Genomic DNA, 194657 nt, shown 5'->3' on the forward strand with positions numbered 1-194657 from the left:
GCTTGCCAGTCGGCTCTCTCGAGTAAAACTAAAGGCACCTTAATAAGCTCAGCATCACGTATTACTTTAAGTTGGTAAAGCGCAGGGGTTTTAGTTAACCAATTACCATAAAGCAGTGCAAATTCATCTTGAAAGTAAAACTCTTTACACTTTTGCACGCCTTGTGATGATGCATGTAATGCGCCAAGCACCCCAGACACAATTAAGTAACCAGCATCTTGTTCGTCGCCTTGTTGTAATAAAACATCACCTTTAGCGCAACGTTTTATAGAGCATTGCCCAGCTAGCTTGTTACGAAATTCACTGGCAAGCTGATGATAACTATCACCTAGCGGAAGTAACTGGGGATCAGTCAAGATTGCCAACCTTGCATTAATAACGCAGTAATTTGCTCTGCGTTAATACCTTCTCGAACAATAAAGCGCTCACCACACCAAAGCGGTGAAAAACCACTATCGCCTTTGGCTTCGGCTTTTGAGCGTAATGCGGTCATCGCAATCGACGAATAAGGAAAAGGCGGTGCCTGCTCTGGCATTGCACCTAACTCTTGCATGACTCGGTTGCGAACTCCTCGTGCTGGGCGACCTGAAAATAAGGTCGTCAATTCTGTAGAATCTGGCTCGGCCGTTTTTAATACTTCACGATGTAAAGCACTTGTCGTAGCTTCTTCACAAAGTAAGTAAGCACTGCCTACCTGCACTGCAATCACGCCCAAGGCTTGGTACTGTGCTACATCTTCAGAAATACAGATCCCCCCTGCTGCAATAACGGGTATATCAAGCTCTACACACTCTCGTACTAATTGCACAGTAGTGGGTTGCAACGATAAATCCATCGATAAAAAATGCCCACGGTGGCCGCCTGCTTCAATCCCTTGTGCAATAATCGCATCGGCCCCATTTGCTTGTAACCAGCGCGCTTCATCTAACGTTGTGGCTGATGAAAGAACAGTCCCGCCCCACGCTTTGATCTGAGAAACAATATCCTTACTTGGCAGACCAAAATGAAAGCTGACAACAGCGGGCTTATAGGGCGCGATAATATCTATCACTTGTTGATTAATTGGCTGACGAGAAGCATTACGGGTTAATTGTGAGGCATCTACATTTAACTCTTCAAAATAAGGTGCTAGCACCCCATGCCAAGCAGTTTGCTGAGCCAATGTATAGTCAGGTGTCTGATGACAAAAGAAATTAAGGTTATATGGCTTATCAGTATTCAGGCTTATGTAATCAAGTTCTGACTTAAGCTGCTCTATCGAAAGCATAGCACAAGGCAACGATCCAAGCCCCCCGGCTTCACAAACAGCCACAGTCAGCTTAGCATTTTGCACACCCGCCATCGGTGCTTGAATAATTGCAAGTTCAGTATTTAACACAGAATTTGTCATTACGTATTCCTTGTAAGTTTTGCAGCCTGTTGCAGTATTTACATAAAAAGAGAGCGAAGCAAACACAAGATGAAAATAAAGTTATTAAAAAACAAAAGCATAGAGAAATAAAAAACAGGTATTAGCTTTGCAGACTCTCTCCTACAATTTTGTAAGGAGATAATGATGACTGATACTGTTACTACAATCAATCCAGCCAATGAGCAAACTTTAAATACTTATAATCTACTGTCACTTCAACAAGCACAAAGTGAGGTTGAACAATGCCATCAAGCTTTTTTAAAGTGGCGCACAACATCACATGAACACCGTGCAAAATTACTTAATCAACTAGCAGAAGTGATTGAGTCTAATCAGCAAGAAATAGCACAACTGATGACAGATGAAATGGGCAAGTTATATCAACAAGGTCTTCAAGAAGTTGAGCTGTGTGCTGCAATTTGTCGCTACACCGCAGAACAAGGGCCTCAAGTGCTTGCTGATGAAAAGCGAGATATGCAGGACGGTCATGCAATTATTAGTTACCAACCAATTGGTGTGATTTTAGGTATCCAACCTTGGAACTTTCCGCTTTATCAGGTTATTCGATATGCTTGCGCTAATATCATGGCGGGTAATACCACGGTGCTAAAACACGCTGGTAATGTATTTGGCATGGCCGAAAAGATTGAGCAAATGTTTTCACAAGCAGGCTTTGATGATTATTGCTTTAAAAACTTACTGATTGACGGCAAAACTGCAAGCGAGCTAATTGCGCACTCAGCTATTCGTGGGGTGACATTTACTGGCAGCGATGAAACTGGCAAAAAAGTTGCTGAGCAAGCTGGCAAACAAGTGAAAAAAACCGTCCTAGAACTTGGCAGTAATGATGCTTATATCGTACTTGATGATGCCGATTTAAATACTGCCATTAGCGCATGTACACAAGGTCGTTTGATCAACAATGGGCAAACCTGTGTAGCAGCAAAACGGTTTATTGTTGTTGATGCGTTATATGATGATTTTAAAGCCTTAATTAAAGAACAATTTGAGCAAGTTGTGCTTGGCGATCCAAATGATGAAAAGACAACGCTCGGTCCAATGGCTCGCAAAGATCTGCGTGATAAACTGCATCAACAAGTTACAGACTCAGTCAATGCTGGAGCTAATATTATCACCGGTGGCAAGATTGCTGAGCACACCGGCTTTTACTACACCGCTACCCTTCTTGAGAATGTTAAACCAGGAATGCCTGCTTACGATGATGAATTATTTGGCCCTGTCGCATCACTTATCAGAGCAAAAGATAACGCTGAGGCAATGCAAATCGCTAATGACTCTCGCTATGGCCTTGGCGGCGGTATTTTCTCAAAAGACGAACAGGCAGCCATTGAGCTTGCAAAGCAGCACTTTGATACTGGTATGGTCAATATTAACGGCTATGGTCTTGCGCAACCAAACTTGCCATTTGGGGGGGTAAAAGACAGTGGTTATGGCCGTGAACACGGCGGATTTGGGTTACGAGAATTCGTTAATATTAAAACCATTATGGTCAACGATTAAAATAAAAAGGGCTCATATGAGCCCTTTTTTACACCACTTCACTTAATTAAGAGATCAATTTTAAGGTAATAGAAGCTCGTTGATAGCAGGCAAAAATTTAGTTATTTAGTTTTTCTAAGTCAGAAATTTTTCATGTAGGTAACGAGAGGGTTAATCACTCAAAGTTATTAAGTATTATTGCGGGTTGGTATTACACCTAATATTTATTACTCTTTAAACATTGGCACTTGCTGCTTGGACGCAGCAGGCATTTTCAACTCATCAATCGCTTCCTCTTTGTCTATTTGTTCTAGCTGTTTTTGATTAGCTGAGTCTGGGTTATAAACAAGCTCTGTAAGTAGGGCAAAATGGTCAGAGCCATATTTTTCCAAACGCTCTATTCGCTTGACACTGAACTCATTACTATGAAAAAGATGATCAAGTGGCCAACGCATAAAAAAGTAACTTGCATGAAAGGTGTTAAAAAACCCGCGCCCTTTACGTGGGTCCAATAGACCGCTGATACGCATAAACAAACGTGTGCTGCGTGACCAAGCAACATCATTTAAATCACCAGCAACGATACAAGGTCGCAGTCTGTTTTTAAGTGCTTTCGCTAAAATAATGAGTTCAGTATCTCGGGGGCGCGAGCTGTCCTCCTCTGTGGGGCTAGGGGGAGCTGGATGAATAAAGTGCCCTTGTACTTCTACGCCATCGGCATCTTCAAACAAAATATGAATTGAGGGGATATCGCTTTCTATAAGCTCACAAACTTGCTGTTGTTTGATTTTAAACTTGCTGTACAAGTGCATGCCATAACGATTATCTTTTGGGCAGTAAACACGATATGGGTACTCTTGCTCTAAACTGCTCAGTTTATTTTGCCAAGTTTGATCAGACTCTAACGTAATGAGGAAATCAGGTTGGTGCGTTTTAACTAAGCCAATGAGTTTGTCATATTCAGTGTTCGACATCAGGACATTTGCCGACATAATACGAATACTGTGCTTATCGCTTTTATTGCTTGAGGCAACTTCTTTGTTAGCCAGTTTTGTGTAGGGGTAAATCCATCCGACTTGCAAAATCAGCACAATGATACTTGCAACTGCGCAACCAATAAAAAGCCATGAATCAGTGGTGCTAATTAAATAACCTGCCGCAATTAAACTCGCACAAGCAAGGTAAACCACTTGCAAGCGTACAAAATCACAACTGCGAATTAGATAATGTTGGGAGTATGAAAATGGCAAGATTGAGACCACTAGCAGCATGGCCAATAGTGAACTCAATCCATAAGTCATGATCGATGCAAACAAAATTAGCGGCTCAAAATAGAAATAATTTCTCGGGTGTCTTCCACTAAACGCACGACAGTACCGTCGACTTGAATTGAAATTAGACCATCTCTATCTCGTGATTTAATCACTTTACCGCGGCGGTAAATATCACGATCTAGGATATCGCCTTTACGTAATTTTTTTTGCCAACCAGGAGGTAAATCACCACCATTATCAAGTTTTTTTTCAAGGCCCGGCGGGAGACTTTTACCTTTATCTTTATCCTTATCCTTGTCTTTTGCAAGTGCGCCAGCCGTCACTAGGCTTAAACCTATCACTGCAACAGTTAACAATGCTTTCATGCGAGTGTTCCTTCTATTAGTTTCAGTTAAGCGTAGCAAGTTTTTCTGAACTGGATATGAAACAAGCAAAAAAAAAGCCGCTAAGCGGCTTTCGACAGGATTAACGATGGCGAGTGACAATTGATAAAATCTCTCGCGTATCGTGTACTAGATGAATCAGGCGATCGTCGATTTCGATGGCAATAATGCCATTTCGGTCACGACGTTTAATCACTCGACCATGGCGATATATATCACGGTCAAGAATATCACCATGATGATAACGCTTATACCAACCTGGTGGTAAGCCACCACCATGCCCTACTTTTTTGTATAAACCGGGTGGCAAATCACGATAGCTGTAGCGGTCATATCGATCATAGTAGCGATCATGTTTGTCATGATGACAATGCTTGTGGTGTTTCTTATGTTTATGGTGCTTTTTATGCTTTTTACGTTCGTGTTTTTGTTCGTATCTATCATGGTCACGATCATGTTTCGCGTTTGCTTCCATAGGTATCAAACTTAAACCTAAAACGGCAACTGAGATAGTAATTAATTTATTCATAATAGAGACCCTTAACGTTTGCTCTTGGTAAAAAGCCTAACGTTTTAGCCTGAATCATAGATGAAGGGTTACAATTTAAAAACGTAACTATTTACATATCAACACATTAGAAAGCCAATCTTTACATTTCTTTAAACTTCTTTGGCACTATTTATGAAAAACCGGGTCTGAGTTACAGCTCCGTTTGCATCGTTTGTCGTTATATTTACCAACACAAACAAACGCTTCTTCACTACATAATAAGGATAATTTATGATTGTACTAAAATGGTGTTTGATCATTAGCATTACTGCACTAACGGGCTGTAGTGCCATGATGAGTCAATATGGAAATCAAAAAACGCAATCAAGTTCTTTGGTTGAGTACCTTTATCCAGATCAGCAAGACAGAGCTGCCCATCAAGCGACCATCCCAACCTTGAACTTACCTGCCACTGTAGGGATTGCCTTTATCCCTAACAAGTACAATGGTGGCTTGCATCATAGTGACGAAGTGACACTGCTAAACAAAGTTAAAAAGCAGTTTATGCAATATGACTACATAGACCGCATTGAAGTGATCCCAAGCACTTATTTAAAAGGCGGCGAAGGGTTTACCGCATTAGAGCAAGTATCTCGTTTATATGATGTGGATATTATGGCGCTTGTTTCGTACGACCAGGTGTCGCAAAGCTTAGAAAATAACGCTGCATTTTTATATCTAACTATTGTTGGTTTATATGTGATTCCGGGCAATGAAAACTCAGTACAAACCTTTGTAGATACCGCCGTATTTGATGTAAAAAGCCGAAAAATGCTGTTTCGCGCTCCAGGTATTCATAAAGCAGAGCAACGCAGCACAGCTATTGGCATAGATGAAATGGCAAAAGAGCAGTCGCTGGCAAGCTTTAATGGTGCCGTTGATGACATGATCACAAATCTCGATGCTGAATTGGCGCAATTTAAAACCCGCGTAAAAGAAGAAAAAGTAGCCAATGTCACGCACAGAAATGATACTGGCGGCAGTAGCTTGTTTTGGTTAGTTGCAGTACTGGCAGGTTTTGCAGTGCATCGCCGAAGCTCATAACAGACAAAGCTATTAATCGCGAAAGCTTTTACCCATCCTAAAAAGCAGTTACCCTTTGGTTTTTGTTGTACCTAACCAAAGGGTTTTCATGAAGTTGTCGATACTCTCAGTGCTTGTGAGCACCTCATTATTTAATCAACAAGCCTTTGCTAATAATGAACTAGAACATATTACAACTACGGCCTCGCGTAGCGAAGTGTTGTCAGATCCTTTGCCTGTTGTGGTCAGCAGTATTTCACAAAAGCAACTGGCGCTTATCGCTCCAACTCACATTGAACAAGCCCTTAAACAGGTTGCTGGTGCTAATCTTCAACACGGTAACGGCCAAGAGTATTTACCCGCTTTACGTTCGCCTGTACTTTCTGGTGCAGGAGCCTGCGGCGGCTTACTTACCGCTGAAGATGGTATTCCACTTCGCGCAGCTGGTTTTTGCAACATCAATGAATTATTCGAAGCCCACACTGAAATGGCAGAGCGCATCGAAGTACTGAAAGGCCCTGGCTCTGCTCTTTACGGTTCAAACGCAGTACATGGTGTAGTCAACGTGATCACCCCAGATACAACCTATGACCACAACCAACTTGGTTTTGATTACGGATCGTTTGGCTACACCCGCTACAAACTGGGCACTGGCCGTGATTTTGGCCAGCAAGGTTTAGGCATTAATGCCACGATCACCCGAGATACGGGTTACCGTGATGACGAAAGTGTTGACCAAGAAAAGCTATCACTGCGTCACCGTTTTGATGGCGAAAAACTAAGTGTAAGTACAGGCCTAACCTACACTCACTTAGATCAACAAACTGCAGGCTACATAGAAGGCTTTGAAAGTTATAAAGACGAGCAAATAGCACAGTCTAATTTTGATCCAGATGCGTTTCGTAAAGCGCGTTCTTTACGTATTTGGTCAAAACTAAATTGGACACAAGATGAGGCTAACAACTTTACCCTAACACCTTATATCCGCGACCAAAACATGACCTTCTTTAAGCATTTTTTACCGGGTACTCCCCTTGAAGAAAATGCTCAGCAAGGTGTTGGCCTTCAATCAAGCTGGCAGCATAAGTTAACTGGTGCAAGCCTCTTAACAGTTGGCTTTGATGGTGAGCTGACAGATGCTGATTTTTTACAATATCAGGATAGCCCGACTCAAGGCTCAGCGTTTTTAGTCGCCACCGTACCTCAAGGTAAACATTACGATTATCAAGTAACTAGCACCCTATTAGCACCATTTGTTAACCTTGATTGGCAGCTTGATGACTTACTCATCAGCCTTGGTGGTCGATACGAGCGTATGCGCTATGACTACACTAACCATATGTTGGCTGGTCGTACAAAAGAAGATGGCACAGCATGCGCAATGGGCGGGTGCCGTTATTCTCGACCAGAAAGTAGCGTAAATAGCTTTACGAACTTCTCGCCAAAGCTTGGTTTAAGCTATCAATATGCTGATAACCAGTTTATCTACGCCAATGCTTCAGAAGGGTATCGAGCACCGCAAGCGGCAGAGCTTTATCAATTACAACGCGAACAAAATGTTGCAGATCTTAACTCTGAAATAGCTAAAAACCTCGAGCTTGGTTTAAAAGGTCAACAAGCACAGCTGCATTATGTATTTAGCATTTATGCAATGAATAAAAAGAACACCATTTTCCGCGACAGTGATTTTTATTATGTCAACGATGGCCAAACCCAGCATCGTGGTGTTGAGCTTGAATTAGCCTATGCCATTACACCAAGCTTATCGATGCAAATAGCCGCAAGTCATGCCAAACACACATATAGTTATAATCAGTTACTCGGTGGGGTTAATATCAATGGCAATCTCATTGATACTGCACCACGTAACATTGCAAACTTACAGCTACTTTGGCAAGCAAACGATATAACACGTGTTGGACTTGAGCTGCATACCACCAGCAGCTACTTTACTGATCCTGAAAACCAGCATAGTTACGAAGGCCACTCATTAGTTAACTTAAGAGCAGCATTGCAGCTAACACCTAACTTTACCCTTACTGCACGAATAAACAATTTAACCGACGAGCACTATGCTGAGCGCGCAGACTACACCACATTTAGTGGCGACCGCTACTTTCCAGGTAGACCGCGCAACGCCATGATATCAGCAAGCTATCAGTTTTAAGTAACCGTTTTATTTGGTGAGCTATCTCATAGTTCACCCACGCTGTTTAGTGTTTTGGTATGATAAAAGTACCTATAGCTATCTTTCCAAACAGCGTGTCATCTTCTCAAAACGTAATTCGTAACCTTCTATTAGTACTGGGCATTTTTCTAATTGCAGCCAGTTTACGTGCTCCTATCACTGGGATCGCACCTGTACTTGAACAAATCATTGAACAATTTCAGTTAAGCGCATCACAAGCCGGTATGTTGACTACTTTACCTTTAATCGCGTTTGCTATTGCCTCCCCCATGGCGGCGAGCCTTGCTAAAAAGTGCGGTCTTGAAGTATCGCTGTTCATTGCCCTTGTGCTTATAGGCGTAGGAGTCGTATCTCGCGTTATTGACTCAGCCACAGTGTTATTTATTGGCACTGCAGTGATTGGCGTCGGTATCGCGATTGGTAATGTGTTATTGCCAAGCCTGATAAAACGGGACTTTCCCCATAAAGTGGCTGTTATGACGTCTAGTTATGTTTTGGCAATGGGGATATTTGGCGGAAGTTATTCAGCAATAATCATTCCGCTGGCAGAATATAAAGAACTTGGCTGGCAATTAGCCCTCGCCAGTTATGCCCTATTAGTTGTACTGGCTACTGTTGTGTGGTTACCACAACTTAAGCAACATACCATGCCAAAAAAATCATCTGTGCCAAGTAGTACACAAAGCAAAATTTGGCACTCAGCACTTGCTTGGCAAATCACTTCACTGCTCGGCTTTAACTCATTTTTCACTTATATCATGCTAGGTTGGCTGCCCAGCATTTTAATAGAGGGTGGTCATAGTGCGCAGCATGCTGGTGCTTTACAAGGCGCCTTTCAAGTTGCCTCCGCCCTGCCAGGGATTGTGCTTATTCCGCTACTTGCCAAATTAAAAGATCAACGTATTTTAACTTTAAGCCTTGCGTTACTTGGGGCGCTTTGTTCACTTGGGTTATTAGTTGCACCTAGTTTCGCGATGTTTTGGTCAATCACTCTAGGTTTTTGTTCAGGCGCATGTTTTATTCTAGGTTTATCATTCGTAAGCCTGCGAACTCAAGACTCAATGCAAGCCGCAGCTTTGTCGGGCATGGCACAATGTATCGGATATTTATTGGCTGCAACCGGCCCTATTATTGCGGGTGCCTTACATAGTTATTTTAATAATTGGCAAGGAGCACTTTGGCTGTGTATTGCATCAAGTCTACTGTGTGCTTTGTTTGGTTATTTAAGTGGCCGAAATCTAACTATCGGCCAACAACAAAAAGGGGCAGCTAATTAGGTGCGGTTTCAAAGATACTCATATCACTTAGGTTATCGAGCCAAGGCTTATGTGAACGATACCAAATATGCGCTTTAGGGATAAGCTCATCAGCTTGCTCTACAGCGCCAATACGTAAGCCATAAATACGCTCACCTGCACCTACAGAAGTCGCGTACAAGGCTGTACCACAGTTACCACAAAAGCCTTGCGCACGCTGATTACCACTTTCGGCTATTTTTATATATTCTTTTGGCTCGGCACCTGTAAAGGTAACCCCATCTGGCACAGACACCACAACAGTGCGAAAAGGCGCACCCGAGATAATTTGGCAATCTGTACAGTGACAGTTAATCACTTTATTTTCATCAACTTCTGCATTGTAAGTTACCTCACCACAATGACAACGACCTGTTACCTTCATATTAAATTCCTTGTTGAGATGACTGCTCTTTTACAGGGTAGTGATTTGCATGTTTTAAGCTTTGTAAGTCATTAAAACGTACCCCATGCTGGGCCATAATAGGATGTATTTTTTTGCTGATCAATTGCCTAATGTAAAAGGGCTGATTCGGTACAAAATGGTGGATTGTGTGTGTGCGACCAAAATCAAAACAAAATAATTGAAACGGTAAAAACCAGCGACTGGTGATCACATGCGTTTGCTCTAGCAAATTATTTACACCACCATAATAATGCATTGAAGATGTCACCAAGTTAAGAGACGTTGAGCGAATGATATTAGGCACGATAAGTACCACCATTAAGAATTCAGCCCCAGTAAGTAACTCTACTCCCCAAGCGGGTAATGTAAATGGCTGCACAAATTGCAGAGCATAGTAAGCAATTAACCCATAAAGAGTCGCAAAATACGCTGTTGCAACAGGAAAGCCAGCATTAAAAACTCGTAAAAACTTAAAGCCACTAATTTCTTTATTAAATCGCTTGGTATTAATTAATAAACCTAGCAAGCCATCAGTGATAACCAACACCCTCAAAAATGGGGATTTTATGCCATTGCCCACTAAGCGCTCCTCTAAATCTTGAGAGGTGCCGGATACTTTATGGTGATGTAAGTGAATTTTTCTGCGATACCAAGGGTTAACCGTATTTGGCCGCATTAACCACACGGTTAGCATCATCAGGTTATGTGTAAAAGGACGATTACTAAAATACTGCTTATGGATCAGATCATGTTCAAGTTCATGCGATATCGAGGTAATAAAAGCAGCCAAAATGATACACAGCCATGCAGGAATAATAGCTAAATAATAGAGTGTCGCAACGCCGAATAGTGAACATAACGACACGAGTAGAATAGCCATAGCAATTGTATTTTGCTGATTAAGTATAGGATAAAGCGATCTTAGCGACTGCTCTTCAGCCTTAATAGCTGAAACTATCGTCTTTATATTTTGTTTCGCAGTTGATTTTGACATAGTAAGCTTTTACTAGCAGGTTGATATCAAAATCATACCGTAATTACCTACTGCGCTCGAGGAAATTGCGTTAAAAATGGCAGTATATCGCTTGCTGGCAATGGCTTTGAAAAGTAATAGCCTTGGATATAGTCACAGCCAGCTTCTGTTAGTACAGCCAATTGTTCGCGTTCTTCAACCCCTTCAGCAACAACTTTAATACCCAGAACACGACTCATTTGAATAATTGATTTGACCAGCGCTTCGTCACCTGAATCAACATGTACTTCGTCTATAAAAGACTTATCTAGCTTAAGTACATCGACAGGAAAACGGCGTAAGTAGCTAAGAGACGAATAACCCGTACCAAAATCATCTAATGAAATTAAACACCCTGCTTGCTTCAACTGCCTTAACACATCTAGATGATTGGTGTTTTCTGGAGCTAAAACACTTTCGGTTAATTCAAATGAAATTTGGGATGGTTTAACCCCTTGGCTTTTAATAACCTCAAGCCATGTATTACGCTCAGGGTTATACTCAGTAAACTCAAATAAAGAACGGTTTACGTTAAAAACAACGTTTTCATAACCTTTTGCTTCTAACTCTTTTACTTGCTGACAAGTTTTAGTCAACACGAGTTCACCGAGTGGAATAATCACCCGAGACTCTTCAGCCAAAGGAATAAACTCAGCAGGTGATAGCCATTGGCCTTGATTATTCCAGCGTACTAAACTTTCGAATTTAGCAACTGTGTTATTTTCAATATCGATAATAGGTTGAAAATACACTTCAATATCATTGTTTTTCACAGCTTGGGTAAGCTGTTCTACTAACAAATTGTGTTTTTTGACCTTGTTATCCATCTCTTTACAGAAAAACAGGTACTCATCACCTGTTTGCTTGGCATTTAAGGTGGCAAGTTCAGCTTGGCGTATTAAACGACGGGCAACCTTTTCAATTTTATAATTTGAAGTAGCCGTTTCAGTTTGCTCAAATTGACTCATTCCCAGCGTAACTGAAACCTGCTGACTAATTCCACCAATCGAAAAAGGTTCAACAAGTAACGCGGTAATTTGTTTGCAAACATGCTCAAGTTCACTAACGTGCTGATAAGTTTGTAAGATGGCAAAGCTATCACCATCAATACGCGAAAAAGCACACTCTTTAAAACTGCCATTAAGCCGTTTTGACAGCTCGCATAGTACCTTATCGCCAAACGTTAAGCCGTAGACTGTGTTGATGTCTTGAAACTTATCAACATCGAAGTAGATCACTGCTAAGTTAGTATTCGCATCATCTTGGTAAGACAAAGACGATATTAGCTTGCATAAATACTCTTTAAAGTAAAAACGATTGGTTAAACCGGTGAGTTGGTCATGGTTTGCGTGAAAATAGATTTTCTGTTCAGCTTCTTTTTTCTCGGTGATATCCAAAATAAACGCAACATAGCAATCTTCACCATTATTTTGCATTTTGGTAATAGATAAAAATTGCGTATACAGCTTACCTTGTTTGGTTTTATTCGTTATTTCACCAGACCACTTACCCTCTGTATTAATTTGATGCCACATCGCTTTGTAAAAATGTGGATCATACTTGTTTGAGCTTAAAATTTTTGGGTTTTGCCCTAATACTTCACTCAGCGAGTAACCGGTCATTTCAGTAAATGCCGTATTTGCATAAGTAATATGTACATTATGGTCGCAAATAAAAATCGCTTCGTGGCTTTGCTCGATAAGTTGATTTGCAAAATCAAGTTTAGCAATAAAGCGGTCTTTTTCGATTTCTCGCTGAATAAGACCTGTAAATAACGAGAAGAAAGACTCTATTTGCATCGCATCGTTTATTTCATGCTGAAATAGTGCGACAAGAATAGTATCTGTTTTGCCAGATATACTTTGTAAAGGCACACCCACATAGGCTTCTATGCCCATATCAACAAGTAACTGATCGTTAGGGAATAGCTGCTGAACTCCAGAGCTGTAACTTGAGATACTACCACACCTTACATCGTTGCATGGCGTACAGCGGATATCGTAGCTGATGTTTTCTACAATTTCGTCATGCTCAGCCAAAGCGATGGTTGTCGCATGCAAAGTCGACTCATCAACTTGAGCTAAAAAAACATGAGAAGCACCAAGCACTTCCGATAAAGACAGGCATATTGCATTATAAAAGTTTTCACTTTTTAAATTTGAAATACTTTCAACTATACGCTTTAAGTCGTATGTACCCACGCTAAGTTACCTTACCCGATATTGTGCACTAAGTGATTGACCTCACTTATAGTTTAGAAAACAAATTGTATTATAAGACGCATGCAAACACCATCGTACTCTAGTCTTAAACGGTTACTTTCCAAGCAAATAAGCACACATTTTTCATGGTTATTTGTAGATCAAACATAGTTTGAACTTGGTCGGTTATAAATAGAACAAAAGTTGCTTTAATAGTGGTGGAGTTGGTACTTAAATTTGAGTTATAAGCTCTGGGTACTAGGCGATAGGCGATAGGCGATCACTCGGCTGATAGCTGATAGCTGATAGCTGATAGCTGATAGCTGATAGCTGATAGCTGATAGCTGATAGCTGATAGCTTTCAGGCATAAAAAAACCCTAACCAATTGGCTAGGGTTAAAAAGTGGTACCAGTAGGCGGACTTGAACCGCCACGCCCGAAGGCAACGGATTTTGAATCCGTCATGTCTACCAATTCCATCATACTGGCTTCATTTTTCTTTAACCTTCTAAACACGAGAAGATAAAGAAAAACCACTTTAGAGCAAAAGCTTTTTAAACTGCTTTTGTCTCTATGCCAAGCATTATACAAAGAATAGGTAAGGCAGCAAGCGTTTTATGCGGTGCCACTACTCAACCGCACAATAATTAAACAAGTTGTTAACTTTAGAGTTTTGGCATCATTCGTGAAACAATAGCCTGACAATCGATGTCATGACTAAGACAGCCGTACTGGCTAAAACTCACTTCATTTAGACGACTCTTCACAAACGCGTCTGCAATAAGTGGCTCGCCAAATTGTAATAGCGTTGATGCTTGCCAAAGTAGCGCAAGCCTTTCAATTATGCGTCGAGCATGCATTTCGAGATTCGCGGCATCAGTGAGCATTCGTTGTAGTTCATCTAACTTTGTCGCGTAGTCGAGGCTCAAACTGCGTGCCTTTTCAAGCTCATTCATAAGCACCTTCAGAGATTCAGGCTCACGATTAAATACACGCAAAAGATCAAGGCACTGAACATTACCAGAACCTTCCCAAATTGAGTTAACAGGTGCTTCTTTATAAAGTCGACTGATAATGTTGTCTTGCACATAACCCACGCCCCCAATACATTCCATAGCCTCATAGGTCTGCTGCACCGCACGCTTACAGATCCAGTATTTACCTATTGCAGTGGCACTGCGTACTAATGCAACTTCATTGCTATTACCTTGATTATCAAGAGCATGTGCAATACGCATGGAAATAGCAAGTGCAGCTTCAGCCTCGATAGCTAAATCTGCCAGTACATTAAGCATTAGTGGCTGCTGGTGCAGGTTTTTACCAAATACACTTCGCCCTGAAGTGTGCCATATCGCTTCTTTCACAGCTTGCAACATCAACGAACTTGAACCAAGCATACAATCATAACGAGTCAAAGCGACCATTTGAATAATAGTTGCAATGCCTCGCCCTGGCTCTCCTAGCAACCAGCCATGCGCGCCTCTGAACTCTATTTCAGAGCTCGCATTCGATTGATTACCTAACTTATTTTTTAAACGCTGAATATACATGGCATTTTTCTCACCAGTTTCGAGCCAACGCGGCACTAAGAAGCAGGATAATTGGTTTTCATCAGTGTTAGCGAGTACTAAAAATGCGTCACTCATGGGCGCTGAGCAAAACCATTTGTGCCCAGTTAAAGCATATAATTGCCCTGCGCCACTTTCATTAATAGCTGCGGCTTTAGTGGTATTGGCTCGAACATCAGAGCCGCCTTGTTTTTCGGTCATCGCCATACCTATAGTGACACCCTTTTTTTCAGACCAAGGCTTATTATCTGGGTCGTAATGATTTGCCATTATTTTAGGTAGCCACATAGCTGCGATATTTTCTTGGCTGGCAATAGCTGGCACACTGGCAAAAGTCATGGTTAATGGACAGCCGGAGCCCGGATCTGCATGATTGTGCAGCACTGCCATCACAGCTCTTACAACATGACTCCCGGCTTTTTGTTGTTGCCAAGGCAATGCGCAGTGACCTTGCTCTATGGCATGCTGCATCAGCTCATGATAGCTTGGATGATAGTCAACTTGGTCTATGCGTTCGCCAAACCGACTGTGAGTCGTTAATTCTGGTAAGTGTTTGTTTGCTAAAAAACCAGCTTGCAGTAATACGCCACCCACTTGCTCCCCAAACGCAGCTAAATGCACAGTTCCCCACTGCCCTGCAAAACGGTTTTGCCAATACTGTAATACGGTATCAGCCTCGTAGGCATTGTAGTTTTCAAGTGGTTTGGGTTGATTAAATACCTGATGGGTTTCGCTTTGAGAAACGGCCATAATTGTGTGCTCATTTTTTATTATTTTCTCAACTATAGCAGGTCAGACCTGTTTGTCGACTTGCTAAACGGCCGTTAAGTATTTCTTGTTTGCGAAGGACTTTGCTAAACTACTGCGCAATTTAATTGGATGAGATTGTTTATGTCAGCTGAGTTTCCACGTGCCGGTTTCTGGCGCCGCTTTGCCTCTTTAATCTACGATACCTTGGTTATCATTGCCTTTGCGATGCTGACTACCGTACTGTATTTATTAGCTGTTCAAGGGCTAATTTCTTTAGACTTACTAAGCATTGGTGACGCTGAGGATGTATCTGCTTTCATTCAAAACTCGCCATTACTGTATGGCATTCGAAGTGCATTATTGGTAATAGTGAGTATTAGTTTCTTTAGCTACTTTTGGGCTAAGAGTGGCCAAACAATTGGTATGCGGGCATGGCGTTTAAAGGTGCAAACCCTCGATGGTCAATTAATTAGCTGGCAACAAGGTGCACTTAGAGCCATTACTGCGCTATTAGGTTTAGGTAATTTAGTGGTGTTGGTCGATTTTAAAAATAAGCGCGCATTGCAAGATTACATCGCAAAAACTGAAGTGATCACCCTCACCAAAGAAGAAAATAAACGTATTTATCGCTCACTTGATTAAGTGATTAAGCAACACATCAAGTACAAAAAAAGCGTGGCAACAAACCACGCTTTTTTTGTGCATTTTAAACGAGCATTACACTCGTTTATTCAATAGATAAGTAGCAAACCCTATAAACAGTAAGCTTGGTAACACAGCACCAACCACAGCTGGAATTTGATAAACCATCACCACAGGACCAAAAATTTCATTGGTTAAGTGGAAAGTAATACCTGTTATTACACCCATGATGATACGTGCACCCATGGTTACTGTGCGAAGCGGGCCGAATATAAACGATAAGGCAACTAACAACATAACGGCTATAGATACCGGTTGCATAACCTTACGCCATAAAGCTAACTCATAAGTGCTGGTGTCTTGCTCATTTTGCTGCAAATAACCTAAATATGACCAAAGCCCAGTAAACGAAAGCGCCTCGGGCTTCACTGATACAACTCCTAACTTTTCAGCGGTCAGCTGCGAGTCGTAAAACTCTTCCTTGTGCTGTTCAGTACTGATCTGCTCAGGTGTGATCACCACCTTATTCACATCACGAAGTAACCAGCCATCTTTACGATTTAATGCCTCTTCAGCCTTTGTGATCTGAGTAAGTTGCAACGACTTATCAAAGTGATACATATGCACGCCACGTAACGTACCTTGCTGGTCGACATCTTCGATATTAATAAAATTGCTGCCATCTTTTGCCCACACACCTTGCTTGGCATTAAAAACATCACCACCATAAATTGCTTGATTGCGTATTTCTTTTGCCTTGAGCTGTGCTTCAGGGGCGCCCCATTCACCAAGCGCCATCATACAAATCGCCATAAACATAGCGGTTTTCATAACTGAAGTAATAATTTGCAGACGTGACATACCCGCGGCTTGCATTACCACCAACTCACTGTTGGATGCTAAAGCGCCAAGACCGGTCAATCCGCCAATCAGTGCAGCCATAGGAAAGAAAATAACCAAATCACCCGGCATGCTGTATATGGTGTAGATCAGCGCGGTTGCAATATCATAGCTACCACGACCAACCGATTTTAACTGCTCAATAAACTTAATCAGGGTACTAATACCCACCAGTACCATTAAAGCAAAACCGGTTGTTTGAATAATGCTGCGGCCTAAATACCAGTCGAGAGTTTTCATCATATGCTTAGCTCCCGCTTAGTCACAATTGACCTTAACCATGCGCCGAGCGGACGACCTTTAATAATCAAGAAACCACCAATAAACAAAGCTGATAAATGGATCCACCACAAGCCAATTGAAGGTGGGATTTTGCCATCTTCAACTGCAAATTTAGCGGCATTCAGTAAAATGAAATACCCTAAATACAAGCTGATTGCGGGCACCAATTTAGCGAATTTACCTTGGCGCGGATTCACCACACTTAGCGGTACTGCTAATAAGGTTAATAATGGAATTGAAAGCGGGATAGCTAAACGCCACTGCCACTGTGCAATGGCTTCAGAGGTTTTCATTTTGAATAAATCAAGCGTTGAAATAGCTTCTAACTTACGGCGCTGATGTTCAATTTCTTGATCTTGAATTTGCACACTGTAACCATCGAACTCTGTTAAGTTTAACGCAGCAGACTCGCCATCTGTTTCGTAGCGCTTACCATCGTTAAGAACAAGTTGCTGTTCACCGTTTTCTTGCTCAATCACCACACCACGTTCTGCATACACCAAACGTGCTAAGTCACCTTTTTCACGATCGGGTAGCTGAGCAACAAATACTTTGTGTAGCTCTTTTCCGCTATTTTCGATGTTGTGAATAAAAACCACCGCTTTTTCGTTTCCAGTTTGCTGAAAACGCCCTGCACGAAGTGCCGATAAGCCAGCATCCGCTTTTGCTTGCTCTTTTAATTGATATTCTTGTTCACTGGCCCATGGCGCAACATAAAGTGTCAGCGCCCCAGCTAAAACAGCCATCGCAGTACTTGAGATAAGTGTGACACGAACCACATACCACTCACTAACACCGCAGGCTTTGAAAACAGTCATTTCGCTGTCAGCATAAATGCGACTGTACGCCAAAATAATACCCAAGAAGATACTCAAAGGCAGTATAAGAGAAGCTAGTTGAGGAAGTTTTAGTGCAATCATCGAAAGCACAAGTTTAGCTGGAAGACCCCCTTCAGAGGCGTCTCCTAAGATAACGACAAACTTTTGAGACACAAAAATAGTCATCAAAGTTAAAAATACGGCGACCTGCGACTTGAAGACTTCAGTGGTCAAATAACGAAAAATTAGCAATGCTCGCCCCTGTTAAACATCGAGTTTCACTGGAATAGTAAGGAATTTTGAGTAAACTAGTTATTTTACTCACTTTATTATATGCCATCAAAGTTAAATATCATACCTAGCAAGAACATATAATCTTGCATAAATGGTGCAGATGGCGTCTATTATGTGATATTGATATTCACATTAAGATAAAGTTCAAAAACACATAAATAGAGTCATAGTTTATGTACTAAGATTAGTGCTATTAAACTAAAAAATGTAAGAAAGGACTCGAAAAAGAATTTCTTACCCTTATAAACTAAGGTTATACGACTCAATATCAGGAGTAACAATGGAATTTAGCGTAAAAAGTGGTAGTCCAGAAAAGCAACGTAGCGCATGTATTGTAGTAGGCGTTTATGAGCCACGTCGTTTATCCCCCATTGGTGAACAATTAGATAAAATCAGTGACGGTTATATCTCAAATTTGCTACGCCGCGGTGACCTTGAAGGTAAACCAGGCCAAGTATTGCTATTACATCATGTACCAAATGTACTGAGTGAGCGTGTGTTGTTAGTCGGTTGTGGTAAAGAGCGTGAGCTTGATGACAAACAATATAAACAAATCATCTCAAAAACGATTAACACGCTAAACGAAACCGGTTCAATGGAAGCAGTATGCTTTTTAACAGAGCAACACGTTAAAAGCCGCGACACCTACTGGAAAGTGCGCCAAGCAGTTGAAACAACTCAAGACTGCTTATACACCTTCAACCAACTGAAAAGCAAAAAGAGCGATCCGCGTCGCCCACTTCGTAAAATTGTTTTCAACGTGCCAACACGCCGCGAGTTAACAATTGGCGAAAGCGCCATTGAGCATGGCTTAGCAATCGCTGCAGGTAGCAAATTATGTAAAGACGTTGCCAACATGCCACCAAATATCTGTAACCCTGCGTATTTAGGAGAACAAGCACAAGAGCTTGCTAATAACTTCGATAATGTAAGCGTTGATATTATTGGTGAAGAAAAAATGGCTGAGCTTGGCATGAATTCATACTTAGCGGTAGGTCGTGGTAGTGCTAATGAATCAGTTATGTCAGTAATCAACTATCAAGGTGGCGACAAAGACCAATCACCTATCGTATTAGTAGGTAAAGGCTTAACCTTTGACTCTGGCGGTATTTCAATCAAGCCTGGCGAAGCCATGGACGAAATGAAATACGATATGGGTGGTGCAGCGGGTGTTATTGGTACTATGCGCGCATTGGTACAAATGCAGTTACCTATCAACGTTGTCGGTGTTTTAGCCGGTTGTGAAAACATGCCAGGGTCAAATGCTTATCGTCCTGGTGATATTTTAACAACGATGTCAGGTCAAACAGTTGAAGTGTTAAACACTGATGCTGAAGGTCGTTTAGTGCTGTGTGATGCCCTAACTTATGTTGAGCGTTTCGAACCAGATACTGTTGTCGACGTAGCAACACTTACGGGTGCGTGTATTATTGCTCTGGGTTCACATGCAACGGGCTTACTATCTAACCATAACCCACTTGCCCATGACCTACTTAAAGCGTCTGAGCAAAGTGGCGACCGCGCATGGCAGCTTCCGCTATGGGATGACTATCAAGAGCAACTTGAAAGCCCATTCGCTGATTTTACCAACTTAGGTGGTCGTGCTGCAGGTACGATTACAGCAGCATGCTTCTTATCTAAATTCACCAAAAAATACAACTGGGCGCATTTAGATATCGCAGGTACAGCATGGCGCAGCGGCGGTAAAAACAAAGGTGCAACTGGTCGTCCGGTTCCTATGTTAACCCAGTATTTGTTAAACCGTGCGGGCATAAGTGAAGCAAGTCACGATTAAGCCTTGTCGAAAGCTTAAAACTAACCCTAAATAAGGCGCCAAATGGCGCCTTATTAATTGAAGCAATTCGCGTTCTATGTCAAAATCCCTGCTTTGATCTGTGTATCTGTGGGGACGAAAGTCACTATGAATATGAACGCACAATTTTACGTTCTAAAACAAGATGATAGTGTCCACCAAACGGCAGACGCTGTTTTCGATCTTGCAGCCAAAATTGCTGCAGATCAGTATCGTCTAGGTCATCGCGTATTTATTTACGCCGATAACACCGACACGGCCCACACAATCGACGACATTATTTGGTCATTTGAACCAGATAGTTTCGTACCTCACAACTTACAAGGTGAAGGCCCTAAAGGTGGCGCTCCGGTTGAGATTGGTATGACTCCACCTGTCGGCAACAGAAAAATATTAATCAACTTAGCTGAACACCTACCGGATTTTATCCGTCGTTTTCAGCAGGTTTATGATTTCGTACCCGTTGAGCCAAATGCTAAACAAGCCGCCCGTGAGCGGTTTAAAAAGCTTCGCCAACTGGGCGCCCATATTGCAACGCAAGAAATTGACATTTAAGCATTTATTTAAGGTTCTGTGTAATGGATAAAACCTATAATCCGCAAGATATTGAACAGTCTTTATACCAAGGCTGGGAAGAAAATGGCTACTTTAAACCGTCTGGCCAAGGTGACGCATACTCAATTATGATCCCGCCACCAAACGTCACGGGTAGCTTACACATGGGCCACGCGTTCCAAGATACCATCATGGATACGCTAACGCGCTTAAAGCGTATGCAAGGCAACAACACATTATGGCAAGTAGGTACTGACCACGCGGGTATCGCAACACAAATGCTTGTTGAGCGTAAGCTTGCTGCTGAAGAAGGTAAAACACGTCACGACTTAGGCCGTGATGCATTTATCGATAAAATCTGGGAATGGAAAAACCACTCAGGCGGCACGATCACTAAACAATTACGTCGTTTAGGCGCTTCTGTAGATTGGGACCGTGAGCGTTTCACTATGGACGAAGGCCTTTCTGAAGCAGTTAAAGAAGTATTTGTACGTCTTCACAAAGAAGATTTAATTTACCGTGGTAAGCGCCTAGTTAACTGGGATCCTAAACTACACACAGCGATTTCTGATCTTGAAGTTGAAAACAAAGACAAACAAGGTCACATGTGGAACCTACGTTACCCACTTGCTGATGGCGTAAAAACCAAAGATGGTAAAGACTACATCATTGTTGCGACAACACGTCCTGAAACAATGCTAGGTGATTCAGGTGTTGCTGTTAACCCTGATGATGAGCGTTACCAAGACCTAATCGGAAAAGAAATTTTACTACCTATCGTAAACCGTCGTATTCCAATTGTTGCCGATGAGCATGCAGACATGGAAAAAGGCACAGGTTGTGTGAAAATCACGCCTGCCCACGACTTTAACGATAACGAAGTGGGTAAACGTCACCAGCTACCAATGATCAACATCTTCAATAAAGATGCTGCTGTATTAAGCGAAGGCGAAAGCTACACATTCGACGGTAAAGAGCTTGAGTTAGATGCGCCAATTCCAGAGCGTTTACACGGCCTTGACCGCTTTGATGCTCGCAAAGCAATCGTTGCTGAATTTGAAGAACTTGGCCTACTAGAAAAAATCGAAGATCACAGCCTAACGGTACCTTACGGTGACCGTTCTGGCGTAGTAATTGAGCCACTTCTTACAGACCAATGGTATGTTCGCGTAGCACCTCTAGCAGAGCCTGCGAAAGAAGCAGTTAAAAATGGCGATATTAAATTTGTACCTCAACAATACGAGAACATGTACTTTTCGTGGATGAACGACGTACAAGATTGGTGTATTTCACGTCAGCTTTGGTGGGGTCACCGCATTCCTGCTTGGTACGACAACGAAGGTAACGTATACGTTGGTCGTGACGAAGCTGAAGTACGCCGCGATAACAACCTTGCTGATGATGTTGCCCTTAAACAAGACGAAGACGTTTTAGATACTTGGTTCTCATCTGCGCTTTGGACTTTCTCAACGCAAGGCTGGCCGGCAAACACTGATGATTTAAAAACTTTCCACCCGTCTGACGTATTGGTAACAGGTTTCGACATCATCTTCTTCTGGGTTGCTCGTATGATCATGATGACCATGCACTTCATCAAAGATGAAGACGGCAAGCCACAAGTACCATTTAAAACCGTTTACGTAACTGGCCTTATCCGTGATGAAAACGGCGATAAGATGTCTAAGTCGAAAGGTAACGTACTTGATCCTATCGATATGATTGACGGTATCGACCTTGAAAGCCTGGTTGAAAAGCGCACTGGTAACATGATGCAGCCACAACTAGCCAAGAAGATTGAGAAAAATACCCGTAAAACATTCGAAAATGGTATTGAAGCACACGGTACAGACGCACTGCGTTTCACCCTTGCGGCAATGGCTTCAACGGGTCGTGATATCAACTGGGATATGAATCGTCTTGAAGGTTACCGTAACTTCTGTAACAAACTATGGAACGCGAGCCGTTACGTATTAATGAATACAGAAGAGCAAGACTGTGGCTTCGCTACGGATGCTGAAAAACAGTACTCACTAGCTGATCGTTGGATTTTAGGCCAATTTGAAGCAACTGTTAAAACCTATACTGAGCATCTAGAAAACTACCGTTTTGATCTAGCAGCAAACACCATTTATGAGTTCACGTGGAACCAATTCTGTGACTGGTACCTAGAGCTTACTAAACCAGTATTGTTTAAAGGTAACGAAGCACAACAACGTGGTACTCGTCATACCTTAATCACAGTATTAGAAAGCCTACTACGCTTGATGCACCCGTTAATGCCTTACATCACTGAAACGATTTGGCAACGTGTTGCGCCACTTGCAGGTATCGAAACTGCCAACACTAGCATCATGGTTCAAGGTTTCCCTCTTTACAATGAAGCAAATGTTGATAGCCAAGCGATGGCTGACCTAGAGTGGGTTAAGCAATTCATTCTTGCTATTCGTAACATCCGTGGTGAAATGGATATCAGCCCAAGTAAGCCTCTATCTGTATTGCTTGCTAACGCGTCTGATGAAGACAAGCGCCGCTTAACGGAAAACGAAGCATTCTTAGCTTCTCTTGCTAAGCTTGAGGAGTTCACGCTACTTGATAACAAAGACGATGCACCAGCGTGTGCAACTTCGTATGTTGGCAACCTTGAGATCATGATCCCAATGGCTGGCTTAATCGATGTTGAAGCTGAACTTGCTCGTATCGCGAAGCAGCTTGAAAAAGCAGAAAAAGGCTTAGCACAAGTTCAAAACAAGTTAGCTAACGAGAAGTTCGTAAATAACGCACCAGAAGCAGTGCTTGCTAAAGAGCATGCTAAACTGGCTGAATTTACAGATGCGAAAGACAAACTATTAGCGCAAAAAGCGAAAATCGAAAGTCTATAACTTACAAGTAATTAAGCGTGATATAAAATCACGCTTACAAAAAAGCCGCGCTATGACATTGTTATAGCGCGGCTTTTTAATGCTCTGTAGCAGCGACTTTACGTCGCGTCACAATTAAAATTTGTAGTTGTACTGAGCACCAACTAGTACTGCGTGACCTTTTGATTCATATTCCCATGAAACATCTTGGCCTAAAGAAGCCGCTAAGCTGTCTTTTTCTGAGAAGTTCTGTGTTTTACCACGAAGGATACTTACACCTAAATCAACATTTGAGTTTTCACTAAATGCGTAGTTACCACCAAATGAGAACCAAAAACGATCTGTATCAGGGATAGAGATTGAAAGGTGTGATTGGTCTGCTGGCGACTCATCGTAGGCAATACCTGCACGAAGTAAAAGTGCATCGCTGTATTGGTAGTCAGTACCAATAGAGTAACGCATTGAATCAGAGAAGTTCTCTGCTTTAGAGAATACTGGCGTTTCTTGGCTTGGTGTATAAGCTTCTAACTTTTGGAAGCTGTCCCAACCAGTCCATAAGATGCTGTAATGTACACCAAGCTTCTTATCAATTTGGTGTGAACCTGAGAACTCAGCAATTGCTGGTAAAGTTAATTTTAACTCACCAGGTACTACAGTACCCGCTAAGCCGCCAACAGCTGCTGGAAGTTGGTTTGAGTACTCACCTTCAAAGTCGATATCAGTTTCGCTACGGTAGTTAAAACCAAAACGACTGTTTTCGTCTAACTGATACATTGCACCAATATTCCAACCAAAGCCGTAGTCGTCACCTTCAAGGTGAGCGATTTGCGTGCTAGCTGGTAAACCAAACGGGTTAGTACCTGCATTACGAACAACTTTAGCATCTGCATAAACATAGTTTAAGCCAAGGCCTAGACTGAACTGTTCATTAATTTTGTATGAAGCGCTTGCATTCATGTTAATTGTAACGATTTCAGTTTCACCTGCGATAGAACCCGCTGCGTAATCGTCTTTAAATTCAGTTGAAAGACCGAAGTTTGAAAAAGCACCAAAGCCTAAAGACACTTTGTCGTTTAAAGGCATAGTGAAGTATCCTGCAGGTATAAATGCAGATGGAGCGATACTATCATCATCGATAGAGCTTTTATCTAAGCCGTACGCAGCACTTTCACCTTTTAAGCTTACATCTGGAATTACCGCAATACCTGCAACTGAAATTTGCTTGTCTTTGAATAAAGACATAAGTGCAGGGTTACGAGCAACAACAGACGCGTCATCAGCAACAGCTGCTTCACCAGCGTATGCACGACCTAAACCTGATACGTTTTGCTCAGCTAATTGGAAAGCTGCAGCAAAGCTGTCAGCAGAAACAACAGCAAGTGATGCTGCAATAAGTGTTTTAGTGAACTTCATAAATCTGTGTCCTCTTGCAAACTTGTGCGAAAGCTAATCCAACAACGAGGGCAACCTATTAGTTAAGCATAAAAGATTAGCGCTGTATGTTGGTATTAGATGTTTTATTCTAATAATTACAAACTTTCGAACATTACCTTAATTAAGATCAAAAAACTGTAATTTTTCGTTAGAATTAGGTAAAAAACCGACATTTTAACAACAAGATAACAACTTATTAAAACTCATCAGAGGTCTGATTACAAAAACACCAAGTGATAGTAGTTATCATTTGCATTGACATCTATTTCACGTCCTATTAGACTAAAAATAAAGGTTTTTCTGTAGAGCTTGAGTATGGAAATCGCATTGATTATTGCAGCACTGATGTTATGCGGTGTCAGCGTTCATTATTTTTGTAAAGCAAACTATTGCGCTTGTACTAAAGCAGGTGATTGCGATAACCCAGTTAATCACTATTGGCTAGGTGCTATGCTGAGTGCTGTTTTATCGCTTCTATTCTGTTGCGTGGCCTTACATGTGGAAAAAGGCTCTTTGCTTTGGTTGGTATTAATGACAAGTTGTTTTAGTGGTGCATTTATATCAGCAAAACGCAGCGCCAAAAAACGCTGTATTAAGTCTAAACAAGCAGATGCTCTTTTAACAAACGAGCCAAATTAAGCTGATAATCTAATGGTTTGATGCTAGCCATAATTTTTAGTTCTTTTTCTACGCTTAGATCGACATCTTTAGCTGTAATATGGTGCTTGTGCTTAGCATTATAGAAAACCTTTATCTTTGGCTTAATAGGATTTTCGTGGTTACCTTCCATAACTAGCGCTAAGCGCTCATTGTTTAACTTAACGATTGTGCCAACTGGATGCACACCCAAGCATTTAATAAAACGTTGTACTAATTCAGAATCAAACAATTGTTTATTAGCAAGTAAATAACGCAGAGCTGAGATTGGCTCTTCACCCATTTGATGAGGTCTATCTGCAGTCATCGCATCATAAACATCAACAATGGCCATCATTCGTGCTGCGCGACTAAGCTTTTCAGCAGCAATACCACGTGGGTAACCTGTACCATCTAAACGCTCATGGTGATTTACTATCATATCGAGCATTAATGGTGTAATGCCCTTTTCACCTTTTACTAAGCCAAGGCTCTGTGCCACATGCTTTTTAACAACTTGCATTTCATTGTCATTCAAAGCGCTTGGTTTAGATAGTACACCTTGTGGCATTTTCGCTTGACCGATATCGTGCATCAATGCACCCATTGCCAGCTCTTTAATTGTCTTTTCTTTGTAGCCTAAATACTTGGCAAACACACTCACCAAAATCGCGGTGTTGATCATGTGCCGCCAGTTATAAATATGCTTATCTTTGAGGCGAGTTAAAATAGTTAATGCATTGTGATTACGAAATACCGAGCTGACTATATCAACGGCGATATCATCAAGCACCGATACATTCATTTTCAAACCCGATGTAATATCAGAGTAGAAACTTTGCAGTTTTCGGCTATGTTGTTCGTAATGCACGCTGGCTTTTAGAAACTCTTGTTGAACCGTGATCCCTTGCGGTGAGCCATTAGCTGCAGACTTTTGTTCAACTTTCGGTTTAGCCGGTTCAGGTTTTGGTTGGTATTTTTTAGGCAGTGCAACATCGCTTTGTGTAAAGTCGATGAGTAGCTCTTCAACCCCTTCAGAGATCAGGCGTTGAATAATTGTTTTATCACGCACTAAACCACGTGTTTTGATCTTAATACTATTTACATGCTCTTGTTGCTTACTGACACTGTCAACAAACATCCCTGGTACAAGTTCGGCAATGGGTAAGGTAATAAGCATATGTGAGCTTAGCGCATAAAAACATCGAGTTTTTTATTATCGCTAATTGCTTACAAATGTCTATAGATTGGGTAGCGAATACGAAATAGGTATGAGTTAGAAAGGAGAAAGTTAGAAAGTTTCTAGGGGAAAGTTAGAAAGTAGCAACTCGCTAACTTTATCCCTGAAAGCTGACGGCTGATAGCTGACAGCTCTCTAGCTGTTTATTCCTGAAAGTAAGTGCCCCAGCCGTCGTATTCAACACCTGTTTGCTGAGCAAGTGCTTCTAGCTTATCGACATCTTCCATAATAGCTTCTACGTCAAGCTCACACTCAACAACCACGTCAAAGCTCCATACTTTCTCGCCGTCTTCTAGCTCAAGTTCAGCTGGCTCTTCAACATCGTATCCTAGTTTAAAAGCGGCTAAAGCAGCTTGCTCTAACTTTTCAAAATTTTCGCTAACAAAGTGGTGTTCCACTTCATAAAGTACTTCAGGATCTGAGCCATCTTCAAGTAATGAAGTAACGATGTCTTCAGTAATTCCGCGCCAATTTTCCATTATTTGTTTCTCACTTGAGCATCTAATTCAGTTATTTTAGCAGCCATAATCTGATGAACATGTGAAGCATGGTCACGAGCAGATACGTCTTTATCAAGATAAATCGGCGCTAACATTTCGAGGTAAATTGTACCATTATCCCAGCGATTTAGCTTAATAGTTTTGTGCGTTGTACTCATACAAACTGGCACAACGGGCACATCAGCACTCATTGCTGTGTGAAATGCCCCTGTTTTAAAAGGTAATAAACCACGACCATAGCTTCGTGTGCCCTCAGGAAACATCCAAACAGATAGACCTTTTTGTTTTATTTTCTCAGCTGATTTAGAAATTGTGCCTGCGGCTTTTGAACGATTTGCACGGTCAATCAATATGTTACCCGATAACCAATACAGCTGACCAAAAAACGGGATCCATTTAAGGCTTTTTTTACCTAGGCTTACGCAGTTCTCTGGCACCATGGCAGGTAAAGTGAATAGGTCATAGTTATTTTGATGATTTGCCACATACACAGCAGGGCCTATATTTTTTGGATCATCGTGGTATTTAAGCTCAAGTTTTACACCTAAAATTTTAGCTACCTTGCAAAACCAACCTGAAATAATATGTACATTATTGGTATGAAATGGCTTAACAATACATAAGAGCAAACCAAACACACAGCTTAAAATTATAAATAAAGCCATGAAAATGATGCGAAAAAAAGCTAACAAACGAATTCTCCTCGTACTAAACAGCGCGCATTATAACGTGAAAAGTGCCATAGCCATAGCTTTAAGCGCACATGTGTAAGCCTAAGCAATATATCATCATTTCACTACAAATAATGAGCATAAAAACGACAAACAAACGTGAGAGGCCTCTTTGTATTTACAGATTTTTCTCAAAAAAAATTATGAAGCCTCTTAAAGAGTAATGGCTTTTAAAATGCTAACTTTTTCATACCCCTACCCTATTTATAAACTACAAAAAACGGTAAGTGCTAATGAAAAAAACTCCTATAGTCATAGCGTTACTTGGCTCATTTGCATTGTGTCACTCCTTTAATGCATCGGCCTTACAGACCAATACATTTAATCAAAACGAGTTTCATAGTGACACAACAGGAAACTTCCCAGCCACGGTCCTTTTTGCACAAAACTCAATTACGCCATCACAAAATGGGGTTGAAGACGACATTCAACCTCACTTGGTAGCCGAACGAAGAACGATGATCATGTTTAAGCCACATGATAAATTGAATAATGATGCAAAAATTATATTAAGCGTACTTGATCACAATAATAGCCTGCTTTACCAAACATATATGCGCTCGCCAGAAAACTTCACTAAACCTTTTGGGTTTGAAGATAGTGCCAACCCAATTAGTTATAGTGAAGACACATTTTCAACTATAGTCCCCGCATCTGTTGTTAAACCAAATATGCGCCTCTCTTTCCAGTTTGAAGAGAAACAAGGAGAGCTGAAGAACGTTACTGTAGGTGGAAGCTCAAACTTAATCATTAACACAATAGATATTGGTTTACTTACGCCTTATCGTGACAAATTCACATTTCAAAATGATCCAGACTTACATCGACAGTATTTCCAACAAGTCCCGCTCAGTAAATTAACAGTTAATAAGTTCGAGCCGATTCACCTTACTGAAGTAATGTTGCCAAATGGTAACTTACTTACCGACTCAGATCCGAGTAAAGGGGGGGTTTATAGCGGTGATATGCGTCATCAAATCGCAAAGAACTTATTTTCCCACGGTATTAATAACGCTAACTATGGAATTAACGCTTCAGGAATGTCTGGTCCCACTTCACATCCATTCAGTAGTGCACAATTAACCGCTCATAATGCTATCGGTAAATATAGTAATGGTATTTTTGTTCATGGTTTATCCGGAGGGGCTGGAATGGTCACCTTGCGCCGCTCTGAAGGAAATGAGTTTAGCCATGAACTTGGCCATAATTATGGTATGGGACACTACCCTGGTGGTGTAGATGGTGTGTTGCATCGTCCTGCGGATGAACGTAACTCAACCTGGGGTTGGGATGCGGATTTAGATAAATTTATACCTAACTTTTCATCTATAGTAACTTACAAAGACCGTTGCTATAAGGAAACGTGTATTGCGTCTTTTAATGGCCACCAATATGGTAAAGGATCAATGTCTGGTGGTGGGCCAATGTATTACGAATTCAATAAATATACGTTACACACTCCATATGAGCTAAATCGTATTCAGCGTTTTTTTGAAAGCAAAGCTAATTTTTCTCCAAGTTCAATGACAGGTTTCACAAAATGGAATCCTGTTAGTAAAAAAATGGAACCGTGGAGTAATATTGTAGTAGATACAAATACGAAGAGTAATTTGCAAAGAACACCTTACAAGCAAGATGTTGCCATTACGACTCTGATTGGCTTTTATGATCCCAACAAGCAACTTTCAAGCTTTATCTATCCTGCGCTTCATGGCTCATCTGGTGCGGTGTATAAAGATAACTTTGCAAAGTCTAGCTGCCAATTAATTGTGGTCACTGAAAAAGCAGGTACAAAAACTTTTAATTTGCCTGAGAATCGATTAAATACAGATAAAATGAATAAGTTTCATATCAATATCGAACAGTCTGCCAATCCTGTTTTTGCTTCGATTCACTGTGGTTCAAATATCTTAGCAGCTAAAAATTTAAAACCCGCAAAACAAAATTTAGCAACCTCGATAGTCAGTACATTCGACAAGCCAAAAGCCTGTATTGTTAATATCGAAACAAATGAGGAGTTTTGTCTTGAGGATGGGCAAAAAGTAAGTTCTTTACCTGCATTTGTGCACAAGAAGCCAATTTATGTGAGAGCACCACAAGGTTTGCAAGTCATGTTATCTGATTACACTAATTTGTCTTATAACCGTATAGCTACGTTCAATGGAACTGTTGAACATGAAAAACTTAAAAAAGTACTTGCTAAAAATGGCCATTACCTTGACTTTTCTAAGCCAAGATCAATGCGCGTTTTTAGTTCAAAAGAAGCCTTAGGTTGTATTGTGAGCTTAATAGATCAAAGTGAGTACTGCCTCAGTGCAAATGAACGCTCTGGTTACAAACTACCTTCTTTTATTTATAAACACCCAGTTTATATAAAAGCAGCCCCCGGTGTAGCCGTTGTATTATCAGATTGGCCGAACCTCTCTTATCGACGAACAGCTCAATTTACCGGGCATACAAGTCATCAGGAATTAATGGAAGTAAAAGCTGATAATGGTCATTATCTTAACTTTTCTAAGCCGGCATCAATGAAAGTTATAGCGAATTGATGAAAAAATAAGGCCCTTTCGGGCCTTATTTTTATTCTGTTACTTCTGAAGTTGGCTCTTCATTATCATCAACTTGTGTAAATTCAATAACAGCTTCATCTACCCGTTGTAGACCACGCGGTAACTTGTTACCTCGCCTACCCCGTTCGCCATGGTAATGCTCAAGATCACTTGGTTTAAGTGTCAGTTTTCGCTTTCCTGCATGTAAGGTTACACTACTGCCTTCTGGTACAACCGCGAGCACTTTTACGAACTCTTCACGAGCTTGTACTTTCGCACTAGGAATAGAAATAATCTTATTTCCTTTACCCTTACTAAGCTTAGGTAGATCGCGCAGTGGGAATAACAACATTCGGCCTTCGTTAGAAATAGCCATACAGTAATCTGTCGCTACATCAGTAACTCTAATTGGCGCGAGTAATTCACCGCCTTTAGGTACGCTAACCAGCGCTTTACCGTTTTTGTTCTTACTCACAAGATCTTTAAAGTCGCTAATAAAGCCGTAACCCGCATCTGAAGCCATTAACAACACTTGGTTATCTTCTGCCATCACCACATGCTCAAAGTTAGCGCCAGAGCTTAAATTAAAACGCCCAGTCATAGGCTCACCTTGGCTTCGTGCTGAAGGTAAGCTATGCGCATCAGTCGCAAAAGCACGACCACTTGAGTCAAGGAACACTGCTGGCTGATTACTCTTACCTCGCGCAGAGGCTTTATAGCTGTCGCCTGATTTATAACTTAGTCCTTCAACATCTAAATCATGACCTTTACCGACACGAGCCCAGCCTTTTTCAGATAATACAACGGTGACTGACTCTGAAGGGATAAGATCTTTTTCACTAAGAGCTTTAGCTTCGACACGCTCAACGACTGGAGAGCGACGTTCATCACCGTACATTTCAGCCGCTTCTTGGATTTCTTTTTTCATCAAGGTCGACATACGACGCTCTGAACCAAGAGTTTGCTCTAACTTGTCACGCTCAAGCGCAAGCTCATCTTGCTCACCTTTTATCTTGAACTCTTCAAGTTTTGCTAAATGACGTAGTTTTAACTCTAAAATCGCTTCCGCTTGAATATCAGTTAAACCAAAACGCTCCATTAAAACAGGCTTTGGTTTATCTTCAGTACGGATAATTTCGATGACTTCATCAATGTTTAAAAAGGCCGTTAATAAACCTTCTAAAATATGTAAGCGTGCGAGTACTTTATCTAAACGGTGTTGTAAGCGACGGCGAACTGTTTCGCGGCGGAACGTTAACCACTCTGTTAAGATACTACGTAAATCTTTAACTTGCGGACGACCATCAAGGCCAAGCATGTTTAGGTTTACACGGTAGTTTTTTTCTAAATCTGTGGTTGCAAATAAGTGAGCCATTAATGGCTCAGCTTTAATGCGGTTTGAGCGTGGAACAATTACAATACGGGTTGGATTTTCGTGATCAGATTCGTCACGTAAATCCGCAACCATCGGCAGCTTTTTAGCATTCATTTGAGCTGCTATTTGCTCGAGCACTTTTGCACCTGAACACTGGTGAGGCAGCGCAGTGATCACAATGTCGCCTTGCTCTTCAGTGTAAATTGCACGCATCTTGATAGAGCCACGTCCAGTTTGATAAATCTTACGAATATCGTCTTTCGGTGTGATGATCTCAGCTTCTGTTGGGTAGTCAGGCGCATGCACTAACTCAAGCAACTCTTCGATTTCAGTCTTTGGCTTATCAAGTAATAAACAACAAGCACTGGCAACTTCACGAACATTATGTGGGGGTATATCAGTTGCCATACCCACCGCAATACCGGTTACACCATTAAGTAAGATATGTGGTAAACGCGCAGGCAATACCATTGGCTCATCGAGTGTGCCGTCAAAGTTTGCGGTCCAATCTACGGTGCCTTGACCAAGCTCTTTTAGTAGAACTTCTGAGAACTTAGATAAACGCGCTTCGGTGTAACGCATTGCAGCAAATGACTTAGGATCATCCGCAGCCCCCCAGTTACCTTGACCATCCACCAGCGGGTAGCGATAAGAAAACGGCTGTGCCATTAACACCATCGCTTCGTAACAAGCACTATCACCATGCGGGTGGTATTTACCTAGTACATCACCCACGGTACGCGCTGATTTTTTATATTTTGCTTGCGCCGATAACCCCAGTTCGCTCATTGCATAAATGATACGACGCTGTACAGGTTTTAGACCGTCACCTACGTGAGGTAAAGCACGGTCCATAATGACGTACATTGAGTAGTTTAAGTAGGCGTCTTCAGTAAAGCGCCCCATTGTTTGCTGTTCTACGCCTTGCATCAGCAAGGTATCTGTATCACTCATTAACGCTTACCTATTTTTTCTTAGCACTAACACGATAAATCGCGTTAGCAAAGTCGTCTGAGATCAATAAGCTGCCATCTGCAAGCTCTGCAAATGCAACTGGGCGACCAAATGTTTCTTCGTTTTGCATAAAGCCTGTGATGAACGGGGTGTACTTAGTAATACGACCTTGCTCAACATTCGCTAGCATCACTCTATAGCCTGATTTTTTACTGCGGTTCCAAGAGCCATGCTCAGCAACAAACAGCTGTTCTTTGTATTTCGCAGGGAACTGCTTGCCGTTATAAAAATGAATACCCAGTGGTGCAACATGAGCACCTAATGCAAGAGCTGGTGATTTGTAGTCGGCAATACTTTTACCTTTACCAAACTCAGGATCTAAAATTGCACCTGCGTGAACATAAGGGAAACCATAATGGGCGCCCTCTTCACCTTCACCAACACGGTTAATTTCACAAGGTGGCATATCATCACCCATCATGTCACGGCCATTGTCACTGAACCAAAATGCATTAGTTGTAGGGTGATAATCAAAACCAACTGAGTTACGAACTCCTTTGGCGATTGTTTTAATTTCTTTTGTATCCACATCTAACGAAAAGATACGACCGTACTTGTCGTCTTCAGCACAAATGTTACATGGCACACCCACAGGCACAATTAGCTCACCCGTTGGCGCAAAACTAATGAACTTCCAACCATGGTGACGATCAGTCGGAAACTTGTCGTAAACCACATCGAATTTTGGATCTTTTAGGTTTTTATCGATGTCTTTAAAGCGAATGATGCGTGACACTTCAGCCACATATAAGTCACCGTCTTTGATTGCTAAACCTGATGGCATTTCAAGACCTGTGGCAATAACCATTTTTCTATCAGCCACACCATCACTGTTGTGATCAATCAGAGCATAAACATTTCCTGCTTTACGGGAACCTGCGTAAACAATGCCTCTTTTTGAAACCGCTATTTGACGCGCATTTTCAACATCATCAGCAAACAGACTAATAGAAAAACCATCAGTAACTGTTAACTTATCAAGAATATCTTTTGCCATTACAGGCGCTGATAACAAGCTCAGCGATAATATTGAGGTCAGTATTTTTTTCATTTTTGTCTTGCCCTTTAATTCTTTGCTAGAAACTAGATTGCCACACACTTTATTAAACTTCAGCGCGGTTACCGTGATCTTCTAACCACTGACGGCGGTCTGACGAACGTTTCTTCGCAAGTAACATATCCATCATTTCCATAGTTTGCTCTTCTTCGTCCAAGGTTAATTGCACTAAACGACGTGTATTAGGATCCATGGTCGTTTCGCGTAATTGTAACGGATTCATTTCACCTAACCCTTTGAAGCGTTGAACATTGACTTTACCGCGTTTTTTCTCGGCTTCAATGCGCGCTAAAATACCGTTCTTTTCATCTTCATCAAGGGCGTAATAAACCTCTTTACCAATGTCGATACGAAATAGCGGAGGCATAGCTACGTAAACGTGGCCTTGTTTTATTAGCGATGGAAAGTGACGAACAAACAGCGCACAAAGCAAGGTGGCAATGTGTAATCCATCCGAGTCAGCATCGGCCAAAATACAAATTTTGTTATAACGCAGACCAGATAAATCACTTGAGTCAGGGTCGATACCAAGGGCCACAGAAATATCATGCACCTCTTGTGATGCTAAAATTTGCCCTGACTCAACTTCCCACGTATTTAATATTTTACCACGCAGCGGCATAATTGCTTGGAATTCACGGTCGCGCGCTTGTTTTGCTGAACCACCTGCAGAGTCACCCTCTACTAAAAACAGTTCAGTGCGGTCATTATCTTGAGCGCTACAATCAGTTAATTTACCGGGTAATGCAGGGCCTGAGGTAATGCGCTTACGCACGACTTTTTTAGCAGCACGTAAACGGCGCTGTGCATTTGAGATACATAGCTCAGCTAATAATTCAGCGGTTTCAGTATGTTCGTTTAACCATAAACTGAATGAGTCTTTCACCACACCCGAGACAAACGCAGCACATGAGCGAGATGATAACTTCTCTTTCGTTTGGCCTGCAAACTGCGGGTCTTGCATTTTAACCGACAATACGTAGCTACAACGCTCCCAGATATCATCTGGGGTAAGCTTTACGCCTCGTGGTAATAAGTTTCTGAATTCACAGAATTCACGCATCGCTTCAAGCAAGCCTTGACGCAAGCCATTGACATGCGTACCGCCTTGAGCGGTAGGAATTAAGTTAACATAACTCTCAGCGATCGATTCACCACCTTCTGGTAGCCACACAACAGCCCAGTCAGCGCCTTCTGTTGAGCTTGAAAACTCACCAATAAAAGGTTCTTTTGGTAATACTTCAAAGCCTTTAACTGCTTCAACTAGATAGTCTTTTAAGCCCGTTTCGTAATACCACTCTTGGCTTTCTTTAGTTTGCTTGTTGGTAAACTTAATGCGCAGGCCTGGGCATAATACCGCTTTGGCTTTTAATAAATGATTAAGCTTAGTAAGAGAGAAGTTAGCTGAGTCAAAATAGCTGGCATCAGGCCAAAAACGCACGGTTGTACCTGTGTTACGTTTGCCCACAGTGCCAATCACGTTTAAGTCTTCAACTTTATCGCCGTTTTCAAAGGCCATGCGAAATTGCTGTGCATCACGACGGACGGTAACTTCAACACGAGTCGATAGCGCATTCACAACCGAAATACCTACACCGTGTAAACCACCTGAAAACTGATAGTTTTTATTAGAGAACTTACCACCAGCGTGCAGCTTGGTAAAAATAAGTTCCACACCCGGAATACCCTCTTCAGGGTGTATATCAATTGGCATACCACGGCCATCATCGATAACCTCAAGCGAGTTATCTTCATGAAGGATGACATCTATTTTTGTTGCATGACCAGCCATTGCTTCATCGACACTGTTATCGATAACCTCTTGACCTAAGTGGTTAGGACGAACCGTATCGGTATACATACCTGGGCGGCGTTTTACGGGCTCTAACCCGTTTAAGACTTCAATTGCTTCGGCGTTATAATTTTGCTGACTCATAGTTTTTATATCTTTTATGCGCTTAGCTATGTTTTACGTGATTTTAAGAAAATCTACAATACTTGCAAAGGTTTGTTCGAAGCCGATAAAACTATGATCGCCTCCAAATTCAACGTGTTGCTTACACTGAGAATAATATTTAACCGCCTGCTGAAAAGGCAGTACTTCATCGCCCGTTTGCTGTAACAAATAAATCAATGAAGGGGTGTCTAATTGCGGCAAATATAAACTGCGCAATGCATCCATGTGACGAGTACCAAGTTCATAGTGACTATCTTGATACGGGTTATAATTTTCCCCTAAATAGTTATCGAGTAACTCAAATGGGCGAACCGCAGGATTAATTACCACCGCGGGTATCGAATAACGTTGCGACAAATAGGTCGCATAAAAACCGCCTAATGAACTACCTAGTAATACAGTATCATCATTTAACAGTTGTTCTAATTGTAAAATTGCATGTAACGGCTCATGAGTTAGTCGCGGCACCTGATAATCTACATCGAATTGCGCCATATGCTTACCAAAACGAACTGCTTTATAAGATTGCTCAGAGCTATTAAAACCGTGTATATAAATTACTCGTTTAGCCATACTACATCCGTGCTTAACAGTAAATTTTGTTGCCCATCAATGTTTAAGTTGATGAGTCGAAATGCAGGGCCTAAGTCCTCTTGCTGCCATGCCATGGTGTGCTTAGTAAATTGTATCGAACTGGCTGGTGTCGCAAACACGCTGAGATCACGGTAGTTTTGAGTGTACTCATGATGAACATGGCCATGGAACACGCCAATACACTGCTGACTGTTGACACAGGTATTTAAAAACTGCGGACCATTTTCTAACATATGCTTATCTAAGTAAGCCTGAATAGGTAGCGGATTATGATGACAAAACACTACGCTCGGGACTTGTCCTATCGCCTCGCTTAATTCATTTAAATGTGTTTGTGTTACCCAGCCTGCAGGGGTCGAACCTTTTGAGTTTACCAAAAGTAGTTGCCCACCTAAAAAGGTAATACGTTTACTACTTAGAATTTGTGAACTTGTAAGCGCTTCATATTCAAAAAGTTCATCATGATTACCCGGCAGCCAAAATACCGGACAATTGAGCGCTGCGTCTTCTATTAACTTAGCAAAAAGCTGATAAGACTCACTGCTGTGATCTTGTGTTAAATCACCACCAAACACCACACAATCCGCATTTTGCTCAGCAATAGCCTGTAAACAACGCGCAAAATATGCTGCCGTATTCACGCTAAAGTATTCACCACTAGTATCTTTTGATAGATGGCAGTCAGTGATATGAGCGACTTTTAGCGCTGTTTTATCAAAATGGTAGGCATTACTAAACCAAGCCATTGTTTACATCCCAATTTAAAACTGCTCGGCCATTTTCAACACAAGCAATCAGCCAGTCATACAAAAAGGCATTAAGCTGATATTTTTCATCTTTTTGATGCATGTTCGGGTTTGGATAAGCGTAAGAAGGCTTAATACGCTGATGAAAATCATGATGCACAATTTCGGCTACTTTCGCATCATGGTACATACGCACAGTTAAATACAAAGGCTTAACTGAGGCTAAATTACCCGCCTCTTGGCTAATAGAAATATCTGTGGTGTATTTTGCTGTATCGTCAACTTTAACAGCAAAGGTACTATGGCCTAATTGCACCTTTCGCTCCTGACCTACACGACGCTCATGTGGTAATAGTTTAAGCGCACGCACATAGTTATGCTCACACAAAGTTAAATACTTAGGTAAGCTTTGAATATAACGCTGCTGGGCACTGACATACGACAAAATAATCCCCTATGAGTTTTTCCAATCAGACAGTATACGTTGCTTATTCAGTGCTAACCACTGTAATGAGATAACTGTGGCAGCATTGTCTATTTCACCTTGCTCTAAACGTAACATAGCCTCATCGTATGACATTACATGAGTTTTGATATCTTCATCTTCATTATCTAGACCAAAAATTCCACCTTGATACCCAGCTAAGTCAGTGCGTGCTAAATATAAATACAAACGCTCAGTTGTACCACCTGGGCTTGAAAGGTAAGACATCATAAATTCTAGCTCATTAAGCTCAATGCCCGCTTCTTCAAATGCTTCTCGCTTAGCAACATCTTCGTAATCAGTACTGCCATCAGCCATGCCTGCAATACACTCAAGCAACCAAGGTGACTGCTTGGATGCTAACGCACCTATTCGGATTTGCTCGATTAATAAAACTTGGTCGGTCGTAGGGTCATAAGGAAGTACTGCAACAGCATGACCACGTTCTAATATTTCGCGTTTAACTTCTACCGATTTACCACCAGCAAACAATGCATGATGAAAGCGATAAGTATTAATTTTAAAGAAACCATCATAAACACGCTCAATCGGCTTTAACTCTATGTCATCATGGTTAAATTGTGAGATTGCTGATATTTTCATTCACTATTTCCTTTACGTTTTAAGTAAATGTTACGGCCAATTATATTCTGTTACACTTGGACATGCAGATTTACGTAATTTTTTTTTGGTTATTCATTAAAAAAGAGTACCATGGTGACAGTACAAAATTGTCTAAGGACTGAACGAACAATGAAAAAAACACTACTCGCTGCGCTGATCGGGTTTTCAAGCGCACTGACTGCAACAGCTAGTTATGCTGAAGACTTACTGCAAGTATACGAGATTGCTACGGCAAACGATCCTACCGTACTTAAAGCAAAAGCCCAAGCAGATGCGCAAGCCTATGAGAGCGATCGCGCGTTAAGTGCACTATTACCACAAATTGGTTTAAGCCTTGGTTACCAATCAACCAAATCAGATCTTTATGACGGTAATGATGCAACGGGTTATACCGGTTATGACTATGATCCTGATGAGTTTAGCCGTAGTATCAGCTTAAACCAAACACTGTTTGATTTAGGCGCATGGAATTCACTTGGTATTGCAGATAAACAAGCACTACAAGCAAATGCTCAGTACGACTTTGCTCGCCAAGATTTAATCGTTCGTGTTGCTGAGGGTTACTTCAACGTACTAAGTGCAATCGATAACCTTGAGTTCGTACAAGCAGAAAAGCGCGCTATCGAGCGCCAATTGCAACAAACAAAAGAACGTTATGCGGTTGGTTTAACAGCGATTACTGATGTTCACGAAGCACAAGCTCAGTACGATAACTCTGTTGCGCAAGAAATTGTTGCTAAGAATAGTGTTGAAACAGCTCGTGAGCAGCTTCGCGAAATCACAGGTAAATACCACGCTAAATTAGATATGTTGAATACCGAAACGTTTTCAACGGTTGCACCTAAAAAACAGTCAACTGACTACATCGAAATTGCAAAAGACAACAACTTAAATCTGCAAGTTTCAAAAGTCACGGTTGATATTGCTAAAGATCAAATCGATTTAGCAAAAGCGGGGCATTATCCGAAGCTAACATTAAATGCTTCATATGGTGACAGCCTAACTGACTTAAACAGTAACTCACATAAGCCACGTGAAGATAGTGCTAAAATTGGCGTAAACTTTAGCCTGCCTATCTACTCAGGTGGTGCAACTACCGCTGCAACTGAGCAAGCTCGTGCTTACTATGTCGCGGCAAGTGAAGACTTAGAAGCAAGCTTACGTGCAGTAACCCGCTCAGTTATCACATCATACAACCAAGTGGTATCTGACATCGCAACTTATAAAGCTCTACAACAAGCTGTTGTTTCTGCTGAAAGTGCGCTTAAAGCAACTGAAGCAGGCTTTGAAGTTGGTACACGTACTATCGTAGACGTACTGATCAGCACGCAAAACCTTTATAATGCAAAAAGTAATTTAGCAAACGTTCGTTACCGCTATGTTGTTTCAACACTTCGTTTGAAGCAAGCTGCTGGTACACTAACAAGCGAAGACCTTGCGGCAATTAACCAAGGTTTAAAAGAAATCTAGTAATTTCTTCTAATGAGTCCTTATTTAAAAGCCAGCCTCGTGCTGGCTTTTTTGTATTTTTAAAGACATACAGTTAAACTAGCTTTTTTATTTTCAGAGATTTTTTTGTGGTTAGTTCATCTCCTTTTAAGGCGTCTTTTTTAGGCCCTCGTTACTGGTTAACTTGGGTTGGCGTGTTCTTTTTATATCTTATCTCTTGGTTACCACATAAATTACAACTAGCGCTTGGAAAACTACTTGGTCGTTTAGTACACCGTTTTATGAAGCGCCGCCGTCATATTGCTGAAGTGAATATTCGTTTATGTTTTCCTGATATGCCAGAACATGAACAACGTGAATTAGTACTTAAAAATATGGAAAATACCGGTATTGCAATGATGGAAACCGGCATGGCTTGGTGGTGGCCCCAGTGGCGTATCAATAAAGTGTTTGGTTCAGTTAAAGGTCTTGAGCACTTTGAAAAGGCTCAGCAAGCAGGTAAAGGTGTTCTGTTACTTGTGCCACACTTTTTACACTTAGAAATGGCGAGCCGTATTATGGGTGTAAAACACCAAGGTATTGGCTTTTATCGCCCACACAATAACCCTTTGATGGAATATTTCACGACTAACGGTCGTCTTCGTTCAAACGAATACTTAATTGGCAAAAAAGATGTCAAAGGCTTATTAAAAGCACTTAAAAATAAAAAAGTTTGCTACTACTTGCCAGATCAAGATTACGGCCGTAAACGCTGTGAATTTGCCCCCTTTTATGCGGTAAAAGAAGCTGCAACAACAACGGGGACGCTGCTATTTTCAAGTAGCCGCAACTGCGAAACGGTGAGTTTAACTAGTCGTCGTGATGAAAATGGTCGCTACCACCTAGAAGTGTTACCTGCTCTTGAAAACTTCCCAAGTGGTGATGATCTTGTTGATGTTACTCATGTAAATCAACGTATGGAGCAAGCCATCGATTTAGCGCCAGAACAGTACATGTGGCTACATCGCCGCTTTAAAACCCGTCCAGACAAGAATGCCCCTTCTTATTACAAGTAGAGTGACATTTTGCTGTTTGTATGGTTTTATAAAGCTAATCAACAACAAGAGTATTAGAAATGTGGTTCTGGGTTAAGCATTTATCACTAGCATTTATTTTAATTGCTGCTGCTATTTACTTTTTATTCGGTAGTGGTCCAGTAATGGACATGAAAGATACTAAGAATGCTGCGGCACAAGGCTTATCGCGCTTTTATGCAGCACTACGTAACCAAGTAAATGACAAAAATAACGAACGAGATAAGTACGTTCTTAAATTGCCTACGCCAGAAACCAGCCTTGATGTAGCACTTTTTGAACGTGAAAAAGTAGTCGATCCTTCATCGCCAAACTGGACTGGAGAGATTCAACCACGTCGTTTTGAAAGTGGTAATACTCTAAAAGATGTACTCGCGGATTATGCCCGCCACGAAGATATCGTGCTGTACTGGTATTTAAGTAAAGACTATGTGGTAAAAGACCATTTTCGCGTTGATAGTAATTTTGTCTCAACACTTTACCAAGTTGGCCGCGCCATCAACGATGATTTCGAAAATGAGGTTTACACTTACTTCTGCTTTAAGCAAAGAGCAGCGGTAATAACCGAGCTGCCCTCAGCTTATGTGCGCGAAAACTGCCGTCGCTTAAAAAGCTAAAACACCTGCTGCCACGCCTGACTTACTAAGTCGATGTGCTGAGTTAACTCAGCACGTGGCGCACAACGCCCTTGCTGATTCAAACTCATCACATGATAGCGTGAACGATACGCAATATACGCAGCGATTAACTCTTGCTGCATTTGTTCACTGATACAATCCAAACGAGCTGCATCAGCTAAAATACGCACATTATCAGACCAAGTAGTTAGCTCAGGGTGCTGCATAGCATTATTCAACACCAAGTACTGAGTGATAAACTCAATATCTGTAATACCGCCCCTATCTTGTTTTAAGTCAAATAGCTCATCATTCCCTTTAGCAAGGTGAGCGCGCATTTTTTCACGCATCTCAACGACATCTGTTTTCAGCTTTTCATTATCGCGGGCTTGGCATAAAACGTCTTTGCGAATTTGTGCAAAACGCTCGCTCAATGAGGTTTGCCCATAAATCATTCGTGAGCGGACTAGTGCTTGATGCTCCCAAGTCCATGCTTGAGTTTGTTGATAGTGATAAAAGCTTTCTAGATTAATAGCCAGTAGCCCAGACGCTCCTTCAGGCCTTAAGCGAGTATCAAGCTCATACAAAATGCCAGAAGCGGTGCGAGTATTGAATAAGTGCATTAAGCGCTGCGCCAGCTTTAAGTAGAACTGCCTAGAATCAATCGACTTATCACCATCAGTGTAACTGCTACCATCGTGGTTATGCACAAACACAAGATCAAGATCTGAATCGTAACCGACTTCAAAACCGCCCGTTTTGCCATACGCTATCACTGCAAAGCCTTTTTCTTGCTCTGAAGTATTCGCTGGCTGACCAAAGCGCTCAACACAGGCATGCCATGCTATATTTACAGCTTGCTCTACAATAGCCTCAGCAAGCGCAGTAAGGTGATCACTTACTTTCATTACACTAAGAACACCTGTTGCATCTGCTGCGGCAATACGTAATTGATGTGTTTGTTTAAACTGACGAAGTGCTTCCATTTGCAATTCTAAGTCACCATGCTCAATGCGTAAGAAATACTGTCTAATTTCATTTTTGTAAGCAGACAGAGGCGTCGGTTTATAGAGCACCTGAGGATCGATCAGCTCATCAAGTAAAATTGGGTAGCGAGAAATATGCTCACCTATCCATTTACTATGACAACAAAGTGAAACCAGCTGATTTAACGCACCGGGATTTTCGTATAACAGCTCCAAGTAGGCGGTTCGTGAAATGATCTTATTCAGTACTTGGCAAATCATGGTAAAGGCATCACAGCTCGCTTTAGTTACAGTGAGTTGTTTAAGTAAAAGCGGCATTAATTTATCGAGGATATCACGACCTCGACTGCCAATTTTCGCCTTAGTTAATCGCGCTTTAAAATCTTCAAGCGCCGGTTGCCAATCAAGGTTCGGCTCACACATCAGGCTAACATCAGTCATTTCCCAAGCGCTAATATACTCACTTTCACAAGGATCCGCCGTTTCACTTTCAAAGCCAATCACTTGTTCGAATTCACTATGTACTTGGGACATGGTCTGCTCAATGCTAATTAAACACTGATTAAAATCTTCTTTGTTGAGCAAATAACATAAACGTTGTTGGTTTAGCTCGTCATCAGGCAAGGTTTGCGTTTGTTTATCATCGAAAATCTGTAGGTACTGCTCAATTTGACGTAAATCTAAATAGTTCTGTGTTAATAACTCAGCTTCTTTATTCGACATAACTTGGTTGTTTACGAGCTCTTTTAAAGCAACCAATAATGACTGAGTTTGTAAATTAGCTTCACGCCCTCCTCGCACCATTTGCAGAGCTTGCACTATAAACTCTACTTCTCGAATGCCGCCTGCACCCAATTTAATATTGTTTGTAAGGCGCTTTCGGCGTACCTCTTGAGCAATCATTTGCTTCATTTTACGTAACGATTCAATCACCGAGAAATCAATATAGCGACGATAAACGAACGGGCGAAGCAATTCATAAAACTCGTCCCAATAACGATTTTCTGAACCAATTAAACGCCCTTTTAGCATGGCATAACGTTCCCACTCACGCCCTTGCTCTTGGTAATAGTCTTCCATTGCATTAAAACTCATCACCAAAGGCCCACTTTCACCAAATGGGCGCAGACGCATATCGACCCGAAATACTTGGCCATTTACCGTAGTTTGGTTAAGCGCCATAATTAGTTTTTGCGCCACTTTAGTATAAAACACCTGGGCTTCAATGGAGCGGCGACCACCTTGTGTTGCAACATCGCGTGGATAAGAGAAAATTAAATCAATGTCAGATGAGTAGTTAAGTTCTCCTCCGCCAAGTTTCCCCATGCCTAAAACTAACATTGGCATTGCATTACCGTCATCATCAAGCGGCATGCCGCTGACTTTAGCTACTTGTGCAAATGCCCATTGATTAGCACTATCGATAAGCTGGTTTGCAAGCGCTGAGATATAAGCAATACTGTCAGCAATTGGGTTAGCACAACACAAATCAAGAAAAGCCACTTTCAACCAGTACTTTTCGCGATATAAGCGCAGCTTTGCCATCGCTGCATTGTCGTCAAGTTCGCTAATTTCAGCACTGTTTAACGGAGCTTCAATCGTACGGTTAGTGAGTTCATTATCATCTAGTAACCAATCTTTTAGGTCTGGTTGAGACTGTAAGCAATTCCACGCAAAGTCACTTAAAGACAATAAGTTAATAATTTTCTCTTGCTCCGCTTGCCCTTTATACAGGCTCTCGAAGCGGGTTTGGCCTAACTGATGTAGTGACTCGGTAAGCGCGTGTAAATTACTCATTAAATACTCTCTTTTAACTTGCCAATAACCGTACTAGAATGATTATCAAAGAATTATTTAGCAGGGACCTGCATGTCATATTTATCACTATCTAACACTAGTTTAGTCGCGATTGCTATTAGTTTCGCTGTAATTTGCGTCACTATAGTACTGCTACGTATTCTAACGCAAATCAAAGCAAAACAAGCGCTTAAAGAAGAGCTTGCACAGCATGATAACTTTGCTATGGGGATCAGCTTTGCCAGTGAGATCATGGTTGTTATTGCTACCATTGCCTATATATTTGATGAAATTAGCTTAAGTGCAGCGCAGTCTAACCCGCTCAAGGTCCTATTACTTATTGTGCTGTTATTTAGCTTTATCAAAATAGGTCACTTAATTCACCGTAAATGGATTTTGCATCGCTTTAACGAAGAAGCGGCCATATTAAAACAAAATGTCTGTGCTGCTTTAGTCGACTCAGGCATGTTAATCGCAAACTGTATTATTGCTCTTGGTCTATATAACTGGTGCCATACCCAAGGCTATAGCAGCTTGCTGATCGCCACTGTAAGCTTTTTTGTGCTGCAAGGTATGTTTGCCCTTGATAGTAAAATCCGAGAGTATCGCTTTGCCAAAGCCAACCAAGGAGCATCGCTACAAAGTAATTTTAATCTTGAAAATACTTCTATTGGTATTCGCTATGCGGGTAAGTCTATTGGCCTAGCACTTGCGGGTTATGCTGGTCTTGCCAGTGCATCCTTTATTAGTGGTAAGATGGTAGAAAATTTATTCACTCTAGTATCTCATTGCGGTGCAATGTGGGTATTGTTGTATATTTTGAGCTATATTATTAAATATATATCTTTACCCAATATCGACACATCGTTAGAAGTAGACCACCAAGATAACATTGGCATAGCCTGTATTGAGTTTGCCGTTTTCGGTGCAATAGGCTATTTACTAATAAGTATGTTTTCAATTTGATACGGAAGTTCTTGAATCGTGAGGCGTTATGCCATTTAAAGTTAATAATTATTTGTTAGTTGATATCGATAATGAGTTTAGTCGTGCATTTGCTCAGCACTATTTTGCAAATGCCGAAAACTCAACCCTTGTGGTGGCTGGAGCTAATAGCCGTAGCATGGTAAAGCTCATGTTCGATCAACTCGTTAAAGATTATTGCTACTGTGATTTTAGTAATGAGATTAGTGTTTCAGAATTAGCTAGCTATTTACATGAACATCACAACATACAAGGTGTATTGATAAACCAAACTGACTACCAACTGGCAGACGACGCACAAAAGTTTATCTATAACTCATTGCACAAAATACGTTACTTAGTGCAGCAAGAAGGACAAGGATTTGGCTTTACTCCCTGCCCTGATGCAGCTCACATTAATCACTTATCTTGCCAATCTGAAATAGCCGAAACAACTGCCCACGCCTTAACTGCCAAAGATGAGTTTAAATAACAAATAAATAATTGCACCTAAACCGCTGTATACTTACCATATTGCTAAAATTATTGATAAGTGACAGCCATGCGAGTTCCACATATTTACCAACCCTCAGCGATTTCTTTAAACACACCATTAACACTTGATGATGATGCAGCAGGTCACATTGGCCGTGTATTACGTATGCAAGTCGGTGATAAGGTCTCGATTTTTAATGGTGAAGGAGGTGAATACCTCAGTGAGATTATTGAAGTCAGCAAAAAAAATGTGGTGGTCGAGCCACAAGAATTTATTGATCATAATGTTGAATCGCCTTTAAAAATTCACTTGGGCCAAGGTATTTCTCGTGGCGATAAAATGGATTTCACTATTCAAAAATCTGTAGAGTTAGGTATCACAGAAATCACTCCTATTTTTAGTCAACGTTGTGGTGTAAAACTCAGTGGCGATAGACTGCAGAAAAAACACCAACAATGGCAAAAAATTGCAATTGCTGCAGCAGAACAATCTGGCCGCAATTATGTACCAGTTGTACATCCTCCTATCGATATAAAAGAATGGTTAGAGCAAGCAAGTGAAGCAATAAAACTCACCTTACATCCACGTGCTGAGCACAGCATTAAAACTATTCATGTGCCTAGCGAGGGCGTGCGTTTTTTAGTGGGTCCTGAAGGTGGTTTTACCGATGAAGAAATCGATATAGCTAAACAACAAAAATTTGTTGATATTCGTTTAGGCCCTCGTGTTTTGCGGACAGAAACAGCGGCCCTGACTGTGTTAAGCGCACTGCAATTACAGTTTGGCGATTTAGCGAATTGAAAACCGTAAAAACACCCATATATCAAAGTAACAAAACACAGTATGGCATACGATTCTAAGGCAAAATAATGGCAATTAAGTTAGGCATAATCTCTGATCCAATAAGTGGCTTTAATATTAAAAAAGACACTGGCTTTGCAATGATGATGGAAGCACAAAAGCGCGGTTACGAAATTTACTACATGGAAATGGATGACCTGTCTCTGCGTCAAGGTCAAGGCTATGCAACTGCAGCCAAAGCCCGTGTTTTTGATGATGTAAATCACTGGTACGAGTTAGAAGAAAAAGCCGCTATTGCTTTAGCTGATTTAGACGTAATTTTAATGCGTAAAGATCCACCTTTTGATACTGAGTATATCTACGCAACCTATATTTTAGAGCGTGCCGAGCAAGCCGGTACTCTTATTATCAACAAGCCTCAAAGCTTACGTGATGCCAACGAAAAGCTATTTACAGCTTGGTTTAGCGAACATACCCCTGATACGTTGGTAACTCGAAGCCAAGCAGACATTCGTGCATTTTTAGCTGAGCATAAAGATATTATCTTAAAGCCGCTTGATGGCATGGGAGGGGCATCTATCTTTCGTGTTAAAGAGGATGATGCGAATATAGGTGTGATCTGCGAAACATTAACCGAGCATGGTAACCGTTTTGCAATGGCACAAAATTATATTCCTGAAATCAAACAAGGCGACAAACGCGTACTTGTAGTTGATGGTGAAGTGATGCCATATTGCTTAGCGCGTATTCCACAAAATGGCGAAACGCGCGGTAACTTAGCAGCGGGTGGTCGTGGCGAAGCACGCCCTATTAGCGACTCTGACCGCAAAATTGCTGAAGCAGTTGCGCCGACATTGAAAGAAAAAGGCCTTATTTTTGTTGGTCTAGATATCATTGGCGACCGCTTAACTGAAATCAATGTCACTGCGCCAACGTGTGTAAAAGAGATTGAAGCTGCTTATGATATTTCAATCACTGGTCACTTATTTGATGCCATTGAAAGAAAACTGAGCCATACTTAATTTAAACAACAAAAGGGGCGACCTATGCAGTCATTAGAGAATCATTTCTTAATCGCGATGCCGAGCATGCAAGACCCTTTTTTTAAGCGTGCTGTCACTTATATTTGTGAGCACAATCAAGATGGTGCAATGGGCTTGGTGATTAACCAGCCTATCAACATCACTGTGGGCGAGCTACTCGATAAAATCGAAATTGATAACGACAAAAGCAAACAAGCTGCAGGCTTAGCTGTGTATGCTGGCGGACCTGTAAAAACCGATCGCGGGTTTGTTTTACATTCGCCAAAGCCTGGTTATGCAGCGAGTCAAAAGCTCAGCAGTGACATTATGATCACGACCTCAAAAGATGTGTTAGCAAGCTTAACCACAAGTGAGGCACCTGATCAATTTATTATCACTCTTGGCTATGCTGGCTGGGATCAAGGCCAATTAGAACAAGAGCTGTTAGAAAACTCCTGGTTAATTATCAAAGCTGATCCTGAAATCATCTTTAATACTCCAGTCGAAAAACGCTGGGAAAAAGCGGTTTCTATGCTCGGTTTTGATGTCGGGCAATTAAGCTCTGAAGCAGGCCACGCTTAACATTTAAAATTTTAAGACTATGACAAAACGAACTTTTAAGCCGGTGGGTGAACGCACCGTAATGGGTTTTGACTTTGGAACCAAAAGCATTGGTATAGCTATAGGTCAAGAACTCACAGGAACAGCATCAAGCTTACAAGCAGTAAAAGCGAAAGATGGTATTCCTGATTGGCAGCTCATTAAAAAGCAAGTGGACGAATGGCAACCTGATTTAATGGTAGTTGGTTTACCGCTTAATATGGATGGTACGAATCAAGAGGTGACCTTTAAAGCGAAGAAGTTCTCTAATCGCTTACACAACCACTTTGCTATTCCGGTTGAAACTCAAGACGAACGACTAACGACTGCAGATGCCAAAGCCCGTTTATTCGAACAAGGTGGCTATCGAAACCTTGGTAAAGGCAATGTTGATAACATGTCTGCAGTGATCATCTTAGAAAGCTTCTTTGAACAATTTTACGGCGACTAGCGCTCTTCGTTAATCACAATATAGTCTTTTAAATCTGGAATAAAGCCTGCCTCTCGGTAGGCTTTTTCAATTGCACCTGATTGACGAAGTTGTGCAAGCCCTTTTTGAATTGCAGCAAAGGCTTCTTTGCCATCGGGATGACTCTTCGAAATGATAAAGTGGCGGCTATCTTTAAGCTGAAGTAAAAGGTTAGGCACAGCAACCAATTCAATATTCTCTAAGGAATAACGATTATTGAGGCTGGGCATCAGGGGCATCATCATAAAATCAACCCACTGCATCGATACAGTGCGGACTTGTCCTAGCCACTCGTCTTCTCTAAGTAATTCTTTCAGTGGCAGAGCCGATAACGTTTGCCAATCGGTTTGCCAGCGTGGCGTTGACACCGCAGTTAATTGCTTAAAGTCAGTAAGCTGTTTTATTTGCAGCGCTTTTTTATTGTTCGGTGAGGTAAAAATGCCCGCAAAATACTCACCATTTCGAATCACAGGATCTGATATGTACACCGACTCTGCAAGCGACTTTGCATCAACAGACCATACACTATCAAAGCTGAGTAAAAGCTGGCCATCTTCTAACAGCTTGGTATTACGGTAATTAGCATTACCTTTGTGGTAGCGAAATGGCTTAGTGTAGCCGCCTATATTCAATGCTTGTTGAGCTATGATCATATCGACTACATCGCGACGAATGTAAGCACCACTGAAGTCTTTAACTTCAATAGGCTTACGACCATTCAAAAAGCGACTGTAATCGTCATAAACATCATCGCGAATAAAAATAACCACACCTTTATTGTCATTACCGTATACATGAAACGTACTCACTAATAGTAATAACCAGCTGATTAAACTTACTCGCAATCCCATTTATGTGTCACTCTTTCCATCAAGACCATCGATAGTCACGCCTTGTAAAAAGCCTGCGCCACTTTGCTCATTGTTTTGTAGCTTAATCATTAAGCGTAGGTCATTTGGCGAATCAGCATGATGCAACGCATCGGCGTAGTTAATGCGACGCTGCTTATAAAGCTCAAACAATGCTTGATCAAAGGTCTGCATACCCATTTCTTTCGATTTCGCCATGGTTTCTTTGATAGAACCAACATCACCTTTTTTAATAAGCTCTGCCACCATAGGTGAATTTAGCAAAATTTCGATAGCAGCTACACGTCCTTCGCCATCGGCAGTTGGAACCAACTGCTGAGCAACAATAGCGCGAAGGTTAAGTGCTAAGTCGTATTTTAACTTATCGTGCTTTTCTTTAGGTACTAAGTGCATAATACGGTCGATTGCTTGGTTAGCATTATTCGCATGCAGTGTTGCCACACACAAGTGACCTGTTTCTGCAAAGCTTAATGCATACTCCATGGTTTCTTGTGAGCGTATTTCACCAATTAAGATTACATCAGGCGCTTGACGCAACGAGCTTTTTAGCGCTGATTCGAAGCTTTCTGTATCTAAACCTACTTCACGTTGAGTAATGATACTTTTACGATGCTCGTGAACAAATTCAATAGGATCTTCAATCGTTAAAATATGACCTCGCTGGTTGCGGTTACGATAACCTAAAAGCGCAGCGAGCGAGGTCGATTTACCCGTACCTGTACCACCCACAAACAGAACTAAACCACGTTTAGCCATAATCACATCGGTTAAGGTTGACGGCAACCCTAGCTCATTCACATCAGGTATCTGAGTCACGATACGACGAATAACCATACCAGCTCTGTCACGCTGCCAAAAAGCAGAAACACGGAAACGGCCCTCATCAGTTGCAATCGCAAAGTTACACTCTTTAGTATCATGAAATTCTTTACGCTGCTTATCGCTCATGGCTGACTCAACCAAATCGAGTGAAGCTTCATCAGAAAGCTTTTCATCGGTAAGATGTACTAGCTCACCGTTTATTTTTGCACTGACAGGCAGTTGGCTAGAAACAAACAAGTCAGACGCTTTTTTGTCGATCATAACTTGTAAAAAATGATTTAAAGGTAAAGACATTTTAAATAACTCCGTTAACCACCAAACTGGGTTTTATCCTGTGCTTTAGCACGCGCATCATTGGTTGTAATAATACCGAAGTTAACTAAGCTTGCTAAACATTGATCCATGGTCTGCATTCCATGGGACGCACCGGTTTGAATTGATGAATACATTTGCGCGATTTTATCTTCTCGGATTAGGTTTCGGATAGCAGGAATACCTATCATGATTTCATGGGCTGCTACTCGGCCACCGCCCACTTTTTTAAGTAAGGTTTGTGATATTACGGCACGTAGTGATTCAGACAACATTGAACGCACCATGTCTTTTTCTTCACCAGGGAATACGTCAATGATACGGTCGATAGTTTTTGGTGCAGAAGTAGTATGCAAGGTACCAAACACCAAGTGACCTGTTTCTGCCGCGGTCATCGCTAAGCGAATTGTTTCAAGGTCACGAAGCTCACCCACCAAGATTACATCCGGATCTTCACGTAATGCGCTTCTAAGTGCATTAGAGAAGCTATGCGTATCACGATGAACTTCGCGTTGGTTAATGAGACTCAGCTTATTCTCGTGCACGAATTCGATAGGATCTTCGATAGTTAAAATATGGTGATGCTTATGTTGATTAATATAATCAACCATCGCCGCTAAGGTAGTTGATTTACCAGAACCAGTCGGGCCTGTAACCAACACTAAACCACGCGGATTATCGGAAATGGTTTTAAAAATATCAGGCGCACCTAAGTCATCAAGCGTTAAAACATCACTTGGGATAGTACGAAACACCGCCGCTGGGCCACGGTTTGAGTTAAATGCGTTTACACGAAAACGCGCAAGGTTTGGTACTTCAAAAGAAAAATCCACTTCGAGATTTTGTTCGTAGTCCTTACGCTGATTATCGTTCATAATATCGTATACCAGACTATTTACATCTTTTTGTTCTAATGCTGGAATATTAATACGACGCACATCACCATCAACACGTATCATAGGTGATACGCCCGATGACAAGTGTAAATCCGAGGCTTTGTGTTGCACACTAAAGGCCAATAATTCGGTAATATCCATTTATGACTCCACAACCAACTGATAATTATATGGTTACAATAGCAGAACGACTTACATCCGCCTACGCAAGAATTGCTCAAGCTGCAAAAAATAATCGCCGCGATGAGCAATCAATCAACCTATTGGCTGTTTCAAAAACAAAACCTGCCGACGATATTATTGCTGCCTATGAGCATGGCCAACGCCAGTTCGGCGAATCTTATGTCCAAGAAGCGGTAACAAAAGTAACAGCATTGGCTGATTATAAAGACATTATTTGGCACTTTATTGGCCCTATTCAATCAAATAAAAGTGCTCAAGTAGCCTCTCATTTTGATTGGGTGCAAAGTGTTGACCGCACAAAAATTGCAAAACGTCTTAATGAGCAACGACCAGCCGATAAAGCGCCACTCAATGTATTAATACAAGTTAATATTAGTTTAGAAGAGGCTAAGTCAGGCTGCCACCCAGACGAGCTAATGGCGTTGGCCGAATTTATCAGTCAATGCCCTAATTTATGCCTGCGAGGTTTGATGGCTATTCCTGCCAAAACCGATGATGCCCAGCTACAATTACAATATTTTGAGCAATTAAGCGCTTGCTTTGATAAACTAAAGGCCCAATATCCCCAAGTAGACACCTTGTCGATGGGTATGAGTAACGATGTTGAAGCAGCGATTGCTGCGGGTTCAACCATGGTACGCATTGGCACGGATATATTTGGCCAACGAAATTAAAAGGTGATAACAGACATATGTCAGACAAAAAAATCGCATTTATAGGCACGGGTAACATGAGCTACGCCATCATTGGCGGCATGGTAAAGAACGGTTTTGCAGCTAAAAACATCATTGCAACCAATCGCAACCAAGAAAAATTAGCTAAGGTTGCTGCTGATTTCGGGGTGCAAACTACCGCGGATAACAACGCGGCACTTCGCGATGCTGATGTAATTGTCTTATCTGTTAAACCACAAATGATGGGCGATCTTTGCCAATCATTCCAAGACTCTGGCGTTGATTTTAGCGACAAGCTATTTATTTCAGTGGCAGCGGGCCTTAGCGTAAACCGTTTACGTGAAATGCTAGGTCAAGACGTGAAAATGGTGCGTTGTATGCCTAATACACCATCATTACTCGGTCGTGGTGTTTCAGGTCTATATGGCGCAGGCGAAACCGCTGAAGAGCACAAGTTTGTACAACAAGTTTTTGAGTGTACAGGCATTGTTGTTTGGGTTGAGCAAGAGTCACAAATCAACGACATCATCGCTGTTACAGGTTCATCACCTGCTTACTTCTTCTTATTTATGGAAGCTATCGAAGAAAAAGCTAAAGCACTTGGCTTTAGTGATGAAGATGCGCGCCGTTTAGTACAACAAACTGCACTAGGCGCAGCCGAAATGGCACTTTCGCAACCAGACATCAGTATTGCTCAGCTACGTGCAAATGTAACCTCTAAAGGTGGTACCACTCACGAAGCGGTTGAGCATCTAAAATCACAAGGTTTAGTAGGTACTGTTGCAGATGCAATGGATGCCTGTATAGCCCGCGCTGAAGCGATGGAAAAAGAACTTTAAGCTTACTTTTAAGGTAAAATTATGCAAGCCATGCACTTTTTAGTTGGGATTATTTTTGATCTCTTTTTAATGGTGGTCCTTTTACGCTTTTGGTTACAAGCGGCAAAAGCTGACTTTTACAATCCTATGAGCCAGTTTGTGGTGAAAGCCACTTCGTTCGCAGTAAACCCGCTTCGTAAAATTATTCCAGGAGTGGGTGGCTTTGATATTGCTTCGTTAGTGCTTGCTTATTTAGTTGCAGTAGCGAAACTCAGTGTTATTTTTCTGATGTTTTATAATGCTTGGGCGCCAGGTCCGGTATTTATTCAGGCTTTAATAACTGTCGTTAAAGAAGGTTTAAACTTACTATTTTGGGTTTTAATTATTCGTGCTTTACTAAGCTGGGTAAGCCAGGGTTACAACCCAATTGAAGCTGTATTCCACCAGCTAACTGAACCTATGTTACGCCCTATTCGTAAGGTTATTCCACCACTAGGTGGTTTAGACTTATCAATCTTAGTGTTGATTATTGGTCTACAGTTTTTACAGTTTCTATTGTTGGATTTAATTGGCTAAACGTTTAACGTGACGCAGTAAGGGGCCGAAAGGCCTCTTTTGTTAAGTGAGATATACCATGAAGCAATTTATTTATTTTTCTTTAATTGTATTAAGTTTATTTACAAGCTATGCCAAAGCGGATGAACAGGCAGGCGCTCAGTACAAGGAACTTGGCCCTTGGGAAGTTCACTACATTGCATTTCCATCGACCTTTATCCAGCCTAATATCGCCAAAAACTACGATTTAGAGCGTAGCCCTAGCAAAGGGATTATTAATATTTCGGTATTAAAAAACAGCGATAAAACAGCACAGACTGCAACTTTAACAGGCACAGCACGTAATTTGCTTGGCAATAAAAAGCAGCTTAAATTTAAAGAAGTTGTTGAAGGCGATGCAATTTATTACCTAGCTCAAATCGATTATAGCAACGAAGAAATCTACCGTTTTGATATCGAAATAAATCAAAATGGCAAAGTACAAACGCTGAAGTTTCAGCAAAAATTTTACGTAGATTAATAGACCTATGAATAACACCTTGGTTTTAGCCACGGGTAATCCTGGCAAAGTAAAAGAGTTGGCAAGTATGCTCAGCCCTCTTAATATTAACGTGGTTCCACAAAGCGATTTTCAAGTACCAGACGTGCCTGAAACAGGCACCACATTTGTTGAAAACGCCATTATTAAAGCGCGCCATGCTGCAAAGATCACTGGCATGCCTGCTATTGCTGATGACTCAGGTCTTGAAGTTGACGGCCTAAATGGTGCACCGGGTGTATACTCTGCACGCTTTGCCGGAGCGGGTGCAAGCGATCAAGATAATATCGACAAGCTATTAAAAGAGCTTGCTGATAACCCAGTTCGCAGTGCGCGTTTTTGGTGTGTTTTGGTATTAATGCGCCACGCCGACGACCCTACACCACTTATTTGTAGTGCCAGTTGGGAAGGCGAAATCACCCATAGCCAAGATGGTCAGGGTGGATTTGGTTATGATCCTGTTTTTTACGTACCGTCTGAGCAATGCACTAGCGCTCAGTTAACTAAGGAGCAAAAAAATGCCCTTAGCCATCGCGGCCAAGCTTTAAAACAACTACTTGCGCAATTGCAGCAAAAAGGCGGCCTGTGAGTTTACCGCCTTTAAGTTTATATGTGCACGTGCCTTGGTGCGTGCAAAAGTGCCCATACTGTGACTTTAATAGCCATGGCCAAAAAGGCACAATCCCCGAAAAAGAATATGTTCAGCATCTAATTGATGATCTCAAGGCCGACTTGCACTTAGTGCAAGGGCGTAAAATCCACAGCATATTTATTGGTGGCGGTACCCCAAGCTTATTAACGGGTGACGCTTATACCCGCTTACTAGGTGAAGTCGACAGATTAATTGGCCTAAGTGATGACTGTGAAGTTACCCTAGAGGCTAATCCCGGTACCGTCGAAACAGGTCGCTTTAAAGAGTATGTTGCCGCTGGCATCAATCGTATTTCGATTGGCGTACAAAGCATGCAAAATGACAAGCTAAAAGCCCTTGGCCGTATTCATGGTGCTGACGAAGCAAGCTATGCAGCTAAACAGGCACACCAAGCGGGGTTAAATAGCTTTAACCTTGATTTAATGCATGGCTTACCCGGACAATCTCTTGAAGATGCCTTAAGCGACCTTGAAAAAATCATCGCGCTTAATCCTCCACACATATCTTGGTATCAACTAACGATTGAGCCGAATACTCAATTTGCTTCTAAGCCACCGACCTTACCGCATGACGACACTCTGTGGGATATTCAAGAACAAGGTCAAGCATTGCTGGCAGCTGCAGGTTATGAGCAATACGAGATCTCAGGCTACGCGAAGCCCGGCTACCAATGCCGTCATAACTTGAATTATTGGCGATTTGGCGATTATCTCGGTATCGGCTGCGGTGCACATGGTAAAATTACCGATGAAAATAAAGTCATCACCCGTACGGTGAAAGTAAAACACCCACGAGGTTATATGGATCTTGCCAAACCGTATTTATACGAACAATGGCAAGTAGCAGAAGACGACTTAGCTTTTGAATTCTTTATGAATCGTTTTCGTTTAGTCGAACCCTGCCCCAAAGCTGATTTACCTTTGCTTACAAGTTTGTCACTGCCAAGTCAGGAACAAGCCTTGACTGATGCAATTGCAAAAGGCTTACTAATTGATGATAAAGATAACTGGCAGGTAAGCCAAAAAGGCCACCGCTTTTTAAATGACCTGCTAGAATTATTCGTTTAAGAATTATAATTAAATTTCTAACAACTACAAAGGAACGATAATGCGTAAACTGACCTTCATCGCTGCGGCGGTAAGTGTTGCATTACTTGGCGGCTGCCAACAAATGCAAGAGCAACCGAAGCCTGCACCAAGTGTACAAAGCCAACCTGTACAAAGTGAAATCGATAAAGCAAATGCCTTCTTCGAAGATACTTTTAACCGTGATGTAATGAAAAGCCCTATCTATCAAACATACATGGGCATCAAAAAAGATTACGACAAATGGGACGATGGCAGTGAAGAGCGCGTTTTAGAAGACTTTGAACAAACTAAAGCTGATCTAGTTGCGCTTAAGGCAATTAACCGTGACCTATTAGATGACGCGACGAAAGTAAGCTACGACCTTAAAAAGCAAGATTTAGAAAACGAAATTGCTGATTTCAAATGGCGTCATTACAACTACCCAGTGAACCAAATGTTTGGTGTTCACTCGATGATCCCAGCGTTTTTAATCAACCAACATCAAATTGCTGATGTGTCAGATGCTAAAGCGTATATCTCACGTTTAAATGGTGTTACAACGGTTATTGATCAACTAATCAAAGACCTTGAAGTACGTGCAGATAAAGGCATTATCGCCCCTAAGTTTGTTTTCCCACACGTAATTGATTCAAGCAATAATATCTTACGCGGCGCACCATTCCATGATGGTGAAGACTCAACGTTACTTGCTGACTTTAAACGTAAAGTAAACGCATTAGAGATTGCCGACAGCGAAAAATCAGCACTTATCAGCGATGCAGAAAAAGCCTTAAAAGCAGCAGTAAAACCTTCTTACACTAAACTAATTAACTTCTTAGCTCAGTTAGAAAAGCGCGCTGATGACCGTGATGGTGCTTGGAAATTCCCTGACGGCGAAGCGTTCTACAACAATGCGCTAGCACGTACCACAACAACTGATTTAACAGCGAAAGAAATTCACACAATCGGTTTAGCTGAAGTCGCGCGTATTCACGACGAAATGCGTGAGATTAAGGACAAAGTAGGCTTTAAAGGTGACCTTAAAGCATTCATGCAATTCATGAAAACTGATAAGCAGTTCTACTACCCGAATACCGCTGAAGGTAAACAACGTTACCTTGATGAGGCAACAGCGCTTATCGATAACATGAAGTCTCGTCTAGACGAGCTATTCATTGTTAAGCCAAAAGCAGACCTTAAGGTTAAAGCTGTTGAAGCATTCCGCGAAAAAGCAGCAGGTAAAGCGTTCTACCAACAACCTGCACCAGATGGTTCACGCCCAGGTATTTATTACGCAAACCTTTACGATATGGAAGCAATGCCAACATACCAAATGGAAGCACTTGCATACCACGAAGGTATTCCAGGTCACCACATGCAAATTGCTATCGCGCAAGAGCTTGAAGGTGTGCCTAAGTTCCGTAAGTTTGGCGGCTACACAGCCTACGTTGAAGGTTGGGGTTTATACTCTGAGCTAGTACCAAAAGAAATGGGCTTATACGAAGACCCATATTCAGATTTTGGTCGTCTTGCGATGGAATTATGGCGTGCATGTCGCCTAGTAGTAGATACAGGTATCCATGCTATGAAGTGGACTCGTCAAGAAGGTATCGACTACTACGTAAATAACACACCAAATGCGACGTCTGATGGCGTTAAAATGGTTGAGCGTCACATTGTAATGCCTTCACAAGCAACGGCATACAAAGTGGGCATGCTGAAAATTTTAGAGCTTCGTGAAGCGGCTAAAGAAAAACTAGGCGATAAATTCGATATTCGTGAATTCCACGACGTAGTACTTAAAAATGGTGCAGTACCATTAAACGTACTTGAGAAGTTTGTTGACCAATGGGTTGCTAAGAAACAGGCAGCTTAAACAATAAAGACTTGAAAAAGGCCGCTCAGCGGCCTTTTTTATTTATTTAAACAAGTAGTTGAGCTATAAATGTATAAATAATAAAAAGCGAGTATTTCCATGCATAGCGCGATTGAGCAATTGAACAGCCGACTACAACATCATCAGTTAAAAGAACTCATTGCCGATTACCAAAGTTTATCGGGGGTTTTGCAAGCGGCACAATTACAACATATCTATCAATTAGCTTGCAGTAGTGAAGTTAAATATTTGTTTTTACAAAATGTTGCAGCGCATTTACTCGAAGCAAGCCCGCTACCAAGTGAAGCTGTGGGCTTGATTGATGATATCGATAAATTGAGTTTTTTCACTCCAGGCCTTAAGTTTCAAAATGCCTTTTGCGTAACAGACAACCAAGGGAATACCCTACTACATCATTTATTTACGCAGTGTCTGGCTGATAAACTGCCCTTTAATTATTTGCGCTCGTTAATGTTATTTGAAAGCAACGAGAGCCTAGGAAGTGCGTTAAAAACATTAAATAAGCAGCAGCTCACCCCTATTGGTTGCTTTATAGCGCAAAACACGACAACCCAAATGCTAGCAAAACATGAGTTTTCAGCATTATTAGCCATGATGGAAGTAGACCAAAGCCATAGCCCAACTGCTGTCAGTGCCTTGATAAATACTCTCAAGCATTTTTACAGTGCCAATAAACCAACGAGTACTGATAGCAAAGTTCTAATGTGTGCGGCCTATTTGCAGGTGCCAACGGCGCAGTTATTAAACGCGCTCAATCAATAACTCCATGAATAAGGATGTTGTTAAAGCGTTTTTATCGCTCAGCAGCTTTACAGCCCTTAACCACGGTAGCCGTATTGTACTTACCTTGTGCCTTGCAAGGTTATTAAGTACTGATGAGTTTGGCACGTTCGCGGCATTACTCGCACTTTGTGAAATTCTTTTATTACCCGCGAGCATGGGTTTTGCATCGTCTTTAATGCGTATTAGCTATCCGCTCTTCAAGGCTCAGCAACATGAGTTATTACGCGGCTTAAAACATGTTTATTTAGCTGCATCTTGTTTATTCGGGGTGATTTTTGTCGCTGCTGTGGTGATTAGCTTTCAGGCTATTTCACCACACCAAAGCGCCCAAGAGCATGTGGTTTATTTACTATTACTGGTGCCAATTGGCGCCATTATGCAAAGCCAATCTGCTTTTTTAGTGGCTTTAAACAAACCCCAAATTGGCCTGATAACGCAGCAGTGTATTTTTGAATTGCTAACGGCTGGGTTTTGCTTTTTAGTCTATCTAATACGTGGTGACTTATCTTTAGTCGAGATTTGTATCCTGTTGTTTTGTAGCATCTTATGTGTAGTCATTTATCAATATTGGTTAATCAAAAAAATGATCGTCGCAAGCACTGCCCGCTACCAAACCAAGCAATGGTGTAAAGACTCATTGATCATGCTCGCCAGTGGCGCAGGAACCGTGTTGGTAGCAAAACTCGATGTCTTACTGGTGCATCACTGGTTTGGTGCACAAGGCGTGAGTATCTTCTTTCCTGCGGTAGTGATTGCTGGCTTACTGACTATTTTAGGCAATGCTGCCAACCAATATTTAAAACCCATTTTAATGGCTGATGAGACGACCGAGCAGCAACTTAGCGAGTTAATGAAAGTGGTATGGCGTTTTAACTTTGCCGCTATTTTTCTACTCGCCCTGCTCGCAAAGCCACTACTCACTCTCTATGGCGAAAGCCAATTGCAAGAAGGGTTTTCGATTTTAATGCTGCTGTTACTCGGGCAGCTGTTATTACCAGCAAGAATTTTAGCCAGTAGCATGATCAAGTTAAAAGGGAACCCGCTTATCAACTTGTACGTATTACTTGGCGCAACCAGTGTCACGGTTTTAATGGCAGTACTGTTAAAAGATCAGTTTGGCTTATTGGGGGTGGCTGTGGCATTTAGTGGTGGCTTTATGCTAGGTGCGCTTTGCCGCATGGTTATTGTATGCACACGCATGCGGCTGCCTTTATCTGTGGTATTGGGTTTAGTCAGATAGATAATATTCAACACTGGTAACAACACGCACTTTTTTCAGCTGAGGTGTGTTTGAATCTCTATCTGTTATTGAAAACTGCCCCTGACGCGCTGTTTTAATTTTACCTAATTTAGACTGTGAATCTTTGGCAAATTTCATTGCCACTTCGCGGGCTTTTTCGGTTGCTTCTTGAATCATATTTGGCTTAATTTCATTTAAGCCATTAAATAAATATTGAATACGCGTTTCGTAATTGTCTTGTACTATCGCGATGCCTTGCTTCGCTAATTGGCTTACTGCACCTAAGGCATGTTGCACTTTTTCGATGTCATTTGAATAAACAATGACATTATTACGGGCAATATAACGAAACTGCTGATTCTCGCCGCCATATTCACGGGCTTGCTTATCAATAATGGATTGACTACCAAGACTTATTTCTTCATCACTAAAACCATGTAACTTTAAAAAAGCCACAACCGCATCGCTTTTCTCTTCAACTCGACCAACTAATTTTTCAAGATTATTGTCGGCATCTGAAAACTGTAATGGCCAAATAACGGTGTCAGCTGGCACTTCCATTTCAGCTAAACCTTTAACGTGGACAGTGCGCTCCATACCCTTTACATCAAGGGCCGCACTTTTCAAAATAAAACCTAATCCAAGTAAACCAACCGCTAATGCACACGCTGCAATAACGATATTAAATGGTTGCGCTTTATTCATGCTTTTCTCCTTGATGTAGGTCACTGTTTTTGACTCGAAAAGTAGTTATAAACAGGTTATCTTATGAGTATCACTTTTAATACTTTAGAAGCGTGTCGGTTCTAGTTTGGGTGTATTAAACTTAACAGACCCTGAAGTTTTAACAAACAGCGCAAGCGAAGGAAACAGCATGAGCGTTAAACGTATTAGCCATTTTTTTAATCCTAAATCGGTCGCGGTCATTGGCGCCTCAAATTCCCCTAATCGAGCGGGTTTTGTGGTGATGCGCAATTTGCTACAAGGGGGCTTTAAAGGCCCGATCATGCCGGTTAGTTTAAATCACAGCGCTGTACACGGGGTATTAGCCTATCCAAGCATTGCTGCACTGCCAAAAGTACCCGACCTTGCCGTTATTTGTACTAACAAAAATACCTTAATCAACATCATTAATGAACTTGGTGAGCTTGGCTGTAAACATGCGGTGGTGATTGCTGCGGGTTTAAATGTAGAACAAAAACAAGCATTAAAAGAGGCTGCAACTCAAGCAAATGTGTCTTTACTAGGACCTAACTGCTTAGGCTTACTCATTCCTCATATCGGCTTAAATGCCAGTTTTTCACATACGATTGCCAGTCCAGGAAAACTCGCCTTTGTATCCCAATCAGCTGCCGTTTGTTCAACAATCCTTGATTGGGCCAAAAATAAAGAGATTGGCTTTTCATATTTTGTGTCTGTCGGTGACTGCCTTGATATCGACTTTGATGAGTTACTCGACTTTTTAGGCCGAGATGCAAAAACCAAAGCTATCTTGTTGTATATCGATAATATTGAAGATATTCGTAGCTTTATTTCCGCAGCTAGAGCCGCTGCGTTTAGTAAACCCGTCATTGCCATTAAAACCGGTAAAACCAGTGCGGGCGCTCTTGCTGCAGAGATCCATACTGGTGGCAAGCAAAGCTCAGATGCAGTCTATGATGCGCTATTCCAGCGAGCAGGTATGCTAAGGGTAAACGACTTACGTGAGCTTTTTGCTGCTACACAAACACTGGCAATGCACCCAAAATTACTAAAAGTCGAACAACTGACTATCTTAACAAATGGTGGCGGCCCAGGTGTCATGGCAGTGGATACGCTATTACAGAGCTCAGGAAAACTAGCTGAGCTTAGCGACGAGACCAGAGCGGCGCTTAATAAAGTGATCCCGCAATCAGAGATGACCTCGAATCCGGTGGATATTTTTGGTGACTCAGCACCAAGGCGCTATCAACAAGCCTTAGAAATTTTGCTGCAAGCCAAAGAAGTCAAAAACCTGCTGATCATTCATACCCCTTCTGCGCTTGCACCGAGTGAAGACTATGCTGAGATTATTGTCGAAACCTTAGAAAAAATCCCGAAGATGGCTCGCCCTTATGTTATGACAAACTTTATGGGTGAAGATGCTGCGTATGCCGCACGTAAAGTCTGCGCTAATAATGCCATTCCAACTTACCGTACACCTGAAGGTGCGGTTGGTGCGTTTATGCACTTGGTAAGTTATCGCCGTAACCAAAAGCATTTAACGCAAACGCCAGAATCAAACACCGATGATGCAAAAATAAATAAAGACGCAGCACGCACAGTCGTAAATGAGTTTTTAGCCGAAGAGCAAAGCTATTTATCAACCCATGAAGCAAGCCAAATACTCACTCATTATGGTATTGATTGTATTCAAACTGAAGTTGCTTACACACCAACCGAAGCCAAAGAACAAGCCATAGAGCTGGGCTTTCCGGTAGCGTTAAAACTAATTAGCCCAAGTATTCCCTCTAAATCAGAAGTCGGTGGTGTTGTCCTTAACTTAAATGATGCGCAAGAAGTTGAGCAAACAGCTTTTGCCATGCTGCTACGAATCAAAAACACCTACCCTGATGCCCATATTGAAGGCTTTTCATTGCAAAAGATGGCGCCACGAGCAGGTGCTAATGAGCTGCGTATCGCTATTAAAACAGAGCCTAACTTTGGTCCGGTGATCTTACTTGGTGAAGCAGGTACCGGACTTGAATTCGCTCAAGCTGCAGTGGCACTACCACCACTGAATATGAACTTGGCAAAATACCTGATTGCTGCAGCGCACGATAAAGGCGTACTTAAAGATCGCGTACTACCAGAAAAAGTCGATAAGTATCGCTTATGCGCCTTGCTAACACGTATCTCGCAGCTTGTAATCGATCAACCCGATATAATCAGTGTCGAACTAAATCCTATTTTAGCCAGCAATGGACAATTTTTAGTACTTGATGCGACAATTGGCCTGAGCCGTTATAAAGCAAAAGCAAATCGTAAACGTTTGTGTATTCGCCCCTACCCTATTGAACTGGTTAAAGAAGTTACTCTTAAAAATAACACTCAAGCACAATTAAGACCTATAAAACCTGAAGATGAACAAGCACATTTAGAGTTTGATCAGTCACTGAGTAAAGAAGACAGATATAAGCGCTTTTTTGGTGAGTTACCGCAATTTAATCATGATCAGCTGGCAAAAATGACGCAAATTGATTATGACCGAGAAATGGCATTTATTGTCAGCCAAGAGCAAAACGGCTCAGCCTGCACACTAGGGGTTTCTCGGGTGTTGATGGATCCTGACAAGCTAGATGCAGAGTTTGCAATTGTGGTGCGCTCTGACTGCCAAGGTTTAGGGCTCGGTACAATACTAATGAATGCCGCGATTGAGCATTGTAAAAACCAAGGCGTTAAACAAATTGCCGGGATCACCCTGCCGGAAAACACTGGCATGATTGAGCTGGCACGAAAACTAGGGTTTAAGATCACCCGCGATTTTGAAGAAGGCAGCATTAATATGGTGCTAAAACTAAACTAATAAATGGATCATTATTTTGCAGCGGTTAAGAAATTACACAGCGCGCGTTTTTGAAGGCAACGGCAAGTATCGGCGTATTGGTCGTACACTTGACGTGTTCTTAATGTCACTGATCATGATCAATGTAGTGGCGATTGTTTTAGAGTCAGTCGGCCCTTTAGCAAAACAATATCATCACGAATTTTTAATGATTGAGCTGATTTCTGTCGGTATTTTCACCTTAGAGTATGTACTTAGACTTTGGTGTTGTGTTGATAAAAGCGCACATAAAGAAAGCCCGTTAACAAACTCAAAAATTCGTATTAAGTATTTCTTTTCGCCTATGGCGCTGATTGATCTCATTGCCATTTTACCCACCATTTTAATGGTGTTTGTGAGTGTTGATTTACGTTTCTTACGAGTACTTAGGTTGATGCGGATCTTTAAGCTCACTCGTTATTCACGCGCCATGCAACTACTTTTAAACTCATTTAAAGAAGAAAGCAGTTCCTTGCTTGCGGCATTTTTTATAATGGCTGTGGTGCTGATCATCGCTTCATGTGGTATTTATTTAATTGAACATGATGTTCAGCCCGATAAATTTGGCTCTATCCCTGCAGCAATGTGGTGGGCAATGGTCACACTAACAACCGTTGGTTATGGCGATGTCGTGCCTGTGACCCCCCTTGGTCGCTTATTTGGTGGCGCTATTACACTCGTTAGTATGGGCATGGTGGCAATTCCAACTGGTTTGTTAGCTTCGAGTTTTTCTGAGCAGCTACGAAAACGTAGACAAGTTTTTACCGATGCGGTACACGAAGCTATTGAAGATGGCCATCTTTCACCCGTTGAAGAGGAACACTTAGAAAACTTGCGTTATAAACTAGGGTTAAGTCAGCAAGAGGCGAACAAAGCGATTCATAACGAACTGAAAAACCGTAATCGTAGCCTTTATTGCCGCCATTGCGGAAAGCGCCAAGATTAACTAAAAGGGTAAAGCGTTTAGCTTTACCCTAAAAACTCATCGCTCCACTGTGTATCTAAAAGCGCTTTCACTTCGTCTCCCGCCACAGGTTTGCTGAACAAATAACCTTGGAAATACTCACACCCTAAAGAACGTAAGAATTGTAACTGGGTGCGATTTTCAACTCCTTCAGCTACACACTCTTTACCTAAACTTTTTGCAAGGGTAAGTGTTGAGTTAATGATAGCCTCATCGCCTTTATCGACTCCGATGTCATTAACAAAGCTCTTGTCTATTTTCAGTACATCGACCGGGAAACGTTTTAAATAGGTCAGTGAGGCATAGCCCGTACCAAAGTCATCCATATAAATACGACAACCTAGCGCTTTGAGCTTTTCCATACTTTGCTGCGCTTTATCCGAATCATGCATCATAACTGATTCGGTGATTTCAAAAACTAATGCACTCGCAGGTACATTAATTGCGCTTATTGATTGATGTATTTTTTCAACCAGATTTTCGCTTTCAAAATCAAGGGCGGAGAGATTAATTGAAATATATAAATCAGGATGCGTAGTACGCCACTGGCGCAATTCAATCAATGCTCTCGATAGAGTTTGCAACATAATTTTGGTAATAAGCCCTGAACTTTCTGCGGCATTAGCGAAGTCTTCAGGTTTATATTCATCATTACTCGGCCAACGTAGAAGCACTTCAAGCCCTGCAACTTGGCAAGTTTCTGCGCTTACTATTGGCTGATAAAAATTACAAAACTCGTGCTCTTGGTAAGCTTTACTTAACTGAGATTCTAAATGCAAAGTGCGCTGCACTTGTAAATTCATTTCTTGCTTATAGAACTGATAACACCCTTCAACATGACTTTTCGCGTGATAAAGTGCCACATTAGCTGCTTTTAATAACGCTTTTGTGTCTTTTGCATCATCTGGGTAAACAGCAACACCGACGCTAAGGTTTACTTTTACCGCTTGTTGGCTCAGTTCAATATGTGTATCAACACAATCCATTACTTTAGCGCATAGTAATAGTAATTCATCCAGCTGTTTAAAATCTTCAGCAAGGATCACAAACTCATCACCATCGAAACGTGCCACACTATCTTGCGGGCGAAGTACATGCTTTAAGCGCTTAGCAACTCGCTTGATTAGTTCATCTGATTCTTCGCGCCCAAGTGAATCATTAAAATGCTTAAAGCGCTTAATATTAACGTTTAATAACGCCACTTTTGTTTGATGATAATCAGCCTGTTCAATAGCGTGGACCACCCGATCATTAAACAAGGTTTTATTAGGTAGGCCGGTTAAAGCATCATAATTAGCGAGTAAATGTAGCTCACTTTCAGCCAGCTTTTGCGCGCTAATATCAGTAACAATAATCACATAGCTATCAAGTTGGCGGTTATTACCTGCTACTGCACTTATTTTTATCAATACTTGGCGCTTTTCACCGCTCGCAACTGAAACTACATCTTCTGCAGAGAAGTGCTCACCAGATTTAAGCTTTTGCATAATGCGCAAGTAATGAATTCGTGTAGGAATTGGCATCCCTAAGGTTAACGAGCGACTAGAACGCGGCTCAGCCGGAAAACCAAATGCATCTTGAAAGGATTTATTGGTAGCTCGAATACGTAAGTTTTTATCTAAGATAAATACCCAGTCTCGTGTTTGTTCGAATGCCGCACCAAACAAGCGAGCATTTTCCTCAAATACTAACTCACGAGTCATATTCGTATAAGTGCCAGCTACTTTTTCAGGAGCATTGCCTTGCCATTCAACCACTTTGCCAAAGTCTTTATACCAACGCCAATTACCATCGGCATGACGCAGCCTGTAAGTACAATTGAAATAACCTTTTTGAGTCGATAAAAACTCTAACCACTCTAAACGGAAGGTTTGTTTATCATGTGGGTGAATCTTTGCTAAATAATCATCTAAGTTTACGCTATCGGTCTCATAGCCGAGCTCATTTTTAAGACGTGGTTGATAAATAATTGGGCTTTGCGATGACCAATCCCATACACCTGAATGACTACCTTCAAGAGCGAGCTTTAATCGCGCTTCACTCTCTTTACTTTCTTTATGAGCTGCTAGCAATATTTGTTGCATTCGATTACGTCTAAATATCCAAGCAGCTACAAATAGTGCAACCAGAATCACATATAAAATAATGAAGTGTGGTGCGCGCCAAAGTGGGTATTTTACTTCGATATTCAAAATAGCGGGCGGCGTTAAATCTCCCGTTAATGGATCTTTAGCCCAAACTTTAAGATGGTATTTTCCTGCGCTGAGTTTAGGGAATAACACACGGTTGTTATTTCGTGTGTACGTTTTTTGGCCATCCCCAAGCTGATATTCATAAATAATACGCTCTTGATAATTGAATGCCATTGCCGAAAACGCAACTTCTAATCCTATATCATCATGCTCAAGGACAACACTGTCGATTGGCTGTTTTAACTCAGCGGGTAAATCACGAGACATCAAATCAAGATTAGTGATATTAACGTGATCAATTAAAGCTTGCTGATAGTGGTTATCCATTGGATAAAAGTAAGTAAATCCTTTTAACGTACCATAGACAATTTGCCCTGATTCAAGCTTAGTAAATGCACCACTATTAAACTCGGTTGAGAATAACCCCTCTGAGCCAGTAAACTGTTGAAAGTGCAGATTATTTGGATTTAGTCGCCATAATCCTTTGTGGCTACTCATCCATATCATGCCCGCTTCATCAAGTACCATATCGTAAAGCAATGTACCTAACTTATTCTTTTCTAAATCAATTGTGTAAATATGTTCATAAGTATCGGCATCTAAACCAATCAAACCAAAATTCGATAATGATAACCACAGTACATTGTTGTTATCTATGATGTATGACATCACATTCACAGCCACATTTTCGTGTTGCTCTGGGACTGTATAAATCGTGGTTAGTTCGTATGTGTTAGGATCTACTTGATAGAGAATACCTGCATTATAAAATAGAGGTGCCTCTGGGTTAGATGATAATGCAGGCAAAAAACCGTAAGCTAAGAACGGCTCAAACTCATCAAATTTACCGCCTAACCGGGTGACTTTTTGGCTATCAATATTATAAACAAACATGCCGTAATCAGGATGAACATAGTAAAGGTCACCCGATGGCATCAACAATATGCCATGAACCCAATCATTAATTAAAACCTGTTTCTCTGGATCTGCCGCTTTTACTGGTGTTGCCTGCCCTGTTTTCGGATCAAAACTTAAAACGCCTCGATTGGTATGTAACCATAGCTTATCTTTATAGGGCATTACTTGGTAGATACTAAACTCAGTTGTAATAAGATCGACTTGATAATCCTTTAAGAAAACCTCGCTTTCGTAAGTTTCTAAATCAACCGCTGTTAAACCATTATGCGTAGCAAGCCAAAGGCGATTTTGAAACTCTGTAATACTCCAAATTGAATGATGAGATAATCCATCACCCTTTAATGTATTGGCTGTAACATTGATAAAGTTGTAGTTATCATAAGATTGGTAAAAGGCACCGTCATTTTTGGTTGCTAGCCACATCCCACCAGAACGGTCTTTCACTATATCAATAATGCTGGTATCAGCTAGAGTATAGCCACTTTCTTTTAAGCGCATATTCTTAACTAACTCGCCAGTTTCTAGGTTATATTCAAATAAGCCCTTATCAGTGCCTAAGGTAACTGAGTTAGCCTCTGGAATAATCTTCCAAATATTCAAATCACTGATCAGTGATTTATTTTTAAAGGCGATGTCAGGAGTATCAAACATGGCTTGCAAATTACTAATATCTACCTGATATAGTCCTCTTACAGCCCCAACTAACAAAGTATTGTTGTTTATCACCGAGAATGACTTCACATAGTTTTGGTAGATGTGGCTTGGCTCATTTTGCAAATGTTCTAACTTACGGACCTTGCCAGATGCAAGTTCATAAACATAGGCGCCATTGCTAGTGCCCATAAAGATAAAACCTTGATACGCGTAAAGTTCACGTATAACACTGCTTTTTACCCGCTCAGGAATTTCAAAAATAGAGGTGATTTTTTTCGTTTCTAAGTCTAGTTTGGCAAAATCCCAACCACGCCCTAGCCATAGTGTTTTGTCATCAACAGCCACCATGCTAAACACTGACTCAATAAAAATTTGCTCTTCAGTGGTCGGTTTAGCAATAAACTGCTGATAAGTGTCGGTGGTGGGATCATAACGGAATAAACCCGCTTGCAGGGAAGCTATCCAGATATAACCTTGCGGGTCTTGGTAAATACGGTCAATGATTGAGTCTTCAAGTTCACCATTAGGGCCTTTGATATGCACAACCTGATAACCATCGTAACGATTGAGGCCCCCTTCAGTCGATAACCATAAGTATCCACTATTATCGATGAGCATGGTGTTAACATAACTTTGTGATAAGCCTTCACTTGTTGATAAACGTTTTACCTGGGAAAAGGCAGAATGGCTAAACAAGCCACAAGTCAAAATAAAAAATAACGCTATACTGGAGAAGAACTTAGTCATTGACGTTCCAAATTGCTAACTTGGCACTGTGTCACGCGTAAAGTGCATCGCAACTACTTTTCGATGCGCATATACCTCAAACAACGATTGCAAAGAATTGGGTAATGTTAATGCATAGTTAAACCCATTTTGTAGATAAAGATCAATCAGATTTTGGTACACGAAGGTAAAAACGGTTCCTTTTTGTGCATCAGTTACAGTAGTAAGCAATTGTGAGGCTATCTTTTGACCCCGCCACATTTCATCAACATAAAGAGTAGACAAAAACAATTGTCCTGATTGGTCTTGAACCCGGCAGGCAGCAATTATTTCTAACTCATTGTAAACAACCCACACCTGATCCGCTTTGGTCGCTCGACCACGGGCATTGTTTTTGTCATAAAATTTATTTACTAAGGGCGTTTTAATCGGCTCAAGTAAACAAAATCTGAAGTCTGCCATGTTAGCTCATTAGCGAAAGGTAATGCTCAAATTGCTGCTTAAGAAAAGCTTGCTCAGAGATAGGGCGATTGTTTATTGCAGTATAGACGCCCTCACGCGTGTTTTTTCCGCGCTTTATTTGATAGGCCCAAAAAGACGCTTCGTAATCCAATTGAATTTGATATTTTTGCTCTCGCGGCAATTTACATAAATTGAAACTCATACTTTCTCAGCAATAAATTTTTTGATTTAACAAGTATAACAAAATTAGACCGCTTTAATCGCTTTTATTAGGCTAAAAAGACCACGACAAACTTGATTTTGGAGGCACATATAAGTAGATTAACGAGCAATTTATGTACGCAAGGAATGCACGTTGTCGAAGTATCTTAATTACGGATTTGCCTTATTTTTGCTGCTTTTTTGCTTCTTAAGTAACGCCAGCACAAACTTACTGATTTTTAATCGTCCTGCCGATACACCACAAGCTCGCTATGTTATTGATTTAATGAAAATGGCTTATAAGGAAATAGGTTATGAGGTCCATATTATCGATTTCAATCATCAAAATGCTTTAGTAGCCGCTAACCAAGGTGTGCTCGATGGACAGTTAGGTCGCATTGCTGATGTTAAGGATAATTATCCTAATTTATTGAAAGTCGATTATCCGCTTTTTGATTTTAATTTAGTGCTGCTGAAAAATTGCCAGCAATGTCAATACGAAGAGCTCAAGTCTTTAGCAATTCAATCAAGCTACCCAGCTGCACAGAGTTATATCGAACGTCACCCATTTAATGGTGATGTTATCAAAGTCAGAAATGTCACTGCTCAGCTTAATTTACTAACACAAAAACGTGTTGAAGGGACAATATTGCTAGACTTTTTACTGTCAACTAAGCACCCAAACTTTAATCAAACAGCCTTTCATAAACAAGTGTTAATGCCAATGCAGAGCTATCACTTTGTTCACAAACGCCATAAAGCAATAATTCCACAACTGACCATGGTACTCAAAAAGCTTGATGAAAACGGTACGGTGCACTTTCTAAAATCAAAATACCACCTCACTGAATTTTAAAAATCAAAACCACCTTGCTCAGGGTTTGTTTGCTGCTGTTGTGCTTGCTGTTTTTTCTGAAGGTAACGTTTGTAACGCTGTTGGCATAAGCTAATCACTTTACGCTTTTCCGCGTTAGTAAACTGATTCCAATAAAAACGCTCATCCCGACTGCGATAGCAGCCTTTACAATAGCCTCGGTTATTAACTTGGCATATCCCTTTGCAAGGGCTTGGAATTTCAAATATTTCAATTTGTTGCATCACAAATGCCGGTTAATAAAGAATATTAAAAGTATAGCCTGAAAATTAACCATAAAAAAAGCCACTTTAAAAAGTGGCCTCTTAAACTAACTGTATCGCTTACTCAGACTCGCTTGTAGCAAGTTCTGCTTTACGATGAAATGGTTTTGCATACATCGCTAATACCAAAGGTTTTAACTCTTCTGGCACTTTCGCCATGCGCTCATTAAAGGCAGCGGCATCTTCTTCATCAATTATAGCTTGCGTGCAACCACCCGCTATATAGTTACCTGGGTGTAAGAAAAACGAATCAACTATTTGCTGATCAATCGTTTTTGCAAGCTCCTCAGGCGATTCACAGCCCGACTCAATTGGCTCGCCAAACGCTAAATGTACATGTCCTTTGGCTGTACTAAAGCCTTCAACAATACTGGCAATGTCTTCACCCTGCTGTTTAACATACTGACCATGTTGCTGTTTATGATAAAGCTCTTTCGCTTTAGCAATCGCACATGGCTCGTATTGATAAGAGATAGACACAGGTACAATTTTTAGTTCGCGTACGTACTCAGCAAATTCTTTCTTCTGCTTACGACCTTGTAACTGCAACATTTTAAGTAAGGCTGGATCTGTTTGATCAAAACCGTCTTTTGCTCGACCTTCTTTTTGGGCTATCCAAATTGAATGACCCTCTGTTAATGAGTCATAAATATAAGCAGACAGCTGCGACAGCGCTTTTAGCATCTCTTTTGGTGCTTTCGCTGAACGCTTCACAATAAAGCTCTTATTTAAACGCATTAACTCAGTGATATAAGGGATTTGCAGTAAATTATCACCAATTGCGATGCGCACTGTCGGCATATTGTGCTTAAACAAGCCCCAATTCACTAATGCAGGATCAAGCACGATATCGCGATGATTCGAGATAAATAAATAGGCTTGTTTTGGATCTAGTTTATCTATGCCAGAAAACGTCACTTCTGAAGTCGTACGGGTAATTAATTTATTTAAATAATCAGCCACTTCATGCTGAACTTGCTCAACCGATGAGGTGTTACCCCATTTTTTACGCAGTTGGCTGCGTACCAATGGACGAGTAAGAAATGGGAAGTTCGATAAAAAGCGCGGTAGGTTATACTTAGCGATTACATCTACAAAGGCATTATCAGCAATCAAACGCGCTACTGAATCAGCTACTTCATCATCATTGTAAGGTCTTATGTCGGCGTATTTATCCACACTTTCACTCATTAAAAACTACTTAAGTTAAAAAACGGCACGCGATGCGTGCCGTTAAAAATAATTGGCGGATTATAACTCAGACAATTTTAAATGCGAACCGAGACGCGATAGTTAACCAACTTAAATCCCAATCAATGTAAAAAAATATTTTTATAACAAATAATTAAGTAATGCTCTTACCAGTTTGAGACGACTTTTTTAATACCATTTTGAGGACCAATCTAAGCATTAAAATCGCCAATACAATACCCGCTGCAAGACTTAACCAATGAGGTAAAACTTCATGCTCTTCGCCCATCATAGGCGCAACCACAAAACCATACTGCGCCACTAAATAATCGGTTAAAAAGCCAAATGCTAGCGCCGTTCCAATTACCCCTAATAGGTAGGCAAATACTGCTCGCTTGCCAAGCTCTTTTCCAACCACACCAAGCGTTGCAATATTAGTTGCTGGCCCAGCTAACATAAACACGAGCACCGCACCGGGGGACACACCACTGAGTAATAAGCCTGCCGCAATAGGTGTCGATGCAGTCGCACAGATGTACATAGGAATACTGATTAAAATGACCACCAGCATCGCAAGGATGCCATTACCCCACTGGCTTAAATAAGATTCTGGTACATAAGTTTGTACTAGAGCAGCAAAGAATAAACCGATCATTAACCAGATCATGGTGTCTTCAAGCAGCTTGTTACAACTAAAACTCACCGCGCGTTTCAGTTTGCTAAAACGACTTTCAACGGTTTTAGTTGAGTGCTCACTGCTACAACAGCTTTTCTGCGAAGGTGCTTCTTTTTCTGTTGAGCAACTGTGTTGCTGACCCTGTGTTGGTTGCAGTTCCTTGCTACTACAACAACTTGTTTTTTTAACAGGCTCAGGTTCTTTAAGCGTTTGCTTATTACAACAACTTTGCGCGGGCTTAACAGGTGCCTCTTTGCTGCAACAGCTTGATGCGGTCATAGGCTCTGGTTGTTTACTGCTACAACAAGAGTCTGTTTTAGTGCTTTCTTTATTTGGTATTGTGCTTTGCTGTTGATGAAGTTCACTGTCTTTACCTACTAAAACACCTGCCACAATCGCACTGCATACGGCTGCAATAGGGCGAATCACCGCCATAAATGGACCTAATAACACATAAGATACGGAGACCGAATCGACCCCAGTTTCAGGAGTTGATACCAAAAATGCTGTGGTGGCACTTTTTGACGCCCCCGCTCTTCTTAAACCAATTGCCGCAGGGATTACGCCACATGAACACAGTGGCATTGGGGCACCAATAAAGGCCGCTTTCACTGTGGTCCATAAGCCTTCTTTGCCTAAATGGCGATTAAGAAAGTTGGCAGGCAAATACACATTTAAAAGACCTGCGATGAATAAGCCTAGCATTAACCAAGGTGCTGAGAGTAAAAACAGGTGCCAAAAATTAATGAGTAAGTCCATCGATATCCTCCAGCGTCGTTAGTATCGAACAGTTTTCAGCAGGTTCTTCACCGCCACAACATTTATCTGCCAATAATGAAAGTGAGTCATAAAAGCGAGTAAGCTCTGCAATTCTTTGTGCAACGAGATCACGTTTTTGTAACGTCATCTCTTTAACTTCATGGCAAGAGTGCTGATCTTTATGAAATTTAATCTGAAGTAGCTCTTTAATCTCAGCCAAACTAAAGCCAACATTCTTTGCTCTGAGAATAAAAGCCATTTGCTTATAATCATCCTCAGAGTAAAAACGATATCCTACGTCTGAACGCGAACTTGGCGTTAACAAACCATGCTTTTCGTAGTACCTTAGCGTATCTGTTGAGACACCCAACTGACGGGCAAACTCACCTATTTTCATCACCGTCTCCATTGTGAAGCGTTTATTTATTATGCTCACTATAAACCTTGGAGTACACCCCAAGGTCAAGCAATAAATTAAAAAAGGAAAGCACATGAATATTACTGTCCTTGATGCAGCGACATTAGCCAACACTTCGCTAGATGCCTTAGCGCAATTAGGTAAATTAACCTGTTATGACTTAACCAACCAAGAACAAGTTGTTGAGCGCAGCCAAGATGCAGATGTAGTTATCAGTAATAAAGTGGTGATTGATCAGCACGCCATGGCTAAGCTGACTAATTTAAAACTCATTTGCGTTGCAGCCACAGGTACTAACAACATTGACTTAGAGGCGGCTAAGAAGCATAACATTGCAGTGACAAATGTAGCGGGCTATTCAACACCAAGTGTGGTGCAACATACCTTTACTCTAATCACTAATTTATTGGGTAATACTCACAGATACATTAATGATTGTCAGCAAGGCTTATGGCAAAAAAGCCCGATGTTTTGTCGCCTAGATTACAGCTTTAATGAAATTGCCAGCAAAACATTGGCAATTGTTGGTTATGGGTCACTGGGTAAAGCCGTTGCCGACGTAGCACGAGTCTTTGGTGCCAAAGTCATCATCAGTGAGCGTAAAGGCCAAGCACCTCGTGAAGGTCGCGTCAGTTTTAATGACGCCCTAAAAACAGCGGATATTATTAGTGTCCATTGCCCGCTAACTGATGAAACTCGCAACCAAATAGCCGCGGAAGAGTTAAGAATGATGAAACCGTCAGCCATCATTATTAATACCGCCCGTGGTGGTATCATCAATGAAGCTGATTTAGCAGATGCATTGGCTAATAATATCATTGCTGGAGCTGGTGTTGATGTACTCAGCAAAGAACCCGCAGAGCAATCAAACCCGCTAGCACTCTACAAAGGGTCAAACCTATTGCTCACGCCTCACATCGCATGGGCAAGCCAAGAGTCTATTGTTCGCTTAGTTAACGAAATAGCTTTAAATATTCAGGCATTTAATCAGGGCGAGATGCGTAACAGGTTGGTCTAAAAGGCAATATATTAGTCAATAGAGCTAAGTAGTTAGTGATTTTTTACTTAGCCCCATTGCGCAAAATAACATTAACCCAATGATTTTATTAGAAATAAAATTTTTGGCAAGCAGTTTGCTATCAAGGTTTAACTATAAAACAATTTCTTAGGGATAAAAAACATGAAAAAAGCACTTCTAATTGCCGCTCTAACTGCACCATTTTTAACTGGCTGTGTCATCGCTGTTTCTGACGGTGAAGCCGACACTCATTGGGCTGGTAGTTCTTCTAGCTGGGAAAAACAGCATAAAAGTAACCGTGAAGTGATTTCTAATCTCGCATTAGATACAAGCTACCAAACCGTATTAAACAAACTGAATACACCTAACTTTACCGAGTTGTTAAAGCAAGGTGATGATGTTTATCAGGTATTATTCTATGTAACACATAGCATTCATTCTGATGGCAAGATGACTAAAGACGAGTGTACGCCACTCGTATTTAAAAATGATAAGTTAATTGGTGTGGGTGATACAATTTATAAATCGCTAAGTAACGGCTAATTAGCAAGCTAAAGTTAAGAGTAGGCCTTGCCTACTCTGATTCATTTACAGCGATCATTCTCGATACAATTTGATCTCGCCCGGCATCTTTAGCCTGATAAAGACCTAAATCAGCCTCTTCTAGCAAGGTTTGTTCTGCATAAACCTGACCATTTTCTGTGGTCGCAATACCAATACTAATTGTGACATGGTCGGCATTTAGCGACGCTTTGTGTAGAATGTTTAACTCATTCACTGCATTTCGTAGTTTATTTGCAAACGAGATAGCCTCATTGGCAAAGGTATTTGGAAGTACCGCAGCAAACTCTTCACCACCATAACGAGCAACAAAGTCACTGCCTCGCTCACACGCCCCAACTAAGGCATGAGCAATTTTTTTTAAGCAGTCATCACCTGCACGATGGCCATAGCAATCGTTGTAACGTTTAAAATGATCGACATCCATTAATAACACTGATAACGGAGTTTGATCTCGACGACACCGGCGCCACTCTCGCGCTAAGTTTTCATCCAAATAACGTCTATTTGGGATCTCAGTTAAGCCATCAATTGAGGCGAGCATTTCGAGTAAGTCATTTTTTTGTTTGATCAGCAGCTGATTGCGTACACGGGCACGAACGATAGCAGCACTAAATGGTTTCGTGATGTAATCCATCGCGCCTAATTCAAGGCCCTTAGCTTCGTCATCATGGCTGGTATTTGCAGAAATGAATATAACAGGCAACATACTGGTGGCAGCGTTTTCTTTTAACTTAGTTAGCACTTCATAACCGTCAATGCCTGGCATCACAATATCCAAGATCAATAAATCAACAGTCTCCGTTTTTAAAAACGTCAGTGCTTTTTCGCCACTCTCTACACAAAAAACATCATAGTCTTGCTGTAATGTTTTCTCTAATACCAAGCGATTTAACGGATCGTCATCAACAATCAGTACCTTGGCTCTTTTCAACATCAGTAGATCCTTGTTCAATGATAAATGCAATGACCTGTTTTATTTGCCATTGCAATTCATCATTTAATTGCTCGGGCAATTCGCCATCTGCTTTAAGCCTAGCTTCACATTGTTGTGCGCACGCTGACAATCGCTTAAAACCAAGATTGCCAGCTGATCCTTTAACATTATGAACTACACGAACCAACTCATTGGTAGTTTTTAATGTAGAGATTTGTAATAGCTGCTCAGCTGCCATAGTCGCAAACTTCGACAACATAGTTAATACTAACTTAGTATTATTTGCAAACTGAGACATTATAAAAGCTTGATCAAAAAAGACTTCTTTTGGCCTATCCAACTCACTCATTGCTAAAAATAATTTACTGGCAACAATAGGTTTAGTGAGATGCTTATTCATACCGGCCGAAATAGAATGCTCAATATCTTCGCTTTCACTGTGTGCAGTGAGTGCATAAATAGGCATTTGCTCTTTAGTGAAAGACTGACGAATAATACGCGTTGCCTGACAACCATCCATTTCTGGCATCTGAATATCCATAAAAATGAGATCAGGTCTGAGGCTTTTTGCCAGCTCAATGCCTTTTTCACCACTGTGTGCACACACAACAGTGACATCAATTTGCTCTAAAATGCTTTTAATAATGCTTAAATTTAGTGGATTATCATCCACAGCAAGTACTAAAAGTCCAGATAGATCAGTACTAGAAGGCAATGAAACCAGCTCTTTTTTCACAGGCTCTACGGCTTTATCGAGCTGCAAGCAAAAGCAAAATTCACTGCCTTTGCCTTTTTCACTTTCAAGCTTAATTTCGCCTCCCATCAATGCAACTTCGTATTTAACAATCGCTAAACCTAAACCAACCCCCTGATGAGAGCGCGTTAATGATTCATCGCCTTGGGTAAATGCATCAAATAAGCGGCTTTGATCGGCCTTACTAATACCAATACCGGTGTCTTTGACTGTAAAACAAATAAGTTGCTGCTCAGCAGATTCCTCCACCAGCATTAAGTTTAATGTCACTGTACCTTGCTCGGTGAATTTTACTGCGTTAGTGAGTAGGTTAGCTAATACTTGCTGCAAGCAAATTTGATCACCAACCAAGTTATCACTAATACTTTGGTCACATTTGACTTTAAACTCGATATTTTTATTCGCACATAAGGGAGCTGTGATCCCCTGACAGTAATCGATTAAATCAGGCACACTAAAAGGGGCTTTATTAATTTGCACTTGCGAGCTTTCCGCGCGGGCAAAATCTAGCATACGATTTAATAAGGTAAGCAAGCTATTGGCTGCAGATTTTGCTTGCTCGGCATGGTTACGCTGCGGCTGTGTTAACCCTTGCAGTGCAATCACATCAATTAAGCCTAGTACAGCATTAAGTGGTGTGCGTATTTCATGGCTTAGGTTAGCTATAAAACGGCTTTTAGCTAATGTTGCTCGCTCAGCATCATCTTTTGCTTGCACTAAATCCGTCACATCCTGTACATGAACAACATAGTAATCCGGTGTTTGCTCAGCATTCCAAACTAATGACACGCTAATTTGTAACCACCGTTGTTGCTCTTGCTGCTCAAGACTAAAGTGATAAACTTTTTTCTTCTCATGCAGTAACTCTGTCAAGGTATCCTTTAGCGTCTGATAAGATGGCTCTGCAAATAAGTCTATTAATTTGAGGTCATTAGCGTTTTCAATTGCAAAGATTCTACGTGCTGCTTTATTTGCTTGCAGCACCTGATCTTCAAGCGAAACCAACAGCACTCCATTAGCAGCATATTCCATAGCACTGCGTAATTTAGCTTCAGAGCTTTGTAATGCATTAAGCGCATTATGCTGCTCGGTAATATCACGACCAATCGCCATAGTGCCAAGAAATTGCTGATGCTCGTTGTAAAATGGCACAATGCTAAACAGATAACTACTATCTTCTGTGGTCAATCTTTTTTGATAAGCTTGGCGGTCTTTAAGCACTTGCTTTTCAAGCTCGTTTAATTCGCCGTTATCATCACTAATATCACATAATTGCTGGCCCACTAACTTCTCTTGTGGCAAGCCAATATAACGCTCATACGCCTTATTACAGCCTAAAAACGAGCCATCGATATTCTTAAAGTAAATAAGATCCGGCACGTTATTTAGCATAGTATTTAATAACGCTAAGTGACGCTCTTTCGCATCAATACTACGGCGCAATTGTTTTGACTTTACCTGTACTTGGGAATCAAGCGCTTTATTTGCCTCTTGTAAAGATTGAACGAGCTCCTCATTACGACTAAACACCTTTTTCACACGGCTGAACCAAGGCTGCCAATCAACAGGAATCCGATAATGAACTAACGCTTGTTTGCCTTCATCATGCTGCTCAAGGTAATTCATTAAGTGCGTCATCGGTTTTACAAAAATGCGCTGACTCAACCAAAAAACAGCGCTGAACATCATCACTAAAAAAACACTCAAAAATGCGAACTCTAAAAAGATGTCATAGCCAACTGGTTCACTAAGAGCTTGCTGTGATTCATAGAAACGAGTGTAAATAGGTAAGTTGGTAGCTTCTTGTACTAAATGACTATCGTTATTTTTGCGCATATCTACCGCGACATGCGGCCAATGTTCGCTGGCACTAATGGTCGTATTAAGCGTTGCCTTTGAGCTGGCACTAATGGTCGTATTAAGCGTTGCCTTTGAGCTGGCAATAACTTGGTTATCTTGATTGATAAAAATATACTCACCATAGTTAGGCGCTATTTTTTTTAACCAATTAGAAATTGCTTCAAGATCATAAATCAACACAATGTAATCGCGACTATTAGCAGCTCTTTGCTTGCCAATTGCAAAATAGGCATGACCATTAATGGTCAACACTGAGCTAGAGGCAAGATTGTTGCTATTTATTAATAAAGGTCGAAATTTATTATCTAACACACTGGTCAGAAATTCACTTTTTGTTATGCTACGGCGCTTAATATAAACAAAACCTTGCTCATTAACATAAGCCACGGCTTCTAAAGATTGAATAAGTGACAGAGTGGTATTAAACGAGGGGCCGAGGGCAATAACTCGTCGCCATTGATTAATTGCATAAGCCGTTGAGGCAAACTTTCCTTGCCCGACTATCTCCCCCACTCCATCGCCCACACTTTGATAGTAATAGTGATCATATTGATTCACATTACGTGTCCAACTAGGATCAAAATCATAAGAAAGTGGCTGTTCATAAAGCTTGAACATGGTGTCTATGAGGCCATCCGCGGCATTCATCGCATGGGAAAGCTGAGCAGTAATATTATTAAATCCGTTTTGCCTGCTTTCTATCACTCGCTCAAGTTTTAAGTTATACAGGTGTAAACACAAAAAAAACGCCACCAGCAGCGGCACAATAAGTGCCACTGCCAAAGAGCGATAATAATGCTTTAATGGTAAAAAATTCACTGGCTTATATGTACCTTACCTCGTTACAGCTAGGTTAACGAGGCATAAGTATACTGGCAAGCTATAAATTTTCTTCAGCAAAGCTGGCTAACCTGCTACGTACTACACCATTTAAGTTAACAGTAGCACTGCCCTCAAAATCTTTAAAACGTTCAACAATATAAGTTAAGCCAGAGGTCACTGGGGTCAAGTAGTTACTATCGATTTGAGCAAGGTTACCTGAGCAAATTAGCTTAGTGCCTTCGCCACAGCGAGTGATAATAGTTTTCAACTGCGACGCAGTTAAGTTTTGACTCTCATCCAAAATCACCCCCGAATTGATATAATACTATCATACCCTTAATAAACTTGAACAAAAAAGTTTTTACACACATACTCTAGCTAAGAATCAAAGGTGAACGAAAATGATACTTCGAAATACAACAAAAACTAAAATAATTAAAGCATCAGTCAACTTTGGAAAAGGAATGTCTTTTCACCTCGATAAATCAGGGCAACCTATTAAGACTGAAAAAGGCATCAGAACTCACTCATATAGGCACGATAAAATAGAACCTAATTTTCCAGTGCTATATCACCCGACTCGCTTCACCGAATGCCAAGAAATGAACTTATTTTTAATGCACCGCTTTGAAGGTCATTTCAGTCTCAAAAAGAATCAAATAGACAATGAGGCTTTTAGTGACGCTTATCATGCCAGCCAACCGGGAAAGCCATTAGATGTTAAGTCTGTTTGCAGTATAGCTAAGCACTTAAAAGCTTTCTTAGATTGGTTGGATAAAGATGATGCATCCTATTTTGAAGTAATAGCTGCACCACTTTCAAAACAATCTGTAGATGATGATATTTCTAGGTTACCTGTGTGGAGATATCACAAACATTTATGTGAAAGAGTCGAAACCAAAGATAAGTCTAAACGCATAAGCTTTAACAGCGCTCAAGAACGAATTAGAGCTGTTAAAGCATTCTATATATGGAGCCATAAGCGCGGGGCTATAGATAGCCTCCCCTTCTCACTTGAATACAAACAGGTACGTATTAAATCGAAAGCTAAATCAAGTGTAAGTTCATTGTTTCAATTACCTACTAGCAACACACGTTCTGGAGGCTTATGGAAGTGGGTTAGTAATTTGAGCATTCCAAATACATTGAAACAAAAGGAAGACTCACCCGAAAAAGATCTACAACCATATTCTCCAAAAGAACTTAAACAGTTGCTGGAGACGGATACGGCTCAAAAAGAGACTTATAAGCTTTATTTGCAATGTGCTTTGCTAGGTGGACTTCGTTCTTTTGAGATTTCAGCCATCGACCAGAAAGACCTTTTTGATCCTGATGAAAAAGAAAACGAGAAACGTATTCCAAAATTGAACATTGTACGAAAAGGACATAAGCCAGTGAGATTAACAATAGCGCGAGTTCTAATGAAGCTTTTGTACAATCACACTTTGACAATTCAAAATATGAAGCGACGTACCAAACATGAGACTAATCATGGTATGGACAATAGTGAACATCCGCTTCCTTTGTTTATGAATAGTTCAGGATCGCGGATAAGCGAAGATACACCGGGGAATACTATTTCCATAGTTAGAAAAGAACAAAGGAAGCAGGGATTAGAAATACTATTACGCACATTCCATGACTTACGCGCTACCTTTGCTACTTATGTCGCTAAATACCTAATTGACAAAGGTGAATCGGAGAGTTCCATCAGACAGACACTAATGACCTTGATGAGTCACGAAAGTTTTAAAACAACCAAACGTTACATCGACTTTGCCAAAAGTGTAGCAGTGGATGCATACGGAGCAATGTCAGAGTGGGTGAAAGATATCTACGGTGATGTTGACGAATTACTGATGCGTGAGGCTGAAGATGCAGCAGCAAGTTAAAACGCGGAAGTCCAATCGTATTCCTGCTAGATTTAAACCTCATTCAATTGTTCTAGCCAAACAGTTAGACGTTTTATTTAACAGGGCATATGACAAAGAAAACAATATTAGCGCAGATGACGACACTGCTATTTCAATGAGTCGCTTGCGGAATGCTTGTGTCAGTTTACAACACACTCTTCCTCTAGCCCTTAATAAGGTTAGTACAGATACTGCGACATCAATTCAAACTTCGGGATTAAATGCTCTATCAGACTTTGAAATTTGGCAAGAACTGGAATACTTTTGCATTAATGAAATAAATGATGTCAAGCTACCTAGTTATGCTACTCGTATAGAAGAAGCCTTAGAAAACTTAGCTAAGTTTCATTTTTATGATAACGCTATCAACGCTCCTTTTAGGCTAGTAAATGGGGCTACTTCAATCGACATAACTAAATTATTCGAACTTGAATTCCATCAAGTAAAAGAGATTCGTAAATTACTAAATAAATATCTGGACTATCTCGTCCTTCCAGAATTAAGCCTCAAAGATTCTTCTATTAGGGACAATATCCTCAAAACTGCGACAGCTATTATAAATCTTTGTCTACATGATACTTTTAAGAATACTGAACGCGTCAAACTGCCATTATTGGCAACATTACAGGATAGGGAATTCGTTTCATCATTTATATGCAATCACAACTTCCGTACTTTTTTAAAATTTATACTACCCGATGTGTGGGGTAAAGCTAGAGTCAATCAATTTAAAACTGAAGCCGAAGTAATAGGGTATGCACAAAGCATATCATCCAAATTTGGCAATGAAGTTGATGCTTTTTTGAAAAATCAGATAGCAAGCGCTTCGGAAGCTAATACAACAAGAGTTAGATCCTCAACTTTATCATTTCCAAGGTGGTTGAATAGTGCTGGTAGCGTAGCATCACCAATAATTAAGCTGCTTAGTGAGCGTGGAATTCAAGGGTTTGCAGAAAATGGCCTTCAGGGATTTAAATACCTTTATAAGCATTACCAAGAAGAAACTCAAAATAACCAGCAGTTTTTACTGCTACTAAACGCTGCATTGGACCTTTACCACTTTGTTACGGGTGAAAAAATCGCAAAGGAAAGTTTATTACCCTACTCATTGGGCTATTACCTTAAAGAAAGTGACACTACCGAATGGCAGAAGCATGAGTGGGTATATGACAATGCCTATAAATTTTATCAAAACCTAGTCGAATACCATAAAGTTTTTACAAAGCGAATTGATGGCGAGAGCATAGGTATCGTCACTCTCAAAGGTTACATAGGTAGTATGGCTAGAGCATTGAAAGAAAATGCATCATCATTAACAGATGAACAAATGAAGCTTATTGCCAGTCATGGGGTTCATGCTTTTGTTGAAAATAACTGTGAGATACTAAAGGCTATAAGAGAGGCAATTCAACTAAAATCAAAACAAGGCGATTTGTCGGTTTTTGTTGGTAATCAATATCAGAGCGCTATCGACAAATTACTATCGTTTTATGGTCTAGATACTATTAAAAGCTTTCCGGTCAACACCGAATTAACTGCACAACATCAAGAGCAACTATCTCAGAATCAAGATAAACTCTACTCATATAGAGAAGTAGTAGAATTAGCATATTACATAGAAAAAGGGCTTTCTGAGACCTTACTCACAATTAAAGACAAAGTTACACTTTATGCAGCAAAAGTCATATTGAAAACTGGTTGGAATTCAACTCCTACGCTAGAGCTTGATACTGACGACTTATTTTTCTTTAACACGCCATTACATTCAAGTAAAACTCCTGCTCTTCGTTTATTTAAACGCCGAGCTAATTATCAAACTCAATGGCATAAATTTGAAATTAAAGCCGAAGATCTAGAAAAAGAAGGCGTCTTATACGGCGACGTTGTCGAACCAGTAATATTTGATATTAAGGCTGCGACTAGACTTACGTCTATTTACCGCCCTTCTATTGAGAACCTATCAAAAAGAATTTTTGTTTTTCCCAAAGTAAATAGTATTGGAGAAGTAAAGATTCAATTATTAACAGCATCACGTTTCAAGACCACTATAGATAGGATATTGACTGAGCTTGGGTGTGATATCGTATTTAATTCGCAAAAGATCAGAAAATCAGGGCTTAACTACATTTACCGAAAAGTTGCCAAAGAATTTAAGTGGTATCAAAAAGCTGGCAAGCACTCTTATGAAACGTTCTTGCGTCATTATTTAATGCAAGATAACAAAGATGTTGCAATGACAATCAACAGAGCGACAAAAACAATGGCAGACTATTTTGTTCGCGATGTTACCGACAAAGTAATCATTTTGCAGACTCCACCAGAAGACGGTAAAAAAGTCCCGAATGGCACATGCATTAACTCAAAAGATAAATCCGCAGTAGTGGCATTCGAATCTCAAAACAGGAAATTATTAGACCAGCGAGATACAAACGAGCATGCATGTGCCGACTTTAACGCATGCTTGTGGTGTCCGTTCTATCGCTGTGTTGCTGACGCATTGCATGTTTGGAAACTTTTGTCATACCGGGATTTTGTTGTTGCTGATATGGAAAACTCAGCCGCAACATTTGACTCTGTAACAGAGCAACTGGAAAACATAGAGCAGTTGAAAAATAGAGTTAACGAAATATTAACTGATATTGCCAAGCTTAATGCTCAAGCTGTGATTGATGGAAAAGAATTATTGAGAACAGAGGGTATTCATCCTCATTGGAAAAACACAGGTTTGCTATGACCAAAGAGATAACTAAAACAAAACTACTTGATATCGCTGTTGTAAAAACACATACAGGTCAAATCACTATAAAACCTTTGGTTCAGGTGTTAGAAGATTTTAAAGTTGATGATACTAGCGCTTTTAATTCGATTGCTTTGTGGGAAAACAGAGCATTGAATATTGCTAAACATGGCACTATTCACTTTGGCGATGACACTTGGATAAGCTATGAAGAAACGCAAAGAAATGTGAATTTTAAAGGTGTTGATGAATTAGCATATCAAATTCGAATTTATTCACTAATTAAACTCACACATGGTGATGTTGTAGGCGGTAAACCTCTAAAAATCTCTACACTTCAAAATGATGTAACGTATCTAAATTTAATTGCAGCCTTCTTAAGACAAAGAGGTTATCACTCATTTCATGAGTTGGAGTTCAAATCTGACTTAGTTATTAGGAATCTCATAAAAGACTATTTATATGAAGTCGGGAAAATAGCTATTTACAGACAATCACACTCATTTACTAAACTATTTGACGTGCAACGAAGCTTTCGTCTTTTTGGCCCTAAGGTGTGTAGTGTTTTTATTGATGTGCTTAACCAACTAAACGAGTTACACCATCCGAGACCAGTCACTTATTCGCACCCTGTCATTCCTACTAAAGTAATGAAAAAAATTCTGAAGTTTGCAGAAAAAATAGTTGAAAACTCTAAGGATAAGATAGAACGATGGCTAGAATTAAATGCACGCTTAATAGATAGTTTACATGAAGGCTCCATTGAACCACCGCCCAAAATGAATACAGGTGAGCTAATAGCAAAACATGTAAGAAACTTACCCAATGAAGAGGAATTCATTCAATTATCCGAAGAATTAGAAGATTTAAAATTAGCCACATACATTAATATCTTGGCCTATACAGGTATGAGATATAACGAAGTACTTACATGCAAGGTTGGCTGTGCCAATTACAAAGATGATATTTATTACATTACGGCAATTATGACCAAAACCGACAACAGTAAGGTTGAGATGGAATGGTTTTCAAACGCTGAAGTACATGAGTGTGTTGGTATTTACGAAAAATATGTGATCGGTATGCAAGAAAGGGCAAAAGCTGTACTTTCTTCATGCAGAGCCAATATAACAAGTAGTCAAGCACACAATTTGAAAGAAGGGTTAGAAAGAAACCGTCTTTTCGGGGTTTCACATAGTAGCTGTAGTGTTAGTTTTAGCGATGCTGGGCGATTCACAAAATTTGAGGTTAAAAACAGTGAAAACATTGAGCTTTTTGACTTAACTCTAGACGATGATGATATAGCAGAGCTTGAACGCCTTGAATCTAACTACAAAGAGGTTAGAGGAGAGAATAGAGGTGTCCCATACGAAGAAGGCGATACGTTTAGATTAACCGCTCACATGTTTCGACATACGTTGGCCTACTTTGTCATTGCCAATAAATTAGGTGAGCTTGATGATATTAGATATCAATTTAAACATTTAACTAGCCTAATGACGTTTGTTTATACTCGAAGAGCATTTTTGGCCTCAACAACTTTAATTAAAACTACTGAAGAGTTTAATGAGATTTTAATTGACCGTGTTGCAGAAGAGTTAATAGATGAAGCCGAGTCACAATCACTTAAAGGTGGTGCTGGTGAGCAAATTAATAAAACATCTAAAGATCTGATAATAGGTATTACTGATAGTCAAAGTAAAGATTCGACTGTGATTAAGCAGATCCATTTCAGTTCAATTGAAGAACTGAAAAAATTTCTCGTCAAAAATATTAAAAACATACGTGGCTTACCTACGGGGTACTGCACTGCGGGAGAAGCTTGCAAGATAAAAGGAGCAGGAATCCCTAGTGGCTGTGTGTATTGTGGTAGTAAAATCATTACCAAACGCCACAAGGTCAATTGGCAAATAATAAAAAAAGAAGCAACGCAGAAACTAGAGGCATATGCGGCATTAACCAAAGAAGAGCAAGAAGATTACGAGCTATTTGCTATTCACTGGAAAAATAATATAGCAGCAGCTGACTATGTATTAGATGAAGGCAAAGCGCATACAAACCAAGGAGAACAAGCATGAGTAGCGCATACGATGATATAAAACGTGCTTTTGAAGAGATGAAATCTGATGGCAGCAAGATAACCAAAAATGCAGTAGCAACGAGAGCTAAAAGAAATATTGCAAATCTATCTAAAGAAGAAGAAAAATGGGTAAAGTTACGAGAAAATATTGAAAAAGCTCAATTAACTTGGGAAGAAAAAAATAAAGATAATTTAATAAAACAACTCAGAACAAAGGTAGCCGAACTAAAAAGCAAGCTTGCTAAAGAAAAGCAAAAAAACGAGATTGACCCTAAGGAAATCGATAAGGATTTTGAAAAGCTACTGGTGCGATTACAAGAAATGTACGCTGAAATAGATAAGCTCAAACTGATTAATGCTGATTTAAAAAATCAACTTCAGCACTCAGGGCAACATACAGAAATAAGAGTGGATACGTCTACTGGTGAAATTATTGAATTAGTTTCAACGAAACAATAGATTAGATGTAGTAGCTCATATCTCATCTTACAGTTTTGTTGATTAGGTTTAGACTTCACCTGACAGGCAGCAAGAGCGAACAAGAGACGGTCAGAGTGATCTGGATATGTGAACTTAATTCTACAAAGCGGACGCTTAGCGACCCCGTTCATGCAATAAAATTGAGTTTAGGCAATCCGCATTAATTGTATAATGATGTCTCTGCTTCTAAAGAGTATGTTTATGAGAACCATTGGAAAACTGGCAAAAGATTTAGATATCAATGTTGAAACGATCCGCTTTTATGAGCGCCAAGGTTTAATAGAGCAGCCTCCAAAACCCGAATCAGGTTATCGAAAGTATGACGAGACACACGCTAATCAACTCAAATTTATTCTGAAAGCTAAAGCATTAGGGTTTACGCTGAAAGAAATTGAATCACTGATGTCACTAAGTAGCAGTTGCGCTGATATAGAATCGATGGGATTGCAAAAACTTAATCTCATCCGTAATAAAATTGCTGATTTACAGCGGTTAGAGAAAGTAATTCAAGATATGACAGATTCTTGCAAGGCCAATCAAGACCCTCAATCCTGCCCGGTAATAAATTCACTTAAATAGCTATTGACCCCGTACTTATGTACGGAGTTTATACTACCTTAAAAATTGAGGTAGATAGTTATGATCAATAAAATTCTAGATAAAGTAGGTTCTGGTGGCGTTTGGCTAGCCGCCCTTAGTTGCACAGCATGTTTTCCTGCGCTCGGCTCATTGGCATCTGCTCTTGGGTTAGGTTTTCTTTCACATTTTGAAGGGATAGCGGTGAACACCTTATTGCCATTATTTGCTTCACTAGCGTTGTTAGTTAATTTCTATAATTGGTATCAACATCGAGAGTCATTAAGAGGCATTTTAAGTGTCATTGGCCCAATTGCAGTATTGCTGACCCTTTATCCTTTATGGCAATACGACTGGAGCACTTACTTATTTTACTTTGGGATCATTTGGATGGTCGTAATGTCTATTTTAGATATTGTTAAGCCCATTAAGGAACCAGTATGCAAGGTATAGAATTAAAATCTAAGATAACTTGCCCTGAATGTGGATTTAGCAAAGTTGAAACCATGCCTACAAACGCTTGCCAATGGTATTACGAATGCGAAAGCTGTAAAGCACTACTTAAACCGTTCAAAGGTGATTGTTGCGTTTACTGCTCTTATGGAACAGTTAAGTGTCCTCCTATTCAAGAAGGCAATGCATGTTGCTCAGGTAAGTAGCCTAGTATTCGGTGGTTCTGTGCCAACCAAGTAATATCTTAAATGCGATTGCGATTAACACTAAACCACCAAATAGTTCAGCTTTAGACTCCAGCCATACGCCACTTCTTTCGCCGATATTCACACCAATCTAGCTAAAGGCAAACGTCGTGACGCCTATTATCAAGCAAGCTACGGCTATATCTACCTCAAGCAATGTGATTGCATAACCTGCCGCCATTGCATCAATACTGGCGGCAATAGCAAGAACAAATAGCACACGATGAGTAACATTAGCAATATCTTCTTCAATTCCTTCAGATTGGGACTCATAAATCATTTTTGCCACCGATAAATAATAGCAAAATAAAAGCTATCCAAGGTGCATAATCTTCAATCCAAGATGATCATCCTTTACCGCTGTAATAGCCTAAAAGAGGTATAAAGCCTTGGAAAAATCCAAAATAAGCAACGGCTTTAATAAAGAGTTTTTCAGCATTTGCTACTTTTTTAGAACCTAAGCCTATGGATACTGCAAACACGTCCATACTGAGTGCTATAGCTAATACAAATACTTCAAACAAATCGATTAAACCTGAATAAAATTGTTATAAGATTACGTGACGTATAATTAGTTACTTGACTGATGTTAAACACCTAAGGTTTGCTGACAGTTGCTCAATTATCGAAGCCTTATTTTTACACCAAATTTCAGCCAGATATTCAGTAACAGTGCCAACACTTGAAGGAAACAGAATATTCCCCGCCACTTTGGCGAAAGGGCCATCAGTTTCGAGTAAAATCCTATCTTGAGGTATCCACGATATTACTTTTTTAGCTCTGGCTGAAGTAAGCATGGCTGGCCCAATAGAAAAGAAACAGCCTAGCTCGACGGCTTCTAGAACTTGCTTCTTAGTACCTAAAAACCAATGAAGAATGGCAGTACCAGCATTGGGGTATAACTTAAGTTGTTCAAGTACTTCACCTGTCGCGTTGAGACTATGGATAGTTAATATTTTGTTATCAAAGCCTTCACATTTTTTCAAAATATGCGTAAAAACCTCTAATTGATCATCAAAGTAATCAGCATAACCTTTTGAGCCATCCAGCCCAATTTCTCCAATATATCTAGTTCTATCAACTAGCTTATCGAATAGAGGTAGTTCATTTTTCCTTAAATGAGCAAGTTGAGGGTGCAGACCCAAAGCCGTTTTACAGTGTTTTATGTCACTTGTTAACTGGACAGTACCTTCAAAAGCTGACGGCACCGTAGTTACTGATAGCACGTAATAATTACTGCTTTTTATGTCGTTCAATACCTCTTGATAATCTGGATATAAATCAACATGGCAATGAAGATCCATCATGATGATTTATCCGCTTGGAGAAATAATTCAACCTCTGCCAATCCTCGCTTAATAGTTGATTCTAATTTTTCTCGTATATCTTTTTCTTGTGGTATTGGTCCTGACTTTCGAAGCCAAGAACGATAGTTATCGGATTGTTTCAATCTAATAATGGCTGTTTGAACCGCTTGAAGATCATCACGCGTATCTTTTTCTTTCATAAGCCCTTTCAACCTCTTTGTCTTGTATGGCGCATCTTGTGTAAAACCAGCATGAAAAACTGACGCTCTTCGAATAAGACAAGGTACACAATGTCCACACTGTTTATGCTCTCTGTGCCAATGACTACATGAAACACTCAGAGGAACAGCTTTTCTAATTGCGTCTTGATCAACACATTCCGCTAACATTTCACCTTTAGTTTTGAATTGATAGGGGTTTACAAATTTGACATGAAACCCAGTGTCTCTAAGCAAAGATTCAAGCCTGCTTAGAAAATTAGGATGTGTAGTTCTAGTACTATGGCTACCAATCCGTCTTCTGGTAAGCGGTGGATTTATAGAAATATAGCCATTCTCAGGGACGACAATAGTTTCAATACTGCTATCGCAATTAGCATTTCTTAAGGCTGATATGCCAAGTACCGCCATAGCTAGGAAGTTGAAGCTTCTTCCCCTCATGCTAATGTCAGTTTTACCTTCTAACTGCTTGATAATATGAGGAGACATTGAATAGGACAATTCGCCGAATGGCGGGGACAATAATTGCTTAATATCTTCCTGTTTTGCGCCATCACCACGATAAGCGTGACTAATCAAAAGCGGTTTTAAGGCTGACTCTCCGTTTAAAATGTCAATTGCACCAACGGCGCTATCAAGACCTCCTGAAAAAAGGCAGACTGAGTTGAGTCCAATTAATGATTTTGCTTTTGCTTTCGCTTGCTCACTTGTTTTAGGAGTCGGCATCGGCATAGTTGTTTTTTCAAAAGTAAACTGCCATTGATCGCCCGTTAGAAAGTTGAGCAAAGAACTTAGTTCAGGCTCAACAGTATTCCACATATCCTCATCGGTAACAGGAACATGCAAGTGCATTTTTCTAGCCCATGCATTTTCTGCATTATCCCTCAATTCAAATGTATCAGCGGCGGTAACGGCGGTTGCAATTGTTATCAGATCTATTGCATCAGCATCTACATGCAATCCTAAATCACGAACTGTTTGTAGTAGTTGTTTTGACACCAAGCTGTGCTTAGTGATGTCATTTTGATGCGTGTGAAACATTTGGACAGGATGACAGTCTTCAGAAAAATCAGGCAAGTTAGCTGGGTCATGGTTAAAATAAAAATTAGTCATCAAAACTCTCCCATTCATCCACTGTCATTGCAATTGCATCAGCTTGAATTTTAGTAATATTTTCCTTGCTAATAGTACTAGGGTTGCCATTAGTTACTTTGTCTAACTGCTCTTGTGTGATCACTTTTATTAATTCCCTTAATTCTACTTCCATTTGATGATGCCTACTTGCAGGCTCAACATGAAACCAAGCTCTGCCCATGCCTTCAACCACATCCTGAAAAATAAGATCTGTTAAATAACAGCCTATGGCTTCTTGAATAACTTCGTCAGTAAAACTGTTTGGGTCAAATTCTTCTGTATCGGGGAGTGCTTCTTCTAGTGCGTAATCCAACGCAACTCTTACAGCATCCGAATCGGCATTATCAGGTGCCAAATGACTAGCAATTTTGTCAATTGCTTGGTCAGTCGATAACCCAGTTAGATCACCTAATGATAAGCTTTGATTATTAACCGTTACGGTGTCGCCACGCATGACACCAAGCAATCCAGAACCAGCCGTTATACCGCTTGCTAGTCTCCGGCTTGTGCTTTTACCTCCGCCAGAGCCTTTTCTAGAGTAACTTTTTAATGAACGCCTTAGATCTGAGGTTGAGCCACCTGTTTGTGCATATTTACCAAATGCTCTTCTGGCGCTGGCAAACCTATTTGGAGGTGGCGTTGCTGTTGGCGAACCACCGATTTCTTGTTGAACCTTGTCATTGTCAATATCGTTGGTATGGTCATTCTGATCATCAGATTGATTGTTATCAGAACCAGTTTGCTCATCCCCATCAGTACCTGATGCAGGCTCTATTGTGACGGGATCTCCTTGCTCTGCCCAAGATGGAATTAGCGGACTCTTGTTATTCGGTCCTGTAGACGATGCGGACGTACCCATATTACTTAATTCCCTCTAGTTCTTTTAAGATTGGATTGAGCCACCTTTGACGAGGCAAGCTTTTTAAGAATGTAAGAAGACTTAAGCAACATTTATCATCCTGCTTGGCAAGTAACACGGCTCCATAGATGCCTGTTGGTTTTTCGGTCCAATCACCAATCAACTTAAAGTTTTCAATCAAACCATCCATGACTGACATGTACTCTTCCTTCGGAGTTGTAGTAATCGCAGTAGAGTTAACGCCACTGACCCTTACCTTTTGCTTCATTAATTCTTCTACAAGTTTTTGAGCAGCTCCCGACATTACCGCATTAACAGCACCCATTGGAATGCTTTCTCGGCTAAGGTATGCCGCTGGGGTCAAATCCATCTCAGTAAACATTGGAGGTAATTTTGACCATTTATCAATAAAAGCTAGGTCGAGTTTCCACTCTTCAGGTAACTTTATTTCATCAAATTCAACTTCTGAATTTTCGAGATCCGCTAAAACTTTTGGATATCCGTTTTCCTTATCAATTAATTCATAAAGCTTGTTAGTAGCCTGAGTGCCTAAGCACCTCTCAAAAATTACCAGCTTAGTGATAGTTTTCTCGTCAAGCTGCATTCCTCGACGGTGAGCCGTTTTCTTTCTCATCTTAACTTGATTGAGTAATCGCTTAACTATGCGAGGGTTACCGTTAATGTTTGTGGATTCAGCTAATAGTGGAGCTAACTGTTCAGCAACTACAAATTTGCTTCTGAGTCCTGAATGCTTTTCGATATCGTGATCCTGAAGAAGCTCATCAACGGTAATTTGTGGTTGTTTCCAAGAAAGCCTTAATGATTCTTCAAGGGCACATCTTATCGCTTCTAACTGAGCATCTGTCACTCCGTGGTCTTGAGCGGTGAGCATCATTAAATATGCCCTTATCTCAAGAACACCGGGCCTTGGTACATGCACAGGAATTTGAATAAGCTTGTCTAAATAATCAGTTTGATGTCGTTGAGATGCACCTTTGTGATATTCAGGTACTGCCAAACGGATCATGTCTTCATCGGCGGCAATGACAAATGCGGTATTTGGTAAAAATAGAAATAATCTGATCGCCTCAAGTGTTGAAATGGCATTAAATGGAGAGCAGCGATCTAAATTATCGACATAGACAATAAGTGGCTTATCAAACTCCTTTAACAGATCAGAATATGCTTTTCGGAATTCTTTAATTTCTTTAGGAGGTGAGAATGATTTCTTATCTTTGATCAAACCTTTGTTTTTCTTCGCAACATCCTTAGCGCCATCGACAGCACCTTTTACATCATCAACATCAAGTTCACCATCGTCACCACCACTGAATAGTCCCATGATCTTCTGTATACCACCCATAGTCGGTATACCAGCTAATGCTGCACCACCATCCATTAGCAGTCCCATCAGTCTGATCTTATCTATTCGTCCAGCAAACTCTATTGCTTTTGCACTTAGATTTTTATCGTCTGCTGCTTTTTTTACTAAAGTAGATGCAATTGTTTCTAATAGCGCTGCTTTAGCGTCATCGTATCCTTGGAAAGTCCATGCATCGAAATGCACTTGGATATATTCTTGTTCATCAGTTTCCAAAGATGCTTTGGTAAGTTCAAGAATCGTGGATTTTCCAGCGCCCCAATCACCAAAGACACCTATACTAATAGGCATTAATTCCTTTTCAGTGATAAGATCTTTAATCGACTCAGCCGTTTCATTAAAGTTTAAGAAGTCAATTTTTGACTCTTTATCAGACCACATAACATCTCCTTTTATTTATTATTTTTTTGTTCCATTCTTTCAATAGTTCGATGAACCGTCGGGCGGCTAACAGAATATTTCTTCGCTAATGCAGAGATCGATTCACCATTTAATTTATCTTTATATAATTCTTTCGCTTGTTTGTCTGATAAAGCAGGCAATCTGCCCATGTGTTTGCCTTTAGCTTTAGCCTCTTCACGACCTTCTGTGGTTCTGGCTTTTATAAGATCCCGCTCAAGTTGAGCGAATATGTGGCTACGCATAATGTTTGAGATTATTTCTCATCAAGCCAGATTGGGTGAGTACTAGGAAATCTTCGTCAGATTTGAGCCTGAAGCAGTCGTAAACGATGGTACAAAATTACTTCAGCTAAAATTCACTTTGATACGAAACCGGACATTAGGCTTAGCGTATCTCATGACAAGTGTTCCAACAATATAGTCGTTGCTCTTACTTTTAAATTTAAATCTTGTTTTAGATCCTCTGTACAATTAGTAACACACCAACGCGACTTTAATGTGGAATTAGGATCATCGGTTAATTTATTCTATCTAGATAGCTCTTCTATTTTTTATCTTTGATAAACATCGGTATAAAACGGGCAGTCCAAATAATGTTAGCAGTGTTTGCTGTCACTACCCCCCAACAATTATTTTCTTGGAATAGCTATTTGAGTTACTTCCCAAACTTTTCATATTGAATAATTTTTATTTGACTCTATAGCCACTATAGATTTTATACTTATTTTAATATTATTACGGAATGTTAAATATGTCAGAAAAATGTAGTGATCAGTGTCAATCATCTTCTACCAATGAAGATGTAAAAATTGATACACAATTAGATAACTATAGTGGCGCGTTTGTCAGTACATTTAAAGTACCTCAAATGGACTGTCCTTCAGAAGAGAGATTGATTAGGTTAGCACTTGACTCAATTGAGCCTTCAGTTGGGTTGCAATTTGATATTCCTAGCCGTTTAGTCAAGGTTTTTCATGATGAAAATTTAGATGAGATAACAAAAAAATTACAACAACTCAATCTCGGTGCAGAGTTGGCATCAACTAAAGAAAGTTGCAGCACCGAAGCTGCAAAAGCAAAAGATCTAGCCCAAAAAAATGAGATGAAAGAAGCATCAACCCTAAAATGGTTGTTAGCCATTAATGGAGTCATGTTTTTTATAGAAGTAATTGCTGGGTTGATTGCACAGTCTGCTGGCCTAATTGCAGACTCATTAGATATGTTTGCTGATGCTGCTGTGTATGGTTTGGCTATTTATTCGGTAGGTAAAAGTATCAGCATGAAACTTAGAGCGGCACATATATCTGGTGTGCTTCAAGTTATTCTAGCGCTAAGTGCTTTGAGCGAAGTCGTAAGACGCTTTGTTTACGGTAGTGAACCGATCTCTTCTTTAATGATGATATTTGGTGGAATAGCACTAATCGCTAACATTGCTTGTCTATTTTTAATATTTGGTAATAAAGAAGACGGCGCTCATATGAAAGCAAGCTGGATTTTTTCCGCAAATGACGTTATTGCAAATGTTGGGGTAATCTTAGCTGGCTTTTTAGTTACAGTAACAAGCAGCCGTTATCCAGATTTAGTGATTGGTTTGATTATTGCTGTTGTAGTTTTAAACGGTGCTCGCCGTATCTTACAGCTAAAGTATTAAACAAATTCATCATGGCTATTTATTTAAATTTTAAAACCATTAATAGCATCTTTATAGCTAGTTTAAGTCTGCTTCAAACGGCTAAAGGGAAATGAAGTTATGAAAAACAATGCCTACATTCCGCCATTACGATTTCATTGGTTAACTAATTTTTATGACAGCCTCGTTGCTATCACCAAGAGAGAAGCATTTTTTAAAAAACTGATTGTAGATAAAGTTGCCAACGTCAAAGGAAACAACCTACTTGATGTTGGATGTGGAACCGGAACGCTAACAAAATTAATAGCTGAAAAATCACCTAAATATACCGTAATAGGCTTAGATGCAGACCAAACCGCTTTAGATATTTCACAGAAAAAAGTTATAGGCAAGGATCTTAATATTTCTTTTAGACAGGGCTTTGGACAAGAAATGCCTTTTAGTGATAATTCCTTTGATATCGTAGTTTCAAGTTTGTTTTTTCATCACTTAAGCCGTTCAACTAAGCGTGCGACATTAACTGAAATTCGTCGGGTACTTAAACCGGGTGGCATTTTATTAATTGCTGACTGGGGAAAGCCGACTTCAATATTTCAACGGATATTGTTCTTTGTCGTTCAGTTATTAGATGGTTTTGAAACTACAAAAGATAATGTAGATGGAGTCCTTCCTTCTTTAGAGGTTGAATCAGGGTTTACTCATGTTTCAGATTTAAACATAGTCCCAACGACTTTGGGAACTATCAGACTGATTGAAGCGAACTAGATAACAATGAACCTAATGCGTCCGTCATATTTTAAACCATATATATCATACGTGATAATGATTTTAATCGCGGTGCAATCTGTGTTTTTTTCGCTAGAAGAGCTTGAAGTAAACTTAATTGAAAGTTCTTTTAATACATCACTAACTGAGTCTATTACCCCGCTAGAATCTCCAGAAACCTCCAATTTATTTGAGGTGAGTAATAGCCAAACTTTAATTGATAATTGTAATTTTTGTTGCTGTTGTCACTTATTTTTAAATGCAGATTATTCTTGTAATATTTTACAAAAAATAGAATATTTCCTTACCTACGCCTTAGTTTCTCCTGAGCTAAAAGGCTATATGTCGGTGCCATTCCGCCCACCTAAATACGCCTAAATTTTATAGAAAATTAAGAAAGGTCAAATGTTAATGACCTAAATATCACATATAAATTTATAGGAAAGTATACATGGCACTTAATACCTGTGAGCATCGCAAGATAGCAATTTTGAGGTGTGTAACACCTCAGCTTAAATATATCGCGTTTCTCGCGTTGTCACTTTTTACATTTAATGTTTATGCCTTTGAAAAGCAGTTAAATCTTCAAGAGGCAATTCAGTGGACGCTTAAACAAAATCCTGAACTCAAAATATTTGATTTCAAACAAACCGCATTAACAGGACAAGAACAAACAGCAAGTTTAAATCCCGCTTATGAACTAGAAGTTGAAGCTGAGAACTTTGCAGGCTCAGGTGAATTTAATGCATTCGACAGTGCTGAATTAACAGTCGCTCTATCTTCGGTTATCGAAATGGGAGATAAACGCTCAGCGCGGATTGGACTTGTTTCAAAATCAAGAGCACTACTCAATGCTGAGAAAGAAGTCTCTGCGCTTAATTTAATGGCTCAAGTCACTGAGAAGTACGTGGAAGTACTTGCAGCCCAACAAAGAGTGATATTGGCAGATAATGCATTGAGCTTAGCACAAGAAACGTTAGAGATTGTATCTCAGCGTAACCGCGCAGGTGCTACTCCTGAGGCTGAAGTGAAACGTTCAAAAGCAGTTATTGCTCAGGCTAACCTCACCCTTCAATCTGAACAAAAGCGCTTGGAATATCTAAAGCTTTCTTTATCAGCTTACTGGGGAGAAACATCAGTGTCATTCTCTAGAGTAACTGGAGATCTGTTTCAGTTTGGCAATGATAGTGATTTTAGTAGTCTCTTTGCGAAATTAGAGAAAAACCCTGCTATTCAAGTTTATGCAAGTGAGCAGCGACTAAAAGAGGCCGAATTACAGTTGGCTAAAACAGAGTCAACGGCCAATATCAAATGGTCTGTTGGTGTTAGGCGCTCTCAAGAAGCCAATGATACGGCACTGGTCGCTGGCTTTAGCTTACCTTTGTTTGCTGAAAAGCGAAATTCTGGTGCAATCGCTAGTGCGCTAGCAGAGCGTGACCAAGTTGCCATAGAGAAAGAGGCGACTAAGTTGAGGTTTAGAAATCACTTACTACGAGCATACTCCAATAGAAAACAAGCCATATTAACAGCTAATTCATTAAAGCAGTCGGTTATCCCAATGCTTGAAGATGCACTGGAAGATACTCAAGACGCCTATCAAAAAGGTCGATATGGATATCTTGATTATGTATCGGCTAGACAAGAGCTGTTAAATGCTCGGCGAACCCTCATTGATGCGGCATCTGCTGCCCTAATTTATGGCGCAGAGATAGAAAAACTAACAAACGAAGCGCTGTCACTCTAAATAAACATCACTTTAAGTTTAATAACAATTTATTGATTCAGTTATTAACTGAATCGTTTAGGAATTCAAAATGAAAAACTATTTACTCGCACTATTGATTTTTATTGGGTATCTATCACCCATTCAAAGTGTTATCGCTAGTGAAGATGAACATGAAGGCGAAGAAGGCATTAGCAAAATAAACAATAACATGGCAAAAAGGCTTGGTGTTGAAACAGCCTATTTAGCTTCAAAAACGTTGAACCAAACTATCCCTGTATACGGCGCTACGACGATAGGCGCTGAACAATTATTTCAAGTTGGCGCTAGATATAACGGCGTTATAAAGACAATTAACTCCACTGTTGGTGATAAGGTAAAAAAAGGAGATCTATTAGCCGTTATTGAATCTAATGAAAGCTTAAATACCTATAAAATAACATCCCCTGTTTCTGGGACTGTTTTACAGCGAAATGGAAATATTGGCGGTATCACGCAAAACACTAGCTTGTTTGAAATCGTCAATTTTGACACCTTGTGGGCTGAATTTAAGGTGTTTACCAGCCAATATAATCAAATCAAAGTCGGTCAACCTGTTGATATTGAGCATGGTGAACAGGCATTCAACTCAACCATCACCAATATAATTCCAGCTAAAGATCAGTCTTATGTTTTAGCACGTGTACGTTTAAATAACACTGAGCTAAACCTAACCTCAGGCCAATTATTAATGGGCAGCGTAAAGATAAACCGATTTGAGGTGGATTTAGCCGTCGAGAAAGTTGCGATACAAGAACTGGGAGGACAATTTGGTGTCTTTGTAAAAGAAGATGAAGAGTACGAGTTTGCGCCACTTGTGCTCGGACGTTCAGACAAAAACTATATCGAGGTCATTGATGGCCTCAGTAAAGACGCTGAATATGTAAACAAAAACAGTTATCTGATAAAAGCGGATATTTTGAAATCTGAAGTAGAAGACGACGATTAGGAGACGCAATATGATTGAATCAATTTTGCGTCTTGCAATAAATAGACGCTATTTAGTATTAAGTCTGCTGATGGTAATCATCGGCGTTGGCATGTGGAGTTATCAAAAACTTCCCATTGATGCTGTTCCAGATATAACAAACGTGCAGGTACAAATAAACACTTCTGCCCCCGGTTATTCACCTTTGGAAGCGGAACAAAGGGTGACCTTTCCTGTAGAAACCGCCTTAGCCGGATTGCCAAAGCTGTCTCACACCCGCTCCCTGTCAAGATATGGATTATCTCAAGTAACCGTTATCTTTGAAGAGGGAACCGATATTTATTTTGCTCGCAACTTAATCAATGCAAGATTAGCTGCGATAAAAGGCGTTATTCCCTCTGGCTTAGAGCCAGAAATGGGTCCTATTTCGACAGGGCTTGGCGAAATATTTATGTATACCGTACAAGCTTCTCCTGACGCTAAAATGCCTAATGGAGAGCCTTATACCGCTATTGCCTTAAGAGAAATACAAGACTGGATCATTAAACCGCAATTGGCTCAAGTTAAAGGCGTCATTGAGGTCAACAGTATCGGCGGCTACAACAAGCAATATCACATAACGCCTAAACCCGAAAAATTACTTTTTCATCAGGTAACCTTTGAAGAAATATCTGATGCATTACGTAAAAACAATGACAACCGTGGCGCAGGTTATATCGAACAAAACGGACAGCAAGTTTTAGTACGCTCCATTGGGCAACTAGCGACAATAGATGAGATCCTCAATGTCATCATCAAAAAGAACGATGGTATTCCTGTAAAAATAAGTGATGTTGCCAATGTTGCTATAGGCAAAGAACTTAGAACAGGGGCTGCTACTCGTAATGGCATTGAGACAGTGCTTGGTACAACCATGATGCTGATTGGTGAGAATTCTCGCACCGTTGCTTTAGAAGTGGAACATAAGCTCAGCGAAATACAAAAATCTCTGCCAAAGGGCATTACCGCAGAGCCTGTTTACGACAGAACAACGTTAGTAGATAAAGCGATTGCAACCGTTACCAAAAACCTCGTTGAAGGTGCGCTTTTAGTTATTGTTGTGTTATTTATTCTACTTGGAAATTTACGTGCAGCTCTCATTACCGCTGCTGTTATCCCTATTTCCATGTTAATGACAATCACAAGTATGGTGCAAGCAGGAGTATCTGCCAATTTAATGAGTCTCGGCGCATTGGACTTTGGCTTGATAGTGGACGGGGCTGTAATCATCGTTGAAAACTCTGTCCGTAGGTTAGCACAGGCCCAACACAACGGTCATAGGCAAGACTTAAGAGAACGCCTAAATACCGTTTTTGAAGCCACTTCAGAAGTGATACGTCCAAGCTTGTTTGGTGTGGCAATTATCACTGTTGTTTACATCCCCATTTTCACGCTAACTGGCGTTGAAGGGAAAATGTTCCACCCTATGGCGGCAACTGTCGTTATGGCGTTAATTTCCGCAATGATCCTTTCAGTTACACTGGTTCCTGCTGCTGTAGCTGTGTTTATGAAAGGTAAAATCAGCGAAAAAGAAAGTGTAGTTATTCGTTCAACCAAGTCTATTTATGAACCATTGTTAAAAATGGCGATGAAATTTCGTTGGATTATTGTTTCATTCTCAACGCTGTTAATGGGGTATAGCCTTTGGTTAGCAACTACGCTTGGGACAGAATTTGTTCCTCAATTAAATGAAGGTGATATTGCACTACAGGCATTAAGAATTCCATCGACTGGCCTAGAGCAATCAGTAGAAATGCAAGAAGTACTTGAGCAACGTATTAAAGCGTTTCCTGAAGTTGATAAAGTATTCTCGCGCATCGGCACACCAGAAGTAGCAACTGACCCAATGCCACCGAGTATTGCTGATATCTTTGTTATTTTAAAACCACGTAAAGATTGGGCCGAACCTTCAAAGCCAAAGAGTGAATTAGTTGAAGAAATGGAAGAGGTACTGAAAAACATTCCGGGCAACAACTATGAATTCACTCAGCCTATTCAAATGCGTTTCAATGAATTGATTTCTGGCGTTAGAGCTGATGTCGGCATCAAAATATTTGGTGATGATTTGGATCGGTTATTACTCACCGCAAAAGATATTCTAAATATAGTGAAAACCGTGGACGGTGCTGCTGATGCCCGAATGGAACAGGTCACAGGTGTTCCATCTTTATCAGTAATTCCTAAACGAGAAGCGCTTGGTAGGTATGGTTTGAGCGTTACCGAACTGCAAGACTGGGTTGCTACTGCAATTGGCGGTGAATCTGCGGGGATCATTTATGAAGGAGACAGACGATTTGAGTTAGTTGTTCGTCTACCGGAGCAAATAAGAACGGATATCGATAGCTTGAAGCATCTGCCGCTTCCACTTGAGAATGGTAACTATGTGCCACTTGAAGAAGTTGCAGAGCTTAAATCTGAGTCTTTACCTGCTCAAATTAGCCGTGAGAGAGGTAAAAGAAGAGTTGTGGTTACCGTCAATGTTCGTGGTAGAGATTTAGGCGGTTTTGTCAAAGAAGTGAAAGCTAAAATTAATCAGGAAGGAGAAATTCCAGCAGGATACTGGCTTGATTATGGCGGAACCTTTGAACAGCTAGAGTCAGCGAGTAAAAGATTAAGCTTAGTTGTGCCGATCACACTAATTGTTATCTTAGGTATTTTGGTTATTGCATTTGGTTCATTAAAAGATGCATTGATCATTTTCAGTGGTGTACCGTTAGCATTAACTGGGGGCGTAATTTCTCTTTATTTAAGAGACATGCCTTTATCTATTTCGGCAGGTGTCGGCTTCATAGCATTGTCAGGTGTTGCCGTATTAAATGGCTTGGTTATGTTGGCTTTTATTCGAGATCTTTGGCATGAAAAAGGCGACCTTTACGTAGCGATCATTGAAGGTGCCATCATTCGTTTAAGACCTATTTTAATGACGGCACTGGTCGCAAGTTTAGGTTTTATTCCAATGGCGTTAAACACTGGAATTGGTGCAGAAGTGCAACGACCACTAGCAACAGTTGTTATCGGCGGTATTGTATCTTCTACAATTTTAACTTTGTTTGTATTGCCTATTTTATATCAATGGGCGCATGGCGCTGAGAGTAGTAAACAGCAATCTGACGAAATTTAAAAACAAAAAAGCAGCTTAATTACTAGGTTATGCCTAATTAAGCTGCTTTTTATATTGTATGCCCAACATTTTATTGATAAAGCTTACTGCGCTTCATCCCGACAATTTTCATTTAAAAACTCAAACTCTATCGTTGTATGCGATAAATGATAGGAAGATAATTTAGCTGCAACTTCTTGTTTAAGCCTAATTAATTCTTTAACGTCAAAGTTGTCACTCAGCTCAAGGTGCGCTGTTAAAACGTGACTTTCACCATCTAGTGACCAAAAGTGCATGTGGTGGATACCATTAACTTCAGGAAATTCCATTAGTGATAGTTTAATACGCTTTTGAGTCTCTTTATCGGGTGCAGCTTGAAGAAATAAAACGAGTGTTGATTTCAGGTTTTTGAAAACATTAAACAAGATGAACAGCGTGAACCCTATTGATAAAAGGGGATCTAATATCGGCAGTTCAGCGAACAACAGTACGATAGAGACTATAAGAACGGCAACCCATCCAAGTACATCTTCAAGAAGGTGCCATGTCAGCACTTTCTCATTTAATGTTTCACCCGCTTTTAATTTTAATACAGCATATCCGTTAACGGCAACGCCGAGTATCGCTAGCCCTAACATCCCCTCGACTACAGGCATTTCAGGATTGGACAGCCTTGGAATTGCTTCAAATAAAATCCAAATTGAGCCAATGATTAAAACAATACTGTTTATCAATGCGCCAAAGAGAGTAAGTCTACGATAACCATAACTAAACCTATCTGATGCTTCTTTATTTGAAAAACGACTCAATAACCAAGCAAACCCTATAGACAGGCTATCACCCAAATCATGAACTGCATCTGCCATTATCGCCGTACTGTTAGTGAGCCAACCACCTATAAATTCGATAATAGTGAATGTCACATTAAGGAAAAATGCCCAACCAATACGGTCATCTTTACCATGTTGATGACTATGATTATGGTTGTGCATTTTGTACCTCTAGTACTTTTCTATTTCTTAGTTTTGATACATTCATATTAATCAAGTGACGTATCAAGCGTTGATATATCCAGCGTTTGAACCCCGACAAGTTAGTCCCTTTTTCGAGATAGAACTCATCAGGGGAATCATAAAGCCCAAAGTCATCATGAATACCTTCTTTTTGAATATAGGTATTTTCTCCACGCCAATCTGTATCTGGTGATGAAAAGCACTTTGTTGCAACACCATAACCACAAAAATCATCTTTTACTTGGTCAAATTTCTCCTGTAGAGAGCTTAAGTATTGCTCATCCAATATAAAGCCCTCTAAGTTTATCCAACGCCCTTCAAAGTAAACTTCTACCCAACTATGAATGATGTATTTAGGTGCTAACCAAAATACATAGCTTGGGATAGCACCTTTTTGTAGTTGCTGGTCTATGGTAAACCCATGAAATCGGCATTGAATGCCTAGTCCACGCAATAGTGCCATTAACAGATTACCCTTAGTATTACATTGTCCATAACCATCTGCTAGCACATCGCTTGCTGCAATATCATCGCTTTCATTATAACCAAAGAAAATCTCATCTTTTACAAACTGATAAGCGGCACCAATTTTGTTGAAGTTATCCAAGTTTTTCCACCTACGTTGATCGATCAAGGATTGGATATCTTTGTGTTCAAAATTAACGATATTCGTATTGTTTAAATATTTCTCAGTCATTTTTTATATATCCTTTTCGTTGCATACTTATACTATAGACTCTATAGTAACTATAGAGTCAAATATCTGGGGAAATTGATGAAAATAGGCGAATTGTCTAAAAAATCGGGCTGTTCAATACAAACGATTAGATATTATGAAAGAGAAGGATTACTGTTAAATCCAAACCGTTCAGAAGGTAATTTCAGGCTGTATGATAGTAAAGCACTTAAACAATTGGAGTTCGTAAAACATTGTCGCAGCCTAGATATATCACTCAATGATATTAAACGTCTTATCGAATTAAAAAATAAGCCAAAAGAAAGCTGCTCTAGCGTTAATGCATTAATTGATCAGCAACTTGCACTAGTGAATAAACGCATGAAAGAATTAAGGGCGCTTAAAGCTGAATTACAACAGATGGCTAGTGCTTGTGGTTCGAACAATACTATTGAAGCATGCGGGATCATTAAGTCACTAGATAGTTAACTCTGTTAGAGGCATACGGGCAGAATATAGAACATTAATCGACTATTGCATGTCCTAAATGTGGACAGATAAAAACGGAAGAAATGCTGACAAATTCATGTCAGCGGTATCACAAGTATGAGTCACACAAGGTTTTGCCAAACTATTGAATGGTGACTGGTGTGTTTACTTCTCATATGGAACAGCAAAATTCCGCCAATTCTAGAACGACAAAATTAGTTGCAGCCGTTAATGCACTAGAGTGTTTAAATTGAAGTTTATTATTGACTCTTCAACGTCTGCTTTACACTCTGAATTTTCGTTAATAACTCAAAAGCTAACTTCCGCTTTTGGCTAAGTGAAGTCATAAGGTATTCATTGATGCTAATGTCCGCAATGTCGGAGGAGCTGCCGTTAGCAAATAGCATCAAATTATCGTAATATAACTGATTGAGTCTCAGATATTATGATTAAAAAATCATACTTTCATAAAAAGAGAGATTGGCGGCATCCCTTTAAAACCTTTCAGTCTAAAATGAGATCAATCTCAATCATTATGCACAGTCACAAATACTCCACATAGGTTGATCATGGCAGTGGCAAACGGATTATCATTTTTGGTATTGAGAGAGCCGTCGATAATATTCAAACAAGCACCTTTCTTATGGATGCTTTCAATTGCCTCAAGAATAGATTTTAACGACCGTCCCAAACGGTCGAGGCGAGTAACAATAACTTCATCACCTTCCCTGATAAAGTCGATGAGTTCCTAAAGCTTTTCTTCATTTCGAATCGAAGCACCAGACTGTTTGCCTTGGAATATTTTTTCACAGCCCTGAGCGTCCAACTTGGACAGTTGAACATTTAAATCTTGTTCTTTAGTTGAAACTCTTGCAAAACCAACTTTCATATATACGAAACCTGTAACTTTCGCACACCTTAACAATTAAATGAACGAAAGTATATTAAATAAATTTCGTACATGAACGTAATAAAAAATAGAAATTCGTACACTACGGATAGAAAATGAATGACAATTCTAACTATAAAGTGACTTAATTATTTCACACGCTTCACTTGTACACGAGCTTGCCATTTGTTGAAGCTCAGCTTGTAGTGCTTTGAGTTCTCCCATTAGATTGTTAACTAAAGCCAATTTAGCCTGTGTCTATCATAAGTTCAAAACTTAAACTTTAGATATAAGCTGAAATTGAGTCAATCGTATTACAAATACTCTTATTGATACTGGCTCATTACTTGCACTTTTTCGAGAACATGACCACATGTAGAGAATAATAGGCTAACAGTGGGAAATATTTACACTATCAATGTAAGGATTACTTATGAAATACTCAAGATTTGCTGCAATGATCATCACCTCAACCATTGCTATGTTTGTCATGATGTATCTCAACACTTACGCAGTATCACATATATGGTTTAGTGAAACGCGTATCTATATGGCGTTGTATATGGGAGCAGGTATGGCAATGATCATGCTGGCCTTTATGCTTGGCATGTACAGTAACAAGAAGCTCAACATGGCTATTTTTCTATTGGCGACAATACTGTTTGCCATATGTCTTTATCTTGTTCGCTCTCAAAGCACAATTTCTGACACTGCTTACATGAAAGCGATGATTCCTCATCACTCCATTGCTATTCTTACTAGTGAGCATTCAACTTTGGAGGATGTACGCGTGCGTGAATTGGCAAATGGTATTATTAAAGCCCAACGAAAAGAAATAAAAGAAATGGAATGGCTGATTAAAGATATTTCTGAAAATGGAAAGGTCAGCTCACAAGCTCAGGCTGAGCAACGACCGCTCCCAAAGTTTGAAGGCACACTGAACAAAGGAGACTAAGATGACTAAGACAGCTACCCTGTACAGAATGGTCACTGACGAACATATCTGCCCCTATGGTTTAAGGTCGAAAGATTTGCTGGAGAGGCAAGGGTATGATGTAGAAGATCATAAGCTCACGTCAAGACAACAAGCTGATGACTTCAAAGCTAAGCATGATGTCAAAACTACGCCACAAACCTTTATTGAAGGAAAGCGTGTCGGAGGATACGATGACTTAAGAGAGTATTTTGGTAAAGATGAAGCAGGTCAAACTGGCACAACCTACACGCCCGTTGTAGCCATTTTCTCGATAGCTGCACTTCTTGCTGTCGCATCTCAACATTTTGCTTCCGGCTCATTTATCTCCATCAGAACACTGATGCTATTTATAGCTTTTTCAATGACGCTCTTAGCGGTGCAAAAACTGAAAGACCTATACAGTTTCACAAATTCGTTTATTACTTATGATTTACTAGCGATGAGATGGATAAGATATGGTTATATTTATCCCTTCATTGAAGCATATGCAGGTATTGGTATGGTTGCCCAACTACAGCCTCTCGCAGTGGCACCATTTTCATTGTTTATCGGCACAGTTGGAGCAATTTCAGTTTTCAAAGCCGTTTACATCGACAAACGCCAGTTAAAGTGTGCCTGTGTAGGCGGCGATAGCAGTGTGCCACTTGGATTTGTATCGCTATCTGAAAACTTATTTATGATCGCGGGAGCATTGATTATGCTGCTGATGTAAAGGTATAGCTCTATTCGGCGGCCCCTTAACTGTTAAGATTAGACCTAGGATGCCAGCCCACACCTTTCTAATTCATATGTAACATTTTTTCTGTCGTACTGGCATCAAGATAACCAGAACTGAGCAAACAATCTCAAAGGTTGTACAAAATAACACTAAAGTTTTTTCATTAAGTTTTATTGTTATGCTCTTGTGGTGGCTTTCGCCACCACTTTATTAGTTTTCAAGTTCCACCATATCTTTCGCTGCAATGTCACCAGACACTAGCTTTACAGTTGCGAAATGATCATTCACAATTTTAGTAATTTGTACCGTTCCTACCTTTTCGATAGTGTAGGGATCTTCACCTTCACTCAATACTATTCTTTCATGGAATCTAATAACACTGTATTTTTGCCCAACCTCTGCGCCATGCTTAGCACCAATACAGATTAGAGTTCGATTATCAGAACTTTCTACTACCTGACCTCTCATCATGTATTTATGATAAAAAGTGGTATTGGAACAACCCACTAAATATAAACCGAATGTAAGCAATAAAAGAGCTTTTATATAGGGTGTTTTCATCACTGTTACCTCATTTGACTAACTAATTATCTATACACTTTTTTATGAATTCATTTGTTTTTCCGGCCAGCCCCCGAAGGTGCTTGATGACAACTCCAAGGCTTATGAACAGAGTTATCTTTGATGTTCTGATCAACAAATTTATAGTAACTTTCTTTAGTATGTGTCCACCAATCATCATGAACATCTGCGCCATACTTACGGATTACCTCCTCAATCCCATCAAGGCTTACGTTTGCGGCATCATAGGCAAGGTGTATTTCACCTTCTTTGATGTTGTAACTAACTTCATCTATACCAAAAAGCTGATCTATTTCTTTTACTAACTCGTCACAGCTTTCTTCTGTGACATTGCTAAGCTTTAGGTTTCGAACAACTAAATTTTGCTCTTTAACGCCAACTCTATGATTTAAATCGCTCATAATTTTTCTCCTAATGTTTGTGTGAATGCTGTTGATTGCTATCTTTCATTTCTTCCATTTTACGGTTCATCTGCGGCATCATGTTCCCCATCATTTCTAAATGATGTTCAGCCATCTTGATTTGTTGATGCATTGGCATTTCTTCCATGTTTTTGTGCATGGATTGCATCATCTTCATCATTGAACGGTGATGTTCAACCATCATCTGCTGTTGCTTTTCAGGATCTTTTTCAGTTTTAATGGCATGGACTTCCTTTTTCATTTCCATCATCTTTTTGTGCATTTCTCCCATGTTCTCATGTGGTATTGCCATGCCTTGATGCATATCAGCTTTGTTCGCACCTTCATGCTTATGCTCATTGTTTTGGGCAAATGAGCTAGTGGTTATAAGTAGTGAACTAATAAATAAAATTGATTTAGTTAACGTTTTCATGATTTTTACCTTCTACACTTTTATTAAAATTTGGGATCCAACTTGGTGTCGATTCCATATACCTGTGGTACTCCGAACCAAACTCAGCAATCGCTTGTGCTTCTTCGCGTTTCGCTAGCTTGACGTAAACAACGACTAAGATCGGAAACATCGCAAGTGTTGGGATTGTCGGCCACTGCAATAAAAAGCCGAACATGATTAGAATGAAAGCTACATACTGTGGGTGGCGACACCTTGCATACCATCCAGTTGTAGCCAATTGATGATGTTTTTGCGCGTGATGCAATACATTCCATGCTGAAGACAACATAAAGAAACCTGCAACAATTAACACCATACTCACTATATGAAATGGGTCCCAATGGGCATCACCTTGAAATCCAAAGAAAGTATGTAATAAATGCCCATTTTCATGCGCAAAGAAATTTACTTCTGGATAGGTCTCCGTCAGCCACCCCGACAGAAAATAGATAGTTAAAGGAAAGCCATACATTTCAGTAAATAGGGCAACAATAAAGGCAGAGAACGCGCTTAGACTTCTCCAATCAGTTGATGTTTTTGGTTTGACAAAACTAAAGGCAAAAAAGATAAAAATTGCTGAGTTCAGTATCACCATTGACCATAAGCCATAATCATATGTTTCATTCATCACTGCTCTCCTTTTTATGTGATTCCTTACGTGCCTTTTCTAACCCTTGTATGTAGCCATCGCGATAGGCTGCATTTTTATCCGTGAGTTCTTGAAAGCTCTCTTCCTTTTTTTCATCAGGCGCATGTGAATGATCGTGACCATGTTTACCATGACTGCCATGCATAAATACGTGCATCAAGGGGCATAGCAATAAAATCAAGTAGGGAAGAAATTGCAGCATATGTTGACCATGCTCAAGCACTAAGAAGTAGGTCACTGCGGCAATAAGTGCCAGTGCAGCCCAGCCTGTAGGTGTTGACCAAAAATTAGGGTGTTGATTTTTCATATTGCCCTCCTAAACGACTTTTAAGACACCGCGATACATTTGCATCTGACAGTGAAACTCATGCTCTCCCGGTGATAAGTTCAATAGGGTAATTTGAGTAATTTCATTTAATTTAAGCTGTTCGCTTATATCCAATGAAGGAATAAGCATTGTTTCAGCGCAGGGGGATTGATCTTTGCGCATAAACTTCAGAGTGACAGGTTGGCTAGCAGACACCTGAATTGAGGATGGGGAATACACACCATCCCTCACTTCAATGAGTACTTCATTACCTTGAACGATTGTTTTATTGGGTTTATATAGCCAAAACCACCAAACAATCAGCGCGATTAACATTAAGCCTAATAAGTTAATAACCATCATTGTGATTCTCCTTAATGCTCTTTTGCTTTAAAAAAGCGAAGTCGATTTGCATTTGACACTACAGTCAATGACGAAAACGCCATTGCAGCACCTGCAATTACAGGGCTAAGCAGAATGCCAAAGAAGGGATATAGAACCCCCGCAGCAAAAGGAATCCCGGCTACGTTATAGACAAACGCGCCAAACAAGTTTTGTTTGATATTTCGTAAAGTAGCTTTGCTTACCGCTATGGCATCAGCAAGGCCATGAAGTGAACCACGCATTAGGGTAATGTCAGCACTTTCGATAGCTACATCAGTCCCTGTGCCTATGGCGAAGCCAACATCGGCTAACGCTAGCGCAGGAGCATCGTTGATGCCATCTCCTGTCATACCAACAATTTCGCCGCCTTCTTGTAGCTCTTTCACCTTGTTGGCTTTATCTTCTGGCAGCACTTCAGCAAGAAACTCACTAATACCCACTTTTTTAGCTACGGCGGCAGCGGTTTCCTTGTTATCACCCGTTAACATGATGACGCGTATACCATTAGCCTGAAGCCGTTTGATAGCAGAGATTGAGTCTGACTTGATAGGATCTGCAACAGCAATGATTGCTGCAAGTTCACCATCTACAGCAAAGTACATAGGTGTTTTGGCTTCTTTGGCTAAAGACTGTGCTTGTTCAACAAAGCCTGTGAGGTCTATGCCTTTTAACTTCATTAGTTTATCGTTTCCGAAAAGCAGGGCTTTGTTGTTGCAGCTTGCTTCTACACCAAAACCCGTAATGGCGTTAAAGGCTTCAATTTTTAGTAACTCAATATCCTGATCTAACGCACTTTCAACAATCGCTTGCGCTAAAGGATGCTCTGAGCCGCTTTCTAAACTTGCTGCAAGCTGTAGTACGTCTTTTTCGTCAGTAGCTTTTGCTAAAATAATATCGGTTACCTTAGGTGCCCCTTCAGTAATAGTGCCCGTTTTATCTAAAATCATGGCAGTGATTTTAGAGGCGGTTTGCAGTGCCTCACCGTTGCGAATAAGCACTCCGGCTTCTGCTGCTTTTCCTACTCCCACCATGACAGACATGGGTGTTGCCAAGCCTAAAGCACACGGGCAGGCAATAATAAGCACAGTAGTTGCTGAAACGATGGCAAAAGCAATGGCTGGCTCAGGTCCAAAGTTAAGCCATGCTAGCGCACTTAACACAGAGGTGATCATCACGACAGGTACGAAAAAAGCTGAAATAACATCGGCCAAACGGCCAATCGGCGGTTTCGAATTTTGTGCTCGTTTCACCATATTGATGATCTGTGCAAGCGCCGTGTCTTTACCAACGCGTGTGGCTCTAAATAAAATCATGCCTGATTTGTTCAAAGTACCTGCGACAACCTCATCTTCTTCAGCTTTTTCAGCAGGCATAGGTTCGCCTGTCAGCATGGACTCATCAATAGAGGTGTGTCCTTCCAATACCACGCCATCGACGGGAATTTTTTCACCCGGTTTTACCTTCACAATATCGTTAAATAAAACCTGCTCAATACCTATCTGAACTTCTTTGTTGTCACGAACCACGGTTGCTGTTTTGGCTTGCAAGCCGATAAGACGTTTAATGGCCTCAGAGGTTTTACCTCTGGCTTTGATTTCTAATGCTAAACCTAAATCAATTAAGCCAATGATCATGGCGGTAGCTTCAAAATAAACATGCCGTGCCATCAATGGAACAGCGTCAGGTGCAAACACGACAACCATCGAATACAACCAAGCCGTGCCTGTTCCTAAAGCAATTAGGGTGTCCATATTGGCTGAATGATTTTTGAAGCTCTTCCATGCTCCTACATAGAAATGCTTGCCTGAAAAATACATAACACCAAAAGTTAAAATGCCTACAACCAACCAAGAAATTCGTTCAAGGTTTGTTTCAACCGTCATTTCTCCAACTACAATGCTGTAGATCATCAAAGGAACGCCGAGTGAAAGGGCAATAAACGTATCGCGCATTAGCTTTTTGTAATATGCAAAATCCGCAGCCTCTTTCTCATCAAGCGCATCTGTTGCTGAGCTATCATCAATTGGCTTCGCGTTATACCCCACTGACTCAACAGCTTTGATCAACTCTTTTGTTTTAGCTGTCCCATAAACTGTTACTGTCCTATCAGCAAAATTCATTTCCGCACTGACGACTCCAAGAGTTGCCTTCAACGCCCCTTCAATTTTGCCTACACAGCTAGCACACCCAGCACCTTCAATGATAAGCTGTTGGTTATGTGATACTTTCTCCAACGTATTCTCCTTACTTTTACACGAAGAGGATTGAGCTTTTGCCTGACAGCAACAGCCTGATTCAGTTTTTATATTTGTGTTAGTAGCCACCCTTTTTCCTCCTATGCTTTTTTAATTTGCTCAAAGTTTTCGATGAGATGACAAACCATGTTTGCAGTCGGTGCTTTGTCTTCCATTTCTTCCCATCGAGAAAGCGCAGAAGACATTTTTCCTCGAAGTGCCAACATTGCTTGAAACTGCTTTTCTGTTTCTTCAAGCCGCTCTTTGATCAGGCTTCTGACTAATGGGCACGCACTTTTACCATCTTCAGATTCATTAATAATTTCCTTGATATCTGCAACGGAAAAACCAAGGTTTCTGGCACTTAAAATGAATTTAAGTCTCGATACTTCTTTATTCGAGTATGACTTGTAGCCGTTCACTGACTTAGCAGGTTTTAACAATCCTAATCTGGTGTAATAGCGCACCGTATCAGCAGTCGTTCCAAGGCTTTTTGCCAGCTCCGCAACTTTCATATTCACTCCTCAGTTTTTTAGCTAAGTTTGTACTCTCATCTTCAGCTTAGACCTGTGTCTAAGACACAGGTCAAGTACTAATTTTAGTGAATAAGCTAAAAACTAATTTTTTGGTAAAAGAGAAATCTCGGTCAAAATCGACAGCATTAAGTACTGTAAATAGCAATAGTTTGAGCATGTTCATCATGCCTCCAAAAAATATTGTGCTAATTGTTCAAAACGGTTGGTAATTTAAACCAATCAGTAAATCGTTTTATTTTTGATGGGACTGGCGAAAAAAAGGCGCACTGATCCCGTGATTAGCCAATAATTGGTGGACGATAAAGTAAGAGATGGATACCAGATTTTGGTAGGGGTATACGCTGTAGAATTAGCTCAGAATGAATATTGCAAATACCTTCGTCTTGCGCTTCCACAAGATAGGCATTTAAATGAAAGCTTGTACAAAAACCGCCTTCACAACAAACACAATCACCAGCTTTACATTTTTCACAGTCTTCATCACCATGACGGTTTTTAGAATCTTGCGAATTTTCAGTGTGATAGTGACTATTGTCATTCATTGATTGATGATGCATATTTTTGCTTGGTTGTATAATATGCGTGTCGGAAGATCCATTTTGATGTTCTTCACAATTCATTGGTTTAGCAATAGCAAAGCCATGCTGCGTAAGCAACAGAGTAATTACCACTATTTTAAACCACTTGAAAAGTCCAAACATTTTAATTCCTTATTTATCACCTACAATATTAGCCACTTTATAAAAATAATTTTATGATCTTGATCAACCTTTGAACTAAAACCTAAACTTTTTACTTTTTACTTTTTACTTTTTACTTTTTACTTTTTTAAACAGCTTTAACTTCACAAGTATAAAAGGGGTGTCTAATTTATACTCATGAGATTGAAGCCAAGCATGAGCACCATTAAAAGAAATAAAAACCCTACGCTCATAACTAGGTATTGAGTAATGGATCATTTTTCCAATTGTTCAGCTTTAAGCGCAGTACTTTGCAACAATCGGTTCTATCCCGGGCACATCCAATTCCCGTTCATCAAAAGTGATAAAATGGCCTATTGTACGTCTTTCAATGGCGATGTTTTTTGCCTTGACTCTTTAACCTTAACCATTCGCCAACTTTACTTCTTAGCTGATATTCCACCTTGATAGGTATACACCAGACTGGCACCGATTGAAAACAAGAAGTAGCTTACTATTACTGCTCTTAGTTCTTTCCAAAAAAACTATTAGCTAGGCCTTTCCTAACATAACTAAAATGGTTTAAATCCCAAAAAACGAAAGCTACCATCAATATAGTTGCGGTAGCTCTCATCAAGTCAATATAGTATTTCTTCATATCAGAGCCAGAACTTGATACCTGCAACAAAAGCAGTATCACGAGTACTTTGCCCATTTAACTTCGCAAAGTCGGCTGTATTACCAAATTTATTTGTCCACTCAACGCCAACATAGGGAGCAAACTGGCGGGTAAACTCATAACGAACCCGAAAACCAATAGCACTGCTAGACAAGCCACTACCAAGGTTATTTTGGACGTCATCCTTACCGTAAAGCGTCAACTCTGCTCGTGGTTGAACAATTAACTTTTGAGTAAGTAATAGCTCATACTCAGCTTCGATCGAAAATGCACTATTACCTTGCTCTCCTAAATACGCAGTCATATCAATTTCAAACCAGTAGGGGGCTAGACCTTGTAAACCAAAAGCTAGCCATTTGCGGTTTTCACCTTCGTTATTGTAATCAAGTCGAATACCGACTTGTGTATCCCAATAAGCAGATATTGCGTGGCCCCATAGAAAATCTGTTTGGTTCTCCTCTAAATTACCTTCGCTAAAATCTCCTTCAGTTTTGATGACTAATCTATCAAAAGTAGTGCCATACCATGCCTGAAAGTCAAAAACACCTGCGTTTGTTTGCTCATTATATTCAAGACGATCCCCTAGTAGCGCGTAAAATGAATGCTCATCTGCCAAAGTCAGTCGTTTGTCGCTACTGAGTGCATAAGGACCTTCAGTCAAAGTTGTACCTGCTGCATAAGCATGGGGGTCTCTAGCATCTTTAGGTGCATCTCCACCTTGTGCTTGCATTTTAGAATCACCCATCTCAGTCATCTCATCTTTTGCAGATACAGATACACTTATAAGGGGCAAACCTATTAATAATAGTCTTAACGTATTGGTTAGTATTAATTTTTTCATGATACAACTACCTCTCTAAACATACCTGCATCCATGTGGAATAATAAATGGCAATGCCATGCCCAGCGACCTACGTCATGAGGTGTTGTTAAAAAACTAATTCTTTGCGCTGGTTGTACAGGGATAGTATGGCGACGAACCTGTACATCACCTTTTTCATTCTCCAAATCGCTCCACATACCATGCAGGTGCATGGGATGTGTCATCATTGTATCGTTTTGTAAAATAACTCTTAAACGTTGATTATGCTTCATGTGAACTGGCGTGCTTTTTCCAAATTCCAAGCCATCAAATGACCAGCTATAACGCTCCATGTTTCCAGTTAAATGTAATTCAATTTCAGCCTCTGGCTCTTGCTGGTTTGTAATTCCCTCAAGAGAATGTAAATCTGCAAGTGTTAAAACACGGCGTCCATTTTTACGTAAACCTATACCGGGATCATCAAGGTTTGTTCTAGGCATATCAACACGCATATCAACAGAAGCTCCATACTCTGTTTTTGCATGACGCACTTTAGTGCTAGCAACAGCTAATGGGTTTTTAGTCATTCCATGTTTACTATGATCCATTGCCATCGCTCCATGACCCATTGCACTATGATCCATTTTATTAGAATTCATGCCCGACATGTCTGCCATACCTGCCATCGCGGAATGCTCACCACCTTGGGCCATATTCCCCATCATATCTGTCATCGTTAACCATTCAACGGGATCTAGAGCAGGTACTGGTGCATCAATATTAGGTGCCATTGATAAAGTACCTTTAGCATAACCTGAGCGATCCATGCTTTGTGCAAAAATCGTATATGCATCATTTTTTGGCTCGACAAGTACATCATAAGTTTCACCGGGACCAAATCTAAATTCATCTACTGTCACAGGTTCAACATTTTGTCCATCAGCTTGTACAACTGTTAACTTCAGCTCAGGTATTCTTACATCAAAAAACGTATTGCTAGAACCGTTAATAAATCTAAGCCTAACCTTTTCGCCAGCTTTAAACATTCCACGCCAGTTTGTCAAAGGCGCACAACCATTCATTAAAAAAGTCATTGCAGATGCTGATAAGTCTGCAAGATCTGTAGGGTTCATTCTCATTTTATTCCACATTTCCCGGCGTTGTAGCGCATTTGAAACGCTGCTATTTGAAATGTCATCAAAAAACTCTGGAACAGTAGGTTGATTAAAGTTAAATACATCGCTCTGTACTTTTAACTTGCGGAACAAATCCATTGGGTCATCATCAGTCCAATCAGACAATTGGATAACATGCTCATTGTCAGCACTAATAATATCCTTTTCTCTTGGCTCAATAATTAATGCGCCGTACATACCTGTCATTTCTTGAAAGCCACTGTGTGAGTGATACCAATATGTGCCGCTTTGTTGCAGCTTAAATTTATAAACAAAGGTTTCACCCGGCATTATACCTTTAAAGCTAATACCCGGTACGCCATCCATTTGATACGGAAGAATGATCCCATGCCAATGAATTGAACTCGGCACTGATAATTTATTAGTTACCCTGATAGTAACGTCATCACCTTCTCTGAGGCGCAAGGTAGGAGCTGGTATTGAGCCATTGATTGTTGTAGCCATTCTTACAACACCTGTGAAGTTTACGGGTGACTCATCTATCACCAGATCTATTATTTCTCCACTTAGTTCGGGCACAGTACCTGTTATTGTTCCAGCCACTAAAGATGAAGCAGCATGAAGAATGCTTGGAAAAGCAGCTAATATACCGCCAGCAGCTAAACCTTGTACAAAGCGTCTACGCGGTGTAGAAATTTGATGTAATGGATCTTTAATTCTCATTTTACTCTCCGAGGTTTGACCAATAAATTAGTGTGACCAATGAATGTGCTTAATTTTCCATTCACCGTTTTGCTTTTCGAGAACCATTGTTTCCATCCCTTGATAATCACGTTCTTCACCATTGTAAGTACCTTTAGTTTGACTACGCGAGGCAGAGATAGCTGTATTTCCAAGTATCGTCACTTGATGTTCAAGTGTGTCGCTCTTCATCGCTGCTAAATACTTCATATCCGACAACATATGATGATGAGCATATTCATCAGCGCTCCTTTCAACGCGGCCTCCCTCGAAAATGGTGACATCATCCGCTAACTGCGCTCTAGCCTGTTTTTGATTGCCAGTTTCAAGTGCTTGATGAAATGCCAAAACAACTTTTGCGGCTGGTGTATCTACACCTTTAAACAATCCTTTGTCTTTATTCTTATCACCATGAGCGTTTGCTGCGAAACTAAACGTCATTAATAAAACGAGTAGGATATTTATTGTTTTCATTTTCATTTTCTCTTTTAGGTTTTAATTTGCAGGGCCAACAACACTAGTAAGCCCAGCCGTTACAGATAAAATGGCAAAAGCTACTACCATTTCTATCGAGATAGATTTAGATAAAGCCTCTCTGCCTTGACTATTTTTAAGTTGTGGAACGAGTATTAGTTTATGTTTAGCAGCAAGTGCCAAAATAGACACTACAAGGGCCAATTTAAACAACAGTGTTTGTCCGTAACTTGAGCTTATTAGTGCATCAAGACTTCCGACCAATTGAATCACGAGCCAGAGGCCTGCTACCAACAATAGGCTCAATGTAAAACTTGCTTGTTTGCCAAAGCTTTCCATCAGCAAATGAAGTTCTGCATAACTTAGCTGATGGCAAGCCTGTTTTAGTGGCAATAACGCCCCAAACCACCATGCCATAACGAGCACATGCAAAATAAGCAAGCCTTTTTCAATTGTGCCTAACTCAGAAATATGACCCAGTAACGTGAATGAGTATGCAAGGATTAATAAACTCAACATTAAAGCGCTTTGTTTTAAGTACGAGTTCACAGCGAGTTTGAACCTTAAAGCTAAAGCGATTATTGCGGTAACTAGCCCAAGCGCTCGAAGCAAAGCTCCAGTGCCGACAGAGGAGTCCCACATAATAGCCAATATATCAGCGTCTATCGCCCCCTGAATTCCCTCTTCTGCCATTGCACCAGTACTGGCAAAGAACCAAGTAATATTAGCGATCAAAGCCATAACTATATAAGTTCTTGTCCACGTTAAATTCGCTATTACAGCATTAGTATGAGATTCATTATTCTCAAATATTTGCCTGAAAAATGTATAACCAGCAATACAGGCAAAGCCGACGTAAAATACAATTTTTGACAGTACAATGACTGTATTCCAGATATACATTTCCATATCAATCACACCGCCTATTTTAGTGAACCATAAAGCCGAAGCTATGTTTCATTTTATGACCATCGTTACCTAAGAAGGTTACATCCACAGCATAGTTTGCAGGAGCTAATTTAGGTAGTTTCCATGTAAATTTGCTAGTAGCGACTTTAGAAGGCTCGAATCCAAATTTAAATTCTTCGCCTTGTTTATTGGCCAATGAAACTTTTACAACCCGTACCTCTTTGGTGAACACCAAAGTTAACTCTTCTGGAGGATTCATTAGCATTGCATTATCAGCAGGCACACTTTTTTCAAGATGCACATGCGCAAATACCGCACTACTAAAAACGACACTGATTACGGTTAAAAATTTAATTAATGTTTTCATATATACCTCTATTTATTTAATGGATTAACGACTAAATTTATCTTTGAAAATTTGATTACTTGGAATCCCAGCATCTGTAATTATTTTTTCCACTTCACTCATCATTGCTTCTGGACCGCACAAGTAAAACTCAGCCAAAAGCAGTTCTGATTTTTGGTTCATATACGGCAGAAGTACTTTTTGAACATAGCCTGAGTGCCCTTGCCATTCTTCTGAAGGATTAGAAAGAGTAGGAATATAAGAGAAGTTTTTATGCTTCTCACTCAGTGACTTCAATTCATTATGGTATAGCAAGTCATCTTCAGTTCGCGCACCATAGATAAGAGTCAAACCACTTTTATCTTTATGCTTTTTCAACTGTTCAAAAATAATAGACCTCAGTGGTGCAAGTCCTGAACCCGCACCAATAAACACGCGACTAACTTTTTTATTTGAAGTGGCATAAAAATCAGAAAAAGGGCCTTTTGCAGTTATCGTTTCACCTACTTGGAGTGAACCTAAATAACTTGAACCTATTCCTGCTTTAAAACCATTCTTTGCGGTCTGCCAACGGATATTAAACATTAACTCATCAGACTCCTCGTCAAAGTTAACTAATGAGTAGTGGCGAGTTACACCGTTATGAGAAAATTTTCCATGATAGTAGCTATCCCAGTATTTTTCATAGCACTCTGGCATATCATCTGGACGTAAGCTATTCATCCCTGCTGGCACATCAAATTGCATATATGCACCAGCTTTAAATGCCAACTGTTTGCCTGATTTCAGCTTAAATTTCACTTCCTTGATAAAAGGAGTAATGAAATTAGTCGCAACCACAACTAGCTCATGATTTTCAATATTGCGATCAGTATTAACTTCAATCGAACTAATTTCAGAGAACCTATGCTGACATCCAAGCCGATAACCTTCCTTAAGTTGCTCCTGAGATAAATGTTCCTGTTCAGATAGTGTGATAGGTAATTTAGTTGAACTTAAGAACACGCATTTGCCACAAGTACCGCCACCACCGCAACCTGAAGGAAGGTATACATGTGAACTAGCTAGCCCTTCTAGTACAGTTGAGCGACCAACTGCTGAGATGTCAGTAATAGTATTTTCATTGGAAAACGTCACTGCCACTTTTTGCCTGTTAGTGCCCCAACCTAGCTTCAGTAAACCACTTCGATACTGTTGTATCAGCCAAGTAACACCAGTAATTGAAAGGAATAGCGTTGCAAAAGCAAATGCAATGATCAACCAATGGTTAAATCCTCCAGAATTGCCATAGTCCATAAAGTGAAGCTTCATCATCAGATCTTTCAATCTGAAATCATCATTGGCATGGCGAAGTACTTGACCTGTAATACTATCTAAATAAATAGTTGTATTGTTCTCATCCTCAACGGCAACTTGCCACATAGGATTTTGCTGCCTTACGTGATCAGAAAACGGAGGTTGAGATAACACTGGAGTAGTTAACTTACCCTGTCCTGAGTAGGAGTTTTTTGCCAAAGTTAGTACTTGTTCTTCAGACAAATTAAATGGCTTTCCTGTTACAGCATCAAATAGCTTTGAGTGGCGTTCTTGATAGCTATGCTGCCCCTTATCGAACACAAAATGATAGTAAGGCTGATGTAAAACCCATATAAGGTTTACTTCCTGCGGAGCATTACTAGTAATGTCTTTAATAGGGAATAGGTCAAAGCCTGTAATGCTACCTTCATGATGAGAATGAACTCTAAGTTCATTACCACTGGCTTTACTGTGATCCATCAAATTGAAGTAAAGGCCCGTTCCCAACCAAATAAGCAGTTGTAAACCAACAAATAAAGAAAGCCACTTGTGTATCGTTGTATTTAACTTAAATAGTCGCATCAAATGACTCCCTTTTTATTTGGGGAAAGCACTCGGTAATAAGTCAATACTGCGCCAGTAATTGCTCCCATTAGACCTAGAGTTGCGACCAAGAACAAAAACCAGTTAGATACGTTTTCTCCATCATAGTAATCCATAATGTGGAACCGCCACATCCAATCAAACAATCGCCAGTAATCATGACGCTTGGCAACAAGTGATCCTGTTTGTTGACTTATATAAAATGTCGGTGTGGAGAATTGCTCAAACGTCACTCTCCAAACAGGTAAATGCCTTGGGGACAACTCAGCAGGCAAGTTTGTCGCTGACTTAATCAACCTTACGCTGTCGATTTGATGATTCAGCGCATAATGGTATTGTGCGATTTCTTTAGCCTTGATTTCATCTACAAGTGCCTGAACAGCTCCAGTTTTAGCATCTATTGCTACTTTTCCATTTTCTCCATTAATAAAAGAATACAAAGGACGGCCCATACTTTGAGTAAGTGTAACTTGGCTAGCTTTAGGATAATCCGCAGCTAGCTTTACAATGGAGTAATCCATACTTGCTAAATCTATTTTGGCTTCCTCACTCTTAGCCAAGGTTTCGCCGTGTATATAGTGAATATCCATAGTCACCATATACACGCCTGTAATAGACCAGAAGAGGAATTGTATTCCGACAAATGCCATTAGCCATTTGTGATATTTTCTAGCCGTGCTAAGCATTACTTTTTAGCTCCGCCTTAGAAAGCTCCTTGTTAAAGGCGTTTAATTCTGGCTTTTTAACGATTGAGTAAATTACTGGGAGCACAATAAGAGTGAGTAGCACAGCACTTGTCATTCCGCCTACCATAGGTGCAGCAATACGACTCATAATCTCCGAACCTGTTCCTGTACCATATAAAATGGGCATCAAGCCGATAATGATTGTTGCAACTGTCATCATTACTGGACGAACTCGTAAGCCTGCACCGTGCAATAATGCATCTTGATATGCATCATCAGAGATAGGTTCAGCTCGCTCTTCAGCTTTTTCCTTAAGCTCAGCAAGTGCCTGATTGAGATAGACCAACATTATCACACCAATCTCAACCGCTACCCCAGCTAGAGCAATAAAGCCCACGCCAACAGCCACAGAGAAGTTAAACCCTTCCAGATACATCAACCATAAGCCACCAATCATCGCCATCGGCAAGGTAACGATAATGATAGCCACCTCACTAAACGCTCTGAAGTTTAAGTAAAGTAGAATAACAATAATGGCGAGTGTTAAAGGCAATACATAGGTGAGCTTTTCTTTCGCTCTTTCCATATATTCGTATTGCCCAGCCCAAGTAATTGAATAACCTGCTGGTAGTTTTAGATTATTAGCCAAGTGTATTTTTGCACTTTCAACATAAGTACCTACGTCAACACCGTCTATATCGATAAACGTCCAGCCATTTAAACGAGCATTTTCACTCTTAATTCCCGGCGGACCGTTCTCAACTCGAATATCTGCGACATCACCTAGTGCAATGCGTTGACCACTTGGTGTTACAACAGGTAATCGTGATAGCTGCTCAGGAGAGTCTCGATAGTCTTGCGGATAGCGTAAGTTAACAGGGTAACGCTCTTGACCTTCTACCGTTTGGGTAACGTTCATACCACCAATAGCTGTAGAAACCACTTGTTGAACATCTTCGATGTTTAACCCAAAGCGACTTGCCTTATCGCGTGAAATATCAACCTTGATATATCGTCCACCTGCAACTCGCTCTGAGTAAACTGATGCTGTGCCTGTAACTTCGGGTAAAATTTGCTCTATTTGTTGGCCGATTTCCTGAATCACATCAAGCTCTGGTCCGGCGACTTTAATACCCACAGGCGTTTTTATGCCTGTTGCTAACATGTCGATTCGGGTCTTGATTGGCATAACCCAAGCATTCGTTAAGCCCGGAAACTTAACCAATTTATCAAACTCAGCTTTTAACGATTCAGTAGTCACACCCTCTCGCCACTGCTCTCGTGGCTTCAATTGAATAAAGGTTTCAATCATGGTTAAAGGTGCAGGATCGGTTGCAGTTTCAGCTCTTCCTACTTTACCAAATACAGTTTCAACTTCTGGCACAGTGCGAATAAGCTTGTCTGTTTGCTGCAATAACTCCCTTGCTTTACCAATTGAAATACCGGGATAGGTAGTAGGCATATACATGAGATCGCCTTCATCCAATGGCGGAATGAATTCACTACCAATTTTATCGACAGGCCAAAAGCCAACGATAGTCACTAATATTGCTGCTACTATTGTCGATTTTGGAAACTTCATGACTTGCTTTAAAACAGGCATGTAGATAGCAATCAATAATCGGTTTAACGGGTTTTTCTTTTCAGAAACAACTTTGCCTCGAATAAAGTAGCCCATCAAAACAGGCACCAATGTGATCGCCAAACCTGCTGATGCCGCCATTGCATAGGTTTTTGTATAGGCGAGCGGAGAGAACATTCTTCCTTCTTGCGCTTCCAAGATAAATACAGGTAAGAATGAGACTGTAATGATCAGTAAGCTAAAAAATAGTGCAGGGCCTACTTCACTCGCAGCCTTAGCAACAATTTGCCAGCGATTTTCATCTGTTAGTGGTGTTTTCTCCATATGCTTGTGCATATTTTCAATCATCACTATTGCACCATCAGTCATCGCACCAATCGCAATAGCGATACCGCCTAAAGACATAATGTTGGCATTGATGCCTTGCATATACATGATAATGAACGACACCAAGATACCTAATGGCAGAGTAACAACTGCCACAATAGATGAGCGAAGATGAAATAGGAAAGCCACACAGACAATAGCAACGACTGCAAGCTCCTCTAGCAACTTGCTCCAAAGATTATCAACAGCACGATCTATTAACTTCGATCTGTCATAAACAGGGACAATCTCCACCCCCTCTGGTAGAGAAGATTTAAGCGATTCAAGTTTTTCTTTTACCCCGTTTATGGTTTGTTGAGCGTTTTCACCAAAGCGCATAACGACAACACCACCAACAACTTCGCCTTCACCATTAAGCTCTGCGATACCACGGCGCATTTGAGGCCCTAAATTAACGGTAGCAACATCACCAATACGCAATGGCGTGCCTTGTTCGTTAATACCAAGTGGGATTTTCTCTATATCACTAACTGATTGAATATACCCCGTTGCGGTAACCATATATTCAGCTTCAGCCATTTCCACAACGGATGCGCCAGTTTCTTTGTTCCCTTTTTGTAAGGCTATTTGTATTAAACTTAGAGGAATATCGTAAGCTCTCAATTTATCAGGATCTACTTGCACTTGATACTGCTTAACCATACCACCAACGGCGGCAACTTCGGACACGCCCGGAACAGTTTGTAGTTCATACTTTAAGAACCAGTCTTGAATGCTTCTTAATTGGCTTAGATCATGGTTTCCAGACTTATCTGTTAAAGCGTAAATGTATACCCAACCCACACCTGTTGCATCAGGTCCTAATTGAGGTTTTGCCGAATCAGGCAGGCTTGATGCTACTTGGCTTAAGTATTCAAGTACTCTGCTTCTAGCCCAATACAAATCAGTATCGTCATCAAAAATAATGTAGACGTAGGAATCACCAAAAAATGAGTAACCACGAACAGTTTGCGCCCCCGGCACTGATAACATCGCTGTAGTAAGAGGAAATGTCACTTGATCCTGCACTACTTGTGGTGCCTGTCCCGGATAGCTCGTCTTAATTATCACCTGCACATCAGAAAGATCGGGGAGTGCATCTACTGGTGTTTTTTGTAATGAATACAAACCACCAAACGCGATAATTAAGGTAATCAACAAAACAAAGAAACGATTGCCGATAGACCATCTAATAATTGATTCAATCATTATTTTTCTCCCACTTAATGATTAGAATGATCAACAGCAGCTTTATTTTCCTTGCCGTGTTGTTCATCTGATTCAAGAGAAATGTCAGTGATAACTAAGTCATCTCTAACCTCAAAAGTGAAAGTGACATTATCACCGACATTGAAATCAACCATTTCTATATTGTCCGCGACGATAAAATCCATCGTCGCAGCAGGTCTATCCCATTTCTCTATTGGGCCTCTGCTAATATTTAGAATCCGTGTATCAATATCAATCGCATTAATCAAACCAGATACTGTTGCTGATGATACTTCAGGCTCACTCATGATATGAATTCCAGTAATTTCATATCCACCGTCTTCGGTTTTGCTCACTTCAAAGTGCAAAGATTGACCTGACTTTAATGAGTCAATATCGACTTTTTCAGCCACAGTAAAATCCATAACCATTTCAGGCCAATCCCAAGCTTCAGCAGGGCCATGTGAAATATTAACCATGCGGTGCCCTGCCATAACACTATTAACATCCCCTTGCATCCAAACAGAGTTAGGCACTTCATCATGAGTCATTCGTTTAAAGTCAGAGCTTTTACTTGATTCAGAATCAATCAAGAATTGGGCAGATGTCACCACAACGTCATCTTCATTTAAGCCGTCTAATATTTCGATGCTGTCGATATCAACCCGGCCAATAGTCACTTCAATAGATTTAAATTGCCCATCACCTAACGCAAGTACTACTCTGTCCTGTTTACCTGTTCTAATAACGGCTTCTTTAGGCACGAGGATGGTGCTATCAGCTTGATTAGCGTGAATAGAGACTTGTGCAAACATATTTGGTTTTAATTGATAGTCTGTGTTATCAAATTTCAATCTCACTCGGAGTGTGCGTGTTTTACTGTTCAATGTTGGATAAACATAATCAACGACACCAGCCCAGTCCTCACCGGGTAAATAATCCAGTGTCATTGATACAGGAAGTCCTTTTTTAATTAAGGCTGCGTCACGTTCAAACACTTCTGCTTCAACCCAAACTTGATCTAGCTGGCCAATGCTTAATAAGGTGTTTCCCGGCTTTACATAAAAACCTTCTCTAACCTTCAAACCATCGACAACACCTGCTTGTGGTGAATAAAAGGTAATTGTTTGCTGAACCTTTCGTGTCTTTTCTAGCTTTTGAACAAAGTCTGCTGAAAGCTGTAACGCTTTTAGGCGATCTTTGGCTGCTGAAATTAAAGAACTATTGTTGCGCTTTAACGCTATTAACAGCTCTTCCTGAGCATTAACTAACTGAGGAGAATATAGTGTATAAAGAGGCTGCCCTTTCTCTACAGGGTTACCTGCTGCTTTGATGTAAAGTTTATCAATCCAGCCATCAACCCGTGGGTGGATATGAATTAGCTTATCTTCATCATATTGAACATAACCTACCGTTGAGATTTCAGTATGCATATTTTTCAGTTCAACAGGTGCAGTGCGAACCCCAAGGTTATTCACTACATGAGGCGCAATTTTTACTGCTCCGGGGCCAAAGTCATCACCAGATGATCCTTCCTCATACACTGGAATTAGATCCATCCCCATAGGCGACTTACCGGGCTTGTCCCGGCGGTAATTAGAATCCATCGGTGCAACCCAATACAGAGGCTTTTTTTCTCCTGATGTTGCTTCATTACTATTACTGTTTGAGCCAGTACCTTGATATAAACTCAATGCTCCAGCACCAAGTGCTGCCCCAATGATGATGGCAATAATTGTTTTTGTATTCGTTGACATTATTTTTCTCCAAATTGCTGACTGGATAAGTGCTGATTAGTTTTGTGTGAAGTTTGCATCGACTTATGTTCAGCATTTGAGTTAGATTGAGAATGCGCAAAGAAATAGTTGATACGAGCAACTGTTTTAAGTGCGTCAACATCAATTCTTAAAGCTGATATTCTGGTATTTAATTCGGCAATTCTTGCTCGAACAACTTCGGCAAAATCGCCATCATCATTTGTGTAGGCTGTCAATGACGCTTCTGCTTGGTCATGAGTTTGTTTAAGGAGTTGTTCTTGATAGATAGATTGTCTATCTGATAAGCGTTTAAGCTGTCTTAGTTCTTTTTCTAAAACACTGATCATTTGCTTTGTCAGTAATAGTTTCTCGGTTTTAATAGTCTCTGAATCTGCAATAGAAGCTGCAACTTGCTTATCTTGTCTGTTCTCGGTAAACAAGGGTAAATCAAACGTTACCCCAACAGAAAATAAATCAGCTCGGCTATCACCAGAGGGCATATTGTCGCGATAGGCATAACTAGCATTAACACCCCATTGCGGCTCATATTGCTGTTTGGCTAACTCAATTCCTTTTTCTGAAGCTTTGCGTTTTATATCAATCGCAAGTATGGCTGGGTGATTCGAAAGCTCCTGAGCCAATAGATTTCTTGAGTAATTAGATGCTTTTAGGACTGTTGGATTATTCAATTGAATCGAAGGCAATTCTTTTGAGACGCTAAACTCTAATGGTTGCGCGTCAAAGTTGAATGATTCATTCAAACGATCCGCATCGTAAATATGAAGCCACTCATTGAGACGAGCGATTGTCGTTTCTAGTTTCTGCTTTTGCGAAGTTAATCTGTCATCTAACTGCACGATTTCCAACTGAGCACGAATAACATCTTGCTGTCTAGTTTTACCAACAACGTTTGAATAGCTAGCTTTAGCCACTTCCGCCATCTGCTCAAAGAGAGACCAATCATCTTCAATCAATTTAATAGTTTGTTGGGCTAAGTAAGCATCTAACCAAAGTTGTGACACTTGGCTTTTCAACTTAGCTTTACGATCCTCTCGTAACAGTGGAAATTTCGTGGACTCAATTTGTAACTGGTCTTTCTTGATCTCTAGACTGTCGCCTCTCGGAAACATTTGAGAGACGCCAACCTTTAGCTGAGTCATTCCTTCCTGATCTAAATCCCAAGTATCTGTTGGTAAATTCATTATCCCTAGCGATACTTTCGGATCAGGCAAAGTACCTGAAGCAATACTTCTATTTTCAACTGCACTTTGTTTCAATCGGCTACCATGAAGCCAAGGATCATTTTGCTGAGCTAAGGTGATAGCTTGTTCAAGCGACACTACTTTCTCAGCTTGAGCTGAGAATACAGATAAGCCGAGTATTAATGCAGTTGAAAGTGAAGTAAGGTTTGAAGAGTTCAATTTCATTAGAATTGCTCCTCGTATGTCTTAACTTTTGCATAGACTTTGCTCGTTCCATCTTTAAATAGAATTAACACGTTGTATGGCATAAAGCGGTCATCGACTTCCATACCGGGAGAGCCAACTGGCATTGCTGGAACTGAAAGCCCAATCGCATTGGGATGTTCTTCTGATAAGAACTGCTGAATAAATTTAGCAGGTATATGACCTTCAAAGGCAAATCCATTTCTACTCACTGCCGTGTGGCATGAACGGTAATTAGGTTTGATACCATACTTAGTTTTGATGTTGCCGATGTTTCGGAAATCTTTGGAATGCGCAACGATCCCTTTGTCTTCAATATGAGTTATCCATTTTTTACAACACCCACAAGTAGGGGTTTTATAAACGATTAACTCCAAAGGTGTTACGTCGTTATTGTGTGCATGGTTATGTTCGTTGGCGTTTGCAAACGCAGGTGAAAGCAGCATTACTACTGCTATTTTTAAATACTTATTGATCATTTTTGCCCCCAGACATCGCTGGAAAATATCTATAGCGCTACGACGCTATATTGACTAACAGAAAAATTAATTACATGTGCGAGAAATTTGGACGCACTAATCCTGTATTAGGCAAAAATTGGTGGACGATAAAGGGAAGTGGAAATTGAATGAGGTTGTTTAGATTGCAGAGCAGCTACAGATTCACTGAATATTTGAATATCTGTCGAATCAATACTGGAATTTAGGACTGTCGTAGATGAGCAAGCATTTGCAGGACAAATACATTCAACGTCACAACAATCTTCTGATTGACCATTACTGCTTTTATTCATATCACCATGATCCATGTTCATGTTCATGTGTGATTCGTGAGAACCTGATGACATTTCGCAAGGCATAGCAGAATACGCAAATGCTTGCCCTACAAAGGCAACCAGCATAAGCGTCATTACTAAGACTTTTGAAAATGCTTTAGACATAAAATTCTCTTACAAATATACATCTCTAATACTAATGCAAATTTTTGACTAAGTCAATTGATGCTGTATAAACATTTATGAATATTTGATTATCGTCAAATTTTTCAAAGAGGTAAGTGACAAATAATAATCTCATCAGACTTCTTATCTTCGCTATTCAATGGCTTTTATTTTGAGACTTAAGTTGCTCTCTCATTTCTAAAACTCGATCTGCCGAATAAGCTCCTGCTCTCATAACAACCAGTTCAACAAATGAAATATCAATTAACTTATGGTCAGCATCAATCACATAACAACTCCCACTATGTGTGTATATTTCTAACTTATCCTCATCAGCAGATTTGCTAACAATCTTTGAAGTCACGATTTGCTGAAATGGCCGAAACCTGAATGTTTCATCTTCAATAACCCCCCCTGATAAAAACTCGCCAAGAAATATTTTTTCAAATTCTTTATAGTCGTAAACAGATACTATGTAGGCATCCTTTAAATATATTCTATCCAACGTATTCCCTTACTAATAACTAGCCGGGAGCATATCTCGCAGCTCTAATAACTCATTAGGAGAATACATACACTCATGCATTAAATTAAACTCAAATGCATTTACATCAAACTCTTTAGATTCAGCATCTAAGATATAAAAGTCAACACCAAAGCACTTACTTTCTAGACCATTGATTTCCAAAACCTTTATCGTGAATAAAGCATCTCCTTCTTTACCATTTTCATTTTCGTCAGCAAATGTGCCGTAAAGCACCCGTTCAACTTTTTCCTCTGTATCAGATTGAATTGAGATAAGTTTTGCGTTGGTTAGTTTTACTCTAGGTCTCATGCTTGAACTCCTTTCATATCTTCTACAGAAAAAGGACGAAAAAAACTTAGATATTTAACCCCATCAACTTTAAGCAAATTGTTGTCAGCATCAAAATGTGACAGAACACTAGATTGATACAACGAAATGTATTTTTCATAATCGATTGTGTTAAAAAAGTTGGTATCAACGCGCCTCGCATAAAAAACAAGATCTTGCTGTTCGATACGAACAATGAACTTCTGATCGCCATCTAGATTTTTGACTCGTAGACATAAATCAGGTTTGTGCCAATCAGATACAAAGGAAGGAATCAATGGGAAGCCATATACCAAATAGCGCATACCTTCGATTTTGAAGGTTGTTGGATTGAACTGAGCCTTATTTACTTTGCCGCTACTGAATAATTCAAGTGTCAACACCAGCCAGTGCACATGCTTAGAAAATGTATTTCCTTCAGAAATACAGCCTTCAAACTCACCATTATGGTTTACATGATTGATGTACATGTATTTTCTAATGTCATCCAAGGAAAGCTTTTCAAACGGAAACTTGCAAGCGATTAGCCTGAAATAACAACCATGAACTTTTAAATCTGCATATTGAACTATCAACGGATCATCAAAGGCATCAAAGTATGGTCGCCACTCTAAGCGGAAGTCTGCACCTGTATTTACAATAAACTTGGCATTTTCAGGCAACCCTAAAACTTGGTATATCACTGAAACTAACTCTAATGTTTCGATATCTACCAGCATCAGGCTTTCAATACGGTTTGCCATTGACTCAATTTCTTTATGAAGCGATTCAATAATTTCTTGATCATCGTATTCGTTGATCATTAAATATTTCAGGGAATCGTGCTTTAGAATTGAGTCCAGCTTTTTCTTTTCAAATACTTCAGAGAGATATTTATGGGTATCAGAAAAATGAGGGCAGTTATAAACACCTCTAGCCCACAGGCCTTGGGCGTAAAGATCAGGAAACTCTAATAACTCAGCAAACTCTTTTGCTTGTTTATTGAGCTTATTCTTTAATTGATAAAGTGAGATCACTTAGTTCTCCAAACAACTTTCCAATAAACAATGGCCTACCAACACATTGCTTTATTTATTGTTCAAATAACCAAATTTTTACGGATGCTCCGCTTCACTGTTCACGTTTTTCAAGGCGAAAAACATGTGTAGGCGTAGGCTGTCCGTTCAGCCTTCTTATTATAATATCGCCAAAAAACAAAATGACAACTTACGTATTTGTACAACTTTAGGTAGATATTTTGAGTTTGAACTCTGAAAAGCTAAGCCCAAACAAGGATACGACCATCTCTTCATTTATATTGGAGCCGGGAAATTTTTTTTCAAAATTTCCAATAATGCTATCTAGGTGGCTAGCTAATATTTTTACTAAAAATATTTCCGAGTTTGGTGAGAGTGCAGACAGTGCTATCATTGGGTTGTCAAAGGATTCAGCTTTTATTTTTACTAGTAAATCGCTGTAACTGTCACAGCCATATAGACAAATAGCTGCCCCTTCTTGGGCTTGTCCAAGGGGAATAGTTAATAATTTAGATAATCGTTTTGCCTGCCTTTTTATATTTACTAGCAGGTCTTCTTTTTTAAAAGACATCAATACACCAAAAAACGGCAACGCTAGGCCACGCACCTATGTCACTCAGTTTTTATGTGAATATTTAATCTTTTAGTTCAGAGTAAATCCATTTCGTCCTGTTTTCGTGGGAACGGGCTTCTCTGAAAAGCCACTGCAAAAAGCAGTGGCCATTGTCGCAATATTATAAGGAAATGTGAATGGTAGTTTGATGCCTACATATTCTTTTCAGTGAATTCAGCCAAGCTACTACGCTCTACTTCATCAAAAATCAGCACTGATCCTTTTTCATAATGACGAAACACATTAACAGCCGCACTTGCACCAGAAGAAGCAGGTGTTACAAACTTATCGTCAATCTGGGCTAGGTTGCCCAATACGATTGTCCGACAATTTTTCCCACCACGGCTTAACATGCCCTTGATTTGCGCTCTAGTCATGTTTTGAGCTTCATCAATGATTAAAACAGCATCGTCTATTGAACGGCCACGAAAATAAGCCATGCTAGTAAATTCTATATTGGCTTTTTCAATCACATGCTCGACTGTAGCGTAGACATTTCCTTCATGATTATCATCCGAGTGCATCGAAATTAATGCGTCAGTAATACCTGCCAGAAGAGGCATTGATTTTTCAGTTAAATCCCCCGGTAAGAATCCCGGATCGTCGTCCATAAAGTCTCTGGAGCGCACCACAACGATTTTTTTGTACTTTTTCAACTCCAATACTTGATGCAGCGCCGAAGCAACTGCCAAAAAAGTTTTTCCGGAGCCAGCAGGACCAAGGATGATATTTAAATCATAGTAAGGGTCTGTTAATTGGCTTAAAGCTACCGACTGACGCTGATTTTTAGGCAAAATGCCCCATACTTTTTCTTGTTTACGAGGCAATAGCTTTGTGAATACCTCAGTATCTGTTACTTCTGAAATTCGCCCAATGTGTCCAGCTTCATCGTACCAATACATGTTTGGCTGAACTTCATCATTAAATAGACTTATTGGGAAAGTATAAACTTCTCCTGAAACCTTGAAGTCTTTGTCTGATTTAATTCGATCAAAAAGATCTCCTTTAAAGGCTTGTACCCCTGTGTATAAAAGATCAATATCTGATATTTGATTATCTACGGCAACGTCTTCTGCCATGACCCCTACGGTTCGAGCTTTCAAGCGCATATTAATGTCACGGCTAACAATTATTACGTCTTTATTGAGTTCTTTTTGAAGATATAAAGCATAATTAATTATTCTGTTATCAGCATCACTTCCTATCCCGTGCTTTAACTCCTTAGCCAGATCCAATTGAGTGTCAATTCCAATGAAAAGCTTTCCTCTCTGGGCTGTTTCGGTAGATGGTAAAGGAATACCTATTTCCATTTCCTCGGCTGTATGTCCATTTATAATGTCTTCAAGCATTCTAATGCACATACGGGCATCGGCACTTACCGATTTATTAGTTCTTTCTTTCAGGTTATCAAGCTCTTCAAGGACAGTTAGACAGATGTAAATATCATCTTTGTAGCTAAAAATAGATTTTGGATCATGTACTAATGCAGATGTGTCTAGTACACGAGGATTTCGATTATCAATAGAGCTTTTCATTACGCAGCCTCCCAAAAGATTGAATCGTTGCTAGGCTTTGTGTTGTACTTTTCTTGTAAATTACAAATTTTGAGTAAAGGTTTATTGTTGAGAGACTGCTCAGAGTAGCTAAGGTAATCAATTTTTTTGGAAATTCTTTTTACTTTTTCTACAGGCCAATAAAAACAAGGGGGTAAAAACTTTAAAATACCCCCAATTCGGGGTTGTAAAATAACAACGGCATTTTGAATGCTGCGACCACGCATAAAGTTTACTGATTTAAACTGTACGTTGGCTTTTTCCATAATGTAATTGCGACTCGAAATTGGGTTTTCATCGCCTTTATGTAGTACCTCTAAGGTATCGGTGATCGCAGCCAACCAAGGCGCCATTTTCTCTTCTTCCGTGCCTGGTAAAAAGCCGATTGATTCAGCAATTTCAGGAGTATTACGGGTAACAATAACTTTATCGTAAATGCCTTTTTCTATAATCATTTCAAGGGCGCTGGCAAGCGCGAGTAAGGTTTTACCACAACCAGCGGGGCCGGTTAAGATCACTAGTTCAATACTTGGGTCAAGCAGTGCATCAAGTGCCATTCCTTGATACACATTCTTTGGTTTAACGCCCCAAGCAGTATGACTCATCAAACGTTCAACACTGATATCTTTTAAAGTAATTTGTTTATCATCGTAGCTTGTTACTCGAGCCGCAAAGTGGTCGCTTTCATCGAGTATGTATTCATTACAGAACACATCGCTAATCGTGCTTTTTGCAACATGGTGATAGGTATCACGGCCTTGTTGTTCTGTTTCGCACTCACCAACATGTTGCCAAAAGTCACCTTCAATTTTTTTATAGCCACTAGTAAGCAACGCTATGTCATCAATTAATTGGTCAGTTCTGTAATCTTCAACAAATTTAAGCCCGGCCCCTTTCGCTTTGAGGCGCATATTGATGTCTTTAGTTACAAGCACCACTTTGCTGTCGCTATGTTGCTTTTGTAAATGCACAGCACAATTGATAATTCGGTGGTCATTTTCGTTGCCTGGTAAACCTGAAATACTGTCTGCAAATAAATGGTCATTAACGATAATTAAGCGGCCACGAGAATCTGTTTTAGCCTTTTTGTTACTAGGGAGCGCGACACCCTGCAACATTTGCTCTGGCGAAGCGTCCTTTAGCACTTCATCTAAACCACGAATAGCAACACGGGCGTCACGGCTAACGTCATGTTTTCTATCTTTAATGTGGTCGAGCTCTTCTAATACTGTCATGGGGATAACAACATCGTGTTCTTGGAAAGATAAATAAGCGAGGGGTTCGTGGAGTAACACATTGGTATCAAGCACATACATTTTACTATCAAGGTTCGAAGCTTTTTCCATAGCACTTTCCTTACGTTTTATGATTTTTATGCTATACCCAATAAACTAAACAAGCGGCGGATGAAGCTATGGTTTATTCGTCAGGTATATACTCAGTTTAGTCTATTTACGACAAAAGTCCTTTTTATGACAAACAAATATATAATTATTTAACCGGTTAGAATACATACAATTTTTACCTTTAATAATGACTTAAAAAGGTTGACTAAATTTAATTGTGTGCGGCGAGTTTACTGCCTTGAAGTAGCATGGCGTTACAGGTAACATAGCCGCCTTTTTTCTTCATAGACGAGACATACATGAATTTTTCCTTAGGTCAGCGTTGGATCAGTGATACTGAGTCAGATTTAGGATTAGGCACCGTAGTTGCCCTTGAAGGCCGCCAGGTCAGCATTTTATTTCCAGCCAGTGGAGAAAACAGAGTTTATTCTTTAACAGAAGCACCTGTTACTCGTGTCGCATTTAATCCAGGTGATGTTATTCGCAGCGTTGAAGAGTGGGAATTAGAAGTTGAGTCAGTTGAAGAGCAAGGCGAGTTACTATGCTATCATGGCACACGCGTTGATAACGGTGAAAAAGCACAGTTAAAAGAAACTTTTTTAGATCACTTTATCAAATTCAATAAACCACAAGACCGTTTATTTGCAGGTCAAGTGGACCGCTTTGACCGCTACACTCTACGTTACCAAACTTGGCAGCATCAGTTTGAGCGCCAACAATCACCTTTAAAAGGTTTAATTGGTCAGCGAGCAAACCTTATTCCGCATCAGCTTTATATCGCACAAGAAGTCGGTAAACGTTTTGCGCCACGCGTATTACTTTCTGATGAAGTGGGTTTAGGTAAAACCATTGAAGCAGGTATGATTTTACATCAACAAATCATCAGTGGCCGCGCTAGTCGCGTACTGATTGTTGTGCCTGAAAACCTTCAACATCAGTGGTTAGTAGAAATGCTACGCCGCTTTAACTTACATTTTTCTATTTTTGATGAAGAGCGTTGCGATGAAGCCTTTGCTGACTCACCAAACGTATTTGAAACAGAACAGTTAGTACTTACTAGCCTTGAATTTTTAAGTAAGAAAAAACGCTGGTTTGAGCAAGCAACTCTGGCTGATTGGGATTTACTGGTTGTTGATGAAGCACACCATTTAAGTATCAATAATGGTAAACCAAGCACTGAATACCAACGTATAGCGGAGTTAAGCCAAGACATTCCAGGCCTTATCTTATTAACTGCAACGCCGGATCAACTAGGCCATCGCAGCCACTTCGCACGCCTGCAATTACTCGACCCAGATCGTTTCTACGACTACGATGCGTTTGTTGAAGAAGAAAGTAACTACAAAGAGGTTGCCGAAGCAGCCAACCAATTACTCGGTGAAAAAGGCCTTGATGATGCGTCTCGTGCAACATTAAAAGAGCTATTAAAAGAAACCGATATCACTGATCTTTTAGCCGAAGCAGAGAAAGGTGATGAAACGGCGCGCAACGAAATTTTATCAATGTTGTTAGACCGCCATGGTACGGGTCGCATTTTATTTAGAAATAGCCGTAGCGGTATTGATGGGTACCCAAGCCGTAAGCTTCATGCATACCCTATGGCAATGCCTAAACAATATAAAACGGCGATGTCGGTACTGGGTAACATGGGCGGCATTCAAAATGCTGAGCTAACAGCCCTTCGAGCTTTATTTCCTGAAAAGATCTTCCAAGAGTTTGAAGGTGAAAATGCTAGCTGGGGCGCATTTGACCCACGTGTTGATTGGTTAATCGAAACGTTAAAAACCCTTAAACACGAAAAAGTACTGCTTATCTGTGCTAAAGCCGAAACCGCACTTAGCCTAGAACAGATTCTACGTGAGCGTGAAGCGATTAAAGCCTCTGTTTTCCACGAAGGTATGTCGATTGTTGAACGTGACCGTGCAGCCGCTTACTTTGCCGACGAGTACGACAGCGCACAAATTCTACTTTGCTCTGAAATTGGCTCTGAAGGTCGTAACTTCCAATTCTCGCATCACTTAGTATTGTTTGATTTACCGCTCAACCCTGACTTACTTGAGCAACGCATTGGTCGTCTTGACCGTATTGGTCAAACTCAAGACGTAAACATTCATGTGCCGTATTTTGAAAACACCGCACAGGAAGTGTTATTACGTTGGTACAACGAAGGCTTAGATGCGTTTGAAACAACATCGACAACAGGGCAAATGCTGTATAAAGAGTATGGCGAAGAACTACTTGAGTTTATTGGTGCACACAATTGCGATGAAGAAGAGCTAGACCCACTGCTAGAACAAGTGGCAGGTCAAAATGCCAAGCTTCGTAAGCAAATGGAAAGTGGTCGTGACCGCTTACTAGAGCTGCATTCAAGTGGCCAAGGCCGAGCAGAAAGTCTTGTTGCAGATATCGAAGAGTTAGACGATCAATTTACACTACCAAGTTACATGATCAATGTGTTCGATACTTTTGGTGTAAGCCAAGAAGATAAAGGTGAAAATACCATTATCTTAAAACCAACTGAGCACATGCTAAATCCATCTTTCCCATGTTTAAAAGATGATGGCATCACAGTAACGTTTGATCGCAGCACCTCGCTTTCGCAAGAAGACGCCCATTTCATCAGCTGGGACCACCCAATGGTGCAAGGCAGCTTAGACATGATTTGTGATGATGACTTTGGTACTGCCTCTGTGGCGTTACTGAAAAACAAAAAGCTACCTGCTGGTACCTTCTTTGTAGAGCTCATTTTCATTGCTGAGGCGATGGCGCCTAAAGCACTTCAGGTTGGCCGCTTCTTACCACCAACGCCTATTCGTATCTTATTAGATAAGGGCAGTAACAATCTGGCTGATAATGTTGCTTTTGATGCTTTCAATCAGCAGTTGTCTGCGGTTGGTCGCCAAACTGCAAGTAAATTAGCCAGCGCGCTACAAAGTGCCATTCACCCAATGATCACCAGCGCACAAGGTATGGCACAAACAAAGCTAGAAACACTGCGTGCTGAATCACTAGAGAAAATGCAAACCGCCCTTGGTGAAGAGCAAGCTCGCTTAACAGCACTTAAGCAAATCAATCCGAATATTCGTGATGAAGAGCTGAGCTTCTTTGATAAGCAGCGTAGCGAACTCACTACTTACATCGAAAAAGCCCAAGTTAAACTTGATGCAATTCGTTTAATTGTCGTTTCGCACTAACGTTGAAGCGCTAAACTCAAAACTACAAACGCGATGTGCTTTCACATCGCGTTTTTTTATACAAAAAACACCACAAGGGTAATAATTACGGCCACTGCCGCTAGCTTACAAAATAACTTAGCTAAGCTTTTATTTCTTTGTATTAAATCGTCTTTGTAAGCTTGCTTCAAATATACTGCTTGTAGGTCTGAAAAGCCTTTACAATGCGGACACTCTGGCTCAAGATCATTCACTTCTAAGCCACAACGTGTACAAGGCTTACAGCGAATTAAACCAAGGCGAAACATTCATTTGTCCTTTTCTTTAAACTCCATACCTTAATTTACTGTATCTTAGCTACTACTCAAAAACCAGCACTGGCATTGTGTATGCGCTCATACTCCTTTAAAATAGCGCCCTTGCATATCATCGAGGCTGGCTGTGTTACTCAATTATAATCCCCCAATGACACCTTATTTAAGTATTGTTTATCAAGATGATGACTTACTTATTGTGAATAAACCAAGTGGTTTACTTACTGTGCCGGGAAAAGACCCAAAACACGCTGACTGCCTTATTGCTCGCATTAATCGCGTTTTTCCAACGGCGAAAATTGTTCACCGCCTTGATATGGCTACCTCTGGCATTATTTGTTTAGCTATGCACAAAGAAGCGCATCGTAATTTAAGCATTCAGTTTCAAGATAGAAAAACCGCGAAACGCTACATTGCTCGTGTATTTGGTAAGCTTGAGCAAGAAACTGGATCGGTAGATTTACCACTTATTTGTGATTGGCCGAACCGACCAAAGCAAATGGTTGATCACGACAATGGCAAACCGTCATTAACCCATTTTAAAGTGCTTGAATATGAAGGTAATGCAACTCGTGTTGAGCTGACCCCAATTACAGGGCGTTCTCACCAACTGCGTGTGCATATGCTGTCATTGGGTCACCCTATTTTAGGCGATAAGTTGTATGCTCACCCCGAGGCATTCGCCATGGCTCCTCGCTTACAACTGCATGCCGAAATGCTAACCTTAGCTCACCCAGCCAGCGGTGAAACACTGATTTTTGAAGCTGCTCCTGAGTTTTAAGACAATTCGCTAAATATTTAATAAACACTGCCGATAACCTAGTTAATCACTGATTTAATTAATGACTCAGGTAATATCGGCATGAATTTAAAATCCTCACATCGCTTAGTTTACGCAGCCTGTTTTGCGTTGATTAGCAGCGTGAATGCAGCCGACTTTATCAAACCGACGCCTTGGTCAAGCTTGGTCACAAATGATATTCAACGTTTTTTACCAACTGACGAAGTGCGTCCCCTGCTTGCTGGTGAAGATGAGTTTATCAGCTTATATCGTCAATCGATGGCTGCAAGTCAACGTGGAATTGTGCTCATTATTCCCGATTGGCAGCACTTACCAACAAACAATGCTGGCATTAACTTTTTACGTAAACAGTTAAATGAAATTGGCTATGCAACTCTTGCCATGACTATGCCAGACATTGATTGGCACCCTGCTGACATGGCAATGCCTGAGCCATCTGAGAGCTCTGAAGACGCTGAAGAGTCAACTACGCAAAGCGATGAACAAACTGCTCCTGCCACGCCAGCCCAAGCACAACAAGCGCCTCATTTTGTTACAGGTGCACCCAATATTAGTGAAGCTGTGCTTGATGATTACAAGTTAAAGTTAATAGCCAGGTTCAATGCCTTGTATAACAGTGCAATGGATGAGGGCGGCAACATAGTTGTTGTGGCTCAAGGTGCCAGTGCGGGGCTATTAATTGAGCACTATGCTAGCTTTCCAAATAACGAACTTAACGCCTTTATTAGCTTAGGGAGTTATTTACCCAACAGTATTCGTAACCAGCATCTCAATGCTACGCTATCGACCATCAGCCCACCGTTATTAGATATTTTCTATAGTGAGGGTAACCCTGACACGCTGCAAAGCGTAAAAGACAGGAAACGCTGGGTAAGAAAACACGCAAAATATGACTACCGACAAAGAGAGTTATTTGGTGTGCCTTCTGAGCCTGAGCAGCACGAGAGGCTGCTCAAAGAAGTTGATGGCTTCCTACGCCGCCTTTTTTAAATACTCATAGGCTGCTTGAATATCTTGGCTTTTCTTTACTGCCACTTCCATCATATGTTTTGGTAAACCTTGCGATACCAGCTTATCGGGGTGATGCTGAGCCATGAGTTTGCGATAGGCTACTTTAATATCTCGCGCAGAAGCATCATTGTTTAAGCCTAAAAGAGCCAAAGCTTGCGCGCGATTCATACCATTATTGGGTGGCACACTGTGCCCTCTATGTTCACTATGACTGCTGCGATTTTGCTGGCTTTGTTGACGTTGCTGCTCATAAAAGCGCTGTTGTTGCTGGCGAAACGCAAATTCGGCTTGGTAGCGCTTTAATAAAAATCCGAACTGAGTGCGCGAAATACCAAGCTGCTTACTCACCTCTTGCAAGAGCTGCTTTTCTTGCTCTGCAAGGTGGCCATCAGAAAAGGCCATTTGAATTTGTATTTCGAGGAATAATTGCAATAAATCATGACGTCGGGCAAAGCGCTCCTTAAAGTCATGAACGGTTTCTTTTAATGAAAAATCCGTTTCTTTACCGCTACGAAAGGCATCTTGAGCTTCACGGCGCTCATCGCCCGATAGGCCCATTTCGTCCATAAACAAACTTGCAGCACGAATATGAGTTTCACTAACGCGACCATTCGATTTGGCAATATGCCCCATTACCGCAAAACAGCTTGAAAAGAAAAGAGCTTGGCGTTCGTTAATGTCATCGCCTTTAAACAAACCAGAAAAACCACCTGCTTTATCAAAGTCTTGTTTTAAACTGCGATCGAACATATGGCCTAGGTATAAACCTAGTAGGGCACCAATAAACTTGCCAAACATAAAGCCAAAACAAAAACCGAGTACTTTTCCCCACATAATTTGGCAAACCTCTGTTGTTATTACAAAGTGAAACGCTGATTTATTTCATCGAGTCTGGCAGGCGTGCCAATGTCATCCCACTGACCTAAATAAAGCTCAGTAGAAACTTGATGCTCTGTGAGTTTTTCTCTCAAAATGGGCCCAAGTGGACGAATACCTGCGCTGAGACCTTCAAAAAAATCAACATGATAGCGACTTATACCCGAAAAAGTATACTTTTGACTATCTGGGCTTAGATGACTTAGAGCAAAATCACCATCAGGATTATGAGCAGGATTTTCAACAAGGACAATATGCGCCTCCCCTACTTGCAGATGAAGCTGCATCAACGAAGTAACATCGTAATCAGTAAACACATCACCATTGATGACAATAAATTGCTCACCCAATAACGGCAATGCTTGAATAATACCACCGGCGGTTTCAAGACCCCCAGCCTGCTCTTGGCTGTAAGTGATCGATACACCAAACTGCGAACCATCAGCAAAATACTCTGTTATTTTGTCACCTTGCCAAGCAAGGTTAATGACAATATCGGTAATGCCTGCTTGGCGTAAGTTATTAATATGATGCTCTAATAATGGCTTGCCGTTAATCTTTAGCATCGGCTTTGGCATCGTTTCTGTTAGCGGCATCATGCGCTTACCGCGCCCTGCCGCTAGGATCATTGCTTTCATTTCATCTCTTTTGTTAAACGCTGCTTAGTCTGTGGAATAATTATCTGCTCTATCCACTGGCCAAGGGCTGTTAACTCTGGGTATTCTTTACTGACATTACTGATGTATGTAAGGGTTGGCAGTACATTACTCAAATAGCCAGACTTACCGTCACGCAATTTCAAACGGCAAAATATACCTGCCGCTTTTAAATGACGCTGCACGCCAGTTAAATCAAACCAACGTTTAAACATCGTAAATGAGATGTCTTGCAAAAGCTTTTGCTCGCAAAATTCGTCATAAGCGTAATGTAAAAGGTAATCGAGCTCTTGCTCTGGCAACTTAAAATAGCAATCTCTTAATAACGAAACAAGGTCATAACACACTGGCCCTTGTACGGCATCTTGATAATCAATGATCGCCCATTGCTGTCCTGTGCGCATAATATTGCGGCTATGGAAGTCTCGGTGAACCGTAACAATCGGTTGTTCAAGGGCATTATTAACTAATAGCTCACAAGCCTGTTGCCACATTTGCTGTTCATCAACAGAAAGTTGCTCACCAATAAAGTTATCAACTAACCAATCTCTAAAAATGCTCAGTTCAAACTGTAAAAACTCACCATCAAATACTTTCATATGTTGGGCAGGTGGGATTTGCGCCCATTGTGCACTTAACTTTATTAAATGTTTGTAGTGTAAAGTGCGGTCTTCGTCGCCCAGTAAATCGGCCAAATGAGTATTGCCTAAATCACTCAATAAGAAGAAACCTTGCTTTTCATCTGCTTGAAGAATTTTTGGTAATTTAAAGCCATGTTGAGAAAACACTTTATTGAGTTCTATATAAGGCGTGTTATCTAATTTATTGGGGTCTGAGTCCATGACGATATAGCTCTGTTCACTTGTATTTACGCGGAAATAACGGCGAAAGCTCGCATCCCCAGTGATGGCGGCTAATTGATATTCATCCTCTTTAAAATGAGGATTTAAAAACTGCTGTAAACTTTTATAACGATTCATTTAGTAAGATATCTATTTTTCACTAAGTCAATTACTGTATTTGCCATTGTTTTCCTTTATTATGTCTAGCTTATATCCAACCAAAGAGCATTAAGGTCATTAAATGAGCAAAACCTGGGGCATAATGATGCTAAGCGTACTTAGCGCACCATCGTTCGCCGAAACTGAACTGACACACAATCTTTGTGGCACTTCAATGCAAACCAGAGCTTGGCAACCGCTCCCTGGCCTTGAACTTAATATGATCGATATCAAATCAGATGATATTGAACTATTGGGTACCCAAAGCGCAGAATTTACCGGTAATGTAGATATTAACACCCTAACGATGAATTTGTCCGCACAAAGTGCACTGATTGACAAACAACGTGGGTTACTTAATGCAACCGGCCCTATCGTTTATCGCGATAAAGTAAGCCAAATTAATAGTTCTGGGCTCAATGCGGATTTAAATAATTCTGAATTAAGCTTGCTTGGTGCTGATTATAAGCTCACCGACCAACTTGGTCATGGTGGCGCAGAAAAACTAACAGTAAACGAGTCTGGCTTAAACCTGATGAACGCAAGCTTTACTACCTGCCCGGGCGAAACACCGGTGTGGGCAATTGAAGCTGACGAAATTGATCTATCCAGTGAAGATGGTTGGGGCGAAACCCACAATACCGTATTACGGGTATTTGATACGCCGGTTCTTTATATTCCCTATTTTACGTTTCCATTAGATGACCGCCGTAAATCAGGCTTATTAACACCTAACTTCTCAAGTTCAGGCCGCTACGGTATTGAAACCATCACACCGTATTACTGGAATATTGCACCTAATTACGACGCCACCATTACGCCTCGCTATATGTCAAAGCGCGGTTTACAGATTATTAGTGAATTTCGTTATTTAACGGAGCAAAACAACGGTCTTATTGCTGTTGAATACTTAGATAAAGATGATGAAGAACCAAATGTTGACTCGCGTTATCTATTCCATTGGCAGCAGCAAAGCTACTTTGGTGAAAACTGGCGCGGTAATATAGATATTACTAACGTTAGTGATGATAACTACTTAACTGATTTAAATTCTGGTTATGCGACTCGCACAGATACTCAGTTATACCGCACAGGTTCACTAACTCATTTAGGTGACACTTGGCGTACCAATATCAAGTTGCAAAGTTTTGAAGTACTTGGTGATCACCGCGAGTCATACGCGGCACTGCCACAAATTAGCTTTTCGCAAACTGATGCGTATGATTTTTATGGCGTTGATTTAACCCTTGATGGTGAGCTTAGCTATTTCACTAATGATAACGCAGTCATTGATGAAGCAAGTCGTGTTCATATCGAACCGAAAGCAAGCTTTGGTTACCAAGAATATGCATGGTCATTTTTATCTGAATTCAGTTTACTGCATACAGAATATAACCAGCATGGTGATTTAACAGGAACCGACTACGACGAAAAGGTCACGCGTACCCTGCCAAAAGTGCGTTTATACAGCCAATTAAATTTTGAACGTGATACTGGATTTTTCTTTAAAGATGGTATTCAAACACTTGAACCACAAATTCAGTATTTGTACACCCCTAATAAAGACCAATCAAACATTGGCCTTTACGATACAACAAAATTACAAGACGACTTTTTTGGTTTATTTAGAGACCGTCGATTCTCAAGCATCGACCGTATTGCCACTGCGAACCAATTTACGTTAGGTGCGACAACCCGCTTATTTAGCAATGAAAACGAAGAAGTATTTAACTTTAGTGCCGGACAAATCTTTTATTTAAGTAATGACGCAAAACCTACAACACAAGGCATTAATGTTGATACTAACTACAATGCCTTGTTCGCAGCGCAAACCATGTTACATTGGCACCGTCGCTGGTATTTATCAGGTGGGATTCAGTACGACACTGACGGCAAAGATATTATTCAATCAAATATCACCTTAGATTATAAAGGTGACGATAAACAGCTCGTGCAATTGAACCATCGCTATGCAAATGATGTCTCAGGCAATACAATCGAGCAAATTGGTTTATTTACAAGCATTCCGCTATCGCAAGATTGGCAGTTTGTTGGTAGCTACCACCGCGATTTAGAAAGCGGTCGTAGTATTGAAGTTTTCAGCGGTCTTCAGTATGAATCCTGCTGTTGGGCGTTTCAAATCACAGGCCGTCGTCAAATCGAAACAGATTTGAACCAGGCGATTGGTCAAGAACAAGCAACTTTTGATACCAGTATTGGCTTCAATATCGTATTAAAAGGGCTTGGAAGTAAAAGCCGTTATGATGCACAAAAATTATTACAACAAGGTATTTTTGGCTATCGTAGACCGTATTTTCTTAATAACTAGTACCGCAGTACTATTAGCAAGAGTATTAGAAAAAGTATGAATTTAAAAAAATTATTAGCATCTGCATTATTAACAGTTGGCCTATGCCAAAGCGTTTTCGCAACACCTGTCGAAATTGACAAAGTCGTTGGTGTTGTTAACCAAGGTGTTATTCTACAAAGTGAAGTCGACACCATTATCAACCGTGTAAAAACTCAAGCAGCAGAGCAAGGTCAAGAGTTACCGTCTGATGACACGCTTCGAATTCAAGCTATTGAGCGTTTAGTAAACCAAACTCTGATGATGCAACTTGCTGAGCGAATGGGTTTAGAGATCTCTGACTCTCAGTTAGACCAAACACTAGAAAACATGGCTCGTGAGCAAGGCGGTACAATTGCGGATTTACGCCGTACTATCGAAGCAGCAGGTGAAAGCTATACAGCTTACCGTGAAGAAATTCGTAAAGAAATCACCACGCAACAAGTCATGCGTGCGAACGTTGACCGTCGTATTTATATCAGCCCGCAAGAAATCGATAACCTTCTAAAAATCATGGAAACCCAAGGCAAAAGTGCCGAAGAATACGATATCGGTCACATCTTGATTGATATTCCTAGTGATGCGTCAGCAGATGAAATCGCGAGTGCTAAAACTCGAGCAGAAAAGGTTATCGAGTTTTTAAAAGAAGGCAAAGAGTTTAAGCGTATCGCTATTTCATCTTCAAGTGGCTCAAAAGCACTTGAAGGTGGTCAGCTAGGTTGGATGGGTATCAACGAAATGCCATCGCTGTTTGCTGAAGCGGTAAAAGGCCATAAAAAAGACGATATCGTTGGCCCTCTACGTTCAGGTGCAGGTTTCCACATTATCAAAGTGCAAGATGTTCGTGGCCGCCAAGTAGTTGAAACGACTGAAGTTCGTTCACGCCATATTCTAATTAAACCATCAATAATTTTAAGTGAAGAAAAAGCCCGTGACATGCTAAAAGGCTTTGCTAAAGATCTACGTGAAGGCAAAGCAGATTTTGGCGAACTTGCTAAAGAATACTCTGAAGATCCAGGTTCAGCATTGAAAGGTGGTGAATATGATTGGACTGATCCAAGTACTTATGTACCAGAATTCAAAAATACTTTGCTTTCTCTAGATAAAAATGAAATCAGTGAGCCATTCAGAACTCAATTCGGTTGGCACATTGTACAGCTTCTTGACAAGCGTGTAGCAGATAAAACTGAACAAGCTAAGCGCAACCGCGCACATCAGCTACTGTTTAATCGTAAATTTAAAGAAGAAAGTTTCAACTGGCAGCAAGAAATGCGTGAGCAAGCGCACGTTGATATTTTCCCAACAGAATAAAAATTATGACCATTAGAATCGCAATTACCCCAGGTGAGCCAGCCGGTATTGGCCCTGATTTACTTATCAAGTTAGCGCAGCACCAGTGGGATGCCCAACTGGTGGTGATTGCTGATGGTGCGCTTTTAAAACAGCGCGCCAAATTACTTGGCTTAGATATCAACTTAATTGAGTTTGATGATAGCAAAGCGCCAAGCCTTGCACCTGCTGGCAGTGTTTACTTACATCAAGTGGATTTAGGCACTGACGTTGAAGTCGGCGTACTTAATGACGCTAACGGTCAATACGTGTTGGATACGCTACGTATCGCCAGCGAAAAAAACATGGATGGTACATTTGCAGCTGTTGTCACAGGACCTGTCCATAAAGGTATTATCAACAAAGCGGGTATCTCGTTTAGTGGTCATACTGAGTATTTCGCACAGCAATCAAATACTGCCGATGTAGTTATGTTGCTAGCAACAGAAGGCTTACGCGTGGCACTCGTAACAACACATATACCACTTGCTTATGTGTCTCGTGCGATTACTGTTGAACGTTTAAGTAAAGTGGCTACGATTTTAAACCATGACTTACAAACTAAGTTTGGTATTGAAAAGCCGCGTATATTAGTGTGTGGACTCAACCCGCATGCGGGTGAAGATGGCCATTTAGGCACTGAAGAAATTGACACCATAACGCCAACTTTAGAACATCTGAATAACCAAGGTATGAACTTAATTGGCCCATTGCCAGCTGACACCCTGTTTCAAGATAAATATCTATCACAAGCAGATGCTGTGCTTGCAATGTATCACGATCAGGGATTACCTGTGCTAAAATACAAAGGTTTCGGCAATTCGGTCAACATTACCCTTGGCCTGCCATTTATTCGCACCTCAGTAGACCATGGTACGGCACTAGATTTAGCTGGCACTGGTACTGCTGATGTAGGTAGTTTTGAATTAGCGATCCGCGAAGCAATTAAGCTCGCCCATGAAAAAGCACAGAATCAATGACAGATAAAGTACATTTAGGACACCGCGCTCGTAAGCGTTTTGGTCAAAACTTTTTAAACGATGACATGATCATCGACAAAATCGTCACGGCTATTGATCCTAAACCTGAAGACAATTTAGTAGAAATCGGCCCAGGCCTTGGTGCAATCACTGAGCCTGTAGCTGAATTAAGTGGCCATTTAACTGTTGTTGAGCTAGATAAAGACTTAGCAGAACGTTTAACGAGCCACCCATTTTTAGGGCCTAAATTAACAGTGCATCAAGGCGATGCAATGAAGTTCGATTTCAGCTCTCTGATCAAGTCTGACGAAAAGTTAAAGATTTTTGGTAACTTACCTTACAACGTTTCGACCCCGCTGCTATTCCATTTATTTGAGTTCGCAGATAATGTTGAGCACATGCACTTTATGCTGCAAAAAGAAGTTGTCAAACGTATGGTAGCAGGCCCTGGCAGTAAAGCCTTTGGTCGTTTAAGTGTGATGACACAGTATTACTGCCACGCAATGCCAGTGATTGATGTGCCACCTGAATGCTTTAAGCCTGCACCTAAGGTAGATTCAGCGGTTATCCGCTTGATCCCTAAAAAGCCAGAACAACGTTCAGCTAAAAGTACTAAGTTATTAAACACCGTTTGTTTAGAAGCTTTTAACCAACGTCGTAAGACACTGCGTAATAGCTTATCTAACTTACTTACAGCTGAAGAACTAACAGGTATAGGTATTGATATCACTCTTCGTGCAGAAAGCCTATCTTTACAACAATTTATTGATATAGCTAATTGGATTTATGACAACAAGCAGTAATTTAGGTTCTCCAATTAAGGTTTCGGTTGAAACCTTCTATGTAGAAGGTCAATCAGAGCCTGAACAAGATAAATACGTTTTTGCATACTCAATCACCATTAAAAACCACAGCTTATGTAGCGCTAAGCTTTTAAGTCGTTATTGGTTAATTACCGATGCCAATGGTAAAGAAGTTGAGGTACAAGGCGAAGGTGTTGTTGGCGAAACACCCACTATTGCTCCTGGCGAAAGCTATAAATACACCAGTGGTGCTGTACTTGATACCCCGGTTGGCACAATGCAAGGTCATTACACCATGCGTAACGAGTTTGGTACTGAGTTTGAAGCGCCAATCGACGTTTTTCGTTTAGCCTGTCCAAACATTTTGCACTAGGTAACAATGGCTGATTACGCAATTGGTGACTTACAAGGCTGTTACTGTGAATTTGATACGTTACTCAAACGTGTCAACTTCAACCCAAGCCAAGATCACCTTTACTTAGTTGGCGATATTGTCGCTCGAGGCCCTGACTCACTCGCCTGCCTCGAGCGTCTTTATAAAATGCAAGGCAGTGTAACCATTACCCTTGGTAATCATGACTTACACCTTATTGCCTGTCATTATTTAAATAAACCAGCAAATCCTAAAGATAAGCTTGATGCTGTTTTTTCTAGTCCAAAACGCTCTGAATATATTCATTTTTTGCAACAACAGCCTTTAGCCTTGTGGCTTGAACGCTACGACATGCTAATAAGCCATGCCGGCTTAAACCCAAATTGGTCGATTAAAAAAGCATTAAAGCGCGCTCGCTTTGCAGAAAGTTGCTATCAAGGTAGCGATGCCAATCATTACTTTGCCAATATGTATGACTCCCATCCATTAGAATGGCAATCAACGATGAGTAATGAAGCCAAGTTTCGTTATATTGTTAATTACTTCACTCGTATGCGTTTTGTAAATTTGCTCGGTGAGCTAGATTTCAGCAATAAAACCAGCGTTAGTGAAGATAGCTCAATACTACCTTGGTTTGAGCATCCGAATATTTCTGAACTCAATCAACAGATCACATTTGGTCACTGGGCCGCTTTAGAAGGTAAAGTAAACGCCGAAAATATTCATGCCCTCGACACTGGCTGTGTATGGGGAGGCGCAATGACACTCATGGAACTCAGCAAAAAAGACTGTTTTGTCGAAAAATCCCACTCTTTTATCTAAATAAACTGAAAAATAGCTGAACATCTGTTAGATTTATATAAATTAAAGTTGATTTAATTTAAAGCTAATTAAATTTAATTACTTAACTAATTGGCAACCTTGCCGATAAGTATTGATTAGTACTATTTTCTGGAATTACATATGAACTTGACCGTTAGACAGCGAATTTGGGGTGGCTTTATTGTTATTACGTTACTCCTGCTATTTATTGGTGGTAACTCGTTGATCAGAATTACCAACATTGATCAATCGACACAGCGAGTTAATCAGCTGTCATTACCGGCTCTCGACAAAAGTTATGAGTTGCAAGTTGAATTCATTTTGATGAGTAAGTCAGCGCAAGCGAGCTTTTACACTACATCACAAGATGAATTAGCTGCACTTAGAAAAAACTTTAACGAACAGAAAAAGCGTTACGATAACTCCTACCAAGATTTACAACAGGTAGTTAGTAACGATCCGAAACTGAAACAAAGCAGCCAAGAAGTTGAACAAACTTATAAACGCTTTGCTAAATCTGTCGATAACCTTTTTGCAGACAAACAAACTCAACTTGAGCTCAACAAAACACTGCGCACCCAGCTTGAAAACATCGAGATAAGTGCTGAAGATGCTAACTCTGTTGTACTTGATATTATTGATATTGATGGTCTTGAAGAAAACCACTCGCGTGCTTATCAAGCTGCCAATAACATGGAAAATAACTTCCAATCAGTAGTAACTAATAGCACAGACATGCTAACGGTTAAAACGCTTAATACCTTAGATATCATCAAAAACGAACAAACTTATTACCTAGAAGAAGTTGAACGAAGCCTTGGCCTTATCCGTCCAGCTATCATTGATAATAATGCGGATTTATATAATGACCTAAATGGTTATTTTGAAAGTCTTGCTGACAACGTTCGCGGCAACAACAGTTTATCAGCAAATAAAAAACGTCTCATTGATGCAATTGCACAAACTCAATCTGAGCTGGCTAATGCAGAAAAATCAACCACTGAAGCTCTAAAGCAACTTAAAGAGCTTGTTGACCAAGCAACGGTCCTTGCTTTTGACTTACAGCAAGATGTAAGTGGGAACGTATCTACGGCAACCATTTGGACTTGGATTGCCATGGTTATCGCCACTTTAATTGCCATTGCTGTTGCAGCTATTACTGTTAGCCGTATTACTAAACCGCTTTCTGAAGTAAACCGTATTCTTGATATTGTCGCTAGCGGCGATATGACTCAACGCCTAGACGATTCAGCAAAAGACGAATTTGGGGAACTATCGCGTAGTTGTAATACGCTAATCGAAAGTTTACGTACGCTTATTCAAGGCATTATCTCTCGCTCTACACAGCTTGCTGCAGCCTCTGAAGAGACTTCAGCAATCACTGAAGAATCTAGCCAGGCCATTCGTAATCAACAAGCGCAAGTTGAACAAGCTGCGACAGCAACCACTGAAATGAGCAGCACATCACAAGCAGTAAGCAGTAGCGCTCAACAAGCACTAAGTGAAATCAAGAACGCAGATAAAGAAGCTGACCGTGTTAAAGGTATTTCTTCGCAAAATAAAGCGACTATTGAACAACTTGCTCGTGAAGTGGATGATGCATCACAAGTTATCAATAAACTACACAAAGATAGCGCATCAATCGGTGGCATCTTAGATGTTATTCGTGGCATTGCTGAGCAAACTAACCTACTCGCGCTTAATGCAGCCATTGAAGCAGCCCGTGCCGGTGAGCAAGGCCGAGGCTTCGCCGTAGTAGCTGACGAAGTACGCTCTCTTGCAAGCAAGACTCAAGAGTCGACCCAAGAGATTCAAGCTATGATTGAATCGCTTCAAGTTGGCGCTGAGGCTGCTGTATCGGCAATGTCGAAAGGTAAGCAACAAGCTGAGTCGTGTGTTGAGCAATCAGACCTTGCAAATACAGCTCTTGACTCAATCACCGCAGCCGTTGCACAAGCTCATAATGTAAGTGAAGAGATCTCGACAGCCGCTCACGAACAGCAACAAGTATCGCAAGAAATTAGCGAACGCTTAGAGTCAATTGTGGCAATTGCAGAGCAAACAGCTGAGGGCGCAAACCAAACCAATATTTCAAGTTCAGAAGTTGCTAAGTTAGCCGAAGAACTACGTTTATCGGTAGACGCGTTTAAAGTTTAAGAAGCGGTAAGACAAGAATATAAGCCGTGTTTGCGTAAGCAAACACGGTTTTTTTATATATTCATACCAGTTCGCTTAATTGAGTGATCTTTGGAGGTAATTACTCTTAATATTCGCCTGCCTCCTACGCCCATGTAGATGCATTTTTTAATACATAATAATTAAGTTCTATTGCGACTAGGTATTAATTTAGCGACGCGTTTTTCAGGCATAAAAAAACCGCAACGACTGCGGTTTCTTAAATTCTATTGGCGTTTAAGTTAAAGGCCTGCGCGCTCTTTAATAACAGCAATTAGTGGTGAACCACCGTGACCGTTTGATTCAGCCCATGCGATGTCTGCACCGTCTTCTAAAGAACTTTTAGATAAGTTCTTAACGATGTATTCACCAGCATCAGCAGCACCGCTTTCAATTGCATGACGAAGCATATTGTTGCCATTACATTTTACAGCATCAAAGATATTACGGATTTTCACACGTGAGCTTTTCAGCTTACTACGTAGACGGTTTTTATCATCAGCAGCGATGTACTCACAGATTGAAACCGCTAATTGATCATCAGCTTTTGCTGGTGCTGTATACGCAACTGACGCTGAAACAACAACCGCTGCAAGTAACATGTTTGGTAACTTCATCATATTTTGCCCTTATGTAATACTTTCTTCTTACCAAGATTGTGTAATATTGTACCAACTAATTATTTTTACCGCAATAATGTTACGAATTTTTATACAGCGTTACAAAGGTATACGAGTAAGAGTTTTTGTTATCAGGCTGATGCTGTTCTTGCTCTACAACTGTCCAATTAGCAACACTTTCGTAATCTGGGAACTGCGTATCACCGGCCACTTCAAGGTCGATGAATGTTAAGTATAGACGATCTGCTTGAGATAGAAATTGTTCGTATATATTTCCACCTCCAATAATCATAACTTCTTCAACATCAGCAACCAATTCCAGCGCAGCCTCAGGTGAAGTAACCACCTCAATACCCTCTGCGGTATAATCAGCATTACGCGTGATAATAATATTTTGACGGCCTGGCAAAGGGCGGCCTATTGATTCAAACGTTTTACGGCCCATGATCACAGGCTTTGCCATGGTTACTTTTTTAAAGTGTTGCAGATCGGCAGGTAAATGCCATGGCATTTGGTTGTCTTGACCAATTACTCGGTTATTTGCCATAGCAGCAATCATTGAAATTTTCACACTAAACCTTAATACTTTTTTCTTATTAATAAAAAAGGAGCGCATGGCTCCTTTTCAGTTTTAAATTTTATCGTTGGTAGATAACTTCTACATCGTAGTCATCATCATCCCAGTCGTCATCCCAATCATCATCGTCTTGAGAGGTCGCTTTCTGATGATAAGTATCCCACTTAAATTCAACTTCTTCTTTCTCTTCTTCAGCGAATTTCTCTTTCGGCATACTATCAAGTAGCGCCATAATGTCATGACAAAGTGCTTGAGTATTTTGTTTATTCGCAGCAGAGATACGGTAAACATTAGCCTCTTCACCTAGCTCTTCGGCAATTTCATTACACAGGGCTTCAGCTTCACCTTCTGGTAATAGGTCAATTTTGTTAAACACTAACCAGCGCGGCTTTTCAGCAAGTTTAGGGCTGTATTGGTGCAGCTCATTAATAATCGCAAAGGCATTATCAACCGGATTTGTGCCATCAACAGGCATAACATCAATGATATGCAGTAATACACGACAACGCTCTAAGTGCTTTAAGAAGCGAATACCCAGGCCAGCACCATCTGAAGCGCCTTCGATTAGACCAGGGATATCAGCAATTACAAATGACTTATTAGCGTCTGGGCGTACTACACCAAGATTAGGAATAAGCGTCGTAAACGGGTAATCAGCCACTTTTGGTTTAGCTGCAGAAACACTGCGGATAAACGTTGATTTGCCGGCATTTGGTAAACCAAGTAAGCCAACATCCGCAAGTAGCATTAGCTCTAGGCGTAAGCTGCGAACTTCACCAGGTGTACCTAATGTTTTTTGACGAGGCGCACGGTTTGTACTTGATTTAAAACGTGCATTCCCCAAGCCATGGAAACCACCTTTTGCAACAACAACCTTTTGACCATGCTTGGTCAAATCACCTAATGACTCTTCAGTATCAACATCAATGATACGTGTACCCACAGGTACTTTAAGCGTTAAATCAGCGCCTTTTTTACCAGTCATGTTACGGCTTTGACCATTTGTGCCGCGCTCTGCTTTATGAAAACGCTCAAATTGGTAATCAATTAACGTATTTAAGTTTTCATCGGCTTGTAGATACACGCTGCCGCCATCGCCGCCGTCGCCGCCATCAGGACCGCCATCTGGTACATATTTTTCACGTCGGAAAGATACGACACCGCTGCCGCCATCACCCGCGTCACAACGAATTTCTACTTCATCTACAAACTTCATGATTACTCACTTTAAGATTGGCTTGTTAATAACTCTATTATATACCTAAGTGCCCTATTCAGCACCCAATGCCAAGGTGCTTAGGTATATATTTATACGCACTATTATGTGCCTTAAAACAAAAAACCCCGCAAAGGCGGGGTTTTTCAAATATCGAGTTGATTACTCAGCTACGATATTTACGTATTTACGGTTTAAAGGACCTTTCTGTTCGAATTGAACTTTACCATCTGCTTTTGCGAAGATAGTGTGGTCTTTACCGATACCTACGTTTGCGCCAGCGTGGAAACGAGTACCACGTTGACGAACAATGATGCTACCCGCTAGAACTGATTCGCCACCAAAACGCTTAACACCTAGGCGTTTGCTTTCTGAATCGCGACCGTTACGAGTACTACCAGCTGCTTTTTTATGTGCCATTTCTCAGTACCTCTAATTAAGCGCTAATGCCAGTGATTTTAACTTCAGTGAACCATTGACGATGGCCCATTTGCTTACGAGAATGCTTACGACGTCTAAATTTAACAATCTTAACTTTCTCACCGCGACCGTGTGAAACAACCTCAGCTGTTACTTTACCACCGTTTACGAACGGTACACCGATCTCGATTTTCTCACCATCAGCAACTAAAAGTACTGAATCAAATTCAACTGCTGCACCAGTTTCAACGTCTAATTTCTCAAGACGAATTGTTTGACCTTCAGTCACACGGTGCTGTTTACCACCACTTTGGAAAACCGCGTACATAATTAACTCCGTCTGTGCGCCCTCAAATCGACGCAACTAAAATATTCTTCAATAGGGCGCGAAGTTTACGCTAATGTGCAAAAACTAGCAAGCCTCTTTTTCGATAAAATGAATAAAAAATAGCTGCATTGAGAGCAATTCAATATTTTTCTCTATTCTATCTTAAAAACACCACATGCCAAGCGGTTTTTACGATCTCATGACAATTAAATTACGCTAATAATACGCACCTTGAAAATTCAAAAAGCTGATCACTTATTAATCAAGGTTATAAATTTATCTTGGCAAAATTGATCTCAAATAAAAAACTTTACAGTGTTTTTTTAATGAATCATCACAAAATATCGAGCAAGTGCTTTTTTTGTTGTACAATCAGCCCCGTATACCCATAAATATTGGCTCGGAGATCAATGGATATAAAAGCTATCCAGACGTTAATCGAAAATGAAATGGATGACGTCAATCAACTTATACATGCCCAAATGCGTTCAGATGTCGCATTGGTTAACCAACTCGGTTTATACATAGTAAACAGCGGCGGTAAACGCGTTCGTCCTATGTTGGCCATTTTAGCGGCAAAAGCACTCGGTTATGAGGGTAAAGACCACATTACGCTTGCCACTATCATCGAATTTATTCATACCGCTACTTTATTGCATGACGACGTTGTCGACGAGTCACATTTGCGCCGCGGCACACCTACAGCAAATGCTGAGTTCGGTAATGCAGCAAGCGTATTGGTGGGTGATTTTATCTATACACGTTCGTTTCAGCTAATGGTTGGCCTTGGAAAAATGCCAATTATGCAAATTTTGGCTGATGCAACGAATGTCATCGCTGAAGGTGAAGTATTACAGCTAATGAACTGTAACGACCCTGACACCACAGAACAAAGCTACATGCAGGTTATTTACAGCAAAACAGCCAAATTGTTCGAAGCTGCAACAGGCCTTGCCGCAATTATTACTGAGCAAGATGAACAAACCCTTGAAGCATTAAACTTATACGGAATGCATCTTGGGACTGCATTCCAACTAGTAGATGATGTCCTTGATTACAACGCCGATGCCGAGCAACTTGGTAAAAACATTGGCGATGATTTAGCTGAAGGTAAACCTACCCTACCGCTTATCTACGCAATGCAAAAAGGCACTCCCGAGCAAGTTAAGCTGGTACGAGAAGCTATTGAGCTTGGTAATGGTATGGATCACTTAGAGAGCATTCTAGCAGCACTAGCTGACACTAAAGCGCTTGAGTTTGCGATGCAAAAAGCAGAACAAGAAGCTGACAAAGCGATTGCTTGTATTGCTTTCTTACCAGACACACCTTACAAACAAGCATTAGAGAGTTTGGCCCGCATCGCCGTTGCCCGCGATCATTAAACTCTATTTATTCGAGCCATTAAAAAGCCTGCATTTGCAGGCTTTTTTGTTTTCAGCGCTTTTACTAAGTTAACGAATAAGCAAAGCGCCTATCATCTGGCGGAATTAACCGTTGATGAAATCAACACCTTCTTGGATGTCTTTGTTAAGTGTAGCTAGCATGTCGTTTTTAGCTTGCTCTTCGAATGCACTTAACTCACCGTAAGAAAGGATTTCTTCAACGCCGTTTTTACCTAGACGTACTGGGTGTGCGAAGTATGCTGCGTCACCGTTTTCAACTGCAACGTATGCATAATCAACAACTTCTTCACCTTGTAGGCCTTTCACTAAAGACATACAGAAGCGCGCTGCTGCTGCACCCATTGAAAGAGTTGCTGAACCGCCACCGGCTTTAGCGTTAACAACTTCAGTACCTGCGTTTTGGATACGTGGTGTTAATGCTGCAACTTCTTCATCAGTGAAAGTAACACCTTCAACTTGAGAAAGAAGAGGAAGGATTGTAGTACCTGAGTGACCACCGATCACTGGAACTTTAACTTCAGTTGCGCTTAAACCTTTAAGTTCAGCTACAAAAGCTTCTGAACGGATCACGTCAAGCGTTGTGATACCGAATACACGGTTAGCATCGTAAGTACCCGCTTTTTTGAATACTTCAGCAACGATTGGCACAGTGCCGTTTACTGGGTTAGTGATAATACCTACTAACGCTTTAGGACAGTTTTTAACGATGCCTTCAGCTAATGTTTTGATGATACCTGCGTTTACGTTGAAAAGGTCCGCACGGTCCATGCCAGGCTTACGTGGCATACCCGCTGGGATAAGAACGATATCACAACCAGCTAATGCTGCGTCTAAGTTGTCAGCACCAAAGCCTTCAACTTTAACGTCTGTTGGGATGTGAGAAAGATCAACCGCTACACCAGGAACAACAGGGGCAACATCATATAACGATAATTCAGAACCTGCAGGTAAACTTGTTTTTAATAATAAAGACAATGCTTGGCCGATACCGCCAGCTGCGCCTAAAACAGCAACTTTCATTGGAATTCTCCGTAATTTGAGGTAGGAAATATTTGTGGCCCTAAAGATAATGAAATTAGCGACTAAAAACAAATTTATCCTGCTTATTTCGCGTATAATTTCGACCATAGTTGTAAACTTAGCTGTAAAGACACAGCATTTTGGACGACTTTGTAAACTAATACTGCATAAATATGCAGAGTTGTGTAGAATTACTCCACATTTTATGAATAAAGAAACGGCAACATGCAACCACAAGACAAACAAGAAGCACTAATCAAAGCGTTTAAAGCGCTATTAAAAGAAGAAAACTTCGGCTCACAAGGTGAGATTGTCGAAGCATTGAAAGAGCAAGGCTTTGATAATATTAGCCAAAGTAAAGTCTCTCGCATGTTAAGCAAGTTCGGTGCTGTACGTACCCGTAATGCAAAGCAAGAAATGGTTTATTGTTTACCGGCTGAAATGGGTGTACCAACAGCGAAAAGCCCGCTGCGTCAGCTTGTTATCGATATTATGCATAACGAAATGATGATCATTATTCGTACTAGCCCAGGCGCAGCTCAATTAATTGCTCGATTACTTGATTCTCTAGGTAAGGCGGATGGTGTACTAGGCACTATTGCAGGCGACGACACTATTTTTATCGCCCCTGCGAAGATTTCAGAAATCGATGTCACGCTTGATCGCGTGCGCACTTTATTCGATACAGTTTAAAGCTGCTTTAAAAAGTTTACTGACGGGGCGAAAAACGCAGATCCCATATCGGCTTGAGTAAAATCGAGCCAATGATCATAGCAATCGCCCTGCCCCAACCGGCTCTTTAATACCTGCTCAAACGCATCCCCTTGCGCCGCACACGAAACCATCAAAATCCCCTGTTTATGCACATCACCAAATGGCATGCTTTGATTAAGTAATAGTGGCTGACCGTGCTCATCTTTTAGTTCACTGCGAACCGCATGACTAGTTTCTACAGCAGGCACAATCAAGGTATTATCAAGACGCGTACGTCCCATGATTTGTTCTTGCTCGAACAACGACAAATGCTGCCAGACACTCAAGTCATGCACAAAACGCTGCACATGAATATAGCTGCCTTGGTCTTCAAAGTGCCCCGGTTTGTTGATAAGAGCCGTGCTACGCTTTTGACGACCATGAGGGGTATCACCAGCATAAATAAAGCCATTAAAATCACGCCCATCTAAAAACCGAAAATTACGTACCTGCTCCACCAGCTCTACATCCGGTGTTAATAACTTTAGAATTTGCAGAGCAAATAGATGGTTTACATCTTCGCGGTCTGAGCGAATTTGTACAAACAAGTCAAAAGGCTGTGCACTGATCACATGCTCACTATGAGTCACATTAGGAAAGCTTTGTAATTGACTTGGAATAAATTCGGGCAGGATATGCGGCCAATACTGAGCACCAAGGGCAACCACGCACGACAGCATGGCTTCAGAGAACTGATCTGCAAACTCATCTTGAATAACGCTGACGCGTTTTAGTTTTTTACGTAATGACTCATCATGGCCATCGTAAACATTAAAAAACAGGTGCAAACCATGTAAGTTTGCTTCAGCACAAATCCCAGATTGCGCTTGCGCCATAGTGAATCCTTAGCTTCTCGTTATTTGCACCTAGCCAAGGATTCAAGATTGATTAATCATGAAAAAAATTGACTGTGTGCGGCATTATTTTTATTTTTACAGGCTGCTCAACAGCTAACACGCGATCTTGCTCTGCGGCAACTTCACACTCTTGCCCTGCAATATTGATACGATACACATAACGCGTACCGATAAAGCGTCTTTGCAAGATTGTTAAACTGTTTGCGTCACTGTGAGCAGCTTCGCACAACTGAATATAGTGCGGTCTTATGTACACTTGACCTTGCTGACAATCTACATTGTTCGCCGTCAATGAGTGAACCACACCAAACGCCGTTTCGTATTCAGTTGGCGTTAATACTTTCGCCGTTAAGTATATGCCCGTACCAAGAAACTCTGCAACCACCTTTGAGTTAGGTTGGCTAAATAACTGCTCCGCGGAGCCCTGTTGGGCGATTTTTCCACCATGCATAACCGCAAGCGTGTCGGCAAAGGCGAAAGCTTCTTCCTTCGAGTGGGTAACAAATACCGCAGATACCTGCTGATCTTTAATAATGCGACGTATATCTGCAATAAGCTCAAAGCGTACTTGTGTGTCAATATTCGAAAATGGCTCATCAAGTAATAATAAGCTTGGCTTATAAGCAAGAGCACGAGCAATCGCGACTCGTTGCTGCTGACCACCTGAAAGTTGATGAGGGTAACGTCCAGCACAACCATCTAATTTAACAAGGCTGAGCATTTCGTCCACGCGCTCACGCTTTTGTGCTTTGCTCATATTACTGAGGCCAAACGCAATGTTGTCACTAACCGTTAGATGAGGGAATAACGCATAGTCTTGAAACATCATGCCGATATTACGTTTTTCAGGTGCAACAAATAGTCCGCTATCATTGACCACATTTGAATCTATGCTCATATAGCCTTGCTCGGGCTGTAAAATCCCCGCGATTGCCTTTAAGGTGGTGGTTTTGCCACAGCCACTTGCGCCAAGCAAACAAACAATTTCATCTTGCTCAACATTAAGATTGAGTTCACTCAATACCTTAGTGCCATTATACTGATAAGCTAGGTCTTGAATTATCAAATGACTCATGAGTGATTTTGCTCCATCGAACGATTAACGAAATACAAAGGAATTAACCCAACTAACACGATAAACAAAGCTGAAATAGACGCAAGCTCTAACTGCTCATCACTAACATACTGAAAAACATGGGTCGCAAGCGTTTCAAAATTAAAAGGCCTAAGTAATAAAGCTGCTGGCAACTCTTTCATGCACTCAATAAATACTAACAAACCAGCAGTAAGAATCCCTCGTTTTAACAACGGTAAATGTACCCGCCATAAGGTTTGTAATGGTCCTTTGCCCATTGATTGACTAGCCATATCTAGCGATGGACTAATACGCAGAAAGCTACTTTCAAGCGCACCATGCGCAATCGCATAAAAACGCACAACATAAGCAAAGATCATGGCAAATAAAGTGCCACTCAAAAGTAACCCAGGCGATAAACCAAAAGGCTCAAGCCAGTTATTTAATGTGTCATCTAGCTGAGTTAATGGGAGTAATACGGCAATGGCCAACACTGTACCTGGCAAGGCATAACCTGTACTTGCTAAACGTCCAGGAAGTAAAGAGTAAGCTTGTTTAGCAATTCGCTGATAAAACAATACCAACAAGCTCAATAGGATGGTTGCAATACTCACCACAACAGCGACTTTAAAACTCTGCCAAGCGTAATTAAAAAATGCCCCATTCCATGCTTCATCGGAATACGCAATGGCGTACTTAATTAACACCCCAACAGGCAGTATAAAAGCAAGTAACAGAACTAACATGCAAGCTAAGCTTGCAGCCCATGCAGCATAGCCTTTTAAGCGATATAATGTTGCGCTGTTGATACTTGACTGACGTTCATATACAGCTTGATTACGTCGGCTAAAGCGCTCCACCATGATGGTTAAAAACAAAATGAGTAGCATAATGCCAGAGATTTTCGCTGCAGCCGTCAATGAGTAATAGCCAAGCCATGTATCGTAAACAGCAGTCGTTAATGTACTCACCGCAAAATAATTAACGGTGGCAAAGTCAGCCATTGCTTCCATGCTGATTAATGTTATTCCTGCCACAATAGCCCCTCGACCAAGGGGCAAACTAACTCTTAAGAAACTTTTAAATGGCGATAACCCCATCAACTGACTAGCTTGTACTAATTTAAAAGACTGCTCTCTAAGCGCCGTTTTAAAAATAAGGAATAAGTATGGATAGAGTACCAGAGCAATCATAATAATGGCCCCGGTTAACGTACGAATATCAAAAAACCAATAATCATCTGGTGATTGCCAACCAAACCACTCTCTTAGCGCTATTTGAATTGGCCCAGCATAATCAAGTAAGTCAGTATACACATAAGCTATGAGGTACGTTGGCATTGCTAATGGCAGCATTAAAGCCCACTCAAACTGCTTACGTCCCGGAAAATCACAATAGGCAGTTAACCAAGCTAACGGTAAAGCAATAACGCAGCTTAATAGTCCCACTCCGACAATGAGTAATAGCGTATTACGGGTATAATCCCAAAGCACCGTGTCAAATAGGTGCTGAAATACGTCTGAATCCCCTTGCAGAGATTCAAATAACAAAAAGCCTAATGGCGTAACAAGCAACAGGCCAATAAGCCAGGCTATAAGCTGCCAACGCGACAGCGAAAACTTCACATGCATAAGTGGATTAATACCAGATAAAATAAAAGCTGTTAAAAAACAGCTTTTATAAAACGAGGTGTGTTCTCGTTATAAATCAAATTTTACTTCGTCAATTAGCTTCAGTGCCACAGGGCGATATTTGCTGATCTCATCAAGAGGAAGACTGTCTTCTTTAAATTCCCCCCATGATGCAACCATCTCAGATAATGCAACCCCTTGCTTTACTGGGTATTCCATATTAACTGAAGCATACATATTTTGCGCCTTATTGTCGGTCATATACTCAATCAGTTTCAAGGCATTTTCAGGGTTTTTAGCGTAACGGGTCATAACAACGCCCGATACGTTAATATGAGAACCACGATTAGTTTGGTTAGGGAAGTTAATATAAACAGCTTCTGCCCAAGACTTTTGCTGCTCATCTTGCAGCATTTTACCGAAATAGTAGCTGTTGCCTAAAGCCAGATCACATAAGCCTTCTTTCACAGCTTTTACTTGTGCTCTGTCATTACCTTGCGGCTTACGCGCTAAATTAGCTTTAACACCTTCTAACCATTGCTTAGTTTTTACTTCGCCATGGTGAGCAACCATCGAAGCAACTAAACCTAAATTGTATGGATGTTTGCCTGAGCGCGTGCAAATTTTGCCTTTGTACTTTGGATCGGCTAAATCTTCATATGTTAACTCAGAAAGAGCACCAATACGCTCTTTTGCAGAGTATACATTACGTACACGTTTAGTAAGCGCTATCCACTGACCATCTGCATCGCGAAAGGTGCTTGGCACATTCGCATTTACCACATCACTATTAATTGATTGTGTTAAACCTAAATCTTCTAATTGAATAAGTGCACTAAAATTTGAGGTTAATACTAAATCAGCTTTACTGTGCTTGCCTTCACGCTTTACACGCTCAATCAGACCTTTTTTCGCAAATACCACATTAGTTTTAATGCCAGTTTGCTTAGTGAAATCATCCAAAATAGGCTGAATTAAGAATGGCTGGCGAAACGAGTAAATATTTACTACGTCTGCAGCAAATGCCGGCACGCTCAATAATGCGCTAACTAATACTAAGGCTGTTTTCTTCATTTTATAGCACCTAAATAATAACAATTATCAAAATATTTTACCTAGAGTTAGCGCAAAGTGCACCCGTTTAAACTCATATTTCAATCAACCTAGCTGCCATTTAGGAATTTACATGTAAGAGATGTCTCACCTATATGGCAGCAATTGAGTAAAAAGCACCAGAAAACACTGCCCAAAAACACATAACCAATTGAAATTTAATAATATATATTAAATGACAATAAAATAACCAATAGATTAAGTAGGATTTTGACCTACTCAGCTTTGACCATTTCTCTATAATTACTTACATCAACTAAGCAAGAAGCTTAATGAGTAGATGGATAAGGAAGCATTACTCATAAAACCGCGGAATAAGGTTCATTTGGAGAATAAGGAATTAAGGACAGGCTCAGGAAGAGTAACGCAAAGGAGTGACAACCTACGGACAGCATCAGGATGATGTGGAATGGAATAACAACAGGATGTTGTTATACAGGAAGTTAAAAAAGTGGAACAAAGGACAGGCCGTTAGGGCATCGCAACGGATTTGCAAATAAAGGGATAGTGTCTGGATGACACGTAAGGGAAGGGTAAAGTAATTACCAGCAAGGATGTAATGGACTTACAAGGAAACAAGGCGGGATTGCCTTATATTACACAGAACCAATAAGTAAAGTGTAATCGCATGGAGTGGCAAAGTTTAGGGAGTTGATTAGATTCAATTGCAGGATGCAAAAAATTAAGAAGATTCCGCAAGCGCGACTAGAGATAGTTCGCGCTTTTCTTTTATCCAAAAGGAACTACTCTGGACGCCCTTTATTTCTCTTACCAAGCAAGTATGCATCTCTGAACTTAAAAAAATGTTCCTCTAGCTTTTTCGTAGCATCCATTTCACCAGCTAGCTCAAGCACCATAATAGCAACCTCAGCGGTGCCTAATTGATGCTCATGTGGGGCAACACGCAATCGATAATCTGAGAGCTTTTCAGGCGTAATAGAAAGCACAGGTAAGTTATCTAGATAAGGGCTTTTACGGATCATTTTCTTTGCTTCGCGCCATGTACCGTCTAAAAAGATAAACAATGGACGTTTACCGTCCTCAGGCACTACTTCAGTGATCACACGGGTTTCATCTTCAACATCACTAGCAGGAAAAATAACCATGGGCTGATACTGTGGATCTGCCAATAAGCTTAACAAAGCATCATCTGGGTTCGTTCTATCCCATTTAAAAGCGTGGTTATCTGGAACGATCTCAGCAATTAAACGCCCAGTATTTGATGGCTTAAAACTCTCATTGTGATACATAAGTAAGCAGACCGCCGATTCACACTCAGCCTGCTCTACCCCTTCGCAGATACAATAATGCTCAGCTAATAAACAGCGCTCACAACGCGTTAATTTAGCTCCTCGCGCTTTAAATTCACGACGAGACTCAGCCATTTGTAAAGCACGAAGTACTAACACGGAGTTATTTGAGATAGTAGCCACTGTATTTACCAGAAAATTGAACGGCGCGTATTGTAGCTAAAAATAAGGGGAATAGATATTAATCTGAGTGGTTTGTTATAGCTCTAAACTAAAACAAAAAACCCAGCAGAAGCTGGGTTTTTAAGCTATTCGTCAAAAGAACTTACTTCTTTTTAACTGCTTTTTTATTTGGAAGGTCAGTGATTGAACCTTCGAAGATTTCAGCAGCTAGACCGATTGATTCGTTTAACGTTGGGTGAGCGTGAATAGTTAACGCTAGGTCTTCACCGTCTGCGCCCATTTCAACTGCTAGGCCGATTTCGCCTAACATTTCACCTGCGTTGATACCAACCATAGCACCACCGATAACACGACCTGAGTCTTTATCGAAGATTAGCTTAGTTTGACCTTCAGTACGTGCAGAAGCAATCGCACGACCAGAAGCTGCCCAAGGGAATACTGCAGTTTCGATGCTTAAACCTTGCTCTTTAGCTTCTTTCTCAGTTACACCAACCCATGCAATTTCAGGATCTGTGTATGCGATTGAAGGAATGCACTTAGGATCGAAGAAATGTTTCTGGCCAGAAATAACTTCTGCAGCAACGTGAGCTTCGTGAACCGCTTTGTGCGCAAGCATTGGTTGACCAACGATATCACCGATAGCGAAGATGTGATCAACGTTTGTTTTAAGCTGTTTATCAACATTGATGAAACCACGCTCATCAACGTTAACGCCCGCTTTGTCAGCGTCAAGTAATTTACCGTTAGGTGTACGACCCACAGCAACAAGTACTTTGTCGTAACGTACTGCGTCAGCCGGTGCGTTTTTACCTTCGAATGAAACGTATAGACCGTCTTCTTTCGCTTCAACGCCAACAACTTTAGTAGAAAGCATTACGTTGAACTTGTTCTTAACGTATTTTTGGTAAATCTTAATAACGTCTTTATCAGCTGCTGGTACTAATTGATCAGCAAACTCAACTACGTCGATTTCAGAACCTAGCGCACGGTATACAGTACCCATCTCAAGACCGATGATACCACCACCTAAAACAAGTAGTTTCTCAGGAACGTCTTTAAGCTCTAAAGCACCCGTTGAATCAATTACACGGTCATCTTCAGGGATGAAAGGTAAGTTAACAGGTTGAGAGCCTGCAGCAATAATAGCATTATCAAAAGTGATCGTTGTTGTACCGTCTTCACCTTCAACAGCAAGGGTGTTGCTACCAGTGAATTTACCGTAGCCGCTAACTACTTTCACTTTACGCATTTTAGCCATGCCGTCTAGGCCGCCAGTTAATTGGCCGATTACAGACTCTTTCCAATCACGGATTTTGTCTAGGTCGATTTCAGGCTTACCAAAAGTAACGCCGTGAGATGACATTTCAGCTGCGTCATCAATCACTTTAGCTACGTGTAAAAGTGCTTTTGAAGGAATACAACCCACATTTAGACATACACCGCCTAACGTGTTGCGAGATTCTACTAATGTAACTTCTAAGCCCAAGTCAGCAGCACGGAAAGCCGCAGAATAACCACCAGGACCACCGCCTAGTACAACAACTTGAGTTTTTAATTCGTTGCTCATGCTATTACCTTAAATGTTTGAACGGGACACTGCCCTTAAGTTTAACTGCCATGTTTCTGCAAGGCAGAAAGGGAGAGCAGATATCTATACCAAGATTGTTCTATGGCAAAGATTGTATCATTGCCAATGGTAAAAATCCCAGCAAAAAACAACTTGCTGGGATTTGATTCTTATAAATTATGAAACGATTACATCACCAATTGACGGATATCGCTCATATAGCTTGCTAGTGTCACAGTAAAGCGTGCCGCTAGTGCACCGTCAATAACCCTATGGTCGTATGACATTGATAATGGAACCATTAATTTAGGCTCAAACTCTTTGCCATTCCACTTAGGCTTCATTTCTGATTTAGATACACCTAAGATAGCAACTTCTGGCGCATTCACAATTGGTGTGAACGCTGTACCACCGATACCACCGAGGCTTGAGATTGTGAAACAACCGCCTTGCATATCAGATGAAGTTAATTTGCCTTCACGTGCTTTCTTAGAAATATCCATCAATTCGCGAGAAAGCTCAATGATGCCTTTCTTATCAACATCTTTGAAAACAGGAACAACTAAGCCATTTGGCGTATCAACTGCAACACCAATGTTGATGTACTTCTTCAAGATTAAGCTTTCGCCGTCTTCAGATAGAGAAGAGTTAAACGTTGGGAATTCAGCAAGTGCTTTCGCAGCAGCTTTCATTACGAACACAAGCGGCGTGATTTTAACACCTAGCTTTTTCTTCTCTGCAAGGGCATTTTGCTCTTTACGGAATGCTTCTAGGCTTGTGATATCCGCTTCATCAAACTGTGTAACATGTGGGATTTGTACCCAGTTACGGTGTAAGTTAGCACCTGATAGCTTCTGGATACGAGAAAGTTTCTTCTCTTCGATCTCACCAAACTTAGCAAAATCTACCTTAGGCCAAGGAATAAGACCTAACTCACCGCCACCGGCATTACCTTTACCTGCAGATAGCTGACCTGACTCAACTTTCTTCACAAGGTCTTTCACGTAGTTTTGTACGTCTTCTTTCACAACACGATTCTTACGACCCGTGCCTTTTACGTTTGCTAAGTTAATACCAAACTCACGCGCTAAACGACGAACAACAGGCGATGCATGTGCATAGGCTTTGTTATCTGCAAAACCTTCGTTGCTTGCCGGTGCTGATGCAGGCTTTTCAGCCGCAGGCGCTTTTGCTGCAGGTGCAGGAGCTGCTTCAGCTTTTGCAGGAGCTGGTGCCGCTGCAGCTGGTGCACTACCCGCTACTTCAAATACAAAGATAAGTGAGCCAGTTGATACTTTATCCCCAGCTGCTACTTTGATTTCTTTAACAGTACCGGCAAATGGTGCTGGTACTTCCATTGATGCTTTATCGCCTTCAACGTTTAAGATTGATTGATCTTCTTCAACCTTATCGCCAACAGCAACCATCACTTCGGTTACTTCTACTTCATCACCACCAATATCAGGCACATTTACTTCTTTAGTGCTTGATTCAGCTGGAGCCGCTTCAGCTGGGGCTGATTCTGCAGCTGGTGCTTCTGAGCCACTTGATGCAGTTTCAAACACAAAGATTAAAGAGCCCGTTTTTACTTTATCGCCAGTCGCGATTTTGATCTCTTTTACAGTCCCTGCGATTGGCGCTGGTACTTCCATTGACGCTTTATCGCCTTCAACACTTAATAAAGATTGCTCTTCTTCAACCGTGTCACCTACCGCAACCATGATTTCAGTTACTTCAACTTCATCATCGCCGATATCTGGTACAGTGACTTCTTGTGTCGCTGAACCTGAAGATTGCTGAGCAGGTTCTGCTTTAGCTGCTTCTTTTGTTTCAGAAGGTGCAGAAGCTTGCTCTTCACCTTCGAAGATCATGATAAGTGAACCTGTGGTTACTGTATCACCTTCAGCTACTTTAATTTCTTTAACCGTACCTGCTTGTGCAGCAGGTACTTCCATTGATGCTTTGTCGCCTTCAACCGTTAGTAACGATTGGTCAACCTCAACCTTATCGCCAACGCTAACAAGGATTTCGGTTACTTCAACTTCATCGCCACCGATATCTGGTACATTAATTTCAATACTCATTGGAACCTCTTATGCGTATAGCGGGTTAACTTTGTTTGTGTCGATGTCAAATTTCTTGATTGCTTCAACAACCACTGACTTTTCAACTTCACCACGTTTTACAAGCTCAGATAAAGTTGCAACCACTACATAGCCAGCATTTACTTCGAAGTGACGACGCAAGTTTTCACGGCTATCAGAACGACCGTAACCATCAGTACCCAACACTTTATAGTTGCTGCTTGGTACAAATGAACGAACTTGTTCTGCGTAGTTCTTCATGTAGTCTGTTGCAGCTACAGTCACTGCATCTGTTAATGCATTTGTGATGTAAGCAGTCTTTTGCTCAGCTTCAGGGTTAAGCATGTTGAAACGCTCAGCATCTTGACCGTCACGTGTTAACTCGTTGAATGACGTTACAGAGAATACATCAGAACCAATGCCATACTCTTCGCTTAGGATTTGTGCTGCTTTACGCACTTCCATCATGATAGTACCTGAACCTAGTAACTGTACTTTCGCTTTCTCGCCAGCCACAGTTTCAAGTTTGTAGATACCTTTACGAATACCTTCTTCAGCGCCTTCAGGCATTGCTGGTTGATGGTAGTTTTCGTTCATTAGCGTTAGGTAATAGAACACGTTTTCTTGATCTTCACCGTACATGCGACGGATACCGTCTTGCATGATTACCGCTACTTCGTATGCGAATGTCGGGTCATAAGAAATACAGTTAGGAACCGTGTTAGCAAGAATGTGGCTGTGACCATCTTCGTGCTGTAAACCTTCACCGTTTAGCGTTGTACGACCTGCAGTAGCACCTAGTAAGAAACCACGCGCTTGTTGGTCACCAGCCATCCACGCCATATCACCTACACGTTGGAAACCAAACATTGAGTAGTAGATGTAGAATGGGATCATTGGTAAATCGTTAGTGCTGTATGATGTTGCAGCAGCAACCCATGATGACATTGCACCTAACTCGTTGATACCTTCTTGTAGTACTTGACCTGATGTAGCTTCTTTATAGTAAGAAACGATATCACGGTCTTGAGGTGTGTAGTTTTGGCCATGCGGGTTATAAATACCAATTTGACGGAATAAACCTTCCATACCAAAGGTACGTGCTTCATCGGCGATAATAGGAACGATGTTTTTACCAATGCCTTTATCTTTTAGTAACACGTTAAGTGCACGTACAAAGCCCATTGTTGTAGAGATGTCACGTTTTTGCTCTTCAAGTAGCGGCTTGAACGCGTCAACTTCTGGCAATGTTAGGCTTTCAGAAAACTTTGGAATACGCTTAGGCGTGTAACCTTGTAGCGCTTCACGGCGTGCATGAAGGTACTTATACTCTTCAGAGCCTTCTTCAAGAGTTAAGTATGGTAAGTCTTTAATTTCTTCGTCTGAAACTAAGTCTTGTAGACCTAAACGTGAACGTAAGTGTTCAACATGGGTCATATCCATTTTCTTAACTTGGTGTGCGATGTTTTTACCTTCAGCAGCGTCACCCATGCCGTAACCTTTTACAGTTTTCGCTAGGATTACTGTTGGACGATCTTTGGTTTCTTCCGCTTTTTTGAATGCAGCGTAAAGTTTTGATGGCTCATGGCCGCCACGCTTAAGCGCGAAGATCTCTTCATCAGTCATATCAGCAACAAGCGCTGCTGTTTCAGGGTAACGACCAAAGAAGTGCTCACGTACGTACGCACCATCTTTTGCTTTATATGTTTGGTAATCACCGTCAATGGTTTCGTTCATTAACTGAAGCAATTTACCTGTTGTATCTTTAGCTAGTAAGATATCCCAACCGCTACCCCATACAACTTTAATTACGTTCCAGCCAGCACCTTTGAATAGGCCTTCAAGCTCTTGAATGATCTTACCGTTACCCATTACTGGGCCATCTAAACGCTGTAAGTTACAGTTGATTAGGTAACATAGATTATCTAATTTCTCACGAGCTGCGAATGAGATTGCACCGCGTGATTCTGGCTCATCCATCTCACCATCGCCTAAGAAAGCGTATACACGTTGGTTTTTAGTATCTTTTAAGCCACGACCATCTAAATATTTTAAGAAACGAGCTTGGTAGATTGATGCAATTGGACCAAGACCCATCGATACAGTAGGGAACTGCCAAAACTCAGGCATTAATTTAGGGTGTGGGTATGAAGGAAGACCGTTACCATCAACTTCTTGACGGAAGTTATCAAGCTGCTCAGCTGTTAAACGACCTTCAACGAATGCACGAGCATAAATACCAGGAGAGATGTGGCCTTGGTAATAAACTAAGTCACCGCCATCTACATCGTTTGGTGCTTTAAAGAAGTGGTTAAAACATACTTCATAGAATGCAGCTGAAGACTGGTAAGAAGCCATATGGCCGCCTAAGTCTAGATCTTTTTTCGACGCACGTAATACGATCATGATCGCATTCCAACGGATAATTGAACGAATACGACGTTCAATGTTTACGTCACCTGGGTAAGCAGGTTCTTGATCTACCGGAATGGTATTAACGTAGTTAGTGGTTGTGCCAGTAGGCATATCAACACCGTCTAAACGGGCTTGCTCTAACACTTGCTCAAGTAAGAATTGAGCACGTTCAACACCTTCTTCACGCACAACAGACTCAAGGGCTTGTAACCACTCTTGTGTTTCTAGCGCGTCTACGTCAATTTTATTGACTTCAGACATATGGAGGTTTCCTTATGTTTAAAATACTAATTATTTTAATAAATCTTAAAATTAAGTTGTTAACTAAACTTAGCTAATCACTTGCTTAATGTTGTTTGGTGCGTCTTAAACTACGTTCAATCCGCGAATGCTCTTTGCCAGCCTCAAGTAAGGCTTCTTCGATAAAGGCTAAGTGAGCATTACTAGCAAGACGAGCTTGCTCTGGGTTTCCTTCAATAACCGCATCCATCAACAGTCGTCTATGTTCTGCGAGCTGTTGGCTGATCTGTGGTTTTTTTAACAGTACAGTTAAATTCTGTAATACATTTTGCTCAAGCAATGCCTGCATGCCACGTACTAAATGTAGTAACACAACGTTATGAGATGCTTCTGCCACACTAAAATGAAATGCGTTAATTGCTTTTGCTTTTTGCACAAGGTCGTCATTAACGAGCGCAATATTGTCAAAGCTTTGTTTTACTTTTTTAAAGTCATTTGTCGTACCGCGCATAGCCGCATAGTATGCAGCAATTCCTTCAAGGGCATGACGAAATTCTAGTAAATCAAATTGTGACTCTGGATGCTTACTAATCAAATCAAAAAGCGGATCAGTGAGCCCCTCTTCAAGCTGATTTTTTACAAACGTTCCACCGCCTTGGCGACGCGTTACTAATCCCTTGGCTTCAAGTTTTTGAATTGCCTCTCGTAATGATGGTCGCGATACTTCAAATTGTTTCGCTAATTCACGTTCAGGAGGCAGCTTTTCGCCTGGCGCTAACGACCCCTCAAGAATCATATTCTCAAGTTGTTGTAAAATTACATCAGATAACTTTGCTGCTTTAATCTTTAAAGACATTTATTAACGTCCGCATTATTATGCGCTAACCCCATAAATATCGGGTACTTAGCCTTGTGCTTTGACCAAAAAGGTAAATTGGTCATACCAAATTTATCGCATACGTTATCAAAAACCCGAATTTCTGTCAATTTCACTACACTCAGCGCCCGGTTACACCCTAACGCAATTCGTCTAAAGATTAAACAGTATGGATTAAAGTGGCTTTTTCTAAAGGAAAAAACAATAAAAAATAAATGGTCAGACCAGATTGGACAACTGAGCTTTTAGAGGTCAGGTTTTAGATGTTAGTTGAATTGAGTAGCTTTGTAGCAGCGGGTTTACCCCGCGACAAAACTCGTACACACCTATAAATCAAAACGCGATATAAAATCGCGCCTACGCCAAGCCACCAAACAGGGTTAATGCAGCGATAATCACTAAAAAGAACAAGACATTTCTTTTTACAAGCTTCATCATGCAAGTGGCTTCATAAGTACAGCCAAAATGTTGTTGCTCGATTTGCTCAGCGGCAAGTGCGGTTTGCGTAACAACTTTTCGGTTACTCACTGAAAAGTCGAGCACATACTTCAGCCAACAACTAGTACCTTTATTAAAGTTACCAATCACTAAATAACCAAAGCTCGCAACCCGTGCTGGTAACCAGTCAAGCCAGAACAATAAACTATGGATTAGTTTAAAACGCTTAGCGTAGGGAACATGGTGATCATCTCTTACTTTGTCAGCAAAAGTACGAACCAGCGCATAAAGAACCGCACCAGGTACACCTAAAACCACAAACCAAAAAATAACGGCACAATAAAAGCGAAAATTTAACCAAGCTAAAGTTTGGCCAAAGGTCTCACCAAGCGGCTCATTTTCTGTTTTCTTTTGGCCCATTTGTAATGCATATAAGGTAGCCGCTTCTTGATCGTTTCGTGTTAAGGCATTTAAGTAAGACTTATACAAAGCACGTTGCTTAGCACAGCCAAAACAAACCAGCAGCACAGCAACATTCACAGCCAACTGCCAGATAATAAAATCAGAGAGTTGATAAACTAACCCCGCGGCAAGTACAGGTAACATTAACCATATCAAAAAACCAATTGGCGAATTAAACAACCCCTTTTCTGACAGTTGCTTTTGCGAATGCTTTAAATAGGTATTGGCATAAAAACCGATTTGCCAGTAATCAGCTCGAGCTCCTAAACGCTCAATCACCAAAGCAATAATTATTGAAATTAAGATCATGCTTTTACCTATATCCTTTCAACTAAAACACTAAATCAAAATAGTACTGCCAATCAAAACTACTACCCGGATCAGTTTTTCTGCCGGGAGCAATATCACAATGGCCAACAATGCGTGAACGGTTTATTGCAGGATACTTATCCATTAACGCCTTAGTCACTAAGTGTAATGCATTATATTGTGCTTGGGTATACGCTTGCGTATCTGTGCCTTCAAGCTCAATGCCCACACTAAAGTCATTACACTGCTCTCTGCCTTCAAACATTGAGATACCCGCATGCCAAGCTCGCTTCTCAAAAGGCACGTACTGAATAATTTCACCCGTGCGACGAATAAAGCAATGCGCAGACACTCTTAACCCTTTTAAATCAACAAAGGTTTCATGTGCCGTACAATCAATTGCCCCCATAAATAAATCATCAACATAGGGCGTTGCAAACTGCCCCGCTGGCAATGAGATATTATGAATAACAAGTAATGATACTTCGTTTTCAGGGCGCTCATCAAAATGTGTACAAGGCCTTTGTAACACATTGTTTAATTGCCCTAATTCATTTATATGCATATTAAAAACTAACGATGACAATAAAGTTAAATAGTGTAAAGGGTTAAAAACTCAGGGTCTAGTTGCTTTAATTTACTCGCTTAAAGTGAGGCTAAGGTTACATAAATGTGGGCAATCTTTGTCTTCTATTAAGAAGTTAAACATAGTAAAATTTCGCCAATTTATTAATAAACAATGAGCTTTTGACATGTCAGTCCCTCACACTTTAATTAGCCAACTGGTAAAACTTGCCCTTGATGAAGATTTAGATTACCAAAGCGCAAATGACGGTGATATTACCGCGCAACTAATTCCAGAAAACGAGCTAGCCAATGCCAAGGTAATTACCCGTGAAGACTGTGTATTTTGTGGTAAAGACATTATTTTAGAAGTATTTAACCAAGTCGACCCTTCAGTAAAAGTTGAGGTACTAGTAAATGACGGCGACAGAGTCACAGCAAATTCTACGCTCTTCACTGCATCTGGCTCAGCTCGGGCTATTTTAACTGCAGAGCGAACTGCCCTTAACTTTGTACAAACCCTCTGTGGTACAGCAACAACAACCGCTCATTATGTAAAAGAACTTGAAGGCACGACCACGCAACTACTCGATACGCGCAAAACCATTCCAGGCTTACGTGCCCTACAAAAATATGCTGTAAAGTGTGGTGGCGGCGCGAATCATCGCATCGGCTTGTTTGATGCCTTCCTAATTAAGGAAAACCACATTGCTGCCTGTGGTGGAATTGATAAAGCAGTCGCACAGGCTAAAATCAACCACCCCACAAAGCCAGTTGAAGTGGAAGTGGAATCACTTGATGAGCTTGAACAAGCGATTAACGCAGGGGTTGATATCATCATGCTTGATAACTTTACCGTAGAGCAAATTCAACAAGCAGTCGTGCTTACAGATAAGCGCGCAAAGCTTGAGGTATCTGGCAATATGACACTTGAAACCTTAAAAGCCTATTCACAGGCAGGTGTAGACTTTATTTCAAGTGGTGCACTTACAAAAAATTTACAATCAATCGACCTTTCAATGCGATTTAACGGCTAAAACTCTCCTTTACGTATTTAATGCTTTACCTAATTCATTGACAAGAAATTAAAAAAAGCATTAAATACGTAAAAAGCCTGAGCCAGTAACAAAAAACCAACATTCATTCAGCGTTTTTAATTATTTTGTATACCCACGTCCTGAACCTACACAAGATTGCAATCAATTCAATAAGTTCCTAAAGAGATGCGGTGTTTATAAATAGTACAAAGAACTAGATCTAAGCTTATTTTACATCAAACAAAGGTAGGAAAGTTCTGAAAAACTGCTTATTGAACAGGAAAATGGCTTCCAAAAACGCTTAATAATGCTAAAGTAAATTTTATGAACTCTGAACATAGGATGTTCTAGTAAAACTTTGTTAATCATCAAGCTTTACTCAAACTGACTTTAAGTAAAACTGTAAGATTTATCCTGTAAATTGAGCCTTGGTTTTACAACGCTGAAGTTACAGCTAAACTTACAATAAACATATCCTTTAGGAGAGGAACAAAATGACACAACAAAAGCAACAGGGCTTCACCCTAATTGAATTAATGATTGTTGTTGCAATCATCGGTATTTTGGCAGCGGTAGCACTGCCTGCTTATCAAGATTATGCGATTAGAGCAAAAGTAACAGAGGGCTTATCTTTAGCATCAGGTGCTAAAACTACTGTTACAGAAAACGCTATGAATGGTAATGCCCTAGACCAAAGCTGGGTAGCTCCGACAGCAACCAAAAATGTGGCAAGTGTTGCAGTTACACAAGCTACTGGTGTTATCACTATTACTTATACTGCTTCAGCGGGAGGTGGCACAGTTTTACTTACTCCAACTGCAGGAGGGGCTGCTTTAGCCTCAGGGACAGTTCCTACAGGTTCGATTAGCTGGACTTGTTCTGCAGGTACAATGTCTACTACATACTTACCATCTAGTTGCCGATAAAATTTAAAGCGCCTTCATTCGAGGGCGCTATTACCCTTGCATTATCTTCATCATGACAAAAACCAAAAATAATGACTTAGATACTTTCGAATGGGTTGGAGTGAGTGCGCGTGGCAAAAAGTTAGAAGGTGAGCTTTCAGGACAAAGTATTGCTTTGGTTAAAGCACAGCTACGCAAGCAAGGTATTATTCCGTCGAAAGTAAAACGCAAAGCAAAACCCTTGTTTGGTGCTCGCGTACAAAAAATCACAGCAAAAGATATTGCACTGATAACTAGACAAATAGCCACTATGCTCATGGCGGGCGTACCACTAATACAGTCAATTGAGATGATAGGTTCTGGCGCAAAGAATAAAAGTGTCGCTAAGCTTATGGAAGGTATTGGCGATGATGTTAAAGCAGGTATTCCTCTTTCGCAGAGTCTTCGTAAATATCCTCGTTATTTTGATGATTTATACTGTGACCTTGTAGCATCAGGTGAGCAGTCCGGTGCACTAGATAAAATATACGACCGTGTTGCCCTTTATAAAGAAAAAGCTGAGGCTTTAAAGTCAAAAATTAAAAAAGCCATGTTCTACCCAATCGCGGTGTTAGTGGTTGCTCTAATAGTTACATCTATCTTGCTAATATTTGTAGTGCCGCAATTCCAAGATATTTTTAGTGGTTTTGGTGCTGAACTACCTGCATTTACTCTCATGGTGATTGGTATCTCTGAATTTATGCAGGAATATTGGTGGATAATACTCATTGCTATTATCGCTATTGGCTTTATCTATAAAGAAGCGCTACTTAAAAGTAAAAAACTCAGGGATGCCAATGACAGAGCGATATTAAAACTGCCCGTTATAGGTATGATCTTGAATAAAGCGGCGGTTGCTAGGTATGCTCGTACTTTATCAACCACGTTTGCTGCCGGTGTGCCGCTGGTTGATGCACTTGATTCTGCAGCGGGCGCTTCCGGTAATGCAGTTTACCGCTATGCAATTTTAGAAATTAAAGCCGAAGTAAGCTCAGGTAATCAAATGAACTGGGCAATGCGAAACTCAAAAATATTCCCCGATATGGTCGTACAAATGGTTGCCATAGGTGAAGAGTCAGGTTCACTCGATGGTATGCTTGCCAAAGTGGCCACCATTTATGAGCAGGAAGTGGATGATGCCGTTGATGGTTTATCGAGCTTACTTGAGCCACTTATTATGGCGGTTTTAGGTGTTCTTGTCGGTGGTTTAATTGTTGCTATGTACTTACCTATCTTCCAATTAGGATCAGTGATTTAAAATATAGCTGTAAGCAAAACTCTAACCGCTGATTGATAGCTTGCAAGATAAAATGAAGAATAAGAATAGTTCAACACAGCGAAGTAAAATCGGCCTGTAAATGGCCAGAAGTTAGGTATTTTAATGGAAAACTTTTTTCTTGATATAACCACTGCGATGCAAACTCAGCAGTGGTTTTATTTTTTGACCGTCGGCTTAGTTAGCCTATGTATTGGTAGCTTTTTAAATGTGGTGATTTATCGTTTACCACTGATGATGAAAAGAGAATGGCAAACTGAATGCCGTGTCTTATTGGCCGGTGAGCTCAATTCAAAACAACAGACAGAACAAGCGCCATTTAATCTGGTAAAGCCAAATTCGACCTGCCCTAAATGCAAAGCACCGATCAAAGCTTGGCAAAATATCCCTGTGCTAAGTTGGTTATTATTAAAGGGTCGCTGTGCAAATTGTAAAACCGTTATATCTGTTCGTTACCCTATTGTTGAAATGCTTACAGCAGTTTTAAGTTTAATTGTTGCTGCTGTTTTTGGCCCAACGAAGCTTGCTCTTCTTTATATAGTGATTACTTGGGTTTTAGTCGCTTTAACCTTTATCGATATAGATCACATGTTGCTGCCTGACCAGCTAACCCTCCCATTGGTTTGGCTAGCGCTGATTGCCGCTACTATTGATATTACCATTGCCCCAACCGATGCCATAATAGGTGCCGCTGTTGGTTATTTAAGCTTATGGAGTGTCTACTGGTTATTTAAGCTTGCCACTGGTAAAGAAGGCATGGGTTATGGTGACTTTAAACTATTAGCCGTGTTCGGTGCGCTACTAGGTTGGCAAGATATATTAACCATAGTGCTATTATCAAGTGTCGTCGGTGCTATCATCGGCATTGCGCAAATCTTTATTCAAGGTAAGGACAAAACCACGCCAATCCCTTTTGGACCCTACCTTGCCATAGCAGGTTGGGTAACTTTGCTTTGGGGTCAGCAAATTCAAAGCTATTACTTTAACTATTTAGGTTACTAATTATGGCAAACTGGGTTTTAGGGTTAACCGGTGGTATTGGTTCTGGCAAAAGTGCAGTAAGCGCCATGTTTGAAGAGCTTGGTATTCAAGTTGTTGATGCCGATATCGTAGCCAGAGAAGTCGTCGAGCAAGGCTCTATTGGCCTCAAAAAAATTACTGAACATTTTGGTAATGAAATACTTACTAGCGAAGGCACGCTTGATCGTGCAAAACTAAGAAAGATTATCTTTGCAAATGAATCAGAAAAGCAATGCCTAAACAGCTTATTACACCCACTTATTAGGGAGTCAATGATCACGCAATTAAAGCAAGCCACCAGCCAGTATGTCATCTTAGTTGCTCCCTTACTTTTTGAAAATGGCCTAGAAAAATACTGCGATCACACCTTACTAATTGATGTTCCGGTTGAAGTGCAAATAACAAGAACTACAGCTCGTGATAATGTATCTACTGAATTAGCTAAGCAAATCATAGCCTCACAAATGTCGAGAGCTGACAAGCAAAAAAAAGCAACGGATATATTAGATAACAACCGCCCTCTTGAAGAGGTAAAAATTGATGTGCTAAAGCTACATAAAAAGTACCTGCCACACTCGAACTAGGCTATTGATTTTGTTTATAGATTTTCATTAAACAAAGCCTACCCAAAACCAATACAAAAGTACCAACAAGCATTCTAAATGACTGAGTTTATGGTGAAATTATTTTGCAATTTTTCCTAAATCAGACAAGACTGATGTAATAGCCTTACTTTTTCTGTTAGATTGTGGCAAATAAAGGATCAAACTAGGTGTTCAATGAATATAAACTCACCGCTACTTAGAAAATTTATTACACTCGGTCGTATTGATGCAGAGACCGTAAAATCAAAGCAGCGCGAATACAGCTCTACTGCCGAGCTTATTTCTAAAACATGTGGAATGGATGGGCATGAACTTGCGGAGCAATGTACAGACCTCTTTCGTGTGCCTTATTTTGATATTAGAGATTTTGATGTAGCGTATATTTCTGAAGAGCTTATTAAAGACAAACTCATTCGTGAACACCATATTCTGCCGTTAGTAAAAAAAGGCCGTAAACTCTATATTGCCGCCTCAGATCCGACCGACTACGGTGCATTTGAAAACTTTGAATTTAGTACCGGTCTTTCATGCGAAGTGGTCGTTGTTGATTATCTTCAACTTGAAAACAAAATTGAGCAATTACTTGATGCTGCAGGAAGCTTGCATCTAAGTGAAAGCGAATTCAAAGAACTTGGGGATTTAGAATCAGAGAGCCCACAAAACTTAGCACCTAAAGATGAAGACAAAGACGATGCACCTATTATTGTTTACATCAATAAAATTTTGATGGATGCGATTAAAAAAGGTGCCTCGGATCTGCATTTTGAACCTTATGAACACCGCTACCGTGTGCGTTTCCGTATCGATGGTATTTTGCATGAAATGGCAAGCCCACCCAATAGCTTAGCCAGCCGTTTATCGGCTCGGATCAAGGTAATGTCACGACTTGATATCGCAGAAAAACGTAAACCTCAAGACGGCCGTATTAAGCTTAAAATTACTGAACGAAAAAGTATCGATTTCCGTGTCAGTACATTACCGACCCTTTGGGGCGAGAAAATCGTTATGCGTATTCTCGACTCATCAAGTGCTATGCTGGGTATCGATGTTCTTGGTTATGAACCAGAGCAGAAAAAGCTGTATATGGATGCACTTGATCAACCACAAGGCATGATCTTAGTAACGGGTCCTACTGGTTCTGGTAAAACAGTATCATTGTATACAGGTTTGAATATTCTCAACCAGCCAGAACGTAACATCAGTACAGCCGAAGATCCTGTTGAGATAAACCTTGAAGGGATTAACCAAGTACAGATCAATCCGAAAGCAGATATGACCTTTGCCAATGCATTAAAAGCCTTTTTACGACAAGATCCTGATGTGGTGATGGTTGGTGAGATCCGTGACCTTGAAACAGCTGAAATTGCTATTAAAGCAGCACAAACAGGTCACTTGGTATTATCTACCCTGCATACAAACTCAGCACCTGAAACCCTCACCCGTCTTTTGAACATGGGTGTACCAGCTTACAACGTAGCTAGCTCAATCAGCCTTATTATTGCTCAGCGTCTAGCGAGACGTCTTTGCCCTAAGTGTAAAACGCCAGAAACACTTCCTGAAGAAGAGCTGATTCGCCAAGGTTTTGATAAAGATAAGCTCAGTGAAGTCCAGTTATTTGCACCAAATGGTTGTGATAGTTGTACAGATGGCTATAAGGGTCGAGTTGGTGTTTACGAGGTAATGCAAATTACCCCTGAAATCGCGCAAATCATTATGCGTGGTGGTAATTCGCTAGAAATTGCTGAAGTAGCGCTTCGTTCAGGCTTTAATAATCTGCGTTTATCTGGTCTTAAAAAAGCTGCCGATGGAGTTACCTCATTGAAAGAAATAAACCGAGTAACGAGTTTTTAAAACAAATTCGTTACTGGATTATCAGCTAACTGTTCAGTAAGATCTGACTAAAGTGCTTATTTAAGAGTTATTCCATGCCAACAGTTGTAAACTGCCCAACATGTAAATCAAAAGTCGAATGGTCGGAGCAGAGTCCGCATCGCCCATTTTGTTCAAAACGCTGCCAGCTAATTGATTTAGGCGAGTGGTCGTTTGAAAATAATAAAATTTCTAGTCCTATCAACAATGCCAATGAGCTAAGCCAAGATATGATTGAAGACATCGAAGCGATGCTGGCTAAAAATGATGATGCATTCTTTAAAGAATAAACTCTGATTGCAGTGTAATACAAAAAATGCGGCATTTGCCGCATTTTCATATACATTTACTTTTAACCTTCTGAACGCTCGCCTTTATTCAGGCCATAATGGCCCTTTTTGTGACCTTTTTTACGAAGGTGCTGTTTGATTTTTTGATAACTTTCGCGCTGCTCTGCATTCAAAACTTGCCAAATTGCATGGTCAGATTTCATTTTCAGCATTGCAAACTGCTGGCCTTTTTCTTGGCGAGCTTTAATCAGCTCCAATGCGGCATTTTCGTCAAATGCTTTCGTTGCTAATAACGCATCCATTTTCTCTTTGTGTGCTGCACGAGAGGCTTTCATTGCATCTTTATCACCGCGAAGTGCTGCAAATTGCGATTTTTGCTCAGCAAAAATCGCCTTTAGTTGCGTTTGCTGATCTTCGCTAAGTTGTAACTTATCAATGCCACGCTCAGAAAGTAAAAAACGAGCCTGTGAGTTCATACCACGGTTAAAGTCACCTTTCGCCATTGCTGAAGTAGCACCTACACTGGCTGCTGCTAAACCACAAACAAGTACGAATTTAGAAAGCTTATTTGAAATAGTCATAATCATTACCTTTTGTTGGGTTGTGCTCTACTGTCGTTTCCGAGCAATGTGATAACTATATCTAACTCAATGCAAAGGAACGCAAACCAGTGTAAAGGTTGTGTAAAGATTCACCTTTACACAATTTAGTGAGTAAAATAGCCTTAAAGAAGTAAATAGCTAGGTGTCAAAATGAAACTATTGATGATCGACGACGATACAGGATTGTGTGAATTACTCAGCGAGTACTTATCAGCACAAGGTTTTACAGTAGAGTGTGTTCATGATGGTGCTGAGGGCCTAAAACAAGCTATTAAGCATAGCTATGAGCTCATATTGCTTGATGTTATGTTGCCATCTATGGATGGCTTTGAGGTGTTAAAACAATTAAGACAGCATAAGCTTACCCCAGTGATCATGCTAACCGCGAAAGGCGAAGACTTTGATCGCATCTTTGGTTTAGAACTGGGCGCAGATGATTATATTCCTAAGCCATTTAACCACAGAGAGCTGCTAGCCCGCGTTAAAGCAATAACCCGTCGTATAGAGCATATCAATAGCTTATCGAGTCAACATGCCAGCTCATTGAGTGTAAACAGTATCAATATCAATTTCGCAACGCGAGAGGCTTCGGTAAACGACATCGTACTGAGCCTAACAGGCACTGAATATGAAATTCTTACTATGCTCGTACAGCATGCAGGTGAAGTGATAAGTAAAGAACAAATAAGTGAGCAAGTCCTGGGTAGACGCCTCGCCCCTTTTGACCGCTCAATCGATATGCATGTAAGTAACATTCGTAAAAAGATTGCAGAACACGTGAGTAATGAACGGATCAAAACCATGCGTGGCAGTGGTTATGTACTAATACAAGGCGAATAATATGCAAACACCGAGCTGGCTAAAGCATCCCCGCCACTATTTATTTTTAAAAATCTTTGCCTGGTTTTGGGTTACTGTCATAGCCACTATCACTATATTGGTGTTTTTAAGCCAGTTAACGAGCAATGTAGGCAATGATGACCTGCGTGGACCCATGCTTAAAAATCTTGAGTACACCGCTAAAAGTATTGAACGCATAGTTGCTAAACACGGTAAATCTACTCAAGAGGTACTATCTCATCCGCGCTTATCCAAACATAAATTATTGTACTTAAATGGTGAGGTGCATGGTGTTGAGATGCTCAGCGAACCGGTATCCAAAGACATTGATTTGAGCTTGCTTAACTTTACCAAATATATGCGTCCGCAAATTATTTTTACCGATGAATATCAAGCCTATGGGCCTGTAGTATTGAATGTACCTGAAGGTAAATTTTATCTCTACGAGATTGATGAAAAACGCAAAAAACCGTTTTTTGTCAGCTTATGGCTGATGCCAATTTGGCTAAAACTACTCATTGCTTTAATTGCTTCTTTAATGCTTAGTTTCTTCTTTAGCCGTAATTTAATTGCCCCTATTAATAGTCTAAAAGAAACCGCAAAAAAACTGGCTCATGGTGATTTAACTGCCCGTGCCGATGTATCCCCTACTCGTCAAGATGAGCTAGGTGTACTTGGCCGAGACTTTAATACCATGGCAGTGCAACTTGAGCAGCTTATTAGCGCCCAAAAGCGATTACTCGCAGATATTTCCCATGAACTACGCTCACCATTAACGCGTTTAAAAATGGCCACAGGACTTGCGCAAATGCAAGCCGATGACGCACAAAACGCTTATTTAGAACGCATTGAAAAAGAGGCAAATCAGCTCGATAAAATGATTGCTGATGTCCTCCAAGTATCTCGCTTAGAGGCTAAAAGCCAAACACTGGCGTTAAGTAAACAATCTCTGCAAGTGATTGTTGATCACGTACTAAACGATGCTAAATTTGAAGCCAAGCAAAATAATAAAGAGCTCATTGTCAATGGGGCACTAACAGCCGACATCAAATGTGACGAAACCTTAATTGCCAGCGCCCTCGAGAATGTTCTACGTAATGCGATTAAATACGCTGAGCACTCTATTTCAATAGGTTTAATTGAATCAGATGCTATCTACATCACTATTTGTGATGACGGTAAAGGGGTTGAAGAAAGTAACCTTGCAAGACTTTGTGAGCCTTTCTTTCGTCAAGAGCATTCCCGCGATAGGAGTACAGGTGGTACCGGTTTAGGTCTTGCAATTGCAAAGAATGCTATCTCAGTACATGATGGTACACTAACACTTGAAAACCAAGAACACGGTGGACTTTGTGTAAACATCCGCCTTCCTTTTAAGAGTGAGTAAATGTTTTATAGCAGCGAAGCAAGCCTTGTCAGTAACATACCTAATATTAATAAGTTCTTTTCTGAGCAATTACAGCAAGACTTTCTGAGTACAGCTCATGGTAAGCTTTATTACGGTTATGCTATTCCTCGACAAGCAAAAACCGCTGTTGTTATTAGTAGTGGTCGAATAGAGTCTTTGGTTAAATACAAAGAGTTGCTATGGGAGCTATATCAAAATGGCTTTGCTGTTTTTAGTGTTGATCACCAAGGACAAGGCCGCTCTTATCGCCATTTAGAAAACACACATAAAGGCTATGTAAACCGCTTTACTGATTATGCTGATGACTTTGCTATGTTTATAGATACAGTAGTGAAGCAACACTGGCAAGGAAAACAAGTACTGCTCGGACACTCAATGGGGAGCGCCATTGCCTATGATTACCTGTCACGATATCAACATCAATTTTCGGGGGCATTTTTGTCAGCGCCCATGTTTGATATTTATACCAAAGGGACACCAAAGCCTGTAGCAAAACTGGCTGCTAAAATTGCATCTTTAATTGGTCTTAGCCACAGTTATGCATTTGGCCAAAGCGACTACTTACCGGTCGACTTTGCAGCCAATGAGCTAACCAGTAGTGAAATTCGCTATAAACTGTTCAGAGAGCTGTATGCTGCAGAAAATGATTTACAGTTAGGTGGGGTAACCTATGGTTGGCTCAATGCATCGTTTGATTTTATCGCCTCTTTAGTCGATAAAAAAGTCGATATTCCTTTGTTTATCGCCAGTGCTGAGCAAGATACAGTGGTCGATAACGCCGCTCAGTTTGCACTTACACATAAACAAAAACAGGCACAACTAAAAAGCTATGCTGGTGCTCGCCACGAACTTTTATGCGAACGCGACGAGATAAGGCAGGCTGTACTCAGTGATTTTTATCAGTTTTGTGCTGCACTTTGACGTGTTTTATTAACCACTGAAAGCGGGTCTAGGTGCATGAGAATATCCATTTCACAATCAAAATGAGTTTGAATTAAGGCCTCTACTTCATCTGCAACTTGATGCGCCCTGATCAATGATAATGAATCTTCAAGCTCTAAATGCATCTGAATAAACTTAATTTTACCACCTTGGCGAGTACGGATATCATGGGCGCCAAACACGTCTTGATGACTATTCACAATCTCCAATATTTGTTGTTTCTCTTCATCAGGAAGCTCTTTATCCATTAAGTGGTCAGCACTTTCGCGAGCAATATCCCAGCTGTTATAAAGCAAATAAACAGCCACACCAATAGCAAACAATGGATCGGCATAAGCGACACCGTACTTAGCTAATACGATTGCCAGTAATACAGCCAAGTTTAAGATTAAATCGCCTTTATAATGAATAGAGTCTGCTTTTATCGCAATTGACTCAGTGTGATTAATCACTTTTGTTTGAACAAATACCACCACAAGCGTACAAACGATAGCAAAAATACTAACCCAAATACCGAGATCAGAGTGCTTTAAAATAACAGGGTTAAATAAGCGCTCAACAGCATGAAAAGCTAAGAAACAACCCGAGCCGGCAATAAAAGCGGCTTGTGCAAGCCCAGCTAACGCTTCAGCTTTACCGTGACCAAAGCGATGATCATCATCAGCAGGACGTAATGCATAACCTAGGACTAAAAAGCTCATCAGTGATGCAGTGATATCCATTAACGAATCAGTCAATGAACCGAGCATCGAGGCTGAGCCTGATGCAAGCCAAGCCCAGCTTTTTGCCGCAATCATCAAACTCACCATTACAATGGTGACTAGACTGGCTGTTCTAACCCAAAACTCATAACTACGATGCTGCACAACAACTTACCTTCAGAGAGTAACTAGACTGAGTATATCATCTTTTCATTCTAGTTCGTGTATACTCAGCAGCAGATCTAATCCTTTTTAAATGAGATTCAAATGCTTGATATTGTGTTGTACCAACCAGAAATTCCACCGAACACGGGTAATATCATTCGCTTATGCGCGAACACGGGTTATGCGCTGCACCTAATTGAACCACTTGGTTTTGAGTGGGATGATAAACGGGTCAAACGTGCTGGTCTTGATTATCATGAATTTAGCCATGTACAGCGCCATGCGTCGTTTGAAGCATATCTTGAAAAGTGCCAGCCGAAAAAAGTCTATGCGTGTACCACTAAAGGCAGCCAATTTCACCACCAAGCGCAATACCAACCAGGCGATTGTTTAGTGTTTGGTCCAGAAACCCGCGGCCTACCTGATGAGCTCATTCAATCATTACCTAAAGAGCAGCGAGTTCGCATTCCGATGCAAAAAGATAGCCGTAGCATGAACTTATCTAACTCTGTGGCTGTATTTGTTTATGAGTCTTGGCGTCAACTGGGGTTTGTGAACGGTCAATAACTTATTGAAAAAACGCTCGTAATAAATATTTACTAATTGTTTAGCACGACCATTTTTTATGGACTAACCTAAATAGGTTAGTTTGTTCCCTAAAGATGGATTTTAATGCGCTTTTTCGCCCAAGTAGGCAGTATCATTTTGCTGATGCAGCACTTTTCTAGTGCTGCTTCTACTGCTGTTTCAAATCCCACTATCTCGCAAGCCCCAAACATAGCGCCCCTTTTACTGCTGATTCTTTTAGCTATTGTCATCCTTATTGGAGCGGTCATCTATTATCAAAGAAATCAAAAGATGACGCTATTGGATGCCCTACTCTCTCAGTCTAAAGATGGAATTTGGGTCAGCGATGAGCAGTTTCGGATCATAGAAATCAATAACGCATTTAGTGAAATATCGGGTTATAAAAAAAACGATGTACTTGGCAAAAAATTCAAAGCATTAACGCAAGCTGGTCGCGATAAGCAACTCGAAGAAATCATACAACAGGAGTTAAGTAATGACGGTTATTGGTCTGGCGAAATTTGGAATTTACGTAGAGATGGGCAACCCTACGCCATTGATTTGTGTATAACAAAAGTGACCACACCACGCTTTGCGAAAAGCTCTGTAAGATACGTTGGTATGTTTTCTGATGTGACAGCTCGTAAGAATAACGAGCGAGCTATGCTCAAGCTCACTACCAAAGACAGCATAACAGGCTTATCAAACCGCGCCATTTTTATAGAATCACTTGAAAAAGCAATTAAAGCCTGTAATGACACTTACCCAAGCCTGTTGATCATCTTTATCGACATAGACAATTTCAAAAAAATTAATGACTCACTAGGCCACACGATTGGCGATGTTCTGTTAAAAGAAGTCGCCTGTCGTTTAACCGACTCCCTAAATTCAGGCTTTACTATTGCAAGAATTGGTGCTGATGAATTCGCGGTACTGGTGCCGCCCTACCTATACTCTGGCAAAACGGTGTTCTTCGCCAAAAAGACCGCAGACATCGTACTACAACAATTTAAGACCCCTTTTATGTTAGATGGTTTTGAAACCTCGCTAACAGCGTGTTGTGGCCTTGCTATCTACCCAGACAATGCATACAACTGTGAAAACTTAATGCGCAGCGCAAATAGTGCCCTAAATCATGCTAAGAAAATGGGCCGTAATACTTATCAGTTTTTTGATAAAGACCGCCACACGCTCGACCCAACCGAATTAACCAAAGAAAGCGCTTTATTTAGAGCGATTACCAACAATGAGTTTGAGCTTTACTTTCAACCTAAGTTTGATGCTCAGCACAACCAATTGTACGGCTTTGAGGCTTTAGTTCGTTGGCCACAAGAGGATGGCAGCATCATTATTCCTGATGAGTTTATTCCTCTCGCAGAACAAAATGGGGCAATTATTCCGCTCACCCAATTACTGATGGAGCAACTTCTTAATCAGCTGGCTCAGTGGCGAAAGCAAAGCATTTCATTTGGTAATGTAGCTATTAATATTTCAGCCTTACACTTTCAACAAAGCAGCCTTATCGAAACGCTAATCGACAACTTGGCTAAATTTGACGTGCCTGCACATTGCTTAGAACTTGAAATCACTGAAAGCGCCATGATGGATAACCCTGAGTTTGCAGAACAGCAAATGAAACGGATTAAATCAATTGGTGTACATATCGCGCTTGATGACTTTGGCACTGGCCATTCATCGCTAAGTTACCTAAAGCGTTTTCCAATAGATACGCTCAAAATCGACAAGTCATTCGTAAAAGACATCGATAAGAATGAACAAGATCGCAATATCACTGCCACCATAGTGCGACTAGCTAAATATTTGGATATAAATGTGGTTGCTGAAGGAGTGGAAACTGAGGAGCAGGCCTATATGCTGCATATTATGGGTTGTCATTTCCAGCAAGGTTATTATTACTGTAAACCATTAAAAGCCGAGCAAGTCAGCGAATTTATTAATGACACGTTAGAGAACCAGCAATCTAGCTAGCAGTTAAAATTGCAAATAAAAAACGCGATTCATGAATCGCGTTTTTTATTTTACAGTGCACAATCTGAATTTTTAAGATTGTTTATTCGGATTTTTGCTCACGGCCAAGCAACGCCATCGCAGCTTCTTTTACATCTTTATTTTCATAAAGCACTTTGTAAATTTGCTCCGTAATTGGCATTTCTATGCCTGTACGCTCAGCAAGTAGGTACACTTCTTTGGTATTTCTATAGCCTTCTACGACCTGACCTATTGATTCAATCGCAGCTTCAACCCCTTCACCTTTACCAAGCGCAAGACCAAAACGACGGTTACGAGATTGGTTATCTGTACAGGTTAAGATTAAGTCACCAAGGCCAGCCATCCCCATAAAGGTATCTGAACGAGCACCTAATGCACAACCTAAACGACAAAGCTCAGCTAAACCACGAGTGATCAAGGCTGTTCGTGCATTAGCACCAAAACCAAAGCCGTCAGACATACCTGCGCCAATTGCAATCACATTTTTAACCGCGCCGCCAAGTTGTATACCAATGAAATCATCATTGTTATACACCCTAAATGAACGTCCACAGTGTAAAAGGTCTGCCAGCTGCTTTGCAAAATCTTTAGAAGTCGACGATACCGAAATAGCCGTTGGTAAGCCCATTGCCATTTCTTTAGCAAAAGTAGGCCCAGAAAGCACAGCCAATGGGATATCATCCCCAAGCTCTTGCACTGCTACTTCTTGCAATAAACGGCCAGTATTAGGTTCTAAGCCTTTAGTAGCCCATGCAACTTCGGCACCTTCTGACAACCAAGGTTTAATTTTTTGAAGCGTGCCTGCAAACGCATGACTTGGCACAACAACAAGAATGATCTTGCTTGCTTTAACTGCCGTTTCTAAATTAGCTTCTAGTTGAAGCGTTTCAGGAAAGCTAACATCAGGAACATAACGTTGATTCTTCCGCTCAGCTGCAAGCGTAGCAACGTCATCGCTATTGCGGCCCCACAAGGTAACTGGGTGACCATTTCTGGCAAAGCAAATAGCAAGGGCGGTGCCATAAGACCCCGCCCCTAATACTGTAACAGCTGATTGTGCTGTACTCATAGCTTATGCGTCTGCAGTTGCCTGTTGGTCTTGAGCAGCACGTTGTTGCATGTATTGAGCAAATAGTGCGTCAAAGTTAACTGGCGCTAAGTTTAATTGTGGGAAAGTACCACGGTTAACTAGGTTTGATACTGCTTCACGAGCGTAAGGGAAAAGTACGTTCGGGCAGAAAGCACCTAACATGTGCGCAAGCTGAACTTCTTCAACTTCACCGATAGTGAAAATACCCGCTTGTTGGATTTCACAAAGGAAAGCTGTTTCTTCACCGATTGAAGCCGTCACAGTTAAAGCAAGAACAACTTCAAATACACCTTCTTCTAATTTGTTAGAACGAGTATCTAAGTCTAGCTTAACTTCAGGGGTCCACTCTTTTTGGAAAATAGCAGGTGAATTTGGTGTCTCAAAAGAAACATCTTTAGTATAAATGCGTTGGATTGAGAATTGAGCGCCTGCTTGTTGTTCTGCTGCTGCGTTTTGATTTTCTTCGTTCATTGTAATTCCTAACTTGTATTCGTTTTTATATTTAAAATTTATTAAGCGTTAAGCTTTGCGTCTAAAAGGCCTTGCGCTTCAATTGCCATCATGTCGTCACAACCGCCGATATGTTCATCATTAATGAAAATTTGCGGAACCGTGTAACCACCATTAGCTTTGTCGATCATTTCATCACGACGCTCAGGGTGAACACCAATATCGATATTAGTGTAGTTTACACCTTTGCTCTCTAATAACGCCAAAGCGCGTTGGCAGAATGGACAGTATGCTTTGGTGTAAAGAACAACTTTACTCATAATAATTCCTCTATCGGGCTGTTAGCTGCTTTGTTTAACGACCGGTCGTTGTTGGTAAGCTAGCTGATTGCCAAGCGCCCATACCGCCCGCTAATACATAAACACGCTCAAAACCTGCTTTATGCATTGCAGTTGCGATACCTGAGGCAGTCATGCCCGTGGTACATACTAGTATAATGGGTTTAGTCTTAAACTTTTCAAGGCTTGAAAAATCAGATTGCTTTGCTTTTTCTGGATTTAAGTGAGTTGCGCCTGCAATACGGCCAGAGTTAAACTCTTTTTGTGCACGTATATCAACGACTTGACCATCATCACGGTTAATTAGCAAAGTAAGTTGCTGTGGATTGATTTGACGAATAGCCGAAAATTTACTTTTAAACCAACTGCTGATCAGCATTGCGACTAATGCCAACCAGATAATGCTCAAAACCGGATGATTTGAGATAAATTCAATATATTGATCCATGCGTTTTCCACTAAGAAATTTAGATACCACAGCGCATAGCCATGGGTTAATTAAAATTTGCCACGCAAGTATACGTGCTTGAATTGAAAATGCTAGGGCGTGAAATATTTTAATATGACATATTGATAGCTGATCAAAACCATAAAACACGGTATGCTAGTGATATATAAGTGCCAATCTTCAGGAGCTATAATGACAGAGCATAAAAAACCATTGGTATTAATGATCTTAGACGGTTGGGGATACCGTGAAGACACAGAAAGTAACGCTATTCTTGCTGCTAATACCCCAGTACTCGATAACCTTTGGGCAACCCGCCCACATACATTAATTTCAGGTTCGGGACTTGATGTTGGTTTACCTGCAGGACAAATGGGTAACTCTGAAGTAGGCCACGTAAATTTAGGTGCTGGCCGTATTGTTTACCAAGATTTCACTCGCATTACTAAAGCGATTGATGATGGTGAGTTCGATAGCAACCCAGCACTTGTTGATAATATTGACAAAGCTGTAAAGGCTGGCAAAGCCGTTCATATTATGGGTCTTTTAAGCCCAGGCGGTGTTCATAGTCATGAAGATCACATTGTCGCAACGATTGAACTTGCAGCCAAGCGCGGTGCAAAAGAAGTTTACTTTCACGGTTTCTTAGACGGCCGTGACACGCCGCCACGCAGTGCAAAAGCATCAATTGAACGAATCGAAGCCGTATTTACAGAACTTGGCTGCGGCCGTTTAGCTACGCTTGTTGGTCGTTACTATGCAATGGATCGTGATAACCGTTGGAACCGTGTCGAGCTTGCTTATGACGTTATGGTTAGTGGCATTGCTGAATACAGCTATACAGATGGCGTTACCGCACTTGAAGCCGCTTATGCACGTGACGAAAACGATGAATTTGTTGCTGCAACAACTGTTGTGCCAGAGGGCCAATCAGCTGCTGAAATTAATGACGGTGATACAGTTATTTTTGCTAACTTCAGAGCTGACCGAGCACGTGAAATGACTCGTGCCTTTGTTGATGCTGACTTCAGTGGTTTTGATAAGAAAAAATCACCGAAGTTAAGCGCTTTTGTAATGATGACTGAGTATGCAGCAGACATCAAAGCGCCGATTGCATTTGCACCGGAACCTTTAACAAACGTATTGGGCGAATGGTTAGAGAAACAAGGTAAAACACAGCTACGTATTTCTGAAACAGAAAAATACGCACACGTTACCTTCTTCTTCAGCGGTGGCCGTGAAGATGAGTTTGTTGGTGAGACTCGCGAACTGATCCCATCACCTCAAGTAGCAACCTATGATCTGCAACCAGAAATGAACTCTGAAATGCTGACCGATAAACTTGTTGAAGCAATCGCTAGCGGTAAATACGATGCTATCATCTGTAACTACCCTAACGGAGACATGGTAGGTCACTCAGGTGTATTTGAAGCTGCAGTTAAAGCTTGTGAAGCAGTTGATCACTGTATTGGTCGTGTGGTTGCAGCACTTGAAGAACATGGCGGTGAAGCTCTGATCACAGCCGATCATGGCAATGCTGAACAAATGGCTAACCCAGCAACGGGGCAAGCACATACTGCACATACAAGTGAGCCTGTGCCATTTATCTATGTTGGCCGTGATGCAACACCGCATGATGGTAAGACATTAAGTGACGTGGCACCAACCATGCTCCACCTACTCGGCTTAGAGCAGCCAAGTGAAATGACTGGTAAACCAATCATGACGCTGAAATAAGCTATGAGTAAATGTATTAACCACTTCCTTAAAATTGGTTTAATACTGACTTCATTAGTAGCAACTTCGGTTGTTGCTAATGAAGATCAAACCAAAAAAGACCTATCAGATATTCAATCAGCTTTACAAAAAACAGAGGCTGAACTTAAAGGTCAACGCAAGTCAATTGCCCAAATGCGCAAAGATCTCCGCGCCCATGAACTCGACATTGCTAAAAATGCAAAAGCATTAAATCTTGCAGCCCAATCGGTTAAAGAAAACGAGCAACAACAGCGTGAACAGCAAGCAAAGGCACAAAAGCTGAAAGCCCAACAAGCACAGCGACAAACCTTATTAGCTGCACAGTTAAAAAGTGCTTACATGGCTGGTAGCCATGACTACTCAAAAATGCTGCTTAACCAGCAAGACACTGCCAAAATTGAACGTACACTAAGTTATTATAATTACTTAAATAAAGCACGCATCGAACAAATTGAAGAGCTCAAAGCACTGCAGCAAGAAATTGCAGACAACCAAGCTGAACTTGAAAAAACTAAACAACGCCTAGTTGCTTTATATGACGAACAAAAAAGACGTCAGCAAGCCTTAGTCAATGCACAGCAAGAACGTAAAACTAACCTCAATAAACTACAATCAGCATTAAAAGAAACAAAGAGCTCAATTGATTATCTAAAAGAAAACGAGCAAACCCTAATAACCGCAATAGAAGAGCTAGAACAAGAACGAAACCAAAAAGTAGAACTACTAGGCTTACAAAGTAGTAAAGGCAAACTTGACTGGCCAACTAAAGGGTCATTACGCCATCGCTTTGGGCAACGTAAGCACGGCAACATAGATTGGAAAGGCGTACTTATCAGCGCTAAAGAAGGCAGTAATGTAAAAAGCGTACAGAACGGCCAAGTTGTTTACGCTGACTGGCTAAATGGCTTTGGTTGGGTTATCGCTATTGATCATGGCGATGGTTTCATGAGCTTATATGGCCACGCACAAACTCTACTTCGCGATGTTGGCGACCTTGTTAGAGAAGGGGAGACAATTGCTTTAGTAGGTCAAAGCGGCGGACAACCGGATCCTGGTCTATACTTCGAAATACGCCACAAAGGACGCGCAGTAAATCCTGTAAAATGGTGCAGACGCATTTAATTGATTAAATAGCTGCACTCTATGAGGAGCAGCTGATGCTAAAAACTAAACATTCTTGCAAAGCACACTTTTCCCCAGCTAAGTTTTTCACTCAGCTGTCTTTAATGATGCTCATAACCTTTCTCTGCCTGATGCTGCAATCGTTTCAGGCTAATTCTAAGCCCTCGTTACAGTCTCTTCAGCATCATGAATTAAACGAAATCCTTTTTAATATTCATACGTATTATGTAGATGATCTTAAACTACAAAATTCATTTGTTAACCAGCCAGATAATTTACAAGTCGAAGAATTGTTCGAACGCCTTGACCCTTATTCAAAGTATCTGGATGAGAATGAGCTCGATGCCATCTTCAGTAGCACTAATGGTCGATACACAGGACTAGGTATCGAAGTCAAAGTAGAAGATGGTCGAGTATTTATAGTCAACATCATTGATAAATCACCTGCAGCAGTTGCTGGTTTACAAGTAAATGATGAAGTTATTGGTATAAATCAACAGCCAATTATAGATAAAAGCATTGAAGAAGTAGCGAAATTAATTCGTGAAAGCGGGCAAAGCGCTGTCGATGTAGCAGTTAAAAGGGAGAAAGAAGCTGAGCTCAACTTCTCGATTAAACGCCAACAAATTAATTTGCAGAGCGTTAGTGGCTATTTAGCAGATACAGGCGTTGCACTAATCAGTATCAATGCATTTAACAATCACACACTGCACGATGTTGCTCGAGAACTTGCAAAAATGCAAGTCACCAATAGCTTTCCACTTTCTGGGCTAATAATTGATTTACGTGACAACCCTGGTGGTACATTACAAGGGGCCATTGAAGTCGCTGATCTGTTTTTAGATAACGGCACTATTGTTTCAACCAGAGGTCGCTTCAACGAAGCCAATCAAAAGTATCAAGCGCATAAGGGTGACATACTCAATGGTGCCCCTATCGCCCTACTTATTAACGAGAACTCAGCATCTGCGGCTGAAATACTCGCAGCAGCATTAAGAGATAATCAACGAGCAGTGCTAATTGGCGAAACCTCATTTGGTAAAGGCTCTGTGCAGTCGCTTATTCCATTAGGTAACGGTAATACGGCATTAAAACTGACCACAGCACGCTATTATACACCTGCAGGTCAATCAATCGATGGTAAAGGGATTCCCCCAGATGTGAGTATTAATCAAACAATGCTTTCAGAAATTGACCAAGACGTTATAATAAAAAACATTCAAGAATTGGCGCTTTTTAGCTCACTTCTAGATAGACAAGACAAAAAGCAACTTACAGCAAAGCAGCTAGTTATTATGCAGTAAGTAAATGCTCACAATGGATATAATAATTACAAAAAGTGAATCTACGAAAAGGCTTATTACTCGCCGTATGTTGCCTACCGCTATTCTGCCAAGCAAAGCAAATAGCCATAGTAATCGATGATATAGGTAATCATCAGCGCGATCTTGAAATATTAAAATTACCAGGGCAAGTGACATTCTCAATCTTGCCCCATACCCCCTATTCGCAAATTTTTGCAGAGCGTGCCAGTAAAACTCATAAAGAATTGCTTTTACATGTTCCAATGCAAGCGCTTGATAAAAGCAAAGCGCTTGGTCCAGGAGCCCTAACAGATACCATGACTAAGTCCGAGTTACAAACTACTCTCGGCCATGCGTTAGCCTCATTGCCACAAGTAAAAGGTGTCAATAATCATATGGGGTCTGAGCTAACACAGCTAACTGAGCCTATGAAATGGACCATGGAAGTCCTAAAAAAGCGTGGTTTGTACTTCTTAGATAGTCGAACAACTAGCCAAAGTGAAGCGCAAAATGTTGCCAACCTTTATGGTGTCGCAAACGTATCTCGTCATGTATTCCTTGATAACAATATCACCCAAAGCCAGCTACAACATCAACTTGAAGAACTAAAGACCAAAGCTGAGCACTTCAACTATGCAATCGCTATTGCACACCCCTACCCAGAAACCGTTGCATTTCTACAGCAAGCACTCCCAAAACTACAACAGCAAGGCTTCGAACTTGTTCCACTCTCACAGCTAGTAGAAACCAAATACATTCAATTAGCCAAGGCTGAACAAAGACAAGGGGAGTAAGCTGAACAAAACACGATTTGCGAGTTAGAAAAAGTAAGTCATAAAGGCTCTAGGTTCTAGGAAGAGTGTCGTTGTAGGAATGGCTTTAGCCATGAATGTGTTTGTTAAGGTCTAGATTCGGCACTGACGTGCCTCCTACAAGGTTTTGTTGCTGAGGGAGTCTCTGCACTATACAACCCCATATTTCAGCTGACGGCTGACGGCTGAAAGCTGACAGCTCCAGACGCAAAAAAGCCCGACTCTTTCGAATCGGGCTTTCTTTAATTTGGAGCCTGGCAATGTCCTACTTTCACATGGCAAATGCCACACTATCATCGGCGCTGTTTCGTTTCACTACTGAGTTCGGCATGGGGTCAGGTGGGTCCAAAACGCTATTGTCACCAAGCAAATTTGGGTCGTTAATCGCTTTAGCAATCAACTAAAATCTGGAATTCTGATATCAAGTAAATGTCTACTTTAGTTTCTTAACTTCTGTCTGTTACGCTGTCACAAAACGCGTTTGGCGTTGTATGGTTAAGCCTCACGGGTAATTAGTACAGGTTAGCTTAATGGCTCGCACCACTTCCACATCCTGCCTATCAACGTTGTAGTCTTCAACGGCCCTTCAGAGACTTTAAAAGTCTAGTGAGAACTCATCTCGAGGCCTGCTTCGCGCTTAGATGCTTTCAGCGCTTATCAGTTCCGAACGTAGCTACCGGGCAGTGCCATTGGCATGACAACCCGAACACCAGCGGTTCGTTCACTCCGGTCCTCTCGTACTAGGAGCAACCCCTCTCAATTCTCAAACGCCCACGGCAGATAGGGACCGAACTGTCTCACGACGTTCTAAACCCAGCTCGCGTACCACTTTAAATGGCGAACAGCCATACCCTTGGGACCGACTTCAGCCCCAGGATGTGATGAGCCGACATCGAGGTGCCAAACACCGCCGTCGATATGAACTCTTGGGCGGTATCAGCCTGTTATCCCCGGAGTACCTTTTATCCGTTGAGCGATGGCCCTTCCATTCAGAACCACCGGATCACTATGACCTACTTTCGTACCTGCTCGACGTGTCTGTCTCGCAGTTAAGCTGGCTTCTACCATTACACTAACCGTACGATGTCCGACCGTACTTAGCCAACCTTCGTGCTCCTCCGTTACTCTTTGGGAGGAGACCGCCCCAGTCAAACTACCCACCAGGCACTGTCCGTAATCCCGATTAGGGACCAACGTTAGAACATCAAAACTACAAGGGTGGTATTTCAAGGACGGCTCCACAAAGACTAGCGTCTCTGCTTCAAAGCCTCCCACCTATCCTACACATGTAGGTTCAATGTTCAGTGCCAAGCTGTAGTAAAGGTTCACGGGGTCTTTCCGTCTAGCCGCGGGTACACAGCATCTTCACTGCGATTTCAATTTCACTGAGTCTCGGGTGGAGACAGCGTGGCCATGGTTACACCATTCGTGCAGGTCGGAACTTACCCGACAAGGAATTTCGCTACCTTAGGACCGTTATAGTTACGGCCGCCGTTTACCGGGGCTTCGATCAAGAGCTTCGTCCGAAAACTAACCCCATCAATTAACCTTCCGGCACCGGGCAGGTGTCACACCGTATACGTCATCTTGCG

Annotated in this window: 173 protein-coding genes, 1 tRNA gene, 2 rRNA genes and 3 pseudogenes (2 of these 179 cut by a window edge); 76 read left to right on the forward strand and 103 right to left on the reverse strand. The window is 40.7% G+C overall.

What is annotated here, in order from left to right; translation table 11 throughout:
- Positions 1 to 356, reverse strand: the 5' portion of a protein-coding gene (locus tag EVU92_RS00510; protein WP_130049599.1) for a Crp/Fnr family transcriptional regulator. The gene continues 211 nt to the left of window position 1, outside the view; the window shows 356 of its 567 coding nt (coding positions 1-356); its start codon is at positions 354 to 356; its stop codon lies beyond the left edge, outside the window.
- Positions 353 to 1390, reverse strand: a complete 1038-nt coding sequence (locus tag EVU92_RS00515; RefSeq protein WP_130049600.1) for a nitronate monooxygenase — start codon at positions 1388 to 1390, stop codon at positions 353 to 355. The genes EVU92_RS00510 and EVU92_RS00515 overlap by 4 nt, the downstream gene beginning before the upstream one ends.
- A gap of 165 nt (positions 1391 to 1555) precedes the next feature.
- On the opposite strand from EVU92_RS00515, the gene EVU92_RS00520 reads away from it, so the two are divergent.
- Positions 1556 to 2932: an NAD-dependent succinate-semialdehyde dehydrogenase gene (locus EVU92_RS00520; protein WP_130052196.1), complete on the forward strand. Its 1377-nt coding sequence runs from the start codon at positions 1556 to 1558 to the stop codon at positions 2930 to 2932.
- Between the two features lie 206 nt (positions 2933 to 3138).
- Here the strand turns inward: EVU92_RS00520 and EVU92_RS00525 are convergent, their stop codons facing one another.
- From EVU92_RS00525 to EVU92_RS00535, 3 genes are all read right to left on the reverse strand, one after another.
- Positions 3139 to 4212 (reverse strand): endonuclease/exonuclease/phosphatase family protein, encoded by a 1074-nt coding sequence (locus EVU92_RS00525; RefSeq protein ID WP_130049601.1) that lies wholly within the window; start codon positions 4210 to 4212, stop codon positions 3139 to 3141.
- Positions 4213 to 4229: 17 nt separating this feature from the next.
- Positions 4230 to 4550 (reverse strand): hypothetical protein, encoded by a 321-nt coding sequence (locus EVU92_RS00530; protein ID WP_130049602.1) that lies wholly within the window; start codon positions 4548 to 4550, stop codon positions 4230 to 4232.
- Positions 4551 to 4650: 100 nt separating this feature from the next.
- A complete protein-coding gene (locus EVU92_RS00535; protein ID WP_130049603.1) occupies positions 4651 to 5097 on the reverse strand; it encodes a hypothetical protein in 447 nt (148 codons plus the stop codon).
- A 252-nt stretch (positions 5098 to 5349) separates the two neighbouring features.
- Between EVU92_RS00535 and rhlP the strand changes: the two genes are divergently transcribed.
- From rhlP to EVU92_RS00550, 3 genes are all read left to right on the forward strand, one after another.
- The gene (gene rhlP / locus EVU92_RS00540) at positions 5350 to 6162 is read left to right on the forward strand and encodes a rhombotarget lipoprotein (protein ID WP_130049604.1); all 813 of its coding nucleotides are present in this window, start codon (positions 5350 to 5352) and stop codon (positions 6160 to 6162) included.
- A gap of 88 nt (positions 6163 to 6250) precedes the next feature.
- On the forward strand, positions 6251 to 8308 hold the full coding sequence (locus EVU92_RS00545; protein WP_130049605.1) for a TonB-dependent receptor: 2058 nt from the start codon (positions 6251 to 6253) through the stop codon (positions 8306 to 8308).
- Between the two features lie 59 nt (positions 8309 to 8367).
- Complete coding sequence (locus EVU92_RS00550; RefSeq protein WP_130049606.1) at positions 8368 to 9606, forward strand: MFS transporter; 1239 nt, start codon at positions 8368 to 8370, stop codon at positions 9604 to 9606.
- Here EVU92_RS00550 and EVU92_RS00555 read toward each other — a convergent pair.
- From EVU92_RS00555 to EVU92_RS00580, 5 genes are all read right to left on the reverse strand, one after another.
- Complete coding sequence (locus EVU92_RS00555) at positions 9599 to 10009, reverse strand: GFA family protein (RefSeq protein WP_130049607.1); 411 nt, start codon at positions 10007 to 10009, stop codon at positions 9599 to 9601. The genes EVU92_RS00550 and EVU92_RS00555 overlap by 8 nt on opposite strands.
- A gap of 1 nt (position 10010) precedes the next feature.
- Positions 10011 to 11024, reverse strand: coding sequence for a fatty acid desaturase (locus EVU92_RS00560; protein WP_130049608.1), 1014 nt, complete (start codon positions 11022 to 11024; stop codon positions 10011 to 10013).
- 47 nt (positions 11025 to 11071) lie between these two features.
- On the reverse strand, positions 11072 to 13243 hold the full coding sequence (locus EVU92_RS00565) for a GGDEF domain-containing phosphodiesterase (protein ID WP_130049609.1): 2172 nt from the start codon (positions 13241 to 13243) through the stop codon (positions 11072 to 11074).
- A 404-nt stretch (positions 13244 to 13647) separates the two neighbouring features.
- Positions 13648 to 13732: transfer RNA gene (locus tag EVU92_RS00575), tRNA-Leu, on the reverse strand.
- Between the two features lie 176 nt (positions 13733 to 13908).
- Positions 13909 to 15561: an acyl-CoA dehydrogenase family protein gene (locus tag EVU92_RS00580; RefSeq protein WP_130049611.1), complete on the reverse strand. Its 1653-nt coding sequence runs from the start codon at positions 15559 to 15561 to the stop codon at positions 13909 to 13911.
- Positions 15562 to 15702: 141 nt separating this feature from the next.
- Between EVU92_RS00580 and EVU92_RS00585 the strand changes: the two genes are divergently transcribed.
- Positions 15703 to 16203 carry an RDD family protein gene (locus EVU92_RS00585; protein ID WP_130049612.1) on the forward strand — a complete coding sequence of 167 codons (501 nt, stop codon included), beginning with the start codon at positions 15703 to 15705 and terminating at the stop codon, positions 16201 to 16203.
- Between the two features lie 75 nt (positions 16204 to 16278).
- Here the strand turns inward: EVU92_RS00585 and lptG are convergent, their stop codons facing one another.
- Positions 16279 to 17346, reverse strand: coding sequence for an LPS export ABC transporter permease LptG (lptG, locus tag EVU92_RS00590; protein ID WP_130049613.1), 1068 nt, complete (start codon positions 17344 to 17346; stop codon positions 16279 to 16281).
- Complete coding sequence (gene lptF, locus EVU92_RS00595; protein ID WP_130049614.1) at positions 17343 to 18455, reverse strand: LPS export ABC transporter permease LptF; 1113 nt, start codon at positions 18453 to 18455, stop codon at positions 17343 to 17345. The genes lptG and lptF overlap by 4 nt, the downstream gene beginning before the upstream one ends.
- Before the next feature lie 322 nt (positions 18456 to 18777).
- On the opposite strand from lptF, the gene pepA reads away from it, so the two are divergent.
- The 3 genes from pepA (at position 18778) to EVU92_RS00610 (ending at position 23744) form a co-directional block, all read left to right on the forward strand.
- Entirely contained in the window at positions 18778 to 20292 is a 1515-nt protein-coding gene (gene pepA, locus EVU92_RS00600; RefSeq protein WP_130049615.1) for a leucyl aminopeptidase, read from the forward strand.
- A gap of 126 nt (positions 20293 to 20418) precedes the next feature.
- Positions 20419 to 20865 carry a DNA polymerase III subunit chi gene (locus EVU92_RS00605; protein WP_130049616.1) on the forward strand — a complete coding sequence of 149 codons (447 nt, stop codon included), beginning with the start codon at positions 20419 to 20421 and terminating at the stop codon, positions 20863 to 20865.
- A 23-nt stretch (positions 20866 to 20888) separates the two neighbouring features.
- Positions 20889 to 23744, forward strand: a complete 2856-nt coding sequence (locus EVU92_RS00610) for a valine--tRNA ligase (RefSeq protein WP_130049617.1) — start codon at positions 20889 to 20891, stop codon at positions 23742 to 23744.
- A gap of 114 nt (positions 23745 to 23858) precedes the next feature.
- Here EVU92_RS00610 and EVU92_RS00615 read toward each other — a convergent pair whose 3' ends face one another.
- Positions 23859 to 25136, reverse strand: a complete 1278-nt coding sequence (locus EVU92_RS00615; RefSeq protein WP_130049618.1) for an outer membrane protein transport protein — start codon at positions 25134 to 25136, stop codon at positions 23859 to 23861.
- 336 nt (positions 25137 to 25472) lie between these two features.
- Here EVU92_RS00615 and EVU92_RS00620 point away from each other — a divergent pair, with 336 nt between their 5' ends.
- A complete protein-coding gene (locus EVU92_RS00620) occupies positions 25473 to 25796 on the forward strand; it encodes a hypothetical protein (RefSeq protein ID WP_130049619.1) in 324 nt (107 codons plus the stop codon).
- On the opposite strand, the gene EVU92_RS00625 is transcribed toward EVU92_RS00620, so the two are convergent.
- From EVU92_RS00625 to EVU92_RS00635, 3 genes are all read right to left on the reverse strand, one after another.
- The gene (locus EVU92_RS00625; protein ID WP_130049620.1) at positions 25756 to 26973 is read right to left on the reverse strand and encodes an HD-GYP domain-containing protein; all 1218 of its coding nucleotides are present in this window, start codon (positions 26971 to 26973) and stop codon (positions 25756 to 25758) included. The two genes, EVU92_RS00620 and EVU92_RS00625, sit on opposite strands and share 41 nt — an antisense overlap.
- A 203-nt stretch (positions 26974 to 27176) precedes the next feature.
- Positions 27177 to 27512 carry a ribonuclease E inhibitor RraB gene (rraB, locus tag EVU92_RS00630; protein WP_130049621.1) on the reverse strand — a complete coding sequence of 112 codons (336 nt, stop codon included), beginning with the start codon at positions 27510 to 27512 and terminating at the stop codon, positions 27177 to 27179.
- Positions 27512 to 28225 (reverse strand): 1-acylglycerol-3-phosphate O-acyltransferase, encoded by a 714-nt coding sequence (locus tag EVU92_RS00635; RefSeq protein WP_178926618.1) that lies wholly within the window; start codon positions 28223 to 28225, stop codon positions 27512 to 27514. Before EVU92_RS00635 ends, rraB begins: the two co-directional genes overlap by 1 nt.
- Before the next feature lie 272 nt (positions 28226 to 28497).
- On the opposite strand from EVU92_RS00635, the gene EVU92_RS00640 reads away from it, so the two are divergent.
- Positions 28498 to 30813, forward strand: coding sequence for a M66 family metalloprotease (locus EVU92_RS00640; RefSeq protein ID WP_240701328.1), 2316 nt, complete (start codon positions 28498 to 28500; stop codon positions 30811 to 30813).
- Between the two features lie 31 nt (positions 30814 to 30844).
- Here EVU92_RS00640 and parC read toward each other — a convergent pair whose 3' ends face one another.
- The 7 genes from parC to EVU92_RS00675 are packed head-to-tail and all read right to left on the reverse strand — an operon-like array spanning position 30845 to position 38643.
- On the reverse strand, positions 30845 to 33142 hold the full coding sequence (gene parC / locus EVU92_RS00645; protein ID WP_130049623.1) for a DNA topoisomerase IV subunit A: 2298 nt from the start codon (positions 33140 to 33142) through the stop codon (positions 30845 to 30847).
- A 10-nt stretch (positions 33143 to 33152) separates the two neighbouring features.
- Positions 33153 to 34253, reverse strand: coding sequence for a PQQ-dependent sugar dehydrogenase (locus EVU92_RS00650; RefSeq protein ID WP_130049624.1), 1101 nt, complete (start codon positions 34251 to 34253; stop codon positions 33153 to 33155).
- Between the two features lie 52 nt (positions 34254 to 34305).
- Entirely contained in the window at positions 34306 to 36195 is a 1890-nt protein-coding gene (gene parE / locus EVU92_RS00655) for a DNA topoisomerase IV subunit B (RefSeq protein WP_130049625.1), read from the reverse strand.
- A 33-nt stretch (positions 36196 to 36228) separates the two neighbouring features.
- Entirely contained in the window at positions 36229 to 36789 is a 561-nt protein-coding gene (locus EVU92_RS00660) for a YqiA/YcfP family alpha/beta fold hydrolase (protein WP_130049626.1), read from the reverse strand.
- Complete coding sequence (locus EVU92_RS00665) at positions 36774 to 37556, reverse strand: metallophosphoesterase (protein WP_130049627.1); 783 nt, start codon at positions 37554 to 37556, stop codon at positions 36774 to 36776. The genes EVU92_RS00660 and EVU92_RS00665 overlap by 16 nt, the downstream gene beginning before the upstream one ends.
- A complete protein-coding gene (locus EVU92_RS00670) occupies positions 37543 to 38001 on the reverse strand; it encodes a DUF1249 domain-containing protein (protein WP_130049628.1) in 459 nt (152 codons plus the stop codon). Before EVU92_RS00670 ends, EVU92_RS00665 begins: the two co-directional genes overlap by 14 nt.
- 9 nt (positions 38002 to 38010) lie before the next feature.
- Positions 38011 to 38643 carry an NUDIX domain-containing protein gene (locus EVU92_RS00675; RefSeq protein ID WP_130049629.1) on the reverse strand — a complete coding sequence of 211 codons (633 nt, stop codon included), beginning with the start codon at positions 38641 to 38643 and terminating at the stop codon, positions 38011 to 38013.
- A gap of 150 nt (positions 38644 to 38793) precedes the next feature.
- On the opposite strand from EVU92_RS00675, the gene tolC reads away from it, so the two are divergent.
- From tolC to EVU92_RS00690, 3 genes are all read left to right on the forward strand, one after another.
- The gene (gene tolC, locus EVU92_RS00680) at positions 38794 to 40134 is read left to right on the forward strand and encodes an outer membrane channel protein TolC (protein WP_130049630.1); all 1341 of its coding nucleotides are present in this window, start codon (positions 38794 to 38796) and stop codon (positions 40132 to 40134) included.
- A gap of 107 nt (positions 40135 to 40241) precedes the next feature.
- Positions 40242 to 41168, forward strand: a complete 927-nt coding sequence (gene lpxL, locus EVU92_RS00685; RefSeq protein ID WP_130049631.1) for an LpxL/LpxP family Kdo(2)-lipid IV(A) lauroyl/palmitoleoyl acyltransferase — start codon at positions 40242 to 40244, stop codon at positions 41166 to 41168.
- 59 nt (positions 41169 to 41227) lie between these two features.
- Positions 41228 to 41803, forward strand: a complete 576-nt coding sequence (locus EVU92_RS00690) for a TcpQ domain-containing protein (protein WP_130049632.1) — start codon at positions 41228 to 41230, stop codon at positions 41801 to 41803.
- On the opposite strand, the gene glnE is transcribed toward EVU92_RS00690, so the two are convergent.
- Positions 41800 to 44586 (reverse strand): bifunctional [glutamate--ammonia ligase]-adenylyl-L-tyrosine phosphorylase/[glutamate--ammonia-ligase] adenylyltransferase, encoded by a 2787-nt coding sequence (glnE, locus tag EVU92_RS00695; RefSeq protein ID WP_130049633.1) that lies wholly within the window; start codon positions 44584 to 44586, stop codon positions 41800 to 41802. The genes EVU92_RS00690 and glnE overlap by 4 nt on opposite strands.
- A gap of 72 nt (positions 44587 to 44658) precedes the next feature.
- Between glnE and EVU92_RS00700 the strand changes: the two genes are divergently transcribed.
- The 6 genes from EVU92_RS00700 (at position 44659) to ruvX (ending at position 48919) form a co-directional block, all read left to right on the forward strand.
- Positions 44659 to 45552 carry a hypothetical protein gene (locus EVU92_RS00700; protein ID WP_130049634.1) on the forward strand — a complete coding sequence of 298 codons (894 nt, stop codon included), beginning with the start codon at positions 44659 to 44661 and terminating at the stop codon, positions 45550 to 45552.
- Positions 45553 to 45580: 28 nt separating this feature from the next.
- The gene (locus EVU92_RS00705) at positions 45581 to 46042 is read left to right on the forward strand and encodes a hypothetical protein (protein WP_130049635.1); all 462 of its coding nucleotides are present in this window, start codon (positions 45581 to 45583) and stop codon (positions 46040 to 46042) included.
- A gap of 69 nt (positions 46043 to 46111) precedes the next feature.
- Complete coding sequence (gene rsmE / locus EVU92_RS00710; RefSeq protein WP_130049636.1) at positions 46112 to 46846, forward strand: 16S rRNA (uracil(1498)-N(3))-methyltransferase; 735 nt, start codon at positions 46112 to 46114, stop codon at positions 46844 to 46846.
- A gap of 68 nt (positions 46847 to 46914) precedes the next feature.
- Positions 46915 to 47868 carry a glutathione synthase gene (gshB, locus tag EVU92_RS00715; RefSeq protein WP_130049637.1) on the forward strand — a complete coding sequence of 318 codons (954 nt, stop codon included), beginning with the start codon at positions 46915 to 46917 and terminating at the stop codon, positions 47866 to 47868.
- A gap of 24 nt (positions 47869 to 47892) precedes the next feature.
- The gene (locus EVU92_RS00720) at positions 47893 to 48450 is read left to right on the forward strand and encodes a YqgE/AlgH family protein (protein ID WP_130049638.1); all 558 of its coding nucleotides are present in this window, start codon (positions 47893 to 47895) and stop codon (positions 48448 to 48450) included.
- Positions 48451 to 48469: 19 nt separating this feature from the next.
- Complete coding sequence (gene ruvX, locus EVU92_RS00725; RefSeq protein ID WP_130049639.1) at positions 48470 to 48919, forward strand: Holliday junction resolvase RuvX; 450 nt, start codon at positions 48470 to 48472, stop codon at positions 48917 to 48919.
- On the opposite strand, the gene EVU92_RS00730 is transcribed toward ruvX, so the two are convergent.
- From EVU92_RS00730 to EVU92_RS00740, 3 genes are read right to left on the reverse strand one after another with little or no spacing between them, the layout of a single operon-like run.
- On the reverse strand, positions 48916 to 49788 hold the full coding sequence (locus tag EVU92_RS00730; RefSeq protein WP_130049640.1) for a hypothetical protein: 873 nt from the start codon (positions 49786 to 49788) through the stop codon (positions 48916 to 48918). The two genes, ruvX and EVU92_RS00730, sit on opposite strands and share 4 nt — an antisense overlap.
- Entirely contained in the window at positions 49789 to 50922 is a 1134-nt protein-coding gene (locus tag EVU92_RS00735; RefSeq protein WP_130049641.1) for a PilT/PilU family type 4a pilus ATPase, read from the reverse strand.
- A 14-nt stretch (positions 50923 to 50936) separates the two neighbouring features.
- Positions 50937 to 51977: a type IV pilus twitching motility protein PilT gene (locus tag EVU92_RS00740; protein ID WP_130049642.1), complete on the reverse strand. Its 1041-nt coding sequence runs from the start codon at positions 51975 to 51977 to the stop codon at positions 50937 to 50939.
- 2 nt (positions 51978 to 51979) lie between these two features.
- Here EVU92_RS00740 and EVU92_RS00745 point away from each other — a divergent pair, with 2 nt between their 5' ends.
- The 9 genes from EVU92_RS00745 to EVU92_RS00785 all read left to right on the forward strand — a co-directional run bounded on the left by EVU92_RS00745 (position 51980) and on the right by EVU92_RS00785 (position 60243).
- On the forward strand, positions 51980 to 52693 hold the full coding sequence (locus EVU92_RS00745) for a YggS family pyridoxal phosphate-dependent enzyme (RefSeq protein WP_130049643.1): 714 nt from the start codon (positions 51980 to 51982) through the stop codon (positions 52691 to 52693).
- Between the two features lie 17 nt (positions 52694 to 52710).
- Entirely contained in the window at positions 52711 to 53532 is an 822-nt protein-coding gene (gene proC, locus EVU92_RS00750; protein WP_130049644.1) for a pyrroline-5-carboxylate reductase, read from the forward strand.
- Positions 53533 to 53553: 21 nt separating this feature from the next.
- Positions 53554 to 54087 (forward strand): YggT family protein, encoded by a 534-nt coding sequence (locus EVU92_RS00755; protein WP_130049645.1) that lies wholly within the window; start codon positions 53554 to 53556, stop codon positions 54085 to 54087.
- A gap of 58 nt (positions 54088 to 54145) precedes the next feature.
- Positions 54146 to 54586 carry a DUF4426 domain-containing protein gene (locus EVU92_RS00760; protein WP_130049646.1) on the forward strand — a complete coding sequence of 147 codons (441 nt, stop codon included), beginning with the start codon at positions 54146 to 54148 and terminating at the stop codon, positions 54584 to 54586.
- 7 nt (positions 54587 to 54593) lie between these two features.
- Positions 54594 to 55193 (forward strand): XTP/dITP diphosphatase, encoded by a 600-nt coding sequence (locus EVU92_RS00765; protein WP_058586594.1) that lies wholly within the window; start codon positions 54594 to 54596, stop codon positions 55191 to 55193.
- A complete protein-coding gene (gene hemW / locus EVU92_RS00770) occupies positions 55190 to 56323 on the forward strand; it encodes a radical SAM family heme chaperone HemW (protein ID WP_130049647.1) in 1134 nt (377 codons plus the stop codon). The genes EVU92_RS00765 and hemW overlap by 4 nt, the downstream gene beginning before the upstream one ends.
- Positions 56324 to 56363: 40 nt before the next feature.
- Positions 56364 to 58199, forward strand: coding sequence for a DUF885 family protein (locus EVU92_RS00775; protein WP_130049648.1), 1836 nt, complete (start codon positions 56364 to 56366; stop codon positions 58197 to 58199).
- Positions 58200 to 58298: 99 nt separating this feature from the next.
- Complete coding sequence (locus EVU92_RS00780) at positions 58299 to 58982, forward strand: hypothetical protein (protein ID WP_130049649.1); 684 nt, start codon at positions 58299 to 58301, stop codon at positions 58980 to 58982.
- Between the two features lie 4 nt (positions 58983 to 58986).
- Positions 58987 to 60243, forward strand: coding sequence for an oligosaccharide flippase family protein (locus EVU92_RS00785; protein ID WP_130049650.1), 1257 nt, complete (start codon positions 58987 to 58989; stop codon positions 60241 to 60243).
- On the opposite strand, the gene EVU92_RS00790 is transcribed toward EVU92_RS00785, so the two are convergent.
- Entirely contained in the window at positions 60232 to 60948 is a 717-nt protein-coding gene (locus EVU92_RS00790) for an SIMPL domain-containing protein (RefSeq protein ID WP_130049651.1), read from the reverse strand. The two genes, EVU92_RS00785 and EVU92_RS00790, sit on opposite strands and share 12 nt — an antisense overlap.
- 169 nt (positions 60949 to 61117) lie before the next feature.
- Here EVU92_RS00790 and EVU92_RS00795 point away from each other — a divergent pair, with 169 nt between their 5' ends.
- Complete coding sequence (locus EVU92_RS00795) at positions 61118 to 63787, forward strand: bifunctional acetate--CoA ligase family protein/GNAT family N-acetyltransferase (protein WP_130049652.1); 2670 nt, start codon at positions 61118 to 61120, stop codon at positions 63785 to 63787.
- A 13-nt stretch (positions 63788 to 63800) separates the two neighbouring features.
- Positions 63801 to 64751: an ion transporter gene (locus EVU92_RS00800; protein WP_130049653.1), complete on the forward strand. Its 951-nt coding sequence runs from the start codon at positions 63801 to 63803 to the stop codon at positions 64749 to 64751.
- Positions 64752 to 64774: 23 nt separating this feature from the next.
- Here EVU92_RS00800 and EVU92_RS00805 read toward each other — a convergent pair whose 3' ends face one another.
- From EVU92_RS00805 to EVU92_RS00815, 3 genes are read right to left on the reverse strand one after another with little or no spacing between them, the layout of a single operon-like run.
- Positions 64775 to 69280, reverse strand: a complete 4506-nt coding sequence (locus tag EVU92_RS00805) for an EAL domain-containing protein (protein WP_130049654.1) — start codon at positions 69278 to 69280, stop codon at positions 64775 to 64777.
- Positions 69281 to 69295: 15 nt separating this feature from the next.
- Positions 69296 to 69721 (reverse strand): GNAT family N-acetyltransferase, encoded by a 426-nt coding sequence (locus EVU92_RS00810; RefSeq protein WP_130049655.1) that lies wholly within the window; start codon positions 69719 to 69721, stop codon positions 69296 to 69298.
- A 1-nt stretch (position 69722) separates the two neighbouring features.
- On the reverse strand, positions 69723 to 69923 hold the full coding sequence (locus tag EVU92_RS00815; protein WP_130049656.1) for a DUF3283 family protein: 201 nt from the start codon (positions 69921 to 69923) through the stop codon (positions 69723 to 69725).
- A 153-nt stretch (positions 69924 to 70076) separates the two neighbouring features.
- Between EVU92_RS00815 and EVU92_RS00820 the strand changes: the two genes are divergently transcribed.
- On the forward strand, positions 70077 to 70778 hold the full coding sequence (locus tag EVU92_RS00820; protein WP_233786787.1) for a transporter substrate-binding domain-containing protein: 702 nt from the start codon (positions 70077 to 70079) through the stop codon (positions 70776 to 70778).
- Here EVU92_RS00820 and EVU92_RS00825 read toward each other — a convergent pair.
- The 4 genes from EVU92_RS00825 to zntR all read right to left on the reverse strand — a co-directional run bounded on the left by EVU92_RS00825 (position 70775) and on the right by zntR (position 74082).
- The gene (locus EVU92_RS00825; RefSeq protein WP_130049657.1) at positions 70775 to 71020 is read right to left on the reverse strand and encodes a DUF1289 domain-containing protein; all 246 of its coding nucleotides are present in this window, start codon (positions 71018 to 71020) and stop codon (positions 70775 to 70777) included. The two genes, EVU92_RS00820 and EVU92_RS00825, sit on opposite strands and share 4 nt — an antisense overlap.
- Positions 71021 to 71119: 99 nt before the next feature.
- On the reverse strand, positions 71120 to 72250 hold the full coding sequence (locus tag EVU92_RS00830; RefSeq protein WP_130049658.1) for a 1-acyl-sn-glycerol-3-phosphate acyltransferase: 1131 nt from the start codon (positions 72248 to 72250) through the stop codon (positions 71120 to 71122).
- Positions 72251 to 72404: 154 nt separating this feature from the next.
- Positions 72405 to 73685, reverse strand: a complete 1281-nt coding sequence (locus tag EVU92_RS00835; RefSeq protein WP_130049659.1) for an SO_0444 family Cu/Zn efflux transporter — start codon at positions 73683 to 73685, stop codon at positions 72405 to 72407.
- A complete protein-coding gene (zntR, locus tag EVU92_RS00840; RefSeq protein ID WP_130052199.1) occupies positions 73669 to 74082 on the reverse strand; it encodes a Zn(2+)-responsive transcriptional regulator in 414 nt (137 codons plus the stop codon). The genes EVU92_RS00835 and zntR overlap by 17 nt, the downstream gene beginning before the upstream one ends.
- A gap of 94 nt (positions 74083 to 74176) precedes the next feature.
- On the opposite strand from zntR, the gene EVU92_RS00845 reads away from it, so the two are divergent.
- On the forward strand, positions 74177 to 75121 hold the full coding sequence (locus EVU92_RS00845; RefSeq protein WP_130049660.1) for a D-2-hydroxyacid dehydrogenase: 945 nt from the start codon (positions 74177 to 74179) through the stop codon (positions 75119 to 75121).
- 162 nt (positions 75122 to 75283) lie between these two features.
- Positions 75284 to 75664, forward strand: coding sequence for a DUF3192 domain-containing protein (locus EVU92_RS00850; RefSeq protein WP_130049661.1), 381 nt, complete (start codon positions 75284 to 75286; stop codon positions 75662 to 75664).
- 31 nt (positions 75665 to 75695) lie between these two features.
- Here the strand turns inward: EVU92_RS00850 and EVU92_RS00855 are convergent, their stop codons facing one another.
- From EVU92_RS00855 to EVU92_RS00865, 3 genes and pseudogenes are all read right to left on the reverse strand, one after another.
- Positions 75696 to 76619, reverse strand: a complete 924-nt coding sequence (locus tag EVU92_RS00855; RefSeq protein WP_130049662.1) for a diguanylate cyclase — start codon at positions 76617 to 76619, stop codon at positions 75696 to 75698.
- Positions 76588 to 80052 (reverse strand): response regulator, encoded by a 3465-nt coding sequence (locus tag EVU92_RS00860; protein ID WP_130049663.1) that lies wholly within the window; start codon positions 80050 to 80052, stop codon positions 76588 to 76590. The genes EVU92_RS00855 and EVU92_RS00860 overlap by 32 nt, the downstream gene beginning before the upstream one ends.
- Before the next feature lie 61 nt (positions 80053 to 80113).
- Positions 80114 to 80371, reverse strand: a pseudogene (locus EVU92_RS00865) (PhoH family protein); the annotation flags it as partial.
- An 85-nt stretch (positions 80372 to 80456) separates the two neighbouring features.
- Between EVU92_RS00865 and EVU92_RS00870 the strand changes: the two are divergent.
- From EVU92_RS00870 to EVU92_RS21740, 7 genes are all read left to right on the forward strand, one after another.
- A complete protein-coding gene (locus EVU92_RS00870) occupies positions 80457 to 81947 on the forward strand; it encodes a site-specific integrase (RefSeq protein ID WP_130049664.1) in 1491 nt (496 codons plus the stop codon).
- Positions 81931 to 84702: a hypothetical protein gene (locus EVU92_RS00875; RefSeq protein ID WP_130049665.1), complete on the forward strand. Its 2772-nt coding sequence runs from the start codon at positions 81931 to 81933 to the stop codon at positions 84700 to 84702. The genes EVU92_RS00870 and EVU92_RS00875 overlap by 17 nt, the downstream gene beginning before the upstream one ends.
- Positions 84699 to 86783: a hypothetical protein gene (locus EVU92_RS00880; protein ID WP_130049666.1), complete on the forward strand. Its 2085-nt coding sequence runs from the start codon at positions 84699 to 84701 to the stop codon at positions 86781 to 86783. Before EVU92_RS00875 ends, EVU92_RS00880 begins: the two co-directional genes overlap by 4 nt.
- The gene (locus EVU92_RS00885; protein ID WP_016708220.1) at positions 86780 to 87244 is read left to right on the forward strand and encodes a hypothetical protein; all 465 of its coding nucleotides are present in this window, start codon (positions 86780 to 86782) and stop codon (positions 87242 to 87244) included. Before EVU92_RS00880 ends, EVU92_RS00885 begins: the two co-directional genes overlap by 4 nt.
- A 222-nt stretch (positions 87245 to 87466) precedes the next feature.
- The gene (locus EVU92_RS00890) at positions 87467 to 87844 is read left to right on the forward strand and encodes a MerR family transcriptional regulator (RefSeq protein ID WP_016708221.1); all 378 of its coding nucleotides are present in this window, start codon (positions 87467 to 87469) and stop codon (positions 87842 to 87844) included.
- A 60-nt stretch (positions 87845 to 87904) separates the two neighbouring features.
- Positions 87905 to 88294 carry an organomercurial transporter MerC gene (gene merC, locus EVU92_RS00895; protein WP_016708222.1) on the forward strand — a complete coding sequence of 130 codons (390 nt, stop codon included), beginning with the start codon at positions 87905 to 87907 and terminating at the stop codon, positions 88292 to 88294.
- On the forward strand, positions 88282 to 88500 hold the full coding sequence (locus tag EVU92_RS21740) for a GDCCVxC domain-containing (seleno)protein (protein ID WP_062566147.1): 219 nt from the start codon (positions 88282 to 88284) through the stop codon (positions 88498 to 88500). The genes merC and EVU92_RS21740 overlap by 13 nt, the downstream gene beginning before the upstream one ends.
- A gap of 1 nt (position 88501) precedes the next feature.
- Here EVU92_RS21740 and EVU92_RS00905 read toward each other — a convergent pair.
- The 6 genes and pseudogenes from EVU92_RS00905 to EVU92_RS21745 all read right to left on the reverse strand — a co-directional run bounded on the left by EVU92_RS00905 (position 88502) and on the right by EVU92_RS21745 (position 94082).
- Positions 88502 to 89063 (reverse strand): annotated as a pseudogene (locus EVU92_RS00905) (manganese efflux pump MntP family protein).
- Between the two features lie 51 nt (positions 89064 to 89114).
- Positions 89115 to 89846: a Qat anti-phage system TatD family nuclease QatD gene (gene qatD, locus EVU92_RS00910; protein WP_045979591.1), complete on the reverse strand. Its 732-nt coding sequence runs from the start codon at positions 89844 to 89846 to the stop codon at positions 89115 to 89117.
- Entirely contained in the window at positions 89843 to 91177 is a 1335-nt protein-coding gene (qatC, locus tag EVU92_RS00915; RefSeq protein WP_045979592.1) for a Qat anti-phage system QueC-like protein QatC, read from the reverse strand. The genes qatD and qatC overlap by 4 nt, the downstream gene beginning before the upstream one ends.
- Positions 91170 to 92057, reverse strand: a complete 888-nt coding sequence (locus tag EVU92_RS00920) for a hypothetical protein (RefSeq protein ID WP_130049667.1) — start codon at positions 92055 to 92057, stop codon at positions 91170 to 91172. The genes qatC and EVU92_RS00920 overlap by 8 nt, the downstream gene beginning before the upstream one ends.
- Before the next feature lies 1 nt (position 92058).
- Positions 92059 to 93819 (reverse strand): P-loop NTPase fold protein, encoded by a 1761-nt coding sequence (locus EVU92_RS00925; protein ID WP_082079326.1) that lies wholly within the window; start codon positions 93817 to 93819, stop codon positions 92059 to 92061.
- An 11-nt stretch (positions 93820 to 93830) separates the two neighbouring features.
- Positions 93831 to 94082, reverse strand: a complete 252-nt coding sequence (locus EVU92_RS21745; RefSeq protein WP_045979594.1) for a helix-turn-helix domain-containing protein — start codon at positions 94080 to 94082, stop codon at positions 93831 to 93833.
- A 508-nt stretch (positions 94083 to 94590) separates the two neighbouring features.
- Here EVU92_RS21745 and EVU92_RS00935 point away from each other — a divergent pair.
- From EVU92_RS00935 to EVU92_RS00960, 5 genes are all read left to right on the forward strand, one after another.
- Positions 94591 to 95490: a cation transporter gene (locus EVU92_RS00935; RefSeq protein ID WP_130049668.1), complete on the forward strand. Its 900-nt coding sequence runs from the start codon at positions 94591 to 94593 to the stop codon at positions 95488 to 95490.
- A 99-nt stretch (positions 95491 to 95589) separates the two neighbouring features.
- Positions 95590 to 96234, forward strand: coding sequence for a class I SAM-dependent methyltransferase (locus EVU92_RS00940; RefSeq protein ID WP_130049669.1), 645 nt, complete (start codon positions 95590 to 95592; stop codon positions 96232 to 96234).
- A gap of 451 nt (positions 96235 to 96685) precedes the next feature.
- Complete coding sequence (locus EVU92_RS00950) at positions 96686 to 97978, forward strand: TolC family protein (protein ID WP_008109686.1); 1293 nt, start codon at positions 96686 to 96688, stop codon at positions 97976 to 97978.
- Positions 97979 to 98048: 70 nt separating this feature from the next.
- Positions 98049 to 98945, forward strand: a complete 897-nt coding sequence (locus EVU92_RS00955; protein WP_008109684.1) for an efflux RND transporter periplasmic adaptor subunit — start codon at positions 98049 to 98051, stop codon at positions 98943 to 98945.
- A 10-nt stretch (positions 98946 to 98955) separates the two neighbouring features.
- Complete coding sequence (locus tag EVU92_RS00960; RefSeq protein ID WP_130049670.1) at positions 98956 to 102084, forward strand: CusA/CzcA family heavy metal efflux RND transporter; 3129 nt, start codon at positions 98956 to 98958, stop codon at positions 102082 to 102084.
- Between the two features lie 83 nt (positions 102085 to 102167).
- Here the strand turns inward: EVU92_RS00960 and EVU92_RS00965 are convergent, their stop codons facing one another.
- Together EVU92_RS00965 and EVU92_RS00970 are read right to left on the reverse strand one after the other, a co-directional pair.
- Positions 102168 to 103055, reverse strand: coding sequence for a cation diffusion facilitator family transporter (locus tag EVU92_RS00965; RefSeq protein WP_008109680.1), 888 nt, complete (start codon positions 103053 to 103055; stop codon positions 102168 to 102170).
- Positions 103042 to 103773 (reverse strand): transglutaminase family protein, encoded by a 732-nt coding sequence (locus EVU92_RS00970; RefSeq protein WP_005245162.1) that lies wholly within the window; start codon positions 103771 to 103773, stop codon positions 103042 to 103044. The genes EVU92_RS00965 and EVU92_RS00970 overlap by 14 nt, the downstream gene beginning before the upstream one ends.
- Before the next feature lie 78 nt (positions 103774 to 103851).
- On the opposite strand from EVU92_RS00970, the gene cadR reads away from it, so the two are divergent.
- Positions 103852 to 104241 (forward strand): Cd(II)/Pb(II)-responsive transcriptional regulator, encoded by a 390-nt coding sequence (gene cadR, locus EVU92_RS00975; RefSeq protein WP_130049671.1) that lies wholly within the window; start codon positions 103852 to 103854, stop codon positions 104239 to 104241.
- 526 nt (positions 104242 to 104767) lie between these two features.
- On the opposite strand, the pseudogene EVU92_RS21750 reads toward cadR, so the two are convergent.
- Positions 104768 to 105130 (reverse strand): annotated as a pseudogene (locus EVU92_RS21750) (recombinase family protein).
- A 433-nt stretch (positions 105131 to 105563) separates the two neighbouring features.
- Here EVU92_RS21750 and EVU92_RS00985 point away from each other — a divergent pair.
- Both EVU92_RS00985 and EVU92_RS00990 read left to right on the forward strand, forming a co-directional pair.
- Complete coding sequence (locus EVU92_RS00985; protein WP_008109672.1) at positions 105564 to 106085, forward strand: DUF305 domain-containing protein; 522 nt, start codon at positions 105564 to 105566, stop codon at positions 106083 to 106085.
- A 1-nt stretch (position 106086) separates the two neighbouring features.
- Positions 106087 to 106818: a glutaredoxin gene (locus tag EVU92_RS00990; RefSeq protein ID WP_008109669.1), complete on the forward strand. Its 732-nt coding sequence runs from the start codon at positions 106087 to 106089 to the stop codon at positions 106816 to 106818.
- Between the two features lie 216 nt (positions 106819 to 107034).
- On the opposite strand, the gene EVU92_RS00995 is transcribed toward EVU92_RS00990, so the two are convergent.
- From EVU92_RS00995 to EVU92_RS01130, 27 genes are all read right to left on the reverse strand, one after another.
- Complete coding sequence (locus EVU92_RS00995; protein WP_004589646.1) at positions 107035 to 107385, reverse strand: hypothetical protein; 351 nt, start codon at positions 107383 to 107385, stop codon at positions 107035 to 107037.
- Positions 107386 to 107435: 50 nt separating this feature from the next.
- Entirely contained in the window at positions 107436 to 107807 is a 372-nt protein-coding gene (locus EVU92_RS01000) for a hypothetical protein (RefSeq protein ID WP_008467865.1), read from the reverse strand.
- A 10-nt stretch (positions 107808 to 107817) separates the two neighbouring features.
- On the reverse strand, positions 107818 to 108240 hold the full coding sequence (locus EVU92_RS01005; protein WP_008467863.1) for a hypothetical protein: 423 nt from the start codon (positions 108238 to 108240) through the stop codon (positions 107818 to 107820).
- A complete protein-coding gene (locus tag EVU92_RS01010) occupies positions 108224 to 108889 on the reverse strand; it encodes an isoprenylcysteine carboxylmethyltransferase family protein (RefSeq protein ID WP_008467861.1) in 666 nt (221 codons plus the stop codon). The genes EVU92_RS01005 and EVU92_RS01010 overlap by 17 nt, the downstream gene beginning before the upstream one ends.
- Positions 108882 to 109217, reverse strand: coding sequence for a DUF2933 domain-containing protein (locus EVU92_RS01015; protein ID WP_008467859.1), 336 nt, complete (start codon positions 109215 to 109217; stop codon positions 108882 to 108884). The genes EVU92_RS01010 and EVU92_RS01015 overlap by 8 nt, the downstream gene beginning before the upstream one ends.
- 9 nt (positions 109218 to 109226) lie before the next feature.
- Positions 109227 to 109580, reverse strand: coding sequence for a cupredoxin domain-containing protein (locus EVU92_RS01020; RefSeq protein WP_004589267.1), 354 nt, complete (start codon positions 109578 to 109580; stop codon positions 109227 to 109229).
- Between the two features lie 11 nt (positions 109581 to 109591).
- Positions 109592 to 111835 carry a heavy metal translocating P-type ATPase gene (locus EVU92_RS01025; RefSeq protein ID WP_008467856.1) on the reverse strand — a complete coding sequence of 748 codons (2244 nt, stop codon included), beginning with the start codon at positions 111833 to 111835 and terminating at the stop codon, positions 109592 to 109594.
- 101 nt (positions 111836 to 111936) lie between these two features.
- Positions 111937 to 112350 (reverse strand): MerR family transcriptional regulator, encoded by a 414-nt coding sequence (locus EVU92_RS01030; RefSeq protein WP_008467855.1) that lies wholly within the window; start codon positions 112348 to 112350, stop codon positions 111937 to 111939.
- Between the two features lie 299 nt (positions 112351 to 112649).
- Positions 112650 to 113072: a hypothetical protein gene (locus tag EVU92_RS01035; RefSeq protein WP_010558026.1), complete on the reverse strand. Its 423-nt coding sequence runs from the start codon at positions 113070 to 113072 to the stop codon at positions 112650 to 112652.
- A gap of 638 nt (positions 113073 to 113710) precedes the next feature.
- Positions 113711 to 114571: a copper resistance protein B gene (locus tag EVU92_RS01045; RefSeq protein ID WP_004589262.1), complete on the reverse strand. Its 861-nt coding sequence runs from the start codon at positions 114569 to 114571 to the stop codon at positions 113711 to 113713.
- Entirely contained in the window at positions 114568 to 116391 is a 1824-nt protein-coding gene (locus EVU92_RS01050; protein WP_013465888.1) for a copper resistance system multicopper oxidase, read from the reverse strand. The genes EVU92_RS01045 and EVU92_RS01050 overlap by 4 nt, the downstream gene beginning before the upstream one ends.
- Before the next feature lie 27 nt (positions 116392 to 116418).
- Positions 116419 to 116889 carry a nuclear transport factor 2 family protein gene (locus EVU92_RS01055; protein WP_024596192.1) on the reverse strand — a complete coding sequence of 157 codons (471 nt, stop codon included), beginning with the start codon at positions 116887 to 116889 and terminating at the stop codon, positions 116419 to 116421.
- A gap of 15 nt (positions 116890 to 116904) precedes the next feature.
- Complete coding sequence (locus EVU92_RS01060; protein ID WP_024596191.1) at positions 116905 to 117792, reverse strand: CopD family protein; 888 nt, start codon at positions 117790 to 117792, stop codon at positions 116905 to 116907.
- A gap of 19 nt (positions 117793 to 117811) precedes the next feature.
- On the reverse strand, positions 117812 to 118159 hold the full coding sequence (locus tag EVU92_RS01065) for a copper resistance CopC family protein (protein ID WP_004589258.1): 348 nt from the start codon (positions 118157 to 118159) through the stop codon (positions 117812 to 117814).
- 24 nt (positions 118160 to 118183) lie between these two features.
- Entirely contained in the window at positions 118184 to 120016 is a 1833-nt protein-coding gene (locus EVU92_RS01070) for a 2Fe-2S iron-sulfur cluster-binding protein (RefSeq protein ID WP_024596190.1), read from the reverse strand.
- Positions 120016 to 120627 (reverse strand): PepSY domain-containing protein, encoded by a 612-nt coding sequence (locus EVU92_RS01075; RefSeq protein WP_232311327.1) that lies wholly within the window; start codon positions 120625 to 120627, stop codon positions 120016 to 120018. The genes EVU92_RS01070 and EVU92_RS01075 overlap by 1 nt, the downstream gene beginning before the upstream one ends.
- Before the next feature lie 88 nt (positions 120628 to 120715).
- Positions 120716 to 123880, reverse strand: a complete 3165-nt coding sequence (locus EVU92_RS01080; RefSeq protein WP_004589255.1) for an efflux RND transporter permease subunit — start codon at positions 123878 to 123880, stop codon at positions 120716 to 120718.
- 14 nt (positions 123881 to 123894) lie between these two features.
- On the reverse strand, positions 123895 to 125637 hold the full coding sequence (locus EVU92_RS01085) for an efflux RND transporter periplasmic adaptor subunit (protein ID WP_004589254.1): 1743 nt from the start codon (positions 125635 to 125637) through the stop codon (positions 123895 to 123897).
- Positions 125637 to 127064, reverse strand: coding sequence for a TolC family protein (locus EVU92_RS01090; protein ID WP_004589253.1), 1428 nt, complete (start codon positions 127062 to 127064; stop codon positions 125637 to 125639). Before EVU92_RS01090 ends, EVU92_RS01085 begins: the two co-directional genes overlap by 1 nt.
- Entirely contained in the window at positions 127064 to 127561 is a 498-nt protein-coding gene (locus EVU92_RS01095; protein ID WP_004589252.1) for a DUF411 domain-containing protein, read from the reverse strand. Before EVU92_RS01095 ends, EVU92_RS01090 begins: the two co-directional genes overlap by 1 nt.
- 107 nt (positions 127562 to 127668) lie before the next feature.
- The gene (locus tag EVU92_RS01100; protein ID WP_130049672.1) at positions 127669 to 128022 is read right to left on the reverse strand and encodes a hypothetical protein; all 354 of its coding nucleotides are present in this window, start codon (positions 128020 to 128022) and stop codon (positions 127669 to 127671) included.
- Between the two features lie 157 nt (positions 128023 to 128179).
- Positions 128180 to 128527 carry a hypothetical protein gene (locus EVU92_RS01105; RefSeq protein ID WP_016899198.1) on the reverse strand — a complete coding sequence of 116 codons (348 nt, stop codon included), beginning with the start codon at positions 128525 to 128527 and terminating at the stop codon, positions 128180 to 128182.
- Positions 128528 to 128539: 12 nt separating this feature from the next.
- Complete coding sequence (locus EVU92_RS01110; RefSeq protein ID WP_008109627.1) at positions 128540 to 128857, reverse strand: hypothetical protein; 318 nt, start codon at positions 128855 to 128857, stop codon at positions 128540 to 128542.
- Entirely contained in the window at positions 128854 to 129891 is a 1038-nt protein-coding gene (locus EVU92_RS01115) for a hypothetical protein (RefSeq protein WP_013465892.1), read from the reverse strand. Before EVU92_RS01115 ends, EVU92_RS01110 begins: the two co-directional genes overlap by 4 nt.
- 208 nt (positions 129892 to 130099) lie before the next feature.
- The gene (locus EVU92_RS01120) at positions 130100 to 130462 is read right to left on the reverse strand and encodes a hypothetical protein (protein WP_062566156.1); all 363 of its coding nucleotides are present in this window, start codon (positions 130460 to 130462) and stop codon (positions 130100 to 130102) included.
- 194 nt (positions 130463 to 130656) lie between these two features.
- Complete coding sequence (locus EVU92_RS01125) at positions 130657 to 132039, reverse strand: PhoH family protein (protein ID WP_062566157.1); 1383 nt, start codon at positions 132037 to 132039, stop codon at positions 130657 to 130659.
- Positions 132039 to 133403 (reverse strand): PIN domain-containing protein, encoded by a 1365-nt coding sequence (locus tag EVU92_RS01130; RefSeq protein ID WP_130049673.1) that lies wholly within the window; start codon positions 133401 to 133403, stop codon positions 132039 to 132041. Before EVU92_RS01130 ends, EVU92_RS01125 begins: the two co-directional genes overlap by 1 nt.
- Positions 133404 to 133702: 299 nt before the next feature.
- Between EVU92_RS01130 and rapA the strand changes: the two genes are divergently transcribed.
- Positions 133703 to 136597 carry an RNA polymerase-associated protein RapA gene (gene rapA, locus EVU92_RS01135; RefSeq protein ID WP_130049674.1) on the forward strand — a complete coding sequence of 965 codons (2895 nt, stop codon included), beginning with the start codon at positions 133703 to 133705 and terminating at the stop codon, positions 136595 to 136597.
- 56 nt (positions 136598 to 136653) lie between these two features.
- On the opposite strand, the gene EVU92_RS01140 is transcribed toward rapA, so the two are convergent.
- A complete protein-coding gene (locus EVU92_RS01140; protein ID WP_130049675.1) occupies positions 136654 to 136884 on the reverse strand; it encodes a hypothetical protein in 231 nt (76 codons plus the stop codon).
- Between the two features lie 133 nt (positions 136885 to 137017).
- Between EVU92_RS01140 and rluA the strand changes: the two genes are divergently transcribed.
- Both rluA and EVU92_RS01150 read left to right on the forward strand, forming a co-directional pair.
- On the forward strand, positions 137018 to 137671 hold the full coding sequence (gene rluA, locus EVU92_RS01145; protein ID WP_130049676.1) for a bifunctional tRNA pseudouridine(32) synthase/23S rRNA pseudouridine(746) synthase RluA: 654 nt from the start codon (positions 137018 to 137020) through the stop codon (positions 137669 to 137671).
- A gap of 81 nt (positions 137672 to 137752) precedes the next feature.
- A complete protein-coding gene (locus EVU92_RS01150) occupies positions 137753 to 138682 on the forward strand; it encodes a DUF3530 family protein (RefSeq protein ID WP_130049677.1) in 930 nt (309 codons plus the stop codon).
- Here the strand turns inward: EVU92_RS01150 and djlA are convergent.
- Genes djlA through EVU92_RS01165 form a run of 3 tightly spaced genes read right to left on the reverse strand, consistent with a single transcriptional unit; the run spans position 138665 to position 141215 of the window.
- On the reverse strand, positions 138665 to 139537 hold the full coding sequence (djlA, locus tag EVU92_RS01155; protein WP_130049678.1) for a co-chaperone DjlA: 873 nt from the start codon (positions 139535 to 139537) through the stop codon (positions 138665 to 138667). The two genes, EVU92_RS01150 and djlA, sit on opposite strands and share 18 nt — an antisense overlap.
- A gap of 23 nt (positions 139538 to 139560) precedes the next feature.
- A complete protein-coding gene (murU, locus tag EVU92_RS01160; protein WP_130049679.1) occupies positions 139561 to 140217 on the reverse strand; it encodes an N-acetylmuramate alpha-1-phosphate uridylyltransferase MurU in 657 nt (218 codons plus the stop codon).
- Positions 140214 to 141215, reverse strand: coding sequence for a phosphotransferase (locus EVU92_RS01165; RefSeq protein WP_130049680.1), 1002 nt, complete (start codon positions 141213 to 141215; stop codon positions 140214 to 140216). The genes murU and EVU92_RS01165 overlap by 4 nt, the downstream gene beginning before the upstream one ends.
- A 103-nt stretch (positions 141216 to 141318) precedes the next feature.
- Between EVU92_RS01165 and lptD the strand changes: the two genes are divergently transcribed.
- From lptD to EVU92_RS01200, 7 genes are all read left to right on the forward strand, one after another.
- A complete protein-coding gene (gene lptD, locus EVU92_RS01170) occupies positions 141319 to 143565 on the forward strand; it encodes an LPS assembly protein LptD (RefSeq protein ID WP_130049681.1) in 2247 nt (748 codons plus the stop codon).
- 36 nt (positions 143566 to 143601) lie between these two features.
- Entirely contained in the window at positions 143602 to 144894 is a 1293-nt protein-coding gene (gene surA / locus EVU92_RS01175) for a peptidylprolyl isomerase SurA (protein ID WP_130049682.1), read from the forward strand.
- Positions 144895 to 144899: 5 nt separating this feature from the next.
- Positions 144900 to 145892, forward strand: coding sequence for a 4-hydroxythreonine-4-phosphate dehydrogenase PdxA (pdxA, locus tag EVU92_RS01180; RefSeq protein ID WP_130049683.1), 993 nt, complete (start codon positions 144900 to 144902; stop codon positions 145890 to 145892).
- Positions 145889 to 146695, forward strand: a complete 807-nt coding sequence (gene rsmA, locus EVU92_RS01185) for a 16S rRNA (adenine(1518)-N(6)/adenine(1519)-N(6))-dimethyltransferase RsmA (RefSeq protein ID WP_130049684.1) — start codon at positions 145889 to 145891, stop codon at positions 146693 to 146695. The genes pdxA and rsmA overlap by 4 nt, the downstream gene beginning before the upstream one ends.
- Positions 146679 to 147068: a Co2+/Mg2+ efflux protein ApaG gene (apaG, locus tag EVU92_RS01190; RefSeq protein ID WP_130049685.1), complete on the forward strand. Its 390-nt coding sequence runs from the start codon at positions 146679 to 146681 to the stop codon at positions 147066 to 147068. The genes rsmA and apaG overlap by 17 nt, the downstream gene beginning before the upstream one ends.
- A 6-nt stretch (positions 147069 to 147074) precedes the next feature.
- Complete coding sequence (locus tag EVU92_RS01195) at positions 147075 to 147890, forward strand: symmetrical bis(5'-nucleosyl)-tetraphosphatase (protein WP_130049686.1); 816 nt, start codon at positions 147075 to 147077, stop codon at positions 147888 to 147890.
- A 141-nt stretch (positions 147891 to 148031) separates the two neighbouring features.
- The gene (locus tag EVU92_RS01200; RefSeq protein WP_130049687.1) at positions 148032 to 150047 is read left to right on the forward strand and encodes a methyl-accepting chemotaxis protein; all 2016 of its coding nucleotides are present in this window, start codon (positions 148032 to 148034) and stop codon (positions 150045 to 150047) included.
- Between the two features lie 260 nt (positions 150048 to 150307).
- Here EVU92_RS01200 and EVU92_RS01205 read toward each other — a convergent pair whose 3' ends face one another.
- From EVU92_RS01205 to rplU, 5 genes are all read right to left on the reverse strand, one after another.
- Positions 150308 to 150685: a DUF3718 domain-containing protein gene (locus EVU92_RS01205; RefSeq protein WP_130049688.1), complete on the reverse strand. Its 378-nt coding sequence runs from the start codon at positions 150683 to 150685 to the stop codon at positions 150308 to 150310.
- A gap of 79 nt (positions 150686 to 150764) precedes the next feature.
- Positions 150765 to 151256, reverse strand: a complete 492-nt coding sequence (folA, locus tag EVU92_RS01210) for a type 3 dihydrofolate reductase (protein ID WP_167658209.1) — start codon at positions 151254 to 151256, stop codon at positions 150765 to 150767.
- 67 nt (positions 151257 to 151323) lie between these two features.
- Entirely contained in the window at positions 151324 to 152478 is a 1155-nt protein-coding gene (gene cgtA, locus EVU92_RS01215) for an Obg family GTPase CgtA (RefSeq protein WP_130049689.1), read from the reverse strand.
- Between the two features lie 162 nt (positions 152479 to 152640).
- Positions 152641 to 152898 carry a 50S ribosomal protein L27 gene (gene rpmA / locus EVU92_RS01220; protein ID WP_054551015.1) on the reverse strand — a complete coding sequence of 86 codons (258 nt, stop codon included), beginning with the start codon at positions 152896 to 152898 and terminating at the stop codon, positions 152641 to 152643.
- A gap of 16 nt (positions 152899 to 152914) precedes the next feature.
- On the reverse strand, positions 152915 to 153226 hold the full coding sequence (rplU, locus tag EVU92_RS01225) for a 50S ribosomal protein L21 (RefSeq protein ID WP_036965957.1): 312 nt from the start codon (positions 153224 to 153226) through the stop codon (positions 152915 to 152917).
- Between the two features lie 410 nt (positions 153227 to 153636).
- Between rplU and ispB the strand changes: the two genes are divergently transcribed.
- Positions 153637 to 154608 (forward strand): octaprenyl diphosphate synthase, encoded by a 972-nt coding sequence (gene ispB, locus EVU92_RS01230; protein ID WP_054562777.1) that lies wholly within the window; start codon positions 153637 to 153639, stop codon positions 154606 to 154608.
- A 105-nt stretch (positions 154609 to 154713) separates the two neighbouring features.
- On the opposite strand, the gene mdh is transcribed toward ispB, so the two are convergent.
- On the reverse strand, positions 154714 to 155649 hold the full coding sequence (gene mdh / locus EVU92_RS01235) for a malate dehydrogenase (RefSeq protein ID WP_130049690.1): 936 nt from the start codon (positions 155647 to 155649) through the stop codon (positions 154714 to 154716).
- Between the two features lie 225 nt (positions 155650 to 155874).
- Between mdh and argR the strand changes: the two genes are divergently transcribed.
- Positions 155875 to 156342: a transcriptional regulator ArgR gene (gene argR / locus EVU92_RS01245; protein ID WP_054551012.1), complete on the forward strand. Its 468-nt coding sequence runs from the start codon at positions 155875 to 155877 to the stop codon at positions 156340 to 156342.
- On the opposite strand, the gene EVU92_RS01250 is transcribed toward argR, so the two are convergent.
- The 11 genes from EVU92_RS01250 to ampD all read right to left on the reverse strand — a co-directional run bounded on the left by EVU92_RS01250 (position 156339) and on the right by ampD (position 171468).
- Complete coding sequence (locus EVU92_RS01250) at positions 156339 to 157238, reverse strand: Dyp-type peroxidase (protein ID WP_130049692.1); 900 nt, start codon at positions 157236 to 157238, stop codon at positions 156339 to 156341. The two genes, argR and EVU92_RS01250, sit on opposite strands and share 4 nt — an antisense overlap.
- Positions 157239 to 157290: 52 nt before the next feature.
- The gene (locus EVU92_RS01255; protein WP_130049693.1) at positions 157291 to 158334 is read right to left on the reverse strand and encodes an ABC transporter ATP-binding protein; all 1044 of its coding nucleotides are present in this window, start codon (positions 158332 to 158334) and stop codon (positions 157291 to 157293) included.
- Positions 158331 to 159965, reverse strand: a complete 1635-nt coding sequence (locus EVU92_RS01260; protein ID WP_130049694.1) for an iron ABC transporter permease — start codon at positions 159963 to 159965, stop codon at positions 158331 to 158333. The genes EVU92_RS01255 and EVU92_RS01260 overlap by 4 nt, the downstream gene beginning before the upstream one ends.
- Positions 159966 to 160034: 69 nt before the next feature.
- The gene (locus EVU92_RS01265) at positions 160035 to 161039 is read right to left on the reverse strand and encodes a Fe(3+) ABC transporter substrate-binding protein (protein WP_130049695.1); all 1005 of its coding nucleotides are present in this window, start codon (positions 161037 to 161039) and stop codon (positions 160035 to 160037) included.
- Positions 161040 to 161821: 782 nt separating this feature from the next.
- Positions 161822 to 162463 (reverse strand): tRNA-uridine aminocarboxypropyltransferase, encoded by a 642-nt coding sequence (locus EVU92_RS01270; RefSeq protein ID WP_130052202.1) that lies wholly within the window; start codon positions 162461 to 162463, stop codon positions 161822 to 161824.
- 190 nt (positions 162464 to 162653) lie between these two features.
- The gene (lpdA, locus tag EVU92_RS01275; protein ID WP_054562783.1) at positions 162654 to 164078 is read right to left on the reverse strand and encodes a dihydrolipoyl dehydrogenase; all 1425 of its coding nucleotides are present in this window, start codon (positions 164076 to 164078) and stop codon (positions 162654 to 162656) included.
- Between the two features lie 188 nt (positions 164079 to 164266).
- Positions 164267 to 166162: a pyruvate dehydrogenase complex dihydrolipoyllysine-residue acetyltransferase gene (aceF, locus tag EVU92_RS01280; protein ID WP_130049696.1), complete on the reverse strand. Its 1896-nt coding sequence runs from the start codon at positions 166160 to 166162 to the stop codon at positions 164267 to 164269.
- A gap of 9 nt (positions 166163 to 166171) precedes the next feature.
- A complete protein-coding gene (aceE, locus tag EVU92_RS01285; RefSeq protein ID WP_130049697.1) occupies positions 166172 to 168838 on the reverse strand; it encodes a pyruvate dehydrogenase (acetyl-transferring), homodimeric type in 2667 nt (888 codons plus the stop codon).
- An 85-nt stretch (positions 168839 to 168923) separates the two neighbouring features.
- Positions 168924 to 169673 carry a pyruvate dehydrogenase complex transcriptional repressor PdhR gene (pdhR, locus tag EVU92_RS01290; protein WP_130049698.1) on the reverse strand — a complete coding sequence of 250 codons (750 nt, stop codon included), beginning with the start codon at positions 169671 to 169673 and terminating at the stop codon, positions 168924 to 168926.
- A gap of 378 nt (positions 169674 to 170051) precedes the next feature.
- Positions 170052 to 170903 carry a beta-lactamase regulator AmpE gene (ampE, locus tag EVU92_RS01295; protein ID WP_130049699.1) on the reverse strand — a complete coding sequence of 284 codons (852 nt, stop codon included), beginning with the start codon at positions 170901 to 170903 and terminating at the stop codon, positions 170052 to 170054.
- Between the two features lie 22 nt (positions 170904 to 170925).
- Positions 170926 to 171468, reverse strand: a complete 543-nt coding sequence (ampD, locus tag EVU92_RS01300; protein ID WP_130049700.1) for a 1,6-anhydro-N-acetylmuramyl-L-alanine amidase AmpD — start codon at positions 171466 to 171468, stop codon at positions 170926 to 170928.
- 187 nt (positions 171469 to 171655) lie between these two features.
- Between ampD and nadC the strand changes: the two genes are divergently transcribed.
- The 7 genes from nadC to yacG all read left to right on the forward strand — a co-directional run bounded on the left by nadC (position 171656) and on the right by yacG (position 178508).
- The gene (gene nadC / locus EVU92_RS01305) at positions 171656 to 172504 is read left to right on the forward strand and encodes a carboxylating nicotinate-nucleotide diphosphorylase (protein WP_130049701.1); all 849 of its coding nucleotides are present in this window, start codon (positions 171656 to 171658) and stop codon (positions 172502 to 172504) included.
- Between the two features lie 494 nt (positions 172505 to 172998).
- Positions 172999 to 173430, forward strand: coding sequence for a pilin (locus tag EVU92_RS01310; protein ID WP_130049702.1), 432 nt, complete (start codon positions 172999 to 173001; stop codon positions 173428 to 173430).
- 52 nt (positions 173431 to 173482) lie between these two features.
- Positions 173483 to 174706 carry a type II secretion system F family protein gene (locus EVU92_RS01315; RefSeq protein ID WP_130049703.1) on the forward strand — a complete coding sequence of 408 codons (1224 nt, stop codon included), beginning with the start codon at positions 173483 to 173485 and terminating at the stop codon, positions 174704 to 174706.
- 123 nt (positions 174707 to 174829) lie between these two features.
- Complete coding sequence (locus tag EVU92_RS01320) at positions 174830 to 175726, forward strand: A24 family peptidase (protein ID WP_130049704.1); 897 nt, start codon at positions 174830 to 174832, stop codon at positions 175724 to 175726.
- 2 nt (positions 175727 to 175728) lie between these two features.
- Positions 175729 to 176328, forward strand: a complete 600-nt coding sequence (coaE, locus tag EVU92_RS01325) for a dephospho-CoA kinase (RefSeq protein WP_130049705.1) — start codon at positions 175729 to 175731, stop codon at positions 176326 to 176328.
- A gap of 195 nt (positions 176329 to 176523) precedes the next feature.
- Positions 176524 to 178200 (forward strand): type IV-A pilus assembly ATPase PilB, encoded by a 1677-nt coding sequence (gene pilB, locus EVU92_RS01330; protein WP_130049706.1) that lies wholly within the window; start codon positions 176524 to 176526, stop codon positions 178198 to 178200.
- A gap of 74 nt (positions 178201 to 178274) precedes the next feature.
- Positions 178275 to 178508: a DNA gyrase inhibitor YacG gene (gene yacG / locus EVU92_RS01335; RefSeq protein ID WP_130049707.1), complete on the forward strand. Its 234-nt coding sequence runs from the start codon at positions 178275 to 178277 to the stop codon at positions 178506 to 178508.
- A gap of 62 nt (positions 178509 to 178570) precedes the next feature.
- Here yacG and EVU92_RS01340 read toward each other — a convergent pair whose 3' ends face one another.
- Entirely contained in the window at positions 178571 to 179089 is a 519-nt protein-coding gene (locus EVU92_RS01340; protein ID WP_130049708.1) for a Spy/CpxP family protein refolding chaperone, read from the reverse strand.
- Between the two features lie 171 nt (positions 179090 to 179260).
- On the opposite strand from EVU92_RS01340, the gene EVU92_RS01345 reads away from it, so the two are divergent.
- The 3 genes from EVU92_RS01345 to EVU92_RS01355 are packed head-to-tail and all read left to right on the forward strand — an operon-like array spanning position 179261 to position 182279.
- Positions 179261 to 179950 (forward strand): response regulator, encoded by a 690-nt coding sequence (locus tag EVU92_RS01345; protein WP_130049709.1) that lies wholly within the window; start codon positions 179261 to 179263, stop codon positions 179948 to 179950.
- A 1-nt stretch (position 179951) separates the two neighbouring features.
- On the forward strand, positions 179952 to 181337 hold the full coding sequence (locus EVU92_RS01350) for an ATP-binding protein (protein ID WP_130049710.1): 1386 nt from the start codon (positions 179952 to 179954) through the stop codon (positions 181335 to 181337).
- Positions 181338 to 182279: an alpha/beta fold hydrolase gene (locus EVU92_RS01355; RefSeq protein ID WP_130049711.1), complete on the forward strand. Its 942-nt coding sequence runs from the start codon at positions 181338 to 181340 to the stop codon at positions 182277 to 182279.
- On the opposite strand, the gene EVU92_RS01360 is transcribed toward EVU92_RS01355, so the two are convergent.
- Complete coding sequence (locus EVU92_RS01360) at positions 182258 to 183166, reverse strand: cation diffusion facilitator family transporter (RefSeq protein WP_130049712.1); 909 nt, start codon at positions 183164 to 183166, stop codon at positions 182258 to 182260. The two genes, EVU92_RS01355 and EVU92_RS01360, sit on opposite strands and share 22 nt — an antisense overlap.
- 102 nt (positions 183167 to 183268) lie before the next feature.
- Here EVU92_RS01360 and trmL point away from each other — a divergent pair, with 102 nt between their 5' ends.
- Both trmL and EVU92_RS01370 read left to right on the forward strand, forming a co-directional pair.
- On the forward strand, positions 183269 to 183733 hold the full coding sequence (gene trmL, locus EVU92_RS01365; protein WP_054550977.1) for a tRNA (uridine(34)/cytosine(34)/5-carboxymethylaminomethyluridine(34)-2'-O)-methyltransferase TrmL: 465 nt from the start codon (positions 183269 to 183271) through the stop codon (positions 183731 to 183733).
- A gap of 291 nt (positions 183734 to 184024) precedes the next feature.
- The gene (locus tag EVU92_RS01370) at positions 184025 to 185722 is read left to right on the forward strand and encodes a GGDEF domain-containing phosphodiesterase (RefSeq protein ID WP_167658222.1); all 1698 of its coding nucleotides are present in this window, start codon (positions 184025 to 184027) and stop codon (positions 185720 to 185722) included.
- An 82-nt stretch (positions 185723 to 185804) separates the two neighbouring features.
- Here the strand turns inward: EVU92_RS01370 and gpsA are convergent, their stop codons facing one another.
- From gpsA to EVU92_RS01390, 4 genes are read right to left on the reverse strand one after another with little or no spacing between them, the layout of a single operon-like run.
- A complete protein-coding gene (gene gpsA / locus EVU92_RS01375) occupies positions 185805 to 186812 on the reverse strand; it encodes an NAD(P)H-dependent glycerol-3-phosphate dehydrogenase (protein WP_130049714.1) in 1008 nt (335 codons plus the stop codon).
- A gap of 3 nt (positions 186813 to 186815) precedes the next feature.
- The gene (gene secB, locus EVU92_RS01380) at positions 186816 to 187304 is read right to left on the reverse strand and encodes a protein-export chaperone SecB (RefSeq protein ID WP_058586639.1); all 489 of its coding nucleotides are present in this window, start codon (positions 187302 to 187304) and stop codon (positions 186816 to 186818) included.
- A 41-nt stretch (positions 187305 to 187345) separates the two neighbouring features.
- A complete protein-coding gene (gene grxC / locus EVU92_RS01385; RefSeq protein ID WP_130049715.1) occupies positions 187346 to 187603 on the reverse strand; it encodes a glutaredoxin 3 in 258 nt (85 codons plus the stop codon).
- A 34-nt stretch (positions 187604 to 187637) separates the two neighbouring features.
- On the reverse strand, positions 187638 to 188069 hold the full coding sequence (locus tag EVU92_RS01390) for a rhodanese-like domain-containing protein (RefSeq protein ID WP_130049716.1): 432 nt from the start codon (positions 188067 to 188069) through the stop codon (positions 187638 to 187640).
- A 192-nt stretch (positions 188070 to 188261) separates the two neighbouring features.
- Between EVU92_RS01390 and gpmM the strand changes: the two genes are divergently transcribed.
- The 4 genes from gpmM to EVU92_RS01410 are packed head-to-tail and all read left to right on the forward strand — an operon-like array spanning position 188262 to position 193047.
- The gene (gene gpmM / locus EVU92_RS01395) at positions 188262 to 189806 is read left to right on the forward strand and encodes a 2,3-bisphosphoglycerate-independent phosphoglycerate mutase (RefSeq protein ID WP_130049717.1); all 1545 of its coding nucleotides are present in this window, start codon (positions 188262 to 188264) and stop codon (positions 189804 to 189806) included.
- Between the two features lie 3 nt (positions 189807 to 189809).
- On the forward strand, positions 189810 to 190949 hold the full coding sequence (locus EVU92_RS01400) for a peptidoglycan DD-metalloendopeptidase family protein (protein WP_130049718.1): 1140 nt from the start codon (positions 189810 to 189812) through the stop codon (positions 190947 to 190949).
- A 35-nt stretch (positions 190950 to 190984) separates the two neighbouring features.
- Complete coding sequence (locus EVU92_RS01405; RefSeq protein ID WP_130049719.1) at positions 190985 to 192253, forward strand: S41 family peptidase; 1269 nt, start codon at positions 190985 to 190987, stop codon at positions 192251 to 192253.
- 35 nt (positions 192254 to 192288) lie between these two features.
- A complete protein-coding gene (locus EVU92_RS01410) occupies positions 192289 to 193047 on the forward strand; it encodes a divergent polysaccharide deacetylase family protein (RefSeq protein WP_130049720.1) in 759 nt (252 codons plus the stop codon).
- Positions 193048 to 193317: 270 nt separating this feature from the next.
- Here the strand turns inward: EVU92_RS01410 and rrf are convergent.
- A 5S ribosomal RNA gene (gene rrf / locus EVU92_RS01415) occupies positions 193318 to 193432 on the reverse strand.
- Between the two features lie 124 nt (positions 193433 to 193556).
- Positions 193557 to 194657 (reverse strand): 23S ribosomal RNA (locus tag EVU92_RS01420) (it continues 1782 nt past the right edge of the window).

The organism is Pseudoalteromonas sp. MEBiC 03485, assembly GCF_004195145.1.
Taxonomy (GTDB): Bacteria; Pseudomonadota; Gammaproteobacteria; order Enterobacterales; family Alteromonadaceae; genus Pseudoalteromonas; species Pseudoalteromonas apostichopi.

What these genes read in the sequence shown, in the direction of transcription:
- EVU92_RS00515 (WP_130049600.1), bottom strand. Translation starts at nt 1,390, where the DNA reads ATGACAAATTCTGTGTTAAATACTGAACTTGCAATTATTCAAGCACCG.
- EVU92_RS00520 (WP_130052196.1), top strand. Translation starts at nt 1,556, where the DNA reads ATGACTGATACTGTTACTACAATCAATCCAGCCAATGAGCAAACTTTA.
- EVU92_RS00525 (WP_130049601.1), bottom strand. Translation starts at nt 4,212, where the DNA reads ATGACTTATGGATTGAGTTCACTATTGGCCATGCTGCTAGTGGTCTCA.
- EVU92_RS00530 (WP_130049602.1), bottom strand. Translation starts at nt 4,550, where the DNA reads ATGAAAGCATTGTTAACTGTTGCAGTGATAGGTTTAAGCCTAGTGACG.
- EVU92_RS00535 (WP_130049603.1), bottom strand. Translation starts at nt 5,097, where the DNA reads ATGAATAAATTAATTACTATCTCAGTTGCCGTTTTAGGTTTAAGTTTG.
- rhlP (WP_130049604.1), top strand. Translation starts at nt 5,350, where the DNA reads ATGATTGTACTAAAATGGTGTTTGATCATTAGCATTACTGCACTAACG.
- EVU92_RS00545 (WP_130049605.1), top strand. Translation starts at nt 6,251, where the DNA reads ATGAAGTTGTCGATACTCTCAGTGCTTGTGAGCACCTCATTATTTAAT.
- EVU92_RS00550 (WP_130049606.1), top strand. Translation starts at nt 8,368, where the DNA reads ATGATAAAAGTACCTATAGCTATCTTTCCAAACAGCGTGTCATCTTCT.
- EVU92_RS00555 (WP_130049607.1), bottom strand. Translation starts at nt 10,009, where the DNA reads ATGAAGGTAACAGGTCGTTGTCATTGTGGTGAGGTAACTTACAATGCA.
- EVU92_RS00560 (WP_130049608.1), bottom strand. Translation starts at nt 11,024, where the DNA reads ATGTCAAAATCAACTGCGAAACAAAATATAAAGACGATAGTTTCAGCT.
- EVU92_RS00580 (WP_130049611.1), bottom strand. Translation starts at nt 15,561, where the DNA reads ATGGCCGTTTCTCAAAGCGAAACCCATCAGGTATTTAATCAACCCAAA.
- EVU92_RS00585 (WP_130049612.1), top strand. Translation starts at nt 15,703, where the DNA reads ATGTCAGCTGAGTTTCCACGTGCCGGTTTCTGGCGCCGCTTTGCCTCT.
- lptG (WP_130049613.1), bottom strand. Translation starts at nt 17,346, where the DNA reads ATGATGAAAACTCTCGACTGGTATTTAGGCCGCAGCATTATTCAAACA.
- pepA (WP_130049615.1), top strand. Translation starts at nt 18,778, where the DNA reads ATGGAATTTAGCGTAAAAAGTGGTAGTCCAGAAAAGCAACGTAGCGCA.
- EVU92_RS00605 (WP_130049616.1), top strand. Translation starts at nt 20,419, where the DNA reads ATGAATATGAACGCACAATTTTACGTTCTAAAACAAGATGATAGTGTC.
- EVU92_RS00610 (WP_130049617.1), top strand. Translation starts at nt 20,889, where the DNA reads ATGGATAAAACCTATAATCCGCAAGATATTGAACAGTCTTTATACCAA.
- EVU92_RS00615 (WP_130049618.1), bottom strand. Translation starts at nt 25,136, where the DNA reads ATGAAGTTCACTAAAACACTTATTGCAGCATCACTTGCTGTTGTTTCT.
- EVU92_RS00620 (WP_130049619.1), top strand. Translation starts at nt 25,473, where the DNA reads ATGGAAATCGCATTGATTATTGCAGCACTGATGTTATGCGGTGTCAGC.
- EVU92_RS00625 (WP_130049620.1), bottom strand. Translation starts at nt 26,973, where the DNA reads ATGCTTATTACCTTACCCATTGCCGAACTTGTACCAGGGATGTTTGTT.
- rraB (WP_130049621.1), bottom strand. Translation starts at nt 27,512, where the DNA reads ATGGAAAATTGGCGCGGAATTACTGAAGACATCGTTACTTCATTACTT.
- EVU92_RS00640 (WP_240701328.1), top strand. Translation starts at nt 28,498, where the DNA reads ATGAAAAAAACTCCTATAGTCATAGCGTTACTTGGCTCATTTGCATTG.
- parC (WP_130049623.1), bottom strand. Translation starts at nt 33,142, where the DNA reads ATGAGTGATACAGATACCTTGCTGATGCAAGGCGTAGAACAGCAAACA.
- EVU92_RS00650 (WP_130049624.1), bottom strand. Translation starts at nt 34,253, where the DNA reads ATGAAAAAAATACTGACCTCAATATTATCGCTGAGCTTGTTATCAGCG.
- parE (WP_130049625.1), bottom strand. Translation starts at nt 36,195, where the DNA reads ATGAGTCAGCAAAATTATAACGCCGAAGCAATTGAAGTCTTAAACGGG.
- EVU92_RS00660 (WP_130049626.1), bottom strand. Translation starts at nt 36,789, where the DNA reads ATGGCTAAACGAGTAATTTATATACACGGTTTTAATAGCTCTGAGCAA.
- EVU92_RS00665 (WP_130049627.1), bottom strand. Translation starts at nt 37,556, where the DNA reads ATGGCTTGGTTTAGTAATGCCTACCATTTTGATAAAACAGCGCTAAAA.
- EVU92_RS00675 (WP_130049629.1), bottom strand. Translation starts at nt 38,643, where the DNA reads ATGAAAATATCAGCAATCTCACAATTTAACCATGATGACATAGAGTTA.
- tolC (WP_130049630.1), top strand. Translation starts at nt 38,794, where the DNA reads ATGAAAAAAACACTACTCGCTGCGCTGATCGGGTTTTCAAGCGCACTG.
- EVU92_RS00690 (WP_130049632.1), top strand. Translation starts at nt 41,228, where the DNA reads ATGTGGTTCTGGGTTAAGCATTTATCACTAGCATTTATTTTAATTGCT.
- glnE (WP_130049633.1), bottom strand. Translation starts at nt 44,586, where the DNA reads ATGAGTAATTTACACGCGCTTACCGAGTCACTACATCAGTTAGGCCAA.
- EVU92_RS00700 (WP_130049634.1), top strand. Translation starts at nt 44,659, where the DNA reads ATGTCATATTTATCACTATCTAACACTAGTTTAGTCGCGATTGCTATT.
- EVU92_RS00705 (WP_130049635.1), top strand. Translation starts at nt 45,581, where the DNA reads ATGCCATTTAAAGTTAATAATTATTTGTTAGTTGATATCGATAATGAG.
- rsmE (WP_130049636.1), top strand. Translation starts at nt 46,112, where the DNA reads ATGCGAGTTCCACATATTTACCAACCCTCAGCGATTTCTTTAAACACA.
- gshB (WP_130049637.1), top strand. Translation starts at nt 46,915, where the DNA reads ATGGCAATTAAGTTAGGCATAATCTCTGATCCAATAAGTGGCTTTAAT.
- EVU92_RS00720 (WP_130049638.1), top strand. Translation starts at nt 47,893, where the DNA reads ATGCAGTCATTAGAGAATCATTTCTTAATCGCGATGCCGAGCATGCAA.
- ruvX (WP_130049639.1), top strand. Translation starts at nt 48,470, where the DNA reads ATGACAAAACGAACTTTTAAGCCGGTGGGTGAACGCACCGTAATGGGT.
- EVU92_RS00730 (WP_130049640.1), bottom strand. Translation starts at nt 49,788, where the DNA reads ATGGGATTGCGAGTAAGTTTAATCAGCTGGTTATTACTATTAGTGAGT.
- EVU92_RS00735 (WP_130049641.1), bottom strand. Translation starts at nt 50,922, where the DNA reads ATGTCTTTACCTTTAAATCATTTTTTACAAGTTATGATCGACAAAAAA.
- EVU92_RS00740 (WP_130049642.1), bottom strand. Translation starts at nt 51,977, where the DNA reads ATGGATATTACCGAATTATTGGCCTTTAGTGTGCAACACAAAGCCTCG.
- EVU92_RS00745 (WP_130049643.1), top strand. Translation starts at nt 51,980, where the DNA reads ATGACTCCACAACCAACTGATAATTATATGGTTACAATAGCAGAACGA.
- proC (WP_130049644.1), top strand. Translation starts at nt 52,711, where the DNA reads ATGTCAGACAAAAAAATCGCATTTATAGGCACGGGTAACATGAGCTAC.
- EVU92_RS00755 (WP_130049645.1), top strand. Translation starts at nt 53,554, where the DNA reads ATGCAAGCCATGCACTTTTTAGTTGGGATTATTTTTGATCTCTTTTTA.
- EVU92_RS00760 (WP_130049646.1), top strand. Translation starts at nt 54,146, where the DNA reads ATGAAGCAATTTATTTATTTTTCTTTAATTGTATTAAGTTTATTTACA.
- EVU92_RS00765 (WP_058586594.1), top strand. Translation starts at nt 54,594, where the DNA reads ATGAATAACACCTTGGTTTTAGCCACGGGTAATCCTGGCAAAGTAAAA.
- EVU92_RS00775 (WP_130049648.1), top strand. Translation starts at nt 56,364, where the DNA reads ATGCGTAAACTGACCTTCATCGCTGCGGCGGTAAGTGTTGCATTACTT.
- EVU92_RS00780 (WP_130049649.1), top strand. Translation starts at nt 58,299, where the DNA reads ATGCATAGCGCGATTGAGCAATTGAACAGCCGACTACAACATCATCAG.
- EVU92_RS00785 (WP_130049650.1), top strand. Translation starts at nt 58,987, where the DNA reads ATGAATAAGGATGTTGTTAAAGCGTTTTTATCGCTCAGCAGCTTTACA.
- EVU92_RS00790 (WP_130049651.1), bottom strand. Translation starts at nt 60,948, where the DNA reads ATGAATAAAGCGCAACCATTTAATATCGTTATTGCAGCGTGTGCATTA.
- EVU92_RS00795 (WP_130049652.1), top strand. Translation starts at nt 61,118, where the DNA reads ATGAGCGTTAAACGTATTAGCCATTTTTTTAATCCTAAATCGGTCGCG.
- EVU92_RS00805 (WP_130049654.1), bottom strand. Translation starts at nt 69,280, where the DNA reads ATGACTAAGTTCTTCTCCAGTATAGCGTTATTTTTTATTTTGACTTGT.
- EVU92_RS00810 (WP_130049655.1), bottom strand. Translation starts at nt 69,721, where the DNA reads ATGGCAGACTTCAGATTTTGTTTACTTGAGCCGATTAAAACGCCCTTA.
- EVU92_RS00815 (WP_130049656.1), bottom strand. Translation starts at nt 69,923, where the DNA reads ATGAGTTTCAATTTATGTAAATTGCCGCGAGAGCAAAAATATCAAATT.
- EVU92_RS00825 (WP_130049657.1), bottom strand. Translation starts at nt 71,020, where the DNA reads ATGCAACAAATTGAAATATTTGAAATTCCAAGCCCTTGCAAAGGGATA.
- EVU92_RS00830 (WP_130049658.1), bottom strand. Translation starts at nt 72,250, where the DNA reads ATGAGTGAAAGTGTGGATAAATACGCCGACATAAGACCTTACAATGAT.
- EVU92_RS00835 (WP_130049659.1), bottom strand. Translation starts at nt 73,685, where the DNA reads ATGGACTTACTCATTAATTTTTGGCACCTGTTTTTACTCTCAGCACCT.
- zntR (WP_130052199.1), bottom strand. Translation starts at nt 74,082, where the DNA reads ATGAAAATAGGTGAGTTTGCCCGTCAGTTGGGTGTCTCAACAGATACG.
- EVU92_RS00845 (WP_130049660.1), top strand. Translation starts at nt 74,177, where the DNA reads ATGAATATTACTGTCCTTGATGCAGCGACATTAGCCAACACTTCGCTA.
- EVU92_RS00850 (WP_130049661.1), top strand. Translation starts at nt 75,284, where the DNA reads ATGAAAAAAGCACTTCTAATTGCCGCTCTAACTGCACCATTTTTAACT.
- EVU92_RS00855 (WP_130049662.1), bottom strand. Translation starts at nt 76,619, where the DNA reads ATGTTGAAAAGAGCCAAGGTACTGATTGTTGATGACGATCCGTTAAAT.
- EVU92_RS00870 (WP_130049664.1), top strand. Translation starts at nt 80,457, where the DNA reads ATGATACTTCGAAATACAACAAAAACTAAAATAATTAAAGCATCAGTC.
- EVU92_RS00875 (WP_130049665.1), top strand. Translation starts at nt 81,931, where the DNA reads ATGCAGCAGCAAGTTAAAACGCGGAAGTCCAATCGTATTCCTGCTAGA.
- EVU92_RS00880 (WP_130049666.1), top strand. Translation starts at nt 84,699, where the DNA reads ATGACCAAAGAGATAACTAAAACAAAACTACTTGATATCGCTGTTGTA.
- EVU92_RS00885 (WP_016708220.1), top strand. Translation starts at nt 86,780, where the DNA reads ATGAGTAGCGCATACGATGATATAAAACGTGCTTTTGAAGAGATGAAA.
- EVU92_RS00890 (WP_016708221.1), top strand. Translation starts at nt 87,467, where the DNA reads ATGAGAACCATTGGAAAACTGGCAAAAGATTTAGATATCAATGTTGAA.
- merC (WP_016708222.1), top strand. Translation starts at nt 87,905, where the DNA reads ATGATCAATAAAATTCTAGATAAAGTAGGTTCTGGTGGCGTTTGGCTA.
- EVU92_RS21740 (WP_062566147.1), top strand. Translation starts at nt 88,282, where the DNA reads ATGCAAGGTATAGAATTAAAATCTAAGATAACTTGCCCTGAATGTGGA.
- qatD (WP_045979591.1), bottom strand. Translation starts at nt 89,846, where the DNA reads ATGATGGATCTTCATTGCCATGTTGATTTATATCCAGATTATCAAGAG.
- qatC (WP_045979592.1), bottom strand. Translation starts at nt 91,177, where the DNA reads ATGACTAATTTTTATTTTAACCATGACCCAGCTAACTTGCCTGATTTT.
- EVU92_RS00920 (WP_130049667.1), bottom strand. Translation starts at nt 92,057, where the DNA reads ATGGGTACGTCCGCATCGTCTACAGGACCGAATAACAAGAGTCCGCTA.
- EVU92_RS00925 (WP_082079326.1), bottom strand. Translation starts at nt 93,819, where the DNA reads ATGTGGTCTGATAAAGAGTCAAAAATTGACTTCTTAAACTTTAATGAA.
- EVU92_RS21745 (WP_045979594.1), bottom strand. Translation starts at nt 94,082, where the DNA reads ATGCGTAGCCACATATTCGCTCAACTTGAGCGGGATCTTATAAAAGCC.
- EVU92_RS00935 (WP_130049668.1), top strand. Translation starts at nt 94,591, where the DNA reads ATGTCAGAAAAATGTAGTGATCAGTGTCAATCATCTTCTACCAATGAA.
- EVU92_RS00940 (WP_130049669.1), top strand. Translation starts at nt 95,590, where the DNA reads ATGAAAAACAATGCCTACATTCCGCCATTACGATTTCATTGGTTAACT.
- EVU92_RS00950 (WP_008109686.1), top strand. Translation starts at nt 96,686, where the DNA reads ATGGCACTTAATACCTGTGAGCATCGCAAGATAGCAATTTTGAGGTGT.
- EVU92_RS00955 (WP_008109684.1), top strand. Translation starts at nt 98,049, where the DNA reads ATGAAAAACTATTTACTCGCACTATTGATTTTTATTGGGTATCTATCA.
- EVU92_RS00960 (WP_130049670.1), top strand. Translation starts at nt 98,956, where the DNA reads ATGATTGAATCAATTTTGCGTCTTGCAATAAATAGACGCTATTTAGTA.
- EVU92_RS00965 (WP_008109680.1), bottom strand. Translation starts at nt 103,055, where the DNA reads ATGCACAACCATAATCATAGTCATCAACATGGTAAAGATGACCGTATT.
- EVU92_RS00970 (WP_005245162.1), bottom strand. Translation starts at nt 103,773, where the DNA reads ATGACTGAGAAATATTTAAACAATACGAATATCGTTAATTTTGAACAC.
- cadR (WP_130049671.1), top strand. Translation starts at nt 103,852, where the DNA reads ATGAAAATAGGCGAATTGTCTAAAAAATCGGGCTGTTCAATACAAACG.
- EVU92_RS00985 (WP_008109672.1), top strand. Translation starts at nt 105,564, where the DNA reads ATGAAATACTCAAGATTTGCTGCAATGATCATCACCTCAACCATTGCT.
- EVU92_RS00990 (WP_008109669.1), top strand. Translation starts at nt 106,087, where the DNA reads ATGACTAAGACAGCTACCCTGTACAGAATGGTCACTGACGAACATATC.
- EVU92_RS00995 (WP_004589646.1), bottom strand. Translation starts at nt 107,385, where the DNA reads ATGAAAACACCCTATATAAAAGCTCTTTTATTGCTTACATTCGGTTTA.
- EVU92_RS01000 (WP_008467865.1), bottom strand. Translation starts at nt 107,807, where the DNA reads ATGAGCGATTTAAATCATAGAGTTGGCGTTAAAGAGCAAAATTTAGTT.
- EVU92_RS01005 (WP_008467863.1), bottom strand. Translation starts at nt 108,240, where the DNA reads ATGAAAACGTTAACTAAATCAATTTTATTTATTAGTTCACTACTTATA.
- EVU92_RS01010 (WP_008467861.1), bottom strand. Translation starts at nt 108,889, where the DNA reads ATGAATGAAACATATGATTATGGCTTATGGTCAATGGTGATACTGAAC.
- EVU92_RS01015 (WP_008467859.1), bottom strand. Translation starts at nt 109,217, where the DNA reads ATGAAAAATCAACACCCTAATTTTTGGTCAACACCTACAGGCTGGGCT.
- EVU92_RS01020 (WP_004589267.1), bottom strand. Translation starts at nt 109,580, where the DNA reads ATGATGGTTATTAACTTATTAGGCTTAATGTTAATCGCGCTGATTGTT.
- EVU92_RS01030 (WP_008467855.1), bottom strand. Translation starts at nt 112,350, where the DNA reads ATGAAAGTTGCGGAGCTGGCAAAAAGCCTTGGAACGACTGCTGATACG.
- EVU92_RS01035 (WP_010558026.1), bottom strand. Translation starts at nt 113,072, where the DNA reads ATGTTTGGACTTTTCAAGTGGTTTAAAATAGTGGTAATTACTCTGTTG.
- EVU92_RS01045 (WP_004589262.1), bottom strand. Translation starts at nt 114,571, where the DNA reads ATGAAAAAATTAATACTAACCAATACGTTAAGACTATTATTAATAGGT.
- EVU92_RS01050 (WP_013465888.1), bottom strand. Translation starts at nt 116,391, where the DNA reads ATGAGAATTAAAGATCCATTACATCAAATTTCTACACCGCGTAGACGC.
- EVU92_RS01055 (WP_024596192.1), bottom strand. Translation starts at nt 116,889, where the DNA reads ATGAAAATGAAAACAATAAATATCCTACTCGTTTTATTAATGACGTTT.
- EVU92_RS01060 (WP_024596191.1), bottom strand. Translation starts at nt 117,792, where the DNA reads ATGGAAATGTATATCTGGAATACAGTCATTGTACTGTCAAAAATTGTA.
- EVU92_RS01065 (WP_004589258.1), bottom strand. Translation starts at nt 118,159, where the DNA reads ATGAAAACATTAATTAAATTTTTAACCGTAATCAGTGTCGTTTTTAGT.
- EVU92_RS01070 (WP_024596190.1), bottom strand. Translation starts at nt 120,016, where the DNA reads ATGCGACTATTTAAGTTAAATACAACGATACACAAGTGGCTTTCTTTA.
- EVU92_RS01075 (WP_232311327.1), bottom strand. Translation starts at nt 120,627, where the DNA reads ATGGATATTCACTATATACACGGCGAAACCTTGGCTAAGAGTGAGGAA.
- EVU92_RS01080 (WP_004589255.1), bottom strand. Translation starts at nt 123,880, where the DNA reads ATGATTGAATCAATTATTAGATGGTCTATCGGCAATCGTTTCTTTGTT.
- EVU92_RS01085 (WP_004589254.1), bottom strand. Translation starts at nt 125,637, where the DNA reads ATGTCAACGAATACAAAAACAATTATTGCCATCATCATTGGGGCAGCA.
- EVU92_RS01090 (WP_004589253.1), bottom strand. Translation starts at nt 127,064, where the DNA reads ATGAAATTGAACTCTTCAAACCTTACTTCACTTTCAACTGCATTAATA.
- EVU92_RS01095 (WP_004589252.1), bottom strand. Translation starts at nt 127,561, where the DNA reads ATGATCAATAAGTATTTAAAAATAGCAGTAGTAATGCTGCTTTCACCT.
- EVU92_RS01100 (WP_130049672.1), bottom strand. Translation starts at nt 128,022, where the DNA reads ATGTCTAAAGCATTTTCAAAAGTCTTAGTAATGACGCTTATGCTGGTT.
- EVU92_RS01110 (WP_008109627.1), bottom strand. Translation starts at nt 128,857, where the DNA reads ATGAGACCTAGAGTAAAACTAACCAACGCAAAACTTATCTCAATTCAA.
- EVU92_RS01120 (WP_062566156.1), bottom strand. Translation starts at nt 130,462, where the DNA reads ATGTCTTTTAAAAAAGAAGACCTGCTAGTAAATATAAAAAGGCAGGCA.
- EVU92_RS01125 (WP_062566157.1), bottom strand. Translation starts at nt 132,039, where the DNA reads ATGAAAAGCTCTATTGATAATCGAAATCCTCGTGTACTAGACACATCT.
- EVU92_RS01130 (WP_130049673.1), bottom strand. Translation starts at nt 133,403, where the DNA reads ATGGAAAAAGCTTCGAACCTTGATAGTAAAATGTATGTGCTTGATACC.
- rapA (WP_130049674.1), top strand. Translation starts at nt 133,703, where the DNA reads ATGAATTTTTCCTTAGGTCAGCGTTGGATCAGTGATACTGAGTCAGAT.
- EVU92_RS01140 (WP_130049675.1), bottom strand. Translation starts at nt 136,884, where the DNA reads ATGTTTCGCCTTGGTTTAATTCGCTGTAAGCCTTGTACACGTTGTGGC.
- EVU92_RS01150 (WP_130049677.1), top strand. Translation starts at nt 137,753, where the DNA reads ATGAATTTAAAATCCTCACATCGCTTAGTTTACGCAGCCTGTTTTGCG.
- djlA (WP_130049678.1), bottom strand. Translation starts at nt 139,537, where the DNA reads ATGTGGGGAAAAGTACTCGGTTTTTGTTTTGGCTTTATGTTTGGCAAG.
- murU (WP_130049679.1), bottom strand. Translation starts at nt 140,217, where the DNA reads ATGAAAGCAATGATCCTAGCGGCAGGGCGCGGTAAGCGCATGATGCCG.
- EVU92_RS01165 (WP_130049680.1), bottom strand. Translation starts at nt 141,215, where the DNA reads ATGAATCGTTATAAAAGTTTACAGCAGTTTTTAAATCCTCATTTTAAA.
- lptD (WP_130049681.1), top strand. Translation starts at nt 141,319, where the DNA reads ATGAGCAAAACCTGGGGCATAATGATGCTAAGCGTACTTAGCGCACCA.
- surA (WP_130049682.1), top strand. Translation starts at nt 143,602, where the DNA reads ATGAATTTAAAAAAATTATTAGCATCTGCATTATTAACAGTTGGCCTA.
- pdxA (WP_130049683.1), top strand. Translation starts at nt 144,900, where the DNA reads ATGACCATTAGAATCGCAATTACCCCAGGTGAGCCAGCCGGTATTGGC.
- rsmA (WP_130049684.1), top strand. Translation starts at nt 145,889, where the DNA reads ATGACAGATAAAGTACATTTAGGACACCGCGCTCGTAAGCGTTTTGGT.
- apaG (WP_130049685.1), top strand. Translation starts at nt 146,679, where the DNA reads ATGACAACAAGCAGTAATTTAGGTTCTCCAATTAAGGTTTCGGTTGAA.
- EVU92_RS01195 (WP_130049686.1), top strand. Translation starts at nt 147,075, where the DNA reads ATGGCTGATTACGCAATTGGTGACTTACAAGGCTGTTACTGTGAATTT.
- EVU92_RS01200 (WP_130049687.1), top strand. Translation starts at nt 148,032, where the DNA reads ATGAACTTGACCGTTAGACAGCGAATTTGGGGTGGCTTTATTGTTATT.
- EVU92_RS01205 (WP_130049688.1), bottom strand. Translation starts at nt 150,685, where the DNA reads ATGATGAAGTTACCAAACATGTTACTTGCAGCGGTTGTTGTTTCAGCG.
- cgtA (WP_130049689.1), bottom strand. Translation starts at nt 152,478, where the DNA reads ATGAAGTTTGTAGATGAAGTAGAAATTCGTTGTGACGCGGGTGATGGC.
- rpmA (WP_054551015.1), bottom strand. Translation starts at nt 152,898, where the DNA reads ATGGCACATAAAAAAGCAGCTGGTAGTACTCGTAACGGTCGCGATTCA.
- rplU (WP_036965957.1), bottom strand. Translation starts at nt 153,226, where the DNA reads ATGTACGCGGTTTTCCAAAGTGGTGGTAAACAGCACCGTGTGACTGAA.
- ispB (WP_054562777.1), top strand. Translation starts at nt 153,637, where the DNA reads ATGGATATAAAAGCTATCCAGACGTTAATCGAAAATGAAATGGATGAC.
- mdh (WP_130049690.1), bottom strand. Translation starts at nt 155,649, where the DNA reads ATGAAAGTTGCTGTTTTAGGCGCAGCTGGCGGTATCGGCCAAGCATTG.
- argR (WP_054551012.1), top strand. Translation starts at nt 155,875, where the DNA reads ATGCAACCACAAGACAAACAAGAAGCACTAATCAAAGCGTTTAAAGCG.
- EVU92_RS01250 (WP_130049692.1), bottom strand. Translation starts at nt 157,238, where the DNA reads ATGGCGCAAGCGCAATCTGGGATTTGTGCTGAAGCAAACTTACATGGT.
- EVU92_RS01255 (WP_130049693.1), bottom strand. Translation starts at nt 158,334, where the DNA reads ATGAGTCATTTGATAATTCAAGACCTAGCTTATCAGTATAATGGCACT.
- EVU92_RS01260 (WP_130049694.1), bottom strand. Translation starts at nt 159,965, where the DNA reads ATGCATGTGAAGTTTTCGCTGTCGCGTTGGCAGCTTATAGCCTGGCTT.
- EVU92_RS01265 (WP_130049695.1), bottom strand. Translation starts at nt 161,039, where the DNA reads ATGAAGAAAACAGCCTTAGTATTAGTTAGCGCATTATTGAGCGTGCCG.
- EVU92_RS01270 (WP_130052202.1), bottom strand. Translation starts at nt 162,463, where the DNA reads ATGGCTGAGTCTCGTCGTGAATTTAAAGCGCGAGGAGCTAAATTAACG.
- lpdA (WP_054562783.1), bottom strand. Translation starts at nt 164,078, where the DNA reads ATGAGCAACGAATTAAAAACTCAAGTTGTTGTACTAGGCGGTGGTCCT.
- aceF (WP_130049696.1), bottom strand. Translation starts at nt 166,162, where the DNA reads ATGAGTATTGAAATTAATGTACCAGATATCGGTGGCGATGAAGTTGAA.
- aceE (WP_130049697.1), bottom strand. Translation starts at nt 168,838, where the DNA reads ATGTCTGAAGTCAATAAAATTGACGTAGACGCGCTAGAAACACAAGAG.
- pdhR (WP_130049698.1), bottom strand. Translation starts at nt 169,673, where the DNA reads ATGTCTTTAAAGATTAAAGCAGCAAAGTTATCTGATGTAATTTTACAA.
- ampE (WP_130049699.1), bottom strand. Translation starts at nt 170,903, where the DNA reads ATGATCTTAATTTCAATAATTATTGCTTTGGTGATTGAGCGTTTAGGA.
- ampD (WP_130049700.1), bottom strand. Translation starts at nt 171,468, where the DNA reads ATGCATATAAATGAATTAGGGCAATTAAACAATGTGTTACAAAGGCCT.
- nadC (WP_130049701.1), top strand. Translation starts at nt 171,656, where the DNA reads ATGTCAGTCCCTCACACTTTAATTAGCCAACTGGTAAAACTTGCCCTT.
- EVU92_RS01310 (WP_130049702.1), top strand. Translation starts at nt 172,999, where the DNA reads ATGACACAACAAAAGCAACAGGGCTTCACCCTAATTGAATTAATGATT.
- EVU92_RS01315 (WP_130049703.1), top strand. Translation starts at nt 173,483, where the DNA reads ATGACAAAAACCAAAAATAATGACTTAGATACTTTCGAATGGGTTGGA.
- EVU92_RS01320 (WP_130049704.1), top strand. Translation starts at nt 174,830, where the DNA reads ATGGAAAACTTTTTTCTTGATATAACCACTGCGATGCAAACTCAGCAG.
- coaE (WP_130049705.1), top strand. Translation starts at nt 175,729, where the DNA reads ATGGCAAACTGGGTTTTAGGGTTAACCGGTGGTATTGGTTCTGGCAAA.
- pilB (WP_130049706.1), top strand. Translation starts at nt 176,524, where the DNA reads ATGAATATAAACTCACCGCTACTTAGAAAATTTATTACACTCGGTCGT.
- yacG (WP_130049707.1), top strand. Translation starts at nt 178,275, where the DNA reads ATGCCAACAGTTGTAAACTGCCCAACATGTAAATCAAAAGTCGAATGG.
- EVU92_RS01340 (WP_130049708.1), bottom strand. Translation starts at nt 179,089, where the DNA reads ATGACTATTTCAAATAAGCTTTCTAAATTCGTACTTGTTTGTGGTTTA.
- EVU92_RS01345 (WP_130049709.1), top strand. Translation starts at nt 179,261, where the DNA reads ATGAAACTATTGATGATCGACGACGATACAGGATTGTGTGAATTACTC.
- EVU92_RS01350 (WP_130049710.1), top strand. Translation starts at nt 179,952, where the DNA reads ATGCAAACACCGAGCTGGCTAAAGCATCCCCGCCACTATTTATTTTTA.
- EVU92_RS01355 (WP_130049711.1), top strand. Translation starts at nt 181,338, where the DNA reads ATGTTTTATAGCAGCGAAGCAAGCCTTGTCAGTAACATACCTAATATT.
- trmL (WP_054550977.1), top strand. Translation starts at nt 183,269, where the DNA reads ATGCTTGATATTGTGTTGTACCAACCAGAAATTCCACCGAACACGGGT.
- EVU92_RS01370 (WP_167658222.1), top strand. Translation starts at nt 184,025, where the DNA reads ATGACGCTATTGGATGCCCTACTCTCTCAGTCTAAAGATGGAATTTGG.
- gpsA (WP_130049714.1), bottom strand. Translation starts at nt 186,812, where the DNA reads ATGAGTACAGCACAATCAGCTGTTACAGTATTAGGGGCGGGGTCTTAT.
- secB (WP_058586639.1), bottom strand. Translation starts at nt 187,304, where the DNA reads ATGAACGAAGAAAATCAAAACGCAGCAGCAGAACAACAAGCAGGCGCT.
- grxC (WP_130049715.1), bottom strand. Translation starts at nt 187,603, where the DNA reads ATGAGTAAAGTTGTTCTTTACACCAAAGCATACTGTCCATTCTGCCAA.
- EVU92_RS01390 (WP_130049716.1), bottom strand. Translation starts at nt 188,069, where the DNA reads ATGGATCAATATATTGAATTTATCTCAAATCATCCGGTTTTGAGCATT.
- gpmM (WP_130049717.1), top strand. Translation starts at nt 188,262, where the DNA reads ATGACAGAGCATAAAAAACCATTGGTATTAATGATCTTAGACGGTTGG.
- EVU92_RS01400 (WP_130049718.1), top strand. Translation starts at nt 189,810, where the DNA reads ATGAGTAAATGTATTAACCACTTCCTTAAAATTGGTTTAATACTGACT.
- EVU92_RS01405 (WP_130049719.1), top strand. Translation starts at nt 190,985, where the DNA reads ATGCTAAAAACTAAACATTCTTGCAAAGCACACTTTTCCCCAGCTAAG.